Annotated in this window: 167 protein-coding genes, 2 tRNA genes, 2 rRNA genes, 1 other RNA gene, 1 pseudogene and 1 riboswitch (3 of these 174 running past the window's edge); of the genes and pseudogenes, 96 read left to right on the top strand and 77 right to left on the bottom strand. The window is 33.6% G+C overall.

Translation table 11 applies throughout. The annotated features are described in order from the left end of the window. The 5 genes from ATE84_RS18415 to ATE84_RS18435 form a co-directional block, all read right to left on the bottom strand. Nucleotides 1-401, bottom strand: a 23S ribosomal RNA gene (locus tag ATE84_RS18415) (it extends 2,419 nt beyond the left edge of the window). 230 nt (nucleotides 402-631) lie between these two features. Continuing rightward, nucleotides 632-705 (bottom strand) — tRNA-Ala (locus tag ATE84_RS18420). Nucleotides 706-898: 193 nt separating this feature from the next. Further along, nucleotides 899-972: transfer RNA gene (locus tag ATE84_RS18425), tRNA-Ile, on the bottom strand. A 177-nt stretch (nucleotides 973-1,149) separates the two neighbouring features. Then, nucleotides 1,150-2,671: ribosomal RNA gene (locus ATE84_RS18430) — 16S ribosomal RNA — on the bottom strand. Together the 16S and 23S rRNA genes with 2 tRNA genes alongside form the textbook arrangement of a ribosomal RNA operon. 856 nt (nucleotides 2,672-3,527) lie before the next feature. Beyond that, a complete protein-coding gene (locus ATE84_RS18435; protein WP_233195842.1) occupies nucleotides 3,528-4,211 on the bottom strand; it encodes a DUF4294 domain-containing protein in 684 nt (227 codons plus the stop codon). A gap of 142 nt (nucleotides 4,212-4,353) precedes the next feature. Here ATE84_RS18435 and ATE84_RS18440 point away from each other — a divergent pair, with 142 nt between their 5' ends. From ATE84_RS18440 to ATE84_RS18505, 14 genes are all read left to right on the top strand, one after another. After that, entirely contained in the window at nucleotides 4,354-5,442 is a 1,089-nt protein-coding gene (locus ATE84_RS18440) for a M42 family metallopeptidase (RefSeq protein ID WP_101449358.1), read from the top strand. Nucleotides 5,443-5,812: 370 nt separating this feature from the next. Continuing rightward, nucleotides 5,813-7,723: a DUF294 nucleotidyltransferase-like domain-containing protein gene (locus ATE84_RS18445; protein ID WP_101449359.1), complete on the top strand. Its 1,911-nt coding sequence runs from the start codon at nucleotides 5,813-5,815 to the stop codon at nucleotides 7,721-7,723. A gap of 1 nt (nucleotide 7,724) precedes the next feature. Further along, complete coding sequence (locus tag ATE84_RS18450; RefSeq protein ID WP_101449360.1) at nucleotides 7,725-8,393, top strand: PolC-type DNA polymerase III; 669 nt, start codon at nucleotides 7,725-7,727, stop codon at nucleotides 8,391-8,393. Between the two features lie 489 nt (nucleotides 8,394-8,882). Beyond that, nucleotides 8,883-9,440, top strand: a complete 558-nt coding sequence (locus tag ATE84_RS18460) for a hypothetical protein (RefSeq protein WP_143273668.1) — start codon at nucleotides 8,883-8,885, stop codon at nucleotides 9,438-9,440. A gap of 367 nt (nucleotides 9,441-9,807) precedes the next feature. Beyond that, nucleotides 9,808-10,326 (top strand): hypothetical protein, encoded by a 519-nt coding sequence (locus tag ATE84_RS18465; RefSeq protein ID WP_101449362.1) that lies wholly within the window; start codon nucleotides 9,808-9,810, stop codon nucleotides 10,324-10,326. A gap of 710 nt (nucleotides 10,327-11,036) precedes the next feature. Beyond that, nucleotides 11,037-11,738, top strand: coding sequence for a type VI secretion system tube protein TssD (tssD, locus tag ATE84_RS18470; protein ID WP_101449363.1), 702 nt, complete (start codon nucleotides 11,037-11,039; stop codon nucleotides 11,736-11,738). An 8-nt stretch (nucleotides 11,739-11,746) separates the two neighbouring features. Beyond that, nucleotides 11,747-12,541 (top strand): hypothetical protein, encoded by a 795-nt coding sequence (locus tag ATE84_RS18475; protein ID WP_101449364.1) that lies wholly within the window; start codon nucleotides 11,747-11,749, stop codon nucleotides 12,539-12,541. Beyond that, the gene (locus ATE84_RS18480; protein WP_101449365.1) at nucleotides 12,542-12,802 is read left to right on the top strand and encodes a hypothetical protein; all 261 of its coding nucleotides are present in this window, start codon (nucleotides 12,542-12,544) and stop codon (nucleotides 12,800-12,802) included. It begins immediately after the preceding gene. 111 nt (nucleotides 12,803-12,913) lie between these two features. Then, complete coding sequence (locus tag ATE84_RS18485) at nucleotides 12,914-13,390, top strand: hypothetical protein (protein ID WP_101449366.1); 477 nt, start codon at nucleotides 12,914-12,916, stop codon at nucleotides 13,388-13,390. Between the two features lie 322 nt (nucleotides 13,391-13,712). After that, nucleotides 13,713-15,293, top strand: a complete 1,581-nt coding sequence (locus tag ATE84_RS18490) for an RNA-directed DNA polymerase (protein WP_101449367.1) — start codon at nucleotides 13,713-13,715, stop codon at nucleotides 15,291-15,293. Between the two features lie 127 nt (nucleotides 15,294-15,420). Continuing rightward, on the top strand, nucleotides 15,421-16,653 hold the full coding sequence (locus ATE84_RS18495; protein ID WP_101449368.1) for a PD-(D/E)XK nuclease family protein: 1,233 nt from the start codon (nucleotides 15,421-15,423) through the stop codon (nucleotides 16,651-16,653). Nucleotides 16,654-17,271: 618 nt separating this feature from the next. Continuing rightward, nucleotides 17,272-17,433 carry a hypothetical protein gene (locus tag ATE84_RS26300; protein ID WP_158237295.1) on the top strand — a complete coding sequence of 54 codons (162 nt, stop codon included), beginning with the start codon at nucleotides 17,272-17,274 and terminating at the stop codon, nucleotides 17,431-17,433. Continuing rightward, on the top strand, nucleotides 17,396-18,199 hold the full coding sequence (locus ATE84_RS18500; RefSeq protein WP_143273669.1) for a hypothetical protein: 804 nt from the start codon (nucleotides 17,396-17,398) through the stop codon (nucleotides 18,197-18,199). The genes ATE84_RS26300 and ATE84_RS18500 overlap by 38 nt, the downstream gene beginning before the upstream one ends. A 10-nt stretch (nucleotides 18,200-18,209) precedes the next feature. Continuing rightward, the gene (locus ATE84_RS18505) at nucleotides 18,210-18,485 is read left to right on the top strand and encodes a hypothetical protein (protein WP_101449370.1); all 276 of its coding nucleotides are present in this window, start codon (nucleotides 18,210-18,212) and stop codon (nucleotides 18,483-18,485) included. 111 nt (nucleotides 18,486-18,596) lie between these two features. On the opposite strand, the gene ATE84_RS18510 is transcribed toward ATE84_RS18505, so the two are convergent. Then, nucleotides 18,597-19,037, bottom strand: coding sequence for a helix-turn-helix transcriptional regulator (locus ATE84_RS18510; protein WP_101449371.1), 441 nt, complete (start codon nucleotides 19,035-19,037; stop codon nucleotides 18,597-18,599). Between the two features lie 159 nt (nucleotides 19,038-19,196). Here ATE84_RS18510 and ATE84_RS18515 point away from each other — a divergent pair, with 159 nt between their 5' ends. The 6 genes from ATE84_RS18515 to ATE84_RS18540 all read left to right on the top strand — a co-directional run bounded on the left by ATE84_RS18515 (nucleotide 19,197) and on the right by ATE84_RS18540 (nucleotide 23,108). Further along, nucleotides 19,197-20,195 carry an IS1595 family transposase gene (locus ATE84_RS18515; RefSeq protein WP_101444842.1) on the top strand — a complete coding sequence of 333 codons (999 nt, stop codon included), beginning with the start codon at nucleotides 19,197-19,199 and terminating at the stop codon, nucleotides 20,193-20,195. Between the two features lie 90 nt (nucleotides 20,196-20,285). Then, on the top strand, nucleotides 20,286-20,555 hold the full coding sequence (locus tag ATE84_RS18520) for a hypothetical protein (RefSeq protein ID WP_101449372.1): 270 nt from the start codon (nucleotides 20,286-20,288) through the stop codon (nucleotides 20,553-20,555). Between the two features lie 19 nt (nucleotides 20,556-20,574). Then, nucleotides 20,575-20,838, top strand: a complete 264-nt coding sequence (locus ATE84_RS18525) for a hypothetical protein (RefSeq protein WP_101449373.1) — start codon at nucleotides 20,575-20,577, stop codon at nucleotides 20,836-20,838. A gap of 126 nt (nucleotides 20,839-20,964) precedes the next feature. After that, complete coding sequence (locus ATE84_RS26305; protein WP_158237296.1) at nucleotides 20,965-21,132, top strand: hypothetical protein; 168 nt, start codon at nucleotides 20,965-20,967, stop codon at nucleotides 21,130-21,132. A 705-nt stretch (nucleotides 21,133-21,837) separates the two neighbouring features. Then, nucleotides 21,838-22,503 carry a hypothetical protein gene (locus ATE84_RS18535; RefSeq protein ID WP_101449375.1) on the top strand — a complete coding sequence of 222 codons (666 nt, stop codon included), beginning with the start codon at nucleotides 21,838-21,840 and terminating at the stop codon, nucleotides 22,501-22,503. A 116-nt stretch (nucleotides 22,504-22,619) separates the two neighbouring features. Beyond that, nucleotides 22,620-23,108, top strand: a complete 489-nt coding sequence (locus ATE84_RS18540; RefSeq protein ID WP_101449376.1) for a hypothetical protein — start codon at nucleotides 22,620-22,622, stop codon at nucleotides 23,106-23,108. Between the two features lie 223 nt (nucleotides 23,109-23,331). Here the strand turns inward: ATE84_RS18540 and ATE84_RS18545 are convergent, their stop codons facing one another. Both ATE84_RS18545 and ATE84_RS18550 read right to left on the bottom strand, forming a co-directional pair. Further along, the gene (locus tag ATE84_RS18545) at nucleotides 23,332-23,643 is read right to left on the bottom strand and encodes a monooxygenase (RefSeq protein WP_101449377.1); all 312 of its coding nucleotides are present in this window, start codon (nucleotides 23,641-23,643) and stop codon (nucleotides 23,332-23,334) included. Nucleotides 23,644-23,662: 19 nt separating this feature from the next. Continuing rightward, a complete protein-coding gene (locus ATE84_RS18550; RefSeq protein WP_101449378.1) occupies nucleotides 23,663-24,040 on the bottom strand; it encodes a hypothetical protein in 378 nt (125 codons plus the stop codon). Nucleotides 24,041-24,146: 106 nt separating this feature from the next. Between ATE84_RS18550 and ATE84_RS18555 the strand changes: the two genes are divergently transcribed. The 7 genes from ATE84_RS18555 to ATE84_RS18585 all read left to right on the top strand — a co-directional run bounded on the left by ATE84_RS18555 (nucleotide 24,147) and on the right by ATE84_RS18585 (nucleotide 31,681). Further along, nucleotides 24,147-24,506: a helix-turn-helix domain-containing protein gene (locus ATE84_RS18555; protein WP_101449379.1), complete on the top strand. Its 360-nt coding sequence runs from the start codon at nucleotides 24,147-24,149 to the stop codon at nucleotides 24,504-24,506. A gap of 106 nt (nucleotides 24,507-24,612) precedes the next feature. Continuing rightward, on the top strand, nucleotides 24,613-26,013 hold the full coding sequence (locus tag ATE84_RS18560) for an FAD binding domain-containing protein (protein WP_101449380.1): 1,401 nt from the start codon (nucleotides 24,613-24,615) through the stop codon (nucleotides 26,011-26,013). After that, nucleotides 26,010-28,274, top strand: coding sequence for a xanthine dehydrogenase molybdopterin binding subunit (locus ATE84_RS18565; RefSeq protein WP_199176895.1), 2,265 nt, complete (start codon nucleotides 26,010-26,012; stop codon nucleotides 28,272-28,274). Before ATE84_RS18560 ends, ATE84_RS18565 begins: the two co-directional genes overlap by 4 nt. A gap of 167 nt (nucleotides 28,275-28,441) precedes the next feature. After that, nucleotides 28,442-28,816: a hypothetical protein gene (locus ATE84_RS18570; protein ID WP_199176896.1), complete on the top strand. Its 375-nt coding sequence runs from the start codon at nucleotides 28,442-28,444 to the stop codon at nucleotides 28,814-28,816. Beyond that, nucleotides 28,813-29,763, top strand: a complete 951-nt coding sequence (locus tag ATE84_RS18575) for an XdhC family protein (RefSeq protein WP_101449382.1) — start codon at nucleotides 28,813-28,815, stop codon at nucleotides 29,761-29,763. The genes ATE84_RS18570 and ATE84_RS18575 overlap by 4 nt, the downstream gene beginning before the upstream one ends. 181 nt (nucleotides 29,764-29,944) lie before the next feature. Then, nucleotides 29,945-30,691, top strand: a complete 747-nt coding sequence (locus ATE84_RS18580) for a YoaP domain-containing protein (RefSeq protein ID WP_101449383.1) — start codon at nucleotides 29,945-29,947, stop codon at nucleotides 30,689-30,691. Nucleotides 30,692-30,868: 177 nt separating this feature from the next. After that, nucleotides 30,869-31,681 carry a hypothetical protein gene (locus tag ATE84_RS18585; protein ID WP_101449384.1) on the top strand — a complete coding sequence of 271 codons (813 nt, stop codon included), beginning with the start codon at nucleotides 30,869-30,871 and terminating at the stop codon, nucleotides 31,679-31,681. A gap of 421 nt (nucleotides 31,682-32,102) precedes the next feature. Here ATE84_RS18585 and ATE84_RS18590 read toward each other — a convergent pair whose 3' ends face one another. The 9 genes from ATE84_RS18590 to ATE84_RS18640 all read right to left on the bottom strand — a co-directional run bounded on the left by ATE84_RS18590 (nucleotide 32,103) and on the right by ATE84_RS18640 (nucleotide 45,433). Then, nucleotides 32,103-33,086 (bottom strand): IS110 family transposase, encoded by a 984-nt coding sequence (locus ATE84_RS18590; protein ID WP_101449385.1) that lies wholly within the window; start codon nucleotides 33,084-33,086, stop codon nucleotides 32,103-32,105. 584 nt (nucleotides 33,087-33,670) lie between these two features. Next, nucleotides 33,671-35,578, bottom strand: coding sequence for an acetate--CoA ligase (gene acs, locus ATE84_RS18595; RefSeq protein WP_101449386.1), 1,908 nt, complete (start codon nucleotides 35,576-35,578; stop codon nucleotides 33,671-33,673). Then, complete coding sequence (locus ATE84_RS18600) at nucleotides 35,578-37,482, bottom strand: propionyl-CoA synthetase (protein WP_101449387.1); 1,905 nt, start codon at nucleotides 37,480-37,482, stop codon at nucleotides 35,578-35,580. Before ATE84_RS18600 ends, acs begins: the two co-directional genes overlap by 1 nt. Before the next feature lie 275 nt (nucleotides 37,483-37,757). Beyond that, nucleotides 37,758-38,123, bottom strand: coding sequence for a response regulator transcription factor (locus ATE84_RS18610; protein ID WP_101449389.1), 366 nt, complete (start codon nucleotides 38,121-38,123; stop codon nucleotides 37,758-37,760). A 256-nt stretch (nucleotides 38,124-38,379) separates the two neighbouring features. Further along, entirely contained in the window at nucleotides 38,380-41,064 is a 2,685-nt protein-coding gene (locus tag ATE84_RS18615) for a sensor histidine kinase (protein ID WP_101449390.1), read from the bottom strand. Nucleotides 41,065-41,597: 533 nt separating this feature from the next. Further along, the gene (locus ATE84_RS18625; protein ID WP_101449392.1) at nucleotides 41,598-43,370 is read right to left on the bottom strand and encodes a sodium:solute symporter family protein; all 1,773 of its coding nucleotides are present in this window, start codon (nucleotides 43,368-43,370) and stop codon (nucleotides 41,598-41,600) included. A 30-nt stretch (nucleotides 43,371-43,400) separates the two neighbouring features. Further along, entirely contained in the window at nucleotides 43,401-43,658 is a 258-nt protein-coding gene (locus ATE84_RS18630; protein ID WP_101449393.1) for a DUF4212 domain-containing protein, read from the bottom strand. Between the two features lie 11 nt (nucleotides 43,659-43,669). Continuing rightward, nucleotides 43,670-44,902, bottom strand: coding sequence for a hypothetical protein (locus ATE84_RS18635; RefSeq protein ID WP_101449394.1), 1,233 nt, complete (start codon nucleotides 44,900-44,902; stop codon nucleotides 43,670-43,672). A 111-nt stretch (nucleotides 44,903-45,013) separates the two neighbouring features. Continuing rightward, complete coding sequence (locus ATE84_RS18640; RefSeq protein ID WP_101449395.1) at nucleotides 45,014-45,433, bottom strand: helix-turn-helix domain-containing protein; 420 nt, start codon at nucleotides 45,431-45,433, stop codon at nucleotides 45,014-45,016. Between the two features lie 149 nt (nucleotides 45,434-45,582). On the opposite strand from ATE84_RS18640, the gene ATE84_RS18645 reads away from it, so the two are divergent. The 3 genes from ATE84_RS18645 to ATE84_RS18655 all read left to right on the top strand — a co-directional run bounded on the left by ATE84_RS18645 (nucleotide 45,583) and on the right by ATE84_RS18655 (nucleotide 47,536). After that, complete coding sequence (locus ATE84_RS18645; RefSeq protein WP_101449396.1) at nucleotides 45,583-46,134, top strand: NUDIX domain-containing protein; 552 nt, start codon at nucleotides 45,583-45,585, stop codon at nucleotides 46,132-46,134. A 96-nt stretch (nucleotides 46,135-46,230) separates the two neighbouring features. After that, nucleotides 46,231-46,683: a Dps family protein gene (locus tag ATE84_RS18650; RefSeq protein WP_101449397.1), complete on the top strand. Its 453-nt coding sequence runs from the start codon at nucleotides 46,231-46,233 to the stop codon at nucleotides 46,681-46,683. Beyond that, nucleotides 46,661-47,536, top strand: coding sequence for a hypothetical protein (locus ATE84_RS18655; protein WP_101449398.1), 876 nt, complete (start codon nucleotides 46,661-46,663; stop codon nucleotides 47,534-47,536). Before ATE84_RS18650 ends, ATE84_RS18655 begins: the two co-directional genes overlap by 23 nt. 477 nt (nucleotides 47,537-48,013) lie before the next feature. On the opposite strand, the gene ATE84_RS18660 is transcribed toward ATE84_RS18655, so the two are convergent. From ATE84_RS18660 to ATE84_RS18670, 3 genes are all read right to left on the bottom strand, one after another. Then, nucleotides 48,014-49,564: a GEVED domain-containing protein gene (locus ATE84_RS18660; protein WP_101449399.1), complete on the bottom strand. Its 1,551-nt coding sequence runs from the start codon at nucleotides 49,562-49,564 to the stop codon at nucleotides 48,014-48,016. Then, nucleotides 49,534-50,649 (bottom strand): S8 family serine peptidase, encoded by a 1,116-nt coding sequence (locus ATE84_RS26750; protein ID WP_101449400.1) that lies wholly within the window; start codon nucleotides 50,647-50,649, stop codon nucleotides 49,534-49,536. The genes ATE84_RS18660 and ATE84_RS26750 overlap by 31 nt, the downstream gene beginning before the upstream one ends. Before the next feature lie 1,188 nt (nucleotides 50,650-51,837). Beyond that, a complete protein-coding gene (locus tag ATE84_RS18670; RefSeq protein ID WP_101449401.1) occupies nucleotides 51,838-55,545 on the bottom strand; it encodes a metallophosphoesterase in 3,708 nt (1,235 codons plus the stop codon). A 56-nt stretch (nucleotides 55,546-55,601) separates the two neighbouring features. Between ATE84_RS18670 and ATE84_RS18675 the strand changes: the two genes are divergently transcribed. Further along, nucleotides 55,602-56,783 (top strand): Pycsar system effector family protein, encoded by a 1,182-nt coding sequence (locus ATE84_RS18675; protein WP_101451095.1) that lies wholly within the window; start codon nucleotides 55,602-55,604, stop codon nucleotides 56,781-56,783. A 15-nt stretch (nucleotides 56,784-56,798) separates the two neighbouring features. Here the strand turns inward: ATE84_RS18675 and ATE84_RS18680 are convergent, their stop codons facing one another. Continuing rightward, nucleotides 56,799-59,162, bottom strand: coding sequence for a GAF domain-containing protein (locus ATE84_RS18680; protein WP_101449402.1), 2,364 nt, complete (start codon nucleotides 59,160-59,162; stop codon nucleotides 56,799-56,801). Between the two features lie 373 nt (nucleotides 59,163-59,535). On the opposite strand from ATE84_RS18680, the gene ATE84_RS18685 reads away from it, so the two are divergent. Continuing rightward, on the top strand, nucleotides 59,536-60,669 hold the full coding sequence (locus ATE84_RS18685) for a TlpA disulfide reductase family protein (protein ID WP_101449403.1): 1,134 nt from the start codon (nucleotides 59,536-59,538) through the stop codon (nucleotides 60,667-60,669). A 50-nt stretch (nucleotides 60,670-60,719) separates the two neighbouring features. Here ATE84_RS18685 and ATE84_RS18690 read toward each other — a convergent pair whose 3' ends face one another. Beyond that, nucleotides 60,720-61,370: a rhomboid family intramembrane serine protease gene (locus tag ATE84_RS18690; RefSeq protein WP_101449404.1), complete on the bottom strand. Its 651-nt coding sequence runs from the start codon at nucleotides 61,368-61,370 to the stop codon at nucleotides 60,720-60,722. Between the two features lie 139 nt (nucleotides 61,371-61,509). Here ATE84_RS18690 and ATE84_RS18695 point away from each other — a divergent pair, with 139 nt between their 5' ends. The 4 genes from ATE84_RS18695 to ATE84_RS18710 all read left to right on the top strand — a co-directional run bounded on the left by ATE84_RS18695 (nucleotide 61,510) and on the right by ATE84_RS18710 (nucleotide 65,424). Beyond that, on the top strand, nucleotides 61,510-62,409 hold the full coding sequence (locus ATE84_RS18695) for a lysophospholipid acyltransferase family protein (RefSeq protein WP_101451097.1): 900 nt from the start codon (nucleotides 61,510-61,512) through the stop codon (nucleotides 62,407-62,409). 117 nt (nucleotides 62,410-62,526) lie between these two features. Beyond that, complete coding sequence (locus ATE84_RS18700) at nucleotides 62,527-63,426, top strand: lysophospholipid acyltransferase family protein (RefSeq protein ID WP_101449405.1); 900 nt, start codon at nucleotides 62,527-62,529, stop codon at nucleotides 63,424-63,426. 71 nt (nucleotides 63,427-63,497) lie between these two features. Further along, nucleotides 63,498-64,397: a lysophospholipid acyltransferase family protein gene (locus ATE84_RS18705; RefSeq protein WP_101449406.1), complete on the top strand. Its 900-nt coding sequence runs from the start codon at nucleotides 63,498-63,500 to the stop codon at nucleotides 64,395-64,397. Nucleotides 64,398-64,944: 547 nt separating this feature from the next. After that, nucleotides 64,945-65,424, top strand: coding sequence for a hypothetical protein (locus ATE84_RS18710; RefSeq protein WP_101449407.1), 480 nt, complete (start codon nucleotides 64,945-64,947; stop codon nucleotides 65,422-65,424). 167 nt (nucleotides 65,425-65,591) lie between these two features. Here the strand turns inward: ATE84_RS18710 and glmM are convergent, their stop codons facing one another. Next, nucleotides 65,592-66,980, bottom strand: a complete 1,389-nt coding sequence (glmM, locus tag ATE84_RS18715) for a phosphoglucosamine mutase (RefSeq protein ID WP_101449408.1) — start codon at nucleotides 66,978-66,980, stop codon at nucleotides 65,592-65,594. Between the two features lie 155 nt (nucleotides 66,981-67,135). Continuing rightward, a complete protein-coding gene (locus ATE84_RS18720; protein ID WP_101449409.1) occupies nucleotides 67,136-67,993 on the bottom strand; it encodes an SMP-30/gluconolactonase/LRE family protein in 858 nt (285 codons plus the stop codon). A 140-nt stretch (nucleotides 67,994-68,133) separates the two neighbouring features. On the opposite strand from ATE84_RS18720, the gene ATE84_RS18725 reads away from it, so the two are divergent. From ATE84_RS18725 to ATE84_RS18735, 3 genes are read left to right on the top strand one after another with little or no spacing between them, the layout of a single operon-like run. Beyond that, entirely contained in the window at nucleotides 68,134-68,721 is a 588-nt protein-coding gene (locus ATE84_RS18725) for an ACP phosphodiesterase (RefSeq protein WP_101449410.1), read from the top strand. Then, nucleotides 68,718-70,433: a gamma-glutamyltransferase gene (gene ggt, locus ATE84_RS18730; RefSeq protein ID WP_101449411.1), complete on the top strand. Its 1,716-nt coding sequence runs from the start codon at nucleotides 68,718-68,720 to the stop codon at nucleotides 70,431-70,433. The genes ATE84_RS18725 and ggt overlap by 4 nt, the downstream gene beginning before the upstream one ends. Before the next feature lie 11 nt (nucleotides 70,434-70,444). Beyond that, nucleotides 70,445-71,116 carry a DNA alkylation repair protein gene (locus tag ATE84_RS18735; protein WP_101449412.1) on the top strand — a complete coding sequence of 224 codons (672 nt, stop codon included), beginning with the start codon at nucleotides 70,445-70,447 and terminating at the stop codon, nucleotides 71,114-71,116. Here ATE84_RS18735 and ATE84_RS18740 read toward each other — a convergent pair. Beyond that, entirely contained in the window at nucleotides 71,099-71,905 is an 807-nt protein-coding gene (locus ATE84_RS18740) for a hypothetical protein (protein ID WP_101449413.1), read from the bottom strand. The two genes, ATE84_RS18735 and ATE84_RS18740, sit on opposite strands and share 18 nt — an antisense overlap. Then, on the bottom strand, nucleotides 71,902-72,474 hold the full coding sequence (locus tag ATE84_RS18745; RefSeq protein ID WP_101449414.1) for an RNA polymerase sigma factor: 573 nt from the start codon (nucleotides 72,472-72,474) through the stop codon (nucleotides 71,902-71,904). The genes ATE84_RS18740 and ATE84_RS18745 overlap by 4 nt, the downstream gene beginning before the upstream one ends. 194 nt (nucleotides 72,475-72,668) lie before the next feature. Here ATE84_RS18745 and ATE84_RS18750 point away from each other — a divergent pair, with 194 nt between their 5' ends. The 5 genes from ATE84_RS18750 to ATE84_RS18765 all read left to right on the top strand — a co-directional run bounded on the left by ATE84_RS18750 (nucleotide 72,669) and on the right by ATE84_RS18765 (nucleotide 79,251). Then, nucleotides 72,669-73,982, top strand: coding sequence for a S8 family serine peptidase (locus ATE84_RS18750; protein ID WP_101449415.1), 1,314 nt, complete (start codon nucleotides 72,669-72,671; stop codon nucleotides 73,980-73,982). Nucleotides 73,983-74,302: 320 nt separating this feature from the next. Continuing rightward, entirely contained in the window at nucleotides 74,303-74,464 is a 162-nt protein-coding gene (locus ATE84_RS26310; protein ID WP_158237297.1) for a hypothetical protein, read from the top strand. A 133-nt stretch (nucleotides 74,465-74,597) separates the two neighbouring features. Next, nucleotides 74,598-77,306: a CHAT domain-containing tetratricopeptide repeat protein gene (locus ATE84_RS18755; RefSeq protein ID WP_158237298.1), complete on the top strand. Its 2,709-nt coding sequence runs from the start codon at nucleotides 74,598-74,600 to the stop codon at nucleotides 77,304-77,306. A gap of 302 nt (nucleotides 77,307-77,608) precedes the next feature. Then, entirely contained in the window at nucleotides 77,609-78,103 is a 495-nt protein-coding gene (locus ATE84_RS18760) for a hypothetical protein (RefSeq protein WP_101449417.1), read from the top strand. Nucleotides 78,104-78,522: 419 nt separating this feature from the next. Further along, nucleotides 78,523-79,251 carry a hypothetical protein gene (locus ATE84_RS18765; protein ID WP_101449418.1) on the top strand — a complete coding sequence of 243 codons (729 nt, stop codon included), beginning with the start codon at nucleotides 78,523-78,525 and terminating at the stop codon, nucleotides 79,249-79,251. Between the two features lie 128 nt (nucleotides 79,252-79,379). On the opposite strand, the gene ATE84_RS18770 is transcribed toward ATE84_RS18765, so the two are convergent. Beyond that, complete coding sequence (locus tag ATE84_RS18770) at nucleotides 79,380-80,114, bottom strand: head GIN domain-containing protein (RefSeq protein WP_101449419.1); 735 nt, start codon at nucleotides 80,112-80,114, stop codon at nucleotides 79,380-79,382. Between the two features lie 185 nt (nucleotides 80,115-80,299). Further along, nucleotides 80,300-82,213, bottom strand: a complete 1,914-nt coding sequence (gene dnaK / locus ATE84_RS18775) for a molecular chaperone DnaK (RefSeq protein WP_101449420.1) — start codon at nucleotides 82,211-82,213, stop codon at nucleotides 80,300-80,302. 224 nt (nucleotides 82,214-82,437) lie between these two features. Between dnaK and ATE84_RS18780 the strand changes: the two genes are divergently transcribed. Continuing rightward, nucleotides 82,438-83,862, top strand: a complete 1,425-nt coding sequence (locus tag ATE84_RS18780; protein ID WP_101449421.1) for an L-serine ammonia-lyase — start codon at nucleotides 82,438-82,440, stop codon at nucleotides 83,860-83,862. A gap of 65 nt (nucleotides 83,863-83,927) precedes the next feature. On the opposite strand, the gene ATE84_RS18785 is transcribed toward ATE84_RS18780, so the two are convergent. Further along, entirely contained in the window at nucleotides 83,928-84,410 is a 483-nt protein-coding gene (locus ATE84_RS18785) for a nuclear transport factor 2 family protein (protein WP_101449422.1), read from the bottom strand. Nucleotides 84,411-84,565: 155 nt separating this feature from the next. On the opposite strand from ATE84_RS18785, the gene panB reads away from it, so the two are divergent. From panB to ATE84_RS18800, 3 genes are read left to right on the top strand one after another with little or no spacing between them, the layout of a single operon-like run. Then, on the top strand, nucleotides 84,566-85,384 hold the full coding sequence (gene panB, locus ATE84_RS18790) for a 3-methyl-2-oxobutanoate hydroxymethyltransferase (protein WP_101449423.1): 819 nt from the start codon (nucleotides 84,566-84,568) through the stop codon (nucleotides 85,382-85,384). Between the two features lie 43 nt (nucleotides 85,385-85,427). Then, on the top strand, nucleotides 85,428-86,126 hold the full coding sequence (locus ATE84_RS18795) for an RluA family pseudouridine synthase (RefSeq protein ID WP_101449424.1): 699 nt from the start codon (nucleotides 85,428-85,430) through the stop codon (nucleotides 86,124-86,126). A 12-nt stretch (nucleotides 86,127-86,138) separates the two neighbouring features. Then, nucleotides 86,139-86,999 carry a hypothetical protein gene (locus ATE84_RS18800; protein WP_101449425.1) on the top strand — a complete coding sequence of 287 codons (861 nt, stop codon included), beginning with the start codon at nucleotides 86,139-86,141 and terminating at the stop codon, nucleotides 86,997-86,999. A gap of 399 nt (nucleotides 87,000-87,398) precedes the next feature. On the opposite strand, the gene ATE84_RS18805 is transcribed toward ATE84_RS18800, so the two are convergent. The 3 genes and pseudogenes from ATE84_RS18805 to ATE84_RS18815 all read right to left on the bottom strand — a co-directional run bounded on the left by ATE84_RS18805 (nucleotide 87,399) and on the right by ATE84_RS18815 (nucleotide 92,169). Continuing rightward, nucleotides 87,399-88,259, bottom strand: coding sequence for a DMT family transporter (locus ATE84_RS18805; RefSeq protein ID WP_233195843.1), 861 nt, complete (start codon nucleotides 88,257-88,259; stop codon nucleotides 87,399-87,401). A gap of 3 nt (nucleotides 88,260-88,262) precedes the next feature. After that, the gene (locus tag ATE84_RS18810; protein ID WP_101449427.1) at nucleotides 88,263-90,449 is read right to left on the bottom strand and encodes a T9SS type B sorting domain-containing protein; all 2,187 of its coding nucleotides are present in this window, start codon (nucleotides 90,447-90,449) and stop codon (nucleotides 88,263-88,265) included. A gap of 174 nt (nucleotides 90,450-90,623) precedes the next feature. Next, nucleotides 90,624-92,169, bottom strand: a pseudogene (locus ATE84_RS18815) (hypothetical protein). A 207-nt stretch (nucleotides 92,170-92,376) separates the two neighbouring features. On the opposite strand from ATE84_RS18815, the gene ATE84_RS18820 reads away from it, so the two are divergent. From ATE84_RS18820 to ATE84_RS18855, 8 genes are all read left to right on the top strand, one after another. After that, nucleotides 92,377-93,546, top strand: coding sequence for a 2-isopropylmalate synthase (locus ATE84_RS18820; RefSeq protein WP_101449428.1), 1,170 nt, complete (start codon nucleotides 92,377-92,379; stop codon nucleotides 93,544-93,546). Nucleotides 93,547-93,602: 56 nt separating this feature from the next. Continuing rightward, nucleotides 93,603-94,985 carry a 3-isopropylmalate dehydratase large subunit gene (leuC, locus tag ATE84_RS18825; protein WP_101449429.1) on the top strand — a complete coding sequence of 461 codons (1,383 nt, stop codon included), beginning with the start codon at nucleotides 93,603-93,605 and terminating at the stop codon, nucleotides 94,983-94,985. Between the two features lie 2 nt (nucleotides 94,986-94,987). Beyond that, nucleotides 94,988-95,575 carry a 3-isopropylmalate dehydratase small subunit gene (gene leuD, locus ATE84_RS18830; RefSeq protein ID WP_101449430.1) on the top strand — a complete coding sequence of 196 codons (588 nt, stop codon included), beginning with the start codon at nucleotides 94,988-94,990 and terminating at the stop codon, nucleotides 95,573-95,575. Between the two features lie 100 nt (nucleotides 95,576-95,675). After that, nucleotides 95,676-96,791, top strand: coding sequence for a 3-isopropylmalate dehydrogenase (gene leuB, locus ATE84_RS18835; RefSeq protein ID WP_101449431.1), 1,116 nt, complete (start codon nucleotides 95,676-95,678; stop codon nucleotides 96,789-96,791). Nucleotides 96,792-96,885: 94 nt separating this feature from the next. Further along, entirely contained in the window at nucleotides 96,886-97,731 is an 846-nt protein-coding gene (locus ATE84_RS18840; RefSeq protein WP_101449432.1) for an N-acetylmuramoyl-L-alanine amidase-like domain-containing protein, read from the top strand. Nucleotides 97,732-97,875: 144 nt separating this feature from the next. After that, nucleotides 97,876-98,595 (top strand): hypothetical protein, encoded by a 720-nt coding sequence (locus ATE84_RS18845; protein ID WP_101449433.1) that lies wholly within the window; start codon nucleotides 97,876-97,878, stop codon nucleotides 98,593-98,595. Nucleotides 98,596-98,609: 14 nt separating this feature from the next. Further along, a complete protein-coding gene (locus tag ATE84_RS18850) occupies nucleotides 98,610-98,837 on the top strand; it encodes a putative signal transducing protein (RefSeq protein ID WP_101449434.1) in 228 nt (75 codons plus the stop codon). Between the two features lie 4 nt (nucleotides 98,838-98,841). Further along, nucleotides 98,842-99,042: a hypothetical protein gene (locus tag ATE84_RS18855; RefSeq protein ID WP_101449435.1), complete on the top strand. Its 201-nt coding sequence runs from the start codon at nucleotides 98,842-98,844 to the stop codon at nucleotides 99,040-99,042. Here ATE84_RS18855 and ATE84_RS18860 read toward each other — a convergent pair. The 9 genes from ATE84_RS18860 to ATE84_RS18895 all read right to left on the bottom strand — a co-directional run bounded on the left by ATE84_RS18860 (nucleotide 99,032) and on the right by ATE84_RS18895 (nucleotide 108,810). Then, on the bottom strand, nucleotides 99,032-99,898 hold the full coding sequence (locus tag ATE84_RS18860; protein ID WP_101449436.1) for a DUF4249 domain-containing protein: 867 nt from the start codon (nucleotides 99,896-99,898) through the stop codon (nucleotides 99,032-99,034). The two genes, ATE84_RS18855 and ATE84_RS18860, sit on opposite strands and share 11 nt — an antisense overlap. A gap of 3 nt (nucleotides 99,899-99,901) precedes the next feature. Next, nucleotides 99,902-101,332, bottom strand: a complete 1,431-nt coding sequence (locus ATE84_RS18865; RefSeq protein ID WP_101449437.1) for a TonB-dependent siderophore receptor — start codon at nucleotides 101,330-101,332, stop codon at nucleotides 99,902-99,904. An 80-nt stretch (nucleotides 101,333-101,412) separates the two neighbouring features. Continuing rightward, on the bottom strand, nucleotides 101,413-102,306 hold the full coding sequence (locus ATE84_RS18870) for an IS1595 family transposase (RefSeq protein ID WP_101447696.1): 894 nt from the start codon (nucleotides 102,304-102,306) through the stop codon (nucleotides 101,413-101,415). A gap of 35 nt (nucleotides 102,307-102,341) precedes the next feature. Beyond that, the gene (locus tag ATE84_RS18875; RefSeq protein ID WP_101449438.1) at nucleotides 102,342-103,457 is read right to left on the bottom strand and encodes a TonB-dependent receptor; all 1,116 of its coding nucleotides are present in this window, start codon (nucleotides 103,455-103,457) and stop codon (nucleotides 102,342-102,344) included. A gap of 60 nt (nucleotides 103,458-103,517) precedes the next feature. Beyond that, nucleotides 103,518-104,501 (bottom strand): FecR family protein, encoded by a 984-nt coding sequence (locus tag ATE84_RS18880; RefSeq protein WP_101449439.1) that lies wholly within the window; start codon nucleotides 104,499-104,501, stop codon nucleotides 103,518-103,520. A gap of 108 nt (nucleotides 104,502-104,609) precedes the next feature. Then, entirely contained in the window at nucleotides 104,610-105,470 is an 861-nt protein-coding gene (locus ATE84_RS18885) for a DUF4249 domain-containing protein (RefSeq protein ID WP_101449440.1), read from the bottom strand. 51 nt (nucleotides 105,471-105,521) lie between these two features. Next, a complete protein-coding gene (locus ATE84_RS18890) occupies nucleotides 105,522-107,855 on the bottom strand; it encodes a TonB-dependent receptor (RefSeq protein WP_233195844.1) in 2,334 nt (777 codons plus the stop codon). An 81-nt stretch (nucleotides 107,856-107,936) separates the two neighbouring features. After that, nucleotides 107,937-108,107, bottom strand: coding sequence for a hypothetical protein (locus ATE84_RS26315; RefSeq protein WP_158237299.1), 171 nt, complete (start codon nucleotides 108,105-108,107; stop codon nucleotides 107,937-107,939). Between the two features lie 142 nt (nucleotides 108,108-108,249). After that, on the bottom strand, nucleotides 108,250-108,810 hold the full coding sequence (locus tag ATE84_RS18895) for an RNA polymerase sigma-70 factor (RefSeq protein WP_101449441.1): 561 nt from the start codon (nucleotides 108,808-108,810) through the stop codon (nucleotides 108,250-108,252). A gap of 464 nt (nucleotides 108,811-109,274) precedes the next feature. On the opposite strand from ATE84_RS18895, the gene ATE84_RS18900 reads away from it, so the two are divergent. Then, a complete protein-coding gene (locus tag ATE84_RS18900) occupies nucleotides 109,275-109,874 on the top strand; it encodes a TetR/AcrR family transcriptional regulator (protein ID WP_101449442.1) in 600 nt (199 codons plus the stop codon). A gap of 78 nt (nucleotides 109,875-109,952) precedes the next feature. Here ATE84_RS18900 and ATE84_RS18905 read toward each other — a convergent pair whose 3' ends face one another. The 3 genes from ATE84_RS18905 to ATE84_RS18915 form a co-directional block, all read right to left on the bottom strand. Continuing rightward, nucleotides 109,953-113,468 carry a T9SS type A sorting domain-containing protein gene (locus tag ATE84_RS18905; RefSeq protein ID WP_101449443.1) on the bottom strand — a complete coding sequence of 1,172 codons (3,516 nt, stop codon included), beginning with the start codon at nucleotides 113,466-113,468 and terminating at the stop codon, nucleotides 109,953-109,955. 3 nt (nucleotides 113,469-113,471) lie between these two features. Further along, nucleotides 113,472-113,897 carry a hypothetical protein gene (locus ATE84_RS18910; protein ID WP_101449444.1) on the bottom strand — a complete coding sequence of 142 codons (426 nt, stop codon included), beginning with the start codon at nucleotides 113,895-113,897 and terminating at the stop codon, nucleotides 113,472-113,474. A 531-nt stretch (nucleotides 113,898-114,428) separates the two neighbouring features. Further along, complete coding sequence (locus ATE84_RS18915) at nucleotides 114,429-116,054, bottom strand: ABC-F family ATP-binding cassette domain-containing protein (RefSeq protein ID WP_101449445.1); 1,626 nt, start codon at nucleotides 116,052-116,054, stop codon at nucleotides 114,429-114,431. Between the two features lie 245 nt (nucleotides 116,055-116,299). On the opposite strand from ATE84_RS18915, the gene ATE84_RS18920 reads away from it, so the two are divergent. After that, nucleotides 116,300-117,745 (top strand): peroxiredoxin, encoded by a 1,446-nt coding sequence (locus ATE84_RS18920; protein WP_101449446.1) that lies wholly within the window; start codon nucleotides 116,300-116,302, stop codon nucleotides 117,743-117,745. A gap of 56 nt (nucleotides 117,746-117,801) precedes the next feature. Here ATE84_RS18920 and fsa read toward each other — a convergent pair whose 3' ends face one another. From fsa to ffs, 3 genes are all read right to left on the bottom strand, one after another. After that, nucleotides 117,802-118,455: a fructose-6-phosphate aldolase gene (gene fsa / locus ATE84_RS18925; RefSeq protein WP_101449447.1), complete on the bottom strand. Its 654-nt coding sequence runs from the start codon at nucleotides 118,453-118,455 to the stop codon at nucleotides 117,802-117,804. 134 nt (nucleotides 118,456-118,589) lie between these two features. Then, nucleotides 118,590-119,411 carry an SDR family oxidoreductase gene (locus ATE84_RS18930; RefSeq protein ID WP_101449448.1) on the bottom strand — a complete coding sequence of 274 codons (822 nt, stop codon included), beginning with the start codon at nucleotides 119,409-119,411 and terminating at the stop codon, nucleotides 118,590-118,592. 122 nt (nucleotides 119,412-119,533) lie between these two features. Continuing rightward, nucleotides 119,534-119,632: signal recognition particle sRNA small type (ffs, locus tag ATE84_RS18935), an RNA gene on the bottom strand. A gap of 87 nt (nucleotides 119,633-119,719) precedes the next feature. Here ffs and ATE84_RS18940 point away from each other — a divergent pair. From ATE84_RS18940 to ATE84_RS18950, 3 genes are all read left to right on the top strand, one after another. Further along, nucleotides 119,720-120,775 carry a glutaminyl-peptide cyclotransferase gene (locus tag ATE84_RS18940; protein WP_101449449.1) on the top strand — a complete coding sequence of 352 codons (1,056 nt, stop codon included), beginning with the start codon at nucleotides 119,720-119,722 and terminating at the stop codon, nucleotides 120,773-120,775. Between the two features lie 168 nt (nucleotides 120,776-120,943). Further along, nucleotides 120,944-122,701 carry a DEAD/DEAH box helicase gene (locus tag ATE84_RS18945; protein ID WP_101449450.1) on the top strand — a complete coding sequence of 586 codons (1,758 nt, stop codon included), beginning with the start codon at nucleotides 120,944-120,946 and terminating at the stop codon, nucleotides 122,699-122,701. A 140-nt stretch (nucleotides 122,702-122,841) separates the two neighbouring features. Then, nucleotides 122,842-123,606 carry a carboxypeptidase-like regulatory domain-containing protein gene (locus ATE84_RS18950; RefSeq protein ID WP_101449451.1) on the top strand — a complete coding sequence of 255 codons (765 nt, stop codon included), beginning with the start codon at nucleotides 122,842-122,844 and terminating at the stop codon, nucleotides 123,604-123,606. A 21-nt stretch (nucleotides 123,607-123,627) separates the two neighbouring features. Here the strand turns inward: ATE84_RS18950 and ATE84_RS18955 are convergent, their stop codons facing one another. From ATE84_RS18955 to ATE84_RS19020, 14 genes are all read right to left on the bottom strand, one after another. Next, nucleotides 123,628-123,993: a VOC family protein gene (locus ATE84_RS18955; protein ID WP_101449452.1), complete on the bottom strand. Its 366-nt coding sequence runs from the start codon at nucleotides 123,991-123,993 to the stop codon at nucleotides 123,628-123,630. 43 nt (nucleotides 123,994-124,036) lie between these two features. Beyond that, a complete protein-coding gene (locus ATE84_RS18960; RefSeq protein WP_101449453.1) occupies nucleotides 124,037-124,690 on the bottom strand; it encodes an RNA methyltransferase in 654 nt (217 codons plus the stop codon). A gap of 1,618 nt (nucleotides 124,691-126,308) precedes the next feature. Next, the gene (locus tag ATE84_RS18965) at nucleotides 126,309-127,124 is read right to left on the bottom strand and encodes a mechanosensitive ion channel family protein (RefSeq protein ID WP_101449454.1); all 816 of its coding nucleotides are present in this window, start codon (nucleotides 127,122-127,124) and stop codon (nucleotides 126,309-126,311) included. A gap of 122 nt (nucleotides 127,125-127,246) precedes the next feature. Then, nucleotides 127,247-129,217 carry an OmpA family protein gene (locus tag ATE84_RS18970; RefSeq protein WP_101449455.1) on the bottom strand — a complete coding sequence of 657 codons (1,971 nt, stop codon included), beginning with the start codon at nucleotides 129,215-129,217 and terminating at the stop codon, nucleotides 127,247-127,249. 86 nt (nucleotides 129,218-129,303) lie between these two features. Then, nucleotides 129,304-130,260, bottom strand: a complete 957-nt coding sequence (locus ATE84_RS18975) for a type IX secretion system membrane protein PorP/SprF (protein ID WP_101449456.1) — start codon at nucleotides 130,258-130,260, stop codon at nucleotides 129,304-129,306. Nucleotides 130,261-130,331: 71 nt separating this feature from the next. Beyond that, the gene (locus tag ATE84_RS18980; RefSeq protein WP_233195845.1) at nucleotides 130,332-145,820 is read right to left on the bottom strand and encodes a gliding motility-associated C-terminal domain-containing protein; all 15,489 of its coding nucleotides are present in this window, start codon (nucleotides 145,818-145,820) and stop codon (nucleotides 130,332-130,334) included. Between the two features lie 1,097 nt (nucleotides 145,821-146,917). Then, a complete protein-coding gene (locus ATE84_RS18985) occupies nucleotides 146,918-147,874 on the bottom strand; it encodes a type IX secretion system membrane protein PorP/SprF (RefSeq protein ID WP_101449458.1) in 957 nt (318 codons plus the stop codon). 77 nt (nucleotides 147,875-147,951) lie between these two features. Further along, nucleotides 147,952-163,404 carry an HYR domain-containing protein gene (locus ATE84_RS18990; RefSeq protein WP_101449459.1) on the bottom strand — a complete coding sequence of 5,151 codons (15,453 nt, stop codon included), beginning with the start codon at nucleotides 163,402-163,404 and terminating at the stop codon, nucleotides 147,952-147,954. A gap of 6 nt (nucleotides 163,405-163,410) precedes the next feature. Beyond that, on the bottom strand, nucleotides 163,411-163,890 hold the full coding sequence (locus ATE84_RS18995; RefSeq protein ID WP_101449460.1) for a hypothetical protein: 480 nt from the start codon (nucleotides 163,888-163,890) through the stop codon (nucleotides 163,411-163,413). A gap of 810 nt (nucleotides 163,891-164,700) precedes the next feature. Further along, the gene (locus ATE84_RS19000) at nucleotides 164,701-167,802 is read right to left on the bottom strand and encodes a sulfatase-like hydrolase/transferase (RefSeq protein WP_101449461.1); all 3,102 of its coding nucleotides are present in this window, start codon (nucleotides 167,800-167,802) and stop codon (nucleotides 164,701-164,703) included. Nucleotides 167,803-169,379: 1,577 nt separating this feature from the next. Next, nucleotides 169,380-170,051, bottom strand: a complete 672-nt coding sequence (locus ATE84_RS19005) for a response regulator (protein ID WP_025664289.1) — start codon at nucleotides 170,049-170,051, stop codon at nucleotides 169,380-169,382. Nucleotides 170,052-170,138: 87 nt separating this feature from the next. Further along, complete coding sequence (locus tag ATE84_RS19010; protein ID WP_158237300.1) at nucleotides 170,139-172,208, bottom strand: sensor histidine kinase; 2,070 nt, start codon at nucleotides 172,206-172,208, stop codon at nucleotides 170,139-170,141. 349 nt (nucleotides 172,209-172,557) lie between these two features. Continuing rightward, nucleotides 172,558-172,749, bottom strand: a complete 192-nt coding sequence (locus ATE84_RS19015; RefSeq protein ID WP_101449463.1) for a hypothetical protein — start codon at nucleotides 172,747-172,749, stop codon at nucleotides 172,558-172,560. A 402-nt stretch (nucleotides 172,750-173,151) separates the two neighbouring features. Beyond that, complete coding sequence (locus tag ATE84_RS19020) at nucleotides 173,152-173,889, bottom strand: LytTR family DNA-binding domain-containing protein (protein ID WP_101449464.1); 738 nt, start codon at nucleotides 173,887-173,889, stop codon at nucleotides 173,152-173,154. Nucleotides 173,890-174,434: 545 nt separating this feature from the next. On the opposite strand from ATE84_RS19020, the gene ATE84_RS19025 reads away from it, so the two are divergent. Next, on the top strand, nucleotides 174,435-175,112 hold the full coding sequence (locus tag ATE84_RS19025) for an NAD-dependent deacylase (protein WP_101449465.1): 678 nt from the start codon (nucleotides 174,435-174,437) through the stop codon (nucleotides 175,110-175,112). Between the two features lie 224 nt (nucleotides 175,113-175,336). Here the strand turns inward: ATE84_RS19025 and ATE84_RS19030 are convergent, their stop codons facing one another. Further along, nucleotides 175,337-175,861: a heme-binding domain-containing protein gene (locus ATE84_RS19030; protein WP_101451101.1), complete on the bottom strand. Its 525-nt coding sequence runs from the start codon at nucleotides 175,859-175,861 to the stop codon at nucleotides 175,337-175,339. A gap of 564 nt (nucleotides 175,862-176,425) precedes the next feature. Between ATE84_RS19030 and ATE84_RS19035 the strand changes: the two genes are divergently transcribed. Together ATE84_RS19035 and purB are read left to right on the top strand one after the other, a co-directional pair. After that, the gene (locus ATE84_RS19035; protein WP_233195846.1) at nucleotides 176,426-176,980 is read left to right on the top strand and encodes an adenylosuccinate lyase; all 555 of its coding nucleotides are present in this window, start codon (nucleotides 176,426-176,428) and stop codon (nucleotides 176,978-176,980) included. Between the two features lie 172 nt (nucleotides 176,981-177,152). Further along, a complete protein-coding gene (purB, locus tag ATE84_RS19040; protein WP_101449467.1) occupies nucleotides 177,153-178,496 on the top strand; it encodes an adenylosuccinate lyase in 1,344 nt (447 codons plus the stop codon). A gap of 95 nt (nucleotides 178,497-178,591) precedes the next feature. Here purB and ATE84_RS19045 read toward each other — a convergent pair whose 3' ends face one another. The 4 genes from ATE84_RS19045 to ATE84_RS19060 form a co-directional block, all read right to left on the bottom strand. Next, the gene (locus ATE84_RS19045) at nucleotides 178,592-179,137 is read right to left on the bottom strand and encodes a DUF4252 domain-containing protein (protein WP_101449468.1); all 546 of its coding nucleotides are present in this window, start codon (nucleotides 179,135-179,137) and stop codon (nucleotides 178,592-178,594) included. A gap of 132 nt (nucleotides 179,138-179,269) precedes the next feature. Then, nucleotides 179,270-179,809, bottom strand: coding sequence for a DUF4252 domain-containing protein (locus ATE84_RS19050; RefSeq protein ID WP_101449469.1), 540 nt, complete (start codon nucleotides 179,807-179,809; stop codon nucleotides 179,270-179,272). Nucleotides 179,810-179,877: 68 nt separating this feature from the next. Then, complete coding sequence (locus tag ATE84_RS19055; RefSeq protein WP_101449470.1) at nucleotides 179,878-180,318, bottom strand: hypothetical protein; 441 nt, start codon at nucleotides 180,316-180,318, stop codon at nucleotides 179,878-179,880. Further along, nucleotides 180,305-180,814 carry an RNA polymerase sigma factor gene (locus ATE84_RS19060; protein ID WP_101449471.1) on the bottom strand — a complete coding sequence of 170 codons (510 nt, stop codon included), beginning with the start codon at nucleotides 180,812-180,814 and terminating at the stop codon, nucleotides 180,305-180,307. The genes ATE84_RS19055 and ATE84_RS19060 overlap by 14 nt, the downstream gene beginning before the upstream one ends. Nucleotides 180,815-181,041: 227 nt before the next feature. Between ATE84_RS19060 and ATE84_RS19065 the strand changes: the two genes are divergently transcribed. Then, nucleotides 181,042-182,463: a S41 family peptidase gene (locus ATE84_RS19065; RefSeq protein ID WP_101449472.1), complete on the top strand. Its 1,422-nt coding sequence runs from the start codon at nucleotides 181,042-181,044 to the stop codon at nucleotides 182,461-182,463. Nucleotides 182,464-182,494: 31 nt separating this feature from the next. Further along, nucleotides 182,495-183,979, top strand: a complete 1,485-nt coding sequence (locus ATE84_RS19070) for a S41 family peptidase (RefSeq protein ID WP_101449473.1) — start codon at nucleotides 182,495-182,497, stop codon at nucleotides 183,977-183,979. A 71-nt stretch (nucleotides 183,980-184,050) separates the two neighbouring features. On the opposite strand, the gene ATE84_RS19075 is transcribed toward ATE84_RS19070, so the two are convergent. Beyond that, the gene (locus ATE84_RS19075) at nucleotides 184,051-185,994 is read right to left on the bottom strand and encodes a TonB-dependent siderophore receptor (RefSeq protein ID WP_101449474.1); all 1,944 of its coding nucleotides are present in this window, start codon (nucleotides 185,992-185,994) and stop codon (nucleotides 184,051-184,053) included. Nucleotides 185,995-186,071: 77 nt separating this feature from the next. Then, nucleotides 186,072-186,372, bottom strand: a riboswitch (cobalamin riboswitch). A gap of 81 nt (nucleotides 186,373-186,453) precedes the next feature. On the opposite strand from ATE84_RS19075, the gene ATE84_RS19080 reads away from it, so the two are divergent. Genes ATE84_RS19080 through cobC form a run of 5 tightly spaced genes read left to right on the top strand, consistent with a single transcriptional unit; the run spans nucleotide 186,454 to nucleotide 189,634 of the window. After that, a complete protein-coding gene (locus ATE84_RS19080) occupies nucleotides 186,454-186,966 on the top strand; it encodes a bifunctional adenosylcobinamide kinase/adenosylcobinamide-phosphate guanylyltransferase (RefSeq protein ID WP_101449475.1) in 513 nt (170 codons plus the stop codon). Between the two features lie 14 nt (nucleotides 186,967-186,980). Then, on the top strand, nucleotides 186,981-188,018 hold the full coding sequence (gene cobT / locus ATE84_RS19085) for a nicotinate-nucleotide--dimethylbenzimidazole phosphoribosyltransferase (protein ID WP_101449476.1): 1,038 nt from the start codon (nucleotides 186,981-186,983) through the stop codon (nucleotides 188,016-188,018). A 9-nt stretch (nucleotides 188,019-188,027) separates the two neighbouring features. Continuing rightward, nucleotides 188,028-188,366 (top strand): hypothetical protein, encoded by a 339-nt coding sequence (locus tag ATE84_RS19090; protein WP_101449477.1) that lies wholly within the window; start codon nucleotides 188,028-188,030, stop codon nucleotides 188,364-188,366. A gap of 3 nt (nucleotides 188,367-188,369) precedes the next feature. Then, nucleotides 188,370-189,134: an adenosylcobinamide-GDP ribazoletransferase gene (locus ATE84_RS19095; protein ID WP_101449478.1), complete on the top strand. Its 765-nt coding sequence runs from the start codon at nucleotides 188,370-188,372 to the stop codon at nucleotides 189,132-189,134. After that, complete coding sequence (cobC, locus tag ATE84_RS19100) at nucleotides 189,116-189,634, top strand: alpha-ribazole phosphatase (protein WP_101449479.1); 519 nt, start codon at nucleotides 189,116-189,118, stop codon at nucleotides 189,632-189,634. The genes ATE84_RS19095 and cobC overlap by 19 nt, the downstream gene beginning before the upstream one ends. 12 nt (nucleotides 189,635-189,646) lie before the next feature. Here cobC and ATE84_RS19105 read toward each other — a convergent pair whose 3' ends face one another. Continuing rightward, entirely contained in the window at nucleotides 189,647-190,522 is an 876-nt protein-coding gene (locus ATE84_RS19105; protein ID WP_158237301.1) for a sphingomyelin phosphodiesterase, read from the bottom strand. Nucleotides 190,523-190,911: 389 nt separating this feature from the next. Between ATE84_RS19105 and ATE84_RS19110 the strand changes: the two genes are divergently transcribed. Then, complete coding sequence (locus ATE84_RS19110) at nucleotides 190,912-192,051, top strand: ABC transporter substrate-binding protein (RefSeq protein WP_233195847.1); 1,140 nt, start codon at nucleotides 190,912-190,914, stop codon at nucleotides 192,049-192,051. Next, a complete protein-coding gene (locus ATE84_RS19115; RefSeq protein ID WP_101449482.1) occupies nucleotides 192,052-193,083 on the top strand; it encodes an iron ABC transporter permease in 1,032 nt (343 codons plus the stop codon). It abuts the gene before it with no gap. A 56-nt stretch (nucleotides 193,084-193,139) separates the two neighbouring features. Here ATE84_RS19115 and ATE84_RS19120 read toward each other — a convergent pair whose 3' ends face one another. After that, nucleotides 193,140-195,077, bottom strand: a complete 1,938-nt coding sequence (locus ATE84_RS19120) for a tetratricopeptide repeat-containing sensor histidine kinase (RefSeq protein WP_101449483.1) — start codon at nucleotides 195,075-195,077, stop codon at nucleotides 193,140-193,142. A 319-nt stretch (nucleotides 195,078-195,396) separates the two neighbouring features. Here ATE84_RS19120 and ATE84_RS19125 point away from each other — a divergent pair, with 319 nt between their 5' ends. The 4 genes from ATE84_RS19125 to ATE84_RS19140 all read left to right on the top strand — a co-directional run bounded on the left by ATE84_RS19125 (nucleotide 195,397) and on the right by ATE84_RS19140 (nucleotide 198,856). Continuing rightward, on the top strand, nucleotides 195,397-195,972 hold the full coding sequence (locus tag ATE84_RS19125) for a DUF1572 family protein (protein WP_101449484.1): 576 nt from the start codon (nucleotides 195,397-195,399) through the stop codon (nucleotides 195,970-195,972). Nucleotides 195,973-196,236: 264 nt separating this feature from the next. Then, nucleotides 196,237-197,355: a DNA polymerase III subunit beta gene (dnaN, locus tag ATE84_RS19130; protein ID WP_101449485.1), complete on the top strand. Its 1,119-nt coding sequence runs from the start codon at nucleotides 196,237-196,239 to the stop codon at nucleotides 197,353-197,355. Nucleotides 197,356-197,641: 286 nt separating this feature from the next. Further along, entirely contained in the window at nucleotides 197,642-198,271 is a 630-nt protein-coding gene (locus tag ATE84_RS19135; protein ID WP_101449486.1) for a Crp/Fnr family transcriptional regulator, read from the top strand. Between the two features lie 87 nt (nucleotides 198,272-198,358). Continuing rightward, complete coding sequence (locus ATE84_RS19140; RefSeq protein WP_101449487.1) at nucleotides 198,359-198,856, top strand: DinB family protein; 498 nt, start codon at nucleotides 198,359-198,361, stop codon at nucleotides 198,854-198,856. Nucleotides 198,857-198,966: 110 nt separating this feature from the next. Here ATE84_RS19140 and ATE84_RS19145 read toward each other — a convergent pair whose 3' ends face one another. Further along, nucleotides 198,967-199,905, bottom strand: coding sequence for a hypothetical protein (locus ATE84_RS19145; RefSeq protein WP_101449488.1), 939 nt, complete (start codon nucleotides 199,903-199,905; stop codon nucleotides 198,967-198,969). Between the two features lie 314 nt (nucleotides 199,906-200,219). On the opposite strand from ATE84_RS19145, the gene ATE84_RS19150 reads away from it, so the two are divergent. The 3 genes from ATE84_RS19150 to ATE84_RS19160 all read left to right on the top strand — a co-directional run bounded on the left by ATE84_RS19150 (nucleotide 200,220) and on the right by ATE84_RS19160 (nucleotide 204,397). Next, nucleotides 200,220-201,068, top strand: coding sequence for an alpha/beta fold hydrolase (locus ATE84_RS19150; protein ID WP_101449489.1), 849 nt, complete (start codon nucleotides 200,220-200,222; stop codon nucleotides 201,066-201,068). A 226-nt stretch (nucleotides 201,069-201,294) separates the two neighbouring features. Next, entirely contained in the window at nucleotides 201,295-203,175 is a 1,881-nt protein-coding gene (locus ATE84_RS19155) for a CBS domain-containing protein (RefSeq protein WP_101449490.1), read from the top strand. Continuing rightward, nucleotides 203,159-204,397: a succinylglutamate desuccinylase/aspartoacylase family protein gene (locus ATE84_RS19160; RefSeq protein ID WP_101449491.1), complete on the top strand. Its 1,239-nt coding sequence runs from the start codon at nucleotides 203,159-203,161 to the stop codon at nucleotides 204,395-204,397. Before ATE84_RS19155 ends, ATE84_RS19160 begins: the two co-directional genes overlap by 17 nt. Before the next feature lie 110 nt (nucleotides 204,398-204,507). Here the strand turns inward: ATE84_RS19160 and ATE84_RS25900 are convergent, their stop codons facing one another. Beyond that, nucleotides 204,508-204,696 (bottom strand): hypothetical protein, encoded by a 189-nt coding sequence (locus tag ATE84_RS25900; protein ID WP_143273671.1) that lies wholly within the window; start codon nucleotides 204,694-204,696, stop codon nucleotides 204,508-204,510. 490 nt (nucleotides 204,697-205,186) lie between these two features. Here ATE84_RS25900 and ATE84_RS19165 point away from each other — a divergent pair, with 490 nt between their 5' ends. From ATE84_RS19165 to ATE84_RS19185, 5 genes are all read left to right on the top strand, one after another. Next, the gene (locus ATE84_RS19165) at nucleotides 205,187-205,843 is read left to right on the top strand and encodes a methyltransferase domain-containing protein (RefSeq protein WP_101449492.1); all 657 of its coding nucleotides are present in this window, start codon (nucleotides 205,187-205,189) and stop codon (nucleotides 205,841-205,843) included. A gap of 72 nt (nucleotides 205,844-205,915) precedes the next feature. After that, entirely contained in the window at nucleotides 205,916-206,854 is a 939-nt protein-coding gene (locus ATE84_RS19170; protein ID WP_101449493.1) for a pyridoxal-phosphate dependent enzyme, read from the top strand. Nucleotides 206,855-206,959: 105 nt separating this feature from the next. Continuing rightward, entirely contained in the window at nucleotides 206,960-207,598 is a 639-nt protein-coding gene (locus ATE84_RS19175; RefSeq protein WP_101449494.1) for a hypothetical protein, read from the top strand. A 232-nt stretch (nucleotides 207,599-207,830) separates the two neighbouring features. Then, nucleotides 207,831-208,190 carry a BlaI/MecI/CopY family transcriptional regulator gene (locus tag ATE84_RS19180; RefSeq protein ID WP_101449495.1) on the top strand — a complete coding sequence of 120 codons (360 nt, stop codon included), beginning with the start codon at nucleotides 207,831-207,833 and terminating at the stop codon, nucleotides 208,188-208,190. Next, nucleotides 208,190-210,862 carry a M56 family metallopeptidase gene (locus ATE84_RS19185; protein ID WP_101449496.1) on the top strand — a complete coding sequence of 891 codons (2,673 nt, stop codon included), beginning with the start codon at nucleotides 208,190-208,192 and terminating at the stop codon, nucleotides 210,860-210,862. The genes ATE84_RS19180 and ATE84_RS19185 overlap by 1 nt, the downstream gene beginning before the upstream one ends. 132 nt (nucleotides 210,863-210,994) lie before the next feature. Here the strand turns inward: ATE84_RS19185 and ATE84_RS19190 are convergent, their stop codons facing one another. From ATE84_RS19190 to gltB, 3 genes are all read right to left on the bottom strand, one after another. Continuing rightward, nucleotides 210,995-211,819 carry a hypothetical protein gene (locus tag ATE84_RS19190; protein ID WP_101449497.1) on the bottom strand — a complete coding sequence of 275 codons (825 nt, stop codon included), beginning with the start codon at nucleotides 211,817-211,819 and terminating at the stop codon, nucleotides 210,995-210,997. A 210-nt stretch (nucleotides 211,820-212,029) separates the two neighbouring features. Further along, entirely contained in the window at nucleotides 212,030-213,493 is a 1,464-nt protein-coding gene (locus ATE84_RS19195) for a glutamate synthase subunit beta (RefSeq protein ID WP_101449498.1), read from the bottom strand. Nucleotides 213,494-213,506: 13 nt separating this feature from the next. Further along, entirely contained in the window at nucleotides 213,507-218,009 is a 4,503-nt protein-coding gene (gene gltB, locus ATE84_RS19200; protein ID WP_233195848.1) for a glutamate synthase large subunit, read from the bottom strand. Nucleotides 218,010-218,455: 446 nt separating this feature from the next. Here gltB and ATE84_RS19205 point away from each other — a divergent pair, with 446 nt between their 5' ends. Together ATE84_RS19205 and ATE84_RS19210 are read left to right on the top strand one after the other, a co-directional pair. Then, entirely contained in the window at nucleotides 218,456-218,794 is a 339-nt protein-coding gene (locus tag ATE84_RS19205; RefSeq protein ID WP_101449500.1) for a P-II family nitrogen regulator, read from the top strand. Between the two features lie 68 nt (nucleotides 218,795-218,862). After that, on the top strand, nucleotides 218,863-220,113 hold the full coding sequence (locus ATE84_RS19210; protein ID WP_101449501.1) for an ammonium transporter: 1,251 nt from the start codon (nucleotides 218,863-218,865) through the stop codon (nucleotides 220,111-220,113). 58 nt (nucleotides 220,114-220,171) lie between these two features. Here ATE84_RS19210 and ATE84_RS19215 read toward each other — a convergent pair whose 3' ends face one another. Next, nucleotides 220,172-220,510 carry a DUF4870 domain-containing protein gene (locus ATE84_RS19215; RefSeq protein ID WP_101449502.1) on the bottom strand — a complete coding sequence of 113 codons (339 nt, stop codon included), beginning with the start codon at nucleotides 220,508-220,510 and terminating at the stop codon, nucleotides 220,172-220,174. 192 nt (nucleotides 220,511-220,702) lie between these two features. Then, on the bottom strand, nucleotides 220,703-222,508 hold the full coding sequence (locus ATE84_RS19220) for a trypsin-like peptidase domain-containing protein (RefSeq protein WP_158237302.1): 1,806 nt from the start codon (nucleotides 222,506-222,508) through the stop codon (nucleotides 220,703-220,705). Nucleotides 222,509-222,899: 391 nt separating this feature from the next. Between ATE84_RS19220 and mnmE the strand changes: the two genes are divergently transcribed. Both mnmE and ATE84_RS19230 read left to right on the top strand, forming a co-directional pair. Continuing rightward, nucleotides 222,900-224,291 carry a tRNA uridine-5-carboxymethylaminomethyl(34) synthesis GTPase MnmE gene (gene mnmE / locus ATE84_RS19225; RefSeq protein WP_101449504.1) on the top strand — a complete coding sequence of 464 codons (1,392 nt, stop codon included), beginning with the start codon at nucleotides 222,900-222,902 and terminating at the stop codon, nucleotides 224,289-224,291. A 163-nt stretch (nucleotides 224,292-224,454) separates the two neighbouring features. Then, nucleotides 224,455-225,609: a site-specific integrase gene (locus ATE84_RS19230; protein WP_101451103.1), complete on the top strand. Its 1,155-nt coding sequence runs from the start codon at nucleotides 224,455-224,457 to the stop codon at nucleotides 225,607-225,609. Nucleotides 225,610-225,748: 139 nt separating this feature from the next. On the opposite strand, the gene ATE84_RS19235 is transcribed toward ATE84_RS19230, so the two are convergent. Next, nucleotides 225,749-225,967 (bottom strand): helix-turn-helix transcriptional regulator, encoded by a 219-nt coding sequence (locus tag ATE84_RS19235; protein ID WP_101449505.1) that lies wholly within the window; start codon nucleotides 225,965-225,967, stop codon nucleotides 225,749-225,751. 268 nt (nucleotides 225,968-226,235) lie between these two features. Between ATE84_RS19235 and ATE84_RS19240 the strand changes: the two genes are divergently transcribed. Next, nucleotides 226,236-227,117, top strand: coding sequence for a hypothetical protein (locus tag ATE84_RS19240; RefSeq protein ID WP_101449506.1), 882 nt, complete (start codon nucleotides 226,236-226,238; stop codon nucleotides 227,115-227,117). 19 nt (nucleotides 227,118-227,136) lie between these two features. Continuing rightward, nucleotides 227,137-227,457, top strand: coding sequence for a hypothetical protein (locus ATE84_RS19245; RefSeq protein WP_101449507.1), 321 nt, complete (start codon nucleotides 227,137-227,139; stop codon nucleotides 227,455-227,457). 16 nt (nucleotides 227,458-227,473) lie between these two features. After that, the gene (locus tag ATE84_RS19250) at nucleotides 227,474-227,791 is read left to right on the top strand and encodes a hypothetical protein (protein WP_101449508.1); all 318 of its coding nucleotides are present in this window, start codon (nucleotides 227,474-227,476) and stop codon (nucleotides 227,789-227,791) included. 321 nt (nucleotides 227,792-228,112) lie between these two features. Then, nucleotides 228,113-228,400 carry a helix-turn-helix domain-containing protein gene (locus tag ATE84_RS19255; RefSeq protein ID WP_101449509.1) on the top strand — a complete coding sequence of 96 codons (288 nt, stop codon included), beginning with the start codon at nucleotides 228,113-228,115 and terminating at the stop codon, nucleotides 228,398-228,400. Nucleotides 228,401-228,429: 29 nt separating this feature from the next. Next, nucleotides 228,430-229,638 carry a primase-helicase family protein gene (locus ATE84_RS19260; RefSeq protein ID WP_101449510.1) on the top strand — a complete coding sequence of 403 codons (1,209 nt, stop codon included), beginning with the start codon at nucleotides 228,430-228,432 and terminating at the stop codon, nucleotides 229,636-229,638. Nucleotides 229,639-229,843: 205 nt separating this feature from the next. Next, a protein-coding gene (locus ATE84_RS19265) for a toprim domain-containing protein (protein ID WP_101449511.1) crosses the window boundary here: on the top strand, nucleotides 229,844-230,686 show its 5' portion. 18 nt of this gene lie beyond the right edge of the window; only the first 843 of its 861 coding nucleotides appear in the window; it begins with the start codon at nucleotides 229,844-229,846; its stop codon lies beyond the right edge, outside the window. Continuing rightward, on the top strand, nucleotides 230,682-230,686 hold the 5' end (the start) of the coding sequence (gene mbpA, locus ATE84_RS26640) for a mobilization protein MbpA (protein WP_233195849.1). 508 nt of this gene lie beyond the right edge of the window; the window shows 5 of its 513 coding nt (coding positions 1-5); it begins with the start codon at nucleotides 230,682-230,684; the stop codon falls past the right edge of the window. The genes ATE84_RS19265 and mbpA overlap by 23 nt, the downstream gene beginning before the upstream one ends.

Consider the following 230,686-nt stretch of genomic DNA (forward strand, 5'->3'; position numbering starts at 1 on the left):
CACTACTCAGGATACTACTAAATTAATGCTCTTTACTTATACCAGGCTATCACTGTCTATGGCTCCTCTTTCCAAAGGATTCTAATTCATCACATCTCTTATATCGTAGTCCTACAACCCCACAACTGCCGTAACAATTATGGTTTGGGCTAATCCGCGTTCGCTCGCCACTACTAACGGAATCACTTTTGTTTTCTTCTCCTCCGGGTACTTAGATGTTTCAGTTCTCCGGGTTCGCCTCCATTGCTGGATACTATATCTTCAATATAGTGGGTTGCCCCATTCGGATATCTACGGATCAATAGGTATGTGCCCCTCCCCGTAGCTTTTCGCAGCTTATCACGTCCTTCTTCGCCTCTGAGAGCCTAGGCATTCCCCATACGCCCTTAATTAGCTTATGCGTCTTGCTTTAACTTGCTCTTTTAGTTTTTGTCGATACTAATAAAGTAACTAAATTAGTATCAACCTCTTTTATTATCATTAATTGTAAACAATTAATGCTCGTATTTTTAAATCAATATGTCAATGAACGTTTTTCTTATCATTAATATAAAATCAATGAGTATAAAGACTTTTTCATATCATGAATCCTGTGCTTTATAATCTATCAATCCTTATATCTAAAGAATCGTGGAGAATATCGGAGTCGAACCGATGACCTCCTGCGTGCAAGGCAGGCGCTCTAGCCAGCTGAGCTAATCCCCCATTATTTGAAATTCAGAATGTCGAATTTAGAATTACGAATAATGTGACTTAAACTCTATCTTCTAGAATTTCCTTTTTCAATATATTATGAACTTATCAAATGTAAAATGTAAAACCGAAAAATAATAAACTGAAAAGTAAACAAAAATTAACTTTTACATTTTAAATTTAAACTTTTACATTTTAAATTTCGTAGTCTCAGGCAGACTCGAACTGCCGACCTCTACATTATCAGTGTAGCGCTCTAACCAGCTGAGCTATGAGACTGTCTTTTAGTAGTGAGTAATCAGTAATCAGAATTAGATCAAAATCTAAAAATCTTACCTAATACCTAATACTCTGTACTCAATACTAAATAATTAATTAACAGCATAAAGACTAAAAACAACCAAGATACATTCCATCGTATCATTTCTGGTCTCCTATTAAATAGGAAATCTCTAGAAAGGAGGTGTTCCAGCCGCACCTTCCGGTACGGCTACCTTGTTACGACTTAGCCCCAGTTACCAGTTTTACCCTAGGCCGCTCCTTACGGTGACGGACTTCAGGTACTCCCAGCTTCCATGGCTTGACGGGCGGTGTGTACAAGGCCCGGGAACGTATTCACCGGATCATGGCTGATATCCGATTACTAGCGATTCCAGCTTCACGGAGTCGAGTTGCAGACTCCGATCCGAACTGTGATAGGCTTTATAGATTCGCTCCTGGTCACCCAGTGGCTGCTCTCTGTACCTACCATTGTAGCACGTGTGTGGCCCAGGACGTAAGGGCCGTGATGATTTGACGTCATCCCCACCTTCCTCGCGGTTTGCACCGGCAGTCTTGCTAGAGTTCCCGACATCACTCGCTGGCAACTAACAACAGGGGTTGCGCTCGTTATAGGACTTAACCTGACACCTCACGGCACGAGCTGACGACAACCATGCAGCACCTTGTAAATTGCCCGAAGGAAAGTCTATCTCTAAACCTGTCAATCTACATTTAAGCCCTGGTAAGGTTCCTCGCGTATCATCGAATTAAACCACATGCTCCACCGCTTGTGCGGGCCCCCGTCAATTCCTTTGAGTTTCATTCTTGCGAACGTACTCCCCAGGTGGGTTACTTATCACTTTCGCTTAGCCACTCAGACCGAAGTCCGAACAGCTAGTAACCATCGTTTACGGCGTGGACTACCAGGGTATCTAATCCTGTTCGCTACCCACGCTTTCGTCCCTTAGCGTCAATTAATTGTTAGTGATCTGCCTTCGCAATCGGTATTCTGTGTAATATCTATGCATTTCACCGCTACACTACACATTCTAACCACTTCACAATAATTCAAGACTTGCAGTATCAATGGCAATTTTCCGGTTGAGCCGAAAACTTTCACCACTGACTTACAAACCCGCCTACGGACCCTTTAAACCCAATGATTCCGGATAACGCTTGGATCCTCCGTATTACCGCGGCTGCTGGCACGGAGTTAGCCGATCCTTATTCGTAGAGTACCGTCAGCATCTCACACGTGAGATGGTTTCTTCCTCTATAAAAGTAGTTTACAACCCATAGGGCAGTCTTCCTACACGCGGCATGGCTGGATCAGAGTTGCCTCCATTGTCCAATATTCCTCACTGCTGCCTCCCGTAGGAGTCTGGTCCGTGTCTCAGTACCAGTGTGGGGGATCTCCCTCTCAGGACCCCTATCTATCGTAGCCTTGGTATGCCGTTACCATACCAACTAGCTAATAGAACGCATAGTCATCTTATAGCAATAAATCTTTAATCCTTAGTGAATGCTCACTTAAGATACTATAAGGTATTAATCCAAATTTCTCTGGGCTATCCCTTACTATAAGGTAGATTCTATACGCGTTACGCACCCGTGCGCCGGTCGTCAGCGAGTGCAAGCACCCCTGTTACCCCTCGACTTGCATGTGTTAAGCCTGCCGCTAGCGTTCATCCTGAGCCAGGATCAAACTCTTCATCGTTTGTCTTTAAATATTATTCAAAACAATACAACGGAATTATAATCGTATCTCAATAATGTCTCTAGTCTTTATTCTTTGTATAAACTATCAATAGTTTAATACGCGCTGTCAATCAATATGTCTATGAACTTTTTTAACTAATAAAGCAATCTTCATCGCTATTAATTATAGATCGTAAATAAGGAATCGAACCCTATAAATGTTTACAAAAAACACCCTAAACCAATACTACTATTTTTATGAACTATGCTTTGTTTCTCTAAGCGGGTGCAAATATACAACCCTTTTTATTTCTACAAAGTTTTTTTTGATTTATTTTTAAAAAAAATTCTAAGAAAAAATCAAACCAAATCTCAATGAACTCGCAAAAACATATCCCATTTTTGCAGGGCGCAAACATACAACCCTTTTTTATTCTGACAAGATTTTTTTGATAAAGTTTTTAAAACTTTCTCTTAACCCGAAAATCAAAAAAATAAATCTCAATGAACTCCCAAAACAATATCCCGTTTTGCGGGTGCAAAGATAGAAACCTTTTTATTCCTAACAACACCTTTTGGTATAATTTTTTACAGAAAATAAGAAACGTGCTGATTTTAAAAAAGATAGAACACGAAGATAAGAAATTTAATCAGAATAGAGTTGGATTTTTTATACTTTTTCTGTGTTTCAATACCCAGATATGGATACAATGTATTGTTTTGTATTAGGGATGGAAGTGGCATCCTTTTGTTAATCCTATATAGTTTATATAAGATATTCCTTATAACCTATAGTTCTAAACAACTTTATTCTCTGCATAACAAAAGATATAACGTACAGCCCGGCCCCATTTTTTTTGGGGAAATACCCTAAATTATTTTTTTTCCGAAGTTGTTTTGGCTTTACCAGACCATTTATTTCTTAGATCATAAAAACTAAAATCCAAAGCCGTTTTTTGTTCTTTTAATATATTTGACTGAAAACTTCGCTGTAAGATATCCTCTATCCAATAATCTTCTTCTACATTTATAGGGTCATACTCCTCTTTTAATGAAATACTAAAAAGCTTAGCGGTATTGTTATACCAAAAAGCTCTCCACCCACTCCTGTACTCTTTTACCAGTTCGAACATTGTTTTACTGGTTTGACGATGAATCAATTTGACTAGTATCTGTCCTTCTGTACGGGTAAGTTTTTTTAATTCTTTGGTAAACTCTTCTTCCATGTACTTCTGCAACATTTTTATATATTTCCTCTTTTTTCTCTTAGAGTCAATATCTTCTAATCGTTCATTAAGCGTCATTAATCTATCTGCTGCCAGTTTTGCATAGGGATATACTTTTCTAGTCTTACGTCTTAGGATAAGATACCTTCTTCTTGCTAGCTTGTCTTTAAAATTTAACCTCCCTAAAATAATCACTTCATCGAGATCAATAGCTTCATGCGGGATTGTATCTCCCTCTATAATATAATACTGTACATAACCAGTGGTATCTACCTTAGTCGTATCCATAGGTTTTTGATCTCTTTTTTGGGCATTTACCAAAGAAGTGAGCATTATCAATATAATATATACCGAGTGTTTTATCATAATAGATTATGAGACGTTCTAAAATTGTTCCAAAATTAACAATTAACCATTTGTAAACTGTAAAATGAATGTGAATATTGTTATTTTCGCTATAAAATAAAACAACACTATGGCAAAAAAGAGCATTCTAAATAAAAAGTCCCTGACTTTTCTTGAAAAATATCTAAATAATCCAGCTCCTACAGGATACGAATGGGAAGGGCAAAAAATCTGGATGAACTACCTAAAACCGTATGTAGATGAATTTATAACCGATACCTATGGTTCTGCAGTGGGGGTTATTAATCCTAAGGCAAAATATAAAGTTGTTATCGAGGGACATGCCGATGAAATCTCGTGGTATGTAAACTATATTACTGATAACGGACTTATTTATGTGATTAGAAATGGAGGAAGTGATCACCAGATTGCAACGTCTAAGCGTGTAAATATCCACACCAAAAAAGGTATTGTACAAGGTGTTTTTGGATGGCCGGCTATACACACCAGAAAAGGTGCTAAAGAGCAAGCCCCTACTCTAGAAAATATATGTATCGATGTAGGATGTAATACCAAAGAAGAGGTATTAAAACTAGGGGTACATGTAGGTTGCGTGATTACTTACCCAGATGAGTTTTTTATTCTGAATAAAGATAAGTTTGTGTGTCGCGCTCTAGATAACCGTATGGGAGGTTTTATGATTGCCGAAGTAGCTCGTTTACTGAAAGAAAACAAAAAGAAACTACCGTTTGGTCTATATATCACAAATTCTGTACAGGAAGAGATTGGTCTAAGAGGTGCAGAGATGATCACACATACGATTAAACCCGATGTAGCTATTGTGACCGATGTTTGCCATGATACCACTACCCCGATGATTGAAAAGAAAACGCAGGGAGAAACCAAAATTGGTGATGGCCCTGTTATTTCTTACGCTCCTGCGGTTCAGAATAGATTGAGAGAAGTATTGATTGATACTGCCGAAAAGAAAAAGATTCCGTTTCAGCGTATGGCATCTAGTAGAATGACAGGAACAGATACCGATGCATTTGCTTATAGCAATGGTGGTGTTGCTTCTGCATTAATCTCTTTACCGTTGCGTTATATGCACACCACTGTAGAAATGGTACACAGAAAAGATGTAGAACATGTTATTGAATTGATCTATGAAAGTCTACTTTCTATAAAAGAAGGAGAGTCTTTTAGTTATTTTGAATAGATTATAATTAAAGTAATAAAAAATCCCATTTGATTTCTCAAATGGGATTTTTTATTGTGTTTGGTTTTTGGCTTAAGTTCTAGATAAGGAAATCATTATTCTTGATCCTCTTAAAAGGGCTAGCATGATGAGTTCTCGATACAATTTTTCTTCATTACATTACGAAAAATCACTCGAACAGACGGGTAAACACGCTAAGCCATATTTAAATACTAATCTAAAGGTGTGATTCGATACTTCGACATAGCTCAGTACAGGCTGGAGAATAATGATTTATCACCTCAAATTCTGGTGTATACTATGGATCCCCGGATTATAAAACCTGACAAATCTCATATCCCTTAGGCTTCTTTTTGCATACATTAGTATCATGAAAAATACGATTGCAGAAAGAATCTTTGATTTCTTAAAAGACTTCCCTCCTTTTGATGTTTTAACCCAAGAGCAACTTTATACAATTTCTAAAGATGTAAAAGTAATTTACCTCGAGGATGATACTACCCTTTTTAAAAAAGATGAAAAAATTCATGATCATTTTTATATCGTAAAAGATGGTGCTGTAGGATTATTTGGAGAACAAAATCTATTGATCGATAAATGTGACGAAGGTGATATCTTTGGATTAAGAGCTGTGATACGAAAAGGCAATTACCTGCTAAGCGCAAAAGCGATAGAAGAAAGTATTGTATACAGCATCTCTTCTAAATCTCTGGACGATATTATCAATACCAATGCCGGGGTTAACAAGTTTTTATTGGCAAGTTTTGCAACCAATATCAGAAATCCGTATTCTAATGAGCATAAAGGAACCTTGTTTGCTAATGTAGACAGGTTTCAGAGTTCCCCATCTGCGTTTACCGAAGTACATTCTATACAATACTCAAAAAGCCCTGTGACCTGCAGTCAGGATATCACTATCAGAGAAGCAGCAAAAAAGATGACTAGCCAAAAGGTAGGTTCGATTATTATTACCGAGCAAAACAAGCCCCTTGGTATTATTACCGATAAAGACCTTCGTACCAAAATTGCCACGGGTATTTTTGCAATAGAAGATACGGTAGAAAGTATCATGTCTGCCCCGGTGATTACTTATCCCGAAACGATCTCTGTGGCCGAAGCTCAAATTGCGATGCTACAACATAAAATCACGCACTTATGCATCACCAAAAACGGAACTTCTGATTCTGATCTGATCGGCATCCTATCAGAACATGATATTGTGGTTGTGCGCGGTAACAATCCTTCTGCCTTGGTAAAAGAGGTTAAACGTGCCAAAGATGCAGAAACCTTACAACAGATCACCGATAAGGCCCAACAACTTTTACAAGGATATATCAAACAGCAAATGCCGATTTTTTATGTATCAAAAATCATTTCTGCACTTACTGAAGCCATCACCCAAAAAGTCATCACCCTTTCGATAGCAGAAATGACCACTGCCCCACCCACCTCCTTTGGTTGGTTTGCATTAGGGAGCCAGGGCAGACAAGAGCAGTTATTACTCACCGATCAGGATAATGCGTTGGTTTTTGAAGACGTACCCAAACAGGACTATGACAATACCAAACGCTATTTTCTATCACTATCAGAAAAAATCACGTCTAAGCTACATACTGTTGGTTTTGAATTTTGCCCGGCAGAAATGATGGCTAGCAATCCAAAATGGTGCTTATCGGTGTCTGAATGGAAACAACAGTTTGCCACCTGGATCACCCATCCCAATGAAGATTCTATCATGCTATGTACTATTTTTTTTGATTACCATTTGATCTACGGAAATAAGAACCTGGCAGACGAACTATCGCAACATATTTTTGAATCTATAGATGCCTATGAGATCTTCCTGAATTTCTTAGGATTGAATGCCTTAAAAAATCCACCTCCATTAAGCTTTTTTAAACAGTTTCTGGTAGAACACAGCGGTAATCACAAGGATCAGTTTGATATCAAAGCCAGAGCATTAATGCCTATTATTGATGCGGCACGACTACTCACCTTATCACACAACATTAAAAACTGTAACAATACTATCCTGAGGTATGAAAAATTAGCCGAAATTGAACCCCAGAACAAAAACCTGTATGAATCCTGTATCCATGCGTTTAAGATTTTACTGCGATTTAGAACCGAACAAGGGTTACTACATAACAATTCGGGAAGGTTTATTGATGTGAAATCCCTGAGCAAGGTAGAGCGTTTAAGGCTAAAAGGCTGTTTTAAGTCTATTAAAGATATGCAGGAGCTTATACGGGTACGTTTTAATTTATCACAAATGTTATAGTATGCTTAGATGGTTTAGACATAAACAATATCCCGATTATTGGAACCGCTACCTACAGCATTTCAACACCAAAAAGGACCGTACACTAGCTACCACCCGCTTTGTAGTTTTTGATACCGAAACCACAGGGCTGGATATTACCAATGATAAAATCCTATCTATCGGGGCGATTGCTGTAACAGGAAACACAATGGATGTTGCCGATAGTTTTGAAGTCTATCTGCAACAAGAAACCTTTAACCCCGAGACGGTTGAAATACACGGTATCCTAAAGAGCGGACATATCACCAAAGTAAAAGAAAGCGAAGCCATTGCTCATTTTTTGGATTATATAAAAGATGCCATTCTGGTAGCACACCATGCCGATTTTGATGTAGCCATGATCAATAAATGCCTGGCCCGACTACAATTACCTAAACTGAAGAACAAAACTCTGGATACCGGTGTATTGTTTAAAAAAACAGAGTTATGCAAGGCGACACATAAACACTATGGGCTAGATGAGCTTAGTGCTATTTTTAATATCGCAAAGCACGACAGGCATACCTCTTCTGGGGATGCGTTTATTACCGGACTCCTCTTTTTAAAAATCATAGCCTCCCTCACCAAAAAAAGAAAAGTTACCTTAAAAGATTTGTTTTTTAATCCTAATAGAAGAGGGTTGCTTTAGGAACTGATGTACGTTTCCGCTACGCTCAGGTTTTAGGTGTGTGGTATTAGGTGTTAGGTGTGTGTACCCTTCGACTACGCTCAGGGTACGCGAAGCGTATACAAAAATCAGAAACCTGAAACCTGAAACCCAAAACCCAAAACCTGAAACCTCAAACCTCAAACCTAATACCTCAAACCTCAAACCTGAAACCAGAAACCAGAAACCTCAAACCTCAAACCTCAAACCTCAAACCTCAAACCTCAAACCTCAAACCTGAAACCAGAAACCTCAAACCTGAAACCCAAAACCCAGCTCGTATATAAAATGAGTGTTTGTAAACGATTACAAATAAGTACAAACAGATATGTGTACTAGTGCAAATATCATTTTTGCCTACCGTGAGAAGAGAAAACAAGTATAAAATTTTACTCATTGAACACTTGTCTTGATTAAAAATATTTCATTTATTTTTGTAATGTAAACGGAAAGAATCATAAAGTATGCACTATGATACACACAAAATTGATGGCTTTATTATTTATAATATTGATGCCTATGTCACGCGATAGAGTTGTACAAGTACCCTTAGAGAAAATTCTAGATTCCCCTAATATTATAGTTCTCAAAGTAAAAAAACAAAACCCTTTTTCTGACAAAAAGAAAAAGAAGATTTTTAATTTGTCTAAACCTGTTCCAGATTTCACCTATTATATAGATCATTATCAAGTTGAAGAAGTAATCTATAATGGAAATGGAGAATTAGTAAAAATTGAAGAAGGACAAAAGATAGCTGTTCGTAGTGCTAACTTTAAGAGAAACCTTGATAGGCATAAAAAGTATTATTTAGAAAACATTAGAAAGTCTATTTATGTATATGTGTATAAAAATAAGTTTGATATAAACGCTGTCGATAGAGCTATCGTATTTATAACTTATAGTAAGAAAAAAGGAATGTTTGAATATAATGTAAAAGGAGCGTATGATAATATTGATAAAAAAGAAAAAGTATTACAATTACTAAAAGCTAAAGGAAAAACTTTGTTGAAAACAAAAAAAACTCATTAATAACTCGCAAGAAAAAAAAGTGGTTTGGATTTGTTGAATATGACTATTATGATAAAGATTTCTGTAGTATAATTCCGGAACAAACAAAAAATGATGGACTCGAAGCCTTTTTATACTTCTATGATGGAAATTTAGAAAAGTTAGAGGAAAGATGGTAAAATAGACGATTTGCAAACATTATATATAAAATCAGAGCAAAGTTTAGTGTTGGATCGAAAGGCCCTTTCCATTTTGCAATGGCGTTAGATTTTTATAAATTAAACAAGAAATAAAAATGCGCAGATAAATCGATTGGTTCAGGCTTTTTTACCTTACTCCTATTCATCCATTTGGCGTTGTGCGTAAGTTGAGAAAAACTGAACTCTGAATGAAAAATAAATTTCTGAAAATAATAAAACGAATTTTAATAACGATTTTGATTCTTTTTGTCGTTGTGTATATATCAAATGAAATTGTCTATAAAACTTCAATACCTGAAAACTTTGTGGAATCAAATTGGAATGGACAATGGAACAGTTCTGAATATGCACTCGTTAGCGGAAAAGTCCTGACGACAATTCCTGAAAATAATAATGCGGAATTTAAAAGCGAAACGCTCATTTACTATAATCTTTGGAGTCTTTATAAACCTGGACAAAATAAAATAGTGGAATTATCAGGTAACTTTTCGGAATCGGATATCAATGGAAATAGCACTGGACAAAAAAGACGACCGAATGAAAGTAATGCATACCATCGTAGATTTTTTAAAGCTAAAATATCAATTGGAAATGGACAATTTATTAAATATGACGGAATGAAAGACAATGATGGAATTGAAATTAGTGGCGATTATGATTCTAGTTTCCCAAAGGACAAAGGAACATTTGAATTGAATAAACAATAATACCTACGCACAACACTATATATGGCAAATAGGGCGATTAGTTTTTAACCGGAAGGTTGTTGTCTATTAGCAAAATCCCCCAAATTTACAATTTGACGATTAAATGAAAAATAACAACAAATTTTTAAATTTGGCTAGGTCTTAAACCAAAAAGCAAGTGCATTTTAACCCCTTACTATTCTTATACAAACCCAAAACCTGAAACCCAAAACCTCAAACTCCAAACCCTCAAACTCCAAACCCTCAAACTCCAAACCCTCAAACTCCAAACCCTCAAACCCTCAAACCCTCAAACCCTCAAACCCTCAAACCCTCAAACCCTCAAACCCTCAAACCCTCAAACCCTCAAACCCTAAAACCCTCAAACCCTAAAACCCTAAAACCTCAAACCTCACACCACACACCACACACCACACACCTCACACCTCACACCTATAATACCTAACACCCAAAACCTAGCTCGCATACAAAAAACTTTCTCCCCTACCATGTGGTTTCCCATAACGGTAATAAAAAAGGTAGCTGTAGCTTTGGGGATTAAAAAATAAGAGTATTGACAAGCATGAGTTTTTATAACGAAATAAATGTTTGTAAACGATTATAAATAAGTACAAACAAGTATTTATGTACTAGTGCATATATATCCTTGTTCTAAGCCATTGAACTATAATTATGTGTAAATTAGTAAACTCTTAAAAACTAAAAAAACTATGGCTATCATTGCCAAACTCTATGCCAACGGTCGAGTATACAAAGTACTTCGATCCAAACAAGGTATAAAACAGTGTAGTGATGAGACAGGGAGACCAACCTCCAGACCTTTTCATACAGGATTATTAGTAGTAATCGAAGCTACACAAGATACCTCCTTTTTTGAAAAAGCAATACATCCCACACAAAAAACACAAGAGATCATACTCGAATATACTTCTCATGTTTCTGGAGGTAGAACTCGTAGCATTAGATTTGTAGATTGTTATGTAACTTTGGATCATACAGAATTTAAAGCAAATGGCAGAGAGCCCCTTACTGAAACTATTCTCATTACCGCAGCAGGTATAGAAGATTCACATTCTCAAGGAAAATATACTACGTCGAGGCGGGAAACAGCGTTTCTGAGTGAGGAGATACCTGTTATGGTTAGAGAAGAACAAGAAAATTTAATTATTGAATCAGGACATTTTGAAGATGAGAAAGGTAATAAAATAGACGAAAAATATAATGGTAAAGCTTTTCTAGTTCTTAAAACAAAAAATGGTTCAGGTAAAACTGTTGATATTAATTTATCCAATAAGAAACATGACTTTAGGTATAATGGGAAAATACTGGAGGATGATTTATTCCCAGATATCCCCATTAGAGGTGATATCACCAAAATTGAATTAGAAATTATAGAAGAACAAAACTCCTAGTTATCCATATGTTTACAATATTTGAATCAGGAAATCCATCAAACTCAATACAGATACCTGTCTTGAAAAAGCCGAAAACTAGAATATACTTTATCTTTTATACAAGTGGTGACTTTGAAGAAGCCGCTAAAACACGAGAAAGAGAAATTAATTCCTTAGAAGAATACAACCATGTTTTTATGAAAGAGTATAAAGATTTATGGGAAATTGCAGGTTTTGTTGCTGAATGTATAAAAAAAGTTGAGTCAAAAAAATGGAAAAAAACTTCTGAGGTATGTTTTTATTGCCATGGAGGAACAGATGGCCCTGTTGGAGAAGTAGAAACCTCTCAATATAATCTAGCAGACGAAACGGGACAAAAACAATGGGATTCTAAACAAATGAGTTTAAAAGGTTGGAAACAAATAAATTTTAACTTTGATCCAAATTATAGTATTGCTGCTTTCTATGGGTGTAAAAACATTACATTCGCCGAAAACTTCTTAGACATTCATAATGTAATGTATACAGCTGCTCATGGAGGAGGAAGTGCTGATTCTGAATCTTATGAAGAATTTGACTCTAGCTGGTTCACTTTTTCAGGAGAAAATATATATTATGTTTCTCCTACAAATATAAATAGTGGATTAGCTCCTATGGAAATAATGAAAAAAGGAAAACCAAAATGGAAAAGATCTATTAATAATTCAGAAATTGTAACTAATATTGGGCTTGATGAAAAAGGTAATATTTATGGTAAAGGTAAAGGAGGGGCTCTAAAAATAAAAAAAGAAAATATCGCTTACGCTAAATACTCTTATTAGATGAAAAAAATAATTTGCATTACTGTACTATCAAGTTTGATCTTTCTTTCAATATCATTTTTGACTGTTTTAAATTTTATTTTTACATCAGATTCCCCTGAGTTCAAAATTGGTTTTCCTTTACAATATTATAATCGATTCTTTACTGCTTCTGATGAGTTAAGATTTTCTTGGAACATTTGGAATCTATTAGTGGATATTTTAATTGTTTGGGGAATTACAGTACTAGTATACTATTTACAGAAACGAATAAACAAATAATTAAACGACTTAGAACAGGCTATATAATTAATAGCAACCCTATCGGGATAGCTACACATTATATAGCAGCTGTTGTACATAATGTCTTAAGAATAAATAATAAATTTAATATTGAAAAAAATACCTGACAATTTAAAAAAACAAATTCTAGGAATTTCTGGATTGATTTTCTTAATTCTAACATTTGGAATAGGGCCAACTAATAGTTTTGGATTAGAGCAATTTATTCAAGATAAAACTGACTATTTTTTTGGAGTAACTACCTACTTTCTAGATTATGGATTGATATCTTTAATCCCATTTTTTGGAATAATATTGAACTCTAAGCGGACTGAATTTAAACACTTTGAGTTGATAATTGATATTTTAAAAATTCTAGGTTGGGCAATATTATTATTTATAATCGGACTTTATTTTCTGACATTTATTGGAAAATCATCTAATCCTTTAATACCTCAATCTTTAATTATCGAACCAATTTTCTTATACTCAACTATAATAATCGGAATCGGAATATCAATACCTTTTTTATTTGCGAAACCTTATAAAAAACGTTCTGAAATAAATGATATTGGAATTGAAAAGTAAAAAACACTATCCCTCAAACCCTCAAACCCTCAAACCCTCACACCCTCAAACCCTCAAACCTCAAACCTAATACCTCACACCTATAATACCTAAGCCCCAAAACCCAGCTCGCATACAAAAAACTTTCTCCCCTACTCTGTGGTTTCCCGTAACGGTAATAAAAAAGGTAGCAGTAGCTTTGGGAGATTAAAAAATAAGAGTGTTGGCAAACATTAGTTTTTATGATGAAATAAATGTTTGTAACCGATTATAAATACGTACAAACGGGTATATAGTTACCAAGGTAACTATATACGATTGTTGTGCTCCATTAAAATATCATATGCAAGAAATTAATGAAAATGTTATCTATCAAAAATTATTAGACTTTGGATTATTTCCAGAAAAAATTGAGGCAATTTTTACAAGTGAAATTTTTGGGAAATGGGTACGAGACAATGAAATAACTATTTTACAAAATAGAGTTTGTTCAAATATTATTTTTCATCTAACAAGAAACAATAATGCACCAAGAATTCTAAGTATACCACATCCTATTTCTTATAATAGATTAGCAATAGAAATTAAAAACAATTGGACTTCTATATTTGAAAAAATTGGAGAAGTAGATGATTATTATGAAAGGAGTATGGTTATTCCTCAACCAAATAATTTAAATCAACGTCTTGTTTCAATGCTTTCTTATGAAAGAAATAAAGACCAAAAATTTTTAAGCCTTGACAAATCTTTTGAAGCAAAATATTTAGTACACGCAGATATTGCAAATTGTTACCCAAGTATTTATTCTCATTCTATTCCGTGGGCATTAGTAGGAAAGGTAGAAGCAAAAGCAAATTCTAGAAATAGAGACTTATGGTATAATAAACTTGATTTTGCAATTAGAAGTACTCAGAGAAATGAGACTGTTGGTATTCCTATTGGTCCTGACACTTCTAGTATCATTTCCGAACTTGTTTTATCTCAAATAGACAAAGAGCTAATTGATTATAAGTATTTTAGATATATAGATGACTACAAATGTTATTGTAAATCAAAAGAAGAAGCTGACACTTTCATCAAAAAATTAAGTAAACAATTAGAAAAATTTAATTTAAGACTTAATCAAAAGAAAACTAAAATAGTTGAACTTCCTATACCTATCGAAGAAGATTGGATTCTAAAACTTAAATCTTATTCAAATTCTTTTTTATCATCAGACAATTTAGGAAACAGTCACCTAGTTTATATCTCTGAATTTATTGATTTAGCAATACGTTTAACAAATCAAAATCCAAACGATTCGGCTATAAAATATGCCACTAGAATTTTATCTAAAAAAACTTATTCATCGAAAGATACTTTTATATACCTAATAATGTATTTATCTAGAGTTTGTTTTATTTATCCATACTTTATTGATGTTTTTGATGAAATACTAACAAAACATCCTCTCGATGAGGATTTAACTCTATTGGTAAAAAAAGAAATAAATTCAATTTTAAAAGAACATAAAGAATACTCTAGGTCAGATGTGTCCTTATGGGGTATACAATTGGCTATAAAGTATAATTTTGAAATTGAAAATTTTGAAGAGTATTCAAACTACTTAATTGAGGAGAGAGATTGTCTACCTGTTATACTTTGTTATTCATATTCAAAAACTAAAGAACTTAATCTCGAAAAGTATTTTGAATTGATTACTAAACTTATAGAGGAAAAGGTTGAGGATGAATGGTGGTTATACATATATACATTATATTTTGACTCGTCTACAAAAACACAATTCAACAACATTGAATGTAAAGAATTATATATTAAAATGAAAGATGGTGGAGTACAATTTTTAAAAAACGAAATTCCAACCCCACCTCTAGTTGCTGAAATTGATTCTACCCAAGAAGAGCCAAATGATTTACCATTTTAGTAAAACTACGCCTAATAATGTATAAGAAAACATAGGGCATTTGTGCTAAATCGAAAGGTCACTACTTTAATTCCCGTACTAACCATAGCCGAGCCATTGGGCTTCATTATAAAAAACCAGACAATTAATGATAGAAATAGAAAAATTACAAAACCTTGTTATTGATGAAAATCAAAGACTTGAAAAACTCAAGTTATTTTTAAGTCAACCTAATTATCTGGAAATACTTGGCATAAGTCATAGAGAATTGCAGCACTCAAACTTCTTAGCTTGGATGATGAATTCGAGGGCATCACATGATATTGGAAATTATTTCTTAAAGAGTTTCATAAATCTTTTACCCCTTCCTCCTGAAGATAAAATTAGAATAAACCTATCCAATCTAGAAGGTACAAAAATACATAGAGAATTTAATGACATTGATTTACTAATTGTGAATACCGAATTGAAATTTACAATATGTATTGAAAATAAAATAAAAGCGAGTAAATCTGGCGATAATCAACTCCTAAAGTATTATGAAATTGTTGAAAATACATGGAGTGATAAAGAGCACAAAAATTACTATGTGTATCTAACTCCATTTCCAAGGACATTGACAGAGAAAGAAATTGAAATCGAATATGTTAATTTGACTTATCAATCAATTCTTGACATACTTGAAGATACAGTAATAAGCAAACGGCCATCAGAAGAAACAACACCTTTAATTGATAATTATATCAATAATTTGAAAAAGAATATCATGGGAATAAGTGAAGAAGCTAAACTTGCACAGGAGATATATAAAAAGCATAAAACCGCCATTGATTTTATTGTCAATAATAAACCAACCCTATATAGTCCAGAGTTATTTGGACAGATAAATGATTTTTTTATACAGCATGAGCAATATCAAAATCTTACGCCCAAAGACAAGAATATTATTCGAGTTTTACCATTAAATACAATTCCATATTTTAATCATAAAACAAACTCTTGGGATGGAACACAAAGTTCATTTGCATTGGAAATATTTTGTGAACGAGAAAAAATATGGATAAAATTTTGTTTTGGAGCAATTAATACTAAAAGTGAAGAGGAAAGACATAGACTTCAGAAAATTAAAGATGACGCATTTAGTGGGATGAAGGAATTTAAATCAATAAGTAGTAAAATAATTAGACGTTCCAAATCCTCTTCAGGATATCCATCTGTTGCTAATTTTGACATAGTTAAATTAAATGACAAAGTTTTTTCAGAAACCGAAGATGTGTTTTCAGCATTTAAGCTAAAATTTCAGAAATTTGAAAAGAACACATTGGAAAAATGGTCTGATGAAGTGGAGCAAAAAATAACGAAAGCGCAACAAAATGTATAATTCACCTCTACTTCTCTTTATTAAATATAGAAAACTATCTATTCTTATCTAATATCAAAGTAAAGGCGGATTTACAATCAATAAATATCTAACCCAAACAAGAACCCAACCAACCACCCCTCCAAAACTTTCCCATTTCTAGTTTTTGTTGCATGCTTATACATGCAAAGCTCTAGCAATATCTATTACAAATGGGTGCTAGTAGAGGTACTGTCACGCTATTTGTAAAAGGAGTGATTTTATGACCATAGTTAGACAGATAAAAGCCTCGAAGCCCAATGTTTACGGGTTTCCGTAAATATATAGTGGTTTAAAAAATTTCTTATATTTTTTTCTAAAATTTATGGCCTTATAAAAACCTATATATCAGCAGTGTACTATTGTTTTACTCTCACAAAATCAGATGTTTACGGTAAAACCGTATTCAAAAAAGCTGCCTTCTGTATTATATTTGATTGTTTTTAAAAGATAAATAATAAAATAAAAATTAGATTGATGCTACTATTGATATAGCACTCCCCCAATCATTCTAAAAAAATATAATCAATTATCATCTGGCAGAGGATAATTTCCTCATTTAATAGTATTTTAGGATAACAAACCTTAAATACTTATCAGATGAAAAATGTTATCATTTTATTTGGCATGTTACTTATACTATGTACTGTGAGTAGCTGCGAAAAACAAGAAATTAATGATGAAATCAGTGAAACAGAAGTACAACTCACCGACCCGGGAGACGATGGAACAATCGACCCGGGAGACGACGACGAATATTAGATTTAATAATTTCTTAGGATTTATTAAAAGTGTTGTTGCTTTTTTGGCAGTAACACTTTCTTTGTTTCATGTGTTTTTTAATGCAACTTCTTCTGAGCTAATAACTGAACAGAAAAACTATAAAAATATCGTTAAAGAAAGAGATAGTATAAATGCATATACTATAGATTTATTTAAGAAAAATTTAATTACAAAGGATGAGTATCTGGCCTTTGCAGATACTCACTTTGAGCTTTATAAGGATAAATTAAAAAGAAAATCTAAGCTAAAAAAAGAATTGGCAATCAGTTTTTCTTTTAGAGGGCGTAGTAGTTTTCATTTTTGGATATTTGTTTTTGGGTTAGTGACTGCTCTTTTCTTTTTTAGTTGTAAATCCTTACACGATGATTTCTCCAGAGGCAGTACTTTTAAATTTCATTTTGTTTCACTTACAGGAATACTAGTTTCAGGATTTTGGTTTATTCATCTTATTTTTCTTACCCAAAAAGATTTTACTCAAAACAAATATGTTTTGATTCTTATTATTGCTGCTTCGTTGTTTGCAGCTTTCACATATTTTCTCATCAAATATTATACGTATAAAGATCAAATCATTTATAGACAGCTCTCTTTTATAGAAAGAGTTAAAAGAATATATTATAGAGATATGGTTTTTAAGGCGATGTACGCTGAGGAATCAGGAAAACCTCATGAATCTGGCAAGTTAGTAGATAATTGTATAGATGATTTTCATCAAGATTTAAAAAAAGTAATGGATAATATTTAATAGGATAATGATGTTAAAAAAACTACTCAAAATATTAAAGCCTAGAAAATATACTACATCTGAGCAAAGAAAGCTTTTTGAAAATAGTCCAAAAATTATACGAAAGGAAGTTAAAGAAGAAATCAGAAAGGCAATGAAAAGTAACTCTAAGCTACATAACATTGAAAAAAAGCAGCGTATTGAATTAGAAGTGCTGGTCGATATTTTGAAAGAGAATCCTAATTACTATACTGAAAGTGAATTTAATGAGCTATACCATGAAATTACACATGATTTCTCTTTTTAAAAAAATAAAATAGCACACGATCTACCCAAATTAATTTATTGAAAATGATAATCTAGAACTATTAATGTTCTTAAATAATTACCATGGCTACCTCCATTATCAAACATTTTTCTAACCTCTTTTCGAATACTTCTTTAGAGCTATTTCTTTTAATTCCTCTAGAGCTCTATTTTTCTTCTCTCTTTCATCGTCTGCCATGAGTAATTCCATAACCATTCTTACGTAATCCTTAAAAGTTTCATCTTGGATAAGTTCGTCTTTTCTTTCAAGAAGATGTTTGATTAATTCTATGTTATCAAGTTTGCTATAATTTGTAATCTTTTGGTTTTCTGACACATTATCAAGCATTTCACCTTCACCAGTTATCAGCCAATTGACGTTTATTTCAGGGAAAGAGCGTAATAAATTTTGTACAAAGTCAATTTTTGGAACGGATTTATTTATTATGATATTTCTTGTTTGACCATCTGAATAATCCAGTAAAATACCTAAAGACCTGTAATTCATATTTTTGAACTCCATTACTTTTCTTATTCTATCGCCTATTTTCATAATAAATATTGTGTAAACTATAATAAATACGAAATAAATATTGTATGTACGAATTTTATTTCGTATTTTTAACATTATAAAACAATAACTAATAAACAAATATATGAGGCTAAGTTCTAATTAGAATATGTTTTATCTTTACTTTATAAAAACGGAGAAATGATACCAGAAGATTTTAGAGATTTTTTCATTAGTTCATCGGCTTTGGTTCAATCAGAAATTGTTTCCACATTATTGGAGATCTCTACTGAGGGTTCAGCCCTGATTGATAGCAATCAGAGTAAAGCCATAAGCTGTCCTCATTGTAAGTGCAATAAAATTAAGGCTAATGGTAAGCTCAAAGGAGTACAGCGCTATGTTTGTAATACTTGTCATAAAAACTTTAGTGAAACTACCGGTAAGTTCTGGTACAACCTCAAGAAGAAAGACAAAGTTAATCGTTATTTATTCTGTTTACTCTCTGGATATAGTATTCGCAAGAGTGCCAAAGAAACAGGGATTTCTATTCAGACTTCTTTTGATTGGAGGCACAAATTACTTGTCTCCTTTGGGAGCGTAAGTGTGGATGAATTCCAAGGAATCCTAGAGAGTGATGATCTTTTCTTTGCTTACTCTGAAAAAGGGAATCGAAATTTGGATCGTCCTGCTAGAAAACGTGGCGCAAAGGCAAGTAAAGCTGGTCTCAGTAATGAAAAAGTAGCTGTGATAGCCAGTTGTGACCGATCAGGGAACAAAGATTTCAAAGTAGCTACCAGAGGTCGCATTAGTAAAAGTGACTTGGAGACTATATTACAAGGGAAGTTGGCTAAAGTAGAAACCCTTTGTAGCGACAGTCACAGAAGCTATACTGCATTTGCAAAAGACAAGAAGGTAGCACACAAAAAATTTAATGCTTCGAAGGGTCAAAGAGCTGTTGACAAAATATATCACGTACAAAATGTGAATAATATGGATATGCGTCTAAGGAAATTTATGGAGCCCTTCAATGGAGTGGCAACAAAATACCTTCAGAATTATCTGAATTGGTTTTTAGTCTTAGAAAAAATAAAAAATTCAACCAGTAAAATGGCAACCGTAGCAGCTATAGCCTTTGCTTCCAATACTGCCTGGATGGAATTTAAAAACATAGTAGTAAATAATATGCTTTTTAGAACTTAGCCATATATGAAAACAGTATTAACAATTTATGATTTGTATGCTATTGAATTAATCTATAGAACCAACTTGTAACAATTTTTTTTGACAGATATGGCAATAAATAGTCGTACTCCTATAAGTAGTTTACTATCCAAATTATTAAAAGATACACTAACCACATCACAGATACAGGATATAGCTAACAAATACCATGTTCATTACAACACAATTATCAATATAAGAGACAGAAGAAAAAAAGACCCAAATAAGCAGATACTCAAAGAAATGATACGAATGGCAATTTCTCATCAAAAGCAAACTATTGAAACTAGCAAAGTGCTTTTAGATCAATTAGAAAAAGAACTTGAAAAATTAATGTGAACCCCAAATTAATAGCGTCATGAAAACAAATACCAAACCTACTGTAGCGCCAGACCGATTTAAGGTATATGAGGAAACCGTATTTAACTATTTGTCTATCGCTCCTCAGCTTTTTAACACTTGTGTAAAAGAACATAGAGGCTACGCATTTCTTCTACGTGTCTGGATAGAAGAAAAATATACCAATGGCTGCACGGCTCTAGAGGTTTCCGAAATGATTAAAAGGTCAAAATTACGTATAGAAGCTATAAAAATGGGGAAGCCTCTTTACATAGCAGTATAAATATTTAAGGTCTTTAACAAAAAAGGAACGCAGGAGTAATTAGCATATTACATTAAGTTGAGTTTGTGTACATACCCCCCATTATGCGCTACAAGATTACTCCTGTACCTTTTTAATATAATTTTTATGCTTCCAGATCATATAAACGATATCCCACCAGAAGTACTATATACCATACTAAAAGTATTAGGTATCGATATTGGTGAATTTATGTATAACCTACTAAATGATAGCCCACAAGAAATCATGACCTATACCAAAATATATAGCCTGTATAACATGCGAGAACAATAATGAGAAATGAAAAATGGAAAATGAAAAATGAATAATGAGTCAGGAGTCAGGAGCTTAAAGTATAAAGTATTATGTATAAAGTAAATCATCTTAATACTCTGTACTCAATATATTTTTTTGTCTCAATGTTGATATGGGGTGCTTGAAATAAGTGGGTTAAACTTAAGTTCTGTTTGCCATAGATATGGTAGATAGTACCAATTGGGTTTCAAATGCCCCGATATCAAATGTAAAAGTAAAAAAGTTAGAGAATCGAAGTCAGAAATTACATCTTATTAGCAGACAACCTCACAAATTTATCGTAGACAAAGTAAAACACTATAAAACAAAAGCCTGTGAAGACTGTTCTTTGCAGTCACAGTGAACCACTAACAAAAAAAAGAATGCTTTATTAAAAGAACAGAATATCAAGAATATATAGATCAAAACAATGATAGAGTACTACAAAATACTACAGACAAAGACAACAAATCATTGCAAACTCAAGTTCTTTTTTATAAAAAATACATTTTTTCCTAAATCAAAAAAACAACTTCTATATATTTGAATCAATGAAATCGAGTTAATACACAGGCTAGCGTTCTCGGTAATTATCTATCACTTCTACTGTACTCCATAAAAATATTTTCACGGAAAACAGTGTGATGTAAATATTATTGCATATTTACATTTGTTTTAAAAGTCAATCACAATGAAATTATAGTAATGAAAAAAATAACAATATTTTCAATAGTATTTTTTATATCATATAGTATTAGTTCGCAAGAATTTATGAAAAAAATTCAATTAAAAGAGGGATTACTAAGTGATATAAAATACAATGACTTAAATATAACCCCTTTACTTCAAGTCTATAATGATGGAAATATTTCTCTTAAGGTTAAGATTAATAATGAGTCTATAGCTAACTTTCACATTAACTGCGATAATACAACAAGTGATAGTGAAAGAAAAGAATATTATACCAAAGTTTATAAGAATAACTTTCTAACTTTTAAGATTGAAAACAATAACAAATATCTAATCATAGAACAAGCGAAATTTGGGAAGGCATTTGCACTGTCGTCGAGTGATGGAGTTTTAACAATTAGTAATAAAGATGATTTAATAGAAATAGAAATTACTGATTATATACATGAATGGGGATACGATGCTCCTCCAGAAGATCCCAACAGGAATTATTTTACTGATGTACAATATACTTTAAAAGTGAAAGTAAAAAATGTTGTAAAAAATTTCTTGGTTTCTAGTGCTGAGCTGCAATCGAAGGGTAGTTTTTCTATTGACTTAGGGAGTTATAATATCATAATTCTATCAGATCAATTTGGCCATAAATCATCTTTAATTGAGATGATAATTGATAAAAAATAATTACAGTAATTTAATAAGGTCTATACTATAGAGTTAATAATTACTAAACCGATACCCCTTTGATCAAAGTGCTTTTAAAAGACAAAACATATAGCTATTGCTAACTTTTATCTAAAATGAAAAATCTATTAAACATATTAATAATTTTTGTAATAACCTCAATATCAGTCAATGCTCAAAACAAAATTAATACCATTAAAATATATGCTTTTAGAGACACGATAGTTTATGACACAATATATCCTCCCGAAGTTAATTGGGCGTTTTATAAAGTAGATATGAAAGAACAAACTATTCAATTCAAATCATTTAAAACAATATATAAAGGTGATTCTACTCCTGACTTAACTAATTTGCCAGCGTTATTTGAAGAAAATAATTATGACTGGTTTAAAATAGTAAATAAAAATAAAATTAAAGTACCCAGAATAAAACATAAGCGTAGAAAAAGAGTTTGGTACGATTTTGCAACTCCTAGTCGTATTGGAGGCAGTCCTCCAAAAATATTTTATATAAATGGAGATACACTAAAAGAAAAAAAGCATTACCGAAAATATGTTCTTGATAAAGATTTAACAAAAAGATTTAATCTATTAAAAATGTGATTTAAATTTTGAAAAACTGAAATAGGTTGAAAATTTGATGTTTCCGCCTATATATTTAATACGTACATAATATTTTAAGTAGAAAACAAAAGTTAACACAAGTAACCGTTGCACAACTCCTATTTTTGAATACATCACTATTTTTTTTTCATTACAAAAAAACTAGTACTGCAAATCAACTGAATACTATTTTGTAAAACAAAAATTATAGCCAATGGTTTTCTTAACCAATCGGTGCATTATCAATTTTACTCAAATCTTCAAAAATGTCAAAAATGTGGTCGGTAATATCCGTTATCCCAATAGTATTTAATCTCTTGATATGCATTTCTCTATACTTTTTTAAATAGTCAATATTTTTAAATAAGTAAGTTGATCCATAATGATTTGTACCTTCTGCGTATGTCCATATTTTCCATATAACCCCTTCTTCTTGAGCAATACTTTCTGCCAATTGTTTATTTCCGTCCATAAACTCTTGCGTAACAGGTCCGTCATACTTTAAATGCAAGTCCCATATTTTTTGTGTACTCATAATTTATTATTTTTTAAGGTTATCGATTTTGTTTCAATTTTACATAACTTAATATAGATAACAAGGTAAAGAATGCTGGATCCGACCATCCAAACCCATAAAATATTCCTTTGTAAATTGCATAGAGCGTAATGATTATACCCAAGACGTTTGTACATAGTAAACCTGTTAAGATTTTCTTTGCATAAACACTTTTCTCTTCTACATCTCTAAACAAAAGGCTAATAATTGCAATTCCTCCTAAAAATATTGTTGTGTGTTGTGATAGAAAAACGGCATATTTATCATTAAGTTCTAGCCCATAGTTTGGCCATAATAAATTTGGAATAAAGAATAATCCCAATCCAAAAACAGCGTAGATTATTCCGTGGATTGTTAAAAACGTTTTTGTGCTCATAATAATATTTCATTTTAATACTACAAAATTAAACAATGTAGTTTACTTTTGATACCGACTTACAAAAAGATATTGATTTCCTAAAGGAAACTATTTAATATTAAAAATGAAGATACAGCCCAAAGAACCTCTATCAGTAGAGTGTGTAAAACAATTACGAGCCATTAGTGATACAATGGAATTATTATCTGGCAAATGGAAAATACAAATAATCGGAACTTTACTTCGTGGTGGAACAATGCGATTTATGGAATTAAAAAGAGCTATTAAAGGAATTGCTGCAAAAAAACTATCTAGTGATTTACAAGAATTAGAAGTAAATAAACTGATAACTCGAACAGTAAAAAACACAAAGCCCGTTACGGTTGAATACACGTTAACCGAACACGGAAAAACTTTAGATAATTTAATCGGAGAGGTTATAGAATGGGGAATAAATCACAGAACTGAGATCATTAAAAAATAAAGTACTGTGTACAAAACACTAGTATCTGTTGCATAACTCCTAATATTGCTACAAAAATAACTAACCTTAAACCACTTATAACATTTTTGTATCTTGTCCTCTGCATATGATACAATTTATACTTAACAATCGGATCATCAAAACATCTGCTAATTCAGGTGTTACCTTACTCGATTTTATTCGAGAATATCAACAATTAAAAGGAACAAAAATTGGATGTCGCGAAGGCGATTGTGGTGCTTGTACCGTTTTGGTAGGAACTTCTGATGGAGACCATGTTACTTATCAAACGATAACCTCTTGTATTTCACCTCTGGGAAACGCAAACGGAAAACATATTGTTACTGTTGAAGGAATCAACTTACCTAAAGAACTAAATACTGTTCAAAAAGCAATGACAGATAATTATGCTACGCAATGTGGATTTTGTACTCCAGGTTTTGTAGTTTCTATGACAGGTTATGCTTTAGAAAGTAATAAAACAACAACATGCAACGATGCTATTAGCGGAAATATTTGCAGATGCACGGGTTATAAATCGATAGAAAAAGCAGGTTTTGAGATTGAAGAAAAGCTGCAACAAAAAGATGACAATCATAAAATTGAATGGTTGATTAACAAAGGATTTATTCCGAATTACTTTGAAACTATTCCGAATAAATTAAAAGAATTACAACCCAAAGTTTTTTCAAAAACTGGCGTAAAAGTTGCTAACGGAACCGATATCTATGTACGTCACGCAGATAAAATGGCAGAAGAAGATGTACATCTATTAGTTGATAAAACAGCTCTAAAAGGAATATCATTTTCTGAAGGTATTTGTACATTAGGAGCAAATACAACTGTTACAGAAATCGCTGAAAATAAGAAATTACAAACCTTGTTTCCGAAACTGAAACAGTTTTTAAAACTCGTTTCTTCTGAGCAAATTAGAAATATGGGTACTATTGGCGGGAATTTTGTAAACGCCTCTCCTATTGGTGATATGTCAATTTTCTTTTTAGCGTTAAATTCAACACTAACAATTCAAAAAGAAGATGAAACCGAAAGACAAATTGCATTTCAAGAATTTCATCAAAACTATAAAGTATACGACTTACAAGAGGGTGAAATTTTAAAAGAGATTTCTTTTAAAATCCCTCAAGCTAATCAGCATTACAATTTCGAAAAAGTAAGCAAGCGAACACATTTAGATATTGCGAGTGTAAATTCGGCAGGATTAATTTCAATACAAAACGGAGTTATTTCTGAAGCACATTTATCTTTTGGTGGTGTGGCTGCAATTCCTAAATATCTATACAAAACCAATGAATTTTTAAAAGGTAAATTGATCATTTCTGAAACCATTCACTTAGCAGAAAAAATATTGCAATCAGAAATATCACCAATAAGCGATGTAAGAGGAACTTCGGCATATAAAAGATTGCTAGCAAGACAATTATTCTTTGCTCATTTCATAAAATTGTTTCCTAATGATGTAGAACTTGATAAAATGATTACACTATGAAAACGATGAAGAATATAGATAGTTTTACACATGTAAGAGGAGAATCGTTATTTGTAGACGATTTAATGTTACGACAAGATGCTTTAATCGGGTTATGTTTCGATTCACCAAAAGCACACGGAAAAATAAAATCGGTAGATTATTCTAAGGCAGAAGCGTTGGACGGTGTGATAAAAATATTTACCTACAAAGATATTGCTGGCGAAAATCAAATCGGAGGAATTATTCCTGATGAACCACTATGGGCAGAAGATGAAGTCCATTTTTGGGGACAACCCATTGCTTTTATTGTTGCAAAAACAGAAGCTATTGCAAAAAAAGCAAGAGCTTTAATTACTATTGATATTGAAGAACTTCCTGTAATAACAACAGCAAAAGAAGCCAAAGAAAAAGAAAGTTTTATCAATGCTCCGCGTTCTTTTAAATTAGGGGATTCTGCTAGTACTTTTTCTGATTGTGAATATGTTTTTGAAGGAGAAACTTTTTCTAACGGGCAAGAACATTTATATCTCGAAACTCAGGGTTGTTATGCAATACCGCAAGAAAATGGAAATATAAAATTGATTTCTTCTACGCAAGGCCCAACAGCTGTTCAAAAAATTACGGCTAAAGTGTTGGGGGTCCCCATGCACAAAATTGAAGTAGATGTAATTCGTTTAGGTGGTGGATTTGGTGGTAAAGAAGATCAAGCAACTCCTTGGGCAGTTATGGCTGCTGTTGCTGTTCAACATTTAAATCGTCCCGTAAAATATATGTTGAATCGTCACGACGATTTACGAATGACGGGGAAACGTCATCCCTATTCTTCATTTTATAAAATCGGTTTAACCAAAGATTTAAAAATTAAAGCTTTTGAAGTAGAGTTCTTACAAAATTCTGGTGCCGCAGCAGATTTATCTCCTGCCATTGCAGAACGTACTTTATTTCATGCTACCAATAGTTATTTTATTCCTAATGTAAGTACAACCGTTTTTAGTTGTAAAACAAACTTGCCTCCAAATACGGCTTTCCGTGGCTTTGGTGGACCTCAAGGAATGTTTGTTATAGAAAGTGCTATTGCAGCATCTGCAGATCAAATCGGTGTTGATAAAAGAGAAATTCAGGAAGCTAATTTGTTAGCTGAAAATGATGAATTCTCTTACGGGCAAATCGCTACCGAAGTTCAAGCTCAAAAAACGTGGTTTTCTGCCAAAGAAAAATTTGAATTTGAAAAGCTTGAAGCTGAAGTTAAAAGTTTTAATCAAGAAAATAAAGTATACAAAAAAGGAATTTCGCTAATGCCAATCGCATTCGGGATTTCATTTACAAATACACCTATGAATCACGCACGAGCATTGATTCATATTTATCAAGATGGAAGCGTTGGGGTTTCTACTGGAGCTGTAGAAATGGGACAAAGTGTAAATACAAAAATGTTGCAAGTTGCTCAGCAAATTTTAGGGATTTCTCCAAACAAAGTAAAACTAGAAACGACTAACACAACTCGTGTTGCCAACACCTCTCCTTCTGCGGCAAGTTCTACTGCAGATTTAAATGGGAAAGCTGTTGAAATGGCGTGTAATTCGCTAATTGAAAGATTGACTAAAGTTGCAGCAGCAATGCTATCATCTGAAGAAAAAAGTATTAATTTTCAGAATGATTTTGTTTTTGTAGATGGTAAAAAATCATCCCTTTCTTGGGAAGAATTAATTACACAAGCAATGTTACAGCGTGTTGCTTTGTCTGAAAACGCACATTATGCAACACCAGTTATTCACTTTGATAAGTCGAAAGAAAAAGGGCATCCGTTTGCATATCATGTATACGGTACAGCCATTACAACCGTTACTGTAGATTGTATTCGTGGAAATTACGAGATTGATACTGTAAAAATTGTACACGATTTTGGCAAAACAATGAATTTAGGAATCGATATTGGGCAAGTTGAAGGCGCTTTGGCACAAGGAATTGGTTGGATGACGATGGAAGAAATTGCATATAATTCTGACGGAAAATTATTATCTAATGCTTTGTCTACTTACAAGGTTCCGGATATCTTTTCATCACCAAAAACAGTAGAAACTATCCCGCTAGAAGTTGATGGACATGAATTAGCGATTTTAAAATCGAAAGCCGTTGGCGAGCCTCCATTAATGTACGGAATTGGAACTTATTTTGCCATTCAACAAGCGGTTAAAGAGTTTAATCCGAATCATAAATTAAAATTCCACTCGCCTTTTACACCAGAAAAAGTGTTAATGGGATTATACGAGACTCCATAATGAGGTTTTAATATTCACGGATTCTAATGCATTAAAACTCTAAATATAATTTTATCAAACTACAATACACCAAACAAAACATCATTAAAGGCGCTATTATTTATAGTACCGGAGATGCTATTGCTGCACTTTTATTAAATGAGTTTTCTATTTATAGATTACTCGGGATGATTTTAGTTGGAGCAACTATTTACGCTTTTGAAATCCCTAATTATTTTTCTTGGATTGATAGGAAAGCAGCTAATTTAAACGGGGTCAAAAAAACATTGGCTAAAACCGGTTTGGCGATTGCCTATTTTAATCCGTTGTGGATTTTTAGACACTTGGCTTTTATCAAATTTTTCTCTGGTAATTATGAACAAATAAATAATAATGTATTGCTAATTGCATTTTGGTCATTTTTAGCAAACATCCTTATTTCGTTTGTTGCAAATTATTTGATACAAAACAAAATACGTTTAGATTGGCGATTTATGGCTAGTGCTATTTTCTCTGCGTTAATGGCGATTTATTATGCATTAAGCGAAACTATTTTTCAATGATTTTTTGGCAACACATATTAGAAAAACTTCAAGACAATCAAAAAGTGTATGTCTTAACCGTCATTGAAAATTTTGGAAGTTCTCCTGGCCGAAAAGGGTTTAAAATGCTGGTTGCTCAAGACGGGTTTATTTTTGGTTCTATTGGTGGCGGTGTTATGGAGTTTTCTTTGGTTGAAGAAACAAAACAGCTTCTAAAAGAAGGAATTGATAACATTTTTATTAAAAAACAGATCCATAAAGGAAATATAAAGGATGGTTCTGGAATGATTTGCTCTGGCGAGCAAACGGTTGCTTTTCATTGCTTAGATTCTCATCATATTTCTACAGTTCAAGGTATTCTTACAGGTATACAAAATGGCGAAAAAGGAACGTTGAGTTTAACTCCAGATTCCTTTTATTTTTCATACAAGTTTATAGAAAATCAGTTTGAGTATAAAATCAACTCTAATAACGATTGGTTTTTTAATGAACATGTTGGATATAAAGAAACTTTGTATATAGTTGGAGGTGGGCACGTTGGTGTAGCTGTCTCAGAATTATTTGTAAAACTTGGTTTTTTTGTGGTAGTTTTTGACAATAGAGAAAACCTCAACACCTTAAAAAACAATCATTCTGCACATCAAAAACAGGTTGTTGACTATGCAGACATCAGTAATTATATTCTGGAAGGAAGCTCAAGTTATGTAGCTATAATGACCAACAAATACACCGATGATAAATTGGCATTAAGTAAACTTATAGGAAGAAATTATACGTTTATTGGAGTTCTAGGTAGCAAAGCTAAACTAGAAACAATGTGGAATGTTATGTTAAAAGAAGGGTTTACCCAAGAAGAGTTAGATAGAATTTACGCTCCTATAGGCTTATCTATAAAAAGTGAATCTCCTGAGGAAATAGCCATAAGTATAGCTGCGCAAATTATTAAGATTAAGAATACAAACAACTAAATTTAACTTATTTCTAAACTCATTTTTGACTACCTTTCGCTAACGCTGAATATAATTCATTGAAACGGAATCATATTCGATACATTGTAGCACATTACATAAACACTCGTAATCCATTGAAAATTGATAATTATCATAGAAGATAAAGCTTTTCAATCATACTTTTGAGAAAATCGAATAAATGGAAATTCTAAAACTTACTGACAAGAATATTCAAGATGAACATATTTGTTGTGCGATAAGCGACAAGAAATGTAAAGAAGGGTATGAAAAGAAAAAAGAGTGGCTGAAAAAAGAATTTAAGAATGGCTACAATTTTCAAAAAATTGATGTTCGAGGAAAAGTATTTATCGAATATGTGCCGATAGAAAATTCTTGGCTTCCATTAATCGGGAAAAATTTTATGGTTATTAATTGTTTTTGGGTTTCAGGGCAATTCAAAGGAAAAGGAAACGGAAAAAAGCTGTTAGAACAATGTTTAGCGGATTCAAAAGAAATGGACGGAATTATTGCAATTTCGAGTGATAAGAAAAGATCGTTTATGACTGACCCAAAATTTCTAAAATACCAAGGATTTGAAATTATTGACGAGGCAAAACCTCATTTCAAACTTTGGGGGCTAAAAACAAATCCAAAAGCAGAATTTCCTAAAATTATGGAAAGTGCGAAATCAGGAAATTGCCCGAACAATAACGGAATTACAGCTTATTTCTCAAATACGTGTCCGTTTACGGAATTTTACACGAATGAATTATTGAGAGAATACGCAAAAAAGAAAAATGTTCCTTTGGAAATTAATCATATTAAATCTCAAGAAGACGGTCGAAATATGCCAATTCCGTGGATTATAAATAGCGTGTTTTACAAAGGAGAATTAGTGAGTTTAGAAATGAAAGTAGAAAGACATTTGGAAAAACTGATTGGATAAAAAACGTGCTACAACAACGGCTATAATTTATTGTGGCGGAATTTTCAGTGGAAAATTCCTACTTTTCTACCAGCGCTTGGTTACAGCGGAATGGTCCTCGCGGACAATTCCACAACGAAACCATAGCCCAACCGTTGTAGCCAATTTAGCCATGTCCCTTAACGAAATTTTGAAAAAATGAGAAATCGAATAAAAACAGTGCTATTGATTTTTGCAATCGGATTTACAAATCTAACTTTTGCAAAAGTTGAGATGGATACAATTACGAATTGGCAATTTTATAAAGACTCTCAACTATTATTCAAAAGTCATTTTCTTGACTCGAATAGATATACAGCAAAGATCAGTTCAACAGATAAATATGAAAACTTAATTCTTTCTGTTTTTTACGATTTCAATAATGACGTAATTGATAGAAAAATTGAATTCGTTAGCGAAAACAAAATCATTGCAACATATACAGATAAAAGTAATAGCCATTCTCAATTTAAAATACCAAAAAGTGAGATTGATAAACTTTTTTCTAAAAATTTGAACAAGGAAATATTTATAAAATACTCGGATGAAATCAATAAAAATGGATTTACAATTGGAATACTAAAATTGTTTACTACAAATTATACAAAATTATCAGTTCCAGAAATTAAGCAAATTATACAAAAAGCAATTGATTTACCTGAGTTACAGCAGTATTTTCATATTGACAAATTTCCAAACAAAAAACCTCTCATTCTTAAAGCGTTTGGTTTAATAAACCAAGAAAACATGAATGGAGTTCATAAATTCGATTTGAATATCAAAGTTTTAACCGAACAAGAAATTAAGGACAGAAATCTAACCGAATACATTGGAATAGCGGATTGGACTTGTATAATGGATAAATTAAGATTTCAATTATACTATCCAACAGAAGGAATAATGATTAACTATATTTTAAATAAAGATAATTCGGAATGGAAAATAGTTGAATCGATAATTATAGAACAATAAAATTACACTACAACAAGATGTAAACATCGCTATCAAGAGACTCGTTTTTACTATCGTTTCTAATTGCATCTCGATACACGCTCGTTCCTCACGTACTCGATGTGACGTAGCGTTTGTGTTGTGACATAGCGTGTTAGACCGTCTGTTCGAGTGGTTTTTCGTAATGTAATGGAGAAAAATTGTATCGAGAACCCATCATATTATCATGTTATCGTTTTTAATTGCGTCTCGATACATTTTTTCTACGCTATGCTTCAAAAAAACACTCGACGTGACGTAGCGTGTTAGCTAAAGAGAGGATACCGAGAACCCATCATATTATCGTTTTCAAATGCATCTCGATACACGCTCGTTCCTCACGCACTCGATGTGACGTAGCGTTTGTGTTGTGACGTAGCGTGTTAGCCCGTCAGTTCGATTTCTATGACAATACCAAACGGTTTTCATAAAAAGATTTGTTTTTTATTAATGCCATTGCGATATGTATTAGTTTGTTTCTAACAGCATTGAGTACACTCATTTTGTTCTTACCTTCTTCTACTTTTCTCAAGTAAAAATGTTGAAGATCGTTATCCATTCTTACTGCTCTCATAGCTGCCATTTGAAGCACGGATTTAAGTTGCATATCCGCCATTTTTGATACTCTTGGTTTTGTCTTTAGACTTGTTCCACTTTGTTGTTCGAATGGAACAACGCCAGCAAAACAAGCTAGTTTTCTCGGATTAGTCAATCGCACAAAACCATCAGTTTTCACAGCTAAAGTCCAAGCTGTAACTGATCCTATTCCTGGTATAGTTCTGATACGTTCTATGTCCTTTTTCAAAACAGAATCATTAGCTATCTCCTCTTTAATCAATTTTTCTATAGCCGCTATATGTTTATTAATCTGCTCAATTTCTTTTAAATTGATTTTCATTGAGGAACTTATTATTTTAGTCCTTTTAACTGTTTTAAGCTCCTTATTTTGTTGTTTAATAGCCTGTCTAGTTTTTACCTTATGTCTACGTTGACTCATCAGTATTTTTATATTTTGTACAGCCTCACTTATGGGCTTCCAGCAATCAAAATCTTGATAGTTCCTTTCAATAAAAGTAGCAATGCGCTTAGCATCAACTTTATCATTCTTACCACGAACTAAACCGATGCTTCGTTTAATGTGCTTAGGATCGATCACATAAACATTAAATGAATAATCCTTCAAAACTTCATATAAATTATAATTATAAAGACCAGTATTTTCCATTGCAATAAAGATCTCAGCATCTAAAGTAGTTATCTGCTTAAAGAGTTTTTTAATCGCTTTGATTTTATTTTCAATCTTAAAGAATGCTTCTGATTTCTGATCAACTAAACAAATATCTAATGTTTTTTTACTAATTTCAATTCCTAAATAAATACTTTTCATAATTTTACCTCTCTGAATGAAAAGAGCATTTTCATCATAACTCGACTCCTTGATAATGGGCTTAAAATCCCGAATTTCTATTAGAGATTGTTGATGAAAGAAAGAACTTAAGTCTAAATCGAACTATGAAGTTTACCCTTCTGAGTGTTATTAGTGTACTTAAGTTCTGCTCTTTTTTATTTCAATAAATATAATTATGCAAGTCTAAAGGAGTGGTTTTTCGTAATGTAATGGAGAAAAATTGTATCGAGAACCCAGCATGTTATCGTTTTTAAATGCATCTCGATACACGCTCGTTCCTCACGTACTCGATGTGACGTAGCGTTTGTGTTGTGAGGTAGTGAGTTGGAGTTACTACATTACAACCTTAAGTCCGAGCTATCAATCTCAAAATTAGTGCAGTAAAAAATCCAGCAACCTATATCAGGTTACTGGATTTCTTTTTTAGCACTCCTCCCGATTTCTCCTACTCGGCACAGAAAACATTTTTGCACTATCCTATGTGAGCTATCGGTTTTGTACCACACCCTGAGTCTTTCTATAAACTCAGGGCAGGCTCGCCAAAGGGTACGGTATCTTATAAATTACAACGCATTATCAATGATCTCCTGTACTACTTCTGGATTTAGTAATGTGCTGGTATCTCCCAGGTTACTGGTGTCTTTTGATGCTATCTTACGTAAAATACGACGCATGATCTTTCCGCTTCTTGTTTTAGGAAGTCCCGGTACAAATTGTATTTTATCTAATTTGGCGATAGGCCCAATACGATCTGTAATTTGCTGATTTACTTCTTTACTTAGATTATCACGATCACGATATTCTCCTGTTTCTTTAAGAATAACATATCCATATAATGCGTTTCCTTTTATATCATGTGGGAAACCAACAATAGCTGACTCTGCTACCGCAGGATGTTCATTAATCGCATCTTCTATAGGGGCAGTACCCAGGTTATGACCCGATACAATAATCACATCATCTACTCTACCGGTGATTCTATAATATCCTACCTCATCACGCAGGGCACCATCTCCTGTAAAATATTTATTTTCAAAAGCAGAGAAATACGTTTCTTTATATCGCTTATGATTACCATAAATAGTTCTTGCCATTGACGGCCACGGAAACTTAACACACAATCGCCCGTCTACCTGATTTCCCTTAATTTCGATACCATTCTCATCCATCAAAGCCGGTTGAATCCCCGGTAATGGTAACGTGGCATATGTGGGTTTTGTTGGAGTAGAATATGGTATAGGAGAAATCATAATCCCTCCGGTTTCGGTTTGCCACCAAGTATCTACAATTGGGCATTTTTTCTCTCCTACATGATCATTATACCAATGCCATGCTTCTTCGTTAATAGGTTCTCCTACAGTACCCAGTACTTTTAAGCTCGAAAGATCACGATTGGTCACATAATCCAGGTTTTCTTTGGCCAGAGCTCGTATCGCAGTTGGTGCGGTATAGAACTGTGTGATTTTATGTTTCTCTACAATATCCCAAAAACGACCAAAATCGGGGTATGATGGTACTCCTTCAAACATTACCGTGGTTGCCCCATTTGCCAATGGACCATATACTATATATGAGTGACCGGTAATCCATCCTATATCCGCGGTACACCAATAGATATCATTTTCTTGATACTGAAATACATTTTTAAAACTATACGCCGTATACACCATATATCCTGCGGTGGTATGCAACATTCCTTTTGGCATCCCTGTAGATCCCGAGGTGTATAATATAAACAAAGGATCTTCAGCATCCATAATTTCGGGAACACAATCCTTATACGCTTCATCAAGCAGTGGTTGTAACCAAAGATCTCTGCCTTCTTTCATATTAATATCAGAATCAATACGTTTTACTACCAAAACTCTTCTAATCCCCGGGGTATCTTCTAGAGCGTCATCTACAATCCCTTTTAAGTCTATCGTCTTACCTCCTCTGTAAGATCCATCAGAAGTAATGACCATTTTTGCATCACAGTCATTTATTCTTGTTGATAATGCCGTTGCAGAAAACCCTGCAAAAACAACCGAATGTACTGCTCCTATTCTGGCACAGGCTAATACAGAAATAGCTAGTTCGGGAATCATAGGTAAATAAATACATACTCTATCTCCTTTTTCTATCCCTTGCTCTTTAAGCACATTGGCAAATTTACATACGCGCTCATGTAATTGTTTATATGTAATATGTTGTGCATCCTCATTGGGATCATTAGGTTCAAAAAGAATGGCTGTTTTATGCCCTCGGTTACGTAAATGTCTATCTATACAATTTTCTGTGATGTTTAGTTTAGCGCCTTCAAACCATTTGATTTCTGGCTTTGTAAAATCCCAACTTAATACATTATCCCATTTTTTGCGCCACATAAAGTGCTCTTCTGCTACTTCTGCCCAAAATGTCTCAGGATCTCTTACTGATTTTCTATATACTTGATAATACTCTTCTAGATGTTTGATGTGATAATTACTCATTACTGTAGTGTTTTATATTTTCCTATTTTATGTGTTTTATATGTGTTTTCGATTTCTCCTATGATATTGATATCATCTATTGTCGACGGAATCTTATATTCATTATGATCAACAATATTGCGTAACAGTTTCCTCAAAATTTTACCGGATCGGGTTTTTGGTAATCGTTTTACGACCAGTACATTTTTGAAAGAAGCTACGGCTCCTATAACATCCCGAACATCGGTTACAATTTCGTTTTGTAATTGTTGATCATCAAGTGTTTCTCCCGTTTTTAAAACGACAAGTCCTAAAGGTTTTTGGCCTTTGATACTGCAATGAACACCAAAAACGGCGCATTCTGCTACGGCTTTATGCGATGCAACCACCTCTTCCATTTCTGCGGTAGAAAGTCTATGGCCCGCTACGTTTATGATATCATCAACTCTCCCGGTAATAAAAAGATATCCGTCTTCATCTTTATATCCTCCGTCACCAGAAAAGTAATAGCCTTCAAAACGTTCTAGGTATCCTGCTTTAAATCGCTCTGGATTTTTCCAAAGATTAGATAATGTTCCTGGAGGTAATGGTAGTTTAATGGCTACGTATCCTTCGGTATTTGTGGGAGTTTGTTTTCCATTTTCATTTAAAATCTGGATATCATACCCACAAACAGGTAAACCTGCTGAGCCTGGTTTTATCTCCTGCAATTCTAAACCTACCATATTGGCCAACATCGGCCAGCCTGATTCGGTTTGCCACCAGTGATCGATTATAGGTATTTTTAAATGGTTTTCTGTCCATCTTAATGTTGCTATATCACAACGCTCTCCTGCCAAAAACTGATATTTTAAACAAGATATATCAAATTGTTTTATCAGTTCGCCATCGGGGTCTTCCTTTTTGATCGCTCTGATCGCTGTAGGAGCAGTAAACATTACTTTTACTTTATGCTCACTAATCACTCTCCAAAATGTAGAGGCGTCTGGTGTTTTTATTGGTTTTCCTTCAAAAAGGATCGTTGTATTTCTATTCAATAATGGTCCGTATGCGATATAGCTATGCCCTACTACCCAGCCTACATCACTGGCAGCCCAATAGACATCTCCTTCATCTACTCCGTATACATATTTCATCGAAAATTTTAAGGCGGTAGCATACCCACCCGAATCTCTAATAATTCCTTTTGGTGTTCCTGTAGTCCCCGAAGTGTACAAAATATACAAGGGGTGTGTTGATGCAACGGGTACAGGTTTTGCCGCAGTTGCTTTTGCTACCAACGAATCATAATCCAGATCGTATGATTTATGCGGAATACCTACTCCCAATTTTCTATCATAAACAATAACGTGATCCGGTTTATGCTTTGCTTCTTCTATAGCTTTATCTACAAAAGGTTTGTACGGTATTACACGTTCGACTTCTATACCGCTAGACGCTGTTATAATAGCCTTGGGTTCGCAATCATTAATTCTTATCGCTAATTCATGCGGTGCAAATCCACCAAATACTACAGAATGAATCACTCCTATTCGAGCACAGGCTTGCATAGCATATATTGCCTGTGGGATCATTGGCATATAGATAATGACAGTATCTCCTTTAACCAACCCAAGCTCCTGAAGCCCTCCTGCTAATTTTGAAACCTCTTCATGCAATTGATTATAGGTAATATGCTTTTGGGTATTGGTAACTGGCGAATCATAAATGATCGCGTTCTGCTCACCATAACCATCTTCGATATGTTTATCGATACATAAATAACTTACATTAAGTTCTCCGTCTGCAAACCATTGATCATACTCATTACTATCCTTTGATAGTATATTCTCAGGTTGCTTATACCAGGATAGTTTTTGCGCTTGCTCTCTCCAAAATCCTTCTGGATCTTGTATACTTTGATTGTAAAATTCTTTGTAACTCATGTTTTCGTTTTTTTAGAATTGAACAAACCAAACCAGTTCGGGTTAAGTACTTTTAATTTAATAAGCACCCATAATATGATGATAAAACATGCTCCTATTACCAGAGAGTTTACTGTACCAATAGGTGTTTCGTTTTCAAATTTGAAACGAAGGTATAAGGTGATTATCACATAAACTGTAATAATTATATCGGATGTTAAAGGTTTTAATCGTAGTTTCATTTTTTATTCTCTTAAATTAAACAAGGTCTTTCTCTTACATAAAAAATCAATCTTCTAATGATCGATTAGTTCATTTATCTCTGCAACCAGTTTTTTTACCGAAAACGGTTTTGTCAAATATTTATCTGCTCCCAGTTGCAGTCCTTTTTCTATATCATCTGCTTTATTTTTGGCAGACAGGAATACTATTTTAGTCTTTTTAAGTTTTTCATTTTTCTTTATTTGTCTTAATGTTTCATAACCATCTACATTGGGCATCATAATATCCAGAAGTACAATATCTGGTATCTGATCTTCTGCTATCTGCAACGCTTCTCCTCCATCCCGGGCGATATACACTTCAAAATTCTTTTTCTTAAATGTATATTCTAGAGACATTACAATATTAGGTTCATCATCTACGATCAGGATCTTTTTCATAGGTTAAGAGTTTTATCTTTGTTTATTTAAGGCTTCATTTATGTTATACTTCTATTCGTTATGCATTTAGATACGAACTGTGTATCATGCCCTTCTGCACATTCAGGATGACAAGGGTTATTAATTAAAAAAAACTATTCTCGATAGCTCTACTGAGCTTGTCGAAGTACATTTGTCTTCATTTTATTACGACAAAACACTCGAATTGACGCTTTTTTTATACTATTTTTCCAAATGCACAATGGATTCTACTTCATTATTTGGGTATTGCAAACACAAAACGTGCTCCTTTTTTATATTTTTTATCTACCCATATTTTTCCGTGATGGCTTTCTATAATCTTTTTACTAATTGCTAATCCTAATCCACTACCCACGGGTTTTTTAATATTCTGATGTTTTGATTGATAAAATTTATCAAAAATGTGATTGAAATCTTCTTTGGGAACTCCTTTGCCATTATCTTCTATGGCAACAACAATTTCATTTTTCTTTTCCTCGGTTGTAACGGTAATTATTCCTTTTTCAGATTCTGTAAACTTTAAAGCATTAGAAAGTAAATTGGTGAGTACTTGTAGCATACGATCTTCATCATATCTGGCACTAACCTCTGAATTATTTTGATAAACTACCTCAACTCGTTTATTTTGTGCCATCTGCGTGATCCCATAGATTGCTTTTTTTATGGTATCCTCCATTTGTTTAGATTGTATTTCTAATTGCTCTCTCCCACTGGATAGTTTTTCTAGATCTAATATATTATGAATCAATCGCGCCAGGCGATCTGCATCGTTTACAATATTGTCTAAAAACTTATCTCTAATCTCTTCTGGCATATCATCACTTTCGGTCAGTACTTCTGAGGCTGCTTTAATCGAAGTAATCGGAGTTTTTAATTCGTGGGCAACAGTATCTAAAAATTCATCTTTAAGACGATCCTGAATCAGTAACTCGCTATTAGCTTCTTTTAATTGATTTGTAAGAGCTGTTAATTCTTTTGACTTTTCTTGTAAAGCTTTATTACTAGAGATTGTTTCTTTGGATTCTTCTAAAATCTTCAACACTTCTAATAAACTAACCGGTTGTTCTTTGGCTACATTACTAATTAAAATCTTGGCAGAGGCGCTACCGATACTTCCGGTAAGTAGTTTTTCTGAAAAATTAATAAGCCTTGCATCAGCCATTTCTTCTTCTTTAGAAACTCCATATTTCAAATTAAAAAGATTAAGTGCTCTTTCTGTTCGCTGTTCGCCTAAAAAACGATTTAAAACATTACGAATATCAGACACATACGCTTCTCCTTTCCAGATAAAGGCTCCATCCTGTAAGTTGGCATAGTTCTTACTGTTAATAAACATTTCGGCATAGTTTCGTTCTCTGTAATTCCCTTTGGATAATAACGAAAGAATTAAGAAGCTAAACGTATTTAAAAACATGCTCCAGAAAAAAGCGTGTGCTTCGGGACTTAAGAAATCAATTCCAAAAAGCTCGTATGGTTTCAGTAATTTGATTCCAAACAATCCATCATTTACAAATGAAGGGCTTCCTGTAAGTACGTTTACAATAAAAGGTAAAATCAAAGTGTAAACAACAACAGAAATGCCAATAATCATACTCATTTTTGCTGCTTTTGCTGATCCTCGATTCCAGAAAAGTCCTATAAAAAATGAAGGTGCCAACTGGGCTATCACTACAAAAGAGATTAATCCAATAGAAAACAAAGATAATTCGTATGAAAAATTGATATAAAAAAAGTATGCTATGATGATCAATATAAAAATCGAAATTCTCCTGATGTTTTTTATATAATTGGCATTCTTCTCTGGGTTTCCTTTTATAAATTTGTCTAAGAATCCATATGGGATGATCAGGTTATTACTAACCATTGTTGATAATGCTAATGTAGAAACAACTACCATCGAAATTACCGCAGAGAATCCTCCTAAGAAAACCAGCATTGCCAGTACAACATTATCATTATGAAGCGGTAAAAGCAACGTATAATAATCGTTATTCATCTCACTGGTAAGTGTCAGATTTCCGCCCCAGGCGATAAAGATTACAAAAATATTAAACAACAAAAGGTATAAAGGGAACAACCATATTGCCTTTTTTAAATACCGTTCTCTATCATTTTCTACTACGGCTACGTGAAATTGTCTTGGTAGTAAAAAGATGGCAAAGAAAGAAAGTGTTATTGTAAAAAGCCAGTTGAACCCTGCTTCTACTCCATTAAATGAAGTGATCTCTTTAAAATTATCTAGCTGAGATGCTTGTTGGTATATGTCTGTTGTACCATCAAATAAAAAGAAAGTTACATATACTCCTGCAATAAGAAAGAAGACCAGCTTTAAAATAGATTCTACGGCAACGGTAGTCATAATTCCTTTTCTGCGTTGCGAGGCATCAGTTGCTTGTGTTCCAAAAAAAGCAACAAATACTGCTAATAGTACAGCGATATAAAAAGTAGAATCGTCTAAAACAGATTTTGAAACATAACTGGTTTCGTCTGTTATGATTTCAAAAGTTTCTGAAATGGCTTTTAGTTGTAAAGAGATATAAGGAACGATAGCAAACACACAGATTATAGTTACTAGCGCTCCCAATAGTCTATTATTACCATATCGCAAGGAAATAAAATCAGCGATACTAGAAATTTTATGTTGTTTAGAAATTCTTATGATTTTGCGCATTACTAATATCCACAGAGGCAAAGAAATGACAGGGCCTAAATATATAGCCAAAAAGCTAATCCCGGATTGAGAAGCCATACCAACGCTTCCGTAATATGTCCATGCAGAACAATATACAGCAAGAGATAACACATAGATATATGGATTATTTACCCATTTACTTTTTGAGTTTTTTTCTGCCCAAAAAGCTATTAAAAATAAACAAGCCAAATAAGCAATAATGATAGATATCAAAAGATAGTTATTCATAATGCCTGTGTAAAATAATATATGATATGATGACTGCGATGATCCAAATAATGAAAATAAAGAAATAAATTGTTGGGAACCCAAAAAATTCGCCCAACTGATCAAAAATTAATATCAAAGGGACGTTCCACAGTAAAAACAACACCAGGGATAATACAATAAGCTTCTGTTGATGTCTTTTCTTCATTGTGTTGATTTTGTAACCAATTTAACTTTTATAAAGTTAGGAAAAATGGCGCAGTAAAAATTCTACTGCGCCTTTTCACTTAGATTAAACTTGTTTTGTCACACTGACAATCATAATCCATAATTTATACCATTTCTCAAATAAAATCACCTACTAAAATTGTTTCTTTTTGCTTCATCTTTCAAAAGAAAATACATCGATAACTATGCTATCCCTGAATTTTCTTTTTTATCTGAACCAAAAATAATTCAATTCAGATTACGGTAATTTCATATAAGAAATGATATTAACAACATTGATTCCCCGATTGCACATTATAAAATCGGGATTAAAAACACTAACTATATTAATGCGAAGATGCTTCTCCGGCTCCGCTAGGAATTCTAATATTTTCTACGATTTCTTGCACGTCTTTTGGTGGTGCGGGTGTCATTCTTGAAATCACAACAGATACGATTACATTGACAACCATGGCTACGGTACCAAATCCTTCTGGAGATGTACCAAACCACCACTCACTGGCAGGTCTAGGATCCATTACTCCTATTAGTCCTGTTTTATATCTGATCATATAGAATAACATAAGCGTAATCCCAACAATCATACCTACTATAGCTCCTTGCCTATTCATTCGTTTATCAAAAATACCAAGAATAATAGCCGGAAAAAATGATGCCGCTGCCAGACCAAATGCTAGGGCGACGACCGCTGCCACAAATCCGGGCGGATAAATACCAAACAATCCAGCAATAATAATTGCTACTAATATACTGATTCGTGCTGCCAACAATTCTCCTTTTTCAGAAATGTCTGGTTTGATTTGTTTTTTGATCAAATCATGTGATATTGAAGTTGAGATCACTAATAACAAACCTGCTGCAGTAGACAGTGCTGCTGCTAATCCCCCTGCTGCTACTAATGCAATTACCCAATTTGGTAATTTTGCAATTTCGGGATTTGCCAATACCATAATATCTCTATCTACATATAGCTCATTTGCAGAATCATTAGCGTTTGATACCATACGTTCTCCATATTTTCCTCTTTCATCAATATATTTTGGTTTACCATCGGTTGCACTACCGTTTACATACTGAATCTTACCGTCATTATTTTTATCAGACCAAGCTATCAATCCTGTGTTTTCCCAGTTTTTGAACCATTCTGGTACTTCTTTATATTCTGTATTACTCACAGTTTCGATTAAGTTGGTTCTTGCAAAAACTGCTATTGCTGGTGCAGTTGTATATAAGATTGCAATAAATAACAGGGCTAAACCTGCAGATTTACGGGCATCTTTTACTTTTGGCACTGTAAAGAAACGTACAATCACATGCGGTAATCCTGCTGTACCTACCATTAATGCAAGTGTTATTGCAAAAACATCCCAGGTAGATTTGGATCCACTGGTATACTCTTTAAACCCTAATTGGGTGTGTAATGTGTCTAATTTATCTAATAAAAATGTTCCGTCTTCTACAGTACCTCCCATTCCTATTTGTGGGATTATATTTCCTGTCATTTGCATTGAGATAAAAAATGCAGGAACCATAAAAGCAAATATCAATACACAATACTGCGCCACCTGGGTATATGTAATTCCTTTCATTCCTCCTAAAAAGGCGAATACCAAAACTACTGTCATCCCAATGATTACTCCCAGATTAATGTCTACCTGTAAGAACTGAGAAAAAACAATTCCAACTCCTCTCATCTGTCCGGCAACATATGTAAATGATACAATAAGGGCACATATCACTGCCACGGTTCTGGCGGTATTAGAATAGTATCGATCTCCTATAAAATCTGGTACGGTAAATTTTCCAAACTTTCTTAGATAAGGAGCTAGTAATAATGCCAATAGCACATATCCTCCTGTCCATCCCATTAAAAAGACCGAACCGTCATATCCCATAAATGATATTAGTCCTGCCATCGAGATAAACGATGCTGCACTCATCCAATCGGCTGCAGTAGCTAAACCATTGGCTAGTGGAGAAACTCCTCCTCCTGCAACATAAAACTCTTTTGTCGAACCGGCTCTAGCCCAAATTGCAATTCCAAAATAAATGGAAAAAGTAATCCCTACTAAAATCCATGTCCATACTTGAACGCTCATAATAATATATTTTTTTGGTTAGTATTAAGATTACTCATTGTAACCATATTTTTTATCTAGTTTATTCATTAATCGTACATATACGAAAATGAGTATTACAAAAACATAGATAGAGCCTTGTTGAGCAAACCAGAATCCTAATTTGAACCCTCCTAGTTTTATGGTATTTAATGCATCTTTAAATAGAATTCCGGCCCCGTAGGAAACTATAAACCAAATACTCAATAAAATGACCAGGTATTTGAGGTTTTCTTTCCAGTAAGCAGCTGCTTTTTGTTTTTCTGTCATAACTAAAGGTTTTATAAATATATCATCGCTTGAAGGGTAACATAGCCTTGAGCATCGTTATCCCCATATTTTGTATTTAGATACTCCAGCGTTAATTTTGAGTTGTGACCACTGAAATAAGCATTTGCACCAACACCAAAAGTTGTTGCATTATCGTCTATCGCATCTATTGATCGTAAATTAAATGAAGCATACGGTTGAAATTTGATTTTTTTGTTATCATTAGGAATAACATATCCCGCATGACCATAAATCATAGAACCCGTTTCATAGGTTTGTCCTAAGGTATAATTTTTTCCGTAATCATTATTCTGATAAGTTGCATAGGCCGTTATGGCCGAGCCGTTATCGCCTAGAGGTGCATCATAAAAAGCATCTACTGCAAATATTGCAACATCTTCACCTTCAATTCCTCCTGCGTCATTGGCTATAGCACTTCCGTCGGGGTGATAAAAGAATCCTGCTCCAACATTAAACACCTTCTTTCCGCCAAGGTACGATCCCACTTTATACGGTAAGAAGTTAGATTCCTGATCCATAAAATGATAATCAAAATACCCGGCAAAATTCTTTCCGGCATCCTTAGATCCCAACAACCTTCTTCCTGCGTATACGGCAGGTCCATTAAGAACAGGATCTGTTCCTTCCTGAAGATTATTGGTTCCAGATTCATTTACAGCTACTCGATATTGAAGTTTTCCGAAGGATCCTTTTGCATAGATACCGATATGACGAGCAAATTGATCTGACAACCCGATGGTTGCCCATGACTGTCTATTATTATCAAGAGTCATCATATTAAGCGTACTTTGATTATTTAGACGAGAGATTCCGTTCCAATAATGGAGTCCACCTCCAATTGCATGTTTTGTTCCAAGACTATATTGTATCCAAACATCATGAAAAAATAGTTGAGATCTATCCCCAGTACCTATTGGGCTTTGGTTATCTCCATTAAGGCTGTTTAGACCAAAATGTGTAAGAATTAAAAAATCCTTATTGATCTGTGCGTAGGTAAGAATCCTCGCTCTTCGAACACTAAAATTTGTCTTGCTAACATCATCAGGCACATCATCCTGATATCTTGCCCAAACCTGAGCCCAGGAAATTATCCTAAAGTATTTTGATCCCTCTTCATTGAGTTTTACTTTAAGTCCTCCTGTGTAGTCTGGCGAACCCTGTGAGTACGTAAACTGTGTGGCAAAAAAAACTAGCCCCAACAGTACTATCAATTGTTTTCTCATCGAATTTTAAAGATTAAGATTAGTAATAAATTAATTCTGTGTGTTGCACGAATCTCTAAAAAACTAGTAGTTAAGAAAAAATTAATATACCTATTTGGTAATTTACTATACTTAATCTCTAAATCGTTCCCATTTAATTAACATGAATTTATCTCCCAATTCTGTAATAATAACTCCTGCACCTTTTATATTTTCTGTAGATTGAAAATAGCTTGCCAGCTCAGATGAATTCAAGATTTTGTAGGTTGGATGGTATTGAGAATTATAGGGGCGTTTGATATTATATTTCTTTACCCAATTCATGATACTTACATGAGATATTCCTAATATTCGTTCTATCTCACGGTAGGTTAATCCTTCGAGGTATAGCTGTAGTGCTTTATTTACATAATAATCATCTATTTTCTTTCCTAATTTGTTTACTGTGAAGTAATAATTGCATTTTTTACACCTATAGCGCTGTCTATTATTAACGACTCCACTTTTAACATAATCTTGAGAACTACAGTTAGGACAGGTATCAATATTCATGTATATCTATTTTGCATAAATATATCAATTTAGCAATAAAAATATATTAATTATTTAATATTAATTATATAAAAACATAACTCTTATAGCATTTTTATTGAACATATTGTTCTATTTTGCTATTATTAATATAGAATTCAAAAACACCTATGGCAGATGAATTGATAGATATACTAGATAAAGCTGGGAGATTTACCGGAGAAATACGATTAAAATCGGAAGCACATCGATTAGGATTATATCATGGTAGTGTTCATATTTGGTTCTTTACAAATCAAGGAGAAATCGTATTACAAAAACGGGCAGATGATAAAGATACGTATCCCGGTTTATGGGATATTTCTGTAGCTGGTCATATTGGTGCAGGAGAAACGCCAGAAGATTCAGCTATTCGAGAGATTAAAGAAGAAATTGGTTTGTCTGTAACCAAAGATGGTCTAAAATTTATTGGAACATATGTAGCAAAAAAAACACCCCAACCTGACCTTTTTGATAATGAATTTCATCATATTTATCTTTCACGCCTCGATGTTTCTATAAAAACGCTAACCCTTCAAAAAGAAGAAGTATCTGATATCACTCTCATACCTATTGACAACTTTCAAGATATTCTCCAAAACCCTATTAAAAGAAAGAATTATGTTCCTCATGATAAAGCATATTATAGTTTTATTCTTAAGGAAATCACAAATCAATTATAGTAATACATCTATTACAACTAACTATTGTAACTTCATACTTTACTATTTAATTATAGTAATTTTGTATTGAAATTAAAAAATCAATAGATAAAAACTATGAATACTTCAACTACAAAAACAATAGAGGCTTTAAATATATTATTAGCAGATTATCATATGCACTATCAAAAGCTTAGAAATTTTCATTGGAATATCACAGGGCCTCATTTTTTTGAACTTCATGTAAAATTTGAAGAATTTTATGAAGATGCAAAATTAAAAATAGATGAAATCGCCGAAAGAATACTTACCTTAAGAGGAAAACCTGTTAGCAATTTTAGTGCTTACTTAAAACTTTCTAATATTAAGGAAGCAGATACTACACTTGCAGATCATGAAATGGTTACTACTATTCTAGAGGATCATAAAGCTCTTCTTAATCAATTAAAAATAGTAACCACTGCGGCAGAAGATGCCAAAGATGATGGAACACTTGATATTACAGGCACTTATATCGGAGAATTAGAAAAAACAAGCTGGATGCTTAATGCGTGGAATCAAAAAAGTTAAAATAGTAAAACTCTCTTATCTTATCCTTTTGATGACGGTATCTGCTAGTTGTCAAAAGGATAAGCATACCAATTTGGTAAAGGTTAATACCTTACCTAATATTCTTAATGAAATATCAGGTATTACCATGCTATCGGATCATAATGTATATGCTATAAATGATTCTGGTAATAGCAATGTTTTGTTTTGCTTAAATCAAAAAGGAAAAATAGTACGTAAAATCAAAATCTCAGGAGCTAAAAATATAGATTGGGAAGATCTTGCTCATGATCAAGAAGACAATATTTATATTGGTGATTTTGGAAATAATAGTAACGATAGAAAAGATTTGGTTATCTATAAAGTTTCAGGAATTCTATCGAATGCTATTGTTGCCTCAAAAATTGAATTCATTTTTGAAGATCAAAAGAAATTTCCACCTAAGAAGAAAAGGTTAAATTTTGATGTTGAAGCTTTTATACACTTAAATGGCAATCTATACTTATTTACTAAAAACAGAGGGAAAAAATCAAAAGCAATAACTAAATTATATCGAGTTTCTGCTACACCAGGAAAATACATAGCTAAACTAATTAGTAAATATGAAACCTGTAAAAATTATTCTAATTGTCTTATTACCGGAGCCACAATTAATAAATCTGAAGACCAAATTGCACTTCTCACACATAACAAGGTAATCTTACTCAGTAGTTTTAAAGGTGATAACCTGTTTGATGGGATTATTCAAAAAATAGCATTAAAGCATAATTCTCAAAAAGAAGGAATTTGTTTTAAAAACGATTCTACCCTCTTTATTACCGATGAAAAACAAGGTCATAAAAAAGCTACTTTATTTAAGTATATACTTAAATAAGGTAACATTTTGGTGTCGAGTAGACAAAGGGCATTTAAGCGATAAAACTTTTCGTTTATACCCTTCTTTACGCATTCCTACTTTTTCGAGAATCCTAGAATCCAATATTCACGGTGGCACACCTTGCTTCTATTCTACGTAAATCAAGTTCGTCAAAAACCAAACTTCAAAATCTCGGTTAATCCTTCTATAGATTCTCCTTCAATTACTTTAGGTTACCTCAATATTGATTGAGATTCCTAATACATCATATTGATGGGTTTACCCCTTTTTGATTCTGGCGAAGGATATGAAAATTGAGTAAAAAAGGCATTTTTATAGCGAATTAAAAAAAGTTTAAACTTCACATATTACAGAGGGAGAAAAACGTATAGAGGTCAGTATTTAAATACTGACCTCTATTAAATTTATTATGTTCTGGTATTTCAGAAGTTAAAATAAGAATCCCTTAGATAATCAGGATCTTACGATCAAAACTTATTCTATTACAACAGTTTTTGATAATTTTTTTGACCCCAAAATTACCTGCACTTGATAAAACCCTGAAGGAAGCCCTGATAAATTAACTTTTGTTTTACTTGAAGTCATTTTTTGTTTTTTTACTATTACACCATTGGAGTTAATAAGAGTTATTTGAGCCCCTATTAGTTTAGATGAAATAACAAATTGTTCTGGAGTTGGATTTGGATAAATAATGATATCGTCTATGGATTCAGTGATTAATCCAGATTTTGATCCTTTGATATTCACCGCATAATCCTCAACCTCTCCATAACCACTTGTCCCACAAGGAACTCTACTACTATTATTATAAGAAACTCTAATACGCATACCTGTAGTTCCTATAGATGCTCCTGATGGTACTGGAATTGAAATCGAAGCTGCTGAGGCGCTACTTTTTGATAATAAATATTGTTCACCTGCATCTTCAAAATCACCATCAATATTCCAATCAATCCATGCTGTTACTTCATTCTCATTACCATAGGGTTGACCAATAACTACCGATAATGCATAACTATTATTCTTAGCAACATCTGTAGATATATTTGTATAATCATGATAAGAATCTCTAGCTGAACTATTATCTATTGTTCCAAATTTAACCTTTGCAATATGCTCAGGCCCATTTGTAGCTTCTGCCGCACAATAAGTCGGTGGTGTTCCTCCACCAGTATTAGGATCTGTTGTAACTGTTAATACATTACTTGCTCCTGATACATTACCTGCTGCATCTTTAGCTTTGATGGTAAAATCATAACTTGTATTTGGCGTTAATCCTGATATTGTTGTTGTGGTACCATTTACCGAAGTAGAAAGGTTACTCCCGTTGTAAATATCATACGCTGTTACACCTACATTGTCTGTTGAGGCTGTCCAACTTAAACTTACACTAGTTTTAGTTTTTCCAGTAGAGACCAGATTAGATGGTGCTGTTGGTGCTTCAGAATCAGAACCAGAACCATTCTGAGCCAATAAAACTGCTTGATGCGCATCAATCAAACCATACCCCATCTGATTATTCCAAGTTCCATTTGGACGCCCTCCTGCAGTAGCATATGTATATGTTCCTACTTTCTGAGCGGATTTCTCGATAATATTATTTACCTCACTATATGTTAAGTTTGGATTAACGCTTAATATTAGTGTTGCTACTCCTGCTACTACTGGACATGCTGATGAAGTTCCGTTAAAAGTTTGCGTATAATCAGATGTAGAATATCCATTTGACCCCTGTCTATCTGTAGTTGGCATTTTTACTCCAGGAGCTACAATATCTAATTGGCTACCATAACAACTCCCCCACTGACTCTCTCCATCACAGGAGTTTGGGTTTTTACGTTCTGCGCAAGGGCTCATTGCTCCTACTATTAATAAATCTGGATTACTATTTCCTGGGTATCGAATATTTGTATTATTCTCATTACCCGCAGCAAAAACAATGACACAACCTTTTCCTCCTCTACCCTTAGTTAACGTATTTGTTATAGCATTATCTATAATGCTCGATGGCGCATATCCTCCCAAGAATTACTAATCACATCTGCTCCATTTTTCCATGCCCAATTAAAACCACTTGCTAATTGAGACGGGCTATCAGAAGATACAAGATTGATACTAATCGATATTAATTTTGAAGTAGGTGCAACACCCGAAATTCCTAAATTATTATCTTTAACTGCTCCTATAATACCTGCGCAAGCAGTTCCATGACTTCCTCTTACTGTAGCTGGGGATGTTCCGTTATTAGCATCAAACCCTGTTCCGTGAACATTAGCTTGTAAATCTGGATGATTCATTTCTAACCCATGATCATACACAGCTGTTTTGATACTTGGATCTCCGGTAGTTATGCTCCAAGCTTCCTCCATGTTGATATCAATTCCTGATGTTCCTCCATTCTGCCCTGTATTATTTAAAGACCACTGGTTATTATAGTAAGTATCATTCGAAGTTGCTATATTGTGATACATGAAAGCTGGTTCTGTACTCTCAAACCAACCTGTTTCATAAAAAATGTTAGCAAGCTGTAATGAATTTAATTTATTTTTGGATTTTACAGAAAGTGTAAACCAAAGCGGCATGTGCTTATCATGACCTAATACTTCTAGATTCATCTCTTTTGCTTTTTTATAGAGAATATCAATGTCGTTTTTATCTTTAAGTTTTACATAGAAATTATTTGACAGCCCTAAGTCTCCTCCACTCTTTGTTGTATATGTCGGAGAAGCCATTAAAATATTAGGTAATTTCTTATAAGATTCGATCTCTTTATAATAATCTGCTATAGTCATATTTTTGCTTGTAGACACTTCCATATAATAGCTTTTTACAGCTTTCTTAGAAGTTGCTTTAGCATCTAATGAAACTACAGTAGCTCTTGAATTATCTTCAATTATTTCTGTTATTTTTATTGAATTACTACGCAAAGATTTAAAAGAGTTAATAGAATTTTCTCCCTCAAATGAAATAGAAATAGTTCTAGTATCTATATCTAAAAAGAATTTTTCTCCTTTGTAGTAATAGAAATTATCTGATTGTTTTTGTCCAAAGACACTTACTGTAAAAAACAGTAACATCAATGGTGCTATTTTATATATTATGTTTTGCATGATGTTTGTTTGTTAAATTATTATTGAAGTAGTTTAAACTTTTTTAATTCTATACAAAAAAACAGTGTTTTTGACACTTCATAGCACTGCTATAAAGTGAGAAAAAGAAAGGGATTAAGTAAAAAAAGATATTTTTTACAGCGAATTAAAAAAAGTCAAATCACTTCATTCAAAAATAGATGCCTATTTTTAAATAAATATGTTTTATTTTTTGGTAAGACGAGAATTAAACGTAATGATACGCTTATCTAAATTATCTATAAAGCTAATTCCACTATTTTCAAAAGTAGTTTTATACTCTATTCAGCCAAATGGATATCGTGTTTATCCATTTCTTATTCGCAACTATAAAAGAAGAGAGAAAAGACTGTTAGTGTGCTTAAAATTTTCAGTTGAGTTTTCATTATTGTTTGATTTTTTGTGTTAAACTTATTTGTTTGTTTAAATTAAAATGTTGAGCTCTTATTAAAATTTGTTATTCAAAAGTAGAGATTAATTCAAATAAACAAATACGGCAAACACGTAATAAACAGATAGTTATGACTCTATTGTCATTATTGAATCAGGTAAATTACCTTTGATTTCCAATAACGCAACACTATTGCGTTATTGGAAATCAAAGGGTTAAACTAAAAAGAAGAATGTCGAAATTGGAGAAAATTTCAGAAGAAAAAACCAATACTGATTTAATCAAATTCAACCCTATTTAACACTAAATTAACTTTTAATTAACAAATCAACAAATCTTATTAGCAATAAATCAGTGCTATTTTGACGATATTGTAATTAACAAATCGATATTATATTAAAGTTTATGATCATTTATTTATACATTGAAACAAAAAAAACATTGTTCAACACTTTTTATACTAATGCTATTTGTGGTAGATCCTCATTTGTCTTCACGGGAACTTTTACCTATTTATAGAGAAGGTAATCGGAGTCATTTACAAATAGAAATAAGCAATAGTATTTACAGTAACTTTTACTTCACGAGAATGATTTTTACCTTTTAACGTAATTTTAGAATCTTGAGTTTGTGTTCCTGTGCCTACATTGGCATTTTATAAATAAAAACGTATTTTAATTAGGGAGTCCCTTCCTGTACATAGCATATCCTATCGTTGTAGAACTATTTTATAGGAGGGTAATTTCAAGTATAAGAAGTTTTTTAAATACTGTAGAATCCTATAAACTCATCCCAAAACCAAATGTAAATCGCAGCCCTTCATCACTAGAGAATAACCCTAACTGTCCTCCGATAGCATCCATAGCATTAAGCCATACACCACCACCTACAGAGTCATGCCATCGATCAGAATCTTCACTATCTAACCATACTCTCCCAATATCATAGCCTCCAAAAACTCCTAATTGTAGCGGTAATAAACCTGTTTTAAATGTATTAAAGCTATATCTTAAATCTCCACTAAATGCCAATGCGCTTTCACCAGTAAAACGTTCTTCTCTATATCCTCTCAATCCTTTAGTTCCCCCTAAATTGGCTCCTTGATAAAACTCGAAACCCTCTCCAATATTGATTTCTGCAATTACATCTGTTTTGAGCACTAGTTTTCGATCTCGAGTAATCGAATTATAAAAACCTAATCTTGGATAAATATATCCATATGTCCTATCCGTTTCTTCTACATTAGTTCTCACTCCTGTTTGTAATTTAAACAACATTCCTCTGCTAGGATTAATGTCATTATCATAACTTTCGAATTTATACATCAAGTCCAGATTTGTAAAATACTTTCTTTCGAAAAAAACAGGATCTATAGTTACAAAACCCAAGCCGGATGTAATGAATCTATCTTGTGTATCCTGCACCTCTATCCCTTCAAATGTTGTTTTTATTGAAAATTCGCTACCATAATTATTTCGTTTAGAAACCCCTAATCCAAACGACCAGATGCCCATCTTTACTCTATTGTAATCTAAGTCCAACTCCTCATCCGGATTAAAAGTACTGTTTCCGAATCCAAAAAAGTTTTGTGCAAAATTCTCACTTGTATATACAGCATCAATAAGGAAATTCCAGTTACCTAATGCTTTTACAAATTCTCCTGAGTATGATAAATCATAACCTTTTGTCTGAAAATAGTATGCTGCCCTAATTCTATGTTTACTATGATATGGATTATTTTTAAACCCATTTACCGTATACACATCTGTTACATTTATATTAATTCCGTCATCCGGATTAAAGCCAATAAATGGAGTTACTGTATTGGTTTTGCCGACATACCTATTGTAATCATAAACATTATAATCATAGATATTACTTAATATAAATTTTGCTCCGCCTTTTTTCTCTATCGTATTAGGTTTTGATTTATGATCATAGATTTTTATTTTCCTTCCATTTTCTATTGCATAGGTATCATTATTCTGACCTCCAATAATTCGAATTTTTATGAGATTACTTCCTTTTCCTTTTACAACAAATCGATCGTCATCATCTAATCCATAAATCCAAATTTCTTTAGTTTCTTTGGCTGTAAAGTTTCTACTACTATATGGTTTTTGTTTTTCATCTCCTTTTATTCTCGAAATCTCTATTGTTGTCTTCCCTCCTTCTTCTCTAAATATTTCAAAAAGATCATCTTTATCTGTTCCCTTAATAATGACATGTTTTGAAAGATATTTATAGTAGCGATTAGCGATATCTTCAATATTATCTCTTCTATGTTTAAGGTTTTCTTTTATTTGTTCTATTGTCTCATCCTGAAGGTTATTCGGGAGATTAGTAAATGCTTTTTCAATTGCGGCATCAGAAAGATTCTCTTTGATATATGCTGCTTGTTCTATCCATATATCTTTCCCTGAGTTCTGCGTTAATGTTCTATCTAGTGGTAGTCCTGATTGATTAATCCACCTCACTTTTTTAAGTTCTCCATCATATACCTGAAACTTACGTGCTAATGGAACCACAAATTTTATGACATCCAAAAGTATTCCATCATAATTAGAAAAAACCTGATCTCTATCTCTAGGGATGGGTCTATACTCTTTACCTTTTTTAGTATCAAAACGAGCCCATCTCCATTGATCAGAATGACGATCCCAATCTCCTAAGATCATATCAAAAAGCCTAGTTCTTATATAGTGCTCTTCGTCCATTTGGTATTTTTCGTCTTTCCTAAGTCTACTTAAGAGATCATCTGTGCTTTCGATATCTTCAGGTTTTCCAAAAGTAACTTCGTTTTCATATTCTTTACCCGGTCGTTCTTCTAGAAAATATATCTCATCACCAAAACTCTCATTGTATTTCCCCAATGCAGGGTGCTTCGGGATGTAATACAACTTCGGATTTGCATGATATACTCCTATAGCATCTGCCATTGTACCAACAGCTAAAAATGCATAAGGATAGCTAGACGTATAGAAATCAGAAAGGATATCTTCTGTAAACGTATCATTAAACCTGTCTTCGAGATGTGTATATTTAAATACTCCTTTCTGCAAAAACTGCGTAACACTTTTACGCATTGCTCTAAGGCTATACCTCTTTCCTTCTTTATCAATTAGACGTAGAGATCTTGTCACTTGTCCTCCTCCCTGTCTATCAACAGTGAAACCTCCCATCAAGGTATCTAAAGTAGCCACAGGAACTTTTATATCTGTTCCGTACACATATCTATAATGATCACCCCACATCGATTGATACAGTTTTGATTTTTTTACTTCACCTTTAGTATAAATTGAAGCTGAAACTTCTGATTCAAAAGAATTTTTAACAGCGCTAAAATCAAATTCTTTTTCCTTTTGGTGAACCTTGGTTTGATACACTAGTTTTGGATGACCATTATCGTTTCCAAAGAAGCGAACATTAGAAGAACCATCTTTATAGATATCTAATATTGCAAAGCCTTGTCCCGGATATGCAAACAGCCCATCTTTCCCTAAAGAAATTGATGAAACTTTGGATCCAGAACCTGATACAATTTGTTTTAACCCATCGTTATCAATATACTGCAAGGAATGTTCATGACCAGAAACAAAAACTACCCTGTCCAAATCTCTTGTCATTGTTGATAGTCTCCTCATTAATTTATTATAATGAACATTAGACAAATCTTGTGTAGAAATTCCTCCTTGTGATCGTATCTGAACGGCCAACGAACCCAATATCGGTAGGGGTATTTTCTTTTTTGAAGGAAAAATATGTTTATCAAAACTATATTTCCCTCCGTGAATACCATTAGTAAACATAGGGTGATGCATCGCAATAAGAATCGTTTTCTTACTATGCTTTTTTAATTCTCCCTCTACTTCAAGAAAGAATTTTTCACGAGTTTTAATTTCACAATTATCATTAATAGTAGGGTTCTTATCCCAATTAGCTAAATACCATTGCGTATCTAAAATCAACAGGTGTATCTTATCACTAATTTCTACACTCTCGATAGGGCAACCTTTTGCAGGTAAAAAGGCTTTTTTATTATTCGTTTTTTTGACCACATATCGTTCTTGTCTTCGTAAACCTTCTACCCCATTAGTATACCAATCATGGTTTCCCGGAATAAAAACAACATCTCCTCCAAAACCTTTAACTGCCTCAATTTGAGCATCAATTCTATGTTCTCCCAGAGCTCTTTCTGGAGATCCTTTTTTAGGCATTCCTTTTTGGTAAATATTATCTCCTAAAAAAATAAGGTAATCGTCTTTTGTTTTTGCAGTATCTAATACTTTTTTAAGGATTGAAAGTCCCTCTGTACTTTCATTCATTTTTGCATTTCCCGCATCTCCTACCAGATAAAATGTCTTTTCTACAATATTGTCAGGTAATGTTTGAGCAAAACTTTCGACTTTATATTGAGGAGTGTATGTTGCGCATGAACTGAGTAATAAAGCAACACAAATAATTAGAATCTTATTATATTTATTCATTGTTTGAAGTACAATCTCTTTTTTTTAATTATTTTGGTTATCGAAAAATTAAAAGTATGTCCTCTCTACTAGAAAAAACAGATCATTTCGTTTCAGAACTCTTTGAAAAAGAGCTCCCTAACTCTTGCATCTACCATAATTACGATCACACCAAAAGAGTATTTAAAAGTACAAAAGAAATTATTGATAACACTAATTTATCTGATGAAGATAAAGAGGTTTTACTACTTACCGCATTACTACATGACACGGGGTACTCTAAAAGCTCTAAAGACCATGAAGAATATAGTGTAGAAATAGCTAAAGATTTTTTGAGTCAACAAAATGTTTCTCAAGAGATTATAAACAAAGTTTCGGAACAGATTATGGCAACCAAAATGGAGCATACTCCCACTAATCTTATGGAAAAAATTATAAGAGATGCAGATGCTTCTCATTTTGCAAAAGACTATTATGGAGAAACAAGTGAGCTATTAAGATGTGAGTTTAAACTTAATGCTGTTAAAGATTTAACTCCCTCTGATTGGCTTAAAGCAAATATTGATTTGTTTCAAAATAAACATCAGTACTATACCGAATATGCGATTTCTCATTGGAAACCTAAAAAAGAAGAGAATCTTACCAAAATGCTTGAAGAACGATCTAAATTGAAAAAGGAAAAAAAACAGGAAAAAGAAAAAATAAAAAAATTATTGAGAGAAGAAAATCCCGAAAAAGGAGTACAAACTTTATTTAGAGTTACCTTAAGAAATCACATGAAACTAAGCGATATTGCTGACACAAAAGCCAATATTCTACTTTCTGTAAACGCTATTATTATATCTCTAGCACTATCAAATCTTATACCTAAGCTAGATAACCCTTCTAATCAATATCTGATATATCCAACTTTGATATTTATCATATTTTGTATTGCTTCTATAATATTATCTGTATTAGCAACACGTCCTAATGTAACAAGTGGAGAGTTTACCCGTAAAGAAATAGAAGAAAAGAAAGTAAATTTATTATTCTTTGGAAATTTTCATAAAATGCCATTAGATGAATATAAATCAGCAATGACAGATCTGATGAATGATAAAGAATATATCTATGATACTATGATAAAAGATCTTTACTTTTTAGGTAAGGTATTACACAAAAAGTATAAAATCTTAAGGGTTACATATACCGTATTTATGATTGGGATTATAACCTCTGTTATTTCATTTATTATTGCATTTAATTCACTGCAATAGTTTTTATAAATTGTTCTAATTAATTTCTTTCATCAAATCTTCATAGGTATAGTATTCTTTATCCTGCTCATTCTTGTGATAAAGAATATTAGCTCGCAATGCTTTTAAACCAGTAACTCCTTGTAAGTCATCTAATTCTACAATCTCAATTTCTTCTTCGAGATAATTCTTAGATTGCAAGAAATTGATGTATTTGATATATTCTCTCTCGTCAGAACGTTGCGAATATATAACTACCAACTTACCTTTTTCTGTTACTCGCTGATCTGTACCTTTTATTTTTGATTTATCAACACGCTTTTTCACAACTTCATATCTTGCATTATACGTACCATCAACATCAAATCTTTTTTCATCCATTCTAAACCTAACGGATAAAGATGAATTAAATACTAAAACCATAGAAGCAACATCCAATGCCATTGGCAAATCTTTTTTCATTTGATAATATGCATTTTCCATTTCACACATCATCTGTAATTGCCATAATCTAAGGTTATACAAATACACCTTATTGAAGCTTTCTTGTTTTGTAATCGATTCTCCGATATACATGTTATGTTCTACTCCATCAGACTTGAATCGTTCGAAGTAATGTGGATACATCCCTTGTGCTTCATCCTGCTTTTGATCTAATAAAGATGCCATCTTTTTATTGATAAGCATAACAGATTCATCGTATGCTTTACGATGTTTATAAACTGTTTTTATAACTTCATCCAACATGTTATCATATTGATCAATTAGCATATCGAGTTCAATACTCTTTTGTTTAAGATGTTTAAACAATGGTGTGATTTCTTTTTTTATAAAGTTTAAAATATTCTGCTCACTATCTACTTGTAGCTGTTCTATTATAGAATCAATATATCGATTTGTTCTATATCTTAATTGCTCATAAATAGGTAATGGATCCGATTCTATTACTTTATTAATTACTTTAGAAATTCCTTTAAGCTGCAACACCAAGTCTTTTTGTATTGCTTGGTTACGAGCATCAGAAGAGCCTTTTATATCAATTTGCCCATATAATGGGTATACATTTTCAAAAACGACTTCTCTAAATGAAACAGGGTTCTCATCTACTATGGCACACATGAACCGTTTTGCTTCTTGTTTAAATTTCCAATGTACACTAGGATGAATTGAGGTACATTCTTGTTGGATAATCAACTCTAGTTCATTCTCTGTTTTGGATTTAGAACGTAGGACAGAATCTACCAAATATGGCATAACATCCTGTAATTTATTAGCATTAATACTATTCAATTCATGAACATTAGGCGATACTATTTCTAAAATCCCTAATAATTTATTACCACTTTTTATAGGGGCAAGTATTGCACTATTAATACCTTGAGCTACCAGGTTCTTATACATGATTTGATCCTTAGCTAACTTTTGATATTTTTTCACATCAGAAATAGCAAAATACGTAGACTCTTCAAAAAGATAATGATATGTTCCATCGCATAGCGCCGACTCACAGCAGTCAGAATATTTATCAGACAAAATATAACTATCTATATCCTTAAAAGGTACTCTTTCTAATATTTCTTCTTCTGGATTGTAACTAGAAAAACCGACTTTAATTTCATATAAGTTAAATATCGCTCTAAAAATTTGTTGAAAACTACCAACAAAATCGCCTTTGGTTTTATCATATTTAATAAGGCTAGTTTTAAAATCAGACAATGAAACGTCTGTTGTAACATCAAACATATTAGCAATAACAACTCCCTTAAAAATCCAACTATGTGGTGGAAATTTTTCTTTCCAAATATCTACATTATCAAAGTTGTCTAATAGTTCTGCTACATCTTCATCGGTAATATCTTTGGCCTTATCTGTTTTTATAATATCTATAAAGTCTCCGTTATACATGATTCTATAATTCCTCATTATTCCCATAGCATCAGGAATATCATAAAAGAATGGTCTTCTAAAATCAATATTATATCCATAATAAATACTCAAAACCATACTACACCCCATGATATAATAATGCTTCTCATCAAAGTTTTTAATTTGAGGCTCGAAATCCATACCAGCTGCTGCTATTATATTCTGATAGCGTTTAGATGATTTTAAGACTGTATTATGAAAAGGAATTGTAGCAATTTTTATTTCATTTTGCTGTAGAATCTGTGCAAAAGAATCTTCTAATATTAAATCAATCTGTGGTAATAATTCACGTATTCGTTTTTCTTCTTTTATTCCATCTTCTAATTCAGGATATTCTTCTGCAATTTTTAAAACCCGAGAAGCTCTATCCTTAACAAATTCATTACCATTTTTGAATAATTCTCTGTAATGTTCAAAAAACTTTGAAAAGTTAATCGATATGTCTAATGGAAAATCTTGCTCTAAACCCCTCATGTCTGCTCTTTTCTTGTAGTTTACAAAAATAATACAAACCAAATTGTATAACTAGATATTAACAATTAATTAAACTCAAAATGTTAAATAAATAAGTCTACTTGGTTACTATATCTGACGAATACATCTACACCAATTTGGACAACAAATCAAAAAAATTGATTTTTGTATATCCTACATCATAAATTTTAAGTGTTATCTATATAAGATTAGACTAAAATTCATGCATTTTGTTACATAAAAGATACATATTTTCTTTTAATTCTATACTAATAATAAAATCCTCTTTAACAATTCTTTTTATCTACAACGTTAATTTTTGGAGTATATACTTTGGATTCTTTATTTTTACAATCAAATAATCCAAATTACTATGAAAAGAATTGCTTTGTTTGCTACTATTCTCCTACTTGTAGCTTGTCAAAAAGATCAAAAAGGGTATACTATTACTGCTGATACCGCTGGTTTTGAAGATGGAACTGTTGTTTATATTAATGCAATTAGTCAATCCAACAGGCCGATTATTATTGATTCTGTAAGCATACAACAAGATAAATTTCAAATTACTTTACCTCCTCCAGAGAATAATGACTTTAATTATTTGACTTTTAAAGATATTAGAGGAAATGTATTGTTTATGGCAGAGAACACTCCTATTGAAATGACTATTCATAAGGATAGTTTACGCTCATCTGTGATTAAAGGAGGTTCTGAAAATGAATTATTCTTTTCCTATATCAATACAATTAAAAGATATAGTGAAGAGAAATTAAACCTAAATAACCAATATCAAATTGCTTCAAAATTAGGAGAAACAGATAAAGTTGTTAAAATAGCTCTTGAAAGAAAGGAATTGATTGAAAAAGAAAAACAGTTTAGAAAAGGCATTACAGATAACGCCAATTCTTTGGTATCTATTATTGCTATTACAGAACTTTTAAACCTTAAGATGTTAACTGCTCAAGAAGCTAAACTGAAATTTGATCAAATTGACGATACGCTAAAACCTAGTAGATTGGGTAAAAACCTAAATATGCTTATCAATAATGCAGTATCTGCTTCAATGCAAAAGAAAATAGATGTTGGTGTCACTGCTGAAGATTTTTCTGCTCCAACTCCAGAAGGTAAGATGCTCTCTCTTAAAGAATCTATGGGTAAGATTACCATTATCGATTTTTGGGCTTCCTGGTGCAAACCTTGTAGAATGGAAAATCCAAATGTTGTAAAAGTATATAACAAATACCACGATAAAGGACTCAATATTATTGGAGTATCTTTAGATAAAAAACAAGAATCCTGGGCCAAAGCGATTGCAGATGACAATCTGGAATGGAACCATGTTTCTAATTTACAATTCTGGCAGGAACCTATTGCCAGAGCCTATGGTGTAAGATCTATACCTGCCACTTTTATCATTGATGAGAAAGGAAATGTAATTGCCAAAAACCTTAGAGGGCCTGCGTTAGAAAAGAAAATCTCAGAATTATTAGAGCAAAAGTCTCTTTAATTCAAAATATAGAATATGTATAAAAACGACCTCTTTAGGTCGTTTTTTTGTTATAGTTTCCCTAACCTTTGTAAGATAAAAAGAATAACAATTGGAACCGCTAATAAACCTATCATAAATAAGTTTTCCTGAAATAACCAAGGAGCCAAAATTAAAGTTATTACATACCCTCCAACAGCTCCTCCAAAATGAGCATCATGACCTATATTACCTATTTTGTTTTTCATTCCGAAAATAGAATATAGTAAATACCCAATACCAAAGATGTACGCAGGAATTGGAATTGGAATAAACATCAAATACAAGCTCATATCCGGTCTAAATAAAATACCTGCATATATAACTCCAGAAACCGCACCACTCGCTCCTACCGCACTATAATGATATTCATCCTTATGAAAAAACAAGGAAAATAAATTCCCCATTAAAAGACTACCAAAATATACTATTAAAAACTTGACGTTACCAAAGAAACTAACAACGACAGGTGCAAAAAAATAAAGCGTAAACATATTAAAGAACAAATGCATCATATCTGCATGTAAAAACCCCGAAGTTAGCATTCTCAAATGCTCTCCTCTTCTTATCCCCCCAATATTAAATTTATATTTCTCAAAAAACGAAAAGTCATTAAATCCTTTTAATGACATTAATATATTAGCCCCAATAATTATAATTATGACAATATCAAGTGTCCCCATACAATTGTAATTTTGTCCAAATATACTATATATTTTCACCTCAAAAAACCCAGCTAAACTATCGCTTTCTTATTAGCAAAAGTTTATGATAAAAAAAATCGGAAAATTTTATATTTGTGTCCTTTATTTAACTTCATCAATGCAATTATTTGTATATCGTATAATCTATCCAATACTATGGATGATATCCAGGTTACCCTGGCGATTATTATACCTTTTATCTAGTGCTGTTTATATTTTGGTTTATCATATTATAGGCTATAGAAAAAAGGTTGTTACAAAAAACCTAACATTAGCTTTTCCTGAAAAATCTATTGATGATATTTATAAAATTCGTAAAAGGTTTTATAAACATATGTGTGATATGTTTCTCGAAATGGTCAAGAGTCTTTCTATTTCTAAAGAAGAAATGACTAAAAGATTTACAATACTAGATTCACATACTTTCAAAGAAATACAAGCTCAAAATAAAAGTATTATTGTATTAATGGGACATTATGCAAGTTATGAGTGGGCAATTGCTGCTCAATTTATAATGGATTTCCCTATAGTTGGGGTATACAAAAAAATTAAAAACAAACATTTTGATCAATTAGCACATCGTATAAGAGGTAGATTCGACACAAGACTTATAAGACATCGTAAGGTGATTAAAGAAATTACCCGAGATAAAATACATGGTAAATTATGTGCCTATGGTTTATTATCTGATCAATCTCCTAAATTAAAAAACGCACTATATTGGACTGATTTTATGAACATTAAAATTCCTGTCATTACAGGAGGCGAAGTATTGGCCAAAAGGCTAGATATGCCGGTAATGTATTTAAAAGTAGAGAAAGTAAAACGAGGGTATTATCAAGCTAAATTTATAAAGATTACCGATGATCCTAAAAAATGTAAGGACCATTTCATCACAAAAACCTATCTCTCCTTATTAGAAAATCAAATCAAAGAAAAACCTGAGTATTATTTATGGACTCATAGACGATGGAAACATCGTGATGCAAAAATCCCTAAAAGCGCAATAGTAGACTAAATCACAATGATTATGTGTTTTATTACTATATAATTACTCCTTTTTTTAATGCTATCGTTTACTTTTGGTTTTTTAACAAAAATACCATTATTTTCGTGAATCAAACCCTGCCCTTTTATGCAATTAATTATCTATAAATTAGTTTACCCTTTTTTATGGTTTATTTCAAAATTACCATGGAAGCTTTTTTATGCCTTTTCTACATGTATTTTTTTTCTGGTCTATTATGTTTTTAGGTATCGAAGAAAAACTGTAACTCAAAATCTGAAGTTGGTTTTCCCAAAAAAAACTTTTCAAGAAATAAAAAAAACACGAAAAGAGTTTTATCAACATATGTGTGATATGTTTCTCGAAATGATCAAATCGATATCCATTTCAAATGAAGAAATGAAAGAACGATTTAAGGTTACAAATATTGAAAAACTACACGAATTAGAGGAGAAAGGCGAAAATATAATGATACTCATGGCTCATTACGCAAGTTATGAATGGGCAAATGTAATTGATATACAAACAAATTTTCAAGCAGTTGGAGTTTATAAGAGGATAGGAAATAAGTACTTCGATAGATTGGTACATCGAATCAGAGCTAGATTTGGTTCGAGAGTAATTGGCACTAAAGATGCTATGAAAATAATTACAGAAGATCAATCTAAAGAGGGGTTGTACATGTATGGGTTAATTTCTGATCAATCCCCAAAGCTATATAAAGCAACTTTTTGGACTGATTTTATGGGAATTAAGGTACCTGCTTTTTTAGGCGCAGAAGTATTATCAAAGCGACTGGGACTAAATACATATTATCTACAAGTTGAAAAAATAAAAAGAGGATACTATGAAGCTACTTTTGTTACTCTAACAGAAGACTCAAAAAACTGCGAAGATTACTCAATTATAAAAAATTATCTTAGATTACTAGAAAATCAGATTTATAATAAACCACAATATTATTTATGGTCTCATAAACGTTGGAAACACCGTAATGAAACTATTCCTGAAGGTGCCACTGTAGATTAAAAACACGTATTAATCTACAGATTATTAAATAAGCTTACCTTTATGCGTTTTTAACTACACTAAACTCACTTATGCAATTAATTATATACTACTTAGTATACCCTATAATATTGGGCATCTCTAAACTACCCTGGCGATTATTTTATGCATTTTCTACCTGTGCATATATTTTGGTATACTACATTATTAGATATAGAAGAAAAACAGTAATTGAAAACTTACAACTAGTCTTCCCCGAAAAGTCAAAAAAAGAAATTCAGAATATCAGTAAATCATTTTATAAACATATGTGTGATATGTTTTTGGAAATGACAAAATCACTTTCGATTTCCAGAGAAGAATTAATAAAACGTTATAAGGTTGTAAATCTGGATGAATTTCACGAATTCGAAAGAAAGAATAAAAGTATAATTACATTAATGGGACATTACGCTAGTTTTGAATGGTCTAATGCTGTAGATCTGGTATCACTAAACCCATGTGTAGGAATCTATAAACAAATAGAAAACAAATATTTTGATCGTCTTGCACATCGTATCCGAGGTCGTTTTGACTCAAGGCTTATCCCTAGTCATAAAGTTGCAAGACAAATCATTAAAGATAAAAAGGAAGGTACTGTATGCGGTTACGGAATGATTTCTGATCAATCTCCAAAAATTTACAATGCAAAATATTGGACAGATTTTATGGGTGTCAAAGTTCCTATATTCTTAGGAGGTGAGTTCTTAGCACAACGACTTGATGTTATTGTATTATACCTTCATGTAGAAAAAGTAAAACGAGGACATTATGAAGTAAGATTTATCCCTATCTCTGAAAACAGTAAAGAAGAAGAGCCATATTTCATCATAAAGAAATATCTTCAATTACTTGAGAATCAAATCCGAGAAAAACCAGAATATTATCTTTGGACTCATAAACGATGGAAACATCGTAATGAACCTATTCCAGAAGGAGCTATAGTAGACTAATGCCTCCATCAGGGAATGGGAAGAACCCCCTATTAAACAAAGACTTTGGTGTTTTTATAACTTTAGATTTTCAAGAGTTATAATATTACTAAGTTATTTTCAGCACTGAGTTTTAGCCGGCTTAAGTCTGAACACAGACCTATCTGCTTCAAGCCGAAAGTAGTTTAGTTGAAACCAAAATTCTAAGGCATTTTTAAAGTGGTATAAGATTGCTCTTTGAGGAACTGCAACCCTTATTATAGACATCTATAGATAGTAACTTATATAAAGGAGAAATAAGTTTTATTATTCCCAAAAAATGTTTTTCACGGAATCCAGTGTATTTTAGAATTTAAAAACATCGCAAATTACAATGTTGAATATAAAAAGCAATAAAATTCATAAAAGCCACACATACTGCGATATTATGTATACTGCAGTTTTGTGATTACTGTAACTTCTTATAGAAAACATACAGTTGATAAACGATGTTGCTAAATTCTGAAACAACAGTAAATATTTATCAATCAAAATGTTACATTTCAACTATACCATAAATAAATAATCAATGATAAAAATTATAACAGGACTTTTTTTTCTTTTAACATCAAGCCTCCTTGCGCAAGAACAAACAGTAGGTTTTAAACTAAATGACTCTACTACATTATCATTTACAACAAAACCCTTTGACCCATCTCATAAAAAGTTCCAATATTATGATGAAACACATCCATATTCTATTGATGGCAAACCTATATTTGGAACAGATGCCAATATGCCAAAACATGAATTAGTAAAAGCAATATTACAGATAAATGAAACAGAATATAATCTTCAGGTTGATACTATGTATGACCCTGGTATCGAGAAAGAAAACATGCATCGGTTTAAAATTATCAAAACCGGTCCTATGCTCTCTTTAAAAGCAAGATTCTCTGATGGCGCAGGAGGGTATTTGGCAGAATGGGTTATTATTATAGGAGGAAAAAGCATTAGAACAATGTTAACTAATGACGAATTGGCCTATTCTTATTTTGCTGATTACTAAACCCGATTCACACCAATCTTTTGCACATTATCAAAAAGACACCAAGTTTCTAAGAGGCGATTACTGATTGAGACACTCTTAAGACTCATTGCAATACATGATTTACCTGAAAAAGAACATGATAATTATGAGGTGTTTTACAGGTAAATCATGTATTATAAATAGTTCTATATCCCTGCTATTTCTTTTAAAGTAATGATTGTATCTTCTGCCAAAGAATCTGCTTTTTCTTGGCTTAAGGCTTCGGTATAGATACGAATAATAGGCTCTGTATTACTTTTACGTAAATGAACCCAGCAATCTGCAAAATCTACCTTTACTCCATCTACAGTAGACACCTCTTCTGAAATATGTTTTGAATGAAACCCTTTTAAAATACCGTCAACATCTAAGTCAGGAGTCAATTGAATTTTATTTTTACTCATAAAATAAGAAGGGTAGCTATCACGTAATTCGCTTACACTGCATTTCTTTTCTGCCAAATGCGTAAGAAATAAGGCTACTCCTACCAGAGAATCTCTTCCATAATGTGATTCTGGATAAATAATACCTCCGTTACCCTCACCACCGATAACTGCATTATTTGCTTTCATCAACTCTACTACATTAACCTCACCTACTGCACTTGCTTCATAATTACCATTATGCTTTTGTGTTACATCTCTTAATGCTCTACTTGATGATAAATTAGAAACCGTATTACCATTAGTTTTCCCTAAAACAAAATCAGCACAAGCGACTAATGTATATTCTTCTCCAAACATTTCTCCGTTTTCGCTCATAAAAGCCAAACGATCTACATCAGGATCAACTGTAATTCCCATATCTGCCTTCTCCTTAACTACTAATTCAGACAAATCTGTCAAATGTTCTTTTAATGGTTCTGGATTATGAGGGAAATGCCCAGTAGGCTCACAGTATAACTCAATAGTTTCTACTCCCATTTTCTTAAGTAACCCTGGTATTGCAATACCCCCTGTAGAGTTAACCGCATCTACAACAACTTTGAAACCGGATTTGCTCACCAATTCTGCATTTACCAGAGGTAGGTTTAATACTTCTTCAATATGTTTATCAATATATGTATCATTCACAGTGATGCTTCCCAAATCATCAACCTCTGCAAAAACATATTCATCATTTTCTGCTATACTTAAAATCCTTTTTCCATTCTCTGCATTCAAGAATTCACCTTTATGGTTAAGTAATTTTAATGCATTCCATTGTTTTGGATTATGACTAGCTGTAAGTATTATTCCTCCATCTGCTTTTTCTAAAGGTACAGCAATCTCTACTGTAGGTGTCGTAGAAAGCCCTAAATCAATAACATGAATTCCTAATCCAACCAAACTATTCATCACCAGTTGTTGAATCATAGATCCAGAAATTCTGGCATCACGACCTACCACAACAGTTGGATGATCTACATTCGTTTCATTTTTTAGCCAACTTCCATAAGCCGAAGCAAATTTTACCGCATCTACTGGGGTAAGATTATCACCAACTGTTCCTCCAATTGTTCCTCTAATCCCTGAAATTGATTTTATTAATGTCATATTTTTTGATTGATTTTTCTATTTCGAACAAATGTACAAGATATGACATACAGCAACAATTTAATAGGTTAGAATTTTATGAATACATATAAGTTTTTTCAGGAATTAATGATTCACAAAAAGTATTTAGTTATCTTATATAATAATTTAATGCATCATAGTTTATTTTCAACTATTTCAATACACCCTTTATCCGCCATAGTTACGTAGAATGTGCCAAAATCATTACTAAATGTAATATTCGTAGGTTTGCTTCCTTTGAGTTTTATTTCTTTTAAGAGTTTCCCTTTTGGAGATAATATCACTACGGTACCTTTATCATACCTGCATACATACAGGTTTCCTTTACTATCACATCGCATCCCATCAAGGCCAAAATCATCAAAAGAATACAATAGCTTTTTATTTAGTACCGTACCATCATTCTGAATATCATAGACCCATATTTTTCGTTGAACAGACTCGTTAACATACAATTTTCCTCCATCGGGACTTACTTCTATTCCATTGGTAGTTCCCATATTGCTTTCAAGTTTTTCAAACCCTTTACTACGAGTTATTTTCCAAATATTACCTGTACCATTTTTCCAATTTGGGTCACTGGCATAAATAATTCCAGACGGTGAAATAGCGATATCGTTAGGTTGATTTGCATCTGGATGATGAGCAAAAACTGAAATCTCCCGAGTATCCATGTCTACCATCAAAATATTATGATTTGTATAATCTGCGACATACATTTTATCCTGTTCCCCGAATCTAATTCCGTTTCCTATACTTCCATCGGGAAGTTCTAAAAACAATGATAGTCTTCCATCTGGAGTAATTTTCCCTATCGTTCCTTCTTTTTGATAATTAACAGCATAAATATTACCTCTAAAATCTGTTGCCGGGCCTTCAATACCACTAGTAAATGTGTTCGGGATTGTAAAATCTTTACTCGTTATTTCTTTAGTACATGATAAATGCAAAACAACAATTACAAAAGAAAGAGAAAACACAATATATCTCATGATTTAAGTTTTTAGGTATACCATCAAAAATAATTTATTTTAACCGTTAAACTTTCATTTTTTTTACGAGCGATACTTTTTATCATACAAACGACTACTATTAGTCGATATTAATATTTAAAAAATCGTATTTTAACCCAATGAATTTTCTAGCCCACATTTATCTTTCTGGCGAAGACCCTGAACTCAAAATAGGTAATTTTATCGCTGATTCTGTCAAAGGGAAAAAGCAGTTACTACAATTCCCTACACGTATACAACAAGGAATTACCTTACATCGTAAAATTGACTCATATACAGATAGTCATTCTATTGTTAGACAAAGTGTATCCAGGCTATTTCCTAAATACAGGCATTATAGCACTGTGATTGTAGATGTTCTTTATGATCATTTTCTAGCAACTAATTGGAAAGAATACTCTGACATTCCTCTTGAAACGTATGTCGCAGAATTTTATGATTTATTACATGAATACCATGAAGTCTTACCAAAACAGATTCAAAATTTCATGCCATATATGATTAAGGACAACTGGCTTCTTAGCTATGCTACTATTCCAGGAATTGGTACAATATTATATCAAATGAATCAGAGAACAAAAAATAGATCTAAGATGAATTTTGCTGTCATCGAACTCGAACAATATTACTCTGATTTTGACAAGGAATTTCGTTCTTTTTTTGAAGAATTAGAACTTTACACTAAAAATGAAATAAGAATATTATGAAAATAAAATCTATTAGACATTTATTTTACATCTCATTACTTATCTTAAGTTTTTCATGTAAAACCAATACTGAACCAAAACAAGAGATTGAACCAGTTGTTGGTCTTGTTACGCAAAAAGCCATGGTAGTTTCTGCCCGGGAGGAGGCTTCAAAAATTGGAGCAGATATTATGAAAAAAGGAGGAAATGCTTTTGATGCTATGGTTGGTACAGCAATGGCTTTGGCGGTTACTTACCCTGTAGCAGGAAATCTGGGTGGTGGTGGATTTATGGTATACCGAAAAGCTAATGGAGAAACAGGGGCTCTAGATTATAGAGAAAAAGGACCTCTAGCTGCTACCAAAGATATGTACCTGGATGATAAAGGAGAGTTTATTCCTAAAAAAAGCCAACTAGGAGCTATGGCTGTTGGTGTCCCCGGAACCATTGCTGGTATTTTTGAAGTACATAAAAAATTTGGAACCTTACCTATAGAAGATATACTTACTCCTGTGGTAGAATTGGCAAAAAGAGGTTTTGTGATTACCGAAAAACAAGAAAGACGCTTTGCAAATTATGAAGATTTATTCTATGAAGCCAATGAAGATACAATTCCTATTCTTAGAGGTTATAAAGCCAATGACACCTTAAAAAACATAAAACTAGCCGAAACGCTCGAGAGAATCATAAAAAATGGAGTTGATGAGTTATATAAGGGAGAATCGGGTGAAAAATTAGTTAATTTCATTCAGTCAAAAGGTGGTATCATCACTATGGATGATTTGGCAAAATACGAGGCAAAATGGCGTAAACCGATACAATTTCGGTATAAAAATCTCAATATAACTTCTATGTCACCACCTTCGAGTGGCGGTATATGTCTTGCTCAAATCATGAAGATGATCGAACCTTATGACTTAAGCAGTTATGGTCATAATTCTCTTAAAAGTATACAGGTAATTACGGAAGCAGAGCGAAGGGCTTATGCAGATCGTAGTTTCTATTTGGGTGATCCTGATTTTGTAAAAATCCCGGACGACACTCTTATTAGTGAATCTTATCTTTCTGATCGTATGCTGGATTTTAGTTTTGATAAAGCTACATTGTCTTCAGATATAAACTGTGGAATTATTCCTGGATATGAAAGTGATGAAACTACCCACTACTCTATAGTAGATCAGTTCGGAAATGCAATTTCGGTAACAACAACACTTAATGGAGCTTATGGCTCGAAATTGTATGTCCCAGAATTAGGTTTCTTTCTAAATAATGAGATGGATGATTTTAGTGCCAAACCTGGTGTCCCAAATATGTTTGGTTTAATAGGCGCAGAAGCCAATGCTATTGTCCCCGAAAAAAGAATGCTGAGTTCTATGACTCCTACAATTGTAGAGAAAGATGGAAAGTTTTGGATGTCTGTTGGTACCCCTGGCGGATCAACAATTATTACTTCTGTGTTACAAACTATTTTGAATGTATCAGAATATGGGATGACCATGCAAGATGCAGTTAATGCTCCTCGTTTTCATCATCAATGGTTGCCCGATGTAGTAGTGTTTGAACCAGAATCATTTGATAATGATTTATTAGATGGCCTACGGCAAAAAGGGTATCAAATCAATGAAGAAGATTCTAAAATTATAGGGAAAGTAGATGGTATTCTTGTTCTCCCAGATGGAACATTAGAAGGTGGCGCTGATAAAAGAGGCGATGATACTGCAGTAGGATTTTAACATATAGAAACATGGATTTCACAACCTCTCTAATGGCTATACTAGAAAGTAATGCTAATGCTGAAGAAGCAGTAAGAATGGAAGCTTATATGAAAAATCGTTTTTCCTATTACGGTATAAAGGCCCCTATTCGAAAAGCACTTTTTAAAAATGTAGTTCGTGAATATATTCCTAAGTTATCTCATAATCATGTAATCCGTATTGCAAATACTCTTTACAAAAAACCGAAACGAGAACTTCATTATTGTGCTATGGAACTAGTTGATCAGTTCTTAAAAAAGAAATACAACATAGCAGATATTGATTTTATAGAACAACTTATTACCACCAATTCCTGGTGGGATTCGGTTGATTTTATTGCAAAACATATTTTGGGGAAATATTTGTTACAATTTCCTGATCAAGTACCTCTTATAATTGAGAAATTTTCAGACTCTGATAATATGTGGCTTAACCGAAGTGCACTCTTATTTCAATTAGGATATAAAGATAAAACAGATTTTCAATTATTATGTAAACTTTGTGAGCAGCATAAATCTTCTAATGAATTCTTTATCAAGAAAGCTGTTGGTTGGGCGTTACGAGAGTACTCAAAAGTAAATCCTGAAGCAGTTGTACAGTTTGTTTCTGAAACCAAACTCAAACATTTGTCCGAAAAAGAAGCTTTAAAGAGAATTAAATAAATCTAAAGCCTTTTGATATTGATTATTTTTAGGGCTATCGATAATAATTTGTAATCGCTCTTTAGCTTTATTAACATCATCCATTTTTAAATACGTTAAAGCCAAATACCAGTTTGCCTTTGAAGCATCAAGTGTATTGCTATGTAGTAATATTTCAAACGTTTTTAGCGCAGTTTCGTTTTGATCCAACTCTAATTGTGTAATACCTGTATACATTAATATTTGAGGATTCAAATTTTTAGACTCAACAGGCTGATGCGCTAAAAATATAGCTAATGCCTCTTGGTATTTTTGATTCCTGAAAAGCTTTTCTGCTGTTGCTAGAGCTGTATTTTCATCTCTTAAAGTTAAAGAAGGAAGGTCATTCCAATTTTTATACTCTGCATATAAACTTTTACTATCTATATCAGAATTATATTGGTAAAACACAAAAAAACCAATAGCAAAAACCGCTGCAATAGAGACTCCATAGCGTATCCATTTTTTTATACCAGATGTCGACTTATCTTGAAAATATCCCTTCTCTGTATTTTTTATACTATTTGCAATTGCCTTTCCTTTTTCACTTTTCAAAAAAGCTTCATATGCAACAACTTTAGGATTTTTTGCAGTATGTTCTTCTGTAATATTCCAATCTGTATCATTATATATTGTATGCATTTCCTGATAAGTCGTGACATCTTTTTGTAACTGAGGATTGGCATTCATTTTTTCTTCAAAAACCATCTTCTGTTCAGGAGTCATTTCTCCATAAAGATATAATTGTATTTCTCTTTCTAGATCATTCATAGGGATTTCAATTCTTTATAACGAGCATCAGATTGTATGGTTTCTTTAAGCTTTGATTTGCACTTAAAAATACGCTGCCGTACAGTATTTTCTGTAGCATATCCAAAAATTTCTGCAATTTTGATATAGGATGTTTTGTTAAAGAAATATTCCAGAATTTTTCTACAGTTATCTGAGATTTCTAATAATTTTTCCTGAAACAATTCCCATTTATCTTGCTCAAAAGCAGCTAACGCGATTTCTCGTTCTTCATGTACAAGATCAATAACTCGATCATTTGTTACCCGTCTTTTTGACAATTTTACATCTCTTCGCCATACATTCTTACAGGTAGTAAACAAATACCCTTCAAAAGTAGTTGTAATCTTAAGTTCTTTTACTTGTACTCTTGTAGCAAGTTGCAATAAACCTTTTTGCATAACATCTTTGGCATCATCCTCTGACCCATCATGTTTTAACACATAACTTAAGACTTTAGGGTATATGTATTTGTAGATTTCAAGAATCCCGGTTTCATTACCAGAGACAAGGCTTTCTAGTAAGAAATCATCGTGTTTTTTGTTGGTCATGTATTGTAAATAGGTCTAAAAGCTGATTCAAAAACTATGTGTACATAAAAATGTTAATACACCAGGGGGGGGGTAACATTTGTACATTTTGTGTATCCTAAGGTTAAACACACAAATTTAGATAATATTTTATTTAAGTTATAAAAGGGGGAAACTAGATTTGTGAATTTAACCAAAAAATTAAATCAATACTCATGAAAAAACACATTTTATTACTCTTAGGAATACTATTTTTAATTCTTCAAGCATGTACCACAGATGAAGAAATAACAATTAAGTCAAACGATGACTCAGAAATAACTACAACCATAAAAACCTATCCCGGAACCATAGATCGGCCGGCTATAAAATCAAGAAATAAAGTAGTCGTTCGGTATAAACCACATCTAACAGGTTCACAACGATATCTTATCAGAAATCAAAATCATGTTAAAAAACATAAAACATGTTCTTGTGGAGATGGTGATCTAGAGTTATGGATCATAGATAATGCTATGATTAGTGTAGAAGAAGTAGTTGAGAATTTAGAAACTGATGCTGATGTAGAAGGTGATTACCAATTATATTTTTCTATCGACAATCAGCAAATAGCTTTTGAAGATCCAACTCCAAATAATCTAATAGCACCTCCTGGAAACCGAAGTACAGTAAATATCGCTATAATTGATACTGGGATAGATTACGCATCATTTTCTAAACCTTTTTTATATAGTAACCCAAGAAATCAAAATTGCCCTGGTGAGGTTTCGGGCTATAATTTTGTTAATAAGAGTCCAAATGTACAAGACGATGCTGGTCATGGCACATTGGTTACCAAACTTATTACTTCAAAATTAGACAAAGAACACATAGATTATAGGGTTTTACCTGTAAAAGCATTTGATGAAAATGGTAGAGGTTCATATTGGAATATCATTTGCGCAATGAATTATGTGATCCATAAACAACCGGTAATAGATATTGTAAATATGAGTTTTGGATGGTATATAGCTCCAGAAGAAATACCAGAATCAAATCAAGAAATTCTAAAAATGATGATTGACAGCAAAATGAGAACTACATTATTTACAGCATCAGCAGGTAATGTTCCTTCTAATGAGCAGCCACATGATGTAGATACAGGAGGTAATTTGCATTTTCCTTCGGGCTATGATTCTGCCAATTTACTAACCGTTGCAGGATACAACCCCAGTAGCACCATATATATAGACCCAAAAACACATACGATAAAAAATGTAAAATTAGCAGATAGATCAAACTACGGGACTATAAGCATCGACATGGTTGCTCCATTTAGTGGTTACTTTCCTATTTCTGAAGAATTCGGAGAACCTGTGGGAACTTCTTTCTCCTGTGCATATACTACCGCTAGAGTAGCAGATTTTTTTACTATAGGTAGCACCCCCTCAAATGTTAAAAATGAGTTATGGGATTCTGCATATACTTCAACCGATATGCAAACGGTAACCAAAGAAGGAAAAGTTATAGTTCATAATAGAGAGAATTAGATCAATATAAAAACAATTCCTAATCAAAATTCATAAGCATCAAATAAAATTAGGCACTAGCTATCCGAAAGTTTTTATTTTCTTCATTCTTATATACTAAACTGAGTTTGTCGAAGTTCTTAAATCTATGGTTTTCAATTAGATTTCGACAAGCTCAATACGATAATTGGAACTATATTAAGACAATAAGAACAATACCCGTCTAAATAAGAATAATCTTATAAATAGGCATTTTTAAGGTTCACGTATTGATTGTACATAACTTTCGGATGTCAATAAAAATTAGAGAAGAGTATTTAATAATTTAAAATTATTTGTTTATGAAGAATTTACTGTATGTATTACCAATTCTTGGAGTATTATTTTTTGCATCATGTGAAAAAGATGAAATCAATGAGTCACAAGTAAGTGAAGTACTCCTTGATGTTGAACTCCAATCAGAAGTAGTTGATAATTTGGAAGCTGAGGCTGATGTAGAATAACTCTATCATTATCTACAACAAAGTTATTTTATAAGAAGCGGTTTTTTTCTAGAAAAAAACCGCTTCTTAACTTATATAAAATTCTTATTTTTATATAATGACCAACAAACCAACTTTAAAAATCTTACTCTTTTTGCTCACCCCTATCTTTTGCTTTACACAACAAAAAGAAAATCTACACAAAATTATTGCTTCAGATTATTCTATCGACGTACGCCAACAAAAATTAGATTCTTTTTTTTCAAAAAATGCTGAAACAATGTCTCCAAAAAACTTGGGAGATTGTTATCATGATTATAGTGTGAGATGGTATTATAGTATTAGATGGCGACAAGAAGGGAATGATACATTTTTGGAACAAGGGATTGAATATGCTAAAAAAGCTGCGCATATTAGAAAAAACCAAGACAGTATAAATTATAAAGGCTTAAAAAACTCATTATTTAATATCGGCTACTTTAATTATAAAAGAAAACATCATTTTGAAGCAATTGATGCTTATAACGAGTTGATAGCTATTGGACACACAGATAAAAAAACAATGGACGCCCATAGATTATCTGGTAATTCCTACACTGCAATAGGGGATTTTTATAAAGCCTTGCTTAGTTTTGAAAAAGTAATTTTGTTTTGTAAAAAAAATAAAAAGCACCCTAAATTATTGGTTCGCTCTCTGATAGATCGAGCAACTACTTATTCTGCAATGGGGTATCAAGAATTCTCTATAGAAATCCAAAGTGATTTGTTTAAAGCTGATTCTGTTATAGAAAGCGCGAGGCTACAAAGTAAATTTAACAAAAGTCGAATTCGTCAAATCGAAGGTAATAGACTTCTTATAACAGATGATTACCTAAATGCAATTCCTTTTTTTAAAAAGGCACTAGAAAGTCTTGATAAAAAAGATTCGACCTCTTTAGCAAAAATTTATAATAGTCTTGCTCTTTCATACCATAAATCATCAAATTTCAAGGAAGCTTTAGAAAATTCAAAAAAAGCTATTTCCTACAATCCATACATTAGTTCTCCTTACGAAAATTTAGGAGATTACTATATCCAGAATAATGAATTCGAAGAAGGGTTATTACAATACCAAAAAGCTATTGCACATGCTGTTAACAAAACCAAAGTAATTGCTTATACAGATATGATTTCATCTGAAATGTTAGAATTAGCGGCTAATAAAGATCTTCTATTAGGTCACCTCATCAGCAAAGCCAATGGTTGGGTTAGTTATTATAAGTTTGATCAAAATAAGCACCACCTTATACAAGCACTACAAACTTTTAAACTTGCAGATCAATTGGTAGATTTAATTCGCTTTGAAAGCACTGAGTACAAATCAAAGTTATTTTGGAGAGAACAAGGAGCAGCACTGTATATGAAAGCAGTAGAAGTTTCTTACTTGCTTAATGAACCAACAGCTGCCTATTATTTTATGGAAAAAAATAAGGCTTTATTATTATTAGAAGATATTACCAATGAGCAAGCCAAAAAAAATACCCAATTGCCTAACCATATAGCTAAACGTGAGTTTACATTAAAACGCAACATCCATCTTTCAGAAAACACATTGCAACATCATACAAATGAATCAAACGATACTGTTGCCATATTAAAAGACATAGTTTATAAACGCAAAAGAACCTATGAGCAATTTATGGATTCTCTTACCATTGCATTTCCGGATTATGCAGCTACCAAAGAAAAGATCACAATACTTTCATATACAGATTTCAAAAAAAAATATACTACAAACCAGGAGAATGTAATACAGTACATTCTTAATGATGATCAGGGGTATGGGTTATTTAGTTCTACTACCAAATCTATATTGTTTCCAATTCATGACGTTATCCAATTAAATGCAGATATTTTTACATTATATAAGCAATTATCTCATCCATTTTCTAATCAGAAGCAACTAACAATGTATCAGAACGTATCGTATCGGGTTTTTCAAAAACTAATTCCGGATAACGTGTATGACCTAATCAAAAGAAAAAATCTAACCATTATTCCTGACTATGTACTGCAACAATTATCATTTGAAACTTTAGTTCCTACAAATAAAACCCTCACATATCTAATAGAAGACACAGAAATCAGATATGCTTATTCTATGTCATATCTAGATCGTAATCAGCAGGTTTTAAGAAACCCAAAGAATGGTTTTCTTGGTATGGCACCAGTCAATTTTGACAAGGCAGGATTAAGTGAACTTAGGCATAGCAAAAATGAAATAACGGCCATTGAAAAAATATATCCTGGTAAAGTGGTATTAGATAATAATGCTACTAAAAATCTTTTTTTTAATTATAGCAATGATTATCGTGTAATTCATCTTTCTACACATGCCGATGTTGGAAACACTGCTAACCCATGGATTGCATTTGCTGATTCCACAATCTCTTTACATGAAATATATGCTACCAAAAATCAATCCGACATGGTTGTGCTTAGTGCCTGTAAAACATCTTTAGGAGAACTAAAAAAAGGAGAAGGTGTAATGAGCCTGGCAAGAGGTTTCTTTCATTCTGGAACCAAAAGTGTTCTCTCATCATTATGGTCTGCTAATGATAAATCTAACCAAGAGTTAATGATCAATTTTTATAAAAACCTAAATCTAGGGCTAACTAAATCTGCGGCATTACGAAAAACAAAACTTAACTATATCAATTCACATACCGGTAGTGAACAATCTCCTTTTTATTGGGGTTCATTAGTCTTGATAGGTGATAACGAAGTGCTACAGTTATCATCTGGTTTTCCTATTTGGGGTTGGACTGGACTACTAGTAGTTTTAATACTAGCTGCTGTTCTTTTTTATAGAAAGAGAAAATAATCTAGACTACCCTACTACCCCACTTTATCAATGTTATTTTTTGAATTTCAATAACGTATCAGAAGATATACACTATGCTTTTTCAGGTATCTTTTTATTTTTTATAAAATCTTTGGGTAACATTTATTGAGTTACATACTCCACTATACAAATAAACAATTGTTTTACTACAGACTGATCATCTGATAGGGGAATACAGGAATAAAGAAATTATAGTATACATTCTTGTGAATTCTAAAAAGCAGATTATAATCTCTTATCTGCATAAAAATAAAGAGGGGAAAATCTTAAAATCATAAACAATGAAAAAGTTATTATTAGCATTTCCGATAATGGGAATATTATTTTTAGTATCATGTGAACACAATGAGAGTAATGATATTATTGAAGAAACACAAAACGTTGATCAAAATGAAATTAAAGTGACTAAAAACAATGCCGCCAAAGGTCTTGATATTGCAATTCCTCCTGGATTATACGGGCCTATTAACCCACATGTGATGCATAAGGTTGTATACACATACCACCCAACTCAGTCGCAGTTAAATGCCATTCCTAAATCATCCAGGAAATTTAAAATTCATTTTGAAGTAGATAATCCATTTATACCTGGTACAGCATGGATTCATAAAGCAAGTTTTGATGTAGCTACAAACTCATCAACGGTGGTATTTCCTGTAGAGTATAACAACACAGATACCAGATGGAGAGTTCGATATCAAATGTATCATAAAAATGCTCGAATTAGTTATTCAAAAAGTAAGGTAGTTACTGTAGATGTACCTGCAATACCATAAATGATTTAAAATAGTTTTAGAATAATTTAATTTATAGCAAGTCCTCCTTTATATCAGAAACGATATAAAGGGGGACTTGTATTTTTTGAAGAATTTTTAATAAGCATTATCTATTTAAATTAAAATAAATAGATTTTTTTCAGAATTCTTGGGTAACATTTCTATAACCACATACTCCTCTATACAAATAAACAATTGTTTAATGGATTGATCATCCATAGATCGTAACATCATTTTTAGAATCTTTAAAATGAACCTATTTGAATCAAAAGAACAAAACCATCTAAACGGTAAGAAACCACAATAACAAGGGTTTCTAAAAAAATGATCTTATACATTCATCTAAGTTTCTAAAAAAAACAGATTATAGTCTCTTATCTGTATAAAAATCATAGAGATCATCTTAAAACCTAATAAAAATGAAAAAGCTATTATTAGTATTTCCAATACTAGGAATGTTATTTTTTGCATCATGTGATCGTGATGAAACGAATGAAACAACTGATATTACTGGTGAAACAGAAATAGAAGAAGTTAAAAGTTTATATGACTTTCATACAGATATTAAAATTCAGTCTGATGAAGGAAGCGAAGCGATAATGAGGGTATTCTCTAATTCTGAACAAGAATTATCTAATTATTCCAATAAAAATATGATGTTGGTAGAAATTGGAAATAAAGAAACCTTAAAACAGAGTTTGACTCGTCATGGTGTTGTGCAAGAGGGTCAAGAGAATTCATCTGAAGAAGAAAAGAATATTGATCTTCCGCAGAATGATGATAACATCGTAGATGACATTGCCTTTCAATTGGTAAAAATTACTAAAAGAAATCCAAATGTAAAATATGCTGTTAGTTTTATACATCCAGAAACTAATTCTTCTAAAGCTTCTTGGAAGACATATACTCATTTAAGTCCAGTTAATTCTAAGTTTGCAGAAATATTAAGGCATTCTGTAGTACGAAGAGTATATTATGGACTTAGGTTCAAAGAACACTCATACAATAGTTGGACAAATATTGTTAGTGAATGGAAAAAAGTAAAAAATGGTCAAAGTTTTTCTCATCATAAAGATCCTTGCTATCAATTTAGAATGCGAGTTAAAACAAAAAAGAGATCAGCCTACACTGTTTCTTTTGGGTACTAAAAGGTATTTAAAACCATATTAGATTTATTAATAGATGTCGTTTGTATATTAAATTTACAAACGACATCTTTATTTTAGTACTAAAACCACTTCTTTTCGAAGTTTTCTGACATATATAAAATCAAAGATCAATCTACCTTTTTTATTTTACCCATACCACGATGATCCAACTTTGTGGTTTTAGCATCTCCTTTATAATAAACGCTACCAATACCAGAAGAAGTTATACTAATTTCTTGTTGTGCATTTACTTCTACTTTTCCGATACCTGAGTTATTAATCTCTAATTTCTGAGCAACCAAATCAAAAGCTCTTAAAGCTCCTGTGCCATTATTATTAAGAATTACTTCTGCAACTTTTCCTTTCAAAGTAAAATTACCTACCATTGAAATTTCACCATCTAATTTTTTACAATCTAATTCTAAAGACGTATTTCCTACTCCAGATGCTTCGACATCAAGTGCATTAAGGGAAAGCTTAGAAGAAGTTTTAACATTTCCTACTCCTCTTACCTCTAGCTTTTCTATATCCTTTAAAGTCACATAAACATTCATTTTGGTTTTTTTCTTCACCTTTATTCCTTTTTTCCGGTTTAAAACCAATGCATTCCCTTTGTTTTTGATAACTACAACTTCTTGTAAATTCTCATCAGTTTCTACTTTCACAGATTCCTTTGCTCCTTGAGTAAGGTATACATTATAAACTCCATTTATAATGATCTCATTAAAAGATGATATTGCTCTTTCTTGAGTGACAACATTACCATTACCTCTTAACTTATTTTGAGCAGTCATTTGGTTAATAGTAAATAAAGATACCACCATATAGAGTAGCGCTACGAAATTATTGTTTTGTGTTTTCATTTTAGATATGTTTTAAATGTTCTTGAATGATTATGTATAATCAAAAGATAAAACTATTCTCATATTGTTACAGTTTGTGAGGAACAAAATTAGAAAGATGTAACTAATAGTATAGATTAGTGCAATAAAAAATGCGCAGCTTTTGGCTGCGCATTTTAATTTATATATAAACTAGTAGTATATACTTACTTCACTTCTTCAAAGTCGACATCTTCTACATCACTTCCTTCAGAATCATCACTAGAAGATTGGTCTGCTCCTGCATCAGGACCAGGTTGTTCTCCCTGTTGTGCGTCTGCCTGAGCTTTGTACATTTCTTCACTAGCTACTTTCCATGCTTCATTGATTTTATCAAGAGCAGGTGTAATCACCGCAAGATCTTTAGACTCATACGCTTTCTTCAATTCTTCTAAAGCTTCCTCAACTGGTTTTTTCTTATCATCAGATAATTTATCTCCAAATTCTTTAAGTTGCTTTTCTGTCTGGAAGATCATTCCATCTGCTTCATTAAGCTTGTCTGCAGTTTCTTTTGCTGTTTTATCAGCTTCGGCATTTGCTTCTGCTTCTTGCTTCATTTTCTCAATTTCTTCTTCTGTTAATCCTGAAGAAGCTTCGATACGAATATCCTGAGATTTGTTTGTAGCTTTATCTGTAGCAGAGACTTTGATAATACCATTAGCATCGATATCAAAAGTAACTTCGATCTGAGGAGTTCCTCTTTGTGCTGGTGGAATCCCGTCTAAATGAAAACGACCAATTGTTTTATTATCTGCTGCCATTGGGCGCTCCCCTTGTAGCACATGGATCTCTACAGACGGCTGATTATCTGCAGCTGTAGAAAACACTTGTGATTTCTTGGTAGGGATCGTAGTGTTAGCTTCAATAAGCTTAGTCATTACATTACCCATTGTTTCGATACCAAGAGAAAGTGGAGTTACATCTAATAAAAGTACATCTTTAACATCTCCTGTTAATACTCCTCCTTGAATTGCTGCTCCAACGGCAACAACCTCATCAGGATTAACTCCTTTACTAGGTGCTTTCCCAAAGAATTTCTCTACTGCTTCCTGTACTGCAGGAATACGAGTAGATCCACCAACTAATATGATTTCATCGATATCACTTGTAGATAATCCTGCTGCCTTAAGTGCTGTACGGCAAGGTTCGATAGTTCTTTTTACTAAGTCATCAATTAATTGATCAAATTTTGACTTAGTTAATGATCTTACCAAGTGCTTAGGTCCACTTGCTGTAGCCGTAACATATGGTAAATTAATTTCTGTTTGTGAAGATGATGACAATTCAATCTTAGCTTTTTCTGCAGCTTCTTTAAGACGTTGCAATGCCATTGGATCCTTTCTAAGATCCATATTTTCATCAGCTTTGAATTCTTCTGCTAACCAATCAATGATTTTTTGATCTACATCATCTCCTCCTAAATGTGTATCACCGTCTGTAGATAATACTTCAAAAACGCCATCTCCAAGTTCTAAGATAGATACATCATGTGTACCACCACCAAAATCAAATACAACGATTTTCTGATCTGTACCTTTTTTATCAAGTCCATATGCCAAAGCTGCTGCTGTAGGCTCATTGATAATTCGCTCTACTTTAAGTCCTGCAATCTCACCAGCTTCTTTAGTAGCCTGGCGTTGTGCATCATTAAAGTAAGCAGGTACAGTAATTACTGCGCTAGTTACATCCTGACCAAGATAATCTTCTGCAGTTTTCTTCATTTTCTGAAGTGTCATTGCAGATAATTCTTGTGGTGTATATAAACGTCCATCGATATCTACTCGAGGTGTGTCATTATCTCCTTTTACAACTTTATAAGCTGCTCTTTCAGCTTCTTTTGAAGATTCTGAGAATTTATTTCCCATAAATCTCTTAATTGAAGAGATAGTCTTAGTTGGATTTGTAACCGCCTGACGTTTTGCAGGGTCTCCAACTTTAATTTCTCCTCCTTCTACAAAAGCAATTACAGAAGGGGTGGTTCTTTTACCTTCGGCATTAGGGATTACTACAGGCTCATTACCTTCCATTACAGAAACACAAGAGTTGGTTGTCCCTAAGTCTATTCCTATTATTTTACTCATTTTTATCTTAAATTGTTATACTATTGTTCTTAATACTTATTGCTGTTAGGTCAATGATTATGCCATTACGATCTATCTGACAGGATGTCATTATCATCATCAACTTTAGTGACTTAATTATAAACTGAAAAACAAAAACAGGATTAACTATTCTTTAAAAAATAAGTTTCTTTGTTGCCAAAAAACTATATTTACCCCCGAAATTTTATCAATATTTTTGTGTTATGGAATGCATTAGTGTTTTTGATATGCTGAAAATAGGCGTAGGCCCCTCAAGTTCACATACATTAGGCCCATGGCGGGCAGGAAGACGTTGGATCGCAGAATTAAAAGAACAAGAACTCTTTGAATCTGTTTCGACCATTACTATTGATCTTTTTGGATCATTATCTTTAACCGGAAAAGGGCATGCAACAGATATCGCTGTCATCCTAGGGTTATATGGCTATGATCCGCAAACCATAGATGTTTCCAAAATCAACACTATTATTGACAACCTTAATACTTCTAAGGAACTCTTTTTAAATAGTGAAGTTTACATACCTTTTGATCCCGAAACACAAATTATTTTTAATAGAGAATTCAAAGAATTTCATCCTAATGGCATGACTTTTCATGCCAATCTAAAAGATGGAAATAAAGTTTCTTCCTCTTTTTATTCTATCGGCGGAGGTTTTGTAGTAAAAGAAGAACGAAAGAGAAAAGAACAAAAGCTTACTGCTTTTAAACAATTCCCTATGCCTATCCATAAGGCAACCGATCTTTTGGAATATTGTACTTCAAAAAACAAAAAAGTATCTGAAATTGTTCTTGATAATGAGCGTTCACTGCATAATGATGATGAAATTGATGAAAGGATAGCTCAAGTGTGGAATGTAATGCTTGAGTCTATGTACACTGGATGCCATACAGAAGGTACTTTGCCTGGTGGATTGAATGTAAGGCGAAGAGCATATGATACTCATAAAAAATTAATAGGCAATACGCCATATACTACTCCAACAGAATGGATTGAAGCTATACGAAATACTGAAGTCAAATTTCGTCAAATATTAAAATGGGTATCATGTCTTGCTTTGGCAGTTAATGAGGTAAATGCATCTCTGGGTCGTGTAGTGACAGCCCCTACCAATGGAAGTGCTGGTGTTATACCGGCCGTAATGATGTACTATATGGTTATTGAAAATCATGATGCAAATTTTGATGATGTAAAACAATTCATGCTCGTCGCTGGAGAAATTGGCAGTCTTTTCAAAAAGGGCGCTACTATTTCTGCAGCTATGGGGGGATGCCAGGCAGAAATTGGTGTCTCATCTGCTATGGCGGCTGGAGCATTGACAGAACTCATGGGAGGCACTCCCGAACAAGTTCTAATGGCAAGTGAAATTGCAATGGAACATCATCTAGGACTAACATGTGATCCAATAGCTGGATTAGTACAGATTCCTTGTATCGAAAGAAATGCAATGGGAGCTATAAAGGCCATTAATGCTTGTGAAATGGCATTAGACACAAATGCTGCAAATGCCAAAGTTCCCTTAGATAAGGTGATCGAAACCATGTGGGAAACTGCTCAAGATATGAATACAAAATATAAAGAAACCAGTGAAGGTGGTTTGGCTGTAAAAGTAAATCTTAGTGATTGCTAAACTTCAGATTACCAGTAACAATTTACACGTTTTTCAATGTATTAATTCTCAATATTGAATATAAATCATTGCTTGCACCCTTCTTTAAATCTGGTATCAGCAATAGCAATAATTTTCCACCTTTTACCATCATTAAATAGTTGAAATACATTCACTCCACAATGACTGAAATTATCGTTGACATAAAACTCATATGGAGTCCATGCATTTGCAATAGCAGAATCTGCGTCAATTTTAAAAGCTAGCAATCGTTCGTCCCATTTTTGCTCTTCAGGTCTATTTTGTATAGCCGTTAGAATTTTTTCTACTTCAGTTTTAACTGTCTTCACCTCCCCTTCTTTGGTTCTTACTATCGTCTGTACTGCAATATTTTCGTCTATTGTAGTCTTCATTTTAGCTGTATCACCAGCGTGAAAACCTTCAAAGAACTCCAAAATAGTTTGCTTTACTTCATTTTCATATTTGTTTTTATTTTCTTTAGAAACATCTTTCTGAGAAAAAGTAGTATATGAAATAAGTAAAGTAACTAATATCAATAATTTATGCATAATGTTTATTATTTTAAATACGCATAAAAATAAGGTTTTAATTACTTCTATACTATATAATTTTCACTTCTACATTCTAAAGGAAAATCAAAACAAATTACACTTGTCATGATATAGGTAATTGATTACTTTTACAATCCTAAAAACAATTCAAAATGTCTACAGCAAAAAAAGATTATAAGCGTGTTACAGTAAAATCTCTTATAGAGATGAAGGCTAACCTAGAGAAGATATCTATGCTAACCGCTTATGATTACACTATGGCCAAAATTGTTGATGGAGCTGGAGTGGATGTTATTCTTGTAGGTGATTCTGCCTCTAACGTAATGGCAGGTCATGAAACTACATTACCTATTACCTTAGATCAGATGATTTATCATGCATCTTCTGTAATTCGAGCAATTGATCGCGCATTGATTGTTGTCGACCTACCTTTTGGAAGCTATCAGAGTGATCCTAAAGAAGCTTTACGTTCTTCAATACGTATTATGAAAGAATCAGGCGGACATGCTGTAAAACTTGAAGGAGGTAAAGAAGTTAAGGAATCTATTAAAAGGATTCTTAATGCCGGTATTCCGGTTATGGGTCACCTTGGTCTTACTCCGCAATCTATATATAAATTCGGAACCTATACTGTACGGGCAAAAGAAGAAGAAGAAGCACAAAAATTAAAACAAGATGCTCTTATGCTTGAGAAAGCAGGATGTTTTGCAATTGTTCTTGAAAAAGTGCCTGCCAAATTGGCTAGAGAAGTAGCCGAAAGTCTTACTATTCCTATCATTGGTATTGGAGCAGGAAATGGTGTAGATGGGCAAGTGTTGGTAACTCATGATATGCTAGGAATGACTCACGAATTTAATCCTCGTTTTTTAAGACGTTATTTAGACTTATATACAGAAATGACTAATGCTTTTAAACAATATGTTACCGATGTGAAGGCTGTTGATTTCCCTAATGAAGATGAGCAATATTAATTAGTTGTTAGTCGAAAATATTCAATTACCTTATTTACAAAAGTTGACCAAAAAAATCATTTCAAATAAAGATAATCTACAGGTTCTCTATGAAGATAACCATATTATTATTGTCAACAAACGTCCAGGAGATATTGTACAAGGTGATAAGACAGGAGATAAACCTCTTAACGAAGTTGTCAAAGAGTATATTGCAGAAAAATATAATAAGCCAGGAGCAGTATACTTGGGTGTTGTCCATAGGTTAGATCGTCCTACAAGCGGAATTGTTGTTTTTGCAAGAACAAGTAAAGCCCTTCCTAGACTTAACGCATTATTTGCTAACAAAGAAGCTCAAAAAACATATTGGGCCGTGGTAAAGGATTGCCCACCAAAAAAACATGACAACTTAACACATTGGCTAAAACGTAATCCAAAACAAAATAAATCCTATGCACATACAAACGAAGTACCTGACAGTAAAAAAGCAGTTTTAGAATATCAGTTAATCAAAAAACTAGATAATTATTGTTTATTAGAAATTGATCTTCATACTGGGCGTCATCATCAAATACGCTCACAACTCTCTAGTATTGGTTGCATAATCAAAGGTGATCTGAAATATGGGGCCGATCGGAGTAATAAAGATGGTAGTATTCATTTACATGCCCGAAAGTTATCTTTTATTCATCCCGTTAAAAAAGAGAATATATCTATTATTGCTCCTCCTCCAAAAGACAGTATATGGAATATTTGTTATTAAAATAATAATAACATGGAATCAACTTTAAATTTTTTAGATCAAATCGATTGGAAATCATTATGGGAAATTATTAGAGATATTGTATTACCCCATTCTGGTACTTTGATTTTAAACTGTATCCTTTTTTTGTTCTTAGGTTTTATTATAGCTATTGTTTATTGTATTGTTTTATATCGAAAAGGTATTTTTAAGAGAACCCCAAAATATTATAACTGGGCTGTAAAACTCTATATCCCGTTATTAATTATCGGAATGTTGTATGTATTTGGACAATGGGGTATAATACGGGGGGTATATAGAATAATAAATGTAGAGCGTCCTATAGTCGTCACAAATATTTATAAGGGTACATTAGAATATTTTTTTGATAATGAACAAGAAAAAAATAAATTTTTAATTTCTCTTCAACTCTTAGCAATGGAAACAGAATCTAGTTCAAAAGATTTTATAACATTGCTCAAAAGCCATTATGAAAAAAAAGAAACTAAAGATCAATCGTTTATCGGTTCTGTAGAAAACAAATTAGCTACATTTTTTATCAATCATTATGGAGAAGAAATTTACACCTATGCTCTATACAATATGATTACTACAGCTGCTGGAAAAGGAGCTCATGTTGATGTTTCGGATTCCTTTTCTTATGAACAGTTTAAAGTTGCTATTGATTTCTTATTAGAAGTAGGGCATCAAGATTTGGAAAAAATAATTTTAGAAAAATTAGATAATTGGTTACAAGACGTACTTTCATCTCAATATTATAGCATAATAAAATCGTTACTCATTCTACTCATTTTAATAATGATAATACCATTTATAGAGTATTTCATCTACAAAAAATGGATTGCTCCCAAATATAATACGCAGATATCATAAAACTTGTTTAATCGAATTCATACAAAATCTATATCTACAAGCAAAACAATATAACAAAGTGAAATATTTTGAAGCAGTTTCGAGCTGTAATAGATTTTCTAATACATAATAATATGGGGTGAAATGTGTTTCATTTTTTTCTGGCTAAACTAAAAATCTGATACTTTTCTTATGAATTAATTTAGATCAGAACTAGTATAGAAGCATCAATTCGAGTGATTTTTCAGAATAAAATGGAGAAAAAAACTGTATCGAAAATATTTTTTTTCGAGAAAGAGTCACTATTTTCTTAGGTCGCATCGAATTGATGTAATTTTCTTACATCTAATTCAGATTAATAGAGTGTCATATTTTTAGAAAGTTATACTATTTCAAAACTATGTTTTGCATATGTATCGTTTACCTATATGTTCTTATACTCTCCACAACAACAGAAGTTAAAATTAGAACACCTCCAATAATTGTCGAAAACACGGGAATTTCTTTCAAGAAAATGATTCCTATAATAATACCATACACTGGTTGCACACTACTGATAATACTAGCTGTTGTGATTGAAAATCGTTTAAAACTTGCCAAAAACAACGTATGTCCGATAGCAGTGGTTAATAAAGCCAAAGTTAAGGTAGGTAACCATTGGTTTTTTATACCAGAGCTATCCATAATAAATAAAAATGGTAAAAGAAGAATGCTAATAACGATTAATTGATACCACATCAATACCGAACCATTATAGTTGCCTACTTTGGTTTTCATGATAAGGTTTCTCAATGAATAGCACAAAGCAGAGATTATACCTAAAATTACTGCTTTTGTATATGAATTACTAAAATCCAGATCAGGAACCAAAAAATAAATACCTAGTAACACTAACAATGCTAATAGTAAATGTATTTTCTGAAATTTTGTTTTTAATAATATAGGTTCTAATAGCGCCGTAATAACTGGATAAGTAAATATAGAAAGCATTCCAATAGCAACATTGGATAGTTTTAAAGCATAGAAATAGGTAATCCAATGCAATCCCATCAATACTCCACTTAAAATAATTGTGAGTCGATCTTTACTCCCTGTTCTAAAAGAAATGCCTTTCCATCTGCAAAAAATAAATAACAATATCCCCGCTAGAATAGATCTAAAACAAATAATCACAGGTACGGGCATATCGATATACCTTCCTAATGCTCCCGAGGTGCTAATTAGCAACATTGCAAAATTTAACTCGAGTATATTTTTTAAGTGTTGGTTACTTTTTGACAAGATTTATCGAATTAATGAAAAATTAGAATTAAACACTTTGGGCACACCATTTTCAATATAATGTACTTTAAACCAATAATCACTTGCTGGTAACTGACTTCCTCTATATGTTCCATCCCAATTATCGTTTACACCAAGATCTTTTAAGAGTTTACCATATCTATCAAAAATTAACACTTCAGAAATGCTAACATTTTTTGTTTCTTCAATTCTCCATGAATCATGAAAACCATCTCTGTTTGGTGTAAAATACTCTGGATATCCAGAAGTCAATTCGACTTTAGTACTAAGTTCACCACACATCTTAATATCTCTGACGGTTATGGTATGTTCTGCTTTAGTAACACCATCAAAAAAATTAGATTCTTGCCAATCCCCATTATCTATTTTATACTCATATTGTCCGTTTCCGGTTACCGTAACTTCATATCTACCACTATTAGAAAATGCTCCTGATATTAATTCTGCTTTAATTTCTTCTGGTGGATACGAGTCTACAATCTTAATACCTTTGGATATAGAACATCCATTAGCTAGATTTGTTATTTCTATTGAGTAATCTCCTGAAACCTGAGGAGTAAAAGATGCATTTATTTCTCCGGGAATTTCATTTCCCATTACCGCTTGAAGGCCCGCATACCACTGAAAAGCATATTGAGTAGTATCTAATTCTAGTTCAATATCATTTGGTAATATATTAATTAATGTTCCTTCTTGGTCCAGACATCTTGTATATTCTTCTTCTAAAGTAATTGGAGCTATGGGCAGTGCTGTAATTGTGAAAGGAACTGTAGTATAACATGTTTGTGTTGATTCTGCAATTCTAAGCCAAATCGTCTGAGGAGAAGAAATATTTTTATAATCATTAGGTGTAGCAATTACATTCTCTCTAATAGATCCCTTATAATTTTCTGCATCGTCTTTATTGAGATGATATGATACTTTATATACCGAAGGGTTCTGACTTCCTAATACCAAAAGAGTATTGTTACTAAAATCAAAAGAAGCTATACCATCGCTTTCTGGATCACAAGATTTAAGGTCATCTGGTGAGGCTGCTATTACTGGAGGAATTGCGAATTCTATATCAACTGAATCAGATGATGTGCATAAACCAGAAACATCAATATCTACACTATATGTTCCATCCTGTGTTACCTCTAATTGCTCTCCTCCTGCTAGTAATGTAGTTCCGTCGCCAGGTGCCAAAGGAATGCCACCTTTCATCCATACATAGATAGATCCACTTCCAATAGTAGCAGTTAATATTATTGATTCTCCTAAACAACCAGGATTTCCTTTTGCGATAGTTCTATCATCTCCTAGATTTCCTCCAATATCAAAGCTTCCTGCTGCCAAAAACACTGCAGAATCATATTTTCCGTCTTGATTTTCTGCAATAACCAGTTTAATTGTATATCGCTCACCGACAACTACACTCCCCGAAGCTTTCAAAACTTTTGTGTAACCATTGAAATTTATTGGAGCAAGACTTCCAGGTGGAATGGTTCTATTGTAAAAATTTGGGTTTTTCGGTATACACTCTGAAACTTGATTGATTGTATCATCATAATCTCCATCATAATTTAGATCCACTCCTTCGTTAACCGTAGTTACTTTAATAGGAATATTTGTACCTGGTACCACTGCTAAGTTTCTTGAATTTCCTGAAGAGTCGGTAAGAATAAAAGCAAAGACATCAGAAAATGTACAAGGAAAACCTGCGGTATACTCTTCTGATGCAAATAAAAAATCGAAACTAATAAAATCTATAGTTGGAACAAATTCAAATTGAATATAACTTGCATTAAATAAATTAGCCGTATTAGTAACCAATCCCAGATCAGCATCACCACCCCATCCTGAACTATCCCCTTCAGACAAAGCAGTTATTCCATTTGGACCAACGGCACTTCTTGCATATCCAGTACTTAAAATTACTCCTCTATCAATCTCAAAACCAGAATTATTAGATTCAAAATAACCTATACCGTTAATTCCAAAATTGGTTCCTGTGAAAGAAGAGAAATTTTCTACCGTTGCACAAGGGCTATCTACCAAAACATCTTCTACTAATTGTGCTACAGTAAAAGAATGGTCATCAACCGTGATCTGAGCATTACCCAAAAAAGCGAATATCAAAAAAAAGAATACTACTAATTCCTGAACTACTTTTTTAATTTTACTCATACAATTAAGAGGGTAATTTCTTCCGATAATCTAATTGTTTATGTTCTCTACCCTAACAACAAGTAAAAAGACGATTACCCTATTTTTTATAAAAAAAATAAAACAAAAACACAATCATCTATTCAAGTAGAAACTACGGTTTTTTTATTTCGTAAAAATAATTATTATATCAATTTATCTGACAAGTCCTTCAGCTTTTTCTTTAATGATATCTGCCACTGGTCTTCCTTCAATATTACTTTCGAGCCATGATAAAATATCCAGGTATAAAAAAGCTCGTTTTTCATAAGGATGATCTTCATACTGTTTTAACCTTTTATGAAGCTTTCTAAACTCTTCTTTAATTTGGTGTGGATAAATATCTCCAAGGTTTTTAAGGAACTTGATCATTTCTTTTTGCACTTCATGTAAATCATCCATTTTAATCAAGAATCGATATGTTTCTTTTAATTGGCTTTCTAAATGATAATCCATTCCCGCTTCATAATGAGCTACCAAACTTAGTACTCTGGAGAAGCACATCAAGTCTTCTCTCATCTTCAAGGATTTATTATTAATAATTTTGGTTAGGTATTCAATACATTTTCTATGATTCGCCATTCCAAAATACAAACAGCCAATTTTATAATAAAGCACCATTATATGATGATCATCTAAACGGTTTTTAAATTCTGAAATCCCACTAAGGATCTCTTCTACCAAATATTCTCCTTCATCAAAACTACCTTCTAAAAAATGCACATTCAATTTATTGTTATAAATAAATTGGAAAGATAAAACCTCTATATTATCATCTTTAGGAAAAGTAAAATCAGCAATGTTATTTTCAAATTCTTGTAAAGTAGATTTTAATTGTGTTTTATCTTTTATTAAATACAAAGACTCTAATAAGTAATGATTTCCTCTAAGAAAAAAAAACAGGGTTTTGAATAATCATCTTTGGATGTTCATAAAACAAATCCAACCATTTTTTCGAATACTTATAGCATGATAAGAAATCCTGAACAATGAAACTATACCACAGGTGAGCTTTATATAGCCAAAGTTTTTCTCTAAACCCTAACATATTCCATTCATATTTTGGTAGTTTTCCATTAAAATAATTAGTGATTTCTTGATGTTCTTTATCATTTCTCACATAACCACTTTTGAGCATTAAACCATATAGTTGAAGAGATAAATTGGATAGTCTGCTAGTCAATACATTTTTCATACTTAGCATTTTGGCTTCAACAGTTAGTTCGTCTGCTCTACTATTGATACTTCTGGTTATGTATTGTGTTTCTATAATTTTTTCGAACTCTACTATTTCATACGCGATATTATGTTCTTCATTTTCCATAGCCAGAGTTTTTGCTTTATCTAATATTTTTAAGCTTTGTTTATATAGCCCTTTATGGTATAGAATAGAAGCAAAATCTAATTGTTCTCGTATCTGTGAACGTATATTTTGATGTAAAGGACTCAATCTTAAGCTAATTAATATTTGCTTATATAAATGAGCCTTGAGGTTAGAAAATTGCTGTTTTTTTACAATTCCTTTTGAAACAACAAAATCTTCATCCAGAGAATCATGTTTATCCAGATGATTAAAAAGAGCTAGAAATTTAGAGTCTGTGTTCACTCCTAACCGCCCTACATATACCTTAAATTGTCGTTTTTCTGATTTAGAAAGCGATTTCACTAAAACAAACAATGGATCTTTTTGGTCATTAGTCATTGTATGAAAATATAATATAATTAACTGATTTAAAAATAGTTATGTTTCAATTAAAAGATTTTAGCATTGTAAAATCAGTAATCAAATACTTCCCTTTTGAATTCCCAAAATATAAATTCGTAAGAGATTAAAGAAACATCTTTTAAGAATATTTTAAAATAATGGTGTTTTAGAGAGAACACTAAAAGTCAAATTCACTATATTTCTATGAGTAATAATAAAGTTCAAATATTCGATACCACACTAAGAGACGGAGAACAGGTCCCTGGGTGTAAGTTAAATACGCAACAGAAATTAGTTATTGCAGAACAACTTGACCTTTTGGGGGTAGACATAATTGAAGCTGGGTTCCCTGTTTCAAGTCCAGGAGATTTTGCTTCGGTAAGTGAAATCGCAAAAATCGTTAAAAATGCAACTGTATGTGGATTAACCAGAGCTGTAGAAAAGGATATTAAAGTTGCTGCTGAAGCTTTAAGTTATGCTAAAAAACCTAGAATTCATACAGGTATAGGTACTTCTGAATCTCATATTAAATATAAATTTAATTCTACTCAGGATAAGGTAATAGAAAAAGGAGTTGCTGCGGTAAAATATGCAAAATCTTTTGTTGAGGATGTTGAGTTTTTTGCAGAAGATGCAGGGAGAACCGACAATGAATTTTTGGCTCGTGTATGCGAAGCTATGATTAAAGCCGGAGCTACTGTACTTAATATTCCTGATACCACAGGGTATTGCTTACCAGAAGAATATGGAGCAAAAATTAAGTATCTTAAAGAGAATGTAAAAGGTATAGATAATGTTATTATTTCTTGTCACTGTCATAATGATTTAGGCCTTGCTACTGCAAATTCTATTGCAGGAGCAATCAATGGTGCTCGACAAATCGAATGTACTATTAATGGTATTGGTGAACGTGCAGGTAATACATCTCTAGAAGAAGTGGTCATGATTATGAAACAACATCCGTACCTAAATCTAAATACTGATATTGATTCTAAATTATTATACGGAACTAGCCAAATGGTATCTGATCATATGGGTATGATGGTACAACCTAATAAAGCCATTGTTGGAGCTAATGCTTTTGCTCATAGTTCGGGAATACACCAGGATGGAGTAATTAAGAACCGGGAAACTTATGAAATTATTGACCCCGAAGAAGTTGGAGTTACAGAATCTGCTATTGTACTTACTGCCAGAAGCGGAAGAGCTGCATTAGCATATAGAGCTAAAAAAGTTGGTTATGAGTTATCAAAACTTCAATTAGATGATGTTTATTCTGAATTTTTGAAATTTGCTGATCGCAAGAAAGAAGTTATCGATGAAGACATTCATCAAATCATGAGAAATACTAATGTAGCTACTGTAGTAGCATAAAATAATACTAAAAACCTACAAAAGCTTTAGTTCTTTTGTAGGTATTTTATATACATATGAAGAAAACTTTATTTGACAAAGTATGGGATGCACATGTAGTCAAAGAGATACAAGACGGTCCACAAATATTATATATTGACAAACATCTAATCCATGAAGTTACTAGTCCACAAGCATTTGGAGAATTAGAACAACGTGGTATTCCTGTTTTCAGGCCTGATCAGATTGTAGCTACAGCTGATCATAACACTCCTACAGAGGATCAACATCTTCCTGTCAAAGATGCATTATCCAGAAATCAACTCGAACAGCTTACCAAAAACTGTAAGAAAAATGAAATTACACTATATGGTCTTGGCCATAAATACAATGGTATTGTTCATGTAATGGCACCAGAGTTAGGCATAACACAACCAGGAATGACTATGGTTTGTGGTGATAGTCATACTTCTACCCACGGTGCTTTTGGAACCATCGCTTTTGGTATAGGAACCAGTCAGGTAGCACAAGTATTTGCTAGTCAGTGTTTACTGCTTCAAAAACCTAAAAGCCTTAGAGTAAATGTAAATGGGCAATTAAAACCGGGAGTATTACCCAAAGATGTGATCTTATATGTGATTGCAAAACTAGGTACTAATGCTGGTACCGGATATTTTTGCGAATACGCTGGAAATGTATTTGAAGATATGTCGATGGAAGGTAGAATGACCGTCTGTAATATGAGTATCGAAATGGGGGCTCGTGGAGGAATGATTGCTCCAGATGAAACTACTTTTGAATATATCAAAGGAAAAGAATTTGCTCCTACAGGTGATGAGTTTGGTAAAAAAGTTGCCTACTGGAAAACATTACCTACAGATAATGATGCTGTATTTGACAAAGAATACCATTTTGATGCAGCAGATATCGAACCCATGATTACGTATGGTACTAATCCCGGAATGGGAATCAAAATCTCAGAAAATATACCTGTAGAAAATAATGCTTCATTCGAAAAATCATTAGCATATATGAATTTTGAGAAAGGGCAATCTCTTGTGGATAAAGAAATTAATTATGTTTTTATAGGAAGTTGTACCAATAGTAGAATTGAAGATTTTAGAATTGCAGCAGACTATATTAAAGGTAAGAAAAAAGCAAACAATGTAACTGCTTGGTTTGTTCCTGGATCACAACTCGTAGCACAGCAGATTGTTGAAGAAGGATTAAAAGATGTTTTTGAAAATGCAGGATTCAAATTACGACAACCAGGATGCTCTGCCTGCCTTGCAATGAACGATGATAAAATTCCTGAAGGAGAGTATTGCGTATCTACTTCTAATCGTAATTTCGAAGGACGACAAGGACAAGGTGCAAGAACAATTTTAGCAAGCCCTCTGGTTGCTGCAGCAACAGCTATAGAAGGAAAAATTATTGATATTACTAAACAACTAAATTGATTATGGATAAGTTTATCAAACTAACATCCTCTGCTATACCACTATCTATAGAAAATGTAGATACCGATCAAATCATCCCTGCACGGTTTTTAAAAGCTACTAGTCGTGATGGATTTGGAGAAAATTTATTTAGAGATTGGCGTTTTCATAAAGATGGAAGTCTAAATCAGGATTTTGTATTAAATGACACTACTTATAAAGGTAAAATATTAGTAGCAGGAGATAATTTTGGGTGTGGTTCTAGTAGAGAACATGCAGCATGGGCAATCAATGACTATGGTTTTAAAGTAGTCGTATCCAGTTTCTTTGCTGATATTTTTAAAGGAAATGCACTTAATAATGGAGTATTACCCATTCAAGTAACTCCCGAATATCTACAGGAATTATTTAGTGAAATCAAAAATGATGCTAATACACAAATTGAAGTAGATCTTGAAGTACAAAAAATTACTATTCTCACTACTAGTTCTTCTTCATCTTTTGAAATTAACTCATATAAGAAAACCTGTTTGATGAATGGATATGATGATATTGATTTTTTAATCAATAATAAAGAAGCTATAGAAGAATTTGAAAACGAAAGAATATAACTAAATAGAATTGTCAGATTGAGCCTGTCGAAGTCTAAACAAATTACAATCAAAAACAGAAAACACTTCGATCTCGGTATGGTAAAAAGAGAATAAACTTATGAAATTAGATATCGCAGTATTATCAGGAGACGGTATTGGCCCAGAAGTAACCACTCAGGCTATAAAAGCATTAGAGGCAATTGCTCATAACTTTGATCACTCCTTTATGTTTAAAGAAGGATTAGTTGGTGCTATTGCAATCGATAAAACCGGAAACCCATTACCCGATGAAACATTAGAGCTTTGCGTTAATACAGACGCTGTATTGTTTGGTGCCATAGGTGCTCCAAAATATGATAATGATCCCAGTGCTCCAGTTCGTCCTGAGCAAGGACTGTTAAAATTACGAAAAGAACTTGGACTTTATGCAAATATTCGCCCTGTAAAAGCCTATTCTACCCTAATCGATAAATCTCCTCTTAAACGTGAGATTATTGAAGGAACTGATATTTCTATCTATCGCGAGTTAACAGGTGGTATCTATTTTGGAAAAAAAGAATTAAGTGATGACGGTAATGTTGCTTCTGATCTTTGTGAGTACTCTAGAGAAGAAATTGAGCGTATTACGCATCTGGCATTTAAAGCCGCTCAAAAACGTAGAAAAAAGCTTACCCTGGTAGACAAAGCCAATGTATTAGAATCATCACGCTTATGGAGAAAAGTAGTTACTGAAATCGCTAAAGATTATAGTGATGTAACTCTAGACTTTTTATTTGTTGATAATGCTGCTATGCAAATGATACTGAACCCTAGTCAATTTGATGTAATTCTTACCGAAAATATGTTTGGAGATATTATTTCAGACGAGGCTAGTGTTATTGGTGGGTCTATTGGTCTTTTAGCCTCTGCTTCTGTCGGAAATACGTGTTGTATGTTTGAACCCATACATGGATCTTTTCCGCAAGCTACAGGAAAAGGAATTGCCAATCCAATTGCTGCAATACTATCTGCTGCTATGCTACTAGAGCATTTTAATTTATTGGGAGAAGCCAACGCGATTAGAGATGCAGTAGAAAAGGCGTTAGAATTAGATATCACTACTCCTGATTTAAACTCTAATAATCCACTTACAACAGAAAAAGTAGGAGATTTTATTGCAGATTACATATTAAATCCAGAGGACTCTAACATCAATTTTGAGAATATACACGTAGGACAATCTACGATTATATAATTTTTTATAATGTTTTTGTTTTAAAAGCAATCAAAGAGGTGTCTTTGGTTGCTTTTTTGTATTTTACAGAACAATACATCTTTAAATAACTTCGATGCGCATTAGAAATTTTATATTATTATTTTTTATAATCACATATCATGCAAATGCTCAGCAAATCACATGTTCTGCAAAAGACAAAGAAATTTTCACAACCAAAATAGCTCAACTTAAAAAAGAATACACTCCAAAAACCAATTTTGGAGAAACTATAGTGTTTGTTGGAAAAACTTTCTTAGGCACTCCTTATGTAGCTAAAACTCTAGAGATAGGTACAGAAGAATCTTTGGTAATTAACCTACAAGGTTTGGATTGCACTACGTTTGTAGAAAATGTACTGGTTTTAAGCCTAATGCTTAAAAATGACAAAGATGATTTTGATGCCTATACTGCATACCTAGAGAAAATACGATACAAAAACGGAAAATTGGATGGCTATGCATCACGATTGCATTATTTTTCTGAATGGATAACCGACAATGAACAAAAGGGTATTTTAAAAAATATCACCGGAAATATTGGTGGTGTAGAAATAGAGAAAGACATAAATTTTATGACTACCCATCGAGAACTTTATCCATTTCTAAAAGATGATAAAAACTTTGAAGGCATACAACAATCAGAAGCTAATATTGATCAATCTTCTATATGCTTTTTGCCGAAAGATCAAATTGAAGAAAATGAAACTTCAATACTATCAGGTGATATTATAGCATTAACAACATCAATCAAAGGATTAGATATCACACATACAGGAATTGCCATACGTAAAGAAGATGGGCGAATTCATTTATTACATGCTTCTTCAAAGGGCCAGGTAGAGATCTCTACGTTGCCTTTGGTTGATTATCTTAAAAAGATAAAAAATAATACCGGGATTATTGTTAATCGGGTGCTGTGATTTTTTTATTAAATTATATTGAATGTCAGATTGAGCTTGTCGAAATCTTTCTAAAAATCAAAAGTTATATTTAACTTAACATCAAACTATTAATCTTGTATACCTTAACTCAAATCGCTAATTTAGTAGTGCTAAAAAAAGAAGATGTTATTTCCCAGAACAAACATAGAACAGCAACTTGGTAAATTAAGGGATAAAGAATGTAATGCCTCTACCTGGAAAGAGCAAGTACATAAAGTCTTCCTGAAAGAAGAGAAGCATGAGAATCAAATTCTTAAAAACCTGGAAACTTCTTCTCACATAGTACAGAATACTTTTGATCTTGATCATGTAGAAACACATAGGATATATCATCTGGATCAAATCAAAAAAATCTGCATTACCTACCGATTACGTTTTTTGGATGCTACATATTTTAAAGGAAAATTACCACTATCTGCAGTTTCTGCTATCAAAAATCTGGAGAAAAAACACCAAACCGAACTGAAGGGATTTAAAATCATTGCACCATCTAAATTATTTAAATTAGAAAATGCTGATGATCCCCTACTCTTTGCTCCTATGGGTAATGACTACTTTTATTTAGTTCACAAATGGGGAAATGATTTGCATCCGCTACGTAAATTCATGATGTGGTTTTTTAAAAGTTTAGAAAACTTACTTATTCTCACCTTTCTCGTAAGTCTTTTACTTACATTTATGGTTCCAGAAGGCATGTTCACAAAACATAGTACTACATCAACGTTTATCATGATTTTATTCTTTATGTTTAAATCGGTAGTAGCTGTGGTGTTATTTTATGGATTCGCACTTGGAAAAAACTTTAATACTGCCATATGGGACAGTACATATTTTAATGCTTAAATATAATCAACACTATGTTTCCTGAAAGTGAATATGAAAGAGTATATACCGGTAGTTTAATCAATGTTCAGTTTTTGCAATCCTTATTACAGGATCAAGGTATTAATTCTATCACTCGAGATGATATGAAATCAGGAATGATCGCTGGTTTTGGTGGTGGAATACCAGATCATATTCAACTTTTTGTAAAAAAGATTGATACAGAAAAGGCCCTTCCTATTATCAACAATAATTTGTCTTAAAATTATGGAAAACGAAAATAAATCACCTCGTAGAACCTGGGACTTGATGATCGGGATTGCTCTTATTTTATTTGGAAGTTTACGCCTCTATAACCGATTACAGGCTGAAGCAGAATGGGGTTTTAGAGCTATCATTACTCTACTGTTTATTGGATATGGTGGATATCTGATCTATAGACATTTTCAAAATTCATCTAAGGGTTAACCGGACCAAGGGTTAGTTTTTTCTCTAACAGTCTAAATCCAGCAAAAACACCATAACCACCTTCTCCTTGTATATTACTGGGAGGTATAATAGGTTGAAAGAAAGGATTTTCTGTTTGATCTCTATTCAAAAATGAAGCTCTTAGAGTAGTATAAATAAGCTCATCTACATTTGCGACTTTTACTGTAACTTCTAAACTTTCATTTGTATTAAAGATAGTTCCATTTGCAGATATGCCTAGTCCATCTCCATTTACATCGGTAGCGAATCTTTCAATATCAAAATTTGCAATAGAGCGGTTTTCTTCTGTACTATTGATCACATTAAATAATGCTCCTAGGATATAAAAATTATTTTTACCTTTTATATCATCAAAACTTACATTAAGATTCTCTACGAGATTATCATCAACAATTCTAAATCCAATAGCAGCTGATACATTTTGTATTTTCATAACAGGAATAGTACAAGTAGCTTTAAATTCTTTTCCTTCGGCTAAGACATTTAGAGTATAGCTTTTTCCTGGTTCTATTAAAAATTCACTAGAGGCAATCTGATATAATTTGTTATCGCTAGAATATCCTAATTCTACCTCATCTTGGTTTTCATTTTTGATAGTTACTACTGCATCTTTAATAATTAAAGTATTTACAAGATCTACTTGTTCAATTTGTAAAGGTTCATCAAACACAGATATCGTTTTAGAAACTTGAACTTTGATTACTTCTTCTTCAGGAGATAAAAAACCATTAATCAAAACCAACTTCTCTCCTTCTGGTCTATTTTTTATCTCTTCTTTTAGGTCTTCGCAACCTAGAACGATAAAACCAATTATTAATAAAATGTATAGTTTCATATGTTAAAATTTTAAACTGTAATTAAACGACGGAAGAAACTGAAATAGATATCTTCTATATAAAGCATTAGGAGAGCTCTGATTTTCGTTAGTAATTTCATAATAAAAAGGATTTTTTCTGGCATATACATTGTAAAACGAAAAACCCCATGTTCTTTCTCTATTACGTTTTGTGGTTTTATGAAATTGAATTCCCAAATCTAAACGATGAAAGTTTTCTCCTTTAAAATTATTTTTTTTGGTATTAAATAATAATATATTATCATTATTGTTTACACCTTCTATCGGAAAATTATCACCAGCAGCAACTCCTAATGTATTTGGGAGGTTATAATTAATCCCTGATGAAAACAACCAATTACCAGAAATAGTCATCTTTTTATTAGGTTTATAAACCCCAACAATAGAGAAATCGTGCCTTCTGTCATAACGTTCATTAAATATTCCCCCTTCATTTAAATCTTCAAATTGTCTTTGAGACCACGACAAAGTGTATCCCAACCAACCGGTTAGTTTTCCTTTCTTTTTTCTTAGCAAAAATTCTGTTCCGTATGCCCAGCCTTTACCAGTAGTAATACCATTTACGAAATCAATAGTTCGAATTGATCCTGTGATTTCTTTTGGGCTTCCAAGATTTGCAAAAGAAACCCCTTCTTTAAACGCTATGATATCATTCATTTTTTTATAATATCCTTCAATGGTTAACTCATAACTCTTGTCTCCAAAATCTTTGGCCAACCCTAAAGCAATTTGTTCAGAAAGTTGTGGTTTTAGTCGATCTGTAGAAGACACCCAAAGGTCTGTAGGCAGACCTATACCGCTATTGGATAATCTATGTATGTACTGATTCATTTTTGCATACGACCCTTTTAATGTAAGCAAAGGAAATAATTTATAGGCTACAGAAAGTCTCATCTCTGGTTTAAAATAACTTTTGGATCTATGTTGAAAATGACTAAAACGTATACCAGGATATAAACTTATTTTATCATTAATTCTCCAATCATCTTCGATATATATTGCACTCTCTATAGTTTTGATTTTTTGTATGTTTACAATCTCCTTTTCATTTACATTTCTAATGTCAATTTCTTTCGGAGTAAAATCATGATAGGTAGAACTTAATCCATACTTAAATGTATGATCAGGGTTAGGATAGTAATTAAAATCAAACTTAATTCCATAATCATTGATCCCAGAGCTTGTTTTAAACATAGAATTTGTTTCTAATGCTCCCTTTTCATCTTCACTAACTGTAAATTTATAGTTACTAAATATTAATGATGTATTAGAGAAGAGTTTATTATTAAATTCGTGATTCCATCGTAAAGTAGAAGTTATATTACCCCAAAGAATTTTCTGCTTAGATTTCTCTTTCTCAACAGCAGTTTTATATCTATATTTATCTTGCCCATAGTATGTGCTCCAATACAACTTATTCTTATCATTTATAACATGATGAAGCTTAGCATTGACATCGGTGAAATAATAAATAAGTTTATAGAGGTCAGTAGTTAGTTACTTATTAATTCTTTGTGATATATTTTATCTCCTTGTACCATTTTTGTTATTAAGTTATTGAAGATCGTAGCTTTACTTTGAGATCTGTTTATCCTAAAACAAAACTCATTAAAATATCTATTGAGATTCTCATCACTTACCCAAGAATAGGTTGTCCTAATCCAAGATTTAACTTGGTGTATCATCGTATGAAGTGCTTTAAAATTCAATCCCCTATTACTGGGTAGTTGAGTTATATTGTATGCCTTTGAAATAGGTCTATATCCTCTCCATTGGTCAGTTGTGACATTAGCCTCTCGGCTAATATGATTAACAAATATGTATTGTAGTGATTGCGCTGAAAAATCATTTATTTTCATAGCGTACATCCTCTTAACTTTACCGTCTTCTGTAAGCTGAACCGCTGTTACAGCCTTCTTTTTCTTACCGTCATAGCTTCTGCCTGTTTTGCCTTGATCTCTACCACCCAAAACAAATTCGTCAACGTGAACATCACCATCCATTGGATTATTCCCACCTGAACCCATAGCCTCCCTAACTTTCAACATAAAAAGTCTGGCTGTCTTTTCTGTTACGCCATAGCGCACACCCATATAGCTTGCAGATAAACTTTTAGTGGTCGTGGACATCTCAAAGCAAATAAAAAATGCTTTTCTTACTCCAAACTTTACCTTATGGAAAAGTGTATTAGCAGTAGCCGATTCGATGTGACCACATATGTTACATTGCCTCGAAAAATCCTTACGAACTTGGCAAGCTGTATGATTACATCTCAAACACTTATAATCCATTTCTGACTTCATTGAAGCTAGGTATTCCTTGCAATCTTCATCGGTTTTGAACCGATCAGAGAACTCTAGAAGATTTTGACCCTTAAAAACATTCATAAAACTATATATTTATTGATCTCCAAGTTAAGTATTTATATACTGACCTCTATAAGTTTATATTCCTTGGACATAAATGGTAAAAGTAATAGATCTGCATATGTTCTTCGACCACTTATCACGAATGACGTTTTTCCTTTTATGATAGGGCCTTCTAGTACTAATGATGATGAAATCAAGCTGATATTTGCTTTGCCCGTAAATTTTTCCTTATTCCCATTTTTAGTATCTATTTTTACTACAGAAGATAGTCTTCCTCCAAACCGTGCAGGAAAACCTCCTTTAAATATTTCTACTGATTTAATAGCATCTCCATTAAATATGGAAAAAATTCCGAAAAGATGATTAGAGTTATAAACCGTGGCTTCATCTAATATAATAAGGTTTTGATCTGGCGTTCCGCCACGAACATAAAATCCGGCAGAACCTTCTCCGCCAGATTGCACTCCTGGCAATAGTTGTAAGGTTTTAATAGCATCTTTTTCTCCCAGAATTGTAGGGATATCTTCAAAAATCGAAGGATTTAGTCTCTCAGAACTCATCTGTGTAACCTGACTTTTATTTGTTTCCTGATCAGAGTTAATAATGACTTCATCAAGGTATTGAGTGTCTAATTCTAAATCAAAATTTATGACACGATCAGAAACAAGATCGATGTTTTTCTTAATACTCTTATACCCAACAAACGAGATCAATACTTGGTAACTACCTTCTGGAATAGAAAGAGAATAAAATCCATAATCATTGGTTATTGTACCAGCATTAAGCTCTGGGATATAAATAGACACACTACTCAGATATTCCTGGCTTCCTTTTTCAGAAATATAACCGCTAATTGTATACTTTTTTGGTCGTTTATAAATCAGTAGTTTTTTACCTAAAAGTTTAAATTGATATAATTTAGAAGGGAAAATGGTTTTTAATACTTGAGCTAAAGTTTTATTTCTAATAGAAATAGATATCACTTTAGAAAGATCAATTGCACTATCTGAATATCCTATTGTAAAATCTAATGTAGTTTCTAATTCGCTCAGAACACTGGAAATAGATACATTTTCTTTGACTAAACTAATTTTTTGATCTAGAATAGTTTCTTGGGCATAACCATCAAGCCATCCAATAAAAAGCACTAGAAATAGTACTCTAACCATTTTTATTCTCACAATAAAGATTAAATCGGCAATTTGATTTTTGCAAAAAAAACGATGTTTTTATGAATTACAATCCCCTCCTTTTATGATAATAGTATTCGAATCAATTTTTTCATATGTGACATCAAATAATATCTTAAGAGTCTCTAAAACATCTTCAAGCGATTCGTTGTCAAAGATAGTAGTTAATGTACAATTAACAAATTCCTTACTCTCGATGATTAGATTTTTATTGTAATACAATTCTATATCTTTAATTACTTGTTCTATAGAAGTTTTTTCAAATCTAAGTAAACCCGATTTCCATGTAGAAAAATTTAGGTTTTCGTTTACAGTTTTTATCAATTTACCACTTACTACTGCAGTAATCTTATCTCCCGGAGTCAAAATTTCTTTTTGATTTTTTGATAAAAACTCAACCTTACCAGTTACTAATACAAGTTCGACTTCTTTTGTCTTAGTATTATTTTTTAAGTTAAATGATGTTCCTAAAACCTTAGTTTCTGTCGCATTGGCAATAACAATAAATGGTTTATCAGGGTCTTTTGTAACTTCAAAAAAGCCTTCACCTTCTAGATTTAAATGTCTGCTGTCTCCTTTAAAACCTTTTTTATATGTAAGTTGGCTACCTTCATTAAGCCAAACTATAGATTCATCGGGTAATATAAATTTATTTTCTATTCCTGCTTTTGCTATTAACGTTACTTCTGTATTAAAAAATGAATTAAAATAAAAACCTAAACCTATCAAAAACACAATAGATGCTGCAATTTTAAGATAAACTTTATTTGACTTTGGTTTCTTCTTTACTGTAGCAATTATGCCAGATTCAAATTTGTTCCATTGTTCATCTACATTAATTTGATCAAAATCTGCTATACTTTCTGAGGTATCCCATATGTGTTTAACTTCTCCAAAATAGATTTTATTAGATTTGGATTCTGCAATCCAATCCTCTACAAATTTTTGTTCATCATCTTTCACGTCACCTTGCAAATAACGTGTTAAGAGTTGTAGTATATGATCTTCTTGTTCGATACTCATTTCTAAAATTAAAACCTGACCCTAAAAGTAATAAATTATTAAGATTATGTTGTCAAAACTATTTAAGTTCGTTAAAAAAACGTTGTTTATCCATTTTATTTTTTTTATCTAGAAAGTAACTTCCTTTTCAGTTAATTGATATCCCGCAAAAACACCAAATCCATTCTCTCCTTCTATATTGTTAGGAGCTATAATAGGTTCTGCTAAAGAGTTTCCATTATTAGAATTATTTAAATATGTAGCCCTCAGGGCTTCGTATAATATTTTTTCTGCATTGGCTACCTGAATCTTTAATTTAAGATTAGGCAATGCAGCAGATAAAGTAAAAAATCCATCTGCAGTGATTACAGAATTTTCTCTACTTATATCTGTTGCAAATTGTTTAAATTCGAAATTTATATTTTCTACTCCGTCATTAGTTGTTCCTCCTCCATTATCAAAAGACTTAGCAACTGCAGCTCCTATGATATAAAAATTACGTTGATCTTTAATATCCCCTATGGTAACTTTCAATAAGCGATTTCCTGAGAATTCGTCTTGTTTTATCTGAATATTATGTTCTATCTTTTGCACCAATGCTATGGGTATTATACAAGATGCTTTATATTCTTTACCTTGGGCCATTACTCTTAAAAAATATTTTTTACCTGGAATAATCGCTAAGTCACTTGCTGGTGCTTCATAGTTTAAAGACGCATCCATATACCTAAGGGCAACTTCATTACCTGCTTCATCAACTATCACCACTGTAGCATCTTTAATTACCATATCTTTAGAATTGGTTGTAGTTGCTCCTCTTGATTTAGATCTAGACACTTGCACTTTCAAAGTTGTATCTTGTGGTGATAAATAGCCATTTATAATAACGAGTTGTTCATTTTTTAATAAGTCGCTTGCATCTACACTTGTTTCGCAACTACATAGTCCAACACTAAGCAGTAATACTATTATATTTTGGAAATACTTCATATTTATCTTTTTATAGTTTTCTAATAATTTTGGTTCAATTGATTTTACTTGTTAAAATTTATAGGTATAATTAATGGATGGAACAAATTGCAGGATCGATACTTTTTTAAGTTTAGTATCCTCAAAATAATAGTAGAAAGGATTCTTTTTTCCATAAATATTATATATTGAAAATCCCCAAGTACGTTCTCTATTTTTTGAAAATCTTTTATGAAATTGAATTCCTAAATCCAAACGATGATAATTTTCTCCTCTAAAATTATTTCGTTCTGTACTAAAAGGTGTTCCACCACTAGAAAGATCTGGGATTGTTATCGGAAAATTACTTGTATTTGATAAAGACTCAGTGTCTGGAAGATTAAAGTTATTTCCTGAAGAAAACAACCATGTTCCCGATAGTGTAATACGATCATTAGGTTTATATATACCAACCAAAGAAAGGTCATGTCTCCTATCATATTTCGAGAAAAACTTACGCCCTTGATTTAGTTCTTCAAATTGTCTTTCTGACCACGATAATGTATACCCTAACCAACCAGTAAGTTTCCCTGTTTTTTTACGTAATAATATTTCTGTACCGTAAGCCCATCCCTGACCTGTGGTAATATTATCTTCCCAATCAATTTCTTTTCCTGTTCCCAAGTCTTCTAATAGTAAAAATGAGGCTCCTTCTTTATATGCTATCACATCATCCATTTTTTTATAATACCCTTCGACAGTAATAGAATATCCATCATCCATAAAATCTTTAGCAACACCTAACGCATATTGTTCAGAAACCTGAGGTTTCAGCTTATCAGTAGAAGATACCCAAAGATCTGTAGGCAATCCTATTCCCGAATTGGAAAGTAAATGAATGTATTGATTCATTTTGGAATATGACGCCTTTAATGCCAAATCGGGTTTTACATTCCAGGCAATAGTTGCTCTTGGTTCCAGATTAAGATAATCTGTTGATTTAAACTGAAAGTGAGTTAACCTTAACCCGGGAGAGAAACTTAATGAATTGGTAATTTTCCAATCATCTTCGAGATATAACGCACTCTCCAGAGATTCGATTTTTTGTGTAATATCAGAATTATTTACTCCTGTTTGTCTTATCCGGGATTGTTTTGGTACAAAATTATGATATGTAGATGCCAACCCAAATTTTATGGAATGCCTAGGGCTTGGATAATAATCAAAATCCGCTTTAATACCGTAGTCATTGATTCCTGAGTCTGTTTTAAATTTAAAAATTTCATTATTAAACTTTTCATCGAACTTTATCCCAAAATTATAATTACTAAAAATTAAAGAAGTATTAGAGAAAAACTTATCGCTAAATTGATGATTCCAACGTAATGTAGAAGTAATATTACCCCAAAACAATTTTGTTTCAGAATCATTTCTTTCTTCTTTATTAACTGCTTTAAATTTATCCTGTCCAAAATAATTACTCCAGTATAGTTTATTTTTTTCATTAAAAACGTGGTGTATTTTAAAATTAAGGTCCATAAAATAATAACCTAACTTAAAATTAGATGTTTGAAAAGGCTTAGACAATAGATCTGCATATGTTCTGCGCCCACTAAAAATAAACGAAGTTTTTCCTTTATTTATTGGTCCTTCGACCAAGAGAGAAGAAGATATCAATCCAACGTTTATTTTTCCACTCAACCTTTCTTTATTCCCATTTTTTGTATCTATTTTAAGCACAGAAGATAACCTACCGCCAAATCTTGCCGGAAACCCTCCTTTATAGGTTTCTATAGACTTAATAGCATCTCCATTAAATACTGAAAATATTCCGAATAAATGATTTGAGTTGTATACCGGTGCTTCATCCAATATGATCAAATTCTGATCCGGGGTTCCTCCTCTTACAAAGAATCCTGCACTTCCTTCATTACCTCGCTGAATCCCAGGTAATAACTGCAATGCTTTGATGACATCTTTTTCTCCCAAAATAGCAGGAATATCCTCTATTTCTGAAGGTTTTATAGACACAACACTCATCTGAGTTACTTGGCTTTCATTCGCTCTTCTATCCCCATCTATAATAACTTCATCTAGGCTTTCGGCCTCTAGCTCCATATCAAAATTGAGTGTGAGGTCATTGTTAAGATCAATCGATTGTTTAATGGTACCATATCCAATATACGATACAATCAATTCATGTGTTCCCCCAGGAATGGTAAGTGAAAAGAATCCGTAGTCATTGGTAGTGGTCCCCACCGTACTACCTGGAATATAAATTGATACACCCGGTAAATATTCCTGACTACCAGATTCTTTTACATACCCACTAATTGTATATTTTTCTGATGTTTTTTGTTGGCTAAATATTTTACTAAAGCCCATAAGTACCACCCAAAAGGCAAGAATTACTTGTTTTGTTTTCAATTTTCTAAAAAATTTAATGATTATATATTCAAAATACCTATTATGACCAAGTCACGGATTTTTTTATATTCTATAGTGATATCACAATACTATTCTTTGAATCCATAATCGCTGAATCTTATGATAATATGAAGTATTGTCAGAACTCTGAGAAGCCCATTGTTGTACAAACGTTTCCTCTTCTGGTGTTGCTTTATCTGAAAAATATTTAATCAAAGCATATTCTAAGTTAATTTGGTTGTGCATATTCATAACAGATTTCATTTTAATAAAAATTATATGTTATTCTTCTTTCTGTAACAAAGCATTTTGCTTCATTCCCGTATCGTTGCTTATATGACGAATAGAAAAGAAGTTACACGTAACCAAAAATGAAAAAAAATGAAAAAAAAAACTATAAAAAACTGATAATCAGAATTATAAAAACAAAAAGGACTACTGATTTTATTTTTTTAAGAGCATTACTAATATGAGTTTCTACGGTTCTCTTGCTAATATTAAGTTCGTCGGCAATCTCTTGATTGGTTTTTCCTTCGAACCTACTTAGCATAAAGATTTTTTGATTTTGATCAGGAAGAGCTCTGATGGCTTTGTAGATTTTTTCTTGTAGTTCTGTTTTTTCTATTTCATCAATATCTTCTTCTACAAGAATTGAGGATTCTTTTTGAATGATATCCTTATGTTGTTGACGAATATTATGAATTTTGATATGATCCAGACATCTATTTTTCACAGATGTATATAGAAATGATTTTAAAGAAGTGTGGATGATAAGTTCATCTTTTCTTTCATATAGTTTTATAAATACTTCTTGTGTGATATCCTGTGCTGTATCAAGATCCAGAACGTATTTTTTGGCATATATAGTAAGTACTTTAAAATATTCCTTAAATACAGATTCAAAAACTTTGACATTTTTGTTTTTGATTTGTTCTATGATAAGTTGATCACCCAAATGTTGATTTTGAAAATTATGCTATCAAGTATCTTGCAAAGATAAAATTACATTACAATAAAAAAAACGGGAAACTTACATATATGTTACAAAAGCATTCAATTTGCAACTATTCTTTGCACCCATTTCTCTCGTAATTTTCTAATTTTCAACTATTCAAACATACATAAGAATTAATACGCTTAACCTGTTTTATATATTAAAATTTGCTGTAAAGATCATATCATTTATTTCAATGATATAGACACTTAGTACATTTATACCAATAGTTTTCTTCTAACCGGAGTAAAAAGAGTCTATTCATTTTCACAAACCTTATTAATATACCATCATCCTTACATAACAGCATATTTTCACGTAACTTTTTGGTTATTTATATTGTAAACAATTAAGTTTGAAGAACGGAAAACAAAAATTAGAACTATTTTTCACAAAGTAGTTTGATTTCAGTAAACTTATCAAACGTGGGAAGAAAATCTATACTTAAAAATAGAAAAGAAAAGAATATAAAAGTAGAGCAATGGACCCTTGCTATACTCCCAAAATTAAAGACTACAGATTTAGGTGAATTAACCATGGATGATCTGGCTTTACTAATGAAAAAAAGCAAATCTACTATATATCAGTATTTTACAACTAAAGAAGAAATTTTTGAATATATCACACAAGTAAGAATAGATTATTTATACACCTATAAAAATCAGATTACAGAAGAGATTCTGAAACTAGATTACAAGTGTGAAACTTTAGGGCGTATCCTTTTAGAAGGGACTAAAGATGTTTCTTCTTTTTTTTTAAGACAATTACAACAACATTATCCAACGGCATGGAAAATTATTGAAGAATTTTTGTCCTCATTTCTCGAAGATTTAAAACAATTTTACATTTTAGGAATAAAAAACAATATTTTCAAACCCGTATCATCAGAACTTCTAGTCAAACTAGATGAATATTTTATTAGACAGCTAATTACTGATGACAATTTTTTTAACCAGACCAAAGAAACATTAGAGTCTATAATTAGAGATTATATGTATTTAAAATTTGAAGGATTAAAAAAATAGAATTGCTTTTATAATAAGTATACCTATAAGTAAAAACTTATAGGTATACCATTCATATTAGCGTTTAACAAATTAAGCTTACCTGATCACAATTCTGGTTGTATTTGCTACTGCTCCATCTCCAAAAATCTTAACTAAGTACATTCCTGATTTAAGGTTTTCTAAAGACAAAGTTTGTTGGGAATCATTTAGTGTTCCAATATTTTTTGAGTATACAAGTCTACCACTTATGCCATATATTTCGACTACGCTATTGTTAATTACAGTTCCAGACGAAATTTGCACTTCTCCATTAGAAATCGTTGGATATAAAAGAGCTCCTTCCGAACTTCGAAGAGGTTTTTCTACTTCTTCCACTTCTTCTGCTACCAATTGTTTTTCTGGAGCATTTATAGAGCGAATAGCCCAACCGAAAGAAGTAAATAAAGGATCGGAAACTAACCGAAAACGTACTGCAATAACATCTCCTTCCTGAAAGAAATCTAATAAATTGATCGATTGCTCTTTAAACAATTCATCACTTATTGATGGAGCGGGCCCAGAATTAAAGGCATCTGTCCACTCTGGAAATCTTTGTGCATCATAAGTATCTAATCGTACCCAATCTTTTAAGTTACTAGAAGCTTCTATAGTTACGTAATCATAAAATTGCCCAGGTGCAGGGTCAAATTCTGTAATTGCAACATCTTCATAGGTAAAACTTCCATTTTCTGTATTAACTATAATAGGATGTCTTAAAACAGTACGATATTCTGAATCGTTTAAATATGGATGTGCAGAATTATTAAGAACTGCCTGACTTACCGTTTCATTAATTGTATTGATCACAAATTCTCCTCCATAAGTATACACATCAGATATGTCAAAAGTTTCAATAGAGACAAGATTTTTTGGAGCTGTATAATCAATAATATTAAATGAAGTTGAAGAAATAACGGAAGTATTTCCTGCACTATCAACAGCCTGTAAACCAACCTTATAATTTCCTTCTGCCAAATTTTCTATTATATATAAAAACTCGGTACCTTGATCTATGTTATCTGTAATCTGAGTAATTTCTTCTCCATCCAAATACACTACTATTCTCTCAATATCCTGATTTTCCTGCACATAAGTAATCTCTGCATTTTGATTTTCTACCGACTCCTGTGCAACAATAGCAATTGTTGGAGGTGCGTAATATGTAGGAGGTTCATATCCTTCAAGTTCTTCTAAAGTAGCGGTCCAGATACCTCTACCATGAGTTGCCATAACTACTTCATCATTTACGATTTTCATTTGCCAAACAGAAAAAGCTGGTAATCCAGCCAATAATGACCAATGCGCTCCTCCATCTAATGTTTGAAATACTCCAATATCTGTTCCTACCCAAATTCTATTTTCATCAAATGGCATTTCTACCAAACTATGTATTGCTACATCCGGAAATCCTCTATCTTCTCCTGTAGAAAACCCTGAAATATCTACCCAGGTTTGCCCTAAATCTTCTGTCTTTAATATTTTAGCTGCTCCTTGTCCTGAGAATAATGCATAAGCTCTATTCTCATTTGTAGAAGAAGTTTCTACTCCTGAAATAAGATAATTATGATTAACACCATCTCTTGGGTCAGAGAATAATGCCGTAGGTTCATAAGACACTCCATTATTCTTAGAAACATGCATCACATAACTTCCAGATTCTGTCATTGCATTACCAGCCCATACAATATCTGGATTAGCTGTAGATACAGAGGCATCTAATGAACTTGAAGCTCCTACCGAAAAATTGCTAGGAATAGAAGTTAATTCCCATGATTTTGCAAAATCGGGGGATCTCCAGACCCCACTAATAGAAGGGCTAAAAAGTACATTAGGATTATTATTTGAATTCGTGATTTTTGAATAAAAAGGTGATGTTCCTCTTCCTGATTCTCCATGCCTGGCATTAAATCCATTACCATTCTCATAACGTACAAAACTATTATATTGAGAACCTCCTATAAATTCATTAGGATTATCATAATTCCATAGTACTTCAAACCCGTCTCCACCAATAATAAACTGATACCCGGTTTCATCATTTGCTCCATTTTCGGTAAGTGATATCCAGGTTCCATTATCTTGCGCTCCAGCCATGTAATCTTCTGTACCATTACGTTTATCGGCTCCATAAAACTGCGTACAGTTAAGCCCTACTGCAGAAGTAGACCAATCATTAAGTGTTGTTCCTGGTTCAAACAGATAATCAGTATGATATATACCTCCGTCATTAGCAAGGATTAATTTAAACTTCTTTTCTTTTCTTTTTTTAATCCATGTTAAACCATGTTGATCTACGTGAACATAATTATTTAATTCACCATTATAACCTGCTGCAATAGGCTGAAAAGTATAACTCACCGGCCCATCTTTACTTTTAGTTCCTGTTCCTGCTTTAACTATTTGTACTCTATGCATTACCACTCCTCCTGCATAAAAAACATTTTCATTAAAAGGGTGTGCTCTTATTATATTGTCATACCATCCTTGTCCTGTAATCAAATTTCCTGCTGCCGGAGTCCCTTCGTAACCAATTAATCTAAATGTTTTTCCTGCATCGCTGGTAAGGTAAAAATCTGTATTCACTGCAGTAGTTGCTCCTCCACTAGCTGTATACACCGAAATAAAAACTCTGTTTGGATTAGCTGGAGAAACATCAAGTTCAAAACGAGAATGGTTTGAGTTGTAGTCATCTCTATTCAACACTAAATCCCATGTCAATCCACCGTCTGTACTTTTTATAACCCCAACACTATTTACTCCTCCATATAGCGTGTTAAAATTTGTTGGATCATAATTCAAATCCTGAACGTTTCCTGCATTATATGTATGCTGCCATGTTGTTCCACCATCAGTAGTAACATAAATACCATTTCTACTTGCTACAACAAGGTTATTCTCATCTTGCGGGTTTAAAGCTATTCTACCAATTCCTCCAAAATCTTTGGTTTTGTTCAGGTATTCCCAGCTACGTCCTCCATTTACACTTTTTAAAACTCCAACACCTCCAATTGCATCTAGGTTATTGAAAGGTTCGCCTGTTCCCACATATAATGTCTTTGGATCATTTGTTCCTACAGCAACCGTAGATGTTGACAAATTGGGTATTTTATAATCTGTAAGGTTCTCCCAGGTAGTTCCGGCATCTTCGGTTACCCAAAGTCCACCTCCTACAGTACCCGCATACCACTTGTCGTCATTATCGGGAGCTACTACAATACCACGTATCCTTCCTGGTACATTTACAGGACCTCTTTCTTTCCACTTAATGATACTTGAATTCTTGGCAGTAGACCTATTTTTCATCGCTTTTCGATGCTCAGTCATTAAGAAACCATCTTTATATGTAGATTCCTCGGCTCCAATAGGTTTTAAAAGATTTGCCTTATACTCTGCAATAACCTCAATTCCTTTCTTCTTACTATAATCCTTGTTTGTTTTGCGCTTTTTGGTTGTTTTTACATTTACAGCACTTGTTTCTGTATTTCTTTGTTCTGAATTCTTATCGCACGCAGAATAAACGATTAGCAGAAAGATAAGAATAGCCAATTTCCTAAAATAAAATTTGTGTGTCATAAGTTAGTTGTTTAATTTAATAATTGTTATTTGTGTTTGTGTATTTGACAGAAGTAGATCATCAGGATTTTCAGAAGTCGGTTTTTGTTCCATCCCGATGTAAGGAACAAGCTTTATCGAGGTATTATCATTCCAATCAACATTAGATCCTCTAAAATAGCCTTGTTTTATAATATTCTTTGTCACTGTATTATAAACAGTGTATTCAAAATGAATAGCTGGATCTCCAAGTTTTATTATCTTTTTGACATGAAGTTCCATTGATTTATTTCTATTTAATTTTGAAATAATCATATCATTTTTAATAGGTGTAACAGGCTGATGTGATAGTTTATCTTGGGTAGTTTTATTTTCTACAGTTTTACACTGAGCAAAAGAGAATATGGTTAAACCAAAAAAAAGGATACTTATAATTTTTCTCAATACCATCGATACTATTTTATAAATCGCTTATGAAAGTTTTATTAACTGTTCGTTAAATCGGCAATTACTTTCGGCTTTTGGGGAAGGAATATGATGAAAGCTTATACACTTTTTTATAAATAATAAAAGACAACCGCATAACGCACCTCTAAAATAGCTTTTATTTTTTTAAAAATCAACTACTTATCATATGATTTAGCAAAATAAGTATAGCTCTATTTCATGTGCACTGAAAAGCTTCTAGGCAATTATTTTTTAATTCGAAACCTAGACATACCATATATTCAACAACACATATGCTTTTAAATGATTATAGCTAAAGCTACAAACCCATATTAATTTACTTGCTAACTTAAGTTATAGACAGAATTAGCTTCAATTTTGAAATTATCTTATAGACTTTTCAAAACAGAGCTATGCACCTATAACTATTTTAGTTAATTTCCGTATTAAGGAATACTTTATATAGAAAAGGTTATAGAATTATAAGATACAACTCTAAAATTAATTTATTCTTTGATGGTTTTGGTAGTAAAATCAAACATTCACGCCATACATTTTTTCTCGCAGTTCCTTAATTTTTGGATCACTCATATACTCATCAAATGTAGCATAACGATCAATAACTCCGTTTGGCGTTAGTTCAATTACTCTATTACCCACAGTTTGGGCAAACTCATGATCATGAGTAGTAAACAAGACTGTGCCTTTAAACTTTTTTAACGAGTTATTAAAAGCTGTAATTGATTCTAAATCCAGATGGTTTGTAGGTTCATCTAGCATCAACACATTAGCTCTTGTCATCATCATTTTAGATAACATACAACGAACTTTTTCACCTCCGGATAATACATTTGATTTTTTTAATGCTTCTTCACCGCTAAAAATCATTTTCCCTAAGAATCCTCTAATAAACACTTCCTCTCTTTCTTCTTCTGTAGTTGCCCATTGGCGTAGCCAGTCAACTAGTGTAAGGTCATTTTGAAAATATTCACTATTATCTGCTGGCAAATATGATTGAGTAGTAGTAATCCCCCAGTTAAATTTACCAGAGTCTACTTTTTGTTTATCATTTAGTGCCTGGTAAAATGCAGTTGTAGCTCTTGAGTCTTTAGAGAAGATCACAACTTTATCTCCTTTATTTAAATTAATATCAATATCTTTAAATAGTGTATCTCCATCCTGGCTTGCAGTTAATCCTTCTACATTCAGGATTTGATCACCTGCTTCTCTATCTCTTTCAAATATTATAGCAGGATAACGACGACTTGATGGTTTAATATCTTCGATATTAAGTTTTTCTATCATTTTTTTACGAGAAGTAGCTTGTTTAGATTTTGCTACATTCGCACTAAATCGTGCAATAAACTCTTGTAATTCTTTTTTCTTCTCTTCTGCTTTTTTATTCTGCTGAGCTCTTTGTCTTGCTGCTAATTGAGAAGACTCATACCAGAACGTATAATTACCACTATAGTGATTAATCTTACTAAAATCAATATCAGAAATATGTGTACATACCGCATCCAAAAAGTGACGGTCGTGAGATACTACAATAACTGTATTATCAAAATTTGCCAAAAAGCTTTCTAACCATGAAATAGTTTCATAATCTAAATCATTTGTTGGCTCATCCATTATTAAAACGTCTGGATTGCCAAACAAACATTGTGCTATCAATACTCTAACACGCTGTTTGGTATCAAGATCAGACATCTGGGTATAGTGCAATTCTTCTTTGATACCTAAATTAGAAAGCATTGCTGCTGCATCACTATCAGCATTCCAACCATTCATTTCTTCAAATTGTACTTGTAGCTCACCTATTTTCTCTGCATTTTCATCTGTATAATCTGCATAAAGGGCATCTATTTCTTTCTTTATTTTATAAAGAGGTTTATTCCCCATAATTACAGCTTCTAGTACCGTATACTCATCATATGCATAATGGTTCTGTTCTAAAACAGACATTCGTTTCCCTGGTTCTAGGTGTACATGCCCAGATGTAGGTTCCATTACACCAGAAAGGATTTTAAGAAATGTGGATTTCCCAGCACCATTGGCGCCAATAATACCATAGCAATTGCCCTGTATAAAAGAAGTATTTACTTCATCAAAAAGTATTCGCTTACCAAATTGAACAGAAAGATTAGAAACTGATAGCATGAGTATGAAAAATTGTAAGGTTTAAATTTGCGGCAAAAGTAGAAAAATGGATTCAGAACCTGAAACAATCCATCATTAATTTAGAGACTTTTCCTAATAGTTTACTTATTATCAAAAACTGAAAATTGAAAAGTTTTAGCACCTCAATTCGTTAATATGTTTAGAATTAACTTATAATTAACAACCGTAACAGGTGTTTCCCTTTATTTTTGGACAAATAGTCCGTTAATTTTATAGAATCAAAAATGCAATTTTCCGTACTAAGATATTTTGTACTAGTTCCTTTTTTATCATGCTTTGTGATTAGTTGTGGTTCTTCTGAAAAAAGCAATAAAGAATATACTTATTTTGGAGGTGAAATTGTAAACCCAAATACTAATTACGTTATTTTATCTAATGGACATGATTGTAAGGATACTATTTTTTTAGATAAAAACAATCGATTCTTACATAAAGTTGAAAACCTGGAAGATGGGTTATATTCCTTTAAGCACAAACCAGAGTACCAAGTTATCCTTCTTGAAAAAGGAGATAGTGTTCTTGTTAGATTAAATACTATAGAATTTGATGAATCACTTGTTTTTACAGGAGAAGGATCTGCTAAAAATAACTTTTTAATTGACTTATTTTTACAAAACGAAATCGAGAGAGAAAAATTAAAAAGGACTGGATTTAGACAATCTCCTTCTTATTTCAAGAAAAATCAAGATTCTTTATTACAGATGAAATCGGCTACTTTTGAAAAGTTAATCGACAAAAATGAATTAAGTAATTTAGCAAAAAAACTTACTCAGGCTAGTTTTATATTTGAATACTATATGAGGCATGAATTCTATTTTAATAGTCTTTATGAAATGGGAAGCCCCGGTGCAACTGAAGAATTATCTGCTTCTTTTTTTAATTATAGAAATCAGATAGACTTTAACGATGATGAATTAAAAAGACTATATTCTTATAATTGGTTTTTAAATTGGTATTTCACTAATGCTTCTCTTTCTAATAATAGCAATCAAGAACAATACAATGATCGTGTAGGTAGCTTTATATACAAACTAGATTTAATTGATACTGTTATAAAGCATTCATATATCAAGAACAGTTTATTAAGAAGGTCAACTATACGTTTTTTATTGGATGATAGTAAAAACAATCAAGAGTCAGACATTGTATTAAAACATTATCTATCGGTAAGTACTAACAAACGATCTCAACGAGAATTAAAAAAACTTGCTCGACATATTTCTAAATTAAGACCAAACAATATTATTCCGGATCAAGATTTAATAACCTCAAAAGGGGAAACTGTAAAATTATCCTCGCTTTTTAATAAGCCTATTACTGCTTTATATTTCTGGTCGATAGAAAGTAAAGATCACTATGTAAAGGCTCATGAAAAAGCAGAATACCTTAGTTCTTTATATCCTGGTATTGATTTTATAGCTGTAAACACAAATGCTGATCAAACAAAAAATTGGCTAAAAACTATAAAAAGGCATCGATACAATTTGGAAAATGAATATGAATTCAAATATCCAAAATGCTCTTCAGAAGAATTAGTTATTCACTATAGAAATAAAGTTATTCTTGTAAACGAGGATGGAAAAATCATAAATCCTAGCACAGATTTATTCGCTTCTGTTTTTGAGAAACAACTTATGCAATATACGCAACTGGCAAGTTTAGAAAATTAAAAAGCCACTCTATAGAAGAGCAGCTTTTATAAAAGTTTATGTCAGGAAAAACTACATTAATTTCCTTTTTTATAATCTGCAAGAAACTTAGCAAGACCAATATCAGTTAATGGATGTTTAAGTAATCCTTCTATAGAAGAAAGAGGTCCCGTCATTACATCAGCACCAATCTTAGCACAATCAATTACATGCATTGTATGCCTTACTGAAGCTGCCAAAATCTGTGTATCAAATCCATAATTATCATAAATTAATCTAATCTCTGCGATGAGATTAAGTCCATCTGTAGAAATATCATCTAATCTACCAATAAAGGGAGAAACATAAGTTGCTCCTGCTTTTGCTGCTAGTAAAGCCTGTCCAGCAGAAAACACTAAAGTACAATTCGTCTTAATTCCTTTATCACTAAAATATTTTATTGCTTTTACACCATCTTTAATCATTGGTACTTTTACAATGATTTGATCATGAAGCTTAGCCAATTCTTCTCCTTCTTTAATAATACCTTCAAAATCTGTAGAAATTACTTCTGCACTTACATCTCCGGTTACGATTTCACAGATCTTTTTATAGTGATTAATAATATTTTCTCTACCAGTGATACCTTCTTTAGCCATCAAAGACGGATTTGTAGTTACTCCATCAAGAACTCCTAAATCTTGCGCTTCCTTAATCTGATCAAGATTTGCAGTATCAATAAAAAATTTCATAGTATTGTTTTTAAAATTGTTGTGTATAAATTTTACCCTTTTATAGATCGCGAATATAAAAATAATCGTTGTAGGCTAATAAAATCTTTTTGTTAATTAAAAATATCTTTTTTCTTTCATGAAAAAAGATTGAATCACAATTTATAATGATTCATTAGCATCTTCTCATATATTCTATCTGGTAATATTCGTTTTAGTACAATAGAAAATTTTTGCATAAATGCCCCTACCTTATAATGTACCTTTGGTTTTTGGTTTTTTATAATCTTAAAAACAGCTTCAGCCATTTCTAAGGGATCATTACCAGAATCTACATGGCTATCCATTAGTTTTAGTGTATCACCATATGGTTTTTCATACGGAGAATTTTCAATAACGGGAGCATGGTAGCGCCCCGCAGCAATATTGGTTGCAAAATCACCTGGAGCCACATTCGTCATTCTAATATTAAACCCTTTTAACTCCATTCGCCATGCTTCTGTAGTCATCTCTAATGCAGCTTTAGAAGCACTATAAATTCCTCTATATGGTAATCCCATATATCCAGCAATAGAAGTGATATTAACAATTAAGCCACTTCCTTGTTTTCGCATAATTGGTAAAACGGCTTTAGTAACATTAATTGGACCAAAATAGTTTGTAGTAAAATTCCGTACTATCTCTTCATTAGGGATTTCTTCTATCGGACCAGTAATACCCGCTCCGGCATTGTTGATTAGCACATCTAATCGTCCATGTTTCTGTTCTATTGTTGTAATAGCAGATTCGATACTATTACCATCAGCAACATCTAATTCTAAAAGAGTAAAAGGTTTAAAATCAGGAAATCGAGATGGGTTACGACTAGTACCATATACAATATACCCTTTCTCTGCTAAATATATGCCTATAGATTTCCCTATCCCAGAAGATCCTCCTGTAATTAAAACTACAGTATTACTTTGATTAGTGCTCATGCTCGCAAATATACAATTCTGATTAACGATCTACTAATCTCAAAAAATAAAATGACAGGAAATAATAATAGTAGTTTGTGTATTGGTATCCCTATAAATTACACCTAAAATTAAGGCACAAAAAAAGGCAAGCTACCTACATCACACTGCTACAACCGTCTACCTTTGCTGCGTTCCCGCCCTGGAGGATTCAACAGGAGCTAGTTGTGTAGGACTTGCCGATGCAAAGATACAATCTTTAGGATATAAAACAATGATTTTTTAAACCCAATTAAAATAAATATCTTGCTTAAAATTTAATTATTACAATGAAGATTCATAACTCCTTCGTCATCATTATTTTAAGTATACTTAGTTTTTCTTGTGGAAGTAATCAGGATAAGCAAAAAAAACATTTTTCAATCAAAACTGAGGATAATAAAACCAAATTTAAGTTGGGTGAGACGATAAAAGCAAACATTATAAACGCTCAAAATATAAAAATTGATTCTGTCACCTTTCTTTTAGACAATAAAAAAGTAGCTTCTAAAAAAGATTTTAGTTATGAAGAAAAAATAGACGATGAAAAACTAGGGAATCATGTCCTAACCGCTCAAGTTTTTTATGATGGAAACATAGATACTATATCCAAAAAGGTAGCTTTTCTTAACAATGTATCCCCAAAATTGTATTCATATAAAATTATTGCAGAATACCCTCATGATAAAGAAGCATTTACCCAAGGATTAGAGTTTTTTGGAGATACATTATATGAAAGTACTGGTAAAAAAGGAATGTCTTCTTTAAGAAAACTCAACTATAAAACCGGAGAAATTCTTATCAAGAAGGATGTTGCAAAGGAATATTTTGCTGAAGGAATTACAATTATGAATGATAAAATATTTCAACTAACCTGGACATCTAAAGAAGGGTTTATCTATGATCTTACTACTTTAGAGAAAACTGGAAGTTTTGCTTATAATCAGAGTAAAGAAGGTTGGGGGTTATGTAATGATGGAAATCAGATCTATAAAAGCGATGGTACAGAAAAAATATGGATACTTGACCCTAATACACTTGCAGAAAAAGATTATATAGAAGTTACTACAAATAAAGGTGTTAAATCCAGGTTTAATGAATTAGAATGGGTTAATGGAAAAATTTATGCGAATACCTGGCAAAAGGACGGAATTGCTGTAATTAACCCTAATAGTGGTGCTTTAGAAGCTGTAATTGATCTTAGTGGCCTCCGTAAAAAAGTAGCACAACATGAAAAATTAGATGTACTAAATGGTATTGCATATAATGCAGATACAAAACGGTTATTTGTTACTGGTAAAAACTGGGATAAACTTTTTGAAATTGAAGTTATCAAAAAACCATAGTACTTCTCAAAAATGACAATTACGAATTATTAAACAGATCTCTTTGCTTTAAATTTTTGATGTAGTAAAGATTCAATCTTCAATAAATTCCTGCAACACTATAATAAGTTACTCGTTATTGTAATAGACAGATAATAAACCGTACCTTTGCGGCTTATTTTTAGACATATGAACAAATTTGAAGCGTTAGGTCTTGGTGAAGCCATTATTAAGGCGGTGAATGATATGGGTTTTGAAGCCCCAAGTGAAGTACAAGAAAAGGCAATCCCTATTTTGTTAAAAGAAGACACGGATATTGTTGCTTTGGCACAAACCGGTACAGGAAAAACAGCAGCTTTTGGTTTTCCATTAATCGAAAAAATTGATAGCAGCAGCAGGATTACACAAGGATTAATCCTCTCTCCTACTCGTGAACTTTGTTTACAAATTACTAACGAACTTAAAAACTACTCTAAGTATATCCCTGGATTGCATACCGTAGCAATTTATGGTGGAGCAAGTATAACAGATCAAGCAAAACAAATAAAACGTGGTGCCCAAATCGTAGTGGCAACTCCTGGACGAATGCAAGATATGATCAACCGTAAAATGGTAGATATCACTAATATTAGTTATTGTGTATTGGATGAAGCTGATGAGATGCTAAATATGGGGTTTTATGAAGATATTAATACCATTTTATCTCATACCCCAAAAGATAAAAATACCTGGTTGTTCTCTGCTACAATGCCAAAAGAAGTTTCTACTATTGCAAAACGATTTATGCAAACTCCAGTAGAAATCACTGTAGGTCATAAAAATACTGGTTCAAAAAATGTTTCTCATGAATATTATGTCGTAAACTCTCGTGATCGGTATGCCGCCTTGAAACGATTAGCAGATGCTAACCCAGATATCTTTTCTGTAATTTTTTGTCGTACCAAAAGAGATACTCAAAAAGTAGCAGAAAACCTTATTGGTGATGGATATAATGCTGCAGCACTACATGGTGATTTAAGTCAAAATCAACGTGATTTGGTGATGAAAAGTTTTAGAAATCGTCAAATCCAGATGTTGGTTGCTACAGATGTAGCTGCACGTGGTATCGATGTCGATGATGTTACTCATGTAATTAATTATCAACTTCCAGATGAAATAGAAACATACACACATAGAAGTGGAAGAACTGGACGTGCAGGAAAAAGTGGTGTTTCGATGGTTATCGTATCTAAAAGCGAAGTTAGAAAAATTAAATCTGTAGAGCGGATCATCAAGAAGAGCTTTGAGAAAAAAGAAATTCCTAGTGGTGAAGAAATATGCCAGGTTCAACTATTTCACTTAGCCAGTGATATCGGAAAAGCAGAAATAAACCATGAAATCGATAGTTATTTACCTTCTATTAATGAAGTTCTAGAGGAGTTTTCTAAAGAAGAATTGATTAAAAAATTCTTTTCGGTAGAGTTTTCTCGTTTTCATAATTATTACAAAAAATCTAGAGATCTAAATGCTGTAAACGAAAGAGAAGGAAGTTCTGGTAGAGATGGTAGCACGCGTTACTTTATTAATGTAGGAGAAAAAGATGGATTTGACTGGATGACTTTAAAGGATTTCCTGAAAGAAGTTTTAGAACTTGGGAGTGATTCTTTAAGTCGAGTGGATGTTAAAGAAAGTTTTTCTTTTTTCAATACCAATACTGAGCATCAGGAGCGAGTACTTGAGGTTTTTGAAGATTTCAGAATGGAAGGAAGAAAGGTTAATGTAGAAATTTCTAAAGATTCTGGTCGTAGAGGAGGAAGACGTCGTCGTGATAATGATAGTGGTGGTTATAAAGGAAAACGCAGAAGCGAAGGATTTAAACCTAAAGGTAAAAAACGTTTTGATTCAAAAGAAGACAGAGGTAGCGGAGGTAATCGAAAAAGAGATCGTAGAAAACGAAGTGATCGTTGATAAATCAGAGGTTTTGTCTTTTGTATATTCAAAAAATACTTTTTTAGAAAATCACTGAATATAAAGACTTAACAAACAAATATGATTTTTGGCGCGATTTTTATGTTATATTATTTAAAATTGAACGTCATACTATATACATGAAAAGAGTATTATTTTACATAGCATTATTTGCAAGCATAATTACTTATGCTCAGGAAAATGATTCAAGCACTGTATCAGGAAAAGTATTAAATGCTGCCAATGATCAGATACTAGAAAATGTTCATATTATAAATCTTAGTCAGGTAATAGGAACGATTACCAATGAAAAAGGGAATTTTAATATTCCTGCAAAAGTAAATGACACTCTATATTTCTCTTATATTGGATACAAACCATTACAAGTTAGGGTAACTAATGATTGGATTAAGTTTGGAGAAGTTAAGATTAAGATGACAGAGTTAGGAATTGCACTAGAGGAGGTAGTCGTTGCCGATGTACAACTTACTGGTTATTTAGAGATCGATGCTAAAAGAATTCCTGTTTACAACAATTATAGATATAGTATTTCTGGATTAAATTCTGGTTATGAAGGCGGTAATAAACAACCCGGAGCTGTAAATAAGGTACTTGGGGCTATCTTTAATCCTGCAGATTTTTTGTATAACATATTTAGCAAACGTTCAAAGGAATTAAGAAAGTTACGTAAAATGAAGAAGGACGATGAGATTAGAAATCTTTTGGAGACTAAATTTGATCGTGCGACCTTAATGGCTCTTCTACAAGTAGGACGGTTGGATATAGATGAGATTTTACGAAATTGTAACTACTCTGTTGATTTTATAAAATTTGCAAACGACCTTCAAATCCTTGATGCAATAAGCGAATGTTATGAAGAATACAAAATATTAGACAGAAAGTAATCTACATACAAGAGCATATTATCACCGTAACGAATGTAATGCAATTCTGTTTCCTTCAGAGTCTATAAAATACGCCATATATCCATGTTCTTCGGAGATTTGCTTTTTGTCTAAAACTACTTTTCCTCCTGCATCTGCTACTCTACTCATTTCATTAGCAACATTGTCACAAGAAAAGTATACCAAAACTCCATCCTCGCTAGGTTTGTAATGTTCTCCCGCATAAATCAATGTTCCGGTAGCAATTCCAACTTGATTTGGATTAGGAAACCAACCCATTTGTACACCTTCCATATCCTGAAGACTAATTTCAATGTCAAAAACTTTTTCATAAAAAGCTTTAGCTCTCTTCATATCAATAACCGGAATTTCGAACCAAGTAACCATAATGTTAGGTGTTAGGTGTTAGGTGTTAGGTGTTAGAAAGTTACTAATTTTCATGATATCGTGCAATAATTTGCTCATGGCTTTTAATTACTTTCTTTGCCCATTCCATTCGTTTTTCTAATTTTTCTTCTTCAGATAATTGCCAATTAATATTTGTTTCTTTAAGTTTAGAAGTGACATGTTGTAATATTATTGCAGCAGAAACTGAAATATTAAGACTTTCGGTAAATCCCACCATTGGGATATGCAATCTGGCATCTGCTGCTTCCAAAACCTGATCACTTAGCCCCTGCTGTTCTCTTCCAAAGAAAAACGCAGACGGTTTATCAATATCAAAATTCCGTAAGATTTTAGAATTATCATGAGGGGTAGTTGCAACAATTTGATATCCTTTTCTTTGTAATGTAGTAAGACATTCTTTGGTTGTTGAGTATCGATTAACATCTACCCATTTCTGAGCTCCCATTGCAATCTCACGATCTATACGTTTTGCATTTATTTCTTCAATTACATGTACATTTTGAACTCCAAACACATCACAAGTACGAATCACCGCACTTGTATTATGTAATTGATATACATCCTCCACTGCTACAGTAAAATGGTTTGTACGTTGTTCCAAAACTTTTTTATTTAAACCTTGTCTCCTTGGAGTAAGAAATGATTCTAAATATTCGAGAAGTTTTATATCTATCATAATCGCTAAAATATGAAAACATCGACTATTTTTCACCAAAAAAAGAACTGCCAGTTATAAAATCCGACAGTTCTTTTACAATCTACTTAATTTAACATAAACATATACACCATAGCTTTATATGCTGCATTGCTTATGGCTTATTGCAACAAAGTTCTAGTATGATGTAATTTAGATTTAAAGAACACTTAAATTCGATATAAACTATCAAACATTACTTTCTTAACTAGTTACTATACATTTGTTTTTTTTAGATAAAAAAAACCTCCCGAAATTACCCCTAAAAACGGAAGGTTTAAGTAAACACATTGTCAAAATGTTCCTTGCTGACTAATTATGCGAATTATAATTAGTCAAATTTTTCTTTTTCATTATTTCTGAATTTATACTCTATTATATTGCTGTTATATAATTTATAATTTTGGTAAATACGCGCCACAAAAAGCCCCAAAAACTTGTTAATCTGAACATTAAGCCTATATATAAAATAAGCAAAAGGTAAAGCGATAGTTTTTCTGGTAGTATATCGTGTTAAGAAAGTGATAAAAAAAGTACGGTAAGTCCGTAAAAAAGATAAAGAATTACTATATTTCGCCTTTTGGAAAGAGGAGAAAAATGATATATAATTTTCCTTAAGGGTAATAAGCATCCTTTCAATTGAAAATCGAAATTGACAATTTCTAGACGCATGAAATAATAGTCCACTCATAATGATTGATTTATTTTAAATTAATCGCTATTCAGACCCTGCTTTTGTTGGCTCGCCAAAGTTTTACAATCGCGGGGTTGTTTTTGTCTTAACCTTAATTTTTAATGATATATTAAAGAAACTAACATTAAAAATCTACAGTTTTTACACATTTATTTATTATAACTTTATTTTAGTACTACAATCAATATACTTCTTAAAAACAGAAGTTTTTGATTTTATATTATTCTGCATTTTTTTATGTATAATAAAAGTAATGCATTCTTATTTTTTCATTAATTCAATTTGACAATAATGGTGCTTATTCATAAAAGTAAATAACTACTACCTAAATGAAAAAATTATATGTTTTTTCAAAACAATATATCGAATATAAAACTCAGGGAGGGGTAAGAAAACAAGTTTTTTATTCTAAAATTATTACATTACGTTTTGTCCAAAAACAATACTTAAAGATAGTTACTATTTGTCAAAAATGAGCATTGAAATACCACATAATTATTACGGTTTAACCATCATTATACAAATGACTAATTATATTTACAAAAAGGTAAACAAAATTAACACACAAGGCAGCTCAAAAAACACTTAAATAGCTGTTTTTTAAATAGTTAAAATACATACAGAAAAACAAAAAAAGATAATTAGCCTTCAAAAAAGTAAGAATATTCTATAAAAACTAACCAAAAACACGTATTTCAACTGACAAAAACACACTTTAACCGATTTTGGTTTGTTAAAAAAACGTCAATTATTGACAGGTAAACTGTAATTTCTTATTAAATTAAAGTATAAATCTTGTTTTTGAATACTAAAATTTGAAATATTGTTTTATCATCTTAATTTCTGATATTTTTAACTCTCTAAATTCAAATGGTTTATGTAAAAATCACAAATTTATTTTTACAATTAGCCTTCTTTTTTTATTTCTACTGAGTGTGGGTAAGGTATTTCTATGCCAGCATCATCAAGCGCTAGTTTGCAATTTTCTAAGGTAGCAAAATATACATCCCAATAATCCTCGGGGGTGCAGTATGGTCGTACAGCCAAATCGACAGAGCTTTCTCCCAATTGACTAACATTTACAGAAGGAGCTGGATCTTTCATTATCTTAGGGTTTGATGTTAAAACTCCTAATAATACTTCTTTTGCATTTTTTATATTTTCATCATAACCTATACCTATCGTGATATCTACTCTCATCATACCTTCTGCAGTATAGTTAATAATATTACCATTTGCCATTGCTCCATTAGGAACAATAGCTAACTTATTTTCTGGAGTAGTTAATTTGGTTGTAAAAATTTCAATTTCTTTAACTACGCCCAATATACCCTGTGCCTCTATAACATCTCCTATTTTATATGGTCTAAAAATCATAATGAGTACTCCACCAGCAAAATTTGATAAAGATCCCTGTAGAGCCAAACCTACTGCCAAACCAGCTGCAGCAATTACAGCAGCAAAAGTAGTAACATCTACTCCTAATCTTGAAATTACAATAATAATAAGGAATACTTTTAGAGACCAAGTGATTAAGTTCAATAAAAACTTTTGCAAAGATTCATCATACTTGCTTTTAGACATCACCTTCTTAACACTACTAATCAGTTTCTTGATAACCCACGATCCTATGATATAAATAAGGATGGCAGTAATGAGTTTAGGGCCAAATTCTTTTGCCAGTTCAATACCGTAATTGAACCATTCTTGAGCTTTTTCCATTATAATTTGCGTTATTTTTTGTTGAAATATTGTAGTTATAAATAACCCTACAAGACATAAAATTTAGAACAGTAAAGGTATATTAAATCAATTCAATGCCAAAACGTTTTTCTATACTATGCTTATTGTAGTATAATAAATTCACTTCTACGGTTAAGTTGATGTTCTGCATCACTGCAAGATATACCATCTACACATTTATTAATAAGTGAAGTTTCACCATATCCTCTACCCGTTACACGAGATCTGTCTATCTTACCTTTTTCAACTATATACTTAATCGTACTTTTTGCTCTTCGTTCACTTAAATACATATTATAGTCATCATCAGCCCTGCTATCTGTATGAGATCTTACATCGATCCTTAAATTAGGATATTCTTTAAGTGCCGCAATGATTTTTTGCAATTCTATTTCTGCATCTGATCTTATAAAAGATTTATTCAAATCAAAATATATGATCTCCAAATCCAATAGCTTAGCCAAATCATCACCTGGTTTTAATTCTTTTTCAATCAATCCGCCTTTACTAAGTTGTAAGGCCAGATCATGTTTATGTTCTAATACATTATTTGCCGTAAGAGGCACTTCAGTAGGACTATATTCTATCTTGTTTGCTCTAATAATATATGATGTATCACAATCAAGATCAAACTTATACATTCCTTTTGTATCTGTAACGGTACGCAATAATTCGTTATTGGTATCATCTAATAAAAATACTTCGGCATCTACCAAAACTTCTCTAGAGTTAGCATCTGTGATCACGCCAGTAACATATTGATTACAAGTAGTAATTAATTCTTCCGTTTGCTTAAAACTATAAATATCATCATTTCCTTTCCCTCCTGCTCGATTGCTTGAGAAATATCCAATTTTTGTATTTTCATTCAATACAAAAGTAAAATCATCTTCAGAACTATTTACTGGTTTCCCTACATTATAAGGGATAGAAAACTCTCCTTCTTTCTCAGGAACAGTTACAAAAACATCCAATCCTCCTAAACCAATATGCCCATCACTTGCAAAATACAATCGTCCCGAATTGCTAACATACGGAAAGGTTTCTCTTCCTTCTGTATTAATTTTATCTCCTAGATTTTGAGGCTCACCAAAAGTACCATCTTCATGTATGTCAATAACATATAAGTCAGAAAGACCTCTGCTATCGGGCATATCACTTGCAAAATAAAGTTTGGTTCCATCTGCACTTAATGCAGGATGAGCTACAGAATATTCATTACTATTAAAAGACAGCTCTTCTATATTTGTCCATTTATCATTTTCGAGTGTTGCTCTATATATTTTTAATAATATGGTACCCTCTACATTAGATCCTAATTTTCTTTTAATATAATTATTACGAGTAAAATATACTGTTTGCCCATCACTACTAAATGAAGTAGATGATTCGTGAAATTTTGTATTTATTTTTCCTTTTAATTTTTTGGGTGTTTGCAAAATCCCATTAGATTCAATAATTGTCGAAGAAAACAGGTCGAGAAATGGCATTTCATTCCATTCATGTACAGTCTTACTCATTCCACTTCCTCCTCCTCTAGAAGATGCAAAAATTAACTTTCCTTGATTATTAAAACTAGGCGCATAATCAGAGTATTTAGAATTTACACTTAGTTTTAACAGTCTAAATTTACCTGATTGCATTTCAATAAACTTCAAGTAATCTCTGGTATTCATAAAAGATTCTGCTCTTTGATCATTACCTGTTATCGTATTGAATTGCTCCATTATTTTATCTGCTTCCTCATATCGTTGTATACTTTTTAAACTTTGAGAGTATCTAAATAAATATTCAGGATTGATATCATCTGCATATTTGGTAGTTAACTTTTCATACCAAGGAATCGCATCCTCTAACCGGGCATTAAAATAATAAGAGTCTCCAAGTTTTTTAAACAAATTCGCAGATTCATAACCACTTTCTGCAACTTGAAGATATATTTTACGAGCATCCACAAAGGCATAACGATTAAAGCTTTCATCAGCTTTTGCCATACGCTTTTCTTGAGAAAATGCAATACCCGACAACAACATACTTAAGGATATATTTATAAAGTATTTGGTAAAATTCATAGTTTTTCGTTTTTATTTAATTCTAAAAACTAGGTTTTATTAAAGTTCTAATCTTTTTTTGAAGGCTTAACATCTCTGAATACAAATTAAAAGAAACGAGGTGTTAACATTCTATTGTATTTTTTGAAGAGCTCGAATCTGAGAAATACCTCATAACTTCCGTCATTAAATTGACTCTGACCTAACTCAGTCGTTTCTCGATCATATGCAAATCCAATCATTAATGCATCTGAGATCTGAAACCCTATTGTACCACTTAAGGCTGCACTCCAACGATAAGCAGCTCCCAATGTCAAACGATCATACAATAAAAAATTTGCTGAAACATCTACTTGTAAAGGCGCTCCGAACACCAACTTACCCAAAACTGCTGGCTTAAACTTTACATCATCACTCAAATCAAAAACATGACCTGCTATTAAATAATAATTAACACGCTCCTCGGCCAGAAAACTAACTGCATCACTATTACTTGTAGTTGTACTCTCATCAAAATGATCCGTCTCTAATAAATTGGGAGCACTTAAACCTACATAAAACTTATTGGTGTGGTAATAAACTCCAACTCCAACATTAGGACTAAACTTATTATCTATATTATTCTCAAATAATGCATCATTGGTATTGAACTGTGATAGCTTCTGAAAATCAACATTCAGTAAATGACCTCCCGCTTTTATTCCTAAGCTTAATTTACCTGTTTCTGAAGTTGGGATCGTGTATGAAAAATCAATATCAAAATAGGTTTCACTTGTAGGGCCAATCTCATCATTAACAATAGACAAACCTAAACCAACGCGTTCATTACCCCCAATTGGAGTATTAAGAGTAAGAGTCTGGGTTCGGGGAGCTCCATCTAAACCAACCCACTGACTACGATGAAGACCCATAATACTCATTACCCCTCGACTACCAGCATAGGCAGGATTAACACTTATAGTGTTATACATATACTGAGTGTACTGAGCATCTTGTTGCGCATAACTGTTAAAAAACATAATGCTCAAAAACGATGTCACAACTATTATTCTTATTTTTTTCATCCGCTCTAATTTAACATTTTTATTTCACTCACGTGTGTGTTAACACTCGTAGAAATTTAAGTTTTGATTGATTATCTGTTAATGTATAAGTAACCTGCTTTACTCTTATGTTCACCTGATTCTAGAACATACTCTAAAACATAATAATAGGTACCTACTGGTAATTGATCTGTCTCTTCTATTGTAGTTCTTCCATTAGAGAATCCTCTAAAGAAGTTATCGTTTCTTCCATAGTTTTTAGCTCCATACACTTTAACTCCCCAACGGTTGTATATCTCTAAGGTGTTCTCTAATCTTTCTATTCCACTAATTATAAATACATCATTAACACCATCTCCATTTGGCGACATTCCAGTAAAGACTGTTATTCCATCTTCACCTTCTCCTGTTGGTCCGTTAGGCTCTAGATAATCAGGAGTACCATTACCATCTGTATCAACAGCATCGTCTGGGTTTCCATCTCCATTAGGATCTGGATTTTCATCAACAGTAAGAATACCATCATTATCATCATCAGTATCCAGATAATCAGGTGTTCCATCTCCATCTGTATCTGTATCAGAAGGGTCATTATCGTTATCATAATTTTCTTCTACAGTATCAACTCCATCTCCGTCATCATCATTATCTCTATAATCCGGTTCATCTTCTCCATCCGTATTATTCAGATCTGTATCAGGATTACTATCTACAATATTTCCATTTGGATCTCCATAACCTGTTGTATCTCCATCGTAAGCGTCATCTAATCCGTCTCCATCTACATCATTACCACTAGGTAACGTATCCGGTTCTCCATCGTTATCATAATCGAAACCTTCAGTCGAATCAGGAATACCATCATTATCACTATCCTCATCCAGATAATCCGGAGTATCATTTCCATCTGTATTCTCTGGTGTTATTCCTTCATTACCAACTCCTTCATATGCATCATCTAATCCATCTCCATCTGAATCGTTACCACTAGGTGGTATGTATCCATCTGTAGATTGCGCTTCAACATTATCAGGAATACCATCATTATCAGCATCTTGATCAAAAGAATCTATAATACCATCTCCATCGCTATCTATTGTGCCTTCTACTGTATCCAAAATACCATCATTATCATCATCAAGATCTATACTATCAGAAACTCCATCATTATCATTATCTCCATCTATAGTAATTATTTCTTCAAGATCATCAGGAGTATTATTTAGATCATTTTGATCGAGTGTTACATCTGTTATTCTATTGGTAATAGTAGTTCCTGCTGTATTATTATCTACTGAAAAACTTATAGTTAACATTCTTAGTTCTCCGGATGGTATTGTTCCTACAGTCCAAACTCCGGTACTTACATCAAAAATTCCTTGATCTGGTGTATCTGACACATACGTCACTCCTGTTGGTAGTTGATCTGTAATTGAAACATTAGTCGCTTGTGCTGGTCCAGTGTTAGACAGAATAATACTATACGTATATATTCCTCCGAGCACGTATGGACCTGGCTCAATTATTGATTTAATTACTACAAAATCAATATCTCCTATCACATTAATCTCTTCTTCGAGATCATTATTAGTAAGATCAGGATCTGTTTGATCCATTGTATAGGTAATTACATTATTGATAGTAGTACCACTCGTTCCTATATCTACTGTAGCATCAATACTCAATATAGCTGTAACTCCTGTGCTTAAGTTACCAATAGTCCAATTACCTGTAACATTATCATAAGTTCCTAAACTTGACGTATTTGAAACATAAGTCAACCCTACTGGTAAGAGGTCATTAATAAGTAAACTAGTAGTTTGAGCTTCTCCATTATTACGTACTGTAATTGTATATGTAATTGTATCTCCTTCTGTCGGTGCACTATCATTAACTGTTTTGGTAATTTCTAGATCAGCTTCATTACCTATAACGATTTCTTCTTCAAGGTCATTATTGGTAGGATTAGGATCATTTTGATCCATTACAAATGTAATCACATTATTGATTGTATTTCCACTAGTACCAGAATCTATAGTTACTATAATATCCAATGTAGTGTTAACTCCGCTTGCCAAATCGCCTATGACCCAATTACCAGATGCAGGAACATAGGATCCTTGAGATGGAATATCATTAACATACGTTACTCCAGAAGGAAGCAAGTCAGTAATAACCAGATTTGTTGCTTGTGCAACTCCATTATTGGTTACGTCTATTGTATAAGTAATTGTATCTCCCTCATTTGGAGTGCTATTATCAACTGTTTTACTCACTGCCAGATCTGCATCATTATTCACTACAATATCTTCACTTGGATCATCAGGTGTCGTATCATTATCTGTTTGATCTAAACTAACTCCTGTAACGGTATTAGTAATCGTATCTCCACTTGTACCAACATCAACACTAGCTACAATATTAAGTGTAGCAACTCCTGTACTATTGATCGTACCAACTGTCCATACTCCTGTTGCTGAAACATACGCTCCTGATCCGGTATCACTTACATAAGTTACCCCTGTTGGCAATACATCTGTAAGAACTACACTAGTCGCTTGAGCAGGGCCATTGTTAGTCACGGTTATCGTATAGGTAACATTACTTCCTTCATTAGGAGTACCATTATCAACTGTCTTGGCAACTACTAAATCCACCACATTATTAACTACAATGTCTTCACTTGGATCATCAGGTGTCGTATTATTATCTGTTTGATCTAAACTAACTCCTGTAACGGTATTAGTAATCGTATCTCCACTTGTACCAACATCAACACTAGCTACAATATTAAGTGTAGCAACTCCTGTACTATTGATTGTTCCAACTGTCCATACTCCTGTTGCTGAAACATACGCTCCTGATCCGGTATCACTTACATAAGTTACCCCTGCTGGCAGTACATCTGTAAGAACTACACTAGTCGCTTGAGCAGGACCATTGTTAGTCACGGTTATCGTATAGGTAACATTACTTCCTTCATTAGGAGTACCATTATCAACTGTCTTGGCAACTACTAAATCCACCACATTATTCACTACAATATCTTCACTTGGATCATCAGGTGTCGTATTATTATCTGTTTGATCTAAACTAACTCCTGTAACAGTATTAGTAATCGTATCTCCACTTGTACCAACATCAACACTAGCAACAATATCAAGTGTAGCAACTCCTGTACTATTGATCGTACCAACTGTCCATACTCCTGTTGCTGAAACATACGCTCCTGATCCGGTATCACTTACATAAGTTACCCCTGTTGGCAATACATCTGTAAGAACTACATTAGTCGCTTGAGCAGGGCCATTGTTAGTCACGGTTATCGTATAGGTAACATTACTTCCTTCATTAGGAGTACCATTATCAACTGTCTTGGCAACTACTAAGTCCACCACATTATTCACTACAATATCTTCACTTGGATCATCAGGTGTCGTATTATTATCTGTTTGATCTAAACTAACTCCTGTAACAGTATTAGTAATCGTATCTCCACTTGTACCAACATCAACACTAGCTACAATATTAAGTGTAGCAACTCCTGTACTATTGATTGTTCCAACTGTCCATACTCCTGTTGCTGAAACATACGCTCCTGATCCGGTATCACTTACATAAGTTACCCCTGTTGGCAGTACATCTGTAAGAACTACACTAGTCGCTTGAGCAGGGCCATTGTTAGTCACGGTTATCGTATAGGTAACATTACTTCCTTCATTAGGAGTACCATTATCAACTGTCTTAGCAACTACTAAGTCCACCACATTATTAACTACAATATCTTCACTTGGATCATCAGGTGTCGTATTATTATCTGTTTGATCTAAACTAACTCCTGTAACGGTATTAGTAATCGTATCTCCACTTGTACCAACATCAACACTAGCTACAATATCAAGTGTAGCAACTCCTGTACTATTGATTGTTCCAACTGTCCATACTCCTACTGCAGCATTATAATCTACTGCTGGAGTAGCACTAACAAAGGTTACTCCTGCTGGTAGTACATCTGTAAGAACTACATTAGTCGCTTGAGCTGGACCATTGTTAGTCACGGTTATCGTATAGGTAACATTACTTCCTTCATTAGGAGTACCATTATCAACTGTCTTGGCAACTACTAAATCCACCACATTATTAACTACAATGTCTTCACTTGGATCATCAGGTGTCGTATTATTATCTGTTTGATCTAAACTAACTCCTGTAACGGTATTAGTAATCGTATCTCCACTTGTACCAACATCAACACTAGCTACAATATTAAGTGTAGCAACTCCTGTACTATTGATTGTTCCAACTGTCCATACTCCTGTTGCTGAAACATACGCTCCTGATCCGGTATCACTTACATAAGTTACCCCTGCTGGCAGTACATCTGTAAGAACTACACTAGTCGCTTGAGCAGGACCATTGTTAGTCACGGTTATCGTATAGGTAACATTACTTCCTTCATTAGGAGTACCATTATCAACTGTCTTGGCAACTACTAAATCCACCACATTATTCACTACAATATCTTCACTTGGATCATCAGGTGTCGTATTATTATCTGTTTGATCTAAACTAACTCCTGTAACAGTATTAGTAATCGTATCTCCACTTGTACCAACATCAACACTAGCAACAATATCAAGTGTAGCAACTCCTGTACTATTGATCGTACCAACTGTCCATACTCCTGTTGCTGAAACATACGCTCCTGATCCGGTATCACTTACATAAGTTACCCCTGTTGGCAATACATCTGTAAGAACTACATTAGTCGCTTGAGCAGGGCCATTGTTAGTCACGGTTATCGTATAGGTAACATTACTTCCTTCATTAGGAGTACCATTATCAACTGTCTTGGCAACTACTAAGTCCACCACATTATTCACTACAATATCTTCACTTGGATCATCTGGTGTCGTATTATTATCTGTTTGATCTAAACTAACTCCTGTAACAGTATTAGTAATCGTATCTCCACTTGTACCAACATCAACACTAGCTACAATATTAAGTGTAGCAACTCCTGTACTATTGATTGTTCCAACTGTCCATACTCCTGTTGCTGAAACATACGCTCCTGATCCGGTATCACTTACATAAGTTACCCCTGTTGGCAGTACATCTGTAAGAACTACACTAGTCGCTTGAGCAGGGCCATTGTTAGTCACGGTTATCGTATAGGTAACATTACTTCCTTCATTAGGAGTACCATTATCAACTGTCTTAGCAACTACTAAGTCCACCACATTATTAACTACAATATCTTCACTTGGATCATCAGGTGTCGTATTATTATCTGTTTGATCTAAACTAACTCCTGTAACGGTATTAGTAATCGTATCTCCACTTGTACCAACATCAACACTAGCTACAATATCAAGTGTAGCAACTCCTGTACTATTGATTGTTCCAACTGTCCATACTCCTACTGCAGCATTATAATCTACTGCTGGAGTAGCACTAACAAAGGTTACTCCTGCTGGTAGTACATCTGTAAGAACTACATTAGTCGCTTGAGCTGGACCATTGTTAGTCACGGTTATCGTATAGGTAACATTACTTCCTTCATTAGGAGTACCATTATCAACTGTCTTGGCAACTACTAAGTCCACCACATTATTCACTACAATATCTTCACTTGGATCATCTGGTGTCGTATTATTATCTGTTTGATCTAAACTAACTCCTGTAACAGTATTAGTAATCGTATCTCCACTTGTACCAACATCAACACTAGCAACAATATCAAGTGTAGCAACTCCTGTACTATTGATTGTTCCAACTGTCCATACGCCTGTTGCTGAAACATACGCTCCTGATCCGGTATCACTTACATAAGTTACCCCTGTTGGCAATACATCTATAAGAACTACACTAGTCGCTTGAGCAGGACCATTGTTAGTTACTGTTATCGTATAGGTAACATTACTTCCTTCATTAGGAGTACCATTATCAACTGTCTTGGCAACTACTAAGTCCACCACATTATTCACTACAATATCTTCACTTGGATCATCAGGTGTCGTATTATTATCTGTTTGATCTAAACTAACTCCTGTAACAGTATTAGTAATCGTATCTCCACTTGTACCAACATCAACACTAGCTACAATATTAAGTGTAGCAACTCCTGTACTATTGATCGTACCAACTGTCCATACTCCTGTTGCTGAAACATACGCTCCTGATCCGGTATCACTTACATAAGTTACCCCTGTTGGCAGTACATCTGTAAGAACTACACTAGTCGCTTGAGCAGGACCATTGTTAGTTACTGTTATCGTATAGGTAACATTACTTCCTTCATTAGGAGTACCATTATCAACTGTCTTAGCAACTACTAAGTCCACCACATTATTAACTACAATATCTTCACTTGGATCATCAGGTGTCGTATTATTATCTGTTTGATCTAAACTAACTCCTGTAACAGTATTAGTAATCGTATCTCCACTTGTACCAACATCAACACTAGCTACAATATTAAGTGTAGCAACTCCTGTACTATTGATTGTTCCAACTGTCCATACGCCTGTTGCTGAAACATACGCTCCTGATCCGGTATCACTTACATAAGTTACCCCTGTTGGCAGTACATCTGTAAGAACTACACTAGTTGCTTGAGCAGGGCCATTGTTAGTCACGGTTATCGTATAGGTAACATTACTTCCTTCATTAGGAGTACCATTATCAACTGTCTTAGCAACTACTAAGTCCACCACATTATTAACTACAATATCTTCACTTGGATCATCAGGTGTCGTATTATTATCTGTTTGATCTAAACTAACTCCTGTAACGGTATTAGTAATCGTATCTCCACTTGTACCAACATCAACACTAGCTACAATATCAAGTGTAGCAACTCCTGTACTATTGATCGTACCAACTGTCCATACCCCTACTGCAGCATTATAATCTGCTGCTGGAGTAGCACTAACAAAGGTTACTCCTGCTGGCAATACATCTGTAAGAACTACATTAGTCGCTTGAGCTGGACCATTGTTAGTCACGGTTATCGTATAGGTAACATTACTTCCTTCATTAGGAGTACCATTATCAACTGTCTTGGCAACTACTAAGTCCACCACATTATTCACTACAATATCTTCACTTGGATCATCAGGTGTCGTATTATTATCTGTTTGATCTAAACTAACTCCTGTAACAGTATTAGTAATCGTATCTCCACTTGTACCAACATCAACACTAGCAACAATATCAAGTGTAGCAACTCCTGTACTATTGATCGTACCAACTGTCCATACTCCTGTTGCTGAAACATACGCTCCTGATCCGGTATCACTTACATAAGTTACCCCTGTTGGCAATACATCTATAAGAACTACACTAGTCGCTTGAGCAGGACCATTGTTAGTTACTGTTATCGTATAGGTAACATTACTTCCTTCATTAGGAGTACCATTATCAACTGTCTTGGCAACTACTAAGTCCACCACATTATTCACTACAATATCTTCACTTGGATCATCAGGTGTCGTATTATTATCTGTTTGATCTAAACTAACTCCTGTAACAGTATTAGTAATCGTATCTCCACTTGTACCAACATCAACACTAGCTACAATATTAAGTGTAGCAACTCCTGTACTATTGATCGTACCAACTGTCCATACGCCTGTTGCTGAAACATACGCTCCTGATCCGGTATCACTTACATAAGTTACCCCTGTTGGCAATACATCTGTAAGAACTACACTAGTCGCTTGAGCAGGACCATTGTTAGTTACTGTTATCGTATAGGTAACATTACTTCCTTCATTAGGAGTACCATTATCAACTGTCTTGGCAACTACTAAGTCCACCACATTATTAACTACAATATTTTCAATTGGATCATCAGGTGTCGTATTATTATCTGTTTGATCTAAACTAACTCCTGTAACAGTATTAGTAATCGTATCTCCACTTGTACCAACATCAACACTAGCTACAATATTAAGTGTAGCAACTCCTGTACTATTGATTGTTCCAACTGTCCATACGCCTGTTGCTGAAACATACGCTCCTGATCCGGTATCACTTACATAAGTTACCCCTGTTGGCAGTACATCTGTAAGAACTACACTAGTTGCTTGAGCAGGACCATTGTTAGTCACGGTTATCGTATAGGTAACATTACTTCCTTCATTAGGAGTACCATTATCAACTGTCTTGGCAACTACTAAGTCCACCACATTATTAACTACAATATCTTCACTTGGATCATCAGGTGTCGTATTATTATCTGTTTGATCTAAACTAACTCCTGTAACAGTATTAGTAATCGTATCTCCACTTGTACCAACATCAACACTAGCAACAATATTAAGTGTAGCAACTCCTGTACTATTGATCGTACCAACTGTCCATACCCCTACTGCAGCATTATAATCTGCTGCTGGAGTAGCACTAACAAAGGTTACTCCTGCTGGTAGTACATCTGTAAGAACTACATTAGTCGCTTGAGCAGGACCATTGTTAGTCACGGTTATCGTATAGGTAACATTACTTCCTTCATTAGGAGTACCATTATCAACTGTCTTGGCAACTACTAAGTCCACCACATTATTAACTACAATATCTTCACTTGGATCATCAGGTGTCGTATTATTATCTGTTTGATCTAAACTAACTCCTGTAACGGTATTAGTAATCGTATCTCCACTTGTACCAACATCAACACTAGCAACAATATCAAGTGTAGCAACACCTGTATTGTTGATTGTTCCAACTGTCCATACTCCTGTTGCTGAAACATATGCTCCTGATCCGGTATCACTTACATAAGTTACCCCTGTTGGCAATACATCTGTAAGAACTACATTAGTCGCTTGAGCAGCCCCATTATTAGTTACTGTTATCGTATAGGTAACATTACTTCCTTCATTAGGAGTACCATTATCAACAGTCTTAGCAATTACTAAGTCCACTGCATCATCAATAGCTCTCCAATCTGGATCTCCTCCTGGGTTATCTGTATCAGGAAAAGGGTTATTGGCCGTCTGCCCTCCATTATTTGATCCACCAGCATTTGTAGTACTCGCACCATCTATATCAAATTCATCATCTAACCCATCCCCATCACTATCGGTTCCCAATAGACTTAAATCTGGAGTGGTTCCAATAGTGTCTGTTGCATCTATTACACCATCATCATTACTATCATAGGCTTCAATAGTATCACTTTCTCCATCTTCATCAGAGTTCAAATCTATATAATCTGCACCGTCTGCAAGACCATCTGTATTTTCTGGTGTTATAGGAGTTCCATTTAATCCGCATATGGCAATAGTACAATTTGCATCATATTGGTCATCGATACCATCATTATCGGTATCATTTCCGCTTGGCGGAAGATATCCTGAAGTAGATTGCCCTTCTATATTATCTACAATACCATCATCATCAGCGTCTATATCTATATAGTTTGCATTACCATCTGTATCTGTACTTGTAGGATTTGCTGTGGTAGCAGTGTCAGTATCATTTGATTCGATAGCATTAGCAAGTCCATTAGCTCCAAAATCAGCAGGTAAGCCATCTATAATACCATCTTGATTTGTATCTACTGCTCCATTATCTAACTGTCCCGACTCCATTAAGTCTGTGATTCCGTCGTTATCACTGTCTAAATCTAAATGATTAGAGACTCCATCTCCATCAAAATCAAAAGCAGGATCCAATGTATCACAAATCCCATCTAGATTACCATCTATACATACAGGAGCTGTAGCACTTCCATTATTATCAAAATCCTGATAATTGGGTATCCCATCTGCATCTGCATCTGCAGAAGGGTTTACTCCTAAGGTATTTTCTGTTGTATCCAGAATCCCATCATTATCACCATCCAGATCAACAGCATCACCTATTCCATCACCATCATTATCATCAAATGTAGGATCGCAAGCATCTGATATACCATCTCCATCTCCATCAGGACCTCCGATTTGCTGATAATCATCTGTTGAATTCGTATCTCCATCTACCGGATCAGTATATGCTGCGGCCACAACTAACCCATTCGTATTTACTGTACCTGCACCTACTGTTAAAGGTTCTGCCGCTGTGTTTGAAGGATTATACACTCCGCCATCACCACCATCGGCATTAGCATCAGCGTAGGCTTCATTAGCATCACTACAACTATCCCCATCACTATCTAAAGTTAAATAATCTAAACTACCATCACTACCTGTATCTGTTGGGGTATTCCCTGCTCCTCCATTTGCAAAAGAAGGCACCCCGTTAGTAGCTGCATTATTAATATTATTGTCATCATCTATATGACGACCTTCTTGTCCCGGAATCAAACTTACTATGCCTCCGGATTCAACAACATCATAAATTCCATCATTATCTGCATCTAAATCCAAATAATCTGCAATACCATCGCCATCAGTATCACAAGTTAATGCACCAAAAATAGAATATGCCACGTTATCACCAGGCCCAATATTTGAACTAGTAACAACCAGCTCTGTAATAAGAGTTGTAGAATTACCTACTAACATAATACTTTGATTATTTACTGTATCTCCTAAACTAGATATTGTTCCTGTAGACACATTATAGGTCATTTTATTTGAAAATAATTCAGCTCTTCTAAACAATCCTTGTGGTGCACTTCCTCCATTTACTGTAATCATGTAAGATCCGCCTGGAGAATTTACACCATCAAAATCATTAATGTAGAAGCCTATTTCATTTGCAGGAACTCCTGGGGAAAAAGTAACCGTATATATAATATCACCGGATTTAGCAACCCTAGTTCCTGCTCCGTTATCATTAATATAATAACGAGTTTGCCCATCGTTTGTATTCATTGTATTACTTTGAGATACAAAACCTGGAAGTGTATATGTTACTGTACTTGTTGTATTTCCTATCCAAGATCCATTTGAATTCTGTGCTCTAAATCCCTCACAATTTTCTTCTAAATCTTTAATACCATCATTATCATCATCTAAATCAGCACTATCTACAATACCATCACCATCAGAATCTGGTTCACAAACAATAGCTGTATTATTAGTCACATTCCCTAAACGAGTGACATCGGTAGTATAGGTTAAACCTGTAATGGCTCCGTTTGTAGTAACTCCTGTGTTATCCACTACACCACCATAGGTTCCATCTGCATTAGAATCTGCTGGTGAACTTTGATAGTTAGCATAACTTGTATTATAAGCTTCATTGGCATCGTTACAACCATCACCATCACTTTCGGTGTTTAGGTAATCTGCTGGACTTGTACCTACTGTATTGGTTGGTGTTGTTCCTGTTCCTGCAGAACTTGGTATTCCTCTGGTAGTTGGCGTAGTTCCTACTGCTCCATCGGCTTCTCCTAAGTTTGTAGTACTTGGGGTTCCGCCTGATTCTACTACATCATAGATACCATCATTATCTGCGTCTACATCTAATCGGTTTTCTATTCCATCTCCATCGTCATCACAAATTCTATATTGTATACGTAATAATATACCATTTTGAGATGCTGTTACTAATCCGCCAGATGCTATTGCTGCAGTAAGATTTATAGCTGATCCATTTGTTATTTCATATTGTGGAAAAACTACTGTTGTTGTTCCTGCTCCTCCTACTGGATTCGTAACAGAATCACCTGTTATTGTTAAACCTGCTTGTGGTGATGTTGGTTGTAACAAAACTCCTCCTGCTGGACTATAACTCACAGATTCCCCATCAGTAAACTGGCCATCATACATTAGCATTATTTTCTCAAAAGATTGTGTAAACGATACTTCTATAGTTCGTGTTCCTCCAACAGCATTGGCTACTGTTAACCATGGACTTCCTGCATTTCCAACTAAATTGGAAGTAGGAGATGTGGGGCCTGTGGTATTAAATCTTACCGTAACACCCACTCCGTTTAATTCTGGGATAGATAATACTGCTCCTATATCTGCTATAGTTTGTCCGCCTGAAGCACTTATACCTGCATCGGTTAACCCTAAATCTGCCCAGTTTATATTTAAACTTGTTAAACCACATTCCTCTGTATCTAAAATACCATCATTATCATCGTCTAAATCTGCTGTATCCTGAATACCATCGCCATCTGAATCGACTTCGCAAACACTAGTTGTACTATTAGTAACATTTCCTAAACGGGTAGCATCAGTAGTATAGGTTAATCCTGTAATGGCTCCGTTTGTAGTAACTCCTGTATTATCCACTACTCCACCATAGGTACCATCTGCATTAGAATCTGCTGGTGAACTTTGATAGTTAGCATAACTTGTATTATAAGCTTCATTGGCATCGTTACAACCATCACCATCACTTTCGGTGTTTAGGTAATCTGCTGGACTTGTACCTACTGTATTGGTTGGTGTTGTTCCTGTTCCTGCAGAACTTGGTATTCCTCTGGTAGTTGGCGTAGTTCCTACTGCTCCATCGGCTTCTCCTAAGTTTGTGGTACTTGGGGTTCCGCCTGATTCTACTACATCATAGATACCATCATTATCTGCGTCTACATCTAATCGGTTTTCTATTCCATCTCCATCGTCATCACAAATTCTATATTGTATACGTAATAATATACCATTTTGAGATGCTGTTACTAATCCGCCAGATGCTATTGCTGCAGTAAGATTTATAGCTGATCCATTTGTTATTTCATATTGTGGAAAAACTACTGTTGTTGTTCCTGCTCCTCCTACTGGATTCGTAACAGAATCACCTGTTATTGTTAAACCTGCTTGTGGTGATGTTGGTTGTAACAAAACTCCTCCTGCTGGACTATAACTCACAGATTCCCCATCAGTAAACTGGCCATCATACATTAACATTATTTTCTCAAAAGATTGTGTAAACGATACTTCTATAGTTCGTGTTCCTCCAACAGCATTGGCTACTGTTAACCATGGACTTCCTGCATTTCCAACTAAATTGGAAGTAGGAGATGTGGGGCCTGTGGTATTAAATCTTACCGTAACACCCACTCCGTTTAATTCTGGGATAGATAATACTGCTCCTATATCTGCTATAGTTTGTCCGCCTGAAGCACTTATACCTGCATCGGTTAACCCTAAATCTGCCCAGTTTATATTTAAACTTGTTAAACTACATTCCTCTGTATCTAAAATACCATCATTATCATCATCTAAATCAGCACTATCTGCAATACCATCACCATCAGAATCTGGTTCACAAACAATAGCTGAATTATTGGTTACATTGCCTAAACGGGTAGCATCGGTAGTATAGGTTAATCCTGTAATAGCACCGTTTGTAGTAACTCCTGTATTATCCACTACACCACCATAGGTTCCATCTGCATTAGAATCTGCTGGTGAACTTTGATAGTTAGCATAACTTGTATTATAAGCTTCATTGGCATCGTTACAACCATCGTCATCACTATCGGTGTTTAGGTAATCTGCTGGACTTGTACCTACTGTATTGGTTGGTGTTGTCCCTGTTCCTGCAGAACTTGGTATACCATTGGTAGTTGGCGTAGTACCTACTGCTCCATCTGCCTGCCCTAAGTTTGTAGTACTTGGGGTTCCGCCTGATTCTACTACATCATAGATACCATCATTATCTGCGTCTACATCTAAATAATCAGGAATACTATCGCCATCTGTATCGCATATAGCAGTAATATTCTGAAAATCATCCAACCAAACTATTTGGTTACCAGGGTCCGTGTCTCCTGGTGGTGTACCTCCATCTCCTAAATCATAAGTTATAACAAGAGATCTTATAGGGTTATTAATAGAAAACGTTGCAATATTTGTAGCATCTGTAGTTCCTGAGCCATCCGTATCGAGTTCATCAACAATAAAACCTTCGCTATTAAAAACTAAAGCACTACCTAGGGTTGTTGAGATTGCAACTGGGTTATTATTAACATCGAAAGCTTCAATTTTTATGGCATCCTGAAAAGCATCATCATTTCTATCTATATCATAGATATTAAATGGATTTCCAATTAGTACGTCTTGTGAAAAAGTTAACGTGAAAACTGAATTTTGTGTATCGTCATTTATATCAGATCCATTCATACCAAATTGTAAGGTACCTCCTGCTGATGGGCTATAGTCTGGAGAATCTGAAGCTGCTATAACACCTCCGTTGTAACTCGATGTAATATTTAAATTAACTCCAGAACCATCAATATCTATAAAATCAAAATCTAAACTACCATTTGGGTCTGATTGATTCTCCCAAAGAAGATTAAATGGAGAAGCACCAGGACATGCATACTCAACGGTATCTAAAATCCCATCATTATCGTCGTCTAGATCAGCAGTATCTGCAATACTATCACCGTCTGAATCTAATAAAACAGTTACAGTAACTGTTGAAGAATCGCAATTTGTTGGAGATGGCTTACAGGTATTGTACACTAATGTGTATTCGCCTGCAGGTGTACCAGGTGCTACATTTACTGCCCCTGTGCTTGTATTTAAAGTTACTCCTGGATTTGTTGAACTTACTTCTACTAAATCTACATCGGCAACAGGAGGATTTGTTACCCCTCCAACTTCATCATTTACCAAAACATTAGCTACCGCTACACCTCCTGAAGTTGTACTAACACCTGAATCATCACTTGTTATAATAATTGGAAGTCCAGCTACACTAGATACAAAAACCCCAGAATCATAGGATGAATCTCCTACATCTGCTATGGCAATTTTCATACGGTAAGTAACTCCTACCATTAGATTTACAATCGATTCAAACTTTTTAGTTATTCCATTATATTCAATATGAATTGTTTTAGTTCCTGAATTATCATTAACTGGGCCAGCATTATTAGGATCAGCGTCATTATCGAGTATATGACCATTATTGACATAATTAGTTGCTTGAGTTAAATCAGGAAAAATTGTTGGATTATCTACTGCTGCACCAGAAGATCCTCTAAAGCCAGCATTTACATTATTAATAGATACAGGATTAGAAGTACCAGGAACTACTGCTAAATTTAACGCTGGGACTTCTCCAAAATCATAAACATTATTATTATTTACATCTCCATCTGGTATACTAGGATCTGATCCAGATGGATCAGATACAAAAAAGCCAAAAACATCATTAAAAGACGACCCTACATAATCAGGGTATTCTTCTGACCCAAATTGATACTCTACTAAAACACCTTTGTAATTAGGTTGAGCTATAAAATCAAACTCGAAAACAACAACATCATGATTAGCGATTGTATTTATATTTACTAAATCTTCATCATCATAGGTAATTCCTCCTTCAAAATCATCTGAATTAGCCGTAAGTGAATTCTGATTATCAAAAGCTGATGCTATAGATGAGGTAGTAAAAGCTACCCCGTCATCAACACTTAAACTAGCATCAGCTATACCATTTGAAAATATCCCTAACTGAGTCGAAGTATCTTTAGTTATAACAGGATTGCTAATAACGATACCTGCCGTTTGTAATTCTGTAGCAATTGCTAATGCTGTAGGGTTTGTAGTGTATGATGCTTGCGCATAAGAAAAACCTAATCCAGCAAACAAAAACATAAAAAAAACTAATCCTGATTGGATTCTTTTTTGTTTTATATAATTTAAAATAGTAAGAGTTTCCATAGACATTTTAGGATAATATAGGTTGTATTATTTTTTTGAGTCGATTTAAAATAAAACCGCAAAAGTTAATAGGTAAAATCATTACAAATTAACATGGCTTTATGTTAAAAAATCTAAAAACAAAGACGAATCGACATGTTTAATCGATAAAAGAACATTTTTAATCGACAAACGGAAACGCACCCTGTTTGCAAAATATTCATTAAATTCTGTGATTTATTGTAACAAACTCTCTTTTTGAAAGTTAGCTACCAAAACAATTTCAATTAATATATTCACTACAATGTATTTCTGTACTGTTCTTAATAACACGATAAGGAAATTCTCTATTAGTACCGAAGAAGTTTCTAAAAAGGAGTGTACAATAAAAGAATATGTTCCCAATAAAATGGAAAGCATTCTTCTTAAAAGCTATGTTATGTAATTTGTTTGTTGAATTATCAACTTGCTTTTGAATGCAATTTGTATAAATATTCTGTATAAGAGTAGATATATCTTTTGATATAAAAAAAGAAAACCTCATAATGGTGATTTAGTTTAAAATTATCGTTATTCAAATCCTCACAACTACTGGCTCGCCAAAAGTTTTATAATTGTCAGGGGGTTTTATATATGTTACTGTAAATTCGTCATTCAATTTGATTTTTTTAACATAAAACGCTATTCTCTTACCAATTAAAATAGATAATAATACTCATACTACATAAGAGAATAAAAGTAATGTTATTCATAAATATTATGCTACATCAATAATTTAGATGTATTGAATTTGGAAAGAAAAACACTGGAATGCAATTAACTATAGCATAGTATTATTGTGCCATAAAAAGAAAGTACATCAAAAAGATGAAATTGGAAATATATTTATCTAATGTATTTTTTTTATATACGCAACAATGATTTTAAAATATCGACTTCCGCCGTGTTTTTCTCAACATTATAAATTTATACATAAATATGTAATTTTCATTATGTCAAAACATTTAAATAATTACGTTTTCCCCTTTCTTTCATCATAAAATATTGATTACCAGTACTTAAAATCAAAAAAAAAGTATTAAAAAAATGTTAATATCATTTACTAAACACTTTTTTTGTTAAAAGAAACGAGGTGTTAGCATTCTATTGTATTTTTTGAAGAGTTCGAATCTGAGAAATACCTCATAACTTCCGTCATTAAATTGACTCTGACCTAACTCAGTCGTTTCTCGATCATATGCAAATCCAATCATTAATGCATCTGAGATCTGAAACCCTATTGTACCACTTAAGGCTGCACTCCAACGATAAGCAGCTCCCAATGTCAAACGATCATACAATAAAAAATTAGCTGAAATATCAACTTGTAATGGCGCTCCGAACACCAATTTACCTAAAACTGCTGGCTTAAACTTTACATCATCACTCAAATCAAAAACATGACCTGCTATTAAATAATAATTAACACGCTCCTCTGCCAGAAAACTAACTGCATCGCTATTACTTGTAGTTGTACTCTCATCAAAATGATCCGTTTCTAATAAATTGGGAGCACTTAAACCTACATAAAACTTATCGGTATGATAATAAACTCCAACTCCAACATTAGGACTAAACTTATTGTCTATATTATTCTCAAATAATGCATCATTGGTATTGAATTGTGATAGTTTTTGAAAATCAACATTCAGTAAATGACCTCCCGCTTTTATACCTAAGCTTAATTTACCTGTTTCTGAAGTAGGAATCGTGTATGAAAAATCAATATCAAAATAAGTCTCACTTGTAGGGCCAATCTCATCATTAACTATAGATAATCCTAAACCAACACGTTCATTACCCCCAATTGGGGTATTAAGGGTAAGTGTCTGGGTTCGGGGAGCTCCATCTAAACCAACCCACTGACTACGATGAAGTCCCATAATACTCATTACCCCTCGACTACCAGCATAGGCAGGATTAACACTTATAGTGTTATACATATACTGAGTGTACTGAGCATCTTGTTTTGCATAACTGTTAAAAAACATAATGCTCAAAAACGATGTCACAACTATTATTCTTATTTTTTTCATCCGCTTTAATAGAACTATTTTAATTTAACCCAACCCACAAGTATCTAAACACTCGTGGGAATTTAAATTTTGGTTGATTATCTATTAATATATAGGTATCCAGCTCTAGATTTATGGACTCCACTAGCATTTTCATATTCCAAGACATAATAATAGGTCCCTACAGGTAATTCTTCTTTTCCATTTATAGTTTGTCTTCCACTAGAGGCTCCTTTAAAAAATCTTACTCCTGGTTGTTCATACCCATCTTGTTCAAATACCTTAACTCCCCAACGATTAAATATCTGTAGTGTGTTTTTAGGAAAATCACTTAGTCCCATGATCCTAAACTCATCATTAATACCATCTCCATTTGGAGTAATCCCTGTATATATAATGATATCTTCAGGTACGATTATAAATACTGTCTCGTCTTCAAAATCACCATCATTATCTAAATCAATATTGGTATCATTTAATGGATCATCAGATAGATCAGATATATCCAGACCATTTGGATTCTGACCAATCACAGTAGCTTGATTGGATACGCTACCAGACCTTATATCCTCCTCTGTTAGAACATATGTTGCTGTAAAACTATCAGTATCTGTTTCTCCAGGAACTAAATCAATCGGGTCGCCTACTACTACAATTCCTGGTAATGGGTCATTAAGAACAATATTAGTAATATCTACATTACCTGTATTTTCTATAGTAAAGGTATATTGTATCTCATCTCCTTCATTAGGAATATCATCGCCATTCACATCTACATATGAAGCTGTCTTGGTTAATGCCAGATTGGAAATATCATTGGCTATTACTACTGAAATAACTGCTATAGCATCATCACATACCACAGGAGTAGTAACACTACATAAGGTATAATTTATGATATACTCTCCTGGCATTGTATTTGGCAATACCGTTACTATCCCTGTTATCGGATCTAGGCTAACACCATCCCCAGAATCAGAATCTGTAACTCCCGTTATAACAACATTTGTTCCTAATATAACAGGACTACAATCCAATAGATCATTAGCTTCTACTATATTAACAGAGTCGCCTCCTGTAGTTCCATTAATAACTATAATATCATTATTAGCTACTGCTACAGTTGGTACAACTATATCAAAAGTACACGTATCACTATTTCCAGAAGCATCACTAAATGTATAAATTACTGTGGTTGTTCCTACTGGGAATACATCACCTGGGTTATGTGTGCTACTAACAATTAATGGATTTGTACAATTATCGGTTGCAGTAGGTGGTGTCCAACTAACAACAGTATTACATGTATTAACATTTGCATTCTGAACTATATCTGATGGACAACCAGTAACTACAGGATCTATATTATCAATTACTGTTACGATCTGGGTACAGGTCGCTGTATTACCGGAACTATCGGTTACCGTCCAGGTTACTGTGGTATCTCCTAATGGGAAGATGGTTGGTGCATTGTTAGTGGTACTCGCTACTGCACAGTTATCTCCGGTAGTTGGTGTACCTAAAGCAACACTACTCGCGGTACATAAACCGGCATCTACATTGACATTTACTGTGGCTGGGCAACTGATTGTTGGATTGATGTTATCGGTTACGGTTACCGTTTGAGTACAGGTCGCTGTATTACCGGAACTGTCTGTTACCGTCCAGGTTACTGTGGTATCTCCTAATGGGAAGATGGTTGGTGCATCGTTAGTGGTACTCGCTACTGCACAGTTATCTCCGGTAGTTGGTGTACCTAAAGCAACACTACTTGCGGTACATAAACCGGCATCTACATTGACATTTACTGTAGCTGGACATGTGATCGTTGGATTGATATTATCAGTTACGGTTACCGTTTGAGTACAGGTCGCTGTATTTCCAGAACTATCCGTTACTGTCCAGGTGACTGTGGTATCTCCTAATGGGAAGATGGTTGGTGCATCGTTGGTCGTACTGGCTACTGCACAATTATCTCCCGTGGTTGGTGTACCTAGAGCAACACTACTCGCTGTACATAAACCGGCATCTACATTTACATTTACTGTGGTTGGACATGTAATTGTTGGATCAATGTTATCAGTTACGGTTACCGTTTGAGTACAGGTCGCTGTATTTCCAGAACTATCCGTTACCGTCCAGGTGACTGTGGTATCTCCTAATGGGAAAATGGTTGGTGCATTGTTGGTGGTACTCGCCACTGCACAATTATCTCCGGTAGTTGGAGTTCCTAAAGCAACACTACTTGCAGTACATAAACCGGCATCTACATTTACATTTACTGTAGCTGGGCAACTGATTGTTGGATTGATATTATCGGTTACTGTTACCGTTTGAGTACAGGTTGCGGTATTTCCAGAACTGTCTGTTACCGTCCAGGTCACTGTGGTATCTCCTAATGGGAAGATGGTTGGTGCATCGTTGGTCGTACTGGCTACTGCACAGTTATCTGAAGTAGTTGGTGTACCTAAAGCAACACTACTCGCAGTACATAAGCCTGCGTCTACATTTACACTCACATCTGCAGGACATACTATTGTTGGATCAATAGTATCATCAACAATAACAGTTTGTATCTGTTGAACGACATTACCATTACCATCATCATAATTCCAAGTTACTGTAAAAGTTCCTTGTGTTGTATATGTTAAAGGGTCCGTAGTTGTCCCATTTATTGTTGTAGCTCCTCCACATCCATCTGTCGCTGTAGGAATAGTAGTTATTGTTGCAATACACTCTCCTACTACATCAGGTAATGGATTAACATCTGGAACCGGAATACCCGTATCTTGTACAATTACCGTTTGTGTTTGCTGGCTTGTATTACCATTACCATCATCATAAGTCCAGGTAATCGTATACGTTCCGATCACTGTATAACTTGTAGGATCGGTAGTGGTTGCGGTTATTATTCCTCCACAATTATCTGTCGCCGTTGGAGCTATTACTGTAGCAGTACACTCTCCTATTACATCAGCTAATGGATTAACATTTGCTACTGGAGCTTCATTATCCGTTACTGTTACCGTTTGAGTACAGGTCGCTGTATTGCCAGAACTGTCTGTTACCGTCCAGGTTACTGTGGTATCTCCTAATGGGAAGATGGTTGGTGCATCGTTGGTGGTACTGGCTACTGCACAGTTATCTCCGGTAGTTGGTGTTCCTAAAGCAACACTACTCGCGGTACATAAACCAGCATCTACATTGACATTTACTGTAGCCGGACATGTGATCGTTGGATCAATGTTATCGGTTACGGTTACCGTTTGAGTACAGGTCGCTGTATTTCCAGAACTGTCCGTTACTGTCCAGGTGACTGTGGTATCTCCTAATGGGAAGATGGTTGGTGCATCGTTGGTTGTACTGGCTACTGCACAATTATCTCCGGTAGTCGGGGTGCCTAAAGCAACACTACTTGCAGTACATAAACCAGCATCTACATTGACATTTACTGTAGCCGGACATGTGATTGTTGGATCAATGTTATCGGTTACTGTTACCGTTTGAGTACAGGTCGCTGTATTACCAGAACTATCCGTTACCGTCCAGGTCACTGTGGTATCTCCTAATGGGAAGATGGTTGGTGCATCGTTGGTGGTACTGGCTACTGCACAGTTATCTCCGGTAGTTGGTGTTCCTAAAGCAACACTACTCGCGGTACATAAACCAGCATCTACATTGACATTTACTGTAGCCGGACATGTGATTGTTGGATCAATGTTATCGGTTACTGTTACCGTCTGAGTACAGGTCGCTGTATTTCCAGAACTGTCGGTTACCGTCCAGGTCACTGTGGTATCTCCTAATGGGAAGATGGTTGGTGCATTGTTGGTCGTACTGGCTACTGCACAGTTATCTCCGGTAGTTGGTGTTCCTAGAGCCACACTACTCGCGGTACATAAACCAGCATCAACATTGACATTTACTGTGGCTGGGCAACTGATTGTTGGATCAATGTTATCGGTTACTGTTACCGTTTGAGTACAGGTCGCTGTATTGCCAGAACTATCTGTTACCGTCCAGGTCACTGTGGTATCTCCTAATGGGAAGATGGTTGGTGCATCGTTAGTCGTACTGGCTACTGCACAGTTATCTCCGGTAGTTGGTGTTCCTAGAGCAACACTACTGGCTGTACATAAACCGGCATCAACATTTACATTTACTGTAGCTGGACATGTGATTGTTGGATCAATGTTATCGGTTACTGTTACCGTCTGAGTACAGGTCGCTGTATTTCCAGAACTGTCGGTTACCGTCCAGGTCACTGTGGTATCTCCTAATGGGAAGATGGTTGGTGCATCGTTGGTGGTACTGGCTACTGCACAGTTATCTCCGGTAGTTGGTGTTCCTAAAGCAACACTACTCGCGGTACATAAACCAGCATCTACATTGACATTTACTGTAGCCGGACATGTGATTGTTGGATCAATGTTATCGGTTACTGTTACCGTCTGAGTACAGGTCGCTGTATTTCCAGAACTGTCGGTTACCGTCCAGGTCACTGTGGTATCTCCTAATGGGAAGATGGTTGGTGCATTGTTGGTCGTACTGGCTACTGCACAGTTATCTCCGGTAGTCGGGGTACCTAAAGCCACACTACTGGCTGTACATAAACCAGCATCAACATTGACATTTACTGTGGCTGGACATGTGATCGTTGGATCAATGTTATCGGTTACTGTTACCGTCTGAGTACAGGTCGCTGTATTTCCAGAACTATCGGTTACCGTCCAGGTCACTGTGGTATCTCCTAATGGGAAGATGGTTGGTGCATCGTTGGTGGTACTGGCTACTGCACAGTTATCTCCGGTAGTTGGTGTTCCTAGAGCAACACTACTGGCTGTACATAAACCGGCATCTACATTTACATTTACTGTAGCTGGACATGTGATCGTTGGATCAATGTTATCGGTTACTGTTACCGTCTGAGTACAGGTCGCTGTATTTCCAGAACTATCGGTTACCGTCCAGGTCACTGTGGTATCTCCTAATGGGAAGATGGTTGGTGCATCGTTGGTCGTACTGGCTACTGCACAATTATCTCCGGTAGTCGGGGTACCTAAAGCAACACTACTGGCTGTACATAAACCGGCATCTACATTGACATTTACTGTAGCTGGACATGTGATCGTTGGATCAATGTTATCGGTTACTGTTACCGTTTGAGTACAGGTCGCTGTATTTCCAGAACTATCGGTTACTGTCCAGGTGACTGTGGTATCTCCTAATGGGAAGATGGTTGGTGCATCGTTGGTCGTACTGGCTACTGCACAATTATCTCCGGTAGTCGGGGTACCTAAAGCCACACTACTCGCGGTACATAAACCAGCATCTACATTGACATTTACTGTAGCCGGACATGTGATTGTTGGATCAATGTTATCGGTTACGGTTACCGTTTGAGTACAGGTTGCTGTATTTCCAGAACTATCGGTTACCGTCCAGGTCACTGTGGTATCTCCTAATGGGAAGATGGTTGGTGCATCGTTGGTGGTACTGGCTACTGCACAGTTATCTCCGGTAGTTGGTGTTCCTAAAGCAACACTACTTGCGGTACATAAACCAGCATCTACATTTACATTTACTGTAGCCGGACATGTGATCGTTGGATCAATGTTATCGGTTACTGTTACCGTCTGAGTACAGGTCGCTGTATTTCCAGAACTATCCGTTACCGTCCAGGTGACTGTGGTATCTCCTAATGGGAAGATGGTTGGTGCATTGTTGGTGGTACTGGCTACTGCACAGTTATCTCCGGTAGTCGGAGTTCCTAAAGCAACACTACTGGCTGTACATAAACCAGCATCTACATTGACATTTACTGTGGCTGGACATGTGATTGTTGGATCAATATTATCGGTTACTGTTACCGTCTGAGTACAGGTTGCTGTATTTCCAGAACTATCCGTTACTGTCCAGGTGACTGTCGTATCTCCTAATGGGAAGATCGTTGGTGCATCGTTGGTGGTACTGGCTACTGCACAGTTATCTCCGGTAGTCGGAGTTCCTAAAGCAACACTACTCGCAGTACATAAACCAGCATCTACATTGACATTTACTGTGGCCGGACATGTGATTGTTGGATCAATATTATCGGTTACTGTTACCGTCTGGGTACAGGTCGCTGTATTTCCAGAACTATCCGTTACTGTCCAGGTTACTGTCGTATCTCCTAATGAGAAGATCGTTGGTGCATTGTTGGTGGTACTGGCTACTGCACAGTTATCTCCGGTAGTCGGAGTTCCTAAAGCAACACTACTCGCAGTACATAAACCAGCATCTACATTGACATTTACTGTGGCCGGACATGTGATTGTTGGATCAATATTATCAGTTACTGTTACGGTCTGGGTACAGGTTGTTGTATTTCCAGAACTATCCGTTACCGTCCAGGTGACTGTGGTATCTCCTAATGGGAAGATCGTTGGTGCATCGTTGGTCGTACTGGCTACTGCACAGTTATCTCCCGTGGTTGGTGTACCTAAAGCAACACTACTCGCGGTACATAGTCCAGCATCAACATTTACATTTACTGTAGCTGGACATGTGATCGTTGGATCAATATTATCGGTTACTGTTACCGTCTGGGTACAGGTTGTTGTATTTCCAGAACTATCCGTTACTGTCCAGGTTACTGTCGTATCTCCTAATGGGAAGATCGTTGGTGCATCGTTGGTGGTACTGGCTACTGCACAGTTATCTCCGGTAGTCGGAGTTCCTAAAGCAACACTACTGGCTGTACATAAACCAGCATCTACATTGACATTTACTGTGGCCGGACATGTGATTGTTGGATCAATATTATCAGTTACTGTTACGGTCTGGGTACAGGTCGCTGTATTTCCAGAACTATCGGTTACTGTCCAGGTTACTGTGGTGTTTCCTAATGGGAAGATCGTTGGTGCATTGTTAGTCGTACTCGCTACTGCACAGTTATCTCCCGTGGTTGGTGTGCCTAAAGCAACACTACTCGCAGTACATAAACCAGCGTCTACATTGACATTTACTGTGGCCGGACATGTGATTGTTGGATCAATATTATCAGTTACTGTTACCGTCTGAGTACAAGTAGCTGTATTACCAGAACTATCCGTTACCGTCCAGGTTACTGTGGTATCTCCTAATGGGAAGATGGTTGGTGCATTGTTGGTGGTACTCGCCACTGCACAGTTATCTCCGGTAGTCGGAGTTCCTAAAGCAACACTACTGGCTGTACATAAACCGGCATCTACATTGACATTTACTGTAGCCGGACATGTGATTGTTGGATCAATATTATCAGTTACTGTTACGGTCTGAGTACAAGTAGCTGTATTTCCAGAACTATCGGTTACTGTCCAGGTTACTGTGGTATCTCCTAATGGGAAGATCGTTGGTGCATCGTTGGTGGTACTGGCTACTGCACAGTTATCTCCCGTGGTTGGTGTGCCTAAAGCAACACTACTGGCTGTACATAAACCAGCATCTACATTGACATTTACTGTAGCTGGACATGTGATCGTTGGATCAATATTATCGGTTACTGTTACCGTTTGTGTACAAGTAGCTGTATTTCCAGAACTATCCGTTACCGTCCAGGTGACTGTGGTGTTTCCTAATGGGAAGATCGTTGGTGCATCGTTGGTCGTACTGGCTACTGCACAGTTATCTCCCGTAGTTGGTGTTCCTAAAGCAACACTACTGGCTGTACATAAACCAGCATCAACATTGACATTTACTGTAGCTGGACATGTGATCGTTGGATCAATATTATCGGTTACTGTTACCGTCTGGGTACAGGTTGTTGTATTTCCAGAACTATCCGTTACTGTCCAGGTGACTGTCGTATCTCCTAATGGGAAGATCGTTGGTGCATTGTTGGTCGTACTGGCTACTGCACAGTTATCTCCCGTGGTTGGTGTACCTAAAGCAACACTACTGGCTGTACATAAACCAGCATCTACATTGACATTTACTGTGGCTGGACATGTGATTGTTGGATCAATATTATCAGTTACTGTTACCGTCTGAGTACAGGTCGCTGTATTTCCAGAACTATCCGTTACTGTCCAGGTGACTGTGGTATCTCCTAATGGGAAGATCGTTGGTGCATCGTTGGTCGTACTGGCTACTGCACAGTTATCTCCCGTGGTTGGTGTACCTAAAGCAACACTACTGGCTGTACATAAACCAGCATCTACATTGACATTTACTGTGGCTGGACATGTGATTGTTGGATCAATATTATCAGTTACTGTTACCGTCTGAGTACAGGTCGCTGTATTTCCAGAACTATCCGTTACTGTCCAGGTGACTGTCGTATCTCCTAATGGGAAGATCGTTGGTGCATCGTTGGTCGTACTGGCTACTGCACAGTTATCTCCCGTGGTTGGTGTACCTAAAGCAACACTACTGGCTGTACATAAACCAGCATCTACATTGACATTTACTGTGGCCGGACATGTGATCGTTGGATCAATATTATCGGTTACTGTTACCGTCTGGGTACAGGTCGCTGTATTTCCAGAACTATCCGTGACTGTCCAGGTTACTGTGGTGTTTCCTAATGGGAAGATCGTTGGTGCATTGTTGGTGGTACTGGCTACTGCACAGTTATCTCCGGTAGTCGGGGTGCCTAGAGCAACACTACTTGCAGTACATAAACCAGCGTCTACATTGACATTTACTGTGGCTGGACATGTGATTGTTGGATCAATATTATCAGTTACTGTTACGGTCTGAGTACAGGTCGCTGTATTTCCAGAACTATCCGTTACCGTCCAGGTGACTGTGGTATCTCCTAATGGGAAGATGGTTGGTGCATTGTTGGTGGTACTGGCTACTGCACAGTTATCTCCCGTGATTGGTGTACCTAAAGCAACACTACTTGCAGTACATAAACCAGCGTCTACATTGACATTTACTGTGGCTGGACATGTGATTGTTGGATCAATATTATCGGTTACTGTTACCGTCTGAGTACAGGTTGTTGTATTTCCAGAACTATCGGTTACTGTCCAGGTCACTGTGGTGTTTCCTAATGGGAAGATGGTTGGTGCATCATTGGTCGTACTGGCTACTGCACAGTTATCTCCCGTAGTTGGAGTGCCTAAAGCCACACTACTGGCTGTACATAAACCAGCATCTACATTGACATTTACTGTGGCCGGACATGTGATTGTTGGATCAATATTATCGGTTACTGTTACCGTCTGGGTACAGGTCGCTGTATTTCCAGAACTATCCGTTACTGTCCAGGTTACTGTCGTATCTCCTAATGGGAAGATCGTTGGTGCATTGTTGGTGGTACTGGCTACTGCACAGTTATCTCCGGTAGTCGGAGTTCCTAAAGCAACACTACTGGCTGTACATAAACCAGCGTCTACATTGACATTTACTGTGGCCGGACATGTGATCGTTGGATCAATATTATCGGTTACTGTTACCGTCTGGGTACAGGTCGCTGTATTTCCAGAACTATCCGTTACTGTCCAGGTTACTGTCGTATCTCCTAATGGGAAGATCGTTGGTGCATTGTTGGTCGTACTGGCTACTGCACAGTTATCTCCCGTGGTTGGTGTACCTAAAGCAACACTACTGGCTGTACATAAACCAGCATCTACATTGACATTTACTGTGGCTGGACATGTGATTGTTGGATCAATATTATCAGTTACTGTTACCGTCTGAGTACAGGTCGCTGTATTTCCAGAACTATCCGTTACTGTCCAGGTGACTGTCGTATCTCCTAATGGGAAAATCGTTGGTGCATCATTGGTGGTACTGGCTACTGCACAGTTATCTCCGGTAGTCGGGGTGCCTAGAGCAACACTACTGGCTGTACATAAACCAGCGTCTACATTGACATTTACTGTAGCTGGACATGTGATTGTTGGATCAATATTATCGGTTACTGTTACCGTTTGTGTACAAGTAGCTGTATTACCAGAACTATCCGTGACTGTCCAGGTTACTGTGGTGTTTCCTAATGGGAAGATCGTTGGTGCATCATTGGTGGTACTGGCTACTGCACAGTTATCTCCCGTGGTTGGTGTGCCTAAAGCAACACTACTCGCTGTACATAAACCAGCGTCTACATTGACATTTACTGTGGCCGGACATGTGATCGTTGGATCAATATTATCGGTTACTGTTACCGTCTGAGTACAGGTCGTTGTATTTCCAGAACTATCCGTTACTGTCCAGGTGACTGTCGTATCTCCTAATGGGAAGATGGTTGGTGCATCGTTGGTCGTACTGGCTACTGCACAGTTATCTCCGGTAGTCGGAGTTCCTAAAGCAACACTACTGGCTGTACATAAACCAGCATCTACATTGACATTTACTGTGGCCGGACATGTGATTGTTGGATCAATATTATCAGTTACTGTTACGGTCTGGGTACAGGTCGCTGTATTTCCAGAACTATCGGTTACTGTCCAGGTTACTGTGGTGTTTCCTAATGGGAAGATCGTTGGTGCATTGTTAGTCGTACTCGCTACTGCACAGTTATCTCCCGTGGTTGGTGTGCCTAAAGCAACACTACTCGCAGTACATAAACCAGCGTCTACATTGACATTTACTGTGGCCGGACATGTGATTGTTGGATTAGTAGTATCTTCAACAGTAAGAGTTACAGAAATTGAAGTTTCAGAAGTACACACATATGTTGAGCTTGAAACAACAACGCGATATTGATTACCATTATCTGCTATCAAAGCATTTGTAATGTTTAATGTAGCCGTAGTTGTAGTACTATGAATTCCTGTATCTGTTAAATCATCCCAGGTGCTACCATTAAACAATTGCCATTGATAGGTATCTGCATTAGATGTCACAACAGTAAACGTTGTATTTGCACTTGGACATATCGTCGAATCGGATGGTTGTGTCGTAATTGATGGAGCAACTCCGGCTGTAGTCACATTGATATTAGTACCTGTATACCCATCAGTTCCTGAAGTTACTACTCCATTTCCGTCTACAGCAAGACCAGTACCAAAAGTACCGTTACCCAAGTATCCGTTAGTGTCACCATCGGTAAAACCTGCTTCAATAACATCATCACATCCATCTGCATCACTATCTAACTCTAAAAAATTATAATTACTATCCGAATCACTGTCCGCAACTGTATAATTTATGGTTCCGCTATTCTCACTTCCCGATGCTTGAACAGCATCTGGTACTCCATCTCCACCAATAGCTCCAGATACAACTCCATTTACATGTGTTTGGTTATGCCCCGCTTCGACAGCATCATAAATTCCATCATTATCACTATCTAAATCCAAACGATCTACAATATTATCACCATCAGTATCTCTATCAAAACATAAGGCAAAAGAATTTGCTTTAAAAGCTAACCAGGAGTCATAAAGATTATCTCCGTTATCAGCAACTCCTATTTTAATTGTATTATTTCCTGCATTTAACACTGCAGAAAAAGTTATGGTAGAAGTAAAACCATCTGCTTCAATATTAACGGCTGTAGGGTCAGTTTCATTATCAACATATGATCCGCTATCTACTGTATTATTTACGGTATCTATACTTAATTGTGCACCAGAAGGTGTTAATGCTAAATTGGTTCCGTTAATAAAAATTTTGGGAGCATCGTTTAGGCCAGAATTCACATAATCGTTATATTCTTCTGAAGCGAAAACAAACTGACCTGAGATCACTGTTTCTGCGGGAATATTAACTACTATTTCAAGGCTGGCAACATCAAATTCTGCACTTCCTCCACCAAAATCGGCATCTTTACCTCCTCCGGCAGCACCAGTGCCATTAATCCCATCTCCTAATGCATTAGGGGAAGAGAATTGATTAGATAAATTATCATCTAATTCAAGAATATTACCTGAAGAAAAGATAATTCCTCTATCAAATCCAAGAAATGCATTTAAAGCTCCTCCACTACTTGTTACCCGATCACCGTCATTAAATGTTCCTATTTGCGCTACTGCTCCACTACCTTCATTGACTGTAGCTGATACCAAGGTAAGATCAGAATTAGGAGCAAATAATAAGTTAGCTAAGGTAGTAGCATTATTTTGTGCTGTAATTTCAAAAGTTGTATTTGCATCATCTACCAATTCAACTCCAAATGTTCCTCCTCCCAGATCACATTCATCTCTATCCAGAATTCCGTCATTATCATCATCTAAATCAACAGAATCCATAATACCATCACTATCTGAATTTACGGTTAAAACCCCAGGTCCGGCAGGATCAATAATTTGCCCATCTGAGACCGTATCATCACCAAAAACACCATCTGTAAGATTATAGGAAGCCGTAGCAATTGTTCTCCCTCCTATTGTAGTTGTATTTAATGTAGTTGTAAAATCTTGATATATATCTGATGCTCCTCCAGGTGTATTCGGACCATATTTACGATATGTAAAACCTGCTAAAGAATTAGTAATATGCCAATAATAGGTTACAGTTACATCATCTCCCGGTGTTATACAATCTAAAGTAAAGTCTACCAATCCATATGGGTAATGATGTGTTGCATCATTTGCAGCCAGCTCAGATTCTAAAACAGTGCTTATACTAGCGATCTGAAAACAAACTCCAGTAGTTTCGATTGTTACATATCCTGTACCATCTGCTATTGGTATAGAGACTACATTTCCTTGTGAAGAATCTAATATTCCATCTCCATTTCCATCTCCTCCATTAGGTCCTTCATCTTCTACTGTTCCTACAATACCATCACCATCTTCACAACCGGTAGATACCGCATTATTTGTTACTGCGGCTACTACTCCTGTATTATATGCTGCTGCAACCACTAATCCATTAGAATTAACAGCACCTGTAGATACTGTTAGTGGTTCTGTAGCTGCATTCCATGGATTATAAACACCTCCATTAGCGCCATCGGCATTCCAATCATTGTATGCTTCATTAGCGTCACTACAACCATCTGCATCACTATCTAAAGATTCAAAATCTGCATCTCCAGCTGCATCTGTGTTTGTTATTGTATAATTAAGTACTCCGGATTCTGCAACCGTTTCTATACTATCGAAAAGCCCATTATTTCCTGATCCCGTATCGGCTCCATTAATTCTTCCATTACTGGTAGCAAATCCATGACCTGATTCTATAGCATCGTAGATACCATCATTATCACTATCCAGATCATAAAAATCGGGGACTCCATCTCCATCGGTATCAAAAGCAGTTTCGACTGCTCCATCTGCATTCCCTGTTCCTGCATCGGCATCATTATCATCAAGATAAGCAAAGATATTATCTGTATCTCCATCTGCAAAGGGATCAGATGGGGACTCATTTAAATTAGGAATCCCGTCATTATCTACATCCAGATCCCATGGATCTAAAACGAGATCGCCATCCAGATCAAAAGCAGAAGATGCGGTAGGGCAAGCAAATCCATCATTACTGGTTGTGGCAATTGTATTATTTAAAAGTGTTACAGAAGGTGTTGCTGTGGTATAATCGTTAACCAGATACATCCCTCCATTATTATAGGAAACATATAAGCGGTTTTCTGCATCAGTAAATGCAGCTCCAAAATTGGTTGCTGTAGGAGTTCCCAAACCTGAAACTTCTGTTTTAACAAGTGAAGTAAGATCCCAATTAATTAATCTATTATTGTTACTAACACCGTATAATTTTCCGTTGATAAAAACTACATCATTAGTATTTTTATTTGTTCCTCCTGTAAAAGCAACCGTAACTACTGCAGGTGAACCTCCAGCCGGTAAGGTGGATAAATTTTCTATTTTATCATAATGTTTTCCTCGATTAATCCATAGGTTATCACTATCATCTACGTCTCCGGATATACCGCCACCGCTCATATTAGTTAATGCTCCTAAATCCTGAAAAGCTCCATCCACTCCTATACGAAGTAAATGATTATTAATAGGGCTTGAACCTCCTCCTTTACCAATAGCATACACATAATTATCAATTCTATTATACCCTGTTGCGTTATATAATTGACTCACTGCAATGGGATCAGAATATTCTCCTGTTATGGCATCGTAACTTTTTAACTCTCCAGAGATAATTTGAAAAAAGTTTTGAGGGCAACTAAATGGAGTAAGCGAGCATGCTGCTGATACTACTCCACCATTAATATAATCTGCATTTGGAGTGGTATACCCATCTATTGCACTAGTCACTACTCCGTCTTCATTAACGGTTACGACAATAGGCCCTAAAATGCCGTCACTACTTTCATCTGTAAAACCAGCCTCTCGTACATCACTACACGAATCTCCATCACTATTTGTAGATTGAAAATTAGAATTTCCTACCGTATCTGTATCTGCTATTGTATAATTAATTATACCAGAATCTACTATAGTTTCCAGACCATCGAAAAGCCCATTTGTACCTGCTCCTGTATCCTGACCGGTAATCCTACCATTGGTATGTGGTAAACCATGTCCCGCTTCAACCACATCATAAATCCCGTCATTATCACTATCAAGATCAAAAAAATCGGGAACTCCATCTCCATCGGTATCAAAAGCAGTTTCAATAACCCCATCTACATTACCTGTTGCTCCATCTGCATCATCATCATCTAAATATGCAAAAACCATATCTCCATCTACATCAGCAAAAGGATCAGATGGAGATTCGTCTGTATTTGTTAAACCATCACCATCTACATCTAAATCTAAAGGATCTAATATATCATCACCATCCTGATCTATAGGTGAAGGTGCCGAGGGGCATGAAAACCCATCATTACTGGTTGTAGTAGCTGTAGAATTCAAAAATGATGATGTTGGTGTTCCTGTTGTATAATCATTAATCAAATACAATCCACCATCATTATACGATACATACAAACGATCCTTATCATCGGTAAATGCCGCTCCAAAACCAAGAGTTGTAGTTGGGGTACTTAAACCTCCTACTACCGTTTTGATTGATGTATCCAGATCCCATATAACTAGCTCTGCAGTTTTATTGACCCCATATAGTTTTCTATTAATATGAACAACATCATTAACTTCGCTAGTCGGACCGGTAAAAATAACTGTTATAACCGCAGGGGACCCTCCTATCGGAAGGGTTGACAGGTTTTCGATCCTGTCATAATGATCACCCCTATTGATCCATAAATTATCACTGTCATCAACATCTCCCGATATACCGCCAGATCCCATATTGGTTAACGCTCCAAGATCGGCTATTGATCCATCTGAATCAATACGAATCAAATGCCCATTTATGGTACCTGCTTTTCCTATAGCATATACAAAATTATCAACTGGATTATATCCTGTAGCATTATAGAGATCATTCGTGCTAATCGGTGCCGAATATTCTCCTGTAACCGCATCATAACTTTTTAATTCTCCACTAATGACCTGATAGAATGTGGAAGGACAACTAAACTGACCATATCCAAAAGAACCGATCAGCATAAAGATCACACCATATACTATAGATAAATTGTTACTTTTTTTATGTATAAAAGCATTTTTTTCTACTCTACAAAAACCTAACAATCTATTTATCAAGGTAAATATGAGTTGTATTAGAAATAAGAATCGTGTATTGATTTTCATAAGCTATTATGATAAAATTGTTTTATTATTCTGAAGAGATTTATTAGAATCTATACCTACTCTACTTTTAGAAATCTGTAATAATGTATAATCTTGTTGAATTGGCTTTACATATTTCTGAAAAGAACTATGAATAGTACTTACTACACTATTTTTTGAGGTATGAGTAGTACTGCATATATTATTTTTATGTGTAAACGTGTATATATGAGAATCTATACTATAATTATGAGCTGTACTATTTTCTATATGTATCTTGGCATGATTATTATTTTTAAGTAAGAGAGCAGAAGAAGACTTTAAAAATGAGTATGCTATAAATGAATATAATACCAATAGAAGAGTAATCACTCCCATCAAAATTATGATGTTATAGTTGGATAGTGTATCTATTTTTCGAACATAATTCGTATAGATACCAGAAAAATTATCTTTTATAGAAGAAGACCTTTGTACATCTGTTGATGCAAAAAAATAAAACCTCATAATGGTTGATTTAATATTAAATTGATCGTTATTCAGATCCCTGGAATTGGCGGCTCGCCAAAAGTTTTACAATTCCGGGATTGTTATTCTATATTCTCATGTATGCATATTATCAAATAAAAAACATCTTTTCTTTTCACATCCCTATACAACAAAATGTCATTTATTAACAGATTCTGAAATCACATGTATTGTGCTTTCAAAATGGTATTATATATTTTGCTTATAAGAAAATCAGACGAGAAAAACATCGTCACACGTTTTATGAAAGAAATAAAAGTAGTGTTATCCATAAGCTATTTATTTTATCGATTAAAGTTCACTAATTATAATATCTACGGGCAAATAAATATCATACTATATCACAGCTATATTACTGTAATTTTCTATCTAAAATAGCCATCAAAAAAGAACACATTTGAGACATAGAGGGGTAAGAAATAAAATGTCTGGTGTAATTTTTTTTATAAGCGATATCTATTTTTAAGTAATGTGTTTACGTTGTACATTTATTAACATTATAAATGTATACATAAAACTTTGATTATGAATATTTTAAAACACCAAAATAATTACGGTTTTACCATAAAAATAGGTTGAAATCATCAATTTTAAGGACGAAAGACAGGTTTTTGAGAAAATCTCACAAATTCACATTATGGTTTCTAAAAAAATAATCAATACTTATTTAACCTTGATTATGTATTGAGAAGCCCAATTATTATATAAAAAAAGAGGTTATCAATTTGATAACCTCTTTTACTTCACACTCTTACCTTACTAGTCATGTGATCATGATATAATTTAACATTACATCTTGATTAATCGCTTTTGAATTATAGTATCACCAACACTTATTTTTATAAAATACTGACCTGTAGATAAATCTTGAGTAGGCACTTTAATTCTTTCTTGATTTGTGTATGATTTCAAGAATATTGATTGTCCTAAATTATTAAATATTTCTACTTCTGTATTTTGATCACTACTTTGTTTTGAAGTAATATATATCTGGTTTCCAAATGGATTTGGATATATCGAAAACATATCTTCTTTAGATATCATTTCTTCTTCTAATGCTTGCTCATCTGCTTGTGTTTCGGATTGTACTTCTGCTTCTGTATTTACATCATTAACCATTGTTGTACTGGTCATCGAAGCGTTAGGGGTACTGCATCCATTAATTACCACATCATCTATATATACCCAATCTGAATTACCAGATGCATCTGCTCTAAATCGAATTTGAGTAGTTGCAGTAAAAGGACCTGGGATTACCACCTGATCATTATAACGTTGATTGTTTACAAATTCATCAGACTGGTTCCACTCTTCTACCGTAGTAAAATTAGCTCCGCCATCTGTTGATATCTGCAACCAGAAATCTTCATTATTATTATCCATACTTCTACAGTAATATGAGAAATCAATCGTCAATTCTTCATAGCTTGTCATATCAAAATTAAAAGTAGTCATTACTGATGTAGATGTATTATCTCGTAATCGTATACAGTATGTTCCCGAATTTGCATACGCTGCATCGCTAGAACTTCTTCTTGCATCAGATCCACCACCTGACCATACTCCCCACCCGGATTCAAAATCTTCTGAGTTGATAACAGCATATGTACATTCTGATGGATTAGGATCTGGAAGACACCCTGACGTGATAACTTGCGCTGCAGAAAGTGCAAAATCATAAACAACCGCTGCATCCATTTTTCCTGTATAAAAATTATTTGCGGTTTCTCCATAACTATCTTTTTTCTGTACACCGCCAATTCCTCCTGATCCTATATGTGTAGGAACAGAACTTGGTGCAGCACTGCTAGAAGCAGCAGAAACACCATCAATATATAAGCTATGGCTAGTACTTCCTCCATTATACACTACAGCAACATGGTGCCAATCTCCATCATTTGGAAAAGCTACACTGTGACTATCAGAAACCGTAGCGCTATTTCTTACTATAGACTCGAGGTTGGTTCCATTCAACCTCAATACAACACCACTAATCCCTCCTCCTTCTTCAAAAAGATTCTGGATACCAGACAAAGCAGTTGGTTTTATCCACATAGCAACACTTCTTTGCGACATCGATGCAATCAAAAATGGTCCTGGGTTTTGGCTATATTGTATTTTAGTAGCTCCATCAAATACAGCAGATCGATCTCCTTCTTTAAAATCTACTGTATCATAGGTTAATGCTCCTATAGTAGAAAGAGGATCATTATTACTTGCAGAAGCATCATTTGCATCTATACCAACATCAAAATTCCAAAGTGCCAAATATGTATCTGGCTCAACACAACTAACAACAGATGGATTGATCTGGATTATTTCTGGTAACGGAACCGTAAGTCCACTACTTCTAAATGTGGGTAACGGAGCCGATATATTAATAAGATAGTTGCGAAGATCAGTACTTAGATCATTTGCTATAGTTAATGTTGCATTATCAGGACTTCCTGATAATAAATTCGTAGCTTCACCAATATCGGTAATCAGGTTATACATTTCATAAGAAGCGGTTTCATAATTATGAATCAATTTATAGTCTCCTTTTCGTATAATAGATACTGGTCTTTGATCTCTTTTAGAATCAATCAGATATCCAGGAAAGTGCCAATAGATCGCATCTCTGTTTAAATTAGGATTAGTACCTGTTAGCATAGCCCATTGACTTACCCCATCGATATCATATCCTGTTGGTAATGTCCCTCCTGCTGCTTCAACCACTGTTGGATACAGATCAAAAGCAACAATAGGAGTATTATTAATTGTTCCTGTATTAGCCAATAAACCTTCAGACCATGCAATAGTTACTGATCGTACACCGCCTTCATAATGCTCTCCTTTCATTCCTCTTAGCGGACCATTATCATCTGTTCCGATTGCGCCACCATTATCAGAAATAAAGTACACCAATGTATTTGCAGATAACATATGGCCAGGATTTCTGGGATCTGCCGTTGTTTTTAGATAATCGACAAGCCTACTAATGGTTTGATCCATTCCTTCTGCAATTGCTGCTTGAGCAATATTTGTATGTCCCATCTGACTAGGGTTCGTATTATTTTTAGCTACATATTTGGCATATAAATCAGGCCTTGCATTTGCCTGACCCCAAGGGCCATGTATAGCATAGTTACTAAAATGCATAAAAAATGGAGATGTATTATTTGCATTCATAAAATCGATTGCGGCATCTGCCATTGCATCGGTTACGTGTTTTGCGGTTCCGTCTAAAGAACTATCTCCTGCAAGAGCCATAGATTCACTTAATGTATAAGGTGCTGCATATGGATCCAGTTCTGGACCTATTTTACTGTGGAAAGTCCAAACCCCGCCAGATTGCGAAGCAAAATAACTTCCCGGACTTCCCGGAGAACCACCTCCATAATTGAAATCAAATCCCTGATCGGTAGGTGAATTACTCATACTTCCACCAGAATGATATTTTCCAAAATGAGCTGTTGTATATCCACTTGTTTTTATGGTTTCGGCTATCGTAATCGCACTAGCCGGAATTTCATCTTCTCCATTAGAGATCCCCTGACTAGGCCCTACTAATAATGTAGAACTCCCTCCTCTATTTAAACCATTTACCGCAAATACATTATTATCTGGTCTTGAAGCATATTGCCCACTTAAAATTGCAGCCCTTGTGGGTGCACAATTTGCTCCGTTTACATAAGCCTGCGGAAATGCGATACCTTGAGTAGCCAATGTTTCTAAAGTTGGCGTCTCATAAAAGTCACTAGGGTTATTAAGATTAGTGGCTCCTGTACTTACCTGTGACCACCCCATATCATCAGCAATGATAACCACAATATTTGGAGATTGAGAATAGATTGAACTACTAACACCAATACAGAGTAGCAGTACTAAAAATTTGGTTGTTGTTTTCATAGATTAATGGTTTAAAATTTACAATCGTTATGATTGGATAGATTAGTTGTTTTTATATATTTAGTTATAGTCATATTATATAATAGTATCTAATGAAGATGGCTTAAATTCTTCACTAACTCATTATCATACTGATCTTTGGGAGGATTCTAAACTTAGAAAGGAAAATCATTATCAGATCTGGGAAACTACTAACTCAAAAAAACAATAAGAATTTTGAGTTCTTTTTTTAGAAAACATTACTTGATGTGTATTGTTTCTAAATTATAAATAGTATTTCTATTCCAGATACTGCTTTTGTCGGCTCGCCAAAGTTTTACAGTTGCAGCGTTGTTTTATATCTTGTTTTTATAACATTCTATAATTATAACAAACTGGTTCACATTTTTAATGCATATGTAATATACTGTCTCATATTTTTCAAGAAATCCTATAATTAGTTATATCAATTTCTTTTAGATCCGAAAAAAAATCAGATCCAACATAAATAGCATAGATGGTGTACAGGTGGTAAAAAGATGACTTAAAAAATATTTGCATCACCCTTAGTAAGAAAAAAGTAAATTTAGTCATAAGTAGAATAATTTAATTAATATCAAAAAAATTAGTTCATTAATCTAAACATGTGATTGGGTACATGATTAGTATTATTTACATTATGACAATTGTACTTGATTATAGTATGTATAAAAAAGACGTATTTAGTAACTGGGGTAGATGCTACTGTCTTCGACAACTAAACTATCGTATATCAAGATTTTTATTAAGTTTTTTTTAACATTATAAATATATGTATAAAACTTTGATTAACAGCAATTTAAATCCTCAAAACAAGTAAGGTAAAACCGTACATTGTATATTTATATCCCTGAATACATGCAAAATCCAAAAAATAAAAAAGGTATGTACTTACAAATAGCCATTTTATTTTAATGTAGATTTCAATCCTGTTCTTTAATAAGATGACAAAGTATTGGAATAACAGCATGAATCTTACGAAACGTAATGAGATATCAGCCAAACATGAGTAGTCCTTTTGTTATTACAGTGAAGACTGGGATCCAGAGCGAAGTTACTACTCTAATATGCATTCTAGCCTTCGCTGGAATGACAGGGCAACTTATTTCAGAATTAAGTCAAAAAAGAGTCTCGATAACCCAGCTGAGTGCTTCGATAAACGTAGGACAGGCGTATTTTTCTTCGTTATACTACGAAAAATCATTCGACCTGACACTGAAACGATCCATAGTAGTTAACACCGTATAAAAAGAAAGGCTGATTTCTAAGTAAAAACAAAGAATTCAGCCTCTTTTATATAGTATTAACTCGTTTTGCATTTGAGACTTTTTGATTCTAAATTCGTCAATTCGAGTACTTCGACCAAAGGAAGATGTGTATCAAGCCCTTCGACACGCTCAGGATGACGAGAATTTTGAATTAAAAAAGCTATTCTCGATACAATTTTTCTTCATATCATCTCGAGCGTAGTCGAGAGGCTATTTCGAAAAACCACTCGAATTGACGCTTTTTTATACTATTAATTTCTAAATGCAACGGGCTAGTATTCGTTATTTCTTTTATATAAACCCTCTTTTTCGAGCTTCTTCTAATAACATTTGATCATCTGCTTTGGCTATAGAAAACATCTCTTTGATCTGATTCTTTCTTTTTTCGATTGCGCTTAATGATAGACTTACATAATTAGGTAAGTTCTTGGTCTTAACGCCACGAGATAAATGATATAAAATCTTTAGATTTTTCTCATCCAAAGAAAATTTATTTGTCATCATTTTTCTAAAATGATCATTTACTGTAGCACTATAATATGCTTTACCTTTTAAGATATTATTAAACGCTAATAACAATTCGCTAGAAGTAAGATCACTTTTGATTAAAAATCCTGCCGGATTAATATTCTTAAGGATATTATGAATTCTATGATCTTCCCTATGCATGGTTAATATAATGATCTTTGATTTTGGTAACAGCTCTTTTGCGTGCTTTGCCAAATCCTCACCAGAGGTAATCGACCCATCAGAAGAAGGTGGTAATTTAATATCTACAAAAAGCATATCATAAGGAACCGTTTCTGAAGATTTTACGATACTGGCATATGCATCATCACAATTAGAGGCAATGTCAATCTTAATTTGATATTCTTTTTGATTTTCCCCTAATAAGGTATTTTTATACCCTTCGATAATCATAGGATGATCATCAATCATAAGAACTTTTAACTTTTTCTTCATCTTAAAATGTATTGTTTTAGGTTTTAAAGTTATACCTCTTGCTATTTTAAACTTGATAGTATCTAAAATAGTATGAGCATTGATTATTTAGTACACTTCTTCTACTTTGACTTCTATTGGTACACGTACCGATACTGTTGTACCCGAGTCTTCGTTACTTAAAAATTGTACTTCTCCATTCATCTGACTAACCCTTGATGTAATGTTTTTTAAACCAATTCCTTTTTTAACCTTATTTGTCTTAAATCCTATTCCATCATCTAAAATAGTAAGATTTATGGTACTATCCACATATTCGAAATTAATTTTTATAAGATCTGCATGGGCATGCTTAAAGATATTCTGCATAGACTCTTGTAAAATCCTAAAAAAGTTTACTTTTTTCTGGTCGTCTATCCCATCCCAATCGATATCCTCATCGTTATTAAACTCAAATTTTATTTTATGTACTTCGCACAGGTCTTTAATCAGGTTTTCTACCGCATCGATATAGGCCACATCAGATGGTAAAGTTTCTGCACCCAGATCATGAGAGATCAATCGTATTTCTTTTTCTATGGCTTTAAGTTCATCTATATATTTATTCCTGGTTTCTGTAAACCCATCATTAGCGCGCTGGTTGATCCCATCAAGACTTAGTCGTACCCCAAACAATCGGCCCAGTACCCCATCGTGCAACTCCTCAGACATACGTTGCTGCTCCATCTGCCTACCTTCTTCTAATTTGATCTGTTGATTAAGCAGTAAACGATAGATCTCCTCATTAGATTCTTGCTGGGTTTGGGCAAATAGCAGTTCTTTATTACTCTGTTGTTGTCTAAAAATAATATACCCCAATAAAAATAGGGCGGTTAACCCTAATATGGCAATGATCAGGATTTGATTTTCTCTACTGATTTGTTGGTTTTCTTCGGCGATTTCTTTTGTCTCAAAACGAATACGAGCAAATTTATCTCTAAATAAACGTTCTTCTTTAATCAAACTATCGTTTAAGGCTATATATCTATTAGCATAACTTAAGCCTTCTTCACTATCAGAAATATCTGATAGCAAACGGTAGACTTTTAGTAAATCTCCATTATTTTGTAATTTTAAAGATAAATCTCGAGATCTTTCTGCATACACCCTGGCAATACTATCCGAATCAATAGAGTGATAATATTCTGCCAAATGTAAGGTATTGGTAAGAATACCATTTTGATCATCTATACTATCTCGTATTTTTAAGGCTTTGTAAAACAAATCAGGAATATCGGCCGTATCCTTAGATAAAAAATTAACATAGGCTAAATTATCTAGTAATCTAGCATGACGTCTAGGTTTTTTATTTAAAAACTCTGTATAGGATAATGCTTTATGATAGTATTCTTTAGCTTTATCATACTTTTGTTGCGATTTATAAACTGTACCAATATTATTATAAGATATTAATGTTCGTGATATTTCTTCATCCTTACCTTTTGTATATTCTATAGCTTTTAGGTTATATTCAATGGATTTATCATATTGTTCCAAATATTTTGCTAATATTCCTAAATTGGTATAACATGTAGGAATATATTGATCATTTTCTACAAGCTCGAAGCTTTCAATCGCTTTAATCGTTAAGGATTCACTTTTACTATAGTCTTTAGTTTTAAGAAGAATTTGAGCTAAATCAAGTAATACTTTACCATGATCATAAGCATAATCTTTTTGGTTGTATTTCTTACTATCCAAAGTTGAATATATCTTATCCGATTCATAAAAATTCTTAAATGCAATTTCTAAATCATTACTTCTATAGTAAAGTCCAAGAAGAAAATAAGACTTTGCCATATTTAAAGAATCATTTATTTGATTAGACAATTTCAAAGCTTTTTCATTCAATAATTTATAATCTTCTATTTCTTCAAGGGAATAATATTCAAAAGAAATTTCTTGTATTTTTTTGATTTTATTTGAGTTATTCTCTAAAGTAGAATAGATCGTATATGCTTTTTCTAAATTTTCCTTACGTTCTTCAACCGATTTTGTTTTATCCTGAGCGTTCTCTATATAGTTACTAACCAAATTAGATTTCAATTTATCATCTTCTATTTTTTTATCTGACTGATTACAGCCTATACAAAATACAAAAATGTGAAGGCCAATTATTTTAAAGAAAAAACGTAACATCATAAACTATTTTAGCTCAATTTAATCAATTCATAAAAAGAAAAAAACAAAAAAGAGTTCTAATTGCATATTAGAATTCTTTTTTGTTTTTTAATATATTTCAATAACTTACAAATCCTACTTTGGCTGAGTGTTATCATTTTCGTCCTCTGATCCAATTGTATCATTTACCTCTAATCTAACTTCATCATTTATAGATTCCGCTTCACATGCCATAAACATAGTACTAAAGAATAATATTACGAACAATACTTTTATAATTTTCATTATTTTTAATATTTAAATGAGTATTATGAGCTTTTAAATCTTATTTTCCATTCCTAATTTAGCTAGAATTAGTATTTCTGTACTAGTTAACAGGATTAGTAGTAGTATTTTCATCTTCACTTGCCTTTTGTGGACTAGTGCTATCATTTTCATCTTCAGAACCAAATGTATCAACATCTTCAATTCCCACTTCATCATTTACATTATCAGCTTCACAAGCGATAAACATAGTACTTAAGAATAGTATAGCGAATAGTGTTTTTATAGTTTTCATAATGTTAGTTTTTTTAGTTTAATTTACTTTTCAAAAGACGTATAGTCTTTAACGGGGTATGTTTGTTTTTATTTAATTTGGGTTGTCGTTGCGCAGACGACTTTTATTTTTTAGAGTACTCTTTATATACATTTTTATGATGTGTATCTCTAATTGTACACTACAAATGTAGCCCGATACCTCCCTCGTGCCTAATATATTAAGGTGTGTTTAGTAAATACACCTCTATGAGATGTACATGAACCGATTATACGAGTAAATGAACATATTTTAAAATTCACTGCTTTTTGTAGGAAACGCAGTACTAACGATTTTATAATGCTATCACTGGCTTTATCCCATAAAAAAACCGACAAATCTTACAATTTGTCGGCTATTTTTTATACTAATCAGGTCTCTATTTTATATATAGATCAAACTTTTCTTTGCTAAAGAATCTTTAATTTCTTCAACATTATTTTTATAAGACTTTGAGAAAGGGATCAGATCATCTGTATTTTTGATGGCGCATTTTGCTTTACCAAAATGTATCCTGGATACATAATCGGTATTGATAATATAACTGTTATGTATGCGCACAAAATGATCGGGTAACAGGTTCTGAAAATGCTTTAAGGTCTTGAATGCTTCTACCTTATTACCATTACTCATAATAAAATCTGTGGTATTATTATCGGCTTTTAGGTATAATATTTCATCGACATCTACAAATCGATAATCTCCATAGGATTTAAAACATAAGGTATTATCACCACTCAGGCCAAAGTCTTTTTCGAACCGCATTAAGGTTCTATTTATCTGCCCTTTACTAAAAGGTTTCAGGATATAATCCATGATTCTATTACGTATACCTTCTATGGCATAATCTGATGTTTTGGTGATCACAATAAACTCTGGTAACCGCGACATATATTTAGAAAGCTCTGTCATCAGAGAGTATTTTGTCGTTACCGTATCTATTCCTGGCACTTCTGGCTCTAAAAAAACAAGTCTGGGTCTTCGCTCTAAAATTAAATCCAATGCATCCTGCTCGTCTTTTGCTATTCCGGTGCAGATATAATCAGGCTGCTCTTCTAAAGAGATCTGGATAGCATCTGCAATTTTCTGATCATTATCAATGATTACATAAGGATATTTCATAGGGTATGAGTTAAAAAAATTTGTGTCGGTTAATATATGCTGAATTATTCTACTTACAAGATAGGGTATTTACACTTTCATTGTATACGGTAAAACCGTAATAAAATTACGGAATCCCTTTGATACCAAGGGATTACACAATGTTCTTTATCGATACATAAACGCTTTTTATCGAATAAAATTGCAAATAAACTAAATAAAGGAATTTAACAATACATATGTCGTTTTGTTAAAAAAAGTCAAAAACCACGTTTAGCGGCCAAAAAATTGCGATAAAAACACCTTTCAATTATTCTTTTCTGGGGATACCTCATTAAAAATTATCTATTATTAACTTATACTTATGATTTTAACAAAATATTTACTGAAATACGAAAGCTGATTCTTGATATATTTCATCTTCACCTCATCTCGAATACAGTCAAGAAGTCATTACGACAAAGCACTCAAATGGTTGTTTTTTTTACAATATTTTTCCTAAATACACAATGGGTTTTCCTTATATTAGATTTACATTATAATCAAATCACATATCATAATAATCTATGCAAAACATAGTCGTACTTACAGGAGCAGGAATTAGCGCAGAGAGCGGGATCAATACCTTTAGAGATGCAAATGGGCTATGGGAGGGACATGATGTTATGGAGGTAGCTTCTCCCCAGGGATGGAGTAATAACCCAGAACTGGTTCTCGATTTTTATAATAAGAGACGTAGCCAACTTCATGCAGTAACTCCCAACAAAGCGCATCTTGATCTGGTAACTTTGGAAGAAAAGTTTAATGTATCTATCATCACTCAAAATGTAGATGACCTGCATGAGAGAGCAGGAAGCAGCAATGTCGTACATCTACATGGTGAATTATTAAAAGTACGAAGTCAGTTTGACGAACAGTTGGTATTCGACTGGAAACACGACTTGCTTCTCGGAGACCATTGTGAGCATAATTCGCAATTAAGACCTCATATTGTATGGTTTGGAGAGGCTGTACCTATGATGGATCTGGCAATAGAAATTACAGAACGGGCGGATATTCTTATGATTATTGGCACATCGATGCAAGTATATCCTGCTGCTGGATTGTTACAATATGCAAAACACCAAACTCCCGTGTATTTTATCGATCCCAATCCGGCAATTTCCCCTACAGAGCACCTTACCATACTCTCTGAGAAAGCTACTATAGGAGTAGCAAAAGTGGTAAAGGAATTATTGGGATGATTTGAGAAAATGTCATTGCCATTATAGCTCTTCGATTATGCTTACCCTGAGCCTGTCGAAGGCTCAGGATAAATTAAAGGTCAGAATCCATATTTTGTATTCCTAAGTGGATTCTAGGCTTTAGTTTATCCTGAGCTAAGCCGAAGGGCTGGAATGACAAGCACAACAATTTTTGACATTGTGTATCCTGAGTTTAATGACACATTAAAAAACAAAACACAGGATCAAATACTATCTACAGTAGTCGAATCTGTTTCTTTTTTCGGTAACGAATCTATTACTTTTTTCTGTAGTTCTTCTTTACCTTTGGTTATTGTCTCACGGGTTTCTTTGGCCCAATTGATTAATTTTTCTGCATCATTAACTGGTAGTTTACCATGCATCCAGGTATAAGATTCTAAAGGCATTTCTTTCTTCTCTATCATTTCTATAAACTCTTCTAGCTTATGATCCTTTTGTTTATCGGTATAGAACTCCCACTCAGAGACATTAAAATGTTCTTTTCCTTCTTTTATATGATAGGCCATCCAATGAGAAACAGGACTAACCTCCATATACCAAGGATATCGTGTAACGCTACTATGACAATCATAACACTGATGCTGCAAAATTGATTTAACCTCTGCAGAAACCGTAGTAGCTGCTTCAAATGTAGCAATACTATCATAGCTTGCTTCATTTTTAGTTGGTCTTAAAAACTGTGATATCAAAAAAATCAATACGAATAGAAAAAGAATTCTTTTTATCATTTTGTTGTTCTTTAAAAAGACACATACCAAGAAACAAGCGCTCAATATGGATTCAACCCCTATAAGATGATAATTGTCTGTTATAGAAGACATAACGGTTTTAATACATAATTATTATTAATCTGTGTTTGTTGAAGATTAATCACACTATCACTACAGACTAAATTAGAGTTCTAATTTTGAATACCTAACTTATGGAATGCTGACAGCATTTGGAATCCATATTTTTATTTGTTGAACTCATTTAAACTTTTTCGATTTTAAATAAAAAAATTTAAATGAGTTCGTTTATTTTTGAAATTGAAAAAACATATGTGACCGTTTTATATCAATTTATATAATTAATGACTCTAATTAGACCTCACAGGTTTTAAAAACCTGTGAGGTCTATACCAAACCCCTTAGTACATGATAAAAATTTACCACATATAGAGATGAATTGATCTGATATTCTGTTGAAAAACGGAATCTAAGTTATTAATAACACTATACCAAAATGGATTCCAGCCTTTAGTTTATCCTGAGTTAAGTCGAAGGGCTGGAATGACAAAAGATACCTTATTTATGATATCACTTGAAGACGTATTAAATACTGTAGATCACTCTCGTGAAAAGAGGAAGTTTTTTGCTAATTTAATCCTTGAGAATCCTACATTACTTCCAGATTTACTAAACATTTGTGCCCAGGTAGATAATGAGATCTCGTGTAGAGCTTCCTGGGGTCTCGAATTTTTATGTAAGCACGATCTTACTGCTATTCTTCCCTATCTAGATCGCCTCGTCGAAATAGTTCCCAATGTATATAAGCACTCAGCAGTAAGACCTATGGCAAAAATATTTGAATATCTAAGTATTGCTTATTACCAAAAAAAGAATCCTGAAGTAAGAGAATCTTTAACCACCGCACATCGGGAAAAAATAACAGAACTATGCTTCGACTGGATCATCACAGATCAAAAAGTGGCTCCAAAAGCATATTCTATAACATCTTTATATCTGCTGGGCACAGAATTCGATTGGGTACACCCCGAACTCAAGATAACACTAGAAAATAATTACAATACGGGTAGTGCAGCTTATAAAGCACGTTCTAGAATGGTCTTGAAAAAAATTGGATAGAGGGTTGTTAGCTGTTAGCTGTTAGCTGTTAGCTGTTAGCGAAAAGTATTTTTTAAATTTTGGAAAACCTAAAACCTAAAACCTGAAACCTGAAACTTTTAAAATTCGTAGCCAGTACTTCGTAATTCGTAATTAATTAAATTATCTTTGCAGCTTCAAAAAAAATAAAATTATGTCATTATTCCCTTTGCAAGCAATCTCACCTATAGATGGGCGTTACGCATCAAAGACAAAATCTCTTAGTGCATTTTTTAGTGAAGAAGCCTTAATCAAATATCGCGTACTCGTAGAAATTGAATATTTTATCACTTTATGTGAGTTACCACTACCACAACTACAAGGTATTGACACCTCATTGTTTGATAAGTTAAGAGAGATTTATACTGCTTTTTCTAGTGAAGATGCTACGGCAATAAAAGACATTGAAAAAGTAACCAATCACGATGTAAAAGCTGTAGAGTATTTTATCAAAGAGAAATTTGATACTCTTGGGTTACAAGAATATAAAGAGTTTATCCATTTTGGATTAACCTCTCAGGATATCAATAATACTGCGGTACCATTAAGTATCAAAGAAGCCATTAGCAGCGTTTATATCCCAGAGTACAATACACTGTTGACAAAACTAAAATCTTTGGTCAAAGAATGGTCTGCCATACCTATGCTTGCGCGTACTCATGGTCAGCCTGCCTCTCCTACCCGATTAGGGAAAGAGTTTCAGGTATATGTCACTAGAATCGAAGCGCAGTTTGATCTGTTAAAAGATATACCAAGTGCTGCAAAATTTGGTGGTGCTACAGGAAATTACAACGCACATAAAGTAGCTTATCCCGATATCGACTGGAAAGCTTTTGGAACTCATTTTGTACAAGAAAAACTGGGGCTTCATCATTCTTTTCCCACGACTCAGATTGAGCACTATGATCATATGGCTGCACTGTTTGATGGTTTAAAACGTATTAATACCATTATATTGGATCTGGATCGCGATGTGTGGACCTATGTATCTATGGATTATTTTAAGCAAAAAATAAAAAAAGGAGAAGTTGGTTCTTCGGCTATGCCGCATAAAGTAAACCCTATTGATTTTGAAAATAGTGAAGGTAACCTGGGGATTGCAAATGCTATATTTGAGCATCTAGCTGCAAAGCTACCCGTAAGTCGATTACAACGTGATCTGACTGATAGTACAGTACTCAGAAATGTCGGAGTACCTTTTGGACATACTTTAATAGCTTTTCAGGCTACATTAAAAGGGTTGAACAAACTTTTATTGAATGAAGAAAAGTTTGCTGAAGATCTTGAAAAAAATTGGGCTGTTGTTGCTGAAGCTATACAGACTATACTAAGACGAGAAGGGTACCCTAATCCTTATGAAGCATTAAAAGGTCTTACTCGTACCAACGAAAAGATAAATCAAAATTCTATTGCAAATTTCATTGAAACCCTTGATGTTTCTGAATCCATAAAATCAGAGTTAAAACAAATTACACCTTCTAATTATACAGGGATCTAGACAAAGATTTTCTAATGCATAATTCGGGTTAAACCATAAAAAAAGAGGCTGTTTTTAAAAACAGCCTCTTTTTTTATATCATTACTCCTGATTGATTAATCATCAATATCAATGCTATGCGCTATTTCCTTAAAAGCATCAAGATTGATTTTACCTCTTTCTACAGATTTCATAAGAATAGCCATTTTTTCGGGTCTCATATTATCTCCTAATACACGCACTAATGCTAATCCTTTTTCATGATTTTTGGCAAAAACGATAACCTCATCAATATCATCTTCTTCTCCTTGATATTTAAGTACCGCTTTGGTTCCGTCTGATCCAAATCGCATTAAGGTTTCATACTTATCATTATCTAATATTTTTTTTATCGCTGCACTCTCTTCTTCATATTTACCTTGATTACTCTCGGTAAGTTGCAAAGCCAAAAAGTTAACTTTTTTGATACTTTCTAATGCTTCTCTCTCATCATTATTAAGTTCTACCTTTTCTTTATCCAAAAGACTAGTTGGCACATCTACGGCAATAAATTCTGCATCTCCCTGGTGATCTACAAAGTACTTTTGTAGTGAGGGTTCGCTACTGCAACTCATCATTATAGATATACTTACAATGCCTAAAATTTTATACACATTTTTCATTTCTACTATTTTTTCACCTGCCTAAGCTGGCGGGTTGGTTGATTGATTATTTTTGATTGATGTTTTTAAACCAGATTTCTTCTAACCTAACGATTTAGAAGAAATCTGGATCTTTTTTATCCTAATATTTGATTAGTTTCCTTTCTTCTTTACGTGCTTCAATTCTTCACCACCAGGTACATTAAGGTGATCTGCAATCTTAGAGACTTGCTTTAAATCAATATCTCCTGTTATCGTAAGCACTACAGTATTAGGCCCGTCTCCATTATCTTGTACTCCATCAAGAAACATAAACAGTTCACTTACATGGTCATCATCTTTTCCTGGCTTAGAATAAAACTTTACATTTTTTCCGTCACTTTTTACTCTCATTAATTCATCAAGAGAAGAACTTTTAAGGTAAGCACTTACGTCTGCTCTCATCTTCTCTCCTACTTGTTTGTTTTCTGTAGCAAAAACCTTGATATTTTTTATATTTTCTACAAGATTCATATACTCTTGTACTTCGGCATCATTGCTTTCTAATTCTATTTTACTTAGCAGTTTAAACATTTTACTGGTTACTACTACAGAAGATACGCCCTTCATATCTTCATATTTATCAAAATTACTTTGTGCATTAGACACATATGGTAATATTGCAAAGGCTAAAATAATTGCGAACTTTTTCATGATATTTAAAATTTAATTCCCTTTCTACATCCTGTTTATCAACAGTATTTTAAGGTAGTCGTTTGTATTTATTTTGTTAATTTCTCAGTAGTGTTTTCAAATTCATTCAGGTACACTAATTCCTGTTTGCCCTCATTCATTAATTGCGAAACCATATTGAGGATCTTTTTGGTTTCTTGTAAAGCTATTTCTGGATCTTCGTAAGTTCCGAGAGTTTCGTCTGGGTTTGGCGGTATATTTGTTAAAAATATTCCTGCAATCAAAGCTATTGATGCTGCAATACCCATCCATGTGTATCTCGATTTTCTACTAGTACTATTTAATTTTAGATCCTTGGTAGCCGTTATGGTACTCTCTTCAGAAAAATATTGAAATAGACCTTTGTATCTCTCTAAATGCGACGGCACAGTTTCTCTGGTAAAATAAACCTTTAATTCTTTTTCTTCAGAAATGGTCGTTTCGCCTTCAAAATACTTCTCTAGTAATTTTTCTATATTAGACAACTCCATAATTGTGTTTTTTTAATAATTCTTCTCTAATTTTTTTTCTTCCTCTTGATAATGCAACTCTAACTGCCGTTTCATTAAGTTCTAGCATATCAGCTATTTCTGCATTATTATATTGTTCTATATCTCTAAGTTGGATAATCATTCGTTGTTGTTCTGGCAGACCGTCCATAATCTTACCTACCCAATCCAAGCTATCTCTAGCTTCTACTTGTCGTTGTAACGAAGGTTTCTCATCCTTATAATTACTATGTACAATTTTTAGGTTTCCTGTTTCTTTAGCCTTAAGCTTATCATAACAATAATTCTTAGTCATTGTCATTGCAAAAGCTTCTACATTTTTATACTCGGCCATTTTACTCTTATTCTTCCATAGCTTCAATAATACTTCTTGTGTAGCATCTTCTGCTTCTTCATTACTTACAAGCAAACGTTTAGCTAATCTAAAAAGCTTATCTTTAAATCCGTTTGTAAGCGTTATAAATGCTCCTTCTTTCATTTTGGTTGGTGGTTTTCATAAAACTTTGTCAGCTTTATATTAGGGAGACGACTATCTAAGTAATTTGTTACAATCTTTTTTAAAATTATAATAAAGTAGTTACATTTATCGCTTTATACTAAGAAATAAGGTCGTTATGAAATGTATGCAACTAATCATTTTAACATTACTCGGAATGATTATTGATAAATTTCATTAGACAAATAAAAACAATAAATATAAAATAGATGAAGTACATAAAGTATTTTGCACTATTGCTTTTCGTTGGTAACCTGTTTACATCATGTTTTGATGATAACGATGATGTTCCTCGTATCTCTGGTACTACAGAAATAAATGATTTTATATGGAAAGGATTAAACCGCTATTATTTATATAAAGCAGATGTACCTGATTTGGCAAATAGTCGTTTTCCTTCTAATCAAGAATACACACAATTCTTAGAAGGGTTTTCTACTCCCAAAGCATTTTTTGAGGAATTAAAATCTAAACAAACGATATTAGTAGACGGAGAACAGGTAAACGTTGATCAGTTTAGTTGGATTGTAGATGACTATGTTGCATTAGAACAAGCTTTTGACGGTATTACAAAGAATAATGGTATGGAGTATGGTCTTGTACGTTACCCAAATGACCAGTCTCTTGTATTTGGATATGTACGTTATGTACTACCAGGAACTGATGCTGCAACTAAAGGAATAAAAAGAGGAGATATCTTTAACACAGTTAATAGTACTCAAATTAATGAACAAAATTTTAGACAATTACTAGGCCTCGATAGTTATACTATAGGTATGGCTACTTTTGATGGTACTAATGTGACTTCTACAGGAACTTCAGTTTCGCTTACCAAAGTTCAATATACCGAGAATCCAGTTTTTATATCAAAAACTATTGATGTAGGTGGTAGTCCTGTCGGGTATCTTATGTATAATTCTTTTACTGCAGATTTCGATGTTCAACTTAATGCTGCCTTTGGAAAATTTGCATCTGATAACGTAACCGATCTAATATTGGATTTAAGATACAATGGCGGTGGATCTGTTACATCTGCAATTGATTTATCTAGTATGATTACAGGACAGTTTAATGGTCAAGTTTTTTCAACAGAGCAATGGAACTCTGATCGACAAGAACAATTTGGCAGTACCAATCTATTTGATAATCAAATCAGAACAGGTGAAGCTATTAATAATCTTAATTTAAGTAGAGTTTATATTTTAACAACCAGAAGTTCTGCTTCGGCTAGTGAACTGGTAATTAATGGACTTGATCCTCATGTAAATGTGATTCAGGTGGGAGCCACAACAAGAGGAAAATTCCAAGCATCAATAACACTATATGACTCTGATAATTTTGGCCGACAAGGTGCTAATACAGGACATACATATGCCATGCAACCTCTTGTTCTTAAGTCAAGTAATTCTGTTGGTTTTACAGATTATCATGGTGGTTTTTCTCCAGAAATAGAAATCAAAGAAGATTATTCTAATCTAGGAGTTCTAGGGGATGAAAATGAACCTCTTCTTAAAGCTGCAATAGATAATATTTTGGGCACAAGAAGTGCAAAAAACTATAATACGATACAATTAGAAAGCGTAGGAAGTAGTAAAATGTTTTCTCCCGCTTATCAACGAATGTATAAATAAAAAACACTTAACGAAAAATTAAAAAACAAAAATGCGTACAATACAATTTAAAATATTACTTCTTTCCTTATTTATTGTTTTTTCTTGCTCTAATGATGATGATAATCCGCAAGATCAAGGAACAACAACCCCTGAAGCACCAATTAATTCAGATCAAAATATCGATCAATTTATATGGAAAGGCATGAATGCGGCTTATTTATATAAAGCCAACGTAGGTGATCTGGCAAATAATAGATTTAATACAAATCAAGAGTTTTTTCAATTTTTAAGTAAATTCAAATCTCCAGAGACATTGTTTAATGGATTAAAATCTACCAATCCAGAAGATCGATTCAGTTTTATTGTTGATGACTATATTGCCCTAGAACAAGCTTTTAGTGGTATCTCTAAAAGCAATGGAATCGACTTTGGTTTAAGTCTGGTTTCTCAAGATTCTGATGATGTTATAGGCTTTATACGTTACATATTACCAGGAACGGATGCAGAAGCTAAAGGATTAAAGCGCGGAGATCTTTTTAATGCTGTTAACGGTGTGAAATTAACTAGAAATACTGATTTTAATACCATTTTTGGTCAAGATTCGTATAGCATCAATTTAATTAATATTACTAATGGAACTATTGTTGAAACAGGTCAAAATGTTTCATTAACAAAGGCCCAATACACCGAAAACCCAATTTTTATTGCTAAAACTATAGAATATCAAGGTCAAAAGATTGGCTATTTAATGTATAATAGTTTTGTTGGTAATTTTGATGCACAACTAAATGAAGCTTTTGGGAAATTTAAAACCGATGGAATTGGTGATTTAATCCTGGATTTAAGATACAATGGCGGTGGATCAGTGAGAACGGCAATAGATATATCGAGTATGATCACAGGGCAATTTAATGGTGAAATCTTTTCAAAAGAAATATGGAATGATGAATTGCAAAATCAGTTTTCTTCTGGTGCTGATGGAGAAGAAGCATTAATCAACAGGTTTAAAAATACAATTCGTACAGGTGAACAAATTAATTCTTTAGGACTCACCAAATTACATGTTCTTGCTACCAACAGGACTGCTTCTGCCAGTGAGTTAGTTATTAATGGATTAGAGCCTTATATTGATGTGATTCAGATTGGAGAATTAACTACAGGAAAATTTCAAGCTTCTGTTACACTTTATGATTCTCAAGGTTTTGGAAGAGAAGGTGCCAATTCGGCTCATACATACGCTATACAGCCTTTAGTATTAAAATCTGCTAACAAAAACGGAGTGACTGATTTTGTAAATGGATTGACGCCAGATCTTATGTTTAAAGAAAATATATCAAGTATGGGGGTTCTTGGAGAAATTGATGAACCTTTCTTAAAAACAGCTTTGGATTTTATAGTTAATGGTACAGCCTTAACCGCAACAAGTAAAAATGGCTTTACAAATGATATAATTGATTGGGAAACTAAAGCCTTATTGCCAAATTACCAAAGAATGTATAAAGACAATTTTACTTTTTCTTCCATAAATAAATAGATCATCTAAATAAGAAATACATACAATATAATACTAAACCATCTCGAAATAATCGAGATGGTTTTTTTTCATTAGAACCTAAGATTAATTCCAATTCTGGCATTTCTACCTTTGGTACTAAATCCTAAAATCTCCTGATAATCTTCATTGGTAATATTATGCATCGTTGCATAAACATTTAGATTTTTTAGTAATTGATAACTAACATAAAAATCTAATAAACCATAACTATCAAGAGAAACTTGCGTTGGGGCAAAAGTAATCGGGTCTAAATTGGCAAAATCATTATCGGTGCGCTTCGTATTATATTGATAGCTTAATGAAGTATATATCTTTTCACTTAATTGATAACCTACACTGGCGTTGAACATGTGTTCAGGGATTCTAATATTGTCTCTCAATTTATCAATATTAGTATACGTATAATTTCCATTTATAGATAGTTTATCTTCTAAAACTGTTGTAGACACCTCTACTTCTACTCCATCTACTTCAATATCATCTGGCGAATTAAAATTCACAAAAGTAGTAGGGTCAAAAGTGATAAAGTTTTCTGATTTACGATTAAAATAAACTATACTCGCAGTAGTTTTCTTCTTATGAGATAATTCAACTCCTCCTTCTATGGTTGTGCTCTCCTCTGGTTTCAGACCCGGATTTCCGCTAAAGAAGGCTGTATCATATAATTGAAATAATGACGGAGTGATATACGAGGTACTATAAGATGCTAATCCTTTAATATAATTATCTCCGAATGTGTGGGTATATGATGGGTTTATATTATAAACAACATGATTATCATAAGTACTATGAATATTGTATCTCGCTCCCACATTTAGATTAAGACCAAAATCTGAAGCATATACTACATTAATATAAGGATCAATAATATCAAACTCTGCATCAGTATCACTAATAGTTTCCTGTAGATCTGTAGTACCAAAAGGAATATTTTGAAGACCAAATTTGCTATATGAACCATTGGCTCCAATTACGGTATGCAATGAATTATTAAAGGTATATTTATTGTATGCATCAAACGTATGTACATTACCTTCGTATTTTGAAGGAAAACTAGATTTAGTAAGATCTCTTTCTAAAGACGCAATACTATTAGTAAATGTAAAACTACCATTAGGGTATTTAATCTCCCAAAACGACCCTACACGTAACTGCTGACTTTCAAATTGATTGTTACCATCTATTCCTGCCGCAGCATCAAAATCATTTTTATATTGATCCAGATTTCCAAAAAAATGAAATTTGAAGTTATCATTCCATTGATATCCTAGTTTAGCATACACATTAAATTTAGAAAATGCATCATTTTCAGCTCCTTCTGCTTCTGCTGCTGATAATCCATCACTAAACTGGTTTCCGAAGCTTGCCAAATAACTTACTTTTCCTAGGGTTCCATTAATTGAAGCCAAGTTTACAAATTCATTAATATCATAACCCTGATCTTCCTGAGATTGATTAGTCCCTATACTGGATTGAAAGTTAGCAGCGATCTTTTTCTTACTCTCAGACTTTGTAGTAATACTAATTACTGCAGTTGCAGCTCCCGAGCCATATAAAGTACTAGATGCTCCCTTAAGAATTTCTATTTCTTGTATTTGATTAACCGATAATAATCGCAAATCAAAATCTCCAGAAGAAGTAGAAGGATCACTAACCGTTACTCCGTCGATTCTAATTACTACCTGGCGATTGCGCCCACCACGCACATAAACTCCTAGATCTTGACCTGCTGCACTACCATTACCATTAATAAACAAACCTGTCGTTCTTGTGAGTACTGTAGCCACAGATTGCCCTTGACTACGTTCTAGTTCTTTAGCAGTAATTTTGGTGATCACCTTACCACTTTGTTGTCGTTTTAAACTAAATTTAGAATCAGAAATAACTACCTCATCAAGTTCATTAACTACTTCATCTATTTGGATCTCCTGTCCAAATACAAAAGAAGATCCCAGCATTAAAAATGCTGTTCCAAAAAACACTTTTTTGTTCATTACTTAAACACTTAATTTTTACAATTACCGGAAAAAAGTATGTAGTTTACCCATACCCAAACCTTTGTCCCGAAAGTTTGATTATATCGAATAAAGGCAGGTCTCCTGGCTCGCGTCTTGTTGTTTACCTTCCCGATCGTAATAACGAGCAGTGGTTAAAAGAGTTAACAACAAGCATCCTTCTTAATAATGGACACAGCATACAGTTGCGGGAACAGCTCAGGAATATTGATTTACGATACTAGATTTCAGAAATACGATTAGAAATTAAAAAAATCGCGATTCATCTATTTACCTTCGTTCTTCATTGTACCTGATTCCCTTTTAATCCTCAACTCCCCAGAAAGGAGCATCAGAACCAAAATTCAGCGCGAATGTATTATATTTTATGGAATTTCGAATTACTTTAACAAATAAATAATGTATTCGATTACCTTTGCTTTCTTTAAAACCAATTCAATGTTATATTACATTACAGGAGGAGAACGTTCTGGTAAAAGTAGCTATGCACAAGATCTGGCATTACAATTATCTAACACTCCTTATTATCTAGCTACTTCACGTATTTGGGATGATGATCATCGTAAACGTATAGATAGGCATATTGCAGATCGAGACGAACGCTGGATCTCTATAGAAGAAGAAAAAGAAATTTCTAAAGTTATCAAAAAAGATAGTGTCGTTGTTATCGATTGTGTTACTTTGTGGCTTACCAACTACTATATGGACACAAAAAATAATATCGAACTCTCACTGTCGCAAGCAAAAGTAGAATTTGACAAACTATTAGATATAAATGCGACCATAATTATTATTTCTAATGAAATTGGAATGGGAGTTCACGCTACTACTGAAATTGGCAGAAAATTCACCGAACTACAAGGTTGGATGAATCAGCATATAGCTAGTTATGCCGATAAAGCCGTATTAATGGTTTCTGGTATTCCTGTTGAAATCAAAAACTCTAAATAATCAAAACATACATCATGGACTTTGATATAAAACCTATCTTTAATAACAAACTTGAAGCAATTCTTCAAAACAAAATTAATACTAAAACAAAACCTATTGGTGCATTAGGAGAACTTGAAACAGTTGCTTTACAAATAGGTATGATCCAAAACACAGACCAACCAAGTTTAGATCAACCAACTATTCTTGTTTTTGCTGGTGATCACGGTATTGCAAAAAAAAGAGAAGTCAACCTTTATCCTCAGGAAGTGACTGCACAAATGGTTTATAATTTTGTAAATGAAGGGGCTGCTATTAATGTCTTTTGCAAACAACATCAAATTGCTCTTAAAATAGTAGACGCCGGGGTTAATCATGATTTTGAAAATATTCCTGATATCATTCACGCAAAAATTGATTTTGGTACTCAAGACTATCAGGAAACCCCCGCTATGACTGTAGAGCAATGTACTAAAGCCATACAAAAAGGTGCTGATCTGGTCACAGAAACGTTTAATAATGGTTGCAACACTATTGGTTTTGGCGAAATGGGAATCGGAAACACCTCTGCTGCTTCATTATTGATGTCATATTTCACAAAGATTCCGATCGCAGAATGTGTGGGTTCTGGAACAGGGTTGGATACTTCAGCTATTAAAATCAAACAACAAATTTTATCCGAAGTTTATCAAAAATACGCTCCTTCCTCTCCTCTTGAAGCATTAACTATTTTTGGAGGATTCGAAATTGCTATGATTACCGGAGGAATTTTAAAAGCAGCAGAACTCAAAATGACTATTATCATAGACGGGTTTATTGTCACTTCTGCCTTATTAGCTGCGTATGCTATGTATCAAAACGTAATAGATTATTGCATATTTGCCCATACATCAGAAGAACAAGGGCATCAAAAAATGTATCAGTTCTTAGAAAAAAGACCATTGATCAACCTTGGAATGTGTTTGGGAGAAGGAACCGGAGTCGCTATAGCATATCCTATCATAGAATCTGCAGTTACTTTTCTTAATAATATGGCTAGTTTTGAAAGTGCAGGAGTTTCTGGAAGTGAATAATCTAATACAATGAAAAAAGGGATTTTATCAATATTTATAGCTGTTATCGGGATGTATTTCTTATACTGGTATACAATTGATTTATCTCGGCAATACTTTATTTTGATAGAATCATCAAAAAATACCTCAGAATTAAATCCTTATATATTTACTGTTGCCAAGACTTTTAGAATAACCTCTGTCTGTATTGGGTTGTTAAGCCTCTATTTTGGTGTCATTTCATTTTTAAAGAAAAACAAAGTTGGAAGCATTGGGATAATTCTGGCTTTCATACTTATTATTAGTTCTTTAATTCCATTCTGGAAATATCTTGTTGAAGATGCTACTATAGACATTAATTTAAAATAAATCATGAAAAAAGAAATCCATATCTTTTTTACTGCATTGATGTTTTTTACTCGTATCCCTTGCCCAAAATGGGTAAATCACGATTCTGAAAATCTACACCTTAGTTCTAAATATTTTCCTCTAGTAGGAATCATTGTTGGAAGTATTGGTGCTATTGTTTTTTATGGAGCTTCTTTTATTTTTTCAATAGAGATTTCGATAATGTTATCTATGTTTTCTACTATCTATGCCACAGGTGCATTTCATGAAGATGGATTTGCCGATGTATGTGATGGATTTGGTGGAGGATGGACCAAAGACAAGATACTTTTGATCATGAAAGATTCTCGTTTAGGCACCTATGGTACCATTGGACTAATGTTAATTCTAGGGATAAAATTTATAGCATTAAGAGAAACAGAAACGTACCACATTCCATTAATACTAATTTCTGGACATGCCCTAAGCCGTTTTATAGCTACCACTCTAATCTTTACGCATCCTTATGTAAGAGATACAGAAAGTAGCAAGGCCAAACCAGCAGCAAAAAGCATGAGTCTACGGTCATTATTGATTAGTGGTATATTTGGTATTACTCCCCTGTTTTTCTTCAAAAATCCCATGATATTCCTTACCTTGATCCCTGTATACTTGTCAAAAATGTTCTTAGCAGACAAATTCAAAAAATGGATTGGTGGTCAAACAGGAGATTGCGCAGGTGCTGTCCAACAACTTAGTGAAATTGTATTTTATCTTACTAGCATAATTTTATGGAAATATATCTGGTAAGACATACCACTCCAAATATCGAAAAAGGAATTTGCTATGGGCAAAGTGATATTGGGATCACAGATACATTTACGGCCGAAGTAGAAAAAATACATCAATGTATTCCTATTCATGAAATTACTACAATATATAGTAGTCCTTTACAACGATGTAAACTATTAGCCAAAACATTCAAAAAAGAAATCATCTACGATAATCGACTTAAGGAGTTAAATTTTGGAGATTGGGAGTTACAGCCTTGGGATGCTATACATAGTTCAGAAATAGATCCATGGATGAATGATTTTGTAAATATACAAGTCCCAAATGGGGAATCATATATTACACTGCAAGAACGAATTTTGGATTTTTATACCTCTCTGAATCATATTTCTGAAGAAAAAATTGTCATAATATCACATGCTGGACCTATGAGAGCATTACTTGCTAACCTGCAAAAAATAGATCTTAAAGATTCTTTTTGTATCAAAATAGCATACGGAGAAGTGATTGCTATTTAAATTAAAATAGGATTACTTATCGAAAGTATATGTTGCTTTTACAGCATTATGATCCGATAGATCTTCACCGTCTATCACAAATTGAAGCACTTGCATTTCAGGTATAAAAACTGGTTGCTTGTGATTTTTGCTAATTAAAATATAATCCAATGTATTATTATAATTTGGATATTCTTTTCTAACCAAGGTATTCGCATTAGAATAGGTACCTATATCTGTTGAAGGATTAAAAGAATATAATATTCTAGAATTCAATATATTTTTCATCTCCATATACGAAGATGTATCTGTATATTCCACATTCATATCCCCTGCGTAAATTAATGGTTCTGATATTGGTATTTTTAAACTATTCATCCAATCTCTAATCTCTTCTAATTGCTTTAATCGTACAGGAGTTCCATCATAATCTCCTTGATCTGCTTGTAAATGTGTACCTACAATATGATATTTTTTCTCATTTTTAATGATCTCTACATATATTGCTCCCTTATTAGAATAATAATCTGCTGTTCCATATAGAGAATTATTAAACACGTATTGTCTTTTAATATCAATCGGGTATTTACTAAAAATTCTTACCCCTCCATTAACAACAAAAAGACTATTAGAACAATTTCCGCTAACAGAATTCCAATTGTCCCCTGTATTACAATATCTTCCTAAAAGAACTGTACTATATGGGTACAAATTCTTTAATTCATTAAACAAATGCTTCTTGACTTGATGATTAAAACCTTCTTGAAAAATCATAATATCTATTGAAGGTGCCATATCTGTTAAACTCTGTAGTTGTTTTTTTGCTCTCTCTATTTCCTTATATTGCTTAAACTTAGCTATTCCTGGCAGATGAAATATATTATAGTTCAATACTGTTAAACTTTCCATATTTCTATTTGTAATTTCTTGAAATTTTTGATTTTCGTACCCCTCTATACTGCTTATCTCCTCAGAGCATGAAAAGGTAAATAACATTACTAAAAAGGCAAAGCGGAGGTTTAAGTTATTCATCAACATATATTTACAATAAATATACAAAGAATGTTTTTTAGTATTTTTCTGACTTTAGCTTTAAGAAAACAAATAATTAAATGATAGTTTAGGAATTGTTTCGTTTATCAAATGATCGTTATTTTTTTGAACAAATGATCTATCAAACATTTTTTTATTATTTATAAGTTGATATTAAGAGGCATATAAATTACTTCATAACAATGATATGTTACTTTAAAGCTAAACTTATTCTGATTTACTATTTTTACAAAAAAATGATGCTCATGCGTACTATTTTTATCATTTCTTTACTATTATTATTATGTGTTTCATGTAAAAAAACACCAAAGGATACTACCCCACTCACCGTGATGTATCTTGCCCCTCAAAATATTGAATACGCCTCAGGATTTACTATTAAAAACAGAGAAAACTATAAAGAGATCAAGGTCATAACACCTTGGCCAGATGCCAAAGAAGAACTTACATATATTTTACATCCAAAAGGAACAGAAAGACCATTTAAATCTCCAAGCGCAATATTTATAGAAGTGCCTATAGAAAGAGTTGTTGTAACCTCTACTACAGATATTCCAATGTTGGAGTATATGAATCTTGAAGAGAAATTAGTAGGATTCCCACATACAGATTATATTTCTTCTGAAAAAACACGTGCTTTGATTAATACTGGTGCGATTAAAGAACTTGGCGAAGAATGGAATTTAAACACAGAAGTTGTTCTCGAACTTTCTCCAGAACTGATTATTGGGTTTTCATCTTCAGGAGATACAAAAGCCTATGATCATATTCAAAAAACCGGGATCCCTGTTGTGATAAATGGTTCGTGGATGGAAGAACATCCATTAGGTAGAGCAGAATGGATAAAATTTGTTGCGGCTTTCTTCGGGAAAGAACAAATAGCAGAAGATATCTTTCAAAAGATAAAAAAAGAATACAATCAAGCAACTACTTTAGCTCAAAACACAACTTCTACTCCAACAGTTTTATCAGGTAATATGTTTAAGGATGTATGGTATATTCCTGGCGGAAATAGCTTTGTTGCTAAATTTTTAAAAGATGCTAATACTACATATTTATGGAAAGACGTTCAAAGAAATGGAAGCCTGACATTAAGTTTTGAAAGCGTACTTGAAAAGGCTCAAAATGCAGAATTATGGATAGGGTCTGGAAATTCTAAATCACTCGATGAATTAAAAGAAAAAAACCATCAATATGCTTTATTCGATGCTTTTAAAAATAAAGCCGTATATTCTTCGACGTTAAAGATGGGATCAAAAGGAGGGTTAATTTATTATGAATTAGGACCTATGCGACCTGACTTAATTTTAAAAGATATTATCAAAATTGCTCATCCAGAATTGTTAATCGATTATGAACCTTATTTTTTTGAAAAACTAAACTAATTGACCCCAATCAAATCATATAAACGCGTTTTTATAAGTATTGTCGTGCTCTTATTAATTTGTTTTATTGCAAATATAAGCTTGGGCTCGGTATTTATTCCTTGGTTAGATACGTTAAGTAGCCTGGTAGGCGGAACTGTAGAAAAAGAGGCATGGAGACATATTATTGTCGATTATCGATTACCGAAAGCTCTTACTGCAATAATTGTAGGTAGTGGACTTGGCGTTTCAGGATTACTAATGCAAACCTTGTTTAGAAATCCTTTGGCTGGTCCTTTTGTACTTGGCATTAGCTCAGGAGCAAGTCTTGGAGTTGCTTTATTAATATTAGGTAGTGCATTTACAGGAGTAGCAGTGTCCTCTTTTCTAATTTCAAAATGGGGGTTAGTTATTGCTGCTAGCTTAGGTAGTATATTAGTATTATTTGCTGTAATGCTTGTTTCTATTAAGGTGAGGGATACTATGGCAATACTTATTATCGGTCTTATGTTCGGAAGTATTACAGCAGCTATAGTAAGTGTATTGGCCTACTTTGCTCCTGCTGATCAATTGCAACGTTATATTTTTTGGGGATTTGGAAGCTTAGGCAATCTTACCTGGTATGATGTACTTATATTTTCTGGTGTATCGCTATTAGGAATGTTATTATCTATCCTTGCCATAAAACCTCTAAACACTTTACTTCTGGGAGAAAACTATGCCCGTAGCCTTGGGCTAAATATCAAAACAAGTCGTTTTCTAATTATTGTTGCTACTGGATTATTGGCCGGTAGTATTACGGCTTTTGCCGGACCGATTGCCTTTATTGGTCTGGCTGTGCCTCATCTAACAAGGCAGCTATTTCATACCTCAGACCATAAAACATTAATCCCAGCTGTGATACTACTAGGAAGCATTATTATGCTAGTGTGTGATAGTATTGCACAATTACCTTCTAGCGAATATACACTTCCTATTAATGCTATTACTTCGCTAATTGGTGCCCCCGTAGTCATCTGGTTATTGGTTCGAAAACGAAAAATGCTATTTTAAACCTCTCTTTATTTTACCCTGATTATTACCTTACACCTATAATATTAAACTATTTATTACAGTATTGGTATTTCAATAGTAATAATAGTACCTCTTTTAAGACGAGAATCAATATGCATTACACCTGATAATTTTTGTATTCGATTTTCTATATTTGTTAAACCAATACCTAAAGATGTAACAGAAGTATCAAACCCTTTACCATTGTCTTCAAAAATAATATGAATAAGGTTATCTATAAAATCGATTTGGATTTCAACTTTACGAGCATTAGCATGTTTTATGGTATTTGTAATGAGTTCCTGAAAAACAGAGAATAATTCATTATGAAATGAATGATCTATTTCATTAATTTTATTTTCTGAATAAGTTGAAATATGAATACTTAACTTACTGGCATTTCCAATATTCTGCATATACTCCTTTAGCAACTGTATAAAGTTATTATGTCTAAATTTTTTAGGAATAAGGTCATGAGAAAGCGTTCTAACTTGCTTATAGGTATCATCAATCTGTTGATAGATGGTATCCATTTTTCTTAAATTTTCTTTGGCCAAACCAAACTGAAGTTTTATTGCTGCCAGATTTCCCCCTATCCTGTCATGAAGCTCTTGAGCAATACGGTTTCTTTCTTTATCCTGAATACTAATCGAGGTTTTGATTAATTTTAACTCCTGATCCCTTATTAAGGCTTCTATCTTTTGTTCTCCTATTTCTTTTTCTTTTTTATGCAGTAAGTTTTGACTTTTTAACTTTTGATAATATAGAAAAAGTAAACCAGCCAGAGGTATCAAGATTATCACAAATGTATATGTAAGCGTTTGTTTTTGAAACTGTTGCTTTTCTATTTCTATAATTTTAAGTTCTTGATTCTTTTTTAAAATTGTTATTTCCTTTTCTTTCTTCAATGTCTCATATTCTATTTCCAGCTTAGCTACTTCCTTATCTTTTTGTAGCTTTTTTATAGAATCTTGTATTTGAATCTTTTTCTCTGTATTCTCTAAAGCTTCTTTGTAGTTTTTTTCTTCTAAAGCTACATTTTTCAAACTATGATATACATATAATTGTTGTTTAAGATATCCTGATTTTTTGGCTATTTCCAACACCTCATTATATCCTTTTTTAGCATTTTTAAAATCCTTCTTCTCTCGATAAATTTCGCATATATTAAGTATATTATTCAGGACAATTACGGGGTAATTATATTCTCTCGCAATAGGTAATGATTTATTAAAATACATGAAAGCTTTATCGTCTTCATACATATTTAAATACACTACGCCAATGTTCAATAATGCAACCGCTATATTTCTATTATTATCCATTGTTTTATAATACTTCAGTGCCTTTTCATGATAAAACAATGCTTTTTCATAGTTCTCTAACTCCATATAACACAAAGCAACACCTTCACAATAGCCCGGTCTTTCTTTATCTATAACAGTAGATTTTAAAAATTCTAAAGATTTTGTATAATCACCATTAAGCTTATAATTCATTGCCAAACTAATAACCAACCTATCCTTAGTATCAGAATCTTTAGTTTTTTCAACAATATCAATACCTTTTAAAGCCCATTTTTTACTTTCTTCGATTAAGTTTTTATCTCTAGAAGCATTCGAAAGAAGTAAATAAAAACGTGATAATAAATTTAGAGATACAGAATCTTCTTTATTCCCTATCAACCCAATAGCTTTTTTAGCATACACCAGCGAAGAATCTGTAGCATATTTGTAATAATGATAATTTGCCAAAACATAATGTGCCAAAATTGTATTATCCTTATTTTTAGTTCTTTTTAATACATCATGACTTATTCTAAAGGATTTTTCTCGATCCTGGTTTTCTATTTTTATAAAACTTCTAGCATGTTCTAGCAGTACACTATCTTTTTTGGCATTTTTTATATCATCTTCTTCATGTGTCTGAGCTTTTGCAATACTGCATATAATCAACAAAATGAATACAAGTGTAGGTTTTGAAAATATCGTCATATTGTATGGTAAATATTTTTACGGGAATTTGTAGTATTTTCCTATCAAGGAAAATCAATAGTATCGTTAAAATTAAGGAATTAACTTTTATTCCCATTATTGATCTCTATAATAAGAGAAATTTAGCATCCCAAAAAAATGATGTTATTTACAATTGCAAACAAAGTTAGAGGTTATATGTATCATATTCTCCAGTCTAAATATACCTGCACAGACCTTATCTACGAGTAATTTACTCGAATATGAATACTCTATTTTCAAACAATTAAAAATCAAGTATTAATTTAAAATCCTATCTTTAAAGTAAAAGTACACATCAATGAAATCATCTGAATACTTAGAGGGAATCCAAAAGCAGTTTGCTTATTATAAATCTCTGGGAGAAAAAACAATAGATCAAATCCCTGCAGAAAAGCTTTTTTGGCAATATAACAATGAGAGTAATAGCATAGCAATTATGGTAAAACATCTCTGGGGTAATATGAAATCCCGATGGACAGATTTTTTAACTACAGATGGTGAAAAAGAATGGAGACAACGTGATGCCGAATTTGATAACGACATTAAATCTAAAGAAGATCTTTTAACCAAGTGGAACGATGGATGGCAATGCCTCTTTGAAGCACTAGAAAGTATTGATCAAAATAACTTTAATCAGCCCATCTATATTCGTAATATAGAACATAGCATTACCGAAGCAATCAACAGACAATTGGCACATTATGCATATCACGTAGGACAAATTGTATTTCTTGGAAAAATGATTACAGGTAAGCAATGGCAAAGTTTATCTATCCCAAAAGGAAAATCTGTAGCTTACAATCAAAAACGCTTTGCTACACCCAAGCATAAAGCACATTATACAGATAAGCTCATGAAAGATGATACCAATTAATTATTCTGAATTCATAAAATAGTCAATAACTCCCTTTAGTTTGTTAATAACTATGGTTTTCTCAATACCAAATCCCAAATAGATTACGATTATATTTGCGTAAAACTGTACGTAATTAGTCGCACATATATATGAAATGAGCCATAAAAACTACATTGATTCTCATTTGCCCTGCGGTAGATCGGCTGAAATGATAATTGGCGAATTTCATACTAATCTGTATCAGCATAAATCTGACAACTAAAAAATAATAAAGAAAAACAGATGAAATTTATAGTATCCAGTTCTTACTTACTTAAGCAACTACAGGTATTAGGAGGAGTAATTAGTAATAGCAATACGTTACCAATTTTAGATAACTTTTTGTTCGAATTAGACAACAATGCTTTAACTGTATCTGCCTCTGATCTAGAGACGACCATGTCTGCAAAATTAGAAGTAGAATCTTCTGACCAAGGAACGATTGCAGTACCCGCCAAATTATTGTTAGAGACACTTAAAACTTTTCCTGAACAACCTTTAACTTTTGTCGCTGCAGATAATAATACGGTAGAGATAAGTTCTAACCATGGTAAGTATGCTTTAGCATATGCTAACGGTGAGGAGTTTCCTAAAGCAGTAGAATTAGAAGATCCCAGTGCTACAAATATACTAGGAGATATCTTAGCCACAGCAGTAAGCAAAACTATTTTTGCAACTGGTAATGATGACTTAAGACCAGTAATGAGTGGTGTGTTTTTTCAATTCTCTACAGAAGGTTTAACTTTTGTTGCTACCGATGCTCATAAACTGGTTAAGTATACCAGAGAAGATATCAAAGCTTCTCAAGCTGCTGAGTTTATTATGCCTAAAAAACCATTGAACTTACTTAAAGGGATTTTGGCAGGTAGTGATAGTGAAGTATTGATCGAATATAATGAATCTAATGCAAAATTCTCTTTTGATGAAACGCAACTAATCTGTAGATTAATTGATGGAAAATACCCTAATTATGAAGCAGTAATACCAAAAGAGAACCCAAATAAACTATCTATAGCCCGTACACAGTTTTTAAATTCTGTACGTAGGGTTTCTATTTTCTCTAACAAAACGACACACCAGATTAGATTAAAAATTGCAGGAGCAGAATTAAATATATCTGCAGAAGATATCGATTATTCTAACAAAGCAGAAGAACGTTTAACATGTGATTACCAAGGTGATGATATGCAAATTGGTTTTAACTCTCGCTTTTTAAGCGAAATGCTAAATAATCTTAATGCTGATGAAGTACAGTTAGAAATGTCATTACCGAACAGAGCAGGAATACTTACTCCAATCGATGGATTAGACGAAGGAGAACATGTAACCATGCTAGTAATGCCAGTAATGTTGAATAATTAAGTCATAAATAATTATTTATATCCAAAAAAATTCCAACCATATTTAATGTGGTTGGAATTTTGTTTTTATAGCATCCTGAGCTTGCATATATAACTTAAGCCTAATAACAGATTAAAAACATGAAACAAATATCAATTAATTAGTAATGATAATGTCTTTGAGTTTCAAAAGTTAAAAAACTAAAACCAATACTAATACCAGAATTTATTACAAAAAGCTGTTTTAAAAACTCTAAACATTTCATACCTTACTCAAGTAAACATCTTTTATTTTTCATATTCGCAACATGATTTTCGAAAAAGACATTCTTAAAAAAATTGATTTCATTACAGAAAAAGAACTTCAGGAGGAAATCCTTAAAAATTGTGAAGTCTTATCTTTTAAAAAAGGAGATGTAATTGTTAGAGAAGGTCAATATGTTAAGATACTACCAATTGTAATTTCTGGACATATCAGAGTATTTCAGACAAAAGAAGATAGAGAAATTTTGCTTTACTATGTCGAACCAAGTCAGACCTGTATGATGTCATTATCAGCATGTTTCTTTAACAATCAAAGTCCTTCACAGGCTATAGCAATGGCTCAAACCGAAATTATTGCAATACCATCAAGATTTATTATCCAATGGCAAAAGCAATATAATTCATGGAACAATTTTGTGATTAAAACGTTTAGAAAAAGATACGATGAACTCCTTGACACTTTTGAGAGTGTTGCTTTTGATCATATTGACAAAAGAGTTATTGAGTACTTAGAACGCAGAAAATTACATCAAGAAAGTTCTATGGTTAAAATTTCTCATCAACAATTGGCTAATGAGTTAGGTACAACAAGAGTAGTTATTTCTCGTATCTTAAAACAATTCGAATTGAATGGGAAATTAATTTTACATAGAGCTGAGATAGAATTATTATAACTTTTCTCACTCTGTGTATCTTTTGATACCGTTTTATCGATGATTACTTACTGACCTTTGAAACATTCATTAATAAAAAAATAAAATATGAGTGCTAAAAGTTTTTTAATAGAAATGGAACAAGAATTTGTTTCAACAAAAAATCTTCTGGATATACTTCCCGAAAATCGATTACACTATAAACCACATGAAAAAGCAATGTCACTTGGTCAGCTCGCTTTTCATATCGCAACTATTCCAAGCAGGAATTTGAGGTTTGCCAAAGACGGTCAGGTAGAAACAGAGATCATCGTCGAACATCCTATTCCTAGTAATAAGGCCGAAATTCTTGATGCTTTTGAAAAGAGTATAACTTCTGTAAGAATTTTACTCAACGAAGAAGACACGTCCTGGTTAAAAAATGATTGGAAACTTCTAAAATCACAAAACCCAATAGCAGAAATGTCTACCTATGCCTTTATAAGAACTTTTGTTCTTAATCACTGGTATCATCATAGAGGAGAATTAACCACATATCTAAGAATACTAGATAAAAGACTACCTTCTATTTATGGACCAACAGCAGATGTAAACCCATTTGCTTAGATGTAAAATCAAAATGAATTAGGGAGATGTAGATATCTCACCTCATCTCCCTTTTATGAAATAAGTAGTAATAAAAAAATTAGTTACAGGATGAAACGAATTATAAATATTTACTCTCCAAAATATCTTGAATAATCAGATTCTGCTGCAATATATCCAAAAGAACTTCGTGATTTACCATTCAGAATTTCCTGAAGTCGTATCCTTGCTTTCTCCTTGTTTCCGTTATAAAAAAACCAATTAGCAAGCCCGTAACGAGTAGCATCATCCTGAGGAGTATCTTTTTCTATTTGTAATGAATCAATTGGCAGTATTTTTTTATAAAATCTACATAGATTATAATAACTTGTATTTTCGATAATCGTCATATCATTTGTTATCATATCTAATACTTCTTTTGCCTTATTCTCATTACCCATTCTTCTCTGGATCATATACAACCAATTTGTACTCGAGGCTGTATTGTCATCATTAGACTTTAAATTTCTACAATTAAGATAAGCATGGTATGCTTTTTTCATATCATCTTTTAAATAATATGCTAGTCCCAGATGATACCATATGTTTCCGTGAAGACTGCTTACAGGGATATTCAGTGCATTAGGTAACCCGTCGGGTTCAATATTGTTTTCCTTCCCTTCTATTAATGTTGTTGCATGTTTTAAATCATCAATAGCTTTATCAAACTCTCGTATAGAAATATAGCGATGTCCTCTATGTCTATACAATCGAGCTTCATTAGGATACTTTTTAATTCCATCAGAATAAATTTCTATAGCTTCTTTGTACTTCCCTAAATAAGCTGTTCTTCTTCCATACCAAATGATGTTTTCAACATTATCTGAGTCTGCCAAAAAATCCTGTTTAGCTTTCTCATATTGATTAGCCATTTTTTGCGAAAGCGTAGTAATAGCATCTTTTTTATCCACTGATTCTACAATAGAATTTTTCTCCTCTTTTATAACAATTTCAGGCGCTTTTTCTCTTTTGCATGAGAAACACAACACCAAAACAAATGAAGAAATCAAGATTAATTTATGAGTATGCATAGCCTAAGTAATTTAATTTGAATTCAATATAAGAAAACTTGTTAAGGTTATTTAAAATAAAAATACCTATTCTAATCTTTTATATACATTTACAATTATCGGTAATATCAAGTTCTTTAACACATACGGTTATGGTTCAATGCATCATTGCAACCATCTTGTTTTTTTCATCTTCTCCCCTATTACACAATATATGGTTAACATGGTAGAACAACATGTTAAGGACCAAAGATATTATATGACGCCATCCATTCTGAAGATGATAGTGATATTAATACAAAAATTATAATATTGCACATACGAAACCTTCATATATGATTAGTATTCCTGCCATAGATGATTATTCCTTATCAGGAAAAGTATTTCCTTGTAAAGGAATCATCGATAAAAACAAAGTACTAATTATAAATTCTGCCACAGCCGTAGATAAAAAATTATATCATCATTATGCTTCCTACATGGCAGAAAATGGATATCAGGTAATTACCTATGATTATAGAGGAATTGCAGGCTCACGACCCAAAAAACTTAATGGTTTTAAAGCTTCTTTTACAGATTGGGGGCAAAAAGATTTTTCTGGAGTGATTGATTATGCTAAAAGAGAGTTTCCAAATCATAAGATAGTAACTCTTGGTCATAGCATCGGAGGAACAATTATTGGAATGACCGAAAAAAGTGATGAAATTAGTGGAATCATTAATATTGGAGCACAAACAGCATATTATAAAGATTGGTCTAAAGCGCTAAGAATCAAAATTTACTTTTTATGGCATATTATTTTTCCTTTGGTTACTAATCTATTTGGTTATTTTCCAGGAAAAAAACTAGGGTTATTAGAAGATGTTCCAAAAGGTGTAATCGAGCAATGGAACAATAGAAAACGACATGCCAATATGAAAGAACAAATGGAAGCTATTGGTATTACTTTTTATTATAACACCTGCACATCAAAACTTCTTACTCTTGGCGTAGAGGATGACCCTATTGGGACAGAACCAGCAATCACAAGAATACATGATCTATTTGAGAAATCTGATAAAGAAATCAAAATAATACAATTACAGGAAATCCCGACCAATAAAATAGGGCACTTTGGCTTTTTTAGCAGAAAATTCAAACATACGCTTTGGGCAAAAACATTATTATGGTTCGATGATATATAAATTATTTTTCACAAATCATTTTTCATATTGATTACTCTTTTTTGACCTCTTCTTCGATATTATTTATAAAAAAGTAACCAACTATGACAAATCGCATTTTTTTTAACTAAAAAAGTCAATATTTTTAAACCACTGCTGATTTAAGAATCGTATCAGCATCTATTTACAATTAATTATAGTGAGTACAAAAACTGTAATACTCATCATAATTACAATATGCATTATTATGGGAGAGCACAATGTTCATAGTAGTACTGATCAAAGAAACCGAGCCGAATTTATAAAACATTTACTTGATGATATTAAAGCTCTAGAAATCATGATAGAGCAAGACCTTATCGAGAAAGATATCGTTCGTATTGGAGCAGAACAAGAGTTTTGCTTGGTAAATAGTAATTGGAGGCCTGCAAAAAATGCAGAAGAAATTCTAAAAGCAATCAATGATACTCATTTTACAACAGAATTAGCAAAGTATAATCTAGAGATCAACCTAGATCCTTTAGAACTTAAAAAAGATTGCTTTTCTCAAGTTGAAAATGAATTAAATCAATTACTTACCAAAGCTAAAGTTAAAGCTGCTCAATTTGATACCAAAATAGTACTTACTGGTATTTTACCAACTATTAGAAAGCGTCATTTAGAATTAGAATATATGACCTCTAACCCTAGATATTCTGCTTTGAATGATACCCTAAGAACTCAAAGAGGTACAGATTTTGAGCTTCATATTAGAAATGTGGATGAATTGAGTATACATCATAATTCTGTACTTTTTGAAGCTTGTAATACTAGTTTCCAAATGCATCTTCAGATTCCTCCTCAAGATTTTGTTTCTAGTTATAATTGGGCACAAGCCATATCAGGTCCTGTTCTTGGGTTATGCACAAATTCACCTTTACTATTTGGAAGAGAGTTGTGGAGTGAAACACGAATTGCATTGTTTCGCCAGAGTATGGATATCAGAAGCTCCTCTTATGCCCTAAAAGATCGTGGAGCCAGAGTAAGCTTTAGTAATGAATGGGCATCAGGTTCTGTCGTAGAAATTTTTAAAAATGATATTGCACAGCACAGAGTAGTTTTATCACGCGATATAGCAACAAATTCACTTTCAGAACTTAAAAAGGGTAATATCCCAAAACTACAAGCACTTTCTTTACACAACGGCACTGTATATCGATGGAATCGTCCTTGCTATGGTGTTGGAGGAGGAAAAGCCCACGTTAGAATCGAAAATCGGTATATCCCATCGGGTCCAACTACTCTTGATGAAATTGCGAATTTTGCTTTTTGGGCAGGATTGATGATTGGGCGTCCATCAAAATTTGATAACATGTCAAATTGCATGGATTTCAGAGACGCCAAAGGAAATTTCATAAAAGCAGCCCGAAACGGTAAGGATGCTATTTTAAGTTGGATGGGCAGTCCTATTTCTATCCAAGATCTGGTAATAAAAGAACTATTACCTATAGCTTATTCTGGATTAGAAAAGGCAAATGTAGACACTAATGATATAGAACGATTTTTGGGAATCATAGAAAAACGAGCAAAAGGTATCACCGCATCAGACTGGAATATCAGAAGCTATCGCTCTTTTCAAAAAAACATGAAAAAAGATGATGCACTAAGAACATTAACTGAAACCATATATCAAAATCAACAAGGTGAATTACCCGGTCATGAGTGGCCAATACTTAAAACTAAACCATCAAAAAAACACAAAAAAGCATCATTGGTTGGACATATTATGTCTACCAAATTATTTACCGTTGACAAATACGATTTAGCCAACCTGGCTACAAGCATAATGAAATGGAAAAACATTCATCATGTTCCTGTAGAGAATAAACCTGGAAAACTTTGTGGGTTACTAACCTGGAATCATGTGAAAAACATTCAGGATCAGAAAAAAAATAGTGATAACTGTAGTGTATCAGACATTATGGTTAAAGAAGTGATAACCGTTCAACCAAAAACAACAATATCAAAAGCAATTCAGATAATGAAAAAACATGAGATTGGTTGTCTCCCTGTAATTCAAAAGGAAGACCTCGTAGGGATTATTACTATAAAAGATATAATAGCATTCGACCATGGTACAAGTTTATAGTAAAGCACTGGATCAATCTATTGAAACTGAACGGATAATAGGAAGTATTAAAGGATCTCAATCTGGCCCCACTCTTATTTTTATCGCTGGTATTCATGGTAATGAACCTGCAGGGATATTTGCGCTACGTAATGTATTAGACACTATAAAAAATGAGGAGATATCTATAAAAGGGAATATTTATGCAATAAGTGGTAACCTACCAGCATTAGCAAGAGGCGAACGATACCAAAAAGAAGATTTAAATCGTTTGTGGGAAATCGATAGAATTAAAAATTTGCCTGAAGACATAAGAAATACAGTTACCAATCTTGATATAGAGCAACAATACTATATTCATCATACCATCAAAGATATATTGAACAAAGAAAACGGGCCTTTCTATTTCATGGATCTTCATACTACTTCAAGTAAAACAATTCCTTTTCTTACAGTAAATGATAGTTTACTTAATAGAAAATACACCATACAATACCCCATACCTATGATATTAGGCATAGAAGAATATCTTGATGGTCCGTTACTGAGTTATATCAATGAATTAGGATATGTTTCCTTTGGTTTTGAAGGCGGACAACATGACGATATAGCAGCTATCCAAAATCATATTTCATTTATCTATCTCACCATGGTTTTTGCAGGAAGTGTTACAAAAAATGATATTGATTATACTTATCATTATGACTTTTTGAATAGTAAACAAGAATCTGTAATGTCAATCTATGAAATCTACTGGCGCTACCAAATAAAAGAAGACGAAGTTTTCAAAATGAAACCTGGATTTGTCAACTTTCAGCATATACAAAAAGGAGAGCAACTTGCTCATAGCAATGGAAAAACAATAACCGCTTCTAAAAACGGAAGAATATTCATGCCTTTATATCAAAATCAAGGTAATGATGGTTTCTTTGCTATTCATAGTGTACATCCAATATTTTTAAAGCTGTCAACCATCCTTCGTAAAGCACATTTTGATAATATTTTTACTATTCTTCCTGGTGTTCGCTGGACCTCAAATAAAAAAAATGAACTTATGGTTAATCTTAAGATTGCTCGCTTCTTCACAAAACAGTTCTTTCACCTTTTGGGATACAGAAGTAAACAGGTTGATAAAACACACTTAAGCCTAAAAAATAGAGAGAGTGCTTCAAGAGAGAAAGAATATCGATATACGTCTTGGAGTAAAAGTAAAAATTGGTTAAGAAACACTCTCAACCAATAATAATTGAAAAGATAAACTAGGTGCTAGGTTAAAAAATATTTCACTTCTAAAAGCAAGCTTAACGGTACTAAAAAGAGGACAAATCATAATGTTCATCCTCTTTGCACCTACTACGCAAAGATGCAATAGCCATTAGAACGACAGTAGCCTGGCTCACAAAAACTCCCTCCTGACCAAGTCACTAAACAACCTCTTCCGGTTGGGCAACATCTAGGCCATCTCATACTTGATCCTGTGATGTCTTGCTGTTGTTCTTTACTTAGTTTTTTAACCCCTGTTAAATTAAGAATGCTTTTCATTGTATAAATGTTTTTAAAATTATATCATCTAATTTAATACAAATTACTAATATTCAACTACTTAAATAACGTAAACAAATTAAGGTTTTCAAATCTATTTATATCTTTTTAGGATTACTTAAAATTGTTTAATACAGTGTTATCATACTTCCAAAATATTTAGAGAGTGCATCAAAAGAAGAAAAAGAATCTTATTACACCTCAACTAAAAGCAAAAATGTTTAAGCAAAACCTCTAACCAATAGTAATCGAATTCGAGTGCGATACTCTTTTCTTTTCAAAATCAAAAAAATGTTGATCTGTATTAAAACATCAATAAATTAAACATTTAGCTTTACTTTTGAATTGTAATTTAACACACCATGAATATTGCTCTAAAACAAGTCGAATTGGTAAAAAACAGCGCTATTGCAGCATTAAGTAAATCTGTTTAAATACTATAATTCTTAGCATAAGGAAATTAAACAACCAGAATTTCACACAAAAATACATGAAGAGATTATTAAGTTATCTATGGCCATTTACCAAAGAAGTTTCCTCAAAAATTAACGGAACCTTAGAACTCACATGGATGAACGGTAAAAAAGTGCTGGATAGCCAAAATGCAAATTACTCCTACGGATCGTTACAAAAATTACTTAGTTATGGGCTTTCACAAATAGATATTTCTACCAATAGTGAAATCCTTTTACTAGGACTTGGTGGCGGAAGTGTAATAGAGACGCTTAGAAATACATTTAATCATCACGGAAAAATTACGGCTGTAGAAATTGATGCAGTGATTATCGAAATCGCTAAAAACGAATTTAATGTAATTGAGAATCAAAATCTTGAGATCTATTGTGAAGATGCATTTTCCTATGTTAATTATTGTGTGTCACAATTTGAAATTATAATCATCGATATTTTTATTGATAATCAAGTTCCGGAACAGTTTTATGAAAATCAATTCTGGAAAAACCTTATTCCTCTATTAAAACCTAATGGACAAATCCTATTTAATGCTGGAATTAATTTGAAGGAAAACATCAAAATAGAATCTCTCAAATCCATGGTTAAATCCGATATCGAATTTTCACAACACAATCAGGTTCAAGGAATCAACACACTGTTAATTGGGAAGAAAAGGTCAAGAGATAAAGATTAAAAACTACAATATCTATTTTTGTTAATTCAATAAAATTATAATTTTAGGCTTCGATATTAATACGACATCAAAATGACTAAGCAAGAGCTAAAAGATTGCCATCAAAGTATTATTCCGTATATCCATAAAACTCCTGTACTTACTTCTAGGTTGCTTAATGAGATTTCTGGAGTAGAGTTATATTTTAAATGCGAAAATTTTCAGCGTATGGGAGCATTCAAAATGAGAGGTGCTACCCATGCCATTTTAAGATTATCTGAGGATCAAAAATCTAAAGGTGTCGTGACACATTCTTCTGGTAATTTTGCTCAAGCTCTGTCATTGGCTGCACAAAGTATAGGGATCAAAGCCTATATCGTAATGCCATCTAATGCTCCACAGGTTAAAAAAGATGCAGTAAAAGGGTATGGAGGTGAAATCATTGAATGCCCTCCTACTCTTGAAGATCGAGAACGAACTGCTACTCAAATTCAACAAGAAAAAGGAGCTACATTTTTGCACCCATCAAATAATCTAAATGTAATTTTAGGTCAGGGTACTGTCGCCCTAGAGCTACTAGAAGAGTATCCGGATCTCGAATATCTTTTTACTCCGGTTGGTGGTGGTGGACTTATTGCAGGAACCGCTTTGGCAGCTCACTTCTATGGTAATCAATGTAAAGTGATAGGAGGCGAACCTCATGAGGTTGATGATGCGTATCGTTCTTTACAAAGTGGTAAAATTGAAACTAATGAAACCATAAATACTATTGCAGACGGACTCAAAACACAATTGGGAGACATTAATTTCCCTATCCTTCAAAAGTATGTTTCAGAAATCATTAGAGTTGAAGAACAAGAAATTATAACAGCAATGAAATTGATATGGGAACGTATGAAAATCGTTGTAGAACCATCTTCTGCTGTTTCTTTTGCTGCTCTACTTCATAATAAAGAACGTTTTAAAGGTAAAAAAGTTGGGATTATCCTCTCGGGAGGTAATGTAGATTTAGGGAATCTTCCGTTTTCGTAATCAGAATATATCCATGATAACATTTCCACTGAAAACAGTGTACTCCCACATAGCATTTATGTACTACATTTATAACAAATTATGTGCTCTATAAAAACAAATATTGTGAAGATAAATACATATCTTTTATTAGCGATTTTGATTTGTTGCACCTCATGTAACACTAATAAAAATTCAAAGGAAACTATTGACCAATCAAAAAAGAGCAATGAGATTGCTGCTACTCACAATCAAGATGATAGAATTATTACTACAAAAGCAACAGTTTTATCGGTTGAAGAAACTTTAATCATGCCTGATGATTACCTTACAACAGTCCTAACAGCTATAACAAGTACTAATGACACCATAGCATTTGTAGATATGGACGGTTTTGAAAAGCTGGTCAATACAGAAGTTACCATCTCTTATCAACTAAAATCAAATCAGAAAAAATTAATAGTTTGTTTTGATTGCACGTCATATTCCAAACCAATTAAGTTAGCAAATATCACATCAATTGCACCCTTGATGGAATTCAAACTATTAAGGTTAAAAGAATATGAGGAAGATGAATATATCACTACTGCCTCATCGTTTATCATGAATACTAAAGATGGTAAAATTGAGCGTTTTTACACCAATATATTTGACCTAATTGAAGATAGCACTAAAATGAAAAGTGCATTATTTAATTATGGAATTGTAACAGAATATACTCCAGAACTACTCAATCGCGATGAATTACGATTATTATTAGAATAGCTATTTACTTCTTATACTCTAAAAAAAAAGTAGAAACTATTTTCTAAAATGGTAATCATTTTTTAGATACCTACTCTTCTAAAACATATTATCATTTTTTTAACATCCGATAAAAAACACTTTAAAATCAGTAGCTAACACATTAAATCTACTAACTTATTAGTTGAACTACTAATTTATTAGTTGTAAAACTAAAAGATTAGTAGTACGTTTGCTTTATAAAATTGATACTATGCAAAAATTAGCCAAAAGAGAAGAACAGATTATGCAAAGTCTGTGGAAATTGGAAAAAGCATTTATAAAGGAGATCATTGAAGAGCTTTCTGATCCTAAGCCACATTATAATACTACTGCTACTATTGTAAAAATTTTAGAAGAAAAAGGGTTTATAAGTCATGTAGCCTATGGAAACAGTTTTCAATATTATCCTTTAGTATCAAAAGATGAGTATCAAAAGGAAGTCTTGGGCGAAGTAATGCACAATTATTTTGATAATTCTCCTTTGGCTTTGGTTAAATTCTTTGCCAAAGAAGAGAAAATAAATACCGACGAATTAGAGGAAATAATTCAACTGATAAAAAACAAGAAATAATGGACTATATCATACATAGCTCGGCATTAATAGGATTATCATATATTATATATCGATTTTTTCTTTCTAAAGAGACCTTTTACCATTTAAACAGATGGGTATTATTATCATTGGTGGTGCTTTCATTCACTTTACCTTTTATTACTGTTCCAGAAAATTTATCATTTAAAAATGCTCTATTTCAAGAAGTAGAAATACAGCCATCAAATTCTCCTGCTATAGATCATAAAATATCAGAAACAAGTACAAAAACTGAAGACACATCAGCTATAGATACTTCTAACATCAGTACTATTTCGGTTAGCATGTTTTTAGACTGGAGATCAATTCTGCTATACATTTATGTATTAGGTATATTAGTATTTGGTATTCATTTTATTATTCAATTGGGAGTTCTATTATATCGTATTTCTAAATATCCAACTGTAGAAGTTGATGATTATAAAATTGTAGAAACCGATAAAAAACATGCTCCTTACTCATTTTGGAATCGGATATTTATGAATCCCAGTCAATACAATCCAGATACGTATTTACAAATCCTAAAACACGAACAAGTACATATTAAAGGTAAACATAGTATCGATATGTTATTAGTTGAGTTATTGGTGATGATGCAGTGGTTTAACCCTTTTGCTTGGTTATACCGCAGAGCCATCGATAACAATCTAGAATACCTAACCGACAATAATATGCTTAATATAGGTGAGGACAGAGAAGTTTATCAAATGAACCTTCTCAAAGTCTCCACCCCAAATATGCCAACAGGTTTGGCAACAAGTTACAATCAATCATTTCTCAAAAAACGAATACTCATGATGAATTCTAAAAAATCAACATCAAAATCAGGGTGGAAATACCTAATCATTATTCCACTACTCGCTATCACCGTGTTTTCTTTTAACCCGGTAAAACCTAATGAAGTACTGGTAAATCATGATAAAGAACCTATGGATGTGACTGTAGATTTCGGAAAAGGATCTATATCATCTAGTGCTCAAAATGACTTTACTAAGGGAGTTTGGGATGCCGAAGTTGGAGGAGGTAAATTATGTATTATGTACAGAAGTGCAGAACCTCTTAAACGAAATTTCTGGTCTATGACCAGATGTTATGATCCAGCCTATTTTAAAGATTTTCCTAATGGAGACCGACAACAATTTAAAATTACAAAAGATGCAGGAACTATGACCTATATTGGTCAGTTTGATAACAAAATTGGTGATGGAAGATATACTTTCACTCCTAATGAAGCTTTTATTACATCACTTAAAGCTTATGGTTTGCATGTAGATAACAAAGATTTAGTTCATTGTTTCCTTACAGGTTTTGACAACAATTACCTTAGTTATCTGAAACGTGAAAATCTAAAAATCGATCAAGATGATTTTGAAGATATTATTCATAAATCACTTCCGCTTGATAAGCTAAAAATGTATCGAAAAGAACTTGCCCGATTAGGTTATGAGAATTATACCATGGAAGAGGTTAGTAAACTTAATTTGTTCAATGTTGATGTTGCCTATATTTCATTTATCAATACATTAAATGGTAATAAAACATCCTTAAAAAAGATTACAAAAGCCAAAATCCATAATGTCTCTTCTGAATTTATTAAATCATATCGAGATAATGGCTATGGTAATCTGTCTCTTGATGATTATATGAAATTAAAAATTCACGATGTGACTCCAGATTTTATTGAGTCATTTAAAAAGGCCGGACATACTAATATCACTGTAAAAGAAGCCAAAAACCTTAAAATTCATAATGTTACTCCGGTATATGTAAATAGTTTTAAGAAAGCGGGATATCCCAATATTACTTTACAGGAAGCAAAGAAACTCAAAATTCATGGTGTAACTCCAGAACTTATAAAGGCATATAAAAAAGCCGGGCAAAATAATATTTCATTACGAGAAGCTATAAAACTAAAGATTCATGATATCACACCGGGCCAGGTAAAAACAGCTAAAGGTTTTTCTTCTTCTAAAAGCAAGAGAGATCAAAATACGCTGTCGAGTTCTACCAATAGTCGTGGTGTCTCACAAAATGATCAGCAAACGCCAAATGATTTTATTAGACAATTTAAACAACTTGGTTATGACAATGTACCTATTGATGATATCATCAAACTAAAAATACACAATGTAACCCCAGAATTTATCAAAATGTTTAATAAAGCTGGTTACAATAACATTCCTCTAAATGATGTAGTTGCTTTAAAAATTCATAATGTGACTCCTGATTTTATTGATTCGTTTAAAAAAGCCGGATATAAAAACATCTCTTTGGATGAGGCAAAATCATTAAAAATACACAACGTATCTCCTAATGCTGCTTCAGAATATATAAAAATAGGGTATTCTAATATCTCTATAAACAAATTAATATCTCTAAAGATTCATAATGTATCTCCAGAATATATTAAAGAATTCAAAAAGACACAATTCGGTGATCTTCCGCTAGATGATATCATGTCATTCAAAATTCATAGAGTCACTCCAGAGTTTGTACAATCTTTTAAAGATATAGGGTTCAAAAATATAACAGCTGATCAAGCAAAGAGTCTTAAAATTCATAATGTTACACCAGAGTTTATAAAATCCTTAAAAGAACAGGACAAAGATATTTCGTTAGAACAAGCGATCAGAATCAAAATTCATTTTTAAATATTTATAATAAGCTAACCAAAATTCAATCAATCAAAAAACGGGAATGGCTCTATGATAATTATCATAGAGCCATCTTAATTAAAGTTATAAAGGTATTTAGATAGTAAAACACATTAAGAGTTAGAATTACTAATTTCCATAAGCCCAAGTGATAGCCGTTCTATCATCTCTCGACCATCCAGGTGTTGAACTGAATCTCCAATTACATGTATATACGCTACTTTTCATGACAGAACCACAATTATTTCTTTGATGATATGAAGGACCATTAGTCCCAGGAATCTGACCTCCATCATTCTGATCAGAATGTAAATAACCAAGATTATGTCCTAGTTCGTGTATCAACAAAGCCATTGTAGATTCATCACCTGGATGAGATTTAGCTGTATTTACTCTCATCCAGGCGCCAACATTTCCTCTACCATCAGGTAACAGCGCTCTCGCCCATGCAACTTCATTAGAATTATACCAAGACCCTACCAAAATATCTGCACTCGACCTGGTATACGTTCTTCTAATATTAATATTAGCACTTGAACGACTCCAATGATAAGCCGCCCAGGAAAGTACGTACTCTAAATCTCTGGGGTAGTTTCTTTCAACATAATAACTAACATTTCTGGAGTTACTATAATATACCCCATTCCCAACATAGTTCCATTGGTTTTTTTCCTGAACACTTCCTTTTTTGGATGGGTTTTTATCCATATTACCTTTTAATGCAAAAGGAATCACGTAGTCATCGTGTATAAAAGCTTCATCTTTAAAATTTGGTATAAGATCTTCCTTAGAATATCCTTTTTCGATTAAATAATCCAAAGTAGCTGTAGCTTCTTTAGATAATGATTGTTCTTCTTGATTCAGATCTTCCTGATCTAAACCATCATTTTGACAACTAGCACATAACAAAATAGTGGTCAAAAAAATACTGAGTTTGAATTTGTGTGTTAACATAATTATATAGTTTAAAATTACTATTAAAAATTATACAATTATTTAATACAAAAATTACATTATATTACCTTAATATAATACTAAACTTGCCAATTAATTATTATTAATGTTAAAATTATAAATAAAAATTACACTCTTAGTTATTATAATTCTTAACACCCAACTTTTCTCTACTCACTAAATGACAAATTAAGGAGTATCTCATACTTTTTATACTCTAGGCAAATCTCCTTCTCCTTTAAGTGGCAGATTAGACGACCCCATCAAATAGGTATCTATGTGATATGCAGCTTCTCTACCTTCTGCAATTGCCCAAACAATTAATGACTGTCCTCTACGGGTGTCACCTGCTGCAAAAACTCCTTTTACATTGGTTGAATAATCTTGTTCACTAGCCTTAATATTTGTTCTTGCATCCATATCAATTCCTAATTGCTCTGCAATAGTTGGTTCTGATCCTGTAAACCCTAATGCCAACAAAGCTAATTCACATTTCCATTCTTTCTCTGTACCCAGAATTTCTTTCAAAGTAAAACGACCGTTTTCTTTTACCCATTCTACTTCGGTAGTAAGTAAACCTTTTAGGTTTCCATTTTGATCCCCCAAAAACTCTTTGGTAGAGATACTCCAATTACGAGTTACTCCCTCCTGATGAGATGAGCTTGTGCGTAAACGCATTGGCCAAAACGGCCAGGGTTGATTTGCTGGACGTTCTATGGTTCCCTTCCCCATGATCTCAAAATTAGTAACAGAAGCTGCACCATGACGCACAGAAGTTCCTATACAATCTGATCCGGTATCTCCTCCTCCTATTACAATCACATCTTTTCCTGTAGCCAGAATTTCTTCTCCTAAATCTTTTATCCCGTCAACTCTTCTGTTATTTTGTGGTAAAAAATCCATGGCTTGCACTACTCCTTTAAGATCAGCTCCTTTAACTGATAAATTACGGCGAACTGTAGCTCCTGTACACAATACTACAGCATCAAAATCAGCTTTTAACTGATCTGCTTTGACCTCTTTTCCTATATGAGCATTCGTTTTAAAAACAATACCTTCTTGTTCTAAAATAGCAACACGACGATCAATTACATTTTTTTCCATTTTAAAGTCAGGAATACCATAACGCAGCAACCCTCCCACTTTTTCATCTCTTTCAAAAACCGTAACCAAATGTCCGGCACGGTTTAATTGTTGAGCAGTTGCTAATCCAGCAGGTCCAGATCCAATTACAGCTACTGTCTTACCTGTTCTTTCGCTTGGAGGATTAGCCTTAATCCAATCGTTTTCAAAAGCTTGTTCTACAATGTTTTTTTCAATATTTTCAATAGTTACAGGATCTTCATTTATACCTAACACACAAGCTTCTTCACATGGTGCCGGACATAATCTCCCTGTGAACTCAGGAAAATTATTGGTTGAATGTAGAATTTCTGCCGCTTTTTTCCACTTACCACGATATACAGCATCATTAAAATCAGGAATCAGGTTACCCAATGGGCATCCACTATGACAAAATGGTATTCCACAATCCATACAGCGTGCTCCTTGATTTTTGAGTTTTCCCTCAGGCATTCCGACGGTAAACTCTTTATATTCTTTGATACGATCTTTTACAGCTTGGTACTGTTCTATCTCTCTTTCAAATTCTAAAAATCCAGTTATCTTTCCCATACTCAATATCGTTTTATGCTTGTGCTAGTTTTTCTTCTTCTAATCGTTTCAATGCCTGTTTATATTCCTCTGGAAAAATCTTAATGAATTTTGATAATTCACTCTCCCAGTTTTCCAGAATTCTTTGTACCAAAGGACTTAAAGTAGCGTTGTAATGATTCTCTATTAACCCTTTAAGTTCATTTACATCATTTTGCTCTATTACAGGATCAAGATTTAAAGCTTCTTTATTGCAATGTGCTTCAAATGTTCTTTTGTCATCATAGATATATGCAATACCTCCAGACATTCCTGCCCCAAAATTTCTTCCTACTTCTCCTAGAATTACTGCAATACCTCCTGTCATATACTCACATCCATGATCACCAATCCCTTCAACAACTGCTTTTGCTCCAGAGTTACGTACACAGAATCGTTCTCCTGCTTTACCATTAATATACACTTCTCCTGCTGTAGCCCCATATAGAGTTACATTACCAGTAATTACATTATTTTCAGGAATAATAGTAGCTTCTTCGGGTACTTTAATAATGAGTTTTGCTCCCGAAAGCCCTTTTCCCAGGTAATCATTGGTATTCCCATTAACCACCATCGTTAATCCTTTGGTTGCAAATGCTCCAAAGCTTTGTCCGGCTGCTCCTGTAAAGTTCAATTTCAAAGTATTATCAGGTAATCCTTGTGCTCCATAAATTTTTGATATTTCATTACTTAGAATTGCTCCAACAGCTCGATCGGTATTACAAATATCAAAATCTAAAGCTGTTTTTTCTTTACGGAAAAGCGCCGGGTGTGCTTGTTCTATGATTTTAAAATCTATAGATTTCTCCAAACCATGATCCTGACTTTCGGTATTATAGATATCCACGCCATAAGGTGCCTCTACTTGATGAAGAATTGGAGTAAGATCTACTCCTGCAGCCTTATAATGGTCAATGGCTTTTTTATGGTTCAATTTACTTACTTGCCCTATCATTTCATTGATAGTACGAAACCCTAGCTGTGCCATAATCTCTCGCAACTCTTGGGCTACGAAATACATATAATTTACTACATGTTCTGGTTTACCTTTAAATTTTTTGCGTAGTTCTGGGTTTTGTGTTGCGATACCAACCGGACAGGTATTCAAGTGACACACACGCATCATTACACATCCTGACGCTACCAGAGGTGCTGTCGCGAAACCAAATTCTTCTGCTCCCAACAGGCATGCTATCGCAACATCCCGACCGGTTTTTAACTGTCCGTCACACTCTAGCACAATACGACTACGTAGGTTATTACCAACCAATGTTTGTTGCGCTTCTGCAATACCTAGTTCCCATGGAAGTCCGGCATGCTTTAAAGATGTTAATGGTGATGCTCCGGTACCTCCATCAAATCCAGAAATTAGTACTACATCTGCCTTTGCTTTGGCTACTCCTGCTGCGACGGTTCCTACACCAACTTCTGACACTAGTTTTACATTTATCCTTGCATTTCTATTTGCAGATTTCAGATCATAAATTAACTGCGATAAATCTTCGATAGAATAAATATCATGATGTGGTGGTGGTGAAATTAACCCTACATAAGGTGTAGAATTACGGGTTTTGGCTATTTCAGGATTTACTTTTGGCCCTGGTAATTGCCCTCCTTCTCCTGGCTTAGCACCCTGAGCCATTTTAATTTGAATCTCAGCAGCATTCGTTAAATAGTTTGATGATACTCCAAATCGACCAGAAGCTACTTGTTTAATTGCACTGTTTTTCCAATCTCCATTTACATCTTTATAAAAACGAAGTGGACTCTCCCCTCCTTCTCCAGAGTTACTTTTTCCTCCGATACGGTTCATTGCAATAGCAAGGTTTTCATGAGCCTCTTTGCTAATAGATCCATATGACATCGCTCCCGTTTTAAAACGTTTTACAATCTCTGTCCAAGGCTCTACCTCATCTATCGAAATCGGATCATAATTAGAAAACTCCAACATTCCCCTTATAGTCATCAATGCCTTTGATTGTTCGTTAATCAATTTTGCATATTCTGCATACGTTTTAGAATCATTATCCCGAACTGATTTTTGTAGTTTAGCAACAGATAAAGGGTTAAACTGATGTTTTTCTCCATTACGTCTCCATCGATACTGCCCTCCTATTTCTAAACTTAAATTACCTGCCACTTCCTGTCTTATATAAGCTCTTTTATGTCGTTTAGAAATTTCTTTTTCGATTTCATACAACCCGATTCCTTCTATACGTGTTGCGGTATTCGGAAAATATTGATCCACTACCTTGGTATTAATACCAATACATTCGAACAACTGAGAACTTCTGTATGAGTTTAAGGTAGAAATACCTATTTTATTCATCACTTTCAATACTCCTTTACCTACCGCTTTATTATAGTTATATATGGCATCTTCAAAAGTAAGTCCAGAAATATTATCTTCTTTTATTTCCTCTCGTATGATCTCATTTACCATGTATGGATTAATCGCACTAGCTCCATATCCAAATAGCAAAGCAAAGTGATGTACTTCTCTTGGTTCTGCAGATTCAATAATAGTACTGACTTTTGATCGTTTTCCTAACTTTTGCAATCCACTATTAACATAAGAGCACGCTAACAAAGCAGGAATTGGGGCTCTGTGTTTGCTTACATTTCTATCAGAAAGTATAATTATATTTGTTCCTTCATCAATAGCTTCTGATACATTTTTGAGCATTATTTCTAATGCATCTTCAAGACCATTTAATCCTTTGTTAATGTTATACAACATTGGTATTGAAGTAGATTTAAATCCTTTACCTGTATAGGTTTTAATTTTATCTAAGTCTTCTTTGGATATTACAGGGTTTTGGATTTTTAGTTTGTTGCAGTGTTTCTCATGAATACTAAATATATTATGATCAGCTCCTAACGTTAGACTGATATCGGTAATCAATTCTTCGCGAATACCATCTAATGGAGGATTAGTAACCTGGGCAAATAATTGTTTAAAATAATTATAGATCAATTGCGGACGCTCAGAAAGTATTGCAATTGGTGTATCAGATCCCATAGAACCAATAGGTTCTTTTCCTAATTGCCCCATAGGAGAAATAATAGTATCGATATCTTCTTGAGTATACCCAAATACTTCTTTTCGTTTGGCAACGGTTTCTTCGCCCAAAAACAAAGGGCAATCATTATACGGTATATCCCTTAAATGCACCAGATTTTTATCCAACCATTCTCGATAAGGATGCTTTGCTGCAATCTCTTCTTTGATCTCTTCATCATTTACAATTCTACCTTCACCCATGTTCACCAAGAACATTTTTCCAGGCTCCAGTCTACCGTGATATTCTATATTATCTGGTTTAAGATCCACCACTCCTGTTTCTGAAGACATGATCACATAACCATCTTTGGTTACGCTATAACGAGAAGGTCTTAATCCATTTCTATCCAACACCGCTCCTATATAATTACCATCTGTAAAAGGAATTGATGCAGGGCCATCCCATGGCTCCATAGAACAAGAATTATATTCATAAAAGGCTTTCTTAACCTCAGACATTTCTGGGTTTTTCTCCCAAGCTTCTGGCACCATCATCATCATTACTTCAGGGAGTGATCTCCCCGTCATTAATAATAACTCTACAACCATATCCATAGAAGCAGAATCTGACTTACCTTTTAACACCACCGGAAGTATCTTTTTAATATCTTCCCCAAACCAATCGCTCTCCAATAGCTCTTCTCTAGAACGCATTCTGGTTATATTTCCTCTTAAGGTATTAATCTCACCATTATGACACATATAACGAAAAGGTTGTGCTAGATCCCAGGTTGGAAATGTATTGGTCGAGAAACGTTGATGTACCAAAGCTAATCGGGTTACTACTTTTGGATTCAATAAATCCTTATAATACAATTTAATATCCTCTGGCATCAATAAGCCTTTAAATATTAATGTTTTTGTCGACAAGCTAGGTAAATAGAAAAACTTGCTTTCTGATAATTTGGATTCATATATGGTATGCTCTGTTATTTTCCTTGCTATAAATAGTTTTAAATTGAAGTCAAAATAATTTTGATCTTCATTTTCTTTACCAATAAATATTTGTTTTATAAATGGTTCTGTCGTTGCTGCAATCTCACCAATATGAATATGGTCAACAGGAACATCTCTCCATCCTAATAAAACAAGCCCTTGATCAATAATATTTTGTTCGAAGGTATCTATACAAAATTGCCTTTGATTTTCTTTCTTAGGTAAGAAAACATTACTTACTGCGTATTCTCCGGCTGCTGGTAATTCAAAATCACAATGTTCAATAAAAAAATCATGCGGAATATCAATCAAGATTCCTGCTCCATCCCCTGTCTTTCCATCGGCACTTACAGCACCTCGATGCTCTAGTTTTTCAAGAATTTCTAATGCTTTATGAATAATATCATTTGATTTTTTCCCTTCCAAGCTACAAATGAATCCTGCACCACATGCGTCATGCTCAAATTCTGGTAGATACATTCCTTGTTTCTTCATCATATTTTCTGATCTAAAAGTGTTTCAAGCAGATGAAATTAACAAATCATTAAGTATCGAGAAAGAAAAAAACAGCTTTCGCAATCACTTTTTTGAGCTACATAAAAAAAGAGCTTCCAGAATAAAATAATCACAAAATAAGAGCTTCTAATTATGAATTTGACAATGCATTTTTTGTAAAAAAACATAAATAAATCAAGAATTAGAACAAAAACACAGTCTACTGATTATCAGATAATTTTAACGAAAACGTTTTCGAGAAGGTTTTGAATACTAACAAGTATCAAATTGTCATTTTTTACAAAAAATAATATTCAACCCTAATTTTTATATGGTTATAAAACAAAAATTGATAAAAATAACTAAACGAACCCTATTTATTTGATAGTTTATTTTAAAAAACTATAGTTTTGAATAGAATTCAATATTAATTTTAACTTTTATTCTTTATGAAGAAAATAGAAGCAATTATCAGGAGATCAAAATACCGAGTTGTAAAAGAGGCCTTACACAATAAAGGTGTTATGTTTTTCTCGTATTGGGATGTAACCGGAGTTGGACATGAACAAAAAGGAAGTGTCTATAGAGGGATTTCTTATAGCACAACAGATATTCAAAGAAGGTATTTATCTATTGTTGTAAATGATGATTTTGAAGAAGTTGCAATCTCTGCAATTCTCGAAGCTGCAAAAACCGGAGAAGTTGGTGACGGAAAAATCTTTGTTTCTGACATCAAAGAAGCCTATAGGATTCGTACTTCTGAAAAAGGTAGTGAAACATTAAACTAACACCTCTCACTGATCATAAAAAAATTAACCAATCAAAAACTAAAAACAATTTTAATAGTAATCAAACCATGGAACTTTTAACCACAAACAATGTATGGATGATGATGTGTACCGCACTCGTATTTTTCATGCACTTAGGGTTTTCTTTTTTAGAAATAGGATTAACTCGTCAAAAAAACACAATTAATATATTATTTAAAAATGTATTTATCATCTGTGTAGGTCTATTATTATACTACATTGGTGGTTTTAATCTCATGTATCCAGGATTCGAGGATGGAGATTTTGGTTTTTTAAAATTTGCAGGATTTGGCATCACTCCTCCCGAGAATGGAATGACTCCTGAATATGCCAGCGGAGGATACACCTGGTGGACAGATTTCTTATTTCAAGGAATGTTTGCTGCCACTGCAGCTACAATAGTTTCTGGTGCTGTAGCAGAACGCATTAAGCAAGGAGCATTTATGATATTCACTATACTGTATGTTGGTGTAGTATACCCTATAGTAGGTTCCTGGCAATGGGGAAATGGATTTTTATCTACTTTAAAAATTGGTGAAGCCAAAGGGTTTTATGACTTTGCAGGTGCTACACTTGTTCACTCTGTTGGTGGATGGGCTGCGATAGTAGCAATTATCCTATTAGGTGCAAGAATTGGTAAATTTAGTTTTGAAGGAAGACCACAAGCTATTCCCGGACACAATATCCCTCTCGCAGCAGCTGGTGTGCTTATTCTTTGGTTAGGATGGTTTGGGTTTAATGGTGGATCTGTGCTCTCTGCTGATCCTGCCAGTACCTCATTAGTATTAGTAACCACTTGTCTCGCAGCTGCTGCAGGCGGAGTTGGGGCATTTGTACTTTCTACCATCTTATACAAAAACTATGATCTTACTATGTTCTTAAATGGTATCCTGGGAGGCTTGGTAGGAATAACAGCCGGAGCTGATTTAATGTCTCCAAACGAAGCTGTATTTATTGGTTTACTCGCTGGTATAATTATCATATTTGGTGTAGCATTGGTAGATAAATTAAAACTAGATGACCCTGTAGGTGCAATAGCGGTTCATCTGATCTGTGGTATCTGGGGAACTTTGGCCGTAGGTCTTTTTGGAGATAAAGCCAGTTTTGATCAGTTTTTAGTTCAAGGTCTCGGCGTACTCATTGTTGGGAGTTTTTGCCTAACAACAGCTTTTGCTATCATATTTACCCTTAAAAAAACTATAGGAATCCGAGTTTCGGAAAAAGAAGAAATTGACGGATTAGATAGTCACGAACATGGTATGGATGCCTATCCAGATTTTAGAATTAACCAACACTAGAAATTTAAATAGTGATAATAATCAAGAAGGGTGGCTTAAAAACCACCCTTCTTTTAGATTATTTTATAATATGCATAGATAGTGGATATGAAGGCTCTTCTCCATTATTTACTTTTACTGCATTAATAATAGGGAATATAAAGCATAGCAATGCAATAAGAGCTAATCCCAGTAGCCCTAGTCCAAATAATAATATCAAAGGAATACAGATAATTGCATAGATGAACATACTTATCTGAAAATTCATAATTGATTTTCCATGCTCATCCATTGCTGAAACTCTTTCTCTCTGAGTTAACCACAATATCAGAGGCACTATAAACCCTCCGAATCCGGTGATAAGATCTAATAATTGTGATAAATGGGTAATAACTAATAACGATCTGTCCTGTCTCATAATTTCTACGTTTTTGATTGATGATTGATTTTATTGCTAAAAATATTAGCAATCACATACTTATCTGACGAAAAAAACAGCAATTTGTTACAGTAACATGTCTCATAATTCAACATTTAACTTAAAAAAAAACACCTCGAAACAAAGTCGAGGTGTTCATAACTATAAATTTAATATCTTTTATATACAATACTAATTCACGATTAGTTTCTTGGTAGCAGATCCATCGCTACCATCGACCTTAATCAGATAAATACCTGTGCCTAAGGACAGATTACGAGCTGATATCGTATTTACTCCTGGTCGAAGTTCTATCTTTCCTTTTTTACTACCTAAGATCGTATAGATTGTCGCATATATATTACCAGTAGCATATTTACTTATATATAATGAAAAACTATCTTTAGTTGGGTTAGGTGTTAATTGTAATCCAGATAATTCATTTTCATTATCCTTACCTAAAACAGGAGTAGCTGACTCTAATTCTGCAATTAAATTTTCTGCTGTTGCAGATTGCCCACAAGATCCTTCATATACTTTTACATTACTAAACACAGAAGTATTACCACTACCAGCATCATTATCATTAATAAATACTAATCTATCCATACTACCTGTATAAAAATTCCCTACCGGAATAGTATACTTTTTAGTTCCAGATCCTGAATAATCATCATAATTACTAACTCCGTAGTTCTGTGTACCATATACCCTAAAATACCTGGAGGAGGTAAGAGAATTATCATTTTCAAAACCAACAGCATGTATTTCTCCTTGAGATGTGCTACTGAATTCGAATTCGATTACTGTATTCGACGTTACAGTATAATTCATAGCAATATATTTCCATGTATTATTCTGTAAGGATAATGCATTTCCTCCATTTTGCACAGAAAAATCACCCGCTCTATCCTGGCTTGAAAATGATGTAATTTGAAAATCATTAAAATCAAGAGTTACACACGTGGGAGGAGGTGGATTTCCATCTAATCCCATGGCATTCCAAAAAGCAGGTATTGTTGCTCTTTCTCCAAAATTAGAACCGCTTGATCCCGAGCATCCACCATACGCATGAACACCCACCGCATTTCCTGTTGCGGTATCAATAATCGGACTTCCTGAGTTTCCACCTGTTGTATCTGTTCTATATCTAACAAATGTATTATCAACAGATGATAATGGTCCTGTATGGGTTTGTTGTGTTTGGTTATCAATACCAGTATCGGTACCAAAACCAGTTATTGTTATATTACTCCCAGGAGCACTTTGCACTACATTAAATGATTTTCCTTGTGCCTGGATAGGGGTTTTACCTGTTTGCGAATTTGCGCTTGCAGTAAACACAGCCCAATCGGTTTCAGGTCTTCCCCTAACATAATCAGTAACAAAATTACCTATAGGATACTGATCTTCTGGTCCTGGATGCACTATACTACGATCTGGATTAGATTTAGGCACATTAAATTCTATAAGTTGCGCTCTGCTTCCTGTACAATGTCCGGCAGTAACCAATTTACCATTAGTAATTATCCAACCTGTACAACCAATAGGAACGATTCGTCCGATTGCGTTATCTGTTGAATCTACCCTATCATCAGACGATCCACATTGGGATTTTGATGTTGGATCATTTTCACCAACTCCTACCTCATTAATAGTAAGAGCTATAGCTTCTTCTCCTGGAGCAACAGTTAACTCTAGAATGATTTTATCACCATTAAAATAAGCTGTAGTGTTCTTCCAATCTTTAATAGTTGTTGAAGTTAATGTTTGTGTAGCACCATCTAATGCAGATGTAATGGTTAATGTGCTTTTGTTTCCTAAGTTTACATCTTTAAGAAACAACCGTAACCAGGTAGCGCCTTTTTCTGATATGGTTTGTGTAATAATTTGTGAACTACTTTTACTTTGATTGCCATCAGGTTTTATTTCCATATTATACTTAGTATAATGACGAGGCAATTCATCTTGAGCAAAATTAATAAATGGTATCAGCATGAAAATGATGCATAGTAACATACATGTTCGATGTACAGAATACCGATAATTAATGTGAAATGAGCTTGTGTTGTTTGAATTCATAGGAGTTAAGATTAAAAATTATTAGATTTAGACATTAAATTTAGTTAGTACAAAAACTCTTGCAGCACAATTACTTGCTACAAAATTGTATTCCACTAACTGGTCATCCAATTTTTTAATCAATCAAAAACCAGTGGTTTTCTCTTACTCTTTTTTCTCCGAAGGAAATAAGTTGGTTAATACTGAAGTATTTCTTCTTCCTGCTACAAGATAGAAAAGAAAATTAACTCCTCAAAAAAGTTTGGCAAGCAAAATTCAAAATAGATGTATTAATCCCTACTTTTGCATTTTTATATCATAAAAACATATGATCGTACAAGACACTATAGTAGCATTAGCAACCCCATCGGGAGCCGGGGCTATTGCGGTCATTCGCGTCTCTGGGAAAGACGCCATTACTATTTGCTCTCCTTTATTTCAATCTGTTAGTGGAAAAGAACTAAGTGCTCAAAAAAGTCATACTATCCATTTGGGACATATTGTTGATGAAAACAGAGTCTTAGATGAAGTTTTGGTATCTATTTTTAAAGGCTCTAATTCATATACTGGTGAGCCCACTATAGAGATTTCTTGTCACGGTTCTGTATATATTCAACAGGAAATTATTCAATTATTACTGCGGAAAGGATGTCGAATGGCTAATGCCGGAGAGTTTACATTACGTGCATTTATTAATGGAAAACTAGACCTTTCTCAAGCAGAAGCCGTGGCCGATCTTATTGCGTCTGATTCTGAAGCTTCTCATCAAATTGCAATGCAACAAATGCGAGGTGGTTTTTCTAATGAGATTCAAAAACTAAGAGATGAACTCCTTAATTTTGCTTCCTTAATAGAACTAGAGCTAGATTTTGCCGAAGAAGATGTAGAATTTGCAGATCGCACTCAGTTTAAGGATCTAATCGCCAGAATTATAAACGTATTAAAGCGCCTTATTGATTCTTTTGCAGTTGGTAATGTTATCAAAAACGGGATTCCGGTAGCTATTGTAGGAGAACCTAATGTTGGGAAGTCTACCTTACTTAACGCCTTGCTAAACGAAGAAAGAGCCATTGTATCAGATATTGCAGGAACCACTCGTGATACTATAGAAGATGAAATTACTATTGGTGGAATCGGTTTTAGATTCATAGACACTGCAGGGATACGAGAAACCAAAGATGTAGTAGAAAGCATAGGTATCCAAAAGACATTTGAAAAAATCGAACAAGCACAAGTAGTTATATATTTGGTCGACAGTTCACAACTAACAGTAGATAGCTTATTACAATTAAAGACTGAAATAGGAAAAATAAAAAATAAGTATCCTCAAAAGCCACTAGTAATTGTTGCTAATAAGGTTGATAAACTTGATGATGATCAAATTTCAAATCTGAAATCTGAAATCGAAAATATCCACCTGCTTTCTGCAAAACAAAATATTGGAGTTGAAGAATTACAAAATAAGCTTCTTGAATTTGTAAATACTGGTGCTTTGCGTAACAATGAAACCATAGTGACTAATTCTCGTCATTATGATGCTCTATTAAAAGCTCTAGAAGAAATCCAAAAAGTACAATACGGCCTTGATTCTGGGCTTTCGGGAGATCTTATGGCTATAGACATTCGACAGGCGTTATATCACTTTGGAGAAATCACTGGAGAAATTACCAGTGATGATTTATTAGGTAATATCTTTGCTAATTTCTGTATCGGGAAATAGATAGTCATTTTATTTGATTTCATTTGGGTGCAAATGACTATAAATCAAATGATTGTTAATAACTATTTAAACTTTACTTTCTTTTGATATTGTAATTTTCATACTTTTATTGCGTCTCATGTGTGTCTCAATATCTACGAGACACAAAAAATGCGTCGCTATGATAAAAGTTCACTTAAGGAAGAAAAAATTAAAAACTGGAAAGCAGAGTCTATATATAGAATATTATAAAGGTATACAAACTCTTGCTAATGGAAAAATTAAACACCTCAGGGATTACGAATACCTACAACTTTATTTAGTAGACAATCCAAAATCTGCTTCTGAAAAGAAAAAGAACCGAGAACAATTTGAACTTGCTGAGCAAATCCTTGCTATACGAAAAGCAGAAGTTTATCAAGGAAAGTATAGAATTCAAAACAATCATATTGGTAAAACAACCCTATTGGGTTTTTACGAAAAGAAGAAAGAAGAGCGTTACCAAACAAAGGGTAATTATGACAATTGGGATGCTGCTCAAAAGCATCTAGAACAATATTCCCCTTCCCATATTACTTTTAATGACATTGATGTAGATTTTATAAAAGGTTTCAAAAAACATCTTGATACGGTTGCTGTAACTAAAAGTAAAAAGAACCTATCTCAAAATACTAAGCATACTTATTTCAATAAATTCAAGGCTTGTTTGAATGCCGCTTTTGATGAAGGGTATTTGAAAGAAAATCTTATTAAAAAAGTTAAGGGGTTTTCAATGGGAGAATCCACTAGGGAATATCTTACTTGTGACGAGCTTCAAAAACTATCACAAACCCCTTGTGCCATTCCATTATTAAAACGAGCTTTTCTTTTTTCAGCCCTTACCGGGATCAGATGGTCTGATGTTAATAAATTAAAATGGTCGGAAGTGCGAGAAGAAGGTAATGATGATGTTGGTAAAGCAATATTTCGAATTGTATTTCAACAGAAGAAAACAGAAGGCGTAGAATATTTGTATATCTCACAACAGGCTAGGGAACTCTTGGGAGAACGAAAGGATACTGAAGAGCGTGTATTTAAAGGGCTTCGTTATAGCGCTTATATGAATCTTCAGTTACTCCGTTGGTGTATGTTTTCTGGCATTACCAAGCACATTACATTTCATTCGGCAAGACACACGAATGCGGTTCTGTTATTGGAAAATGGAGCAGACATTTATACGGTTTCAAAGCGTTTAGGTCATAAAGAAATTCGAACTACAGAGATATATGCAAAAATCATTGATAAGAAGATGAAAGAGGCAGCCAATAGTATTCCTGTCTTAAAAATTTCTAATAATTAGAATTTTTTAAGGCTTAAATGAATTTTCGTTCAATATGCTCCTCATAAAGCAACGGGAGTGAATTGAAAGGAAATTATAAAAAAAATTATATAAAAAATATAGAATACAATAAGAGTATCTCTTTTTGATAAGGCGTGTTCTATTGTTTCGGAAGTTTATAATCTTTGCATATTTCTTTAAATAATTCACTTGGATCCGCTTCAATTGCCAAGGCAATTAAATACAACTCTCTAACACGAAGTTTTGTTCTAGGATTATTAGAAAGATCACTCATTCTTGTTTTGTTTATTCCCGTTTTCCTTGCAACATCAGATCGGTTAATTGATCTTTTTGTAAAGTATATTCCTAACTCAGTCACTTATTAAAAATTTAGACAATAAAGTTACTTATTCAGATCATGTTATCCGAAAAACAGAACTTTTGTTTTGAAATTGATCTAATTATTATTACATTTGATCTGTTTAATGGATCAATAAGTCTTAAAAACAGACTTTTCATTAGTATTCATAATATCATTTTGGTAATTATTAGTATGTCTTTTTAATGAAAATCATTAAAAATCTGTCATCTAAATGGGGTAAAATGGTAGCGACTTAAAATTCTCAATAACCTAATTTATAGAAACCATGAAGCAAGATATCTTTATTCCGACGCAATTTCCTTTACAGGAGGAGCTCTTAGACCTTTTAAAAAAATTACTGACATTGCATTCTGTATATGTGATTGGTTACAATAAAGAAAAGAAGCAGCAGAATGTCTATCTATTACCACAAAGTGTAATCTCTCAAAAGGTGGTAACATATACACTGCTCATCATTACATATAAGCCCATTTCCAAAAGGCTAAGGGACTTTATGGACGATTTATACAATAAGATGCAAAAACGTTGTAAGGTATATGCTATTACATATACTTTATCAAAAGTCAAGAAGCGATTAAATTATGGCGACAATTTTTTGTCTAATAATATTTTCCAAACACCTTGTATCTATAAAGAAGATGATTGCCTGTCTAAATTCAGCAACTACGCTTTGCTTTTCCATCAAAATGTTTATGATCGCATTCAAGAAACTTGGACGAACCGTATGGATCGCGCAGAATATCTACTTGCCATTATAGATAACATTGAACCCAAAGAAGATTCCATCTCCAGATTGTCTATCCTTCACCATGCTTTGGAACAGGTAAGTATGGCACTTTTATTTGTGTTTTGGGAATTTAAACCACAACACTATTCACTATCCTATCTATTGCATTTATGCAGCCAATTTTCACAATTACCACAGACTATTTTCCCCAAGGCGACTTATGGTTTACATCGTATATATTATATGCTCTGTAATGCACACCACATCATCCGATTCAAAGTCCAAAATGAATTTTCAAATGAGGATACAGACAAGGCTTATAACCGCTGTGAATGGTTTTATGACGAAGCCAAGAAATTGGGTGATGCACAATTAGAACACCTCAAGGAACTCCATTGCAATCCATCTAATCAGTACTAATCTTTATAATCGGAATGTCATGAAGCAAGAAGACACAAAACAAGATATCCAAGAACTCATTAAACGACATCTTACACTTTTAGAAACTAATCCTCACAATACAGATAAAAGTATTATTATACTACCTATAGGGAGTTATAAAGAGGTTATAGAACTTATTTTGAATCTTCAAAAAACCTGTATAATGGCATTACAAGCAGACTATATATCCAACACATACATTGGAGACCCCAATGTAAATATACAGGCAGTACTGGAATTCATCACCCAACTCATGCCATATGAAGAAATGATATTTTTGGATGAAGTGAAGGAAATAATGAAAAAAACAGAAAACTAAAAGCAAAAAAGCAGCTATGAAAAAGAATAAAATTAAAGCATTAGAAGCTTTGGCAAAGAGCAAATTAGTGGTGTTACATCACTCTAATGCACGAAAAGGAAAATTCAAACCCTCATTCTTGCAATTTGACGGCTATTTGGATTTGTTTACTACCATTGAATCCTTAATAAACGTGTGCATATTGGCTAGCCAAGGAGACAGCTATTGTCCTCCCCGCGTTAAAGACCATGGATCTGATATTCGCAAAACTTTAGAATTAGCAAATCAGCTTTTACCTTTTGAAGAAGGTGAATTTTTAGATGAAGCACATAAACTTTTTATACAGAAATCTTAAAACTAGCGTTTTTAAATTCCTTTTTGGCCGTCCACCCTCCTTTTTATTGTTAATAACCTACAATATCGCCCAAAAGACCTATTTGACCAAAATTTTAAATAGCGTTATTTGATACCATATAAATACAGATAATATGCAATTTAAAATACTTCATGAAATTTGATTGCATTTAGTTTAATGTGTTGTTTGTCAATTATTTGTGGATAACTATTTTGTATTCTTTCTTCTTTCAATAGCCTCATTTTATACTTTTATTTCCATCATCCCATAAGGGAAAACAAAAGCGCTTTTGTTCATTTTATAAATCTAAAAATAATAAAAATGGACAATCTTTTAATCCTTGAACGATTAGATCGTTTAGAAAAACTACTTATAGGTAGTAAAGAGGTATTAACCTTTGACGAGACCTGTGACTATACAGGCATTTCCAGAAGTTACCTTTATAAACTGACCTCCTCAGGAAGAATTCCACACTCCAAACCCAATGGTAAAATGCTCTTTTTTGAGAAAACGAAACTTGTAGATTGGCTGCTTCAGAATAAGCGTAAATCACAACAAGAAATCGAAGCAGAAGCTTTGACTTATGCCATGCACCATAAAGTACGATAGGGGGAAACTCCTATGCTAAAACAATTCTCATGAAACAGATACCTTATATCCGTGTGGGCACGTCCTATTACAAGCGCGTTAAAGCCCCAACCATTGCTGGACACTTTAATGAAATCTTAGTGCATTGGAATATAGAAACTATTAAGCAAGATCATGGTAAAGACCACTTAAGCAAAATCTCAAAATATGATGGGTTTACCTGTATTCCAAGTCACTTGAACTTTCAACAGGAATATCTAGGGTTTTACAATATCTATTCGCCTTTGGGAAAGTCTCCAAAAGAAGGTGATATTTCAAATTCCCTAAAATTCGTAAAGCACATTTTCGGCGAACACTATGAACTGGGATTGGATTACCTGAAATTACTATATCTAAAACCCATTCAAGTATTGCCTATTTTATGCTTAGTGTCTAAAGAACGCTCCACAGGAAAGAGCACCTTTTTAAAATGGCTCAAAGAAATCTTTGATAACAATCTTACCTATTTAACCAATGATAGTTTTAGCAGTCAGTTTAATGCAGATTGGGCAAACAAGCTTTTAATATGTATTGATGAAGTGTTGTTCAATAAAGAAGAACTCACAGAGCGTATTAAATATCTAAGTACTACCAATATCAATAAGCTAGAGGCTAAAGGAAAAGATAAACGTGAAGTTGAGTTTTTCGGAAAGTTCATCCTATGCAGCAATAATGAAGATAGCTTTATAAAGATTGATGCCAATGAAACCAGGTTCTGGGTTATTAAGGTTCCCACATTAGAAAAAGAGGAGACTCACTTTCTGGAGAATCTGATTAAAGAAATTCCTGCTTTTATGCATTTTTTAGAACACAGAAAGCTAAGTTCAAAACACATCACACGAATGTGGTTTACAGCACAACAAATAAAAACCAAAGCTTTAACAAGGTTGGTGCAGAAAAATCGCAATCGGGTTGAAAAGGAATTGGCAAGTATCCTACTGAGTGTGATTGAAAAATTTGATCTAGAAACTGTAGATCTCTGTCCCATGGATGCCTTGCTGTCGTTAAATAAGACTCGAGTAAAAACAGATTTGACGCAGTTGCGAAAGTTGCTGAAAATGGATTGGAAATTAAGTAACCAGAAGAACTCGAACAAATATCAAAAATTTGTGGTTTGGACGGATGGCGATATGACTTTAGTCGATAGCAAGGGACGTTATTTTACTGTCGAAAAGGATTTCTTGATCAAAAATTTTGATGATATGATGACGGATTCGTAATAACCCAATGATTACAAGAGCTAAGGCTGTCATCAAACTGTCATCATTTTGTCATCAAAAAAAATAATGATGACAGAATAAAGTTATAAAAAAATAAGAATGATGACGTGATGACAAAATGATGATGAGTTAAACCTAGTAAGGTAAAGGCTTTAGAGGATGTTGTCATCAAATCATCAAAAAATAACCTAAAACACATTGGCTAATGAAAAGAAAAATAAATTGTGAAACAGCCCGTAACTTTTCTATCGTGAAGGCGCTAGAAAAATTAGGACACTTTCCCAAAAAGTCAACGGAAAAAGAAGCTTGGTTTCTAAGTCCTTTCAGGTCAGAAACCCAAGCCTCTTTTAAAGTCTCTAAAACCAAGAATCGATGGTACGACCACGGTGAGGGTATTGGAGGGAACGTAATCGATTTAGTGTGCAAGATTTTAAAATGTTCCATAAAAGAAACCTTAGCGTTTTTGAATGATAGTATAGCTACTATTCCTTTTAAGAAGCAACTCGTTTTTAATGAAAAGGAAACAGGAATTAGTATCCTTAAAGTTCAAGATATCATACATCCAGCTTTGATTCAATATGTAGACTCCAGGAATATTACTTTGCCTGTTGTGAAAACCTATTGCAAAGAGGTTTGGTACACCTATAAAGGATCACAATATTTCGCCATTGGATTAAATAATAATCGAGGTGGTTGGGAATTACGGAATAAGATTTTCAAAAATTGTTGCAGCCCTAAATCTTATACATACATCAAAAGGAACTGTAATCAATTAGTCATTCTTGAAGGGATGTTTGATTTGTTGTCACTTGTAATGATGGATGACGTTTTGTTGAGCACTTCAGATATTCTTGTTTTAAACTCCATCAGTTTTATAAATGATATTGAAAAATACATTTCCAAGTACGCCTTAGTTCATTTGTATTTGGATAATGATAGTACTGGTCAAAAGGCAACTCAATATTTAAATGATAAGTACAAAGTAAGTATTGACAAAAGCTCAAGCTATAGGAATTATAAAGATTTAAACGATTTGTTGAGTCATGAA

The organism is Aquimarina sp. MAR_2010_214 (genome assembly GCF_002846555.1).
Lineage (GTDB): Bacteria > Bacteroidota > Bacteroidia > Flavobacteriales > Flavobacteriaceae > Aquimarina.

Excerpts from the sequence above, each read along its gene's own strand:
- leuD (WP_101449430.1), top strand. The coding sequence starts at position 94,988 with ATGGATAAGTTTATCAAACTAACATCCTCTGCTATACCACTATCTATA.
- ATE84_RS18845 (WP_101449433.1), top strand. The coding sequence starts at position 97,876 with ATGTTATTTCCCAGAACAAACATAGAACAGCAACTTGGTAAATTAAGG.
- ATE84_RS18500 (WP_143273669.1), top strand. The coding sequence starts at position 17,396 with ATGGAACAATCGACCCGGGAGACGACGACGAATATTAGATTTAATAAT.
- ATE84_RS18915 (WP_101449445.1), bottom strand. The coding sequence starts at position 116,054 with ATGCTATCAGTTTCTAATCTTTCTGTTCAATTTGGTAAGCGAATACTT.
- ATE84_RS18630 (WP_101449393.1), bottom strand. The coding sequence starts at position 43,658 with ATGACAGAAAAACAAAAAGCAGCTGCTTACTGGAAAGAAAACCTCAAA.
- ATE84_RS19155 (WP_101449490.1), top strand. The coding sequence starts at position 201,295 with ATGGGAGAGCACAATGTTCATAGTAGTACTGATCAAAGAAACCGAGCC.
- ATE84_RS18515 (WP_101444842.1), top strand. The coding sequence starts at position 19,197 with ATGATACCAGAAGATTTTAGAGATTTTTTCATTAGTTCATCGGCTTTG.
- ATE84_RS18840 (WP_101449432.1), top strand. The coding sequence starts at position 96,886 with ATGCGCATTAGAAATTTTATATTATTATTTTTTATAATCACATATCAT.
- ATE84_RS19165 (WP_101449492.1), top strand. The coding sequence starts at position 205,187 with ATGAAGAGATTATTAAGTTATCTATGGCCATTTACCAAAGAAGTTTCC.
- ATE84_RS19060 (WP_101449471.1), bottom strand. The coding sequence starts at position 180,814 with ATGAAAGAAGGAGCATTTATAACGCTTACAAACGGATTTAAAGATAAG.
- ATE84_RS18580 (WP_101449383.1), top strand. The coding sequence starts at position 29,945 with ATGGAAATTCTAAAACTTACTGACAAGAATATTCAAGATGAACATATT.
- ATE84_RS18725 (WP_101449410.1), top strand. The coding sequence starts at position 68,134 with ATGAATTTTCTAGCCCACATTTATCTTTCTGGCGAAGACCCTGAACTC.
- ATE84_RS19025 (WP_101449465.1), top strand. The coding sequence starts at position 174,435 with ATGCAAAACATAGTCGTACTTACAGGAGCAGGAATTAGCGCAGAGAGC.
- leuC (WP_101449429.1), top strand. The coding sequence starts at position 93,603 with ATGAAGAAAACTTTATTTGACAAAGTATGGGATGCACATGTAGTCAAA.
- tssD (WP_101449363.1), top strand. The coding sequence starts at position 11,037 with ATGGCTATCATTGCCAAACTCTATGCCAACGGTCGAGTATACAAAGTA.
- ATE84_RS18990 (WP_101449459.1), bottom strand. The coding sequence starts at position 163,404 with ATGAAAATCAATACACGATTCTTATTTCTAATACAACTCATATTTACC.
- ATE84_RS18675 (WP_101451095.1), top strand. The coding sequence starts at position 55,602 with ATGTCCTCTCTACTAGAAAAAACAGATCATTTCGTTTCAGAACTCTTT.
- ATE84_RS19075 (WP_101449474.1), bottom strand. The coding sequence starts at position 185,994 with ATGAACAAAAAAGTGTTTTTTGGAACAGCATTTTTAATGCTGGGATCT.
- ATE84_RS18560 (WP_101449380.1), top strand. The coding sequence starts at position 24,613 with ATGATACAATTTATACTTAACAATCGGATCATCAAAACATCTGCTAAT.
- ATE84_RS19080 (WP_101449475.1), top strand. The coding sequence starts at position 186,454 with ATGTTATATTACATTACAGGAGGAGAACGTTCTGGTAAAAGTAGCTAT.
- leuB (WP_101449431.1), top strand. The coding sequence starts at position 95,676 with ATGAAATTAGATATCGCAGTATTATCAGGAGACGGTATTGGCCCAGAA.
- ATE84_RS19120 (WP_101449483.1), bottom strand. The coding sequence starts at position 195,077 with ATGACGATATTTTCAAAACCTACACTTGTATTCATTTTGTTGATTATA.
- ATE84_RS18740 (WP_101449413.1), bottom strand. The coding sequence starts at position 71,905 with ATGAATGATCTAGAAAGAGAAATACAATTATATCTTTATGGAGAAATG.
- ATE84_RS19245 (WP_101449507.1), top strand. The coding sequence starts at position 227,137 with ATGAAGCAAGAAGACACAAAACAAGATATCCAAGAACTCATTAAACGA.
- ATE84_RS18635 (WP_101449394.1), bottom strand. The coding sequence starts at position 44,902 with ATGAGAAAACAATTGATAGTACTGTTGGGGCTAGTTTTTTTTGCCACA.
- ATE84_RS19020 (WP_101449464.1), bottom strand. The coding sequence starts at position 173,889 with ATGAAATATCCTTATGTAATCATTGATAATGATCAGAAAATTGCAGAT.
- ATE84_RS18850 (WP_101449434.1), top strand. The coding sequence starts at position 98,610 with ATGTTTCCTGAAAGTGAATATGAAAGAGTATATACCGGTAGTTTAATC.
- ATE84_RS18465 (WP_101449362.1), top strand. The coding sequence starts at position 9,808 with ATGAAAAATAAATTTCTGAAAATAATAAAACGAATTTTAATAACGATT.
- cobC (WP_101449479.1), top strand. The coding sequence starts at position 189,116 with ATGGAAATATATCTGGTAAGACATACCACTCCAAATATCGAAAAAGGA.
- acs (WP_101449386.1), bottom strand. The coding sequence starts at position 35,578 with ATGAGTAATTATCACATCAAACATCTAGAAGAGTATTATCAAGTATAT.
- ATE84_RS18690 (WP_101449404.1), bottom strand. The coding sequence starts at position 61,370 with ATGGGGACACTTGATATTGTCATAATTATAATTATTGGGGCTAATATA.
- ATE84_RS18520 (WP_101449372.1), top strand. The coding sequence starts at position 20,286 with ATGGCAATAAATAGTCGTACTCCTATAAGTAGTTTACTATCCAAATTA.
- ATE84_RS18745 (WP_101449414.1), bottom strand. The coding sequence starts at position 72,474 with ATGACCAACAAAAAACACGATGATTTCTTACTAGAAAGCCTTGTCTCT.
- ATE84_RS18945 (WP_101449450.1), top strand. The coding sequence starts at position 120,944 with ATGAACAAATTTGAAGCGTTAGGTCTTGGTGAAGCCATTATTAAGGCG.
- ATE84_RS18885 (WP_101449440.1), bottom strand. The coding sequence starts at position 105,470 with ATGAAGTATTTCCAAAATATAATAGTATTACTGCTTAGTGTTGGACTA.
- ATE84_RS18505 (WP_101449370.1), top strand. The coding sequence starts at position 18,210 with ATGTTAAAAAAACTACTCAAAATATTAAAGCCTAGAAAATATACTACA.
- ATE84_RS18590 (WP_101449385.1), bottom strand. The coding sequence starts at position 33,086 with ATGAAAAGTATTTATTTAGGAATTGAAATTAGTAAAAAAACATTAGAT.
- ATE84_RS19170 (WP_101449493.1), top strand. The coding sequence starts at position 205,916 with ATGACTAAGCAAGAGCTAAAAGATTGCCATCAAAGTATTATTCCGTAT.
- ATE84_RS18940 (WP_101449449.1), top strand. The coding sequence starts at position 119,720 with ATGAAGATTCATAACTCCTTCGTCATCATTATTTTAAGTATACTTAGT.
- ATE84_RS18685 (WP_101449403.1), top strand. The coding sequence starts at position 59,536 with ATGAAAAGAATTGCTTTGTTTGCTACTATTCTCCTACTTGTAGCTTGT.
- dnaN (WP_101449485.1), top strand. The coding sequence starts at position 196,237 with ATGAAATTTATAGTATCCAGTTCTTACTTACTTAAGCAACTACAGGTA.
- ATE84_RS19240 (WP_101449506.1), top strand. The coding sequence starts at position 226,236 with ATGAAGCAAGATATCTTTATTCCGACGCAATTTCCTTTACAGGAGGAG.
- ATE84_RS18655 (WP_101449398.1), top strand. The coding sequence starts at position 46,661 with ATGCGTGGAATCAAAAAAGTTAAAATAGTAAAACTCTCTTATCTTATC.
- ATE84_RS19015 (WP_101449463.1), bottom strand. The coding sequence starts at position 172,749 with ATGAAAACTATAAAAACACTATTCGCTATACTATTCTTAAGTACTATG.
- ATE84_RS18860 (WP_101449436.1), bottom strand. The coding sequence starts at position 99,898 with ATGAAACTATACATTTTATTAATAATTGGTTTTATCGTTCTAGGTTGC.
- ATE84_RS19050 (WP_101449469.1), bottom strand. The coding sequence starts at position 179,809 with ATGAAAAAGTTCGCAATTATTTTAGCCTTTGCAATATTACCATATGTG.
- ATE84_RS26300 (WP_158237295.1), top strand. The coding sequence starts at position 17,272 with ATGAAAAATGTTATCATTTTATTTGGCATGTTACTTATACTATGTACT.
- ATE84_RS18765 (WP_101449418.1), top strand. The coding sequence starts at position 78,523 with ATGAAAAAGCTATTATTAGTATTTCCAATACTAGGAATGTTATTTTTT.
- ATE84_RS19065 (WP_101449472.1), top strand. The coding sequence starts at position 181,042 with ATGAAGTACATAAAGTATTTTGCACTATTGCTTTTCGTTGGTAACCTG.
- ATE84_RS19070 (WP_101449473.1), top strand. The coding sequence starts at position 182,495 with ATGCGTACAATACAATTTAAAATATTACTTCTTTCCTTATTTATTGTT.
- ATE84_RS18550 (WP_101449378.1), bottom strand. The coding sequence starts at position 24,040 with ATGAGCACAAAAACGTTTTTAACAATCCACGGAATAATCTACGCTGTT.
- ATE84_RS18525 (WP_101449373.1), top strand. The coding sequence starts at position 20,575 with ATGAAAACAAATACCAAACCTACTGTAGCGCCAGACCGATTTAAGGTA.
- ATE84_RS18735 (WP_101449412.1), top strand. The coding sequence starts at position 70,445 with ATGGATTTCACAACCTCTCTAATGGCTATACTAGAAAGTAATGCTAAT.
- ATE84_RS18450 (WP_101449360.1), top strand. The coding sequence starts at position 7,725 with ATGCTTAGATGGTTTAGACATAAACAATATCCCGATTATTGGAACCGC.
- ATE84_RS18555 (WP_101449379.1), top strand. The coding sequence starts at position 24,147 with ATGAAGATACAGCCCAAAGAACCTCTATCAGTAGAGTGTGTAAAACAA.
- ATE84_RS18475 (WP_101449364.1), top strand. The coding sequence starts at position 11,747 with ATGTTTACAATATTTGAATCAGGAAATCCATCAAACTCAATACAGATA.
- ATE84_RS18955 (WP_101449452.1), bottom strand. The coding sequence starts at position 123,993 with ATGGTTACTTGGTTCGAAATTCCGGTTATTGATATGAAGAGAGCTAAA.
- ATE84_RS18750 (WP_101449415.1), top strand. The coding sequence starts at position 72,669 with ATGAAAAAACACATTTTATTACTCTTAGGAATACTATTTTTAATTCTT.
- ATE84_RS19195 (WP_101449498.1), bottom strand. The coding sequence starts at position 213,493 with ATGGGAAAGATAACTGGATTTTTAGAATTTGAAAGAGAGATAGAACAG.
- ATE84_RS19180 (WP_101449495.1), top strand. The coding sequence starts at position 207,831 with ATGCAAAAATTAGCCAAAAGAGAAGAACAGATTATGCAAAGTCTGTGG.
- ATE84_RS18600 (WP_101449387.1), bottom strand. The coding sequence starts at position 37,482 with ATGAGTTACAAAGAATTTTACAATCAAAGTATACAAGATCCAGAAGGA.
- ATE84_RS18565 (WP_199176895.1), top strand. The coding sequence starts at position 26,010 with ATGAAAACGATGAAGAATATAGATAGTTTTACACATGTAAGAGGAGAA.
- ATE84_RS18770 (WP_101449419.1), bottom strand. The coding sequence starts at position 80,114 with ATGAAAACACAAAACAATAATTTCGTAGCGCTACTCTATATGGTGGTA.
- ATE84_RS18460 (WP_143273668.1), top strand. The coding sequence starts at position 8,883 with ATGATACACACAAAATTGATGGCTTTATTATTTATAATATTGATGCCT.
- ATE84_RS18510 (WP_101449371.1), bottom strand. The coding sequence starts at position 19,037 with ATGAAAATAGGCGATAGAATAAGAAAAGTAATGGAGTTCAAAAATATG.
- glmM (WP_101449408.1), bottom strand. The coding sequence starts at position 66,980 with ATGACATTAATAAAATCAATTTCAGGGATTAGAGGAACAATTGGAGGA.
- gltB (WP_233195848.1), bottom strand. The coding sequence starts at position 218,009 with ATGATGAAGAAACAAGGAATGTATCTACCAGAATTTGAGCATGACGCA.
- ATE84_RS18680 (WP_101449402.1), bottom strand. The coding sequence starts at position 59,162 with ATGAGGGGTTTAGAGCAAGATTTTCCATTAGACATATCGATTAACTTT.
- ATE84_RS19045 (WP_101449468.1), bottom strand. The coding sequence starts at position 179,137 with ATGAAAAATGTGTATAAAATTTTAGGCATTGTAAGTATATCTATAATG.
- ATE84_RS19255 (WP_101449509.1), top strand. The coding sequence starts at position 228,113 with ATGGACAATCTTTTAATCCTTGAACGATTAGATCGTTTAGAAAAACTA.
- ATE84_RS25900 (WP_143273671.1), bottom strand. The coding sequence starts at position 204,696 with ATGAAAAGCATTCTTAATTTAACAGGGGTTAAAAAACTAAGTAAAGAA.
- ATE84_RS18435 (WP_233195842.1), bottom strand. The coding sequence starts at position 4,211 with ATGCTCACTTCTTTGGTAAATGCCCAAAAAAGAGATCAAAAACCTATG.
- ATE84_RS19220 (WP_158237302.1), bottom strand. The coding sequence starts at position 222,508 with ATGCTGATACCATTTATTAATTTTGCTCAAGATGAATTGCCTCGTCAT.
- ATE84_RS18980 (WP_233195845.1), bottom strand. The coding sequence starts at position 145,820 with ATGGAAACTCTTACTATTTTAAATTATATAAAACAAAAAAGAATCCAA.
- ATE84_RS18710 (WP_101449407.1), top strand. The coding sequence starts at position 64,945 with ATGATAAAAATTATAACAGGACTTTTTTTTCTTTTAACATCAAGCCTC.
- ATE84_RS19140 (WP_101449487.1), top strand. The coding sequence starts at position 198,359 with ATGAGTGCTAAAAGTTTTTTAATAGAAATGGAACAAGAATTTGTTTCA.
- ATE84_RS18975 (WP_101449456.1), bottom strand. The coding sequence starts at position 130,260 with ATGAAAAAAATAAGAATAATAGTTGTGACATCGTTTTTGAGCATTATG.
- ATE84_RS18585 (WP_101449384.1), top strand. The coding sequence starts at position 30,869 with ATGAGAAATCGAATAAAAACAGTGCTATTGATTTTTGCAATCGGATTT.
- ATE84_RS18445 (WP_101449359.1), top strand. The coding sequence starts at position 5,813 with ATGAAAAATACGATTGCAGAAAGAATCTTTGATTTCTTAAAAGACTTC.
- ATE84_RS18720 (WP_101449409.1), bottom strand. The coding sequence starts at position 67,993 with ATGAGATATATTGTGTTTTCTCTTTCTTTTGTAATTGTTGTTTTGCAT.
- panB (WP_101449423.1), top strand. The coding sequence starts at position 84,566 with ATGTCTACAGCAAAAAAAGATTATAAGCGTGTTACAGTAAAATCTCTT.
- ATE84_RS18480 (WP_101449365.1), top strand. The coding sequence starts at position 12,542 with ATGAAAAAAATAATTTGCATTACTGTACTATCAAGTTTGATCTTTCTT.
- ATE84_RS18855 (WP_101449435.1), top strand. The coding sequence starts at position 98,842 with ATGGAAAACGAAAATAAATCACCTCGTAGAACCTGGGACTTGATGATC.
- ATE84_RS18950 (WP_101449451.1), top strand. The coding sequence starts at position 122,842 with ATGAAAAGAGTATTATTTTACATAGCATTATTTGCAAGCATAATTACT.
- ATE84_RS19005 (WP_025664289.1), bottom strand. The coding sequence starts at position 170,051 with ATGAAGAAAAAGTTAAAAGTTCTTATGATTGATGATCATCCTATGATT.
- ATE84_RS19010 (WP_158237300.1), bottom strand. The coding sequence starts at position 172,208 with ATGTTACGTTTTTTCTTTAAAATAATTGGCCTTCACATTTTTGTATTT.
- ATE84_RS18820 (WP_101449428.1), top strand. The coding sequence starts at position 92,377 with ATGAGTAATAATAAAGTTCAAATATTCGATACCACACTAAGAGACGGA.
- ATE84_RS18670 (WP_101449401.1), bottom strand. The coding sequence starts at position 55,545 with ATGAATAAATATAATAAGATTCTAATTATTTGTGTTGCTTTATTACTC.
- ATE84_RS18870 (WP_101447696.1), bottom strand. The coding sequence starts at position 102,306 with ATGAATGTTTTTAAGGGTCAAAATCTTCTAGAGTTCTCTGATCGGTTC.
- ATE84_RS26315 (WP_158237299.1), bottom strand. The coding sequence starts at position 108,107 with ATGAATATGCACAACCAAATTAACTTAGAATATGCTTTGATTAAATAT.
- ATE84_RS18495 (WP_101449368.1), top strand. The coding sequence starts at position 15,421 with ATGATAGAAATAGAAAAATTACAAAACCTTGTTATTGATGAAAATCAA.
- ATE84_RS19090 (WP_101449477.1), top strand. The coding sequence starts at position 188,028 with ATGAAAAAAGGGATTTTATCAATATTTATAGCTGTTATCGGGATGTAT.
- ATE84_RS19145 (WP_101449488.1), bottom strand. The coding sequence starts at position 199,905 with ATGCATACTCATAAATTAATCTTGATTTCTTCATTTGTTTTGGTGTTG.
- ATE84_RS19160 (WP_101449491.1), top strand. The coding sequence starts at position 203,159 with ATGGTACAAGTTTATAGTAAAGCACTGGATCAATCTATTGAAACTGAA.
- ATE84_RS18800 (WP_101449425.1), top strand. The coding sequence starts at position 86,139 with ATGGAATCAACTTTAAATTTTTTAGATCAAATCGATTGGAAATCATTA.
- ATE84_RS18970 (WP_101449455.1), bottom strand. The coding sequence starts at position 129,217 with ATGAATTTTACCAAATACTTTATAAATATATCCTTAAGTATGTTGTTG.
- ATE84_RS18535 (WP_101449375.1), top strand. The coding sequence starts at position 21,838 with ATGAAAAAAATAACAATATTTTCAATAGTATTTTTTATATCATATAGT.
- ATE84_RS19105 (WP_158237301.1), bottom strand. The coding sequence starts at position 190,522 with ATGGAAAGTTTAACAGTATTGAACTATAATATATTTCATCTGCCAGGA.
- ATE84_RS18695 (WP_101451097.1), top strand. The coding sequence starts at position 61,510 with ATGCAATTATTTGTATATCGTATAATCTATCCAATACTATGGATGATA.
- ATE84_RS19190 (WP_101449497.1), bottom strand. The coding sequence starts at position 211,819 with ATGTTAACACACAAATTCAAACTCAGTATTTTTTTGACCACTATTTTG.
- ATE84_RS19035 (WP_233195846.1), top strand. The coding sequence starts at position 176,426 with ATGATATCACTTGAAGACGTATTAAATACTGTAGATCACTCTCGTGAA.
- ATE84_RS26750 (WP_101449400.1), bottom strand. The coding sequence starts at position 50,649 with ATGCAAAACATAATATATAAAATAGCACCATTGATGTTACTGTTTTTT.
- fsa (WP_101449447.1), bottom strand. The coding sequence starts at position 118,455 with ATGAAATTTTTTATTGATACTGCAAATCTTGATCAGATTAAGGAAGCG.
- ATE84_RS18910 (WP_101449444.1), bottom strand. The coding sequence starts at position 113,897 with ATGGTATTGAGAAAAATTATAAGTATCCTTTTTTTTGGTTTAACCATA.
- ATE84_RS18995 (WP_101449460.1), bottom strand. The coding sequence starts at position 163,890 with ATGAGGTTTTATTTTTTTGCATCAACAGATGTACAAAGGTCTTCTTCT.
- ATE84_RS19260 (WP_101449510.1), top strand. The coding sequence starts at position 228,430 with ATGAAACAGATACCTTATATCCGTGTGGGCACGTCCTATTACAAGCGC.
- ATE84_RS18705 (WP_101449406.1), top strand. The coding sequence starts at position 63,498 with ATGCAATTAATTATATACTACTTAGTATACCCTATAATATTGGGCATC.
- ggt (WP_101449411.1), top strand. The coding sequence starts at position 68,718 with ATGAAAATAAAATCTATTAGACATTTATTTTACATCTCATTACTTATC.
- ATE84_RS18700 (WP_101449405.1), top strand. The coding sequence starts at position 62,527 with ATGCAATTAATTATCTATAAATTAGTTTACCCTTTTTTATGGTTTATT.
- ATE84_RS19215 (WP_101449502.1), bottom strand. The coding sequence starts at position 220,510 with ATGAGACAGGACAGATCGTTATTAGTTATTACCCATTTATCACAATTA.
- ATE84_RS18625 (WP_101449392.1), bottom strand. The coding sequence starts at position 43,370 with ATGAGCGTTCAAGTATGGACATGGATTTTAGTAGGGATTACTTTTTCC.
- ATE84_RS18640 (WP_101449395.1), bottom strand. The coding sequence starts at position 45,433 with ATGAATATTGATACCTGTCCTAACTGTAGTTCTCAAGATTATGTTAAA.
- ATE84_RS19030 (WP_101451101.1), bottom strand. The coding sequence starts at position 175,861 with ATGATAAAAAGAATTCTTTTTCTATTCGTATTGATTTTTTTGATATCA.
- ATE84_RS19250 (WP_101449508.1), top strand. The coding sequence starts at position 227,474 with ATGAAAAAGAATAAAATTAAAGCATTAGAAGCTTTGGCAAAGAGCAAA.
- ATE84_RS18440 (WP_101449358.1), top strand. The coding sequence starts at position 4,354 with ATGGCAAAAAAGAGCATTCTAAATAAAAAGTCCCTGACTTTTCTTGAA.
- purB (WP_101449467.1), top strand. The coding sequence starts at position 177,153 with ATGTCATTATTCCCTTTGCAAGCAATCTCACCTATAGATGGGCGTTAC.
- ATE84_RS26305 (WP_158237296.1), top strand. The coding sequence starts at position 20,965 with ATGCTTCCAGATCATATAAACGATATCCCACCAGAAGTACTATATACC.
- ATE84_RS18785 (WP_101449422.1), bottom strand. The coding sequence starts at position 84,410 with ATGCATAAATTATTGATATTAGTTACTTTACTTATTTCATATACTACT.
- ATE84_RS18875 (WP_101449438.1), bottom strand. The coding sequence starts at position 103,457 with ATGGTTAGAGTACTATTTCTAGTGCTTTTTATTGGATGGCTTGATGGT.
- ATE84_RS26310 (WP_158237297.1), top strand. The coding sequence starts at position 74,303 with ATGAAGAATTTACTGTATGTATTACCAATTCTTGGAGTATTATTTTTT.
- ATE84_RS19125 (WP_101449484.1), top strand. The coding sequence starts at position 195,397 with ATGAAATCATCTGAATACTTAGAGGGAATCCAAAAGCAGTTTGCTTAT.
- ATE84_RS19110 (WP_233195847.1), top strand. The coding sequence starts at position 190,912 with ATGCGTACTATTTTTATCATTTCTTTACTATTATTATTATGTGTTTCA.
- ATE84_RS18545 (WP_101449377.1), bottom strand. The coding sequence starts at position 23,643 with ATGAGTACACAAAAAATATGGGACTTGCATTTAAAGTATGACGGACCT.
- ATE84_RS18960 (WP_101449453.1), bottom strand. The coding sequence starts at position 124,690 with ATGATAGATATAAAACTTCTCGAATATTTAGAATCATTTCTTACTCCA.
- ATE84_RS19205 (WP_101449500.1), top strand. The coding sequence starts at position 218,456 with ATGAAGAAAATAGAAGCAATTATCAGGAGATCAAAATACCGAGTTGTA.
- ATE84_RS19210 (WP_101449501.1), top strand. The coding sequence starts at position 218,863 with ATGGAACTTTTAACCACAAACAATGTATGGATGATGATGTGTACCGCA.
- ATE84_RS18540 (WP_101449376.1), top strand. The coding sequence starts at position 22,620 with ATGAAAAATCTATTAAACATATTAATAATTTTTGTAATAACCTCAATA.
- ATE84_RS18920 (WP_101449446.1), top strand. The coding sequence starts at position 116,300 with ATGCAATTTTCCGTACTAAGATATTTTGTACTAGTTCCTTTTTTATCA.
- dnaK (WP_101449420.1), bottom strand. The coding sequence starts at position 82,213 with ATGAGTAAAATAATAGGAATAGACTTAGGGACAACCAACTCTTGTGTT.
- ATE84_RS18760 (WP_101449417.1), top strand. The coding sequence starts at position 77,609 with ATGAAAAAGTTATTATTAGCATTTCCGATAATGGGAATATTATTTTTA.
- ATE84_RS18570 (WP_199176896.1), top strand. The coding sequence starts at position 28,442 with ATGATTTTAGTTGGAGCAACTATTTACGCTTTTGAAATCCCTAATTAT.
- ATE84_RS19095 (WP_101449478.1), top strand. The coding sequence starts at position 188,370 with ATGAAAAAAGAAATCCATATCTTTTTTACTGCATTGATGTTTTTTACT.
- cobT (WP_101449476.1), top strand. The coding sequence starts at position 186,981 with ATGGACTTTGATATAAAACCTATCTTTAATAACAAACTTGAAGCAATT.
- mnmE (WP_101449504.1), top strand. The coding sequence starts at position 222,900 with ATGATCGTACAAGACACTATAGTAGCATTAGCAACCCCATCGGGAGCC.
- ATE84_RS18615 (WP_101449390.1), bottom strand. The coding sequence starts at position 41,064 with ATGAATAACTATCTTTTGATATCTATCATTATTGCTTATTTGGCTTGT.
- ATE84_RS18905 (WP_101449443.1), bottom strand. The coding sequence starts at position 113,468 with ATGACACACAAATTTTATTTTAGGAAATTGGCTATTCTTATCTTTCTG.
- ATE84_RS18645 (WP_101449396.1), top strand. The coding sequence starts at position 45,583 with ATGGCAGATGAATTGATAGATATACTAGATAAAGCTGGGAGATTTACC.
- ATE84_RS19135 (WP_101449486.1), top strand. The coding sequence starts at position 197,642 with ATGATTTTCGAAAAAGACATTCTTAAAAAAATTGATTTCATTACAGAA.
- ATE84_RS18610 (WP_101449389.1), bottom strand. The coding sequence starts at position 38,123 with ATGAAAAAGATCCTGATCGTAGATGATGAACCTAATATTGTAATGTCT.
- ATE84_RS18965 (WP_101449454.1), bottom strand. The coding sequence starts at position 127,124 with ATGGAAAAAGCTCAAGAATGGTTCAATTACGGTATTGAACTGGCAAAA.
- ATE84_RS18985 (WP_101449458.1), bottom strand. The coding sequence starts at position 147,874 with ATGAAAAAAATAAGAATAATAGTTGTGACATCGTTTTTGAGCATTATG.
- ATE84_RS18810 (WP_101449427.1), bottom strand. The coding sequence starts at position 90,449 with ATGAGTAAAATTAAAAAAGTAGTTCAGGAATTAGTAGTATTCTTTTTT.
- ATE84_RS19185 (WP_101449496.1), top strand. The coding sequence starts at position 208,190 with ATGGACTATATCATACATAGCTCGGCATTAATAGGATTATCATATATT.
- ATE84_RS19055 (WP_101449470.1), bottom strand. The coding sequence starts at position 180,318 with ATGGAGTTGTCTAATATAGAAAAATTACTAGAGAAGTATTTTGAAGGC.
- ATE84_RS19000 (WP_101449461.1), bottom strand. The coding sequence starts at position 167,802 with ATGAAAACAACAACCAAATTTTTAGTACTGCTACTCTGTATTGGTGTT.
- ATE84_RS18930 (WP_101449448.1), bottom strand. The coding sequence starts at position 119,411 with ATGAGCACTAATCAAAGTAATACTGTAGTTTTAATTACAGGAGGATCT.
- ATE84_RS18880 (WP_101449439.1), bottom strand. The coding sequence starts at position 104,501 with ATGAGTATCGAACAAGAAGATCATATACTACAACTCTTAACACGTTAT.
- ATE84_RS19150 (WP_101449489.1), top strand. The coding sequence starts at position 200,220 with ATGATTAGTATTCCTGCCATAGATGATTATTCCTTATCAGGAAAAGTA.
- ATE84_RS18780 (WP_101449421.1), top strand. The coding sequence starts at position 82,438 with ATGGAATGCATTAGTGTTTTTGATATGCTGAAAATAGGCGTAGGCCCC.
- ATE84_RS18575 (WP_101449382.1), top strand. The coding sequence starts at position 28,813 with ATGATTTTTTGGCAACACATATTAGAAAAACTTCAAGACAATCAAAAA.
- ATE84_RS18490 (WP_101449367.1), top strand. The coding sequence starts at position 13,713 with ATGCAAGAAATTAATGAAAATGTTATCTATCAAAAATTATTAGACTTT.
- ATE84_RS18650 (WP_101449397.1), top strand. The coding sequence starts at position 46,231 with ATGAATACTTCAACTACAAAAACAATAGAGGCTTTAAATATATTATTA.